General features: G+C 67.2%; 130 protein-coding genes, 1 tRNA gene and 4 pseudogenes (1 of these 135 only partly in view). 64 read left to right on the forward strand and 71 right to left on the reverse strand.

Annotated features, from left to right (window positions below; all coding sequences use genetic code 11):
* The 3 genes from asnB to X946_RS08995 all read left to right on the forward strand — a co-directional run.
* Positions 1–426 carry the 3' portion of an asparagine synthase (glutamine-hydrolyzing) gene (gene asnB / locus X946_RS08985; protein WP_038745992.1) on the forward strand. It extends 1443 nt beyond the left edge of the window, so only the last 426 of its 1869 coding nucleotides appear in the window; the start codon falls outside the window, past its left edge; it ends in the stop codon at positions 424–426.
* A gap of 35 nt (positions 427–461) precedes the next feature.
* Positions 462–1433 carry a quinone oxidoreductase family protein gene (locus X946_RS08990; RefSeq protein ID WP_038745994.1) on the forward strand — a complete coding sequence of 324 codons (972 nt, stop codon included), beginning with the start codon at positions 462–464 and terminating at the stop codon, positions 1431–1433.
* A gap of 66 nt (positions 1434–1499) precedes the next feature.
* Positions 1500–2417, forward strand: a complete 918-nt coding sequence (locus X946_RS08995; protein WP_038745996.1) for a catechol 1,2-dioxygenase — start codon at positions 1500–1502, stop codon at positions 2415–2417.
* 247 nt (positions 2418–2664) lie between these two features.
* Here X946_RS08995 and X946_RS09000 read toward each other — a convergent pair whose 3' ends face one another.
* Together X946_RS09000 and X946_RS09005 are read right to left on the reverse strand one after the other, a co-directional pair.
* Positions 2665–3603, reverse strand: a complete 939-nt coding sequence (locus X946_RS09000) for a LysR family transcriptional regulator (RefSeq protein ID WP_081989453.1) — start codon at positions 3601–3603, stop codon at positions 2665–2667.
* Positions 3604–4976: 1373 nt separating this feature from the next.
* Positions 4977–5756 carry an alpha/beta fold hydrolase gene (locus tag X946_RS09005; RefSeq protein ID WP_081989454.1) on the reverse strand — a complete coding sequence of 260 codons (780 nt, stop codon included), beginning with the start codon at positions 5754–5756 and terminating at the stop codon, positions 4977–4979.
* 1061 nt (positions 5757–6817) lie between these two features.
* Between X946_RS09005 and X946_RS09010 the strand changes: the two genes are divergently transcribed.
* The 6 genes from X946_RS09010 to X946_RS33505 all read left to right on the forward strand — a co-directional run bounded on the left by X946_RS09010 (position 6818) and on the right by X946_RS33505 (position 12260).
* On the forward strand, positions 6818–7111 hold the full coding sequence (locus X946_RS09010; protein WP_038746001.1) for a GYD domain-containing protein: 294 nt from the start codon (positions 6818–6820) through the stop codon (positions 7109–7111).
* A 106-nt stretch (positions 7112–7217) separates the two neighbouring features.
* The gene (gene glnA / locus X946_RS09015; RefSeq protein WP_038746003.1) at positions 7218–8723 is read left to right on the forward strand and encodes a type I glutamate--ammonia ligase; all 1506 of its coding nucleotides are present in this window, start codon (positions 7218–7220) and stop codon (positions 8721–8723) included.
* Positions 8724–8742: 19 nt separating this feature from the next.
* A complete protein-coding gene (gene pdhA / locus X946_RS09020; protein WP_038746005.1) occupies positions 8743–9831 on the forward strand; it encodes a pyruvate dehydrogenase (acetyl-transferring) E1 component subunit alpha in 1089 nt (362 codons plus the stop codon).
* Positions 9824–10804: an alpha-ketoacid dehydrogenase subunit beta gene (locus X946_RS09025; RefSeq protein WP_038746007.1), complete on the forward strand. Its 981-nt coding sequence runs from the start codon at positions 9824–9826 to the stop codon at positions 10802–10804. Before pdhA ends, X946_RS09025 begins: the two co-directional genes overlap by 8 nt.
* A gap of 4 nt (positions 10805–10808) precedes the next feature.
* Positions 10809–11927, forward strand: coding sequence for a dihydrolipoamide acetyltransferase family protein (locus X946_RS09030; protein ID WP_038746009.1), 1119 nt, complete (start codon positions 10809–10811; stop codon positions 11925–11927).
* Positions 11928–11969: 42 nt separating this feature from the next.
* Positions 11970–12260: a hypothetical protein gene (locus X946_RS33505; RefSeq protein ID WP_152611662.1), complete on the forward strand. Its 291-nt coding sequence runs from the start codon at positions 11970–11972 to the stop codon at positions 12258–12260.
* Positions 12261–12428: 168 nt separating this feature from the next.
* Here X946_RS33505 and X946_RS09035 read toward each other — a convergent pair.
* A pseudogene (locus X946_RS09035) lies at positions 12429–12938 on the reverse strand (LysR substrate-binding domain-containing protein); the annotation flags it as partial.
* A 1-nt stretch (position 12939) separates the two neighbouring features.
* On the opposite strand from X946_RS09035, the pseudogene X946_RS09040 reads away from it, so the two are divergent.
* Positions 12940–13176 (forward strand): annotated as a pseudogene (locus X946_RS09040) (NAD(P)H-dependent oxidoreductase); the annotation flags it as partial.
* A gap of 244 nt (positions 13177–13420) precedes the next feature.
* On the opposite strand, the gene X946_RS09045 reads toward X946_RS09040, so the two are convergent.
* From X946_RS09045 to X946_RS09070, 6 genes are all read right to left on the reverse strand, one after another.
* Positions 13421–14566, reverse strand: a complete 1146-nt coding sequence (locus X946_RS09045; RefSeq protein ID WP_038746013.1) for an alpha-hydroxy acid oxidase — start codon at positions 14564–14566, stop codon at positions 13421–13423.
* 64 nt (positions 14567–14630) lie between these two features.
* On the reverse strand, positions 14631–15554 hold the full coding sequence (locus X946_RS09050; RefSeq protein ID WP_038746015.1) for a LysR substrate-binding domain-containing protein: 924 nt from the start codon (positions 15552–15554) through the stop codon (positions 14631–14633).
* Between the two features lie 442 nt (positions 15555–15996).
* Positions 15997–17313, reverse strand: coding sequence for an MFS transporter (locus X946_RS09055; protein ID WP_038746017.1), 1317 nt, complete (start codon positions 17311–17313; stop codon positions 15997–15999).
* Between the two features lie 11 nt (positions 17314–17324).
* Positions 17325–17591, reverse strand: coding sequence for a hypothetical protein (locus tag X946_RS09060; RefSeq protein ID WP_161788647.1), 267 nt, complete (start codon positions 17589–17591; stop codon positions 17325–17327).
* A 166-nt stretch (positions 17592–17757) separates the two neighbouring features.
* Positions 17758–18702 (reverse strand): citrulline utilization hydrolase CtlX, encoded by a 945-nt coding sequence (gene ctlX, locus X946_RS09065; protein ID WP_038746020.1) that lies wholly within the window; start codon positions 18700–18702, stop codon positions 17758–17760.
* A gap of 44 nt (positions 18703–18746) precedes the next feature.
* On the reverse strand, positions 18747–19823 hold the full coding sequence (locus tag X946_RS09070; RefSeq protein ID WP_052145044.1) for an ornithine cyclodeaminase: 1077 nt from the start codon (positions 19821–19823) through the stop codon (positions 18747–18749).
* A 211-nt stretch (positions 19824–20034) separates the two neighbouring features.
* Between X946_RS09070 and X946_RS09075 the strand changes: the two genes are divergently transcribed.
* Entirely contained in the window at positions 20035–20466 is a 432-nt protein-coding gene (locus X946_RS09075; protein WP_038746022.1) for an Lrp/AsnC family transcriptional regulator, read from the forward strand.
* A 241-nt stretch (positions 20467–20707) separates the two neighbouring features.
* On the opposite strand, the gene X946_RS09080 is transcribed toward X946_RS09075, so the two are convergent.
* The gene (locus X946_RS09080) at positions 20708–21697 is read right to left on the reverse strand and encodes a LysR substrate-binding domain-containing protein (RefSeq protein WP_052145038.1); all 990 of its coding nucleotides are present in this window, start codon (positions 21695–21697) and stop codon (positions 20708–20710) included.
* 95 nt (positions 21698–21792) lie between these two features.
* On the opposite strand from X946_RS09080, the gene X946_RS09085 reads away from it, so the two are divergent.
* Positions 21793–23121: a D-serine ammonia-lyase gene (locus X946_RS09085; protein ID WP_038746024.1), complete on the forward strand. Its 1329-nt coding sequence runs from the start codon at positions 21793–21795 to the stop codon at positions 23119–23121.
* A gap of 223 nt (positions 23122–23344) precedes the next feature.
* Here the strand turns inward: X946_RS09085 and gcvA are convergent, their stop codons facing one another.
* Positions 23345–24244: a transcriptional regulator GcvA gene (gene gcvA, locus X946_RS09090; RefSeq protein WP_038746026.1), complete on the reverse strand. Its 900-nt coding sequence runs from the start codon at positions 24242–24244 to the stop codon at positions 23345–23347.
* 134 nt (positions 24245–24378) lie between these two features.
* Between gcvA and X946_RS09095 the strand changes: the two genes are divergently transcribed.
* Positions 24379–25083: an SDR family oxidoreductase gene (locus X946_RS09095; RefSeq protein WP_038746303.1), complete on the forward strand. Its 705-nt coding sequence runs from the start codon at positions 24379–24381 to the stop codon at positions 25081–25083.
* Between the two features lie 106 nt (positions 25084–25189).
* Here X946_RS09095 and X946_RS09100 read toward each other — a convergent pair whose 3' ends face one another.
* A complete protein-coding gene (locus tag X946_RS09100; RefSeq protein ID WP_038746028.1) occupies positions 25190–26434 on the reverse strand; it encodes a flavin-dependent oxidoreductase in 1245 nt (414 codons plus the stop codon).
* 38 nt (positions 26435–26472) lie between these two features.
* Positions 26473–26784, reverse strand: a complete 312-nt coding sequence (locus X946_RS33510) for a hypothetical protein (protein WP_152611663.1) — start codon at positions 26782–26784, stop codon at positions 26473–26475.
* 53 nt (positions 26785–26837) lie between these two features.
* Between X946_RS33510 and X946_RS09105 the strand changes: the two genes are divergently transcribed.
* The gene (locus tag X946_RS09105; RefSeq protein WP_038746029.1) at positions 26838–28745 is read left to right on the forward strand and encodes a DUF3857 domain-containing protein; all 1908 of its coding nucleotides are present in this window, start codon (positions 26838–26840) and stop codon (positions 28743–28745) included.
* A gap of 44 nt (positions 28746–28789) precedes the next feature.
* Here X946_RS09105 and tagH read toward each other — a convergent pair whose 3' ends face one another.
* Positions 28790–30214 carry a type VI secretion system-associated FHA domain protein TagH gene (gene tagH / locus X946_RS09110; protein WP_038746031.1) on the reverse strand — a complete coding sequence of 475 codons (1425 nt, stop codon included), beginning with the start codon at positions 30212–30214 and terminating at the stop codon, positions 28790–28792.
* A gap of 49 nt (positions 30215–30263) precedes the next feature.
* Complete coding sequence (locus X946_RS09115) at positions 30264–30671, reverse strand: TssQ family T6SS-associated lipoprotein (protein WP_052145039.1); 408 nt, start codon at positions 30669–30671, stop codon at positions 30264–30266.
* 639 nt (positions 30672–31310) lie between these two features.
* On the opposite strand from X946_RS09115, the gene tssJ reads away from it, so the two are divergent.
* The 19 genes and pseudogenes from tssJ (at position 31311) to X946_RS30690 (ending at position 62028) form a co-directional block, all read left to right on the forward strand.
* The gene (gene tssJ, locus X946_RS09120; RefSeq protein ID WP_038746033.1) at positions 31311–31835 is read left to right on the forward strand and encodes a type VI secretion system lipoprotein TssJ; all 525 of its coding nucleotides are present in this window, start codon (positions 31311–31313) and stop codon (positions 31833–31835) included.
* Positions 31832–33214 carry a type VI secretion system baseplate subunit TssK gene (tssK, locus tag X946_RS09125; RefSeq protein WP_038746035.1) on the forward strand — a complete coding sequence of 461 codons (1383 nt, stop codon included), beginning with the start codon at positions 31832–31834 and terminating at the stop codon, positions 33212–33214. Before tssJ ends, tssK begins: the two co-directional genes overlap by 4 nt.
* A gap of 15 nt (positions 33215–33229) precedes the next feature.
* Positions 33230–34543, forward strand: a complete 1314-nt coding sequence (locus tag X946_RS09130) for a DotU family type VI secretion system protein (protein ID WP_038746037.1) — start codon at positions 33230–33232, stop codon at positions 34541–34543.
* A gap of 2 nt (positions 34544–34545) precedes the next feature.
* Positions 34546–38184 carry a type VI secretion system membrane subunit TssM gene (gene tssM / locus X946_RS09135; protein ID WP_038746039.1) on the forward strand — a complete coding sequence of 1213 codons (3639 nt, stop codon included), beginning with the start codon at positions 34546–34548 and terminating at the stop codon, positions 38182–38184.
* Positions 38181–39077: a type VI secretion system-associated protein TagF gene (tagF, locus tag X946_RS33515; RefSeq protein WP_038746042.1), complete on the forward strand. Its 897-nt coding sequence runs from the start codon at positions 38181–38183 to the stop codon at positions 39075–39077. Before tssM ends, tagF begins: the two co-directional genes overlap by 4 nt.
* A 214-nt stretch (positions 39078–39291) precedes the next feature.
* Positions 39292–41976: a serine/threonine-protein kinase gene (locus tag X946_RS09145; RefSeq protein ID WP_038746043.1), complete on the forward strand. Its 2685-nt coding sequence runs from the start codon at positions 39292–39294 to the stop codon at positions 41974–41976.
* A gap of 52 nt (positions 41977–42028) precedes the next feature.
* Positions 42029–43105, forward strand: a complete 1077-nt coding sequence (gene tssA, locus X946_RS09150) for a type VI secretion system protein TssA (protein ID WP_038746045.1) — start codon at positions 42029–42031, stop codon at positions 43103–43105.
* Positions 43106–43169: 64 nt separating this feature from the next.
* Positions 43170–43763: a type VI secretion system contractile sheath small subunit gene (tssB, locus tag X946_RS09155; protein WP_038746047.1), complete on the forward strand. Its 594-nt coding sequence runs from the start codon at positions 43170–43172 to the stop codon at positions 43761–43763.
* Positions 43756–45264, forward strand: a complete 1509-nt coding sequence (gene tssC / locus X946_RS09160; RefSeq protein WP_038746050.1) for a type VI secretion system contractile sheath large subunit — start codon at positions 43756–43758, stop codon at positions 45262–45264. The genes tssB and tssC overlap by 8 nt, the downstream gene beginning before the upstream one ends.
* Positions 45265–45321: 57 nt before the next feature.
* Entirely contained in the window at positions 45322–45813 is a 492-nt protein-coding gene (locus X946_RS09165) for an Hcp family type VI secretion system effector (protein WP_038746052.1), read from the forward strand.
* Between the two features lie 20 nt (positions 45814–45833).
* Entirely contained in the window at positions 45834–46394 is a 561-nt protein-coding gene (tssE, locus tag X946_RS09170) for a type VI secretion system baseplate subunit TssE (RefSeq protein WP_038746309.1), read from the forward strand.
* 4 nt (positions 46395–46398) lie between these two features.
* Positions 46399–48270, forward strand: coding sequence for a type VI secretion system baseplate subunit TssF (tssF, locus tag X946_RS09175; protein ID WP_038746054.1), 1872 nt, complete (start codon positions 46399–46401; stop codon positions 48268–48270).
* The gene (tssG, locus tag X946_RS09180) at positions 48234–49493 is read left to right on the forward strand and encodes a type VI secretion system baseplate subunit TssG (RefSeq protein ID WP_038746056.1); all 1260 of its coding nucleotides are present in this window, start codon (positions 48234–48236) and stop codon (positions 49491–49493) included. The genes tssF and tssG overlap by 37 nt, the downstream gene beginning before the upstream one ends.
* 12 nt (positions 49494–49505) lie before the next feature.
* Positions 49506–52172 (forward strand): type VI secretion system ATPase TssH, encoded by a 2667-nt coding sequence (gene tssH, locus X946_RS09185; protein ID WP_038746058.1) that lies wholly within the window; start codon positions 49506–49508, stop codon positions 52170–52172.
* Positions 52169–54373 (forward strand): type VI secretion system Vgr family protein, encoded by a 2205-nt coding sequence (locus tag X946_RS09190; RefSeq protein ID WP_038746060.1) that lies wholly within the window; start codon positions 52169–52171, stop codon positions 54371–54373. Before tssH ends, X946_RS09190 begins: the two co-directional genes overlap by 4 nt.
* 15 nt (positions 54374–54388) lie before the next feature.
* Entirely contained in the window at positions 54389–55654 is a 1266-nt protein-coding gene (locus tag X946_RS09195; RefSeq protein ID WP_038746062.1) for a hypothetical protein, read from the forward strand.
* 22 nt (positions 55655–55676) lie between these two features.
* Positions 55677–60212, forward strand: a complete 4536-nt coding sequence (locus tag X946_RS30685; protein ID WP_081989456.1) for an RHS repeat-associated core domain-containing protein — start codon at positions 55677–55679, stop codon at positions 60210–60212.
* Positions 60213–60223: 11 nt separating this feature from the next.
* The gene (locus X946_RS33520; protein ID WP_152611664.1) at positions 60224–60550 is read left to right on the forward strand and encodes a hypothetical protein; all 327 of its coding nucleotides are present in this window, start codon (positions 60224–60226) and stop codon (positions 60548–60550) included.
* Positions 60551–61065: 515 nt separating this feature from the next.
* Positions 61066–62028 (forward strand): annotated as a pseudogene (locus X946_RS30690) (transposase).
* A 420-nt stretch (positions 62029–62448) separates the two neighbouring features.
* Here the strand turns inward: X946_RS30690 and X946_RS09215 are convergent.
* Both X946_RS09215 and X946_RS09220 read right to left on the reverse strand, forming a co-directional pair.
* Positions 62449–63192, reverse strand: coding sequence for an SDR family oxidoreductase (locus X946_RS09215; protein WP_052145040.1), 744 nt, complete (start codon positions 63190–63192; stop codon positions 62449–62451).
* An 18-nt stretch (positions 63193–63210) separates the two neighbouring features.
* Positions 63211–64053: an NAD-dependent epimerase/dehydratase family protein gene (locus X946_RS09220; protein WP_038746317.1), complete on the reverse strand. Its 843-nt coding sequence runs from the start codon at positions 64051–64053 to the stop codon at positions 63211–63213.
* Positions 64054–64173: 120 nt separating this feature from the next.
* Between X946_RS09220 and X946_RS09225 the strand changes: the two genes are divergently transcribed.
* Positions 64174–64665 (forward strand): hypothetical protein, encoded by a 492-nt coding sequence (locus X946_RS09225; RefSeq protein ID WP_038746067.1) that lies wholly within the window; start codon positions 64174–64176, stop codon positions 64663–64665.
* 200 nt (positions 64666–64865) lie between these two features.
* Here the strand turns inward: X946_RS09225 and X946_RS09230 are convergent, their stop codons facing one another.
* The 18 genes from X946_RS09230 to X946_RS09320 all read right to left on the reverse strand — a co-directional run bounded on the left by X946_RS09230 (position 64866) and on the right by X946_RS09320 (position 82895).
* Positions 64866–65681, reverse strand: coding sequence for a phosphorylase family protein (locus tag X946_RS09230; RefSeq protein ID WP_038746069.1), 816 nt, complete (start codon positions 65679–65681; stop codon positions 64866–64868).
* Between the two features lie 29 nt (positions 65682–65710).
* Positions 65711–66427: a histidine phosphatase family protein gene (locus X946_RS09235; protein ID WP_038746071.1), complete on the reverse strand. Its 717-nt coding sequence runs from the start codon at positions 66425–66427 to the stop codon at positions 65711–65713.
* Positions 66428–66453: 26 nt separating this feature from the next.
* Complete coding sequence (locus X946_RS09240; RefSeq protein ID WP_235364008.1) at positions 66454–67944, reverse strand: phosphoglucomutase; 1491 nt, start codon at positions 67942–67944, stop codon at positions 66454–66456.
* The gene (locus X946_RS09245; protein WP_038746075.1) at positions 67928–68998 is read right to left on the reverse strand and encodes a carbohydrate kinase family protein; all 1071 of its coding nucleotides are present in this window, start codon (positions 68996–68998) and stop codon (positions 67928–67930) included. The genes X946_RS09240 and X946_RS09245 overlap by 17 nt, the downstream gene beginning before the upstream one ends.
* Positions 68991–69413 (reverse strand): RidA family protein, encoded by a 423-nt coding sequence (locus X946_RS09250; RefSeq protein WP_038746077.1) that lies wholly within the window; start codon positions 69411–69413, stop codon positions 68991–68993. Before X946_RS09250 ends, X946_RS09245 begins: the two co-directional genes overlap by 8 nt.
* The gene (locus tag X946_RS09255; RefSeq protein WP_038746079.1) at positions 69410–70156 is read right to left on the reverse strand and encodes an SDR family NAD(P)-dependent oxidoreductase; all 747 of its coding nucleotides are present in this window, start codon (positions 70154–70156) and stop codon (positions 69410–69412) included. The genes X946_RS09250 and X946_RS09255 overlap by 4 nt, the downstream gene beginning before the upstream one ends.
* Positions 70153–70830, reverse strand: coding sequence for a DJ-1/PfpI family protein (locus X946_RS09260; RefSeq protein ID WP_235364009.1), 678 nt, complete (start codon positions 70828–70830; stop codon positions 70153–70155). Before X946_RS09260 ends, X946_RS09255 begins: the two co-directional genes overlap by 4 nt.
* A gap of 10 nt (positions 70831–70840) precedes the next feature.
* Entirely contained in the window at positions 70841–71902 is a 1062-nt protein-coding gene (locus X946_RS09265) for an inositol-3-phosphate synthase (RefSeq protein ID WP_038746082.1), read from the reverse strand.
* 650 nt (positions 71903–72552) lie between these two features.
* Entirely contained in the window at positions 72553–73218 is a 666-nt protein-coding gene (locus X946_RS09270) for an HAD family hydrolase (protein ID WP_038746320.1), read from the reverse strand.
* A gap of 403 nt (positions 73219–73621) precedes the next feature.
* On the reverse strand, positions 73622–74593 hold the full coding sequence (locus X946_RS09280; RefSeq protein WP_038746086.1) for an alpha/beta fold hydrolase: 972 nt from the start codon (positions 74591–74593) through the stop codon (positions 73622–73624).
* A 6-nt stretch (positions 74594–74599) separates the two neighbouring features.
* Positions 74600–75019 (reverse strand): PaaI family thioesterase, encoded by a 420-nt coding sequence (locus X946_RS09285; protein WP_038746088.1) that lies wholly within the window; start codon positions 75017–75019, stop codon positions 74600–74602.
* Between the two features lie 13 nt (positions 75020–75032).
* Positions 75033–76880 carry a fatty acyl-AMP ligase gene (locus X946_RS09290; RefSeq protein WP_038746090.1) on the reverse strand — a complete coding sequence of 616 codons (1848 nt, stop codon included), beginning with the start codon at positions 76878–76880 and terminating at the stop codon, positions 75033–75035.
* Positions 76877–77911 (reverse strand): amidohydrolase family protein, encoded by a 1035-nt coding sequence (locus X946_RS09295; RefSeq protein ID WP_038746092.1) that lies wholly within the window; start codon positions 77909–77911, stop codon positions 76877–76879. The genes X946_RS09290 and X946_RS09295 overlap by 4 nt, the downstream gene beginning before the upstream one ends.
* Positions 77912–77950: 39 nt before the next feature.
* A complete protein-coding gene (locus X946_RS09300; RefSeq protein WP_038746094.1) occupies positions 77951–78976 on the reverse strand; it encodes an acyl-CoA desaturase in 1026 nt (341 codons plus the stop codon).
* Positions 78973–79908, reverse strand: coding sequence for a class I SAM-dependent methyltransferase (locus X946_RS09305; RefSeq protein ID WP_038746096.1), 936 nt, complete (start codon positions 79906–79908; stop codon positions 78973–78975). Before X946_RS09305 ends, X946_RS09300 begins: the two co-directional genes overlap by 4 nt.
* Positions 79909–79919: 11 nt before the next feature.
* Positions 79920–80204 carry an acyl carrier protein gene (locus tag X946_RS09310; RefSeq protein ID WP_038746098.1) on the reverse strand — a complete coding sequence of 95 codons (285 nt, stop codon included), beginning with the start codon at positions 80202–80204 and terminating at the stop codon, positions 79920–79922.
* 25 nt (positions 80205–80229) lie between these two features.
* On the reverse strand, positions 80230–81261 hold the full coding sequence (locus tag X946_RS09315; RefSeq protein WP_038746100.1) for an acyl-CoA desaturase: 1032 nt from the start codon (positions 81259–81261) through the stop codon (positions 80230–80232).
* A gap of 668 nt (positions 81262–81929) precedes the next feature.
* Positions 81930–82895: a GlxA family transcriptional regulator gene (locus X946_RS09320; protein WP_038746102.1), complete on the reverse strand. Its 966-nt coding sequence runs from the start codon at positions 82893–82895 to the stop codon at positions 81930–81932.
* 177 nt (positions 82896–83072) lie between these two features.
* Between X946_RS09320 and X946_RS09325 the strand changes: the two genes are divergently transcribed.
* Both X946_RS09325 and X946_RS35050 read left to right on the forward strand, forming a co-directional pair.
* A complete protein-coding gene (locus X946_RS09325; protein WP_038746104.1) occupies positions 83073–83684 on the forward strand; it encodes a cysteine hydrolase family protein in 612 nt (203 codons plus the stop codon).
* A 202-nt stretch (positions 83685–83886) separates the two neighbouring features.
* On the forward strand, positions 83887–84834 hold the full coding sequence (locus X946_RS35050) for a hypothetical protein (protein WP_038746106.1): 948 nt from the start codon (positions 83887–83889) through the stop codon (positions 84832–84834).
* 191 nt (positions 84835–85025) lie between these two features.
* Here the strand turns inward: X946_RS35050 and X946_RS09335 are convergent, their stop codons facing one another.
* From X946_RS09335 to X946_RS09375, 8 genes are all read right to left on the reverse strand, one after another.
* Complete coding sequence (locus X946_RS09335) at positions 85026–86687, reverse strand: AMP-binding protein (RefSeq protein ID WP_038746108.1); 1662 nt, start codon at positions 86685–86687, stop codon at positions 85026–85028.
* Positions 86688–87104: 417 nt separating this feature from the next.
* Positions 87105–87989, reverse strand: coding sequence for a 3-keto-5-aminohexanoate cleavage protein (locus tag X946_RS09345; protein ID WP_038746112.1), 885 nt, complete (start codon positions 87987–87989; stop codon positions 87105–87107).
* Between the two features lie 32 nt (positions 87990–88021).
* Positions 88022–90046 carry an acetyl/propionyl/methylcrotonyl-CoA carboxylase subunit alpha gene (locus tag X946_RS09350; protein WP_038746114.1) on the reverse strand — a complete coding sequence of 675 codons (2025 nt, stop codon included), beginning with the start codon at positions 90044–90046 and terminating at the stop codon, positions 88022–88024.
* Positions 90043–90885, reverse strand: a complete 843-nt coding sequence (locus X946_RS09355) for an enoyl-CoA hydratase/isomerase family protein (protein ID WP_038746116.1) — start codon at positions 90883–90885, stop codon at positions 90043–90045. Before X946_RS09355 ends, X946_RS09350 begins: the two co-directional genes overlap by 4 nt.
* 6 nt (positions 90886–90891) lie before the next feature.
* Complete coding sequence (locus X946_RS09360; RefSeq protein ID WP_038746118.1) at positions 90892–92043, reverse strand: acyl-CoA dehydrogenase family protein; 1152 nt, start codon at positions 92041–92043, stop codon at positions 90892–90894.
* A 12-nt stretch (positions 92044–92055) separates the two neighbouring features.
* Positions 92056–93672 (reverse strand): acyl-CoA carboxylase subunit beta, encoded by a 1617-nt coding sequence (locus X946_RS09365; RefSeq protein ID WP_038746120.1) that lies wholly within the window; start codon positions 93670–93672, stop codon positions 92056–92058.
* Between the two features lies 1 nt (position 93673).
* A complete protein-coding gene (locus X946_RS09370) occupies positions 93674–94534 on the reverse strand; it encodes an SDR family oxidoreductase (protein WP_038746122.1) in 861 nt (286 codons plus the stop codon).
* 17 nt (positions 94535–94551) lie between these two features.
* Positions 94552–95385, reverse strand: coding sequence for an SDR family oxidoreductase (locus X946_RS09375; protein ID WP_038746124.1), 834 nt, complete (start codon positions 95383–95385; stop codon positions 94552–94554).
* A gap of 142 nt (positions 95386–95527) precedes the next feature.
* Between X946_RS09375 and X946_RS09380 the strand changes: the two genes are divergently transcribed.
* A complete protein-coding gene (locus X946_RS09380) occupies positions 95528–96700 on the forward strand; it encodes an acyl-CoA dehydrogenase family protein (RefSeq protein WP_038746126.1) in 1173 nt (390 codons plus the stop codon).
* 151 nt (positions 96701–96851) lie between these two features.
* Complete coding sequence (locus X946_RS09385) at positions 96852–97532, forward strand: TetR/AcrR family transcriptional regulator (RefSeq protein WP_038746127.1); 681 nt, start codon at positions 96852–96854, stop codon at positions 97530–97532.
* A 58-nt stretch (positions 97533–97590) separates the two neighbouring features.
* Here the strand turns inward: X946_RS09385 and X946_RS09390 are convergent, their stop codons facing one another.
* Complete coding sequence (locus X946_RS09390; protein WP_152611665.1) at positions 97591–98319, reverse strand: hypothetical protein; 729 nt, start codon at positions 98317–98319, stop codon at positions 97591–97593.
* 412 nt (positions 98320–98731) lie between these two features.
* Between X946_RS09390 and X946_RS09395 the strand changes: the two genes are divergently transcribed.
* Entirely contained in the window at positions 98732–100417 is a 1686-nt protein-coding gene (locus tag X946_RS09395; RefSeq protein WP_038746130.1) for a M4 family metallopeptidase, read from the forward strand.
* A 245-nt stretch (positions 100418–100662) separates the two neighbouring features.
* On the opposite strand, the gene X946_RS33525 is transcribed toward X946_RS09395, so the two are convergent.
* Positions 100663–100971 carry a hypothetical protein gene (locus X946_RS33525; protein ID WP_152611666.1) on the reverse strand — a complete coding sequence of 103 codons (309 nt, stop codon included), beginning with the start codon at positions 100969–100971 and terminating at the stop codon, positions 100663–100665.
* 246 nt (positions 100972–101217) lie between these two features.
* On the opposite strand from X946_RS33525, the gene X946_RS09410 reads away from it, so the two are divergent.
* Positions 101218–102789 carry a xylulokinase gene (locus X946_RS09410; RefSeq protein ID WP_038746323.1) on the forward strand — a complete coding sequence of 524 codons (1572 nt, stop codon included), beginning with the start codon at positions 101218–101220 and terminating at the stop codon, positions 102787–102789.
* 112 nt (positions 102790–102901) lie between these two features.
* Here the strand turns inward: X946_RS09410 and X946_RS09415 are convergent, their stop codons facing one another.
* Complete coding sequence (locus tag X946_RS09415) at positions 102902–103807, reverse strand: membrane protein (RefSeq protein ID WP_038746138.1); 906 nt, start codon at positions 103805–103807, stop codon at positions 102902–102904.
* A gap of 183 nt (positions 103808–103990) precedes the next feature.
* On the opposite strand from X946_RS09415, the gene X946_RS09420 reads away from it, so the two are divergent.
* On the forward strand, positions 103991–105412 hold the full coding sequence (locus tag X946_RS09420; RefSeq protein WP_038746141.1) for a pyridoxal phosphate-dependent decarboxylase family protein: 1422 nt from the start codon (positions 103991–103993) through the stop codon (positions 105410–105412).
* Between the two features lie 49 nt (positions 105413–105461).
* Here X946_RS09420 and X946_RS09425 read toward each other — a convergent pair whose 3' ends face one another.
* The 3 genes from X946_RS09425 to X946_RS09435 form a co-directional block, all read right to left on the reverse strand.
* Positions 105462–105890: a GFA family protein gene (locus tag X946_RS09425; protein ID WP_038746144.1), complete on the reverse strand. Its 429-nt coding sequence runs from the start codon at positions 105888–105890 to the stop codon at positions 105462–105464.
* A gap of 186 nt (positions 105891–106076) precedes the next feature.
* Entirely contained in the window at positions 106077–106394 is a 318-nt protein-coding gene (locus X946_RS09430; protein ID WP_038746147.1) for a TFIIB-type zinc ribbon-containing protein, read from the reverse strand.
* Between the two features lie 194 nt (positions 106395–106588).
* Complete coding sequence (locus X946_RS09435) at positions 106589–107344, reverse strand: TerC family protein (protein ID WP_038746150.1); 756 nt, start codon at positions 107342–107344, stop codon at positions 106589–106591.
* A 137-nt stretch (positions 107345–107481) separates the two neighbouring features.
* Between X946_RS09435 and X946_RS09440 the strand changes: the two genes are divergently transcribed.
* Both X946_RS09440 and X946_RS09445 read left to right on the forward strand, forming a co-directional pair.
* A complete protein-coding gene (locus tag X946_RS09440; protein WP_038746152.1) occupies positions 107482–108363 on the forward strand; it encodes a LysR family transcriptional regulator in 882 nt (293 codons plus the stop codon).
* Positions 108364–109115: 752 nt separating this feature from the next.
* Positions 109116–109192: transfer RNA gene (locus tag X946_RS09445), tRNA-Val, on the forward strand.
* A gap of 668 nt (positions 109193–109860) precedes the next feature.
* Here X946_RS09445 and wecB read toward each other — a convergent pair.
* Positions 109861–111075 (reverse strand): non-hydrolyzing UDP-N-acetylglucosamine 2-epimerase, encoded by a 1215-nt coding sequence (wecB, locus tag X946_RS09455; RefSeq protein ID WP_038746329.1) that lies wholly within the window; start codon positions 111073–111075, stop codon positions 109861–109863.
* A 545-nt stretch (positions 111076–111620) separates the two neighbouring features.
* On the opposite strand from wecB, the gene X946_RS35055 reads away from it, so the two are divergent.
* The 8 genes from X946_RS35055 to glmS all read left to right on the forward strand — a co-directional run bounded on the left by X946_RS35055 (position 111621) and on the right by glmS (position 122455).
* Positions 111621–112163: a hypothetical protein gene (locus tag X946_RS35055; RefSeq protein ID WP_156440051.1), complete on the forward strand. Its 543-nt coding sequence runs from the start codon at positions 111621–111623 to the stop codon at positions 112161–112163.
* 165 nt (positions 112164–112328) lie between these two features.
* Positions 112329–113903, forward strand: a complete 1575-nt coding sequence (locus X946_RS09465) for a glycosyltransferase family 2 protein (RefSeq protein ID WP_038746332.1) — start codon at positions 112329–112331, stop codon at positions 113901–113903.
* 3 nt (positions 113904–113906) lie between these two features.
* Entirely contained in the window at positions 113907–114896 is a 990-nt protein-coding gene (locus tag X946_RS09470; RefSeq protein ID WP_038746157.1) for a polymer-forming cytoskeletal protein, read from the forward strand.
* A 13-nt stretch (positions 114897–114909) separates the two neighbouring features.
* On the forward strand, positions 114910–116130 hold the full coding sequence (locus X946_RS09475; RefSeq protein ID WP_038746160.1) for a YaiO family outer membrane beta-barrel protein: 1221 nt from the start codon (positions 114910–114912) through the stop codon (positions 116128–116130).
* A gap of 11 nt (positions 116131–116141) precedes the next feature.
* The gene (locus tag X946_RS09480; protein WP_038746162.1) at positions 116142–116945 is read left to right on the forward strand and encodes a hypothetical protein; all 804 of its coding nucleotides are present in this window, start codon (positions 116142–116144) and stop codon (positions 116943–116945) included.
* A gap of 324 nt (positions 116946–117269) precedes the next feature.
* On the forward strand, positions 117270–119423 hold the full coding sequence (locus tag X946_RS09485; RefSeq protein WP_038746165.1) for a membrane protein: 2154 nt from the start codon (positions 117270–117272) through the stop codon (positions 119421–119423).
* 89 nt (positions 119424–119512) lie between these two features.
* Positions 119513–120595, forward strand: coding sequence for a hypothetical protein (locus X946_RS09490; RefSeq protein WP_038746335.1), 1083 nt, complete (start codon positions 119513–119515; stop codon positions 120593–120595).
* 42 nt (positions 120596–120637) lie between these two features.
* Complete coding sequence (glmS, locus tag X946_RS09495; RefSeq protein WP_038746168.1) at positions 120638–122455, forward strand: glutamine--fructose-6-phosphate transaminase (isomerizing); 1818 nt, start codon at positions 120638–120640, stop codon at positions 122453–122455.
* Between the two features lie 90 nt (positions 122456–122545).
* On the opposite strand, the gene X946_RS09500 is transcribed toward glmS, so the two are convergent.
* Positions 122546–123034: a DUF411 domain-containing protein gene (locus X946_RS09500; RefSeq protein WP_038746170.1), complete on the reverse strand. Its 489-nt coding sequence runs from the start codon at positions 123032–123034 to the stop codon at positions 122546–122548.
* Positions 123035–123550: 516 nt separating this feature from the next.
* Here X946_RS09500 and X946_RS09505 point away from each other — a divergent pair.
* The 7 genes from X946_RS09505 to blaOXA all read left to right on the forward strand — a co-directional run bounded on the left by X946_RS09505 (position 123551) and on the right by blaOXA (position 131673).
* On the forward strand, positions 123551–123784 hold the full coding sequence (locus X946_RS09505) for a hypothetical protein (RefSeq protein ID WP_038746173.1): 234 nt from the start codon (positions 123551–123553) through the stop codon (positions 123782–123784).
* Between the two features lies 1 nt (position 123785).
* Positions 123786–124223: a hypothetical protein gene (locus X946_RS09510; protein WP_038746175.1), complete on the forward strand. Its 438-nt coding sequence runs from the start codon at positions 123786–123788 to the stop codon at positions 124221–124223.
* A 518-nt stretch (positions 124224–124741) separates the two neighbouring features.
* On the forward strand, positions 124742–125080 hold the full coding sequence (locus tag X946_RS09515) for a cupredoxin domain-containing protein (RefSeq protein WP_038746178.1): 339 nt from the start codon (positions 124742–124744) through the stop codon (positions 125078–125080).
* Positions 125081–125092: 12 nt separating this feature from the next.
* Positions 125093–125929 (forward strand): FTR1 family iron permease, encoded by an 837-nt coding sequence (locus X946_RS09520; RefSeq protein WP_038746181.1) that lies wholly within the window; start codon positions 125093–125095, stop codon positions 125927–125929.
* Between the two features lie 517 nt (positions 125930–126446).
* Entirely contained in the window at positions 126447–129284 is a 2838-nt protein-coding gene (locus tag X946_RS09525; RefSeq protein WP_038746184.1) for a bifunctional YncE family protein/alkaline phosphatase family protein, read from the forward strand.
* Positions 129285–129668: 384 nt separating this feature from the next.
* A complete protein-coding gene (gene ampC / locus X946_RS09530) occupies positions 129669–130835 on the forward strand; it encodes a class C beta-lactamase (RefSeq protein ID WP_038746187.1) in 1167 nt (388 codons plus the stop codon).
* A 28-nt stretch (positions 130836–130863) separates the two neighbouring features.
* Positions 130864–131673, forward strand: coding sequence for an OXA-42 family class D beta-lactamase (blaOXA, locus tag X946_RS09535; RefSeq protein WP_038746190.1), 810 nt, complete (start codon positions 130864–130866; stop codon positions 131671–131673).
* Positions 131674–131859: 186 nt separating this feature from the next.
* Here the strand turns inward: blaOXA and X946_RS09540 are convergent, their stop codons facing one another.
* From X946_RS09540 to X946_RS09550, 3 genes are all read right to left on the reverse strand, one after another.
* Positions 131860–132201 carry a DUF4148 domain-containing protein gene (locus X946_RS09540; protein WP_038746192.1) on the reverse strand — a complete coding sequence of 114 codons (342 nt, stop codon included), beginning with the start codon at positions 132199–132201 and terminating at the stop codon, positions 131860–131862.
* A 150-nt stretch (positions 132202–132351) separates the two neighbouring features.
* Entirely contained in the window at positions 132352–133806 is a 1455-nt protein-coding gene (locus tag X946_RS09545; RefSeq protein ID WP_038746195.1) for a heavy metal sensor histidine kinase, read from the reverse strand.
* Complete coding sequence (locus X946_RS09550) at positions 133803–134495, reverse strand: heavy metal response regulator transcription factor (protein ID WP_038746198.1); 693 nt, start codon at positions 134493–134495, stop codon at positions 133803–133805. Before X946_RS09550 ends, X946_RS09545 begins: the two co-directional genes overlap by 4 nt.
* A 284-nt stretch (positions 134496–134779) precedes the next feature.
* Between X946_RS09550 and X946_RS33535 the strand changes: the two genes are divergently transcribed.
* The 5 genes from X946_RS33535 (at position 134780) to X946_RS09560 (ending at position 139956) form a co-directional block, all read left to right on the forward strand.
* Positions 134780–135010, forward strand: coding sequence for a hypothetical protein (locus tag X946_RS33535; protein ID WP_145986849.1), 231 nt, complete (start codon positions 134780–134782; stop codon positions 135008–135010).
* 296 nt (positions 135011–135306) lie between these two features.
* Positions 135307–135660: a hypothetical protein gene (locus X946_RS35060; protein ID WP_161788648.1), complete on the forward strand. Its 354-nt coding sequence runs from the start codon at positions 135307–135309 to the stop codon at positions 135658–135660.
* 545 nt (positions 135661–136205) lie between these two features.
* A complete protein-coding gene (locus X946_RS09555) occupies positions 136206–137720 on the forward strand; it encodes a S8 family peptidase (protein ID WP_081989468.1) in 1515 nt (504 codons plus the stop codon).
* Positions 137721–137776: 56 nt separating this feature from the next.
* Positions 137777–138025 (forward strand): hypothetical protein, encoded by a 249-nt coding sequence (locus X946_RS33540; RefSeq protein ID WP_152611668.1) that lies wholly within the window; start codon positions 137777–137779, stop codon positions 138023–138025.
* Positions 138022–139956 (forward strand): Xaa-Pro dipeptidyl-peptidase, encoded by a 1935-nt coding sequence (locus tag X946_RS09560; protein WP_038746203.1) that lies wholly within the window; start codon positions 138022–138024, stop codon positions 139954–139956. Before X946_RS33540 ends, X946_RS09560 begins: the two co-directional genes overlap by 4 nt.
* A gap of 159 nt (positions 139957–140115) precedes the next feature.
* On the opposite strand, the gene X946_RS09565 is transcribed toward X946_RS09560, so the two are convergent.
* The gene (locus X946_RS09565) at positions 140116–140772 is read right to left on the reverse strand and encodes a uracil-DNA glycosylase family protein (RefSeq protein ID WP_081989460.1); all 657 of its coding nucleotides are present in this window, start codon (positions 140770–140772) and stop codon (positions 140116–140118) included.
* A 298-nt stretch (positions 140773–141070) separates the two neighbouring features.
* Here X946_RS09565 and X946_RS09570 point away from each other — a divergent pair, with 298 nt between their 5' ends.
* Positions 141071–141823 carry a class II aldolase/adducin family protein gene (locus tag X946_RS09570; protein ID WP_038746206.1) on the forward strand — a complete coding sequence of 251 codons (753 nt, stop codon included), beginning with the start codon at positions 141071–141073 and terminating at the stop codon, positions 141821–141823.
* A 132-nt stretch (positions 141824–141955) separates the two neighbouring features.
* On the opposite strand, the gene X946_RS09575 is transcribed toward X946_RS09570, so the two are convergent.
* The 16 genes and pseudogenes from X946_RS09575 to X946_RS09655 form a co-directional block, all read right to left on the reverse strand.
* The gene (locus X946_RS09575; RefSeq protein WP_038746209.1) at positions 141956–143110 is read right to left on the reverse strand and encodes a ferritin-like domain-containing protein; all 1155 of its coding nucleotides are present in this window, start codon (positions 143108–143110) and stop codon (positions 141956–141958) included.
* 18 nt (positions 143111–143128) lie between these two features.
* Entirely contained in the window at positions 143129–144067 is a 939-nt protein-coding gene (locus tag X946_RS09580; RefSeq protein WP_038746212.1) for a hypothetical protein, read from the reverse strand.
* Between the two features lie 75 nt (positions 144068–144142).
* Positions 144143–145765 (reverse strand): metallophosphoesterase family protein, encoded by a 1623-nt coding sequence (locus X946_RS09585; protein ID WP_038746215.1) that lies wholly within the window; start codon positions 145763–145765, stop codon positions 144143–144145.
* Positions 145766–146569 carry a hypothetical protein gene (locus tag X946_RS09590; RefSeq protein ID WP_038746218.1) on the reverse strand — a complete coding sequence of 268 codons (804 nt, stop codon included), beginning with the start codon at positions 146567–146569 and terminating at the stop codon, positions 145766–145768.
* Positions 146566–147348, reverse strand: coding sequence for a hypothetical protein (locus X946_RS09595; protein WP_038746221.1), 783 nt, complete (start codon positions 147346–147348; stop codon positions 146566–146568). Before X946_RS09595 ends, X946_RS09590 begins: the two co-directional genes overlap by 4 nt.
* Positions 147345–150287, reverse strand: a complete 2943-nt coding sequence (locus X946_RS09600) for a phosphorylase family protein (RefSeq protein WP_038746223.1) — start codon at positions 150285–150287, stop codon at positions 147345–147347. Before X946_RS09600 ends, X946_RS09595 begins: the two co-directional genes overlap by 4 nt.
* A gap of 66 nt (positions 150288–150353) precedes the next feature.
* On the reverse strand, positions 150354–151406 hold the full coding sequence (locus X946_RS09605) for a deoxyribonuclease II family protein (RefSeq protein ID WP_038746226.1): 1053 nt from the start codon (positions 151404–151406) through the stop codon (positions 150354–150356).
* An 841-nt stretch (positions 151407–152247) separates the two neighbouring features.
* The gene (gene dmeF, locus X946_RS09615; RefSeq protein WP_038746232.1) at positions 152248–153543 is read right to left on the reverse strand and encodes a CDF family Co(II)/Ni(II) efflux transporter DmeF; all 1296 of its coding nucleotides are present in this window, start codon (positions 153541–153543) and stop codon (positions 152248–152250) included.
* A 12-nt stretch (positions 153544–153555) separates the two neighbouring features.
* Entirely contained in the window at positions 153556–153825 is a 270-nt protein-coding gene (locus X946_RS09620) for a metal/formaldehyde-sensitive transcriptional repressor (RefSeq protein ID WP_038746235.1), read from the reverse strand.
* A 318-nt stretch (positions 153826–154143) separates the two neighbouring features.
* Positions 154144–154509 carry a hypothetical protein gene (locus X946_RS09625; RefSeq protein WP_038746238.1) on the reverse strand — a complete coding sequence of 122 codons (366 nt, stop codon included), beginning with the start codon at positions 154507–154509 and terminating at the stop codon, positions 154144–154146.
* Positions 154510–154786: 277 nt separating this feature from the next.
* Positions 154787–155983 (reverse strand): beta-glucosidase, encoded by a 1197-nt coding sequence (locus X946_RS09630; protein WP_038746241.1) that lies wholly within the window; start codon positions 155981–155983, stop codon positions 154787–154789.
* Positions 155984–156456: 473 nt separating this feature from the next.
* Complete coding sequence (locus X946_RS09635; RefSeq protein ID WP_038746245.1) at positions 156457–158820, reverse strand: GNVR domain-containing protein; 2364 nt, start codon at positions 158818–158820, stop codon at positions 156457–156459.
* Positions 158821–158926: 106 nt separating this feature from the next.
* Complete coding sequence (locus X946_RS09640; RefSeq protein ID WP_038746339.1) at positions 158927–160255, reverse strand: cellulase family glycosylhydrolase; 1329 nt, start codon at positions 160253–160255, stop codon at positions 158927–158929.
* Positions 160256–160286: 31 nt separating this feature from the next.
* Entirely contained in the window at positions 160287–161630 is a 1344-nt protein-coding gene (locus X946_RS09645; protein WP_038746248.1) for a membrane protein, read from the reverse strand.
* A gap of 712 nt (positions 161631–162342) precedes the next feature.
* The gene (locus X946_RS09650) at positions 162343–163626 is read right to left on the reverse strand and encodes a methyltransferase family protein (protein ID WP_038746251.1); all 1284 of its coding nucleotides are present in this window, start codon (positions 163624–163626) and stop codon (positions 162343–162345) included.
* Between the two features lie 89 nt (positions 163627–163715).
* Positions 163716–164110 (reverse strand): annotated as a pseudogene (locus X946_RS09655) (collagen-like triple helix repeat-containing protein); the annotation flags it as partial.

A 164110-nucleotide genomic window follows, 5' to 3' on the forward strand; every position in this document is an offset into this window, starting at 1 on the left:
GACCGGATGGGAATGGCGAGCGGCCTCGAAGGGCGCGTGCCGTTCTGTGACCACCGGCTCGTCGAGTACGTGTTCAACATCCCGTGGTCGATGAAAACGTTCAACGGCCAGGAGAAGGCGCTGCTGCGCGCGGCCGCCGCCGATCTGCTGCCCGAATCGGTGCTGAACCGCAAGAAGGCGGCGTATCCGTCGATTCAGGCGCCGGGCTACGACCGCGGCCTCATCGACCGCCTGAACCGGGCGATCGACGCCGGCCGCGCGCCGCTCAAGCCGTTCATCGACGCCGACGCGCTGCGCAATCTGACCGCGAGGACCGCGGCCGGAAGCCTTTCGGAATTCGAACGAATCCTGCTCGAATCGAGCAGCCGGCTCAACCACTGGCTCGATCTCTATCGGGTCGAAATCGACGGCGTGACGGCCGGTTGAGTCGTCGACGAACATTTCATTTGGAGAGCGTATCAATGCAAGCAATCGAGATTCGCGAGACGGGCGGCCCGGACGTCCTCGACTACGTGACGCGCGCCGAGCGCGATCCCGGCGAGGGCGAGGTGCTCGTCGAGCTCGCCGCGGCGGGCGTGAACTTCATCGACCTGTATCGCCGCGAGGGCCGATATCCGATGCCGCTGCCCGGCACGCCGGGCGAAGAGGGCGCGGGGCGCGTGCTGGCGGTCGGCCCGAACGTCAAGCGGTTCAAGCCGGGCGAGCGCGTCGCATGGACGACCGTGATGGGCAGCTACGCGACGCGCGTGATCGTGCCCGAGGACAAGGCGATCGTCGTGCCGGACGGGATCGATCTGCGGACGGCCGCCGCCGCGCTCGTGCAAGGGATGACCGCGCACTATCTCGTCCACGATTCGTACCGCGCGCGCGAAGGCGACGTCGTGCTCGTCCACGCGGCGGCGGGCGGCGTCGGGCTGCTTCTGACGCAGTGGCTGAAGCGGCGCGGCGCGCGGGTGATCGGCACGGTGTCGACCGAAGAGAAGGCGGCGCTTGCGCGCAGCAACGGCGCGGACGACGTGATCCTGCATCACGCGCGCGACGATCTCGCCGCCGAAGTGCGCCGGCTGACGGACGGCAAGGGCGTGCACGCGGTGTACGACGGCATCGGCGCCGCGACGTTCGACGCGAGCCTCGCGAGCCTCAGGACGCGCGGCACGCTCGTGATCTTCGGCGGCGCGAGCGGCCCCGTGCCGCCCGTCGACGTGATGCGGCTGCTGTGGGGCGGCTCGCTCACGCTGACGCGCCCGTATCTCGAGCACTTCCGCGCGACCGTCGACGAATTCCTGTGGCGCGCGGGCGAAGTGTTCGACGGCATCCTGAACGATACGCTGAAGATCCGGATCGGCGGCACTTATCCGCTTGCCGAAGCGCGTCGCGCGCACGCGGATCTCGCGGCGCGCAAGACGACCGGCAAGCTCCTGCTCGTGCCGTGACGCCGTTTCGTTTCGCCCGCTCACTCACTCACTCATTCATTCATTCATTGAACAGGATGCCTATCTATGGGAAAGATCATCGGCGCCGGCCTGATCTCGCACGCGCCCGTCGTGATGATGTCGGAGGCGACGCGGCTTCGCGAGAACGGCGGCCGCGATTTCACGCTCGCAACGGGCCTGATGCGGTTGCGGCGCGACGTGTTCGATGCCGACGACTACGATACCGTGCTCGTCTTCGATAGCCACTGGCGAACGACGACCGAGGCGGTCGTCACATCGCACGCGCGGCGCGAGGGCCGCTTCACGTCGGACGAGATGCCGAACGCGATCCGGCAGTTGTCTTACGATCTCGCCGGCGATCCCGAGCTCGCGCACGCGATCGCCGAACTGGCGCCGCGGCGCGCGTCGTGGATCGCCGCGGTCGACGATCCGTGTTTGCCGATTCATTACGCGACGCTCAATCCGTGGACCTACCTCGGCCGGCCCGACAGGCGCTGGCTTTCCGTCTCCGTGTGCCAGACCGCGACCGCCGGCGATTTTCTGCGAATGGGCGAGATCGTCGCGGAAGCGATCGGGCGGCTCGAGCGCAACGTGTTGCTGGTCGCGTCGGGCGGACTGTCGCACGTGTTCTGGCCGCTCGCCGAGCTGCGCAACCGGATGGCGGGCGCCGCATCGAACATCGTGACGCCTGCGGCGCGCGCAGCCGACGAGCGGCGGATCGCGTGGCTCGAAGAAGGGCGGCACGACCGGGTGATCGACGCGATGCCGGAATTCCTGCGTTTCAATCCGGAAGCGAACTTCGGCCACTATCTGATGATGGCGGGCGCGATCGGCGCGCGCGCGTGCGTGGCGCGGGGGCGACGCTTCGGCGAGTACGAGAACGGGATCGGCACCGGTCACGTTCACTTGTGGTTCAGCCCGGCAGACGGCAGTTGGACGCAGACCGCGGCAACGCAGCGCGCTCGGAAAGCGGCGAGCGCATGAACGTCGCGGCGCGCGGGCGCGGATTCCCGGCGCCCGTGCGCGCGAAGCGCCCGGCGCCGTGATCCTTCGATGCGCCGACGCCACGCTAGGCGGAGATCGGTGCCCGCCGCTCGGGCGCGCGGGCACCGACCGGCCGGGCCCGCGCCTGCGCGCGCCCGACGCCCGACGCCCGACGCCCGGCAAGCGGCAAGCGGGCGAACATCGTCGCAAGCGCCGTGTCGCGCGAAGCGGCCGTTCGGGCTCGCCGTTAGACCGGAATCGCGCCCGTGTACGTCTGCTCGCCGGGCAAGCGGGCCAGATACGCCTGGACCGCGCCGAGGAACAGGCGCTCGCGAACCGATGCGTGCCGCGGCGACGTGCGAAACGCATAGATGCCGCCTTTGGGCATCGTCCATGTCGGCAGCAGCCGATGCAGACGTCCTTCCCGCAAGTCTTCGGCCACCAGATAGTCGGGAAACGCGGTGATGCCCGCGCCCGCGAGCGCCATCTGATGCGCGAGCAGCACGCTCTTCACCTTCAGGCGGCCGTTCGTCTGAATCCGGACCGAGCGGCCGCCGTTGCCGAACACCGAATAGCTGAGATTCGCGAGCCCGCCGTGCCCGATCCAGTGCGAACCGGGCAGATCGTCGGGATGCCGGGGCACCGCGTGTCTGCGCGAATACTCGGTAGATGCGACGAGCACTTGGTCGAACGCGCCGAGCATCTTCATCCGGAAACCTTTCTTCTTCGGCCACCCCGTTTCGAACGCGAGATCGATGCGTTCGCCGACCAGGTCGATTTCAGCATCGTTGCAGACGATCTCGAGCTCGATCTGCGGATGCTGGTGAATGAAGGTTGCCGCGATCGAGCTCAGATGCGCGGTGGAAAAGCCGCTCGGCGCAGCGACGCGCAGCAGGCCGGTCGATTCGTGGCGCAGGCACCGGATGCTGCCGATCACGTCGTGAAGGCCGCTCACGAACTCCTGGGAGGCCGAATACAGTTTGTTGCCGGCGTCGGTCGGCGCGATCCTGCGGGTGCTGCGCATCACGAGCTGTGTGTCGATCTCGGCTTCGAGACGACTCAGGTATTCGCTGACCAGCGACTTCGACATGCTCAAGCACTCCGCTGCCGCGGTGAAACTACCCTTCTCGACAATCGTCATGAAAACGCGCAGGTGATTCAAATTTCTTATCCCCACCTCGGACATATATCCCACCTCAAGAACGGTCAAGTTTCGAAATGCCGGGCGGCGCCCGCCGTGTCGCGGACGGGGCGCCGATGTCGCGCGTGCGCTGCATCGCAATACGGCGACATGAACCCGGCGCTGGATCTGGAAGATGGTTGTTCCGCCGCATGCGGGGCGTGTCGTCGGGGAGTATCGTGGGCGAGCGCGACGTCGGGCAGGCAAGGCGGCGCGCACGGCCGCGCGCGATCCGCGCGTCGCGAATCGCGGCTGTCGACGTGCGGGCCGGTGCCGACGGCTCGGCGCGAGTCGGGCGACCGGCGCCGCCGACGCGGCGGCGGGCTGCGAACGTCAAGTTCGTCCTCCTTTGCATGCTCGATCCACGAAAGACGGGCCGGACGAGCCGACATTCATCGCGGCCCGTGTTCTTCATGTGCGGCAATCGGTTCATCGGCAATGCGATGCGGCAGCAATCCGGTCCCGCGGAATCCATGCTCCCTCGCATACGCTTTACAACCATCTCCGTCAGTATTCCATAGCCAACTTAAGACCTTAATAAAATAATGGTAAATAATTTTATATGAGACGATTGTCTCGTCGAGAGGGCGTCGATATCTCGTGCAGAGCTGCACGTAGGCGGCGGTTGAATCCATTCATTATTTCGGCCTCATTCGATGTGTTTACGGCGCTTATGGCGCATAGCGCGCTTGCATGGATCGCACGTGAAGCCGGTGGAGGATTCGGACGTGGTTGCCGATCGAGTTCCGGGCCGGCGGAATCGGGCTGGAGCGGCATTTCGACCGGCGACGCGGCGGCCGTGCCGACGCGGGATACCGCTACGGCGCACGGTGAGAGGCAGTGAATCCTGACGGAAAATGCGCGAATTCGGATGGATTCGGCGGAATCGAGAATATTCGGACAAGTGCCGCATCGTCGATTTTTATGCGATGGGGATGCCGGTATTTTGAGGAATTAAGTTACCTGAAGGTTACTTGTCTCGCCGATCGAATATTCAAGATGAGTTACCTTCCGGTTACTAATAACTCGAATGCGAGATTTGCTCGATGATCTTTCGTGACGCTTATCGACGGCGATTCGGCGTAATCGCTTATTGACGGGCGCGATAAGCGGCTCGAAATGGCTGATCGTAGTCAGTAGTCAGTAGTCAGCAGCTAGCAGTCAGCGGCTCGTGGCATGCGGCACGCGGCACACAACCGCACAGCCACGGAGTTGCGCAGCCGGTGCGCGAACGTCATGGATTCGCGCGATGCCCTGCCGCACGGCGTACCCATGCGGCAAAACGGCGGCATGGCGCGCGCACGTCTCATGATGTGCTCATCCGCAACCGCAACCGCATCTGCCGGCGTTCGCGTTCGCATCCGCATCCGCGTCGACCGTCACGCGGACAGAAAGAACTCGCGAAGATGCCGATTGAACGCGCTCGGCCGCGCGAGATTCATGCCGTGGGACGCGCCCGCGATCGTGGCCCGCGACGCGTTCGGCATCCATCGGCTCAGCGCGTCGACGTTCGCGTGAAAGTGAGCCGGGCTCTTCTCGCCGTCGATCAGCAGCGCCGGACACGCGACGCCGCGCGCCGTTTCCGCCGCATACGCGGGCAGCGGATCGCGCAACTGCATGGCGAGCGTATGCGCGTTGTCGGTCGCCATCGTGCGGAAGACGCGCGTGCTCTTTCGCCAGGTGCCGGGACGGCTGACCGAATCGACGAACAGCTCGAGCCCGGCGTCGGTCTCGCCTTGCGCGATCAGCGCCACCGCGCGCGATCGCAGGCGCTTCGTGTCGAGCGACGCCTTTGCGTCCTCGGCGGCCGGGCCGGCGAGCGATCCGCCGGGGTCCGCGAGCGTGAGTGAACGGACGAGCGACGGAAAGCGGGCCGCGACGTGATATGCGACGCAGCCGCCGCGCGAATGGCCGACGAGATGCACGGCGCCGATGTCGAGACGTTCGATGAACGCGCCGACTTGGTCGGCGTGCGTGCTCCAGCTGAACGGCGGCAGCGATGCCGCGTGCGGCGCAGGCCAATAGTGCGTGAGGCTCGGCGCGATGCAGTCGAAATGCGCGGCGAGGCCGCTCGATTGGGCATGCCAGAAACGGAAATCGCACAGCGAGCCGTGGACGAACAGCACGGCCGGGCCGTTGCCGGTTCGTACGTAGGGCATGCGGATGCCGCCGGAGATTTCCAGCGTCGTTGCGGTGTCGGGGGAGGAAAGGTGATTCACGGTCGATGTAGCGGCGCAATGTCGCACGCAATGATAAGCGCAGCGGGGCGGCCGACGCCATCGGTCGGACGCCCCGGGCGCCGCGTCGTGGCGATGCGGCGCCGGACGCCCGTCGGACCGTGGCGCGCGCGCGGAATTTTGCAGCCGAATACCGGCCGTTGTGTGGCCGCAAGGTCGAACCGAAGGCGGCGTGCCGTGCCGTTGTGTCGTCATGTCGTCGAAGACATGCCGATGATTCATTGCGGACGACCCGTGTCGGCGAAGGCACGGCGTTGGCCGGGGAACTGTCGGGCGGCGACGTCGCGTGACGCGGCGGTTGTCGATGCCGTGATCGACGCGCCGGCTCGCTTGGTTCGCTGCGCGCGGCGTGCGGCGCGCCACGGGCGACCTGCGTCGGCAGCGATCCGCGATTGACGAAGGCCGATGCAGATTTCCCGTGATCTGACCAAAATTGACAGACGTTTCGCGATGAATCGTCTAACTTTTACGACGGAGAGGCTATTCGACGTCCGGCCTTCTCCGATCTCAAGAAACTGCAGCAATCGGCCCATGTTGTGTTGTTGATCGACCCGTTGCCTTGCCGGGCGGCGGGTCGTCTTTTCCGATCGTTCGCATCGGAAGCCGTTGCCGCGCCCGCCGGATCGAACGGCGCGAGGATCGGAAGCGGGGCGCGGCCAGCGGATGTCGATCGGCCTTTGCTGCTTCGGCCATTCATGCCGCGGCGTCGTCGGCCGCGCGTCGTTGAAATACGATCGGAATGCGAAATGCCCGGAACGCGCGTGTTCGCACCCGCATTCTCCGGAGCGCGTTTTCGCCGCGCGCCGCGCGACACATGAAACGCGACACGCGACACGCGTGCAAACCCCTCCCTTCGCCGCCGATCCCATTGCCTAAAATCAAGTTACGCGCGAGACGGTTCCGATCGTATTGGCGCGAAGGCGTCTGGCGGCGTCGCTCGCGCGTTCGAATCCCGACATGTTTCAATCGTAAGGTGAATCGTCATGGCGACTTATGTGGTTCTTGCAAACTTCACGGACCAAGGCATCCGCACGGTGAAGGACAGCCCGAAGCGGGCCGGTCAGGTGGCGGAGATGGCGAAGAGTTTCGGATGCGAAATGAAGGAGGTCTACTGGACGCTCGGCGCGTTCGATATCGTCGCGGTCGTCGAGGCGGCCGACGAGCAAAGTCTCACCACGTTCGGCTTCGCACTCGGTTCGGCGGGCAACGTCCGCACGCAGACGCTGCGCGCGTTCACGAAGAACGAAATCGGCGCGATCATCGGCAGATTGCCGTAACGCACGCGTCGCGCGCCGGCGTTGGCCGGTCGAGCGCGGGCTGGTCCGAACGCGGGCCGAAGGCGGATTGCAGGCAGAGGAAAGGGCTGAAGCAAGGAGAAAGCCCATGTCGAATACGCAAGGCGACGCAGGATCGCCGTTCGCGGCGTCCGTCGAAGCGGGCAGCTACCGCATCGCGCGGCCGGCCGGCGTGAGCGACGTGATCGAACTGGTGCGTACGCACGGCATCCAGATCGTCGATCTCAAGTTCACCGATCTGCCGGGCCTCTGGCAGCATTTCTCGATCACGCTTCCGGAACTCCACGCGGATCTGTTCAGCGCGGGAATCGGTTTCGACGGCTCGTCGATCCGCGGCTTCCAGGAGATTCACGAATCCGACATGCTGCTGCGTCCCGATCCGACGACCGCGTTCGTCGATCCGGTATGCGAGGCGCCGACGCTGTCGATTCTTTGCGACGTGATCGATCCGGCGACGCACGGGCCGTATTCGCGCGATCCGCGCTACGTCGCGAAAAAAGCGGAAGCGCATTTGCGTGCGACGGGCGTGGCGACGGCCTGCTACGTCGGCCCGGAGCTCGAATTCTTCATTTTCGATTCGATCCGCTACGGCCAGGATCAGCACAGCGGCTACTACCACGTCGAATCGGCCGAGGGCGATTGGGCGACGGGCCGAGACGAGGGCGCTTACGGCGGCGGCAACCTCGGCTACAAGGAGCGCTACAAGGAAGGCTATTTTCCGACGCCGCCGAACGACACGCTGCAGGACATCCGCTCGGAAATCGCGCTGACGCTGCAGCGCGCGGGCGTGCAGGTCGAAGTGCATCATCACGAAGTCGCGACGGCCGGCCAGAACGAAATCGACATGCGTTTCGCGACGCTCACGCGCATGGCCGACAACGTGATGATCTACAAATACGTGTGCAAGAACGTCGCGCGCCGGCACGGCAAGGTCGCGACGTTCATGCCGAAGCCGCTGTTCGCGGACAACGCGAGCGGCATGCATTGCCATCAGAGCCTGTGGGCCGACGAACGCAATCTGTTCTACGACGCGCACGGCTGGGCGATGACGTCGCAGCTGTGCCGCTGGTACATCGGCGGACTGCTCGAGCATGCGCCGGCGCTGATGGCGTTCTGCGCGCCGACGACGAATTCGTACAAGCGCCTCGTGCCGGGCTACGAAGCGCCCGTCAATCTCGCGATGTCGCAGCGCAACCGCTCGGCCGCCGCGCGGATTCCGATGGTGTCGGACGCGCCCGCCGCGCGGCGCGTCGAGTTTCGCTGCCCCGATCCGTCGGCGAACGCGTATCTCGCGTTCGCGGCGATGCTGATGGCCGGGCTCGACGGCATCGAGAACAGGATCGATCCGGGCCCGCCGCTCGATACGAACATCTACGAGCTGCCGCGCGAGGAAGCGGCGAAGGTCCGGCAGGTGCCGGGCTCGCTCGACGCGTCGCTCGCCGCGCTCGAAGCCGACAACGCGTTCCTGCGCAAGGGCGACGTGTTCACCGACGACGTGATCCGAACGTGGATCGACTACAAGCGCAGGCGCGAGCTCGATGCGATCCGGCTGCGTCCGCATCCTTGGGAGTTCTATCTGTACTTCGACGTCTAGAAGAACGAGGAGGCCCGCGATGACCACGGTCGGCAGCTTCGACATCGATTACACGCAATACCTCGGCCCCGACGGCGAGCCGGTCCAGCCGTTGCCCGCGTTCGCGCAGGACGCGGCCGCGTTGCTGCCGCTCTATCGCGCGATGGTGCTCACGCGCGCGTTCGACACGAAAGCGATCGCGCTGCAGCGCACCGGCAAGATCGGCACGTTTGCGTCGTCGGTCGGGCAGGAGGCGATCGGCGTGGGCGTCGCGAGCGCGATGCGGGCCGACGACGTGCTGTTTCCGTCGTACCGCGATCATGCCGCGCAGTTCATGCGCGGCGTCACGATGACGGAGAGCCTGCTCTATTGGGGCGGCGACGAGCGCGGCAGCGATTTCGCGGCCGCGCGCCTGGATTTTCCGAACTGCGTGCCGATCGGCACGCAGGTGTGCCATGCGGCGGGCGCCGCGTATGCGTTCATGCTGCGCGGAGAAGCGCGCGTCGCGGTGGCGATACTCGGCGACGGCGGCACGTCGAAGGGCGATTTCTACGAGGCGATGAACATCGCGGGCGCGTGGCGCGCGCCGCTCGTCATCGTCGTCAACAACAACCAGTGGGCGATCTCGATGCCGCGCGCGCGGCAGACGGCCGCGCGCACGCTCGCGCAGAAGGCGATCGCCGCGGGCATCGAAGGGCGGCAGATCGACGGCAACGACATCGTCGCGGTGCGCCAGATCGCGGGCGACGCGATCGAGCGCGCGCGGCGCGGCGGCGGCCCGACGCTCGTCGAAGCGCTCAGCTACCGCCTCGGCGATCACACGACGGCGGACGACGCGACGCGCTACCGCGACGCCGAAACCGTCGGCAAGCAATGGGAGTTCGAGCCGCTGCTGCGCCTGCGCAAATACCTGATGCATCGGAACGTGTGGGACAAGGCGCAGGACGAGCAGCTCGGCAAGGCGTGCTACGCGCAGGTCGAAGAAGCGGTGCAGGCGTATCTCGCCGTGCCGCAGCCGGATGCGTCGGCGATGTTCGACCATCTGTACGCGAGCCTGCCGCAGGCGATGCGGGAGCAGCTCGCGACGGCGCTCGCGTTCGCGCCGGCCGCGGGGAATCATCATGGCTGATCTGAATCTCGTCGAAGCGGTCAATCTGGCGCTCGCGTACGAGCTCGCGCACGATCCGTCGGTCGTGCTGCTCGGCGAGGACATCGGCGCGAACGGCGGCGTGTTTCGCGCGACCGTCGACTTGCAGGCGCGCTTCGGCGCGCAGCGCGTGATCGACACGCCGCTCGCGGAGACGGCGATCGCGGGCGCGGCGATCGGCATGGCGGCGATGGGGCTCAAGCCCGTCGCGGAAATCCAGTTCACCGGCTTCGTCTATCCGGCGATCGATCACGTGCTCAATCATGCGTCGCGGCTGCGCCACCGCACGCGCGGCCGGCTGTCGTGCCCGCTCGTGATCCGCGCGCCGTGCGGCGCCGGCATTCACGCGCCGGAGCATCATTCGGAAAGCCCCGAGGCGATGTTCGCGCACATTCCGGGGCTGCGCGTGGTGATTCCATCGACGCCCGCGCGCGCTTACGGGCTGCTGCTCGCGGCGATCCGCGATCCGGACCCGGTGATGTTCTTCGAGCCGTCGCGCCTGTATCGCCTGTTCAGGCAGCCGGTCGAAGACAACGGCGACGCGCTGCCGCTCGACACGTGCTTCACGCTGCGCGACGGCTCCGACGTCACGCTCGTCAGCTGGGGCGCGATGCTGCAGGACGTGCTGGCGGCCGCCGACCAGCTCGCGCAAGAGGGCGTGACGGCCGAAGTGATCGACGTCGCGACGCTCAAGCCGCTCGATGCCGACACGATCGTCGCGTCGGTTTCGAAGACGGGACGCTGCGTGATCGTTCATGAAGCGCCGCGCACGGCGGGCTTCGGCGCGGAGATCGCCGCGCTCGTCGCAGAGCGTTGCCTGTATTCGCTGCTCGCGCCCGTGCAGCGCGTGACGGGCTACGACGTCGTCGTGCCGCTGTTCCGGCTCGAAAGCCAGTACGTGCCGAGCGTCGCGCGCATCGTCGACGCGGTCGGAAAGACGCTGGAGGCGCTGTAAAGACATGAAGATCTTCAAATTGCCCGACCTCGGCGAAGGCTTGCAGGAAGCCGAAATCGTCGAATGGCACGTGAAGGCCGGCGACACGATCGAGGCCGACCGGCCGCTCGTGTCCGTCGAGACCGCGAAGGCGATCGTCGAGATTCCGTCGCCGCAAGCGGGCCGAATCGCGAAGCTGTTCGGGCAGCCGGGCGACATCGTTCATCTCGGCGCGCCGCTCGTCGCGTTCGAGGGCGAAGCCGACGAAGCCGATGCGGGCACGGTCGTCGGCCACATGACGGTCGGCGAGCACGTGGTGCACGAGACGCCCGCGGCGCTCGGCGCGGGCCCGGGCGGGCGCGCGGCCGGCGCGATCAAGGCGATTCCCGCCGTGCGCGCGCTCGCGCGCAAGCTCGACGTCGATCTGGCGATGGTGACGCCGTCGGGCGCGGACGGCGTGATCACCGCGGCGGACGTGCAGCGCGTCGCGAAAGTGCTCGCCGAGCTCGGGCCGCCCGAGGTGCTGCGCGGCGTGCGGCGAGCGATGGCGCAGAACATGGCGCGCGCGCAGAGCGAAGTCGCGGCGGCGACCGTGATCGACGACGCCGACATCCACGCGTGGCCCGCGGGCGCGGACGTGACGATGCGCCTGATTCGCGCGCTCGTCGCCGGCTGCCGCGCGGAGCCCGGGCTCAACGCGTGGTTCGACGGGCAGGCGGGGCGCCGCCACGTGGTCGCGAAGATCGACGTCGGCATCGCGGTCGATCTGCCGGACGGCCTGTTCGTGCCGGTGCTGCGCGACGTCGCGCATCGCGACGCCGCCGATCTGCGCCGCGGGCTAGACCGGATGCGCGCCGACATCCGCGCGCGCAAGATTCCGCCCGACGAGCTGCGCGGCAACACGATCACGCTGTCGAACTTCGGAATGATCGCCGGCAAGTACGCGGCGCCCGTGGTCGTGCCGCCGACCGTCGCGATTCTCGGCGCGGGGCGCGTGCACGACGCGGTCGTGGCGGCGAACGGCGTGCCCGCCGTGCATCGCATTCTTCCGCTCAGCCTCACGTTCGATCATCGGGTGGTCACGGGCGGCGAGGCGGCGCGCTTTCTCGCGGCGGCGATCGCGGATCTGCAATCGCCGCAATAGGTCGATGGCTCGCGCGGCTGCGCGATACGCACGACGCGCGCGATGCATGTGATGCATGTGATGCATGTGATGCATGTGATGCATGCGACGCGCACGATCGTTGCTCGACGTCGTCCGCGCATGACGAATTTCCCGAGTGCGGCGGTTGCCGCGCCGCCGCCGCGAATGTGCTCCTCGCCGCCCGGATGGCCGATGCGCGAGCTCGGATCAACTGTGTCGCAAGTCTTGCCTTCATCGAAACTTCGTCATCCTTTGCATGAGGAAGCGATACCGCCGCGCATTGCCGTTTTTGGGTTGCTCGTCGGTCAACGTCTCATTCAAAAGGGGCATTGAAACGCATCGGAATCCGCGATGCGCCCGCATTGCCGCCGGACTGCGCGGGCCTCTCGACGCCCCCGTACCCCGTGACCCGGGAAGACTGGATCGAAGCATCGAATGTCGATCAGGACTTCTTGCCGTTCGCGTGCGGCGTCGCGCATCCCGGCGCCGAACCGAACGGCGTCAGACCGATGCCGCAATGTGCTCGCGCAGCCACATGTGCGCGGGGTCGCGATGGGAGCGTTCGTGCCACAGCATCGCCATCTGGAAGCCGGGCACGTCGACGGGCGGCTCGACCACCCGCAGCGCGCGGTTGTCGCGGACGAGCCGCGAAGGCATCATCGCGACGAGATCGCTGCTCGCGACGACCGACATCATGAACAGAAAGTGCGGCACGGACAGCACGACGCGCCGCGTGAGGCCGGCTTTCGCGAGCGCATGGTCGGTGACGCCCTGAAAGCCGCCGCCGTCCGGCGACACGATCACGTGATCGAGCCGGCAGAATTGCGCGAGCGTCGGCCGCCGTTTCAGGCGCGGATGGCCGGCGCGCCCGGCGAGCACGTACCGTTCGGTGAAGAGCGCGCGATGGCGCAGGTTGCCCGGCGCGCATTCGGTGATGTGGAAGGCGAGATCGATGTCGCCTTGCTCCGCCTGCTTCGCGATCCGCGACGGCACCTTCTCGACGACGGCGAGACTGTATTACCCCGGCTTCGACGTGCTGCCGCCGTTCGTCGTCTATCGGACGAGCCGCACCGACGAGGCGCGATTCGAGACGATCTGCGATTCGCTCGGGCAGCGCCTCGACGATTTCTGGAAAACCGCGCCGATACCTTATCGCGCGCAGAATGCCGGCGAGTACGAAATTCCGCGGCTCACGCTGCGGGACGACGTCGCGCCGGAGCGGTCGGGATTCGCCGCGCATATCGCGTAGCGGGGCGGCGGCGTGCGAGAAGATGCGAGGCGATGCGTCGCCCGGCGTGATGCATCGTGCATCGCGTGCGACGTGTCTCGCGTCACGTGTCACGCGTCGCACATCGCGTGCCGTGCGTCGCGATGCGGCGGGCGCGGCGGGGGCGTCACGCTCGGCTTGCCGTGCGTCGCCGCGCGAAGCTCGCACTTGAGCGCCATGCGCCCATCGCCGTGCGCGCGCGTTCCCGCATGCGCGCCGAGCGGGTTCAAAACCGCCGCGCGAGCACGTCGGCATCCACCGATCGAATGTCGGTATGGCCGCACAGCGCCATCGTCGTGTCGAGCTCGCGCGCGATGATGTCGAGGCTGCGAAACACGCCCTCCTCGCCCAGCGCCGCGACGCCGTAGAGAAACGCGCGCCCGATCATCGTGCCGCGCGCGCCGAGCGCGACCGCCTTCAGTACGTCCTGCCCCGTGCGAACGCCGCCGTCGAGCCAGACTTCGACGCGCCGGCCGGCCGCATCGGCGATGGCGGGCAGCGCTTCGACCGACGATATCGCGCCGTCGAGCTGACGGCCGCCGTGATTCGACACGACGATCGCGTCCGCGCCCGCTTCGGCCGCGAGGAGCGCGTCGCGCGGATCGAGCACGCCCTTGACGATCAGCTTGCCGCTCCACCGTTGCCGGACCCATGCGACGTCGCGCCAGCCGATCGCCGGATCGAACTGTTCGCGGGTCCACGATTCGAGCGACGACATGTCGGTCACGCCCTTCACGTGCCCGAAGATGTTGCCGAAATGGCGGCGGCGCGTGCGGGCCATGCCGATGCACCAGCGCGGCTTGCTCGCCATGTTCAGCAGGTTCGCCAGCGTGATGCGCGGCGGCGTCGACAAGCCGTTTTTCACGTCCTTGTGCCGCTGGCCGCCGATCGGCAGATCCATCGTCATCACGAGCGCGGGGCAGCCCGCCGCCTTCGCGCGCTCGATCAGCCGCTCGATGAAGTCGCGCTCGCGCATCATGTAGAGCTGGAACCAGAACGGCCCGGGCGCATGCGTGGCGATGTCCTCGATCGAGCAGATGCTCATCGTCGACAGCGTGAACGGCACGCCGAACCGCTGCGCGGCGCGCGCCGCGAGAATCTCGCCGTCGGCGCGCATCATGCCGACGAGCCCGGTCGGCGCGAGCGCGACCGGCATCGCGACGTCCTGCCCGGCCATCGTCGTGCGCAGGCTGCGTTGCGAGATGTCGACGCCGACCCGCTGACGCAGCCTGACGTGCTGGAAGTCCGCTTCGTTCGCGCGATACGTCGTTTCCGTGTAGGAGCCCGTGTCGACGTAGTCGTAGAACATCCGCGGGATGCGTTTTTTCGCGAGAACGCGAAGATCTTCGATGCAGGTGATCGGGACGGACATGGGCGGCTCCGAGAGGGTGGCGACGATGCTAACGCCGCGCCCGGCGTCGCGCCCGGAAATATCTTCAGGCGCTGCGCGAAAGAAATTCCGCGCCGTCGTGCGCCGCGCGCTCGCAGACGCTCGCGAGCCAGGCCACGAACGCGTCTGCGGCGGCGCGTGACGCGTGCGGCATCACGTAATACGGGGCGGCCGGCCGCGCGATGCGCGGAAACGGCGGGACGAGCGCACCCGACGCGAGCCAGTGGCGCGCGAGCGCGGGGCTGCCGAGCGCGACGCCCTGGCCGCTGACCGCCGCCTCGAGCAGGAGCCCGAGATCCATCAGCTTCGGGCCGTTCGCGGGCTCCGGCCAGTCGAGGCCGGCGACGCGGAACCACGGCGTCCACGGTTCGAGCGGCGTGCAGAGGAGCGGCAGCGCGGCGAGATCCGCGGGCGCGCGCAACGGTGCGTGCCGTTCGAGCAGCGACGGCGCGGCAAGCGGCGTCAGCGAATCGACCATCAGCACGGTCGCGCCCGACACAATCGGGCCGCCGCCGCGAATCCAGAGATCGGCGCCCGTCGGCGGACCGTCGGGAAAGGGGCTCGCGAGCATCACTTCGAGCTCCACGCCCGGGTGCGCAAGCGTGAATTCGTCCAGACGCGGAACCATGACCTGTCGCGCGAACGTCGGCGGCGCGCAGATCCGCAGCCGTTCCGCGTTGCCTGCGCCGCGCCGGTGCAGCGGCACCGCGGCGAGCAGATGCAGCGGCGCATGAACCTGATGCAGATATTCGCTGCCGGCCGACGTCAGCGCCAGCGCCTTGCCGCTGCGCACGAGCAGCTGCACGCCGAGCAACTGTTCGAGCGCCGCGACGCGCTTGGCGACCGCGCTTCCCGTCACGCACAGCTCCTCGGCCGCGCGCTCGAACGTGCCGTGGCGCGCGGCGGCCACGAAGGCGAGCAGGCCGTCGAGGGACGGGAGGCGGAGGTCGCGGAGGTCGGAGGCGTTCATCCGGCGATTCTAATCGACCGGTTTCGCGGCGGTTGCGCGGACGACGCCCGGGCGGCGGCGTGCCGTCGCGCGGCGCGGCTTCGATCGAGCGTGCATTGGCGGCGGCGCGTTTCATCGGATGAATATCCGCTCGACATGAAATGGAGCCGATGTGTCGCGCGCGAATCGCCGCGACGCGGCCGGGCGGCGCGCCTCGCTCGGCCGCGTCGTCATGAGACCGCCACCCGACCGCCACCCGACCGCCACCCGACCGCCACCCGACCGCTACCCGGCCGCTACCCGACCGCTACCCGACCGCTACCCGACCGCTACCCGACCGCTACCCGACCACCATCTCGGCCGCGAGACTTCCCGCCCACCTGCCGGTAATCGATCATGCAAGACGCGACGATCCGCGCCTTCATTCGAGATCGGCACGTGCGCCGCCGCGCGACGAGCGGACTTACGAGCTCACGGCCCACGCTTGCGGCGCGGCGGCGCGCAGATTCCGCCGATATCGGCCGAGCCCGGCGATGCCGGCGAGCGACACGAGCGACAGCAGCGAGAAGTACAGCGCGAGCGGCAGCCATTCGCCCTGATAGCGCTGCGCGATCATCGCGCCGACGAGCGGCGTCGTGCCGCCCGCGACGAGCGCGCATAGCTGGTACGCGATCGAGATGCCCGAATAGCGCACGCGCGTCGGGAACGCGGGCGTCATGAAGCCCGCGATCACCGCGTAGACCGCCGACAGCGCGACGACCGCGAACGCGATGCCCGCGACGATCGCGACCGGATCGTGCGTGCGGACGAGGACGAACATCGGATACGGCGACAGCATCGACAGCAGCGCCGCGCAGATCAGAAACCGCGTTTCGCCGAAGCGTTGCGCGAGCAGCGCCGAGACGGGCTGCGACAACAGCTGGATGATCGTGACGATGAACAGGCAATCGAGAATGAACGATTTCGACATCCCGAGATACGTCGTCGCGTACGAGATCATGAACGTGTTGGTGAAGAAGAAGCCGGCGGAGCCGATCGTCGTCGCGGCGGCGGCGAGCACGATCGGATGCCACGCGGTGCGCAGCGCGTCGGCGACCGGATAGCGGGCGATCGCACCGCTGTCGCGCACGCGCTCGAACTCCGGCGATTCGTTGACGCCGAGCCGGATCGCGACGCCGACGAGCAGCAGCACGAAGCTCGCGAGGAACGGCAGACGCCAGCCCCACGACACGAAGCTGTCGTGATCGAGCGACGTGACGAACCGGAACGCGAGCAGCGACAGGATCAGCCCGGCCGGACTGCCCATCTGCGGGAACGACGCGAACAACGTCCTGCGCTCGGCGCTCGCATGCTCGCTCGCCATCAGCACCGCGCCGCCCCATTCGCCGCCGACCGCGATCCCCTGCAGGATGCGCAGCAGCACGAGCAGCGCCGGCGCCCAGACGCCGATCGTCGCGTAGCCGGGCAGCAGGCCGATGCCGGTCGTCGCGATGCCCATCAGGAACATCGTCAGGACGAGCATCTTCTTGCGGCCAATCCGGTCGCCGAGATGGCCGAACACCGCGCCGCTCAGCGGCCGCGCGACGAAGCCGACGAAGAACGTCGCGAACGACGCCATCGTGCTGACGAAATGATTGCCGCTCGGGAAGAACACGTCGCCGAGCACGAGCGCGGCGGCGGTCGCGTACGTGTAGTAATCGTAGAACTCGACGGCCGTGCCGATGAAGGCGGCCGTCGCGGCGCGCACGGGCTGATGCGTGCGCAGAGTCGGGGTAGGCATGGGCGGTCCTGTCAGGGTGATGACGGCGTGACGGTGGCGGAGGCGCGGGCGAGGCGGCGGACGAGCGAGCGATCCGCCCGCTCGTCCGCCGCCGGGCGGCCTTCGTTCGATTCTGTTTTCCAATCCGAAGCATGGGTGACGCTCATGCACCGCTCGCGCATCGGCAGCCGCTTGCGCGAACCGGCACGCGGCGCGGCGGCGCGCCCGCGGCCTCGATGGTGTTCGAGCACGCGCGTCGTGCCGCTCGCGTTTAGCGAATCCGATTCGTTCGCCTGCATCGGCATCGACGCCGCCGAATCGATCGCGACCGGCCGTGCGTCGCGTGCCGTGCGCGCAGAGACTGACCGAATCGGGTCGCTCCCGGGTAGCTCCAGGCGATCGGAGGTGGAAAAAAAGCGCCGGCGGCGAGCCGGCGCTTCGAATCGCGACACTTCACGCAGCGCGCTACGTCGGCCGGCGCGCGAGGTGGACGCCCGCGAGCATGCAGCGCACCGAGCCGCCCGCCGTCTCGATCGTCGGCACGTCGAGCGGCAGCAGCCGCGCCGAGCGTTCGATCAGCCCGCGCTGGCGCGGCGTGAGGCAATCGAGCGCGCGGCGCGACAGCGCGAGCACGCGCGCGTCGCGCGCGGACAGCTCGAGCGCGTTGCCGGCGAACTCGGCGATCTGCTCGTTCTCGAGCGCGATCACCGTCCGGCCCGTTTCGGCGATGCGGCGGCGCACTTCGTCGCGGCGGTTCGGGTCGCTGATCAGATCGAGGCCCACCAACGCGAACTCGGTCGCGATGCTCATCATCACGTTCGTGTGATAGACCGGGCGGCCGTCGGCGTCGGCGGTGTCGAAGCACATGGGCTCGAAATTGAAATGCGTGCAGAAGCGTTCGAGCGCGACGGGATCGGCGCGGCGCGAGCGCGCGGTGTACGCGACGCGCGCGACGTGGTCGAGCACCATCGCGCCCGTGCCTTCGAGAAAGACGTCGTCGTGCTCGAGGCCGGAAAAATCGATCACGTCCTGCACGCGGTATTCGCGCTTGAGCATCTCGATGACGTCCGCGCGCCGCTCGCGCCGGCGATTCGCGTTGCAGATCGGATATAGCGCGACGTGGCCGCCCGGATGCGTCGAGAACCAGTTGTTCGGGAACACGGAATCCGGCGTGTTGCCGTCGCCGTGATCGTCGAAGACGTGCACGCGGACGCCCGCCTCCGACAGCCGGCCCGCGGCCGCGGCGACTTCGTCGCGCGCGGCGGCCGCGACGGCCTGCGCGCGCGCGTCGTCGCCGGCCGGGGGCGTGCGTTGAAACGCGTTGTCGGCGGCCGTGTCCGGATTCGGAAAGAAACGGTGCGGCCGGATCATGACGACGGCCGCAGCCGCCTGAATCGACTGAAGACTCATGGAGTGCGACGAGAAAACGAGAAGGGCGCGGCGCGCCGAACGCCTCAGCGCGAGAACGCTTCCGCTCGAACGAACGCCGGCGTCGCGCGGGGCGCGACGCCAGCCGGCGCGCCGATCAGCGCGTACAGGTTTTTCGGATCGTCGGCGGGCGGGATCAGCGAGATCGGCGTGCCGGCGTCGTGCCGCAGCGCGAGCGCGTGCAGATGGCGCAGCGCCGAATAGTCCTCGAGCGCGAAGCCGACCGAATCGAAGATCGTGACTTGCGACGCGCTGTCCCGCCCGGCCGCCTCCTGGCGCAGCACGCGCCACAGTTCGGTCACCGGAAAATCGGCCGGCATCTGCTGGATGTCGCCTTCGATGCGTGTCTGCGGCTCGTATTCGACGAACACGCGGCCCATGCGCAGCACGTCCGCGTGCAGCTCGGTCTTGCCCGGGCAATCTCCGCCGACCGCGTTCAGATGCATGCCGGGCTCGATCATGTCCGGCGTGACGATCGTCGCGTACGCCTTGTCGGCGGTGACGGTCGTCACGATGTCGGCGCCGCGCGCCGCGCCGGCCGTCGACGCGGCGGGGATCACGCGCAGCCCCGGATACGCGGACAGGTTGCGCACGAGCTTGTCGGTCGCGTGCGGATCGATGTCGTACGCGCGGATCTCGTCGATGCCGAGCAGCGTGTGAAACGCGATCGCCTGGAACTCGCTCTGCGCGCCGTTGCCGATCAGCGCCATCGTCCTCGCGTCGTCGCGTGCGAGCGCGCGCGCCGCGAGCACCGACGTCGCGGCCGTGCGCAGCGCGGTGATCAGCGTGAGCTCGGCGAGCAGCACCGGGTAGCCGGTGTCGACTTCGGCGAGCGCGCCGAACGCCATCACCGTGTGCATGCCGCGGCCGGCGTTGACCGGATGGCCGTTCACATACTTGAACGCGAACAGCTTCGCATCGGCGACGGGCATCAGCTCGATCACGCCGTCGCGCGAATGGCAGGCGACGCGCGGGGATTTGTCGAAGTCGTTCCAGCGCAGATAATCGGCGCGCAGCGTGTCGACGAGTTCGCCGACGAAGCGCGCAACGCCGACGCGCGCGATCAGCCGGCTCGTGTCGGGAACGTCGAGGAAGCGTGTCATGAGGTGTCTCCCGTGTTGGCCGCGGCCCTCGTCGGGCCGCTCGTTCAATTGATTATTTCGAAGTCCTCGGCCAACAGATAGCGAGCAAAAGTGACAGAATGCTCGATAATTTCGGCGTTCTGCTTGCCTCGAGATGACAAAATGCGCAGTCGGCGGCTTTCGCGCCGCCGCCCGGTGCCGCACTTTCATTGATTGCTCGGAGAGACTCCCCATGATCAGCCTCGACGACGTCGACCGACAACTCATCGCGCTGCTGCGCGACAACGCGCGCACGCCGGTCGTGACGCTCGCGAAGCAGTTGCGCGTCGCGCGCGCGACCGTGCAGAACCGCATCGCGCGGCTCGAGAAGCACGGCGTGATCGTCGGTTATACGGTGCGGCTGAAGCCCGCCGCGGAGAAGCATCGAATTCGCGCGCTGATGTCGATCGCCGTGCAGGGCAATCGCGCGGCGGACGTCGTCAAGGTGCTGCGCGGGAATCCGAACGTCGCGACGATCCACAGCACCAACGGGCGGTGGGATCTCGTCGCCGAGCTCCACGCCGATTCGCTGGAGAATTTCGATCGCGTGCTGGGCGTGATTCGCCTGGTCGACGGGATCGCCAATACGGAGACGAGCATCCTGCTGTCGACGCACAAGGCGTGAACGGCGGGTTCGTGTTTCGCGATGCGTGGCTCGCGCTTCACGTGGGTTCGTGCGCGACGTTCGATGCGTCGCGCATCGGGCCTGAAGAAGCGCGATGCGCGCGGTCGCGCCTGTCGCATCGGGCATCGGGGATTCGACATGCGACATGCGACATCCGACATCCGACATCCGACATCCGACATCCGACATCCGACCGAAGGCGTTCGTCAGGACATCGGATCATTGAGCGAGACGCGCGCGTTCACACCGGCGATCGTGGTTCCCGATCCGTGCGCCGCCGCTCCTTCGTCCCCCCGCCCGTCGGCGACGGTCGACGCGCCGCGTAATCGTTCGATTCGCTTCGCAGCCAGGCGACGAACGATTGCACGCGCGGATCGTCCGGCCGCGCATGGATCAGCTTGTATTGCGCGGGCGCGGGCACGCAGCGTCCGAGCACGTGGACGAGCCGCCCGCGCGCGATCTCGTCGTCGACGAGCGCCTGCCGGCACACCGCGACGCCTTGCCCCGCAAGCGCCGCGCCGATCGCGAGGCTCGCGAGGTTGAATTCCGGCCCGCGCAGCTCGCCTGCGTATTCCGGCACGACGGCGGCGAGCCACGTGCGCCATTCGACGTACTTCGGCGCATCGGGCCACGCCGACGCATCGTGCAGCGGCACGATGCTCGACACCCATTCGGCCGTTGCCTCCGGTGGATGCCGGTCGAGATACGCGGGCGCGGCGACCGCGACGAGACGCTCGTCGAACAGCGGCTCGACATGGAGCGCGTCGTAATCGAACGGGTCCCAGCGGATCGCGACGTCGATGTCGCCTGCGGCCATCGTCTCGCGATCGATCGCGTGAAACTCCGCTTTCAGCCGCACCGACGTCTGCGGATGCAGCCGATGAAACTCGGTGAGCCTCGGCATCAGCCATTGCAGCGCGAACGACGGCAGGCAGCTCACCTGCAGGTGCGCGTCCGGCGCGCTCAACTGGCGCAGCGTGCGGCCGAGCGACGCGAACGCCGCCAAAGTCGCTTCGTGCAGCACGCCGCCCTTCGGCGTGAGCGCGAGCCCGCGCGCCTGGCGCACGAACAGCGGATAGCCGAGACGCGCTTCGAGCTGGCGGATCTGCTGGCTGATCGCGCTTTGCGTCAGGTGCAGCGCGTCGGCGGCTTTCGTGAAGCTGCCGAGCCGGCCGGCCGCCTCGAAGCAGCGCAGCGCGCCGAGCAGCGGCGTGTCGAGCTTCGTATCCATTAGTGTGGCTTATGCTCCCGCAAGAATTGATCGCTTCATCGGCTGATCGTCGGAACGTACGATGACGGCCTGTTCATCGCATTCTATTTCAGGCCATGCACGACAGCCGACAACTTCCGCTCGATCCGAATCTATTAGCCAGACTTCAGTCTGGCTCGCCGATGCTGTGGCTCAATCCGCATCAGGGCGCGCCGCTGCCGGACATCGCGCCGACCGCCGCCGATCTCGCCGACGCCGACGCGCGCCTGCGCCGCTGCGGCGGCTTGCTGGCCGCGCTGTTTCCCGAGCTGCGGCCGTCGGGCGGGCGGATCGCGTCGCCGTTGCAGCGGGCCGATCGGTTGCAGCGCGCCGGTCATACGGACGCGGGCGCGTGGTTCGTCAAGCGGGACGACGCGCTGCCGGTAGCCGGCTCGATCAAGGCGCGCGGCGGTTTTCACGAGGTGCTCGCGCTCGCCGAATCGATCGCCGATCGGCACGGCCTGCTCGATGCGCACGCCGACCGGCGCGTGCTCGCGAGCGGCGACGCGCGGGCGCTGTTCGCACGCTACACCGTGATGGTCGGCAGCACCGGCAATCTCGGCTTGAGCATCGGGGTGCTCGCGTCGGCGCTCGGGTTTCGGAGCGTCGTGCACATGTCGGCGGACGCGAAGGCGTGGAAGAAGGCGCGCCTGCACACGCGCGGCGTGGACGTCGTCGAGCACGCGGGCGACTATGCGAAAGCGGTCGATGCCGGACGCCGGCAGGCCGCCGGCATGCCGCGCTGCCATTTCGTCGACGACGAAGGATCGCGGATGCTGTTTCTCGGCTACGCGACGGCTGCCGCCGAACTCGCCGGGCAGCTCGCGCGCGCCGGCCGGACAGTCGACGCGCGTCACCCGCTGTTCGTCCACATTCCGTGCGGCGTCGGCGGCGCGCCGGGCGGCATCGCGTACGGGCTCAAGGCGCTGTACGGCGAGCACGTGCATTGCTTTCTCGCCGAGCCCGCCGCGTCGCCGTGCGTGCTCGTGCAGCTCGCGAGCGGCGGCGCGCGTTCGATATCCGTCTACGACATCGGCCTCGACAATCGCACCGAGGCGGACGGGCTGGCGGTCGCGCAGGCGTCGCACCTCGCCGGCCCGCTGCTGCGCGCGCAGGCCGCGGGCGTGTTCACGGTCGACGATCGGCGGCTGTTCGCCGGCCTGCTCGACGCGAACGAGCGGCTCGGCATCGATCTCGAGCCGTCGGCGGCGGCGGCGTTCGGCGGCCCGGCGTGGATCGCGGCGTCGCAGGCGGGGCGCGACTACCTGCGCGGCCGGGGCATCGCGCCGAACGAGGCGACGCACGTGATCTGGGCGACGGGCGGCTCGCTCGTTCCGGCCGGCGCGCATCGGCGCTTTCAGGCGCGGGCGCGCGCGCAGCGGCGAGCGGATGCCGCTCGCGCGTGAGCGGGCGGCTGCTTCGCCGCTTCGGCCGGCGGTTGGGGGGCGCAGCGCGCGCGGCGGGCGTCGTTTCGCATGCCGCGCGGCGCACGACAACCGATAGGCGCGCGGCGTTTCGGTGCTCGTCGCGCCGCAAATCGGGCAATCGCGCGGGCGCGCCACGCGATGTCGCGCTGTGTATCGAGTGACGCATCGAATCGCGCATCTGCATAGCGGATCGCGCATCGAGTCACGCATCGAGCTGCGCCTGACGAATCAGCCAGGTCACCATCGTCGCGATGTCGTCCGGGCGCCGCGGCTCGTTCGGATAGACGACGTAATAGCCGATCGACAGCGGCAGCGCGAAATCGAACAGCCGGCGCAGCCTTCCCGCGTCGATGTCGCGGCCGACGAGCTGATCGCTGACGAGCGCGACGCCTTGCCCCGCGATCGCGGCGTCGATCGCGAGCGACGATTGATTGAAGCGCGGGCCCTTGCCCGGATCGAGCGCGACGCGCTCGGGCAGCGCGGCGAGAAACTCGGGCCACAGATCGTGCGCGTCGTGCAGCAGCACCTGCCCGGCGAGATCGCGCGGGCTCGCGAGCGCGCCGGGCGAGTTCAGCAGCGCCGGGCTGCAAACCGCGTAGATGTCGACCGGAAACAGAAAGCGCGTGGCGAGCCCCTTGCCGAAAGGCGGCTTGCCGTAGCGAATCGCGACATCGACGCCGTCGTTCTGGAACGTCGCGAACTGCGAATCGGCGATCACGCGGATGTCGATGTCGGGATGCTCGTCGCCGAAGCTCGCGAGCCGCGGGATCAGCCAGCGCGACGCGAACGACGGCGTCGTGCTGATCGTGAGGCTCGAGCGGCGCTTGACGAGCCGGTCGGTCGCGTCGCCGATCAGGTTCAGCGCGCGCCGCACGTCGGTGCAGTACGCGAGGCCGTCTGCCGTCAACGCGAGGCCGCGCGGCAGGCGTTCGAACAGCTTCACGCCGAGGACGTCTTCGAGGTGGCGCACCTGTTGCGCGACGGCGCCCTGCGTGACGCCGATCTCGTCGGCCGCCGCACGGAAATTCAGGTGCCGCGCGGATACCTCGAACGCGCGGAGCGCATTCAGCGGCGGCAGTCGGCCGGGGATTCGGATCGTCATGCTTTGCCAGTAGAAGAATTATCGTCAGATGCAAGAAATGATGATTCGACACGACGAATCGCCGCGCCTAAATTAGCACGTCGGCAGGAGCAATGCGGGCAATGCGGCCCGCACATCATCCGAAGGAGATTGTCGTGACAGTAGAAAAAATCGCATTGATCACGGCGGCGGGCAAGGGCATGGGCGCCGCGATCGCGCGCGAGCTCGCGTCGGCCGGCTACCGCGTCGCGCTGATGTCGCCGTCGGGCAGCGCGATCGCGCTCGCCGGCGAGCTGGGCGGCTTCGGCATCCAGGGCTCCGTGACGGACGAGGCCGACATCGAGCGGCTCGTGCGCGAGACGCTCGCGCGCTACGGCCGCATCGACGCGGTCGTGAACAACACCGGCCATCCGCCGAAGGGCGACTTGCTGTCGATCGCGGATGCGAGCTGGCACGACGCGCTCGATCTGATCCTGCTGAACGTCGCCCGGCTGATGCGCCGCGTGACGCCGATTTTTCAGGCGCAGGGCGGCGGCGCGGCCGTCAACCTGTCGAGCTTCGCGGCCGTCGCGCCGGAACAGCCGATGCCGGTGTCGTCGGTGCTGCGCGCGGCGCTCGGCGCATGGACGCGGCTGTACGCGCAGCGCTACGCGGCCGAGAACATCCGGATGAATGCGGTGCTGCCGGGCTTCGTCGACAGTTGGCCCGAGACGCCCGAGATCGTCGCGCGCATTCCCGCGGGGCGCTTCGGCAAGACGCAGGAGATTGCGAAGACCGTCGCGTTCCTGCTGTCGGACGGCGCGGGGTATATCACGGGGCAGAGCATTCGCGTCGACGGCGGGATCGTGCGGGCGGTGTGACGCGGCTCGCCGCAGCCGCCGAGCCGCGGCCATGATCGCGATCGGCGCGATCAGGCCGCCTTCGCCGGTTCGCGCGCCGCGTTCCGTCCGGCGATGCGCGGGCGCGTCACGCGGCGTTCGCTTGCGCCGGCGCGAGCGGGCGGCCGTGATAATCCGGCAGCGCGAGCGTGCTCGCTTCGTCGCGTTCGATGATGTCGTCGATGTCCGAGAACGGCGCGCCGTTGCTGCGGCGGTCGACTTCGTCGATCAACCGGTCGGGCAGATCGAGCCGGTCGCCGAGCACGATGTTCGACGTGTACGTTCGCCGGTCGTGCTCGTAGATCGACAGCGCTTCGTAGACGTCCGGCGTTTCCGCCAGACGCTTGCCGAGGCTGTGGGCGTCGAGAATCGCCTGCCCGGCGCCGTTGGAGCCGACGGGCACCATCGGGTGCGCGGCGTCGCCGATCAGCGTGACGCGTCCGCTCTGCCAGCGGGGCAGCGGGTCCCGATCCGCCATCGGCATCGCGATGATCGGGCACGCCGCGCGTTCGAGCAGATTCGGCGCGTCGAGCCAGTCGAACGTTCTCGACGCGAAGAAGCGGATGAAATCCTTGTCGTTTCCCGGTGCGGCGTTCGAGCCGTCGCGGTAGACGGCCTCGTCCAGCTCGGCGACCCAGTTGATCAGTTGATCGCCCCGCGCGTTGACCTGGTTGCGGATCGGATAGATCACGAGCTTGCCGTGCGACGGGACGCCGACCCGGACCATGCTCGCGCCGGTGAGAAAAGGCGGCGCGATCGTGACGCCGCGCCACATGAGCACGCCGTTGCCTTCGGCTTGCGGGCCGTCCGGATAGAGCGAACGATACACATTCGAGTGAACGCCGTCGGCGCCGATCAGCGCGTTGCATTCCACGTTCACGATGCCCGCGTTGGTCGACGCGCTGGAAAAAATCGCCCTTACGGACCGTTCGTTTTGCGCGAGGGAGATAAACGAATGGCCGGTAACGAGAAAATCCGGGCCGAGCCGTTCGGTTGCGGCCTTCAGCAAAACGAGTTGAAGTATTCCTCGGTGAATCGAAAGTTGCGGAAAATCATGGCCACCATATTTTCCAAGCGGAAGCGAATGAATGCGCTGGCCGTGCCGCGTGAAAAACACCATCTCTTTCGTCGTTACCGACTGGCGGGCGAGCGTTTCGAGCAGCCCGAGCTCGTGAAGCACTTGCGTCGCATAAGGCTGGATGTTGATTCCCACGCCCACCGGCTCGATGCGCGGCGCGGCCTCGAATACCTTGACCGATAGGCCCCGCGCGTGCAGCGAGAGCGCCAGCGTCAATCCCGCAATCCCCGCGCCGACTATGACGATCTTTTTCATGGCAGTTAAATGAACCGCGTGCGTATTTTAAGAGATATTCAATAATATTCATCCGAGGCAGCGGGCCGGAAATTATCATGCGTCCACCTTGGAATCAAGGGGGCGTTGTTGCCGTATTTTTTATTGTCGATCTGATTGTGTTCGATGGTGAAATTGATGATTTTTACTTCACCGAATGCGTTGGTGACTTTATTCGGAAAACGGACATCCGGACCGGCGGCGCGTCGACGCGAATCGTCGCGCGTCGCCCCGATCGGCCGGCGCGAGAGGCCGGTGCGGCGCGCGCCTTGACGCGTGCGGGCGCGCGACCCAAACTGGCTTCGATCGACGGACGGGCGGACCGTTTTCATCCGTGTCGGCTCGCCGCCGCGATTCGCCCCGTCACTCGCGCCCGCCCGCTGCGATGTCCGATTTCGTTCGATTGATCCGATTATTTTGCGTCGCCTGCTCGGGCCTCGTCGTCCACTGCGCGAACGCGTCGCCGATCGACGCCGATGCGGGCGCCGCCGACGCCGCGCCCGCCACCGTCGTCAGCGACGTCCACGTGTTCGTCGTCCAGCGCGACGGCTCCGTCGACGAGGAAGACGATTCGACGCTGCGCGCGAACACCGCGAGCGGCATCGACGACGTCGCGCAGCGCTACGTGTGGTTCAACAAGGACATCGACCGCGTCGAGCTGTTGAAGGCCGAGACGATCGACGGCGCCGGCGTCGCGCATCCGGTCGGCCCGGAGGCGATTCGCGACGTCGAGGAGCCGCGCTCCGCCGGCGCGCCGTTCTTCGAGAACGGCGTGTTGCGCTCGGTGATCTTTCCGGGCGTCGACGCGCACGCGCGCACGCGCCTCGTGTTTCGCAAGTCGCGCACGAAGCCGCGCGATCCGGGGTTCTTCGGCTATTTCGTCGCGCCGTCGCGGATGCCCGTCGACGCGCAGCGCCTCATCTTCGACCTGCCCGCCGACATGCCGCTCTACGCGGACGCGCGCGGCTACGTCGCGCGAGCGCCGGTGACGGAGAACGGCCGCACGCGCTACGCATTCGATTATCGGCACGGCCCTTATCCGCGCATCGAGAGCGGCTCGGTCGGCTATGCGACGTACGGCGATCGGCTGATGGTGTCGACGCTGCGCGATTTCGCGTCGTTCGCGGAGCGCTATCGCGTCGCGGCCGTCGATGCGACAGCGGCCGATCCCGCCGTCGCGCGGCTCGCCGAATCGATCGTCGCGAGCGCGGGGGCGTCCGAGCCGCGCGCGAAGGCGCGGGCGATCTACGACTGGGTGCGCATGAACGTGCGCTACGTCGCGCTCTTTCTCGGCGAGACCGCGGCCGCGCCGCACAAGGTGACGGACATCCTGCGCAACCGCTACGGCGACTGCAAGGATCACGTCGCGCTGTTCGGCGCGCTGCTCGCGGCGCTCGGCATACGCAGCGAGCCGGCGCTGCTGAATCTCGGCCCCGTCTACACGCTGCCCGCCGTGCCTGGCTACGGCGGCAGCGCGATCAATCACGCGATCACGTGGCTGCCCGATCTCGGGCTCTTCGCCGACACGACGGTCGGCGGCGTCGAGTTCGGCTATCTGCCGCCCGTCGTGATGGATCGGCCGGCGCTCCTCGTCGACGACGGCGTGCTGTCGCGCACGAGCGCGACGCAGCCGCGCGCGCGCGATGCGCGCCTGCGGATCGACGTCGCGCCGGGCGGGACCGCGCGCTATCAGTATTACGTCGAGGATGCGGGCTGGACGGCGGAGCTCGAGCGCAGCGTGTTCAGGCAGGCGGCGCGCGAGCGCGTGCGGCAGCTCGCGATCGATCGGCTGCGACAGAGCGGCTTACGCGGCACCGCGCAGCTCGGCGCGAGCGAGCGCGATGCGACGGGCGGGCCGTTCTCGACGTCGATGACGGGCACGCTCGAGCACTTCATGTGGCCCGACGGCTCGACCGCGCTGCCGGCGCTGTCGAGCCTGTCGGGCGGCATCGCGACGCAGGTGCAGGGCTGGCTCGACGAGCCCGTGCGCACGCAGCCGTGGCTGTGCATCGGCGGCGACTTCGACGAGACCGCGCAGATCGCGCTGCCCGACGACGCGAGCGTGACCGATCTGCCGGCCGACGCGACAGTGCGGGACCGCTTCGTCGATTACGAATCGCACTATGTGCTCGATGCGCCCGCGCGCGTCGTGCAGATCACGCGGCGCCTGCGCGCGCGCTTCGCGCATCAGGTGTGCTCGCCGGAAGATTTCGATGCGGCGCGCGCGTCGCTCGAGCGCATCGAGCGCGATGCGCTCGCGCAGATCGTCGTGCGCGCGAAGGCGCGCGACTGACTGCTTCGGATACCTTCGGAATTCGCCGTGTCGACGAAGGCGAATCAGCTTCTGCCGCGCCCGCGATAGCTTTCCACTTCCGCATCGTACGCGGCCAGAAACGCCTTGCCGAACACGGACGCGAAATCGTCTTCGATCGCGAACAGCGTGTCGCGGTGCGTCGTCGCATAGCGGTCCCACAGACGCGCCTTGTACAGCGCGGGCAGGCGCTTCTCGTACCACTGCGGCGCGACGGCGCGCTCGCGCAGGCGCTGCGGCGAGAAGCGCGTCAACAGGTCCATCAACGCGGCGCGCATGCCGGCCACCATGCCGATCTGGTGCGCGTGCAGATCCTGGAACGCGTCGGACACCGCGCTTTGCGGCGACATGAACCCCGGCAGCGGCAGCCCGAACATCTGGCGCAGCACCGCGCTGCCGTCCGGCAGCAGCTTCAGCGGATTGTTCTCGCGATCGAGCAGCATCGTCATGTCGGCCTTCACTTCGCGTTTCAGGATGCTGCGCGACGACAGCAGCTCGACCGTGCCGTTCGCGAAGAGCGCGAGCAGTTGCCCCGCGATGAACAGCTGCTCGGCGGACCAGCGATGCGATTCGGCCGCGGTGTCGAGGCCCGCGCCCTCGAAGAACGCCTGCAGCAAGTTCTCGGGCGTCGCGGGCTTTGCGGGCGTCGATGCGCGCGCGCGCGCGGGCATGCCGGCCGCGTCGGCGGAATTCGCGGCGCGCGCGTGCGGCGTCGAATCCGGCTGCGCCGCGGTCGCGGCGGGCTGCACGCGGACGTGATGCGTCCATTCGGGCGCGTGATCCGATTGCGCGGCGGGCGGCGGCGCGTGACGATGGCCGTCCCGCGCGCCGCCCGCCGGCGCGTCCAGGCCGGCTTGCGGCTGCGCGAACAGGTCGAGCGGATCGGTCGATAGTTGATGCAGCTCGCGCGGCGCGGCGCAGGCCGACGCATCCGGGCGCCGCGCCGCGCCGGGGCGCTCGACGGCCGTGGCCGGCCGCGCGCCGGACTCGTCGCCGCCGGCGGGCGTCCTGCCGAGCCCGAAGCGGTCGTGCAGCAGGCCCCACAGTTTGTTGCCCGCGCCTTTCGCGTCCATGCGCGATGCGGACGGAGCGCCCGCCGCCGATGACGCTTCGATGGTCCGCTCGATCGCGGCATCGTCGGGCTCCGCGCGCAGCAGATATGGCCCGATCCGGATGATGTCGCCCATGTTGAGGCGCTGCGCCTGCGCATAGCCGATCGGCACGCGGTTCACCTCGATCGTCGACACGCTGCTCAGGTTCTTCAGCAGGCACGCGTCGTCGCCCACTTGCAGCAACGCCTGAAGGCGCGAGATCTGGCGCGTGTCGTCGCGCAGCACGAGATGATTGTCGCTGTCCCGGCCGATGGTGCCGCCCGGCGGATGAAACACGACGGCGTTGCGGTCATCGGTGCCGACCGGCTCGCCCGCGTGTTCGATAACGATCAGTTGCATGTCGATACGTCGTTCAGTGGATGAAGCGTTCGCCTGGAAACCGATTTGTTCAGGACGACGCATGTTTGCGACGCGCGGCCTCGAACGCCGGCCCCCAGATCGGATGCCCCTTTTCGGCAGGGGACAGATCGAAGCGCGGATTGATGTCGAGGATTCTCGAGAACTCGGCGCGGCATTGCGTGACGCGCCTCTTCAAGCAATAGCTGAACGCGAGCAGCTTGTGCGCGGTGACTTGCGTGTTGGCGTCGGCGCCGTCGATCTCGCGCGCGTGCGCGCCGAGCAGCGAAATCGCGCGCCCGTAGTCGCCCGCGTCGTAGGCGGCGCGCGCGCCGTCGACCGTGGCCTGCGCGGCGGTCTGAGTCGGGGAAGCCGGGGAATTCGGGGAATTCGTGCCGCAACCGCCAATCCCCGCCAAGAAAAAGCCAAGGAAAATATAAAGCGACGATCGGCCTTTCATTCTTGAATTGACGGTTTTAAGTGAATGGGAAAGGGTGGCGCGCCGTGCTGTTGGATTCTAGTTCCGATAATTGGAAATGGACCGGCTGTTACTTTTTGTTTCATCTTGAAACAATAAGTCTGATTAAAGTCCGCTTCTCGACCGGGCCATGCCTTGTGAAGCGCGAAAGTTGAACCTATAGTTCGATGTGCTTTTTATTTTCGTCGGTTGTTTGGCAGCGCTCATCCCAGTGCGTAAAAGCCCGCCGCCCATCCGGCGGCATAAAGGGCTCGGCACGAAATAGGCTCCGCGCAGGACCGTCCGCGCCAGGCGGCGGCGAGGTGCGTCGCGTCTACCCGGCTGGCGTTCGCGAACTTGGAACGGGCGGCCGCAACGAATCAGTCCCGTGAATGATGTCAGGCATTGTCAGGAAGTAATTCAGCTACTCGAATTTCCAGGAATTTCAATTCTCCAGGATTTATTGGTGATTTGACCCGGCTTTCTATTCGATGAAATTTCCGGGTGAAACATCAGTGAAAGGAAATGGAAATTATTAATTAATCGACCTAAAAAAGATCGTCACTTGTTTTTAATTCGGTCCGGATTCCGCTTGGGGAAGCCGGCGGGCATCTTGTTGCGATGCGAGAAATGACACATAAAATGCGACGGCGATCAGGCGGCTACATCGTATTGGGATGCGTGCTGCTGCTTTCGGGATGCGGGGCGACCGAGCGTTCCGTTGCGGTGCCGTATTCGATCACGCTCGACGTCGCGCCCGACGTCAATCCGGACATCAATCGCAAGCCGTCGCCGATCGTGCTGAAGGTGTTCCAGCTGAAGACGGCGTCCGCGTTCGAGACCGCCGATTTCTTCTCGCTGCAGGACAAGCCGGAGAGCGCGCTCGGCCCGGATCTGCTCGGCATCGACCGGATCATCCTGCGGCCGGGCGACGCGCGCACGCTCCACTATCGCGGCAACGTCGACGCGAGCGCGCTCGGCATCGTCGCCGAGTATCGCGTGCTCGAGAAGAACCGCTGGCGGCTCACCGTGCCGCTGCCGCGCGCGAAGCAACTGAACCTGTACCGATTCTGGCAAACCTCGCCGAGCGAAATGAAGCTGTCGATCGCGGTCAAGAACGGCGGCATCGGCATCGGCCTCGGCGGCGATTCGCGAGTACGCCAATGAACGAGCCGGCATTGTCCGCGACCCCTGCTGCGGCGCTGCGCCAGCGCGTGATCTGGACCGAGGGCATGTTCCTGCGTCCGCAGCATTTCCAGCAGCTCGAGCGGCATTGGGAGCGCTACGTCGGCATGCGCTGCCTGCCGCTGCAGGGCTTCTACTGGGGCTTCGACGATTTGCAGCTCGACCGCGAGCTGCTCGCGCTCGGCAAGGTCGCGTTGCACGCCGCGTCCGGCGTGATGCGCGACGGCACGCCGTTCGATCTCGCGCATCCCGACGATCGGCCCGAGCCGCTCGACGTGCCCGCCGACGCGAAGGATCAGCTCGTCGTGCTCGCGCTGCCGCTGTGGCGCGGCGGCGCGCAGGAGGTGTCGTTCGGCGCGGATGCCGACGGCAACGGCGACGCGGGCTTCGCGCGCTACGTCGTGCGCGAATACGAAGTCGCCGACGCGAACGAGGTCGCGCTCGGCCCGGCGCTCTTGCAGACCGGGCGCCTGAACGTGCGCCTGATGCTCGAATCGGAGCTGACGGGCGATTGGGAAGCGCTCGGCGTCGCGCGCGTCGTCGAGCGGCGCACCGACGGGCGCCTCGTCGTCGACGACGGCTACATTGCGCCGCGGCTCGTCGCGCAGCGCGATCCGGTGCTGCTGCGCCACACGCGCGAGCTGCACGGGCTGCTGACGCAGCGCAGCGAGGCGCTCGCCGAGCGCCTGTCGGAGCCGGGGCGCGGCGGCGTGTCCGAAGTGGCCGACTTCCTGCTGCTGCAGCTCGTCAACCGCTATCTGGCGCTCACGTGGCACGCGCAGCAGGACGTCGCCGCGCATCCGGAGACGCTGTTCTGCGACTGGCTGAAGCTCGCGTGCGATCTGAGCACGTTCACCGCGGCGGGCCGGCGGCCGCAGACGCTCGCGATCTATCGGCACGACGATCTGCGCACGAGCTTCGGCGAGCTGATGGCCGAGCTGCGGCGCTCGCTGTCGACGGTGCTCGAGCAGAACGCGATCCAGATCGAGCTGCGCGACGCGGGCAACGGGATGAAGATCGCGACGATCGCCGATCCGGCGCTGCGCGACACCGCGGGCTTCGTGCTCGCGGTGCGCGCCGACGTGCCGGCCGACAGCCTGCGCGCGCGCTTCCCGACGCAGGCGAAGCTCGGGCCCGTCGAGCGGATTCGCGATCTCGTGCAATTGCAGCTGCCGGGCATCGCGATGCGGCAATTGCCGGTCGCGCCCCGGCAGATTCCGTATCACGCGGGCCACACGTATTTCGAGATCGACAAGGGCGGCGAGATGTGGAAGCAGCTCGAACGCTCCGGCGGCCTCGCATTTCATTTCGCCGGCGAATTTCCGGGACTCTCGATGGAGTTCTGGGCGATTCGCGGGTGAGGGCGGGATGGCGCGATGAACTCTTCTTCCGATTCGTTCTCGGCCGGCACGGGCGGGTTCGTGCCGCCGAACCCCGGCGGCGTGCATCCGGGCGCCGCGTCGGCGGCCGCGGGCGCGGCGCAGCCGAGGCCGGGCCGCTGGGCGGCGAGCGGCACGAATCCGCTCGTCGCGGCGGCGAATCCGCTGCTCAACCTCGTGCCGCAGATCCGCTCGACGGTTCATCATCCGAATCCCGCGTGGCTGCGCGAGCATCTCGTCGTCGAGATCCGGCAGTTCGAGGAGCGCGCGCAGCAGGCGGGCGTCGCGTCCGAGGCGATCATCGGCGCGCGCTACTGCCTGTGCACCGCGCTCGACGAGGCGGCCGCGCTGACGCCGTGGGGCGGCAGCGTGTGGTCGTCGCACAGTCTGCTCGTGTCGTTCCATAACGAGACGTGGGGCGGCGAGAAGTTCTTCCATCTGCTCGAACGGCTGTCGCAGCAGCCGCGTCAGCATCTGGATCTGCTCGAGCTGCTCTACTTCTGTCTCGCGCTCGGCTTCGAGGGGCGCTATCGCGTGCTCGACAACGGTCGCGCGCAGCTCGACTCCGTGCGCCGCCAGCTCGCGCAGACGATCCGCTCGGTGCGCGGCGAATTCGAGCCGGCGCTGTCGCCGCACTGGCGCGACGTCGTCACGCGCGAAGTCACGCGGCGCTTCGCTGTGCCGCTGTGGGTGTGCGCGGCGCTCGCGCTGCTCGCGGGCTTCGCGGTGTTCGCGGGCCTGCGCATTGCGCTCGCCGGGCATTCGGATCGGCTGTTCGCGTCGATCGATGCGCTGCACGTGCCGAAGCTGCAGCCGGCGCAGCCCGCGGCGCGTCCGGCGCCCGCGCCGCGCGTCGCGAAGTTCCTCGAGCCGGAGATCGTCGCGGGCCTCGTGACCGTGCGCGACGAGGCCGATCGCAGCGTGATCGTGCTGCGCGGCGACGGCCTGTTCCAATCGGGCTCGACGTCGGTGATCGATCGCTACGCGCCGGTGCTGATGCGCGTGGCCGACGCGCTGAACAAGGTGCCGGGCAGCGTGCGCGTGAGCGGCTACACCGACGACACGCCCGTGCACACCGCGCGCTTCGCGTCGAACTGGGACCTGTCGCGCGAGCGCGCGGAGGCGGTCCGCAGCCTGATCGCCGCGCGCCTGGACCGCGCGGAGCGGATCACGGCCGAAGGGCGCGGCACGCTCGATCCCGTCGCGCCGAACGATTCGCCCGCGAACCGCGCGCGCAACCGGCGCGTCGAGATCACGCTGATGCTCGCGCCCGGCAGCGACGCGGCGCGCGCAACGAAGGAGACGCCCTGAGCATGAGCCACGCTGTCGCACGCATCGTTCGCCCGCTGCCTTCGCGGGAAATCTGGACGTTCGCCGGCCTCGTCGTGCTGGCGTGCTTCATCTGGCTCGCGGGGCCGCTCGTCGCGTTCGCCGATGTCCGCCCGTTCGAGAGCGGCTGGGTGCGCGCCGTCACGATCGCGGTGCTGTTCGTCGCGTGGGGCGCGCGGATTGCGTGGCGCAACTGGCGCGCGGGTCAACTGAACGCGCAGCTGCTGAACCAGTTGCGCGAGGCGGCGTCGCGGCCCGCCGCGGCGGGCGATCCGGCGCGGGCCCAACTCGAGGAACTGCGCAGCCGTTTCGACGAGGCCGCGACGCTCCTGAAGAAAGTCCGCTTCGACACCGCGGACGCCGCGCGCAAGGGCCTGCCGCAGTGGCTCGAGCGGATGTCGCGCCAGTATCTGTATCAATTGCCTTGGTACGTGTTCATCGGCGCGCCGGGCTCGGGCAAGACGACGGCGCTCGTCAATTCGGGGCTCAGCTTTCCGCTCGCCGAGCAGTTCGGGCGCGCGGCGATTCGCGGCGTCGGCGGCACGCGGCATTGCGACTGGTGGTTCACGAACGACGCGGTGTTGATCGACACCGCCGGCCGTTACACGACGCACGAGAGCAACCGTGCGCTCGACGAGGCCGAATGGAAGGGCTTCGTCGATCTGCTGAAGAAGTACCGCGCGCGCCAGCCGCTGAACGGCGCGATGCTGACGATCAGCGTCGCGGATCTGCTCGGCGCGTCGGAGGCGGAGCGCACGCAGCACGCGATGGTGCTGCGCAAGCGCCTGCTCGAGCTGCGCGCGCAGCTCGGCATCCGCTTTCCGGTGTATCTGCTCGTGACGAAAGCGGATCTGCTCGCCGGCTTCGCCGAATATTTCGGCGGCTTCGGCCGCGCCGAATGCGCGCAGGTGTGGGGCTTCACGTTCCCGCTCGCCGAGAGCGAAGCGCCGGGCTTCGATCTGCGCGCGGCGTTCGATCGCGAATACCGGCTGCTGCACAAGCGCCTGAACGACGGGCTGCCCGAGCTGCTCGCGTCGCAGACCGACGCGCGCCAGCGCGAGATGACGTATCTGTTGCCGCAGCAGATCGCCGATCTGCAGGACATGCTCGGCCAGTTCGTCGCCGAGGTGTTCTCCGTGTCGAGCTTCGAGCCGATGCCGATGCTGCGCGGCGTCTATCTGACGAGCGGCACGCAGGAAGGCACCGCGTTCGACCGCGTGATGAGCGGGATCAAGCGCTTCCTGAAGATCGAGGGCGTGCCGCCCGCCGCGCAGGCGGGCTCGAGCGGGCGCAGCTTCTTTCTGAGGTCGCTGCTGCAGGACCACATCTTCCGCGAGGCCGCGCTCGCCGGCAGCAACCTGCGCTGGCATCAGCGGCGACGCGTGCTGCAGATCGTCGGCTATGCGGCGATCGTGCTGCTGTGCGCGGCGGTGCTGTTCGGGTGGCTGCGCAGCTATTCGCGCAATCGCGACTATCTCGACCAGGTCGCCGCGCGCGTGCCCGCGGTCGACGCGCAGATCGGCCGCGCGAAGTTCACGGGCGCGGCCGATATCGTCCAGCTGCTGCCGGTGCTCGACGAGCTGAGCGGCCTGCCGAACGCGGGCGGCGTCGACTTGCGGCATCCGCCGCTCGCGTATCGCTGGGGCCTTTTTCAGGGCGAGAAGATCGAGGAGGCGAGCGACGCCGTCTACCGGCGCGCGCTCGACGACGTGCTGCTGCCGATCGCCGCGAGCCGGATGGAGGCGGCGCTGCGCGACGCGCAGCCGGACGAGATCGAATACGCGTACGCGGCGCTGAAGGCGTATCTGATGCTCTACGACAGCGCGCATTACGATCCCGCGTTCGTGCAGGCCGTCGTCGATCTCGAAATGGAGCGCTCGCTGCCCGCCGATTTCTCGTCCGCGCAACGCAGCGCGCTGCGCGCGCATCTCGACGCGCTGTTCGGCGATCGCGTCGCGGTGTCGCCGTTTCCGATGAACGAGCGGCTCGTGGCCGATGTCCGCGAGCGGCTGCGGCAAGCGCCGTTCTCGCAGCGGCTGTACCGGCAGCTCGCGCGCACGCTGCGGCCGAGCACCGCGTCGTACGACTTCAGCGTCGCGCGCGCGGTCGGGCCGGACGCGTCGCTCGTCTATCGGCGGCAGAGCGGCAAGAGCCTCGCCGACGGCGTGCCGGGCTTCTACACGCGCAACGGCTACCGGAACGTGTTCGCGCCGCGCCTGCCCGGCGCGATCGATGCGTACGGGCGCGAGGAGGTGTGGGTGCTGAACCTCGGCGCATCCGAGATTCCGAATCCGGCCGACGCCGCCGCGTGGGCGCGCGACATCCGCCAGCTCTATCTGAACGATTACATCAAGACCTGGGACGACTATCTGGCCGACATCCGCCTGCAGCGCACGGTAACGCTCACGCAGAGCATCCAGGTGGCGCGCACGCTCTCGTCGGCCGATTCGCCGCTCACGCGGCTGATGGTGGCGCTCGCGCGCGACACGCCGCTCGGCGATGCGCCGGGCGGCGCGCGCAACCTCGCGTCGCGCGCGCAGGACAAGGTCGACGAGGCGCGCAGCTCGCTCGCGCAGATCTTCGCGGGCCAGCCGGGCGCGGACGCGGGCGCGGCGGCCGCGGCGGCCGCGGCGCCCGCGAGCCCCGAGCAGGTCGTCGACAGCCACTTCGCGGGGCTGCGCACGTTCGCGCCGGGCAGCGGCGATCAGGCGGCGTCGTTCGACGCGGTGCTGAAGGCGATCGACGCGCTGTACACGTACCTGAGCGCGACCGACGACGCGCTGCGCAGCGGCGCGACGCCGCCGCCGTCGGATGCGCCCGCGCGGCTGCGCGCGCAGGCGGGCCGGCTGCCGACGCCGTTTCGCGAGGTGCTCGACGATTTGTCGAACGTCGCGAACGGCAGCGTCGCGAGCGTCGAGCAGCGCAACGTCGCGCAGCGCGCGGGCGCGAACGTCGGCGACTTCTGCCGGCAGGCGATCGCCGGGCGCTATCCGTTCGCGCGCGGCGCGGCGCGCGACGTCGCGCCGTCCGATTTCGCGCAGCTGTTCGCGGCGGGCGGCCTGATGGACGACTTCTTCCAGAAGAACCTGCAATCGCTCGTCGACACGGCCGCGCATCCGTGGCGCTTCAACAACCGCAACGCCGACGCGGACCCGTCGGCGGCCGCGATGCTCGGCGCGTTCGAGAAAGCTGCGGTGATCCGCGACGTCTACTTCGGAGGCGGCGCGCGGACCGCGCAGATCAAGGTCGAGATCGTGCCGCTCGAAATGGACCCGTCGATTTCGGAGATGGTGCTCGATATCGACGGCCAGATCGTCCGCTACGCGCACGGCCCGCAGGTGCCGACCGCGGTGCAGTGGCCCGGCACGCGCGGCAGCAATCAGGTGCGGCTGCAGGTGACCGAGCAGTCGGGCGCGGCGGGCGGCTTCACGACCGAGGGGCCGTGGGCGCTGCATCGGCTGTTCGATCGCGCGGGCGTGTCGGGCGGGCGGGCGCCCGAGCAGATGGTCGCGAGATTTTCGGTCGACGGCAAGCCGATCGTGCTGCAGGTGACGGCGAGCAGCGTCCGCAATCCATTCCGGTTGCCGCAGATGGAGTCCTTTACATGTCCTCCGAAGCAATGAGCACGACGCCGACGCCGCTCGCCCGCGACGGCGAGCCGCCCGCCTGGTACGGAAAGATTCCGGGCGCGGGCGACTTCGTCAACCACCGGCTGCCGCACGAGCTCGCCGGCTGGTGGGAGCGCTGGCTCCAGCAGGGAATGGCGGCGATGCGCCAGCGCGGCGCTGACGAAATCGAGCGCTACTACACGGTTGCGCCGGTCTGGAACTTTCTGATTCCGGCGGGCGCGGGCGCGCAATGCGTGCAGCCCGGCTGCCTCGCGCCGAGCTGCGATCGCGTCGGCCGCTACTACCCGGTGATCGCGACGCTGCCGATGCGCACCGCCGATTACTGGGGCGGGCTGCCCGATGTCGCCGACGCGTTTTACTGGCAGGTCGGCAGCGCGTTGCTCGATGCGATCAGGCACTCGCGCGCGCCGGTGCAGCTCGAGCAGACGCTCGCGCGGGTGCGGCTCGTGCCGGGCGTCGTGCAGCCGGCGCTGTTCGGCGGCGCGGGCGGCGGGCGAGGCGCAAGCGGTTGGAGGGGCTGGAACGGTGAACGCGGCGAGGCCGGTGAGCGTGGGGAAATCGGCGGTGCCGGCGAGATCGGTGGGACCGGCGAGATCGGTGGAGCGGGAGAGATCGGTGGGGCAGGCGAGATCGGTGGAGTGGGAGAGATCGGTGGGGCAGGCGAAAGCGGCGACGAGGACGACAGCTCGTTCGCCCAACCGCTGCCGGGCCCGCCCGCGGCGCCCGCGTGGCCCGGGCTTTCACAGTACTTCGATCCGCATGGCTCGACGAGCTTCTGGTGGACCAATCGCGCCGACGGATCGCCGCTGCGCACGCACGCGCACACGGGCGCGCCGGACAGCCGCTTGTTCCTGCGGCTGTTCGGCGGCGTCCAGCACGGCGTGTAACGAAGGCGCGCAACGAAGACACACAACGAAGACACACAACGAAGGCGAACAGCTAAGTCGAACAGCTAAGTCGAACGACTAAGGCGCGCAGTGAAGAAGGCGCGCAACGGCGGCGGATGGAACGGCGCGCGCGATGCCGCGCGCCATCACGCGACGGACCGGCTCGCGGCGTCGGCCCGAGGCGGCCGCGGTTCGCGGAATCGAGAGGTGGCACATGACGGATGCATTTTCGAGAGACAACGAGCAGGAAACCGTGACGCGCAGCGCGGCCGCCGAATTCGCGGTGCGCCCGCTGCCGCTCGGCCATCGTCTCGGCGAATTGCAGCTGGACGAAGTGCTCGGCGTCGGCGGCTTCGGCATCGTCTATCGCGCGTTCGACCGCACGCTGCGGCGCGCGGTCGCGATCAAGGAATACATGCCGTCGATGCTCGCGACGCGCGGCGGCGACTACACGGTGTCGCTGCGCTCCGAGCGCTTCGCGCAGGCGTTCGACGCGGGCCGCAGCGCGTTCCTCAACGAGGCGCGGCTGCTTGCGCAGTTCGATCATCCGGGGCTCGTCAAGGTTCTGCATTTCTGGGAGAGCCACGGCACCGCGTACATGGTGATGCCGTTCTACGAAGGGCGCACGCTCAAGCAACTGCTCGACGGCGGCGCGCAGATGGGCGAGACGCAGCTGCGCAACATCGTCGCCGCGCTGCTCGGCGCGCTCGACACGCTGCATCGCGCGCAGTGCTTTCATCGCGACATCGCGCTCGACAACATCCTGATCCGCCCCGACGGCAATCCGATCCTGCTCGACTTCGGCGCGGCGCGCAAACGGATCGGCGATCTCGTCGACGACAGTGCGATGATGATCAAGCCGGGCTACGCGCCGATCGAGCAATACACCGACGACCCGGCGTTCGGCCAGGGGCCGTGGACCGATCTGTACGCGCTCGGCGCGGTGATGCACGCGATGGTTGCGGGCGAACTGCCGCCCGCGGCGGTCGTGCGCAGCATCAAGGACACCTACCGGCCGCTCGCGGCGCGCGAGCTGACGGCGCGCGAGCCTTACAGCCCGGCGTTTCTCGCGGCGATCGACCATGCGCTGCAACTGAAGATCGCCGACCGGCCGGAGTCGGTCGCGGAATTCGCGGCGGAGCTCGGGCTGCGCGAATTCGATCGGCCGCCTTATGTGTCGCCGATGCCGGCGACGCCGACGCAAGCGCAGCCGCGCGAGCCCGAGAGCGATCGGGATGCGGGCGCGGCGCGTTCCGGCGCGGAGCAGGCGGCGGCGTCCGGTTCGTCCGGCGCGGGGCGAAGCGACAACGCGGATGCGGCGGCGACGGCGGCGTGGCCCGACGGCGAGCGCGCGCGACAGTCGAGCCCGCATCGGCAGGCAGACGCCGGTTCGGCCGCCGCCGCGCAGGGCGGCGTCGAGCCGGGCGCGTCGGCGGCCGAGCCGCAGCATCGGCAGGCCGATGACGAACGGGCGACGTCGGCGCGTTCCGGCGCGGAACAAGCGCAATTGCAATCGTATCGACAAGCGGGCGAGCGCGGCGCGGCGGCCGCGAAACCGGATGAGGCGGCGGCCGCGCCGTCGCCGCCGCCGCGACGTCCGACGGACGATCGCGATGCCTCGCGCTCGCAGTCCGGCGTCGAGCGCGCGGCGCCGCAGCCGCCGCCGCGCGGGCATGCGAGCGAGCAGGATTCGCTGCCGGCGCGGCCGGTCGCGGGCGACGCGTCGCGGCAGTCCGCATCGGCGTCGAGCGACGGCAGGCCGCCGTCCGGGGCCGACGGGCGGCGCACATCCGAAATGCCGCTTGCGCGCGACGCGACCGGGGCGCGCGAGAACGCGGGGGCGGGCGCGATGCCGGCGGCCGGAACGGGGCATGCGGCAGGCGCTTCGAGGGCGGCTGCATCGCCCTCCGGCGCATCCGCTTTCGCCGCATCTGCGTCGGGTGCGTTTGCGTCTGCCGCATCCACGCCGGGCGCATCCACGCCGGGCGCATCCACGCCGGGCGTATCCACGCCGGGCGTATCCACGCCGGGCACATCCGCTGCGGCGCGTCCGGCCGCGCTGCGCGGCGACGTGCGCAACCGGCTGCGCGACCGGAGGACGATTGCCTACGCGGGCGGCGCGCTCGCGGCGGTGCTGGCGATCGGCATCGGCGTTGCGTCTCTGCTGAAGCCGTCCGGCCCCGCCGAGACGGCCGCGACGAACGTGAGCGGGCCCCCGTCTCCGGCCGCGACGAATGCGAGCGCGCCGCCGCCACCGGCCGCGACGACGGCAGCGACGGCAACGCCCGCGCCCGGCGACACGCCCGCATCAGCGTCCGTGCTCGCGCAGCGCGAGCCGCCGCCCGCGCTGGCACCGCCGCCCGCAGCCGCACTCGCCGACACGACCGCGCCCACGCCCGCGCCCGCTCCGACGGTCGCGACGACGGTCACGAGCGAGGCCGCGCTTCAGCCTTCGCAGACGACCTCGCCAGGCGCGCAGCCCGCGCCGCCGCAGATCGCGAAGAACGACGCCGGCGGCGCGCCCGCGCAGCACGCGCCTGCCGCGAACCTCGCGCCGAAAGGCAGCCTCGATGCGACGGAGACGGTGATCGCGAATTCGCCGGCGAGCGGCGTCGCGCCGCCCCCGGCGACGTCCGTCGCCGCGGAGGCCGCCGCCGCGGCCGATCAGCGCCCGCCGGATATGCAGGAGACGATCCCCGTGCGATTCCACGTGCGCCCGTGGGGCGACGTCTACGTGAGCGGCGTGAGGCGCGGCGCGAGCCCGCCGCTGCGCGCGCTGTCGCTCGCGCCGGGCGTCTATCAGATCGAGATCCGCAACGGCACGCTGCCGCCGCTGCGGCGCACGGTGAAGATCGATCCGGGCAGCAAACCGATCAACATCGACTATGCGTTCGAATGACGTCGACATGGCGGCGCGCGTCGCCGGCGCCGGTTCAACCACGGGAAGGCCCATGCGGAGTTCAGACCTGATCGAATCGTTGCTCGCCGGCGTCGCGCCCGATGCGCCGTGCGGCGCGAATCTCGAATACGAGCAGGATTTCCTGCGGCTGCAGGAGAGTGCGACGCCGCGCCCCGAGCAGCAGTACGGCGACACCGTGATCCCGGCCGAGGCGCCGGACTGGGGCGCGGTCGAGCGTCTCGCGCTCGAGCTGTCGGCGCGCACGAAGGATCTGCGCGTCGCCGCGCATCTCGCGCGCAGCTGGACCGAGCTGCGCGGCATTCCCGGCTACGCGGACGGCCTCGCGTTCGTCGCGGGCATGCTCGAACGATGGTGGGACGACGTGCATCCGCGTCTCGACGCCGATGGCGATCGCGATCCGACGCTGCGGATGAACGCGCTCGCCGAAGTCGCGGGCGCGCACGATTGCGCGCGCGCCGCGCGCCGGCAGGCGCTGTTCGACGGCGGGCCGAGCGTGCGCGACGCGGAGCGCGTGTTCGACGCCCGCGACGCCCACGACAGCGGCGCGGAGCACCCCTATCCGGGCGGACGCGAGCGCTTGATCGCCGATTTGACGCGCGCGCGCGACGGCGCGGAGCCGACGCTCCGCGCGGCGTTCGACGCGCTCGACGCGCTCGATGCGATTCGCGCGCACGCCGTGTCGCGGCTCGGCGGCGAATGGGCGCCCGACGCGAGCGACTTCGAGAAGGCGCTGCGCCGGATCGTGCGCGACGCGCTGCCGCCGCCCGCCGCGCCGCGGGCGGACGATGCGGCGGGCGCGTCGGCGGCGGCGGGGGGCGCGGCCATCGCGGCAAACGGCGGCGCGGCGGCGGCCGGCGCATCGGCCGCGGCCGCCGCCGCGCACGGTCGCGCCTGGCGCGACGCCGAAGTGACGAGCCGCGACGACGTGCAGCTCGGCCTCGAAAAGATGTGCCGCTACTTCGAGCTGCACGAGCCGAGCCACCCGGCGCCGATCCTGCTGCGCCGCGCGCAGCGGCTGCTGTCGCTCGACTTCTACGAAATCATCCGGGATCTCGCTCCGGAGAGCCTGCCGAAGCTCGACTTGCTGAGCGGACAGCGCAGCGAATGATGCGGGGCGCCGCCGGGGACGGCGGCGGACATGATCGACGCAACCTGATGCGAAGGAGCAGACGATGACGAGCAAGTACAAGGTCTCGGCCAGCGGACAGAAATTCATTGCGCGCAACCGCGCGCCTCGCGTGCAGATCGAGTACGACGTCGAAACCTACGGCGCCGAGCGCAAGGTTCAGCTGCCGTTCGTGATGGGCGTGATCGCCGACCTCGCGGGCAAGCGGGCCGAGCCGCTGCCGGATCTGCCGGAGCGCAAGTTCCTCGAGGTCGACGTCGACAACTTCGACGAGCGGATGAAATCGATCGCGCCGCGCGTCGCGTTCCAGGTGCCGAACACGCTGTCGGGCGACGGGATGATGAGCGTCGACATGACGTTCGAGAGCATCGACGACTTCTCGCCCGCCGCGATCGCGCGCAACGTCGACGCACTCAGGCGCCTGCTCGAAGCGCGCACCGAGCTGTCGAACCTGCTGTCGTACATGGACGGCAAGCACGGCGCCGAGCAACTGATCGAGAACGCGATCAACGATCCGGAACTGCTGAAGTCGCTCGTGCGTCAGCCGCTCGCGGCGAGCGCCGCCGGCGGCGCGCAGGCGGTGACGGACGCCGCGAACGCCGCAGACGCCGCAGACGATTCGGAGATTCGCCATGAATGAACACGCTCAAACCCGGGCCGACGCGCGCGAGGCCGCGCAGCCCGTCGTCGCGCGCGACGAGTTCGCCGCGCTGCTGCAGAAGGAATTCAAGCCGAAGACCGCCGAGGCGCGCGAATCGGTGGAGCGCGCGGTGCGCACGCTCGCGCAGCAGGCGCTCGAGCACACGGTCGGCATGACGACCGACGCGTACGGCAGCGTCAAGCAGATCATCGCCGAGATCGATCGCAAGCTCTCCGAACAGATCAACCTGATCCTGCATCATCAGGAGTTCCAGACGCTCGAGGGCGCGTGGCGCGGGCTGCACTATCTCGTCACGAACACCGAGACCGACGAGCTGCTGAAGATCAAGGCGCTGCCCGCGTCGCGCAACGAGCTCGCGCGCACGCTGAAGCGCTACAAGGGCGTTGCGTGGGATCAGAGCCCGCTGTTTCGCAAGGTCTACGAAGAGGAGTACGGACAGTTCGGCGGCGAGCCGTTCGGCTGCCTCGTCGGCGATTTCTATTTCAACCACAGCCCGCCGGACGTCGAGATGCTCGGCGAGCTGTCGAAGATCGCGGCGGCCGCGCACGCGCCGCTCATCGCGGGCGCGTCGCCCGAGCTGATGCAGATGGATTCGTGGCAGGAGCTGGCCAATCCGCGCGACCTGACGAAGATCTTCCAGAACACCGAGTACGCGGCGTGGCGCAGCCTGCGCCAGTCCGAGGATTCGCGCTACGTCGGGCTCGCGATGCCGCGCTTCCTCGCGCGGCTGCCTTACGGCGCGCGCACGAATCCCGTCGACGAATTCGACTTCGAGGAAGACACCGACGCCGCGAGCCACGACCGCTACACATGGGCGAATTCCGCGTACGCGATGGCGGCGAACATCAATCGCTCGTTCAAGCTGTACGGCTGGTGCTCGTCGATTCGCGGCGTCGAATCGGGCGGCGCGGTGGAAGGGCTGCCGTGCCATACGTTCCCGACCGACGACGGCGGCGTCGACCAGAAGTGCCCGACCGAGATCGCGATCAGCGACCGCCGCGAGGCCGAGCTCGCGAAGAACGGCTTCATGCCGTTCGTTCACCGGAAGAATTCGGATTTCGCGGCGTTCATCGGCGCGCAGTCGCTGTATCAGCCGGACGAGTATCACGATCCCGACGCGACCGCGAATGCGCGGCTGTCCGGCCGCCTGCCCTACCTGTTCGCGTGCTGCCGCTTCGCGCATTACCTGAAGTGCATCGTGCGCGACAAGATCGGCTCGTTCCGCGAGCGCGACGACATGGAGCGCTGGCTCAACGACTGGATCATGAACTACGTCGACGGCGATCCGGCGAACTCGTCGCAGGAGACGAAGGCGCGCAAGCCGCTCGCGGCCGCGCAGGTCGTCGTCGAGGAGATCGAGGACAACCCGGGCTATTACGCATCGAAATTCTTCCTGCGGCCGCATTACCAGCTGGAAGGGCTCACCGTGTCGCTGCGGCTCATCTCGAAGCTGCCGTCGGCGAAGGCGGCGGGCGAATGAGCGTCAACCGACTGAGTTTCGACTGACATCCCTCAATCAACCAAGACGGAGAAATCGATGGGCGTCGCAATGTTTATGAAAGTGGACGGCGTCACCGGCGAATCGGCCGACGCACAGCACAAGGGCTGGACCGACATCCAGTCGTTCTCGTGGGGCGCGAGCCAGCCGGGCGCGATGGCGAGCGGCAGCGGCGGCAACGCGGGCAAGGCGAGCTTCAACGATCTCGTCGTCGCCGCCTACATGGACAAGGGCGCAACGGCGATCATCAAGAACTGCGCGAACGGCAAGCACCTGTCGACCGTCGAGATCTCGGCGTGCAAGACGGGCGGCACGCAGATCGAATTCATGCGCGTGACGTTGCAGGAAGTGCTCGTCACGTCGGCGCAGATCGCGGGCGTCGATCCGGGCGACGCGGCCGACCGGCTGATGATGCAGTACGGCTTCCAGGCCGCGAAGGTCAAGAAGCAGTACTGGCAGCAGAACGACAACGGCGGCAAGGGCGCCGAGGTGTCGGTCGGCTGGAACATCAAGGAAAACACCGAGATGTGACGGCGCGAGGCGGACCGATCATGGACGACGACGTGCGATCCCGGGACGGCCGGGAGGGCGGCATGCGCGCCGCGCGCGACCGGCTGCAGCCCGCGCTGCTCGACCGGCTGACCGACGCCGAACCGCAGCGGCGCAGCGAGCCGCCGGATGCGCAGGCGATCGGCGGCGAGCGCCTGCGCGCGGCGGTGCTGCGCGATCTGTCGTGGCTGCTCAATACGCGCAACGGCGAGGACGGCTTCGTCGACTGGTCGGCGTTCGCGCACGCGCAGGCGTCGGTGCTCAACTACGGGATGCGGCCGCTCGTCGGCAAGCCGATGTCGGGCGTCGAGCGGATGTCGGTCGAGGCGTCGATCCGCGATGCGATCGTGCGCTTCGAGCCGCGCATCGCGCCCGACAGCGTCGAGGTGCGCAGCGTGCTCGACGCGCCGGGCGGTGCGGCGGGCGAGCGCCGGCACAACGTGCTGATGTTCGAGATCAAGGGCACGCTGTGGTCGGTGCCGCATCCGGTCGAATTCGTGCTGCGCTCCGATCTCGATCTGGAGACGGGCGCGATGTCGCTGCAATCGGCGGCGGGAGGCTGATGCGATGGACACGCGCCTGCTCGAGTACTACAACCGCGAACTCGCCTATCTGCGCGAGCTCGGCGGCGAATTCGCGCAGCAGTTTCCGAAAGTGGCCGCGCGCTTGCGGATGCACGAATCGGGGCCGCCCGATCCGTATGTCGAGCGGCTGCTCGAAGGCTTCAGCTTCCTCACAGCGCGCGTGCAGCTGAAGATGGACGCGGAGTTTCCGCGCTTCACGCAGGCGCTGCTCGACGCCGTTTATCCGGGCTACGTCGCGCCGCTTCCGTCGATGGCGATCGTGCAGTTCACGCCGATGATGAACGAGGGCAGCCTCGCGCAAGGCTGCCGGCTGCCGGCGGGCACCGCGCTGCGCGCGCGGCCCGCCGCGTCCGAGCAGACCGCGTGCGAGTTCCGCACCGCGCACGATCTGACGCTCTGGCCGCTCGAGCTGACCGCGGCGGCCGTGACGGGCGCGCCCGCGTATCTGCCGCGCTCGGCGACGGCCGCGCGCCGCGACGTGCGCGGCGCGCTGCGGATCAGGCTGAAGGCGCGCGGCGGCGCGAGTCTCGCGCAGTTGCCGATCGACCGGCTGATGTTCCATCTCGCCGGCCCCGAGCGCGACGCGCTGCACCTGCTCGAACTGATCGCCGGGCACACGATCGGCGTCGTCTGCCACGATACGGGCCAGCCGCCGCGCTGGCTGCACGTGCTCGGCGCGCACGCGCTCGTCCATCAGGGCTTCGATGCCGATCAGGCGCTGCTGCCCGACGACGGCCGCGGCTTCCAGGGCTATCGGCTGCTGCGCGAGTATTTCGCGTTCCCCGCGCGCTTCCTGTTCTTCAGCATCGAGGGGCTGCGGCCGGCGCTCGCGCGCGCGACGGGCGACGAGTTCGAGCTGACGCTGTTGCTCGACCGGCACGACGCGGCGCTCGAGAACCGCGTCGACGCGCGGCATCTCGCGCTCAATTGCACGCCGGCCGTGAACCTGTTCGCGCGCCGCGCGGATCGCATCCCGATCCGTCCGGGCGTGCGCGAGCATCACGTCGTCGTCGATCGCAGCCGCCCGCTCGACTACGAGGTCTATGCGGTGCAGCGCCTCGCGAGCGAGCAGCGCGACGACGGGCAGGCGCGCGAGTTCCGGCCGTTCCACGCATCGTTCGCGGGCGACGACGGCAACTACGGCGCGTATTACACGGTGCGCCGCGAGCCGCGCCTCGTGTCCGCGCAGGCGCGCGCGAACGGCACGCGCACGGGCTACGTCGGCAGCGAGACGTACGTGTCGCTCGTCGACAGCGATTGCGCGCCGTACGACGAATCGATCCGCTATCTGTCCGTCGACACGCAGTGCACGAACCGCGACCTCGCGCTGCTGCTGCCGGCGGGCGACGCGAACACGTTCACGCTGCGCGTGTCGGCGCCCGTGGAGCGGATCGCCGCGATTCGCGGGCCGTCGCGGCCGCGAGCGCCGATCGCCGACGCGCAGAGCGCATGGCGGCTCGTCAGCCATCTGGGCCTCGCGCGCCATACGCTGACCGACGTCGACGACGAAGAAGGCGCGCGCGTGCTGCGCGAGCTGCTCGGCCTGCACGCGGACCCGGCCGACGCCGCGATGCGCCGGCAGATCGACGGCGTGCATCGCGTCGCGTTCACGCCGGTGTTCCGCAGGCTGCCCGCCGCGGGGCCGCTGATGTTCGGGCGCGGCGTGCAGGTCGACGTGACGGTCGACGATCACGCGTTCTCCGGCGACAGCCCGTACTTGCTCGGCGCGGTGATCGAGCAGTTCTTCGCGCGGCACGTGTCGATCAATTCGTTCGCCGAATGCGTGCTGAGCAGCGCGCAGCGCGGCAGGCTCGCGCAATGGCCGGCGCGCGTCGGCAGGCGGCCCGCGGTATGACGACGAACCTGAAACCGGATTCGCCCGCGGCGCACGCGCATGAGCGCGCGGGCGCGAAGCAGGACGCGAGCCCGAACCGAAGTTCGAGCCCGAGCGCGCATCCGAATCTGGTTCCGAATGCAAGCGCGAGCGCCGCCGCGCGCCGCGACGCATGGTGGCGCCGCCTGCGCGCCGCGCCGCATGGCTACGACCTGTTCCAGGCGCTGCGCTGGCTCGACGCGCTGTCGCCGGAGCACGCGCCGTCCGGCTACGCGGCGCGGCCGCGCGACGAGCCGATGCGGCTCGGCCAGGCGCCGTCGCTCGCGTTCGCGGCGGCGATGCTCGCGGGCGTACGCGACGACGGCCCGCGCCCGCGCATCGCGATTCAAGGCTTCGGGCTGTTCGGGCCGAACGGGCCGCTGCCGTCGCATCTGACCGAATACGCGCACGAGCGCGCGACGCAACACGACGATCCGACGTTCGCCGCGTTCGCCGACGTCTTTCATCATCGGCTGATCCTGCTGTTCTACCGCGCATGGGCCGACGCGCAGCCGACCGTCAGTCTCGACCGGCCGGCGCGCGCGCGGTTCGACGCCTACGTCGCGAGCCTGATCGGGCCGCGCGATGCGCCGGGCGCGGCGGACGCGCTCGCGCCGCACGCGAAGTATTTCCAGGCAGGCCACCTGGTGCGGCACACGCGCAATCCGGAAGGGCTCGTGCAGATCCTGCGGCGCTACTTCGGCGTGCGGGCGCGGATCGTCGAGCACGTGCCGCACTGGGTGATGCTCGATCGCGCGCAGCGCTGCGCGATCCGCGCGACGCGGCCGACGCAGCGGCTCGGCGGCGCCGTGCTCGGCTGTGCGGTGCGCGACGCGCAGTCGCGCTTGCGGATCGTGCTCGGCCCGCTGACGCTCGACGAATACCGGCGGTTCCTGCCGGGCGGCGCGCATGCACGGCAGCTCGCGCAATGGGTGCGCGAATACGTCGGCGTCGAATTCGGCTGGGACGTGCAGCTCGAGCTCGCACACGACGAAGTGCCGGCGCTCGCGCTCGGCAGCCGCCACGCGCTCGGCCGCACCGCGTGGCTCGGCGAGCGGCTCGATCACGGCCCCGCGCGCGACCTCGTGCTCGGCTACGACGCGCACGCGCGCGGCGCAAGCGCGAGCGCGGGCGCCGCAAGCGCTCGATCGACGAGGGCCGATCAGGCGGCCGCCGCCGATGCGCCTCATCGCCAACCTGCCTGACCGGGAATCGCCATGTCCGATATCGGCCGAGTGACCTTGTTCGGAAAGCTGAACGCCTTTCTCTACGAGACGCTGGAGCAGGCGACGGGTTTCTGCCGGCTGCGCGGCAATCCGTACGTCGAGCTCGCGCACTGGCTGAACCAGATGCTCCGGCGCCCGGACAGCGACGTGCACCGGATTCTGCGCCGCTTCGACATCGATGCGGCGGCGGTCGACCGCGGGATCGTCGCCGCGCTCGACCGGCTGCCGCGCGGCGCCGGTTCGGTGTCCGATCTGTCCGCGCACATCGACGATGCGGTCGAGCGCGCGTGGGTGTACGCGACGCTCAAGTACGACGCGACGCAGATCCGCAGCGCGGTGCTGCTGCTCGCGATCGTGAAGACGGCGCAGCTTCGCAACGTGCTGTATGCGATCGCGCGCGACTTCGAGCGGATCGTGCCGGACGTGCTCGCCGACGAGCTCGACCGGATCGTCGACGGCTCGCCGGAAACGCCGCCGCCTGCCGCGCGCGCGCCGGCAGGCGGAGCGCGCGCGCCGGGCGGGGCGTCGTTCGCCGCACGCGAGGGCGCGGCGCTCGCGCGCTATGCGGTCGATCTGACCGCGCGTGCGCGCGCGGGCGAAATCGATCCGGTCGTCGGCCGCGACGGCGAGATTCGCCAGATCGTCGACATCCTGCTGCGGCGCCGGCAGAACAATCCGCTGCTCGTCGGCGAGGCGGGCGTCGGCAAGACGGCGGTCGCCGAGGGCTTCGCGCTGCGCATCGTCGCGGGCGACGTGCCGCCGCCGCTGCGCGACGTCGAGCTGTATCTGCTCGACATCGGCTTGCTGCAGGCGGGCGCGAGCGTGAAGGGCGAATTCGAGAGCCGACTGCGCGGCGTGATCGACGAGGCGAGCTCGAGCGAGCGGCCGGTGATCCTGTTCGTCGACGAGGTGCATACGCTCGTCGGCGCGGGCGGCGCGGCGGGCACGGGCGACGCGGCGAACCTGCTGAAGCCGGCGCTCGCGCGCGGCCTGTTGCGCACGATCGGCGCGACCACGTGGTCCGAATACAAGCAGTACATCGAGAAGGACCCGGCGCTCACGCGGCGCTTCCAGCTCGTGCAGGTGCGCGAGCCCGAGGAGGACGCGGCGCTCGCGATGCTGCGCGGGCTCGCCGCGAAGCTCGAAGCGCACCATCGCGTGCTCGTGCTCGACGATGCGCTGCACGCGGCCGTCACGCTGTCGCATCGCTACATTCCCGCGCGGCAGTTGCCCGACAAGGCGATCAGCCTGCTCGACACCGCGTGCGCGCGCGTTGCGGTCAGCCAGCATGCGGTGCCCGCGCCGATCGAAGACGCGCGGCGGAGGATCGACAGCCTGCGCGTCGAACGCGAACTGATCGCGCGCGAGTGCGCGCTCGGCGCGGGCGATGCGTCGCGGCTCGATTCGATCGATGTATCGGTGGCGAGCGAACAGGCCACGCTCGATGCGCTCGACGCGCGCTGGCAGGCGGAGCGCGACGCGCTCGGCGAGATCGTCGACTGGCGCGCTTCGCTGCTCGACGACGATCCTTCGCGCGCGCTCGATACGCAGGCCCGCGCGAACGTGCAGGCGAAGCTCGCTGCGGCGTTGCAGGCGCTCGCCGAATTGCAGGGCGAGACGCCGCTCGTGCTGCCCGCGGTCGACACGCACGCGGTGGCCGCCGTCGTGTCCGACTGGACCGGCATCCCGCTCGGCCGGATGGTGCGCGACGAAATGCAATCGGTGCTCAAGCTCGCGGATACGCTCGCCGAGCGCGTCGTCGGCCAGCGGCATGCGGTCGAGCTGATCGCCGAGCGCATTCAGACCGCACGCGCACGGCTCGACGATCCGGCGAAACCGCACGGCGTGTTCCTGCTGTGCGGGCCGTCCGGCGTCGGCAAGACCGAGACCGCGCTCGCGCTCGCCGAAACGCTGTACGGCGGCGAGCACAACGCGATCACGATCAACATGAGCGAGTTCCAGGAGGCGCATACGGTGTCGACGCTGAAGGGCGCGCCGCCCGGTTACGTCGGCTATGGGCAGGGCGGCGTGCTGACCGAAGCGGTGCGGCGGCGGCCGTACAGCGTCGTGCTGCTCGACGAGATCGAGAAGGCGCACCGCGACGTGCACGAGATCTTCTTTCAGGTGTTCGACAAGGGCTGGATGGAAGACGGCGAAGGGCGCTACATCGATTTTCGCAACACGGTGATCATCCTCACGTCGAACGTCGGTTCCGAGCGCGTGATGCAGATGTGCCGCGACGCGCAGCGGCTGCCCGATGCGCAGACGTTGACCGACGCGCTGCGCGCGCCGCTGCGCGACGTGTTCCCGGCCGCTTTGTTGGGACGCCTGACCGTCGTGCCGTACTACCCGCTGACCGACGAGATGCTCGCGCGGATCGTCGCGTTGCAGCTCGCGCGCATCGAGCGGCGCATCGAAGCGCATCACGGCATCGCGCTGCGCTGCGCCGATTCGGCGACCGCGCTGATCGTCGAGCGCTGCCGGACGATCGAATCCGGCGGGCGGATGGTCGACGCGATCCTCACGCACACGGTGCTGCCGCGCATCAGCCAGGAGATCCTGCGCGCGACGATCGAGGCTCGCGCGCTGTCGGCGATCGACGTGAGCGCGGACGACGGCCAATTCGTTTATCGATTCGAAGAGGAGGGCGCGACGTGACCCGCGTGTTCACACTCGACAGCCTGCATGGAGACGACCTGAGGTTCCACCGGCTCTACGGCGAGGAAGCGCTCGGGCGATTGTTCGATTTCCGGATCGAAGCGCTCGCCGACAATCACAGCCTGTCGTTGAAGGAGCTGCTCGGCAAACCGGTGACGGTGCGCATCCGGCAGCAGAACGAATCGGAGCGCTGTCTGAACGGGATCGTCGCGCGCGCGTCGCTCGTCGGGCGGCGTGCCGAGCGCCATTACGGCTACCAGCTGATCGTGCGCCCGTGGCTGTGGCTCGCGACGCGCCGCTCCGATTGCCGGATCTTCCAGAACAAGACGGTGCCGGAGATCGTGCAGGAGGTGCTCGCCACGTACGGCTTCCCGATCGAAAACCACCTGACCGAGACGTACACGCCGCGCGAATACTGCGTGCAGTACAACGAAACCGACGCGGCGTTCGTATCTCGGCTGATGGAGTTCGAAGGGATTTATTACTACTTCAAGCATGCGGCGCAAACGCATACGCTGATGCTGTGCGACGCGATGTCGTCGCACGTCGCGCTGCCGGGTTACGAGACGATTCCGTTCATCGCGCGCGACCGCACCGCGATCGCCGACGAAGAGCACATCGACAGTTGGCTGCCCGCGCAGGAAGTGAGCATCGGCAAGCACGAGACGAGCGACTACGACTACACGAAGCCGCGCGCGGACTTGTCCGCGCAGAAGATCGATCCGCGCGGCCACGACCATGACGGCTTCGCGTCGTTCGAATGGCCCGGCGGCTATCGCGACGACGAACCGGGCGCGCACTACAGCCGCGTGCGGCTCGAAGAGCAGCAGGCCGAGCACGAGCGCGCGCTCGCGCGTACCGACGTGCGCGGCGTCGCGCCCGGCTATCTGTTCGCGCTCGAACACTGCCCGCGCGCCGACCAGAACCGTGAGTACCTGATCGTGCGCTGCCAGTATCGGTTTCAGGAGAATGCGTACGCGACCGACAGCGGCAACGAAGCGGTCGTGCACGAATCGCAGGTGCTCGTGCAGCCGTCGAGCCTGCCGTATCGATCGCCGCGCGCGACGCCGCGGCCGCGCACGAACGGCCCGCAGACGGCGAGCGTCGTCGGCCCGAAGGGCGAGGAAATCTGGACGGACCAGTACGGGCGCGTGAAACTGCAATTTCGCTGGGACCGCTACGGGCAGAGCGATCAGAACTCGTCGTGCTGGGTGCGCGTGTCGAGCCCGTGGGCGGGCGGCGGCTTCGGGGGTGTGCAGATTCCGCGCATCGGCGACGAGGTGGTGGTCGATTTCCTGAACGGCGACCCCGATCAGCCGATCGTGACGGGGCGCGTATACAACGGCGAAAAGATGCCGCCGTGGGGCCTGCCCGGCAGCGCGACGCAAAGCGGGCTGCTGTCGCGCTCGTCGCCGGGCGGCACCACCGAGCATTCGAACGCGTTTCGCTTCGAGGACAAGAAGGGTGCGGAGCAATTATGGATGCATGCGGAGCGCAACTTCGATGCGGAGACCGAGCAGGATCACACGCTGTCGGTGGGCCGCGATCATTCGCATTCGGTCGGCAACAACGAGACGATGAGCGTCGCGAACAACCGGCAGAGAAGCGTCGGGCAGAACGAGACGGTGAACATCGGGCAGCATCGCGTCGCGCAGATCGGCGGGAACGAGACGCATGGCGTCGGCGGCAATCGCACGCGGCAGGTTGGAAAAGACGAAACCGTGACCATCGGCGCGAATCGCGAAGCGACGATCGGCGGAAATCACGTGGAGACAGTGACGAAAGACAAGACCGAATCGATCGGACAGGGCAAGACGCTGAATGTCACCACGCACTATCAGACGAATTCGAAAAGCATGAAGACGACCGTCGCCGAACATCACGCGGAGGAGATCGGTGCACGAACGTCGACGATCAAGGACGCGCACGTGCTCAACGTCGGCCAATCGCAGACGGTGAACGTCGGCGCGAGTCACGCGATGAACGTGAAGAACAACGTGCATGTCGGCGCGGGCGATCAGATCGCGCTTGTTTGCGGCAATGCGAGCATCACGCTGAAGAAGGACGGCACGATCGTGATCAACGGCGTCACGGTGGAATCGAGCGCTAGCGGAAGCCATAGCGTGCGCGGCAAGACGGTGACGTCGTCGGCGACGGGCGAGCACACGGTGGAAGGCACGATACTGAAACTGAACCCCTGACGGGGAACGAGGATCATGCAGAACTGGCAACCCACGAACCCCGTGGAGCGCAGGTTCATGGATGCGCACACGGATTGGCAGAGCTTTGCGAAGGATCGAGCCGCAAGGCTGATGATCTGGCAGGCGAACGAAGCCGATGCGCAGCTCGTGCAGCTTTATTTTCAGACGCAGGAGGAGATGTCGAGCGCGGTGATCGTCATGCGCTCGGATTTCGTCGGTGAAGCGCGCTACGCGGCTGCGTTGGCGGACGAGCTCATCCGCTTTTACGACAGCCGGCGCGACGCGTCGAACGCGCAAGGGCTGCGAGCGGATTGGCAACCGCCCCGTGACGACGGCGAACATCCGGTTCTTCGGTTTCTGACGGTTGCCGATAGCTTGATGCAGCACCATCCGGACATTTTTCCGGCGATGGTTTTCGTGTTGCAGCCCGAGCAGGTTCGCGACGATGCGGCGCTCGCGCGCTGGCTCGGCGAATTGCTCGACGTCATCGAAAACTCGCCGCGGCTCGGCGCGCGTGTGCGATTCGTATTGCCGCGCATCGGCGACGAACCGTTCAAGCCGTTGCAACAGCAGCATTCGAGCACCGTGCACGTCGTGAAGGGACGTTACACGATGGCGAGCGTGCCGCGCGAATTGCTCGCGGAATCCGGCGAGCGCGGGCCGAACGGCGAGTTCAGGCGATTGTTCGTCGAACTGAGCGAGACGATCGGCGACGGCAATCCGGCGCGGCTCGAACAATTGCGCGCGGCCGCGTTGCGGATCGCCGAACGCGAGCGCTGGTTCGATCAGTGCGTGGTCGTGCATCTGATCGCGGGCGCGGCGTATTTGAAGTGGCGCGATCACGAGCGCGCGCTCGACGCGTATCGGCAAGCGACCGAAAGCGGCGAGCGCGCGCTCGGCGCAGCGCATCCGGCGGGGCACAAGCTCGTCGCGAACGGGCTGTTCGGCGAAGCGAGCGCGCACCTGACGCACAAGGCGTTCGCACCGGCCGCATACTGCTACGAGCGCGCGGCGGCGTCGATGACGGCCGCGCGGGACGCGCTGATGACCGTCGAGGCATGGCGGATGAGCGCGGTGTGCTGGGAGAAGGCGGGCGAGCGCGAGCATGCGCTGGAAGCGGGCTTCAACGCGCTCGACGCGGGGCTGTTGATCGACGAACCGATGCGCGTGAACAGCAACCTGCGGCTCGTCGTCGAATGGATGGTCAAGCAGGTCGGCGCATTCGACCGGCGCCGCAGCGAGCTGAGCGACAAGGTCGCGGCGCTGCGTGGCGGACGCTGAGCGCGAGCAAGGAGCGGAAAACATGGCGCTGCCGGCCGTCAAGCATCTCGATCCCGTCGTCGGCGTCGACGTGCATTCCGTGATCGTCACGCCGGGGCTGCCTCCCGTGTTCTTGCCGCATCCGCACATCGGCTTCATGCTCGATCTGCGGGAATACGTCGAGGCGGCGAAGGGCGTGATCGGCAGCATTGCGATGGCGATCGCCGAAGACGCGGTGCTGGAATATCTGAAGGATCATCCCGACGACGTCGAGAAATTGACCGATACGTTCGATTCGCTCGATGACCAGATGAAGAAGGCCACGAGCAATCCGATGGTCGCGGAAGCACTGAAGCTCAATCGCGACGTGTCGTCGATCAAAGGCGACGCGGCGAACGCGATGGGCGCGGGCGTCGGAGCGGGCGCCACCGCCGGCAGGCCGATCTTCGTGAACGGGCTGATGCGCGCGACGGCGGGCACGCATTCGTTTCATGTGCCGGGCTTGCACTTTCCGCTCGGCGAAACGTTCGCGCCGCCCGATCCGCTGCCGTCCGACGACGCCGAATCGTACATGGGCAGCCGCACCGTGCTCGCGAACAACGATCCGCTGTCGTACATGGCGCTGTCAGCGATGAGCTGCTGGGCCGAAGGGATCGAGCCGCCGCCGCACAACGGCGCGCATACGGCGCGCACGCATGTGTCGATGCCGAGTTCGGTGATGCTGCCGATTCCCGCCGGACGGCCCGTGCTCGTCGGCGGGCCGCCCGTGATGAACATGGCGGCGGCCGCGAAGGGGATGTTCAAGGCGTTTCAGGGATCGAAGTGGGCGAAGAAGCTTGCGGACAAGCTGCATCTGAAGTCGGGGTTCTTGCGTTGCACGGTGCTGAAGGCGGAACCGGTCGACGTGACGACAGGCGAAGTGGTCGTGCAGCAGAACGACTTCACCGTGTCCGGCAGGCTGCCGCTCGTGTGGGATCGTTATTACGCGAGCCATGATCGTCATGCGGGCGCGGTCGGCTTCGGCTGGCAGACGCCCGCCGATATCCGGCTTGAACTGATGCGCAACGAAGACGGGATCGGCGCGGTCGCGCATTTTCCGGATCATGCGACCGCTTTCGACGTGGTGCCGGCCGGCGACGGCTGGCCAGCGCGCACGTATGACTGGCAGCATGGGCATGCGTTGTATTGCGACGATGGGCGGATGGTGCTGCGCACGCGTGAGGGTATCGAATACGGGTTCGTGCTGCCTTCTCGTTGGCGAGATGCTGTTGCGGCGCTCGATGGCGAGTCGCGAGTCACGCTGCCGATCGATCGCATGGCCGATCTCAATGGCAATGCGTGGGTGTTCGAGCGTGACGTGTATGGCGGGCTCGTGCGTCTCGTCGAATGGAAGCGCGACGGGCAGACCGAGCGTGTGATCGAATGCGGCACGGGCAGCGGGCTGCACGCCGGGCTGTTGACTTCATTGACGCTGATCGATGCGGGAGGGAACCCGCATCCGCTCGTGAGCTACGAGCATGATCGCGAGCGCAATCTGGCGGCCGCGATCGATGCGATGGCGCATCCGCATCATTTCGAGTACACGGCCGGCCATCGGATGGTGAGCCATACGAGCGCGCGCGGCGTGTCGTTTTACTACAGCTACCAGCAGGGCGACGACGGCGTGTGGCGCGTCGATCATGCTTGGGGCGACAACGGGCTGTTCGATTATCGCTTCGTCTACGATCGCGCGCGGGTGGAGACGCGCGTCACCAATTCGCTCGGGCATACGTCGATCATGCAGATGAACGAGCGCGGGATGCCTGTCGCTGAAATCGATCCGCTAGGCGGCGTGACCGCGTATCGGTATGACGCGCAGGGGCGTGCGAGCGCGGTGATCGATCCGGCGGGGCGGACGACGGCTTGGGAATATGACGCGTATGGCGGTTTGATCGTGCAGACGTTGCCGGACGGCAGCGCAGTCAGAACGGAATTTGACCTCGATCACCGCCCGGTCTGCGTGACGTTGATAGGTGGCCGGCAGTGGCGCTACGAATGGGATACGTTCGGCAATCTGCTCGCGCAGATCGATCCGTCGGGCGCGATATCTCGCTATACATATGACGAGTACGGTCAGCTCGTCGAACATACCGGGCCGCGCGGTGCGAGCACGCGATTCGATTACCACCGGGACGGCGATCTCGCGGCGCAGATCGATGCGTTGGGGCATCGCACGCAGTATCGGTACGATGCGCGCGGATACCTCATCGAAGCAATCGATGCGCTCGGACAACAAAGCAAATACGAGTACGACCGCAACGGCAATCTGATGCGCGCAATCGAGCCGGGCGGGCGTGAGATTCACTGTGGGTACGACGCTGAAGGAAACCTGTCTCGTTATCGCGACCCCATGGGCTACGTGACGCAGATGGAGTACTCGGCGCTCGGAGAGGTCAATAGACGGCTCGCGCCCGACGGCACCACCGTTGAGTACCGCTACGACACGGAAGAACAACTGATCGGCGTCGTGAACGAACGCGGCGAGCTATACGCGCTCGAACGCGATGCGTTGGGGCGGATCGTCGTGGAGACGGACTACTGGGGGCAAGCGCGACGCTATCGATATGGTGCTGCGGGCGAACTGCTCTATAGCACTGATCCTCTGGGGCAGACGATCGAATACCGATACGATCGGCTCGGACGCATCGTGCAGAAGCGCGTGCCTGATCCAGAACATGGCGATGGTCTCCGGATCGACAGCTTCGCATACGACCGGCGCGGGGATTTGGTGATCGCGCAGAATCCGTCTTGCCGCGTCGAGTTCAGTTACGACACAGCGGGCCGCGTGATCGAGGAGCGACAAGGCGACGACTTCACGATCGCCAGCGATTACGACGAAGCCGGCAACCGGATAGCACGCAGGACCCGGCTTATTGCCGGGGGCGCGGTTGTCGAGCATACCGTTCGCTATGCATACGACGCTTTGGATGCCGTCACGTCGATTCGGATCGACGACATCGCGCCGGTCGTGCTCGAGCGAGATGCGCTCGGGCAGATTTGCACCGAGCAGTTGGGCGCGGAGTTGCGGCGGGAACTGTCGTACGAATCGGACGGCCAGCTTGCCTCGCAGCGTACGTTGCTAACAGGCACCGGCATGCTCTTCGCGAGCGAATATACGTACGACGCGAATGGCGAATTGGTCGAAAAGCGCGACTCTCGGGGCGGCATCGAGCGCTTTCAGTACGATCCGGTGGGGCAGGTGATCGCGCATCTCGACCCCGCTGGGCAATTGCGTCGCTATCTGTACGACCCGGCCGGAGATTTGCTGAAGACGCACATACGCGAGCGCCGCACGGCGGATGCGGCCGCTGCTGCAAAGACTGGCACTTGGGTGCGTGAAGGTGAATATGAAGGCTGCTACTACGCGTACGACAGAGTCGGCAACCTTATTCGGAAGCAGGATGCCGCGCAGGACCTGACGCTGCGTTGGGATGCGGCCGGGCAGCTCGTTGAGACGGTGGCGGTGCGGCCGGGTCTTGCCATTTCAGGGGAGAAGTCGACACACATTCGCGCACAGTATGAGTACGATCCATTCCAGCGGCGGGTTCGTAAAGTCGTGTGTGAGGGAGCAACAGGCGGGGCATCGCAGCAGCCGCTGTACCGTCTGAGCCGGTTCTTTTGGGACGGCAATACGCTGGTTGGGGAGTCCACAACGGGAGGGGAGGGAGGGAGTGGGTCCGATCTGGACATAGACGGGGATATACGGCCGTCGCCACTTGCTTCGCCGGAGCATGGCCAAACCGACACAGGAGCGCTACCCGTCGCTAGCCGTGTGTGTGAGTGGATTTACTATCCTGAAACGTTCCGGCCGCTCGCTATTGTGCAAGGCGATCTGGCTGAGGGTAGGGTATCGACGCGACTATCGGGGCAACTAGCACCGGTCGCAGGAACGGTGTATTTTTACCAGAATGATCCGAACGGGGCACCCGTACGGATGCATGATGCTAGTGGAAGGGCTGTATGGGAGGCGCATTATCGCCCTAGGGGTGACGTCGAATGCACTGAGCGGTGGATCGTGCAGCCACTCAGGTTGCAGGGACAGTATCACGACGCTGAATCGAACCTGCATTACAACCGGCACAGATACTTCGATCCCAATACTGGCTACTTCATCAGCCAAGATCCTATCGGATTAGAAGGTGGCTCTTACCTCTATCAATACGCGCCAAACCCATGGACTCACATCGATCCTCTCGGATTGATGGACCCTTTCGATTTGTGGTTCACGCAAAATACAATTTCAGATGTATTCACTCAAGGAGAATGGACTGGAAGAAGTGTGCAGGAGGCGATTGATGAGGCCGTACATTTGGGTGAACTTCCCAAAGGATTGGAGATCAGTTACGAAAGGATGATTCTTCCAAGTGGAGAAGAAGTATGGGCGACTCTAAACAATCGTACGCTCTACGTGGCACAAAAGGCAAATGTGCGAATCAATCCTGCGGATAAAAATGGAAGGGGGGTTAATCAATTGAATAAACTTCTGGATGGAAGATTTCCTACCCCGGAACAACCGGAAGTGTTGTCAAAGAACTGTTGATATGGTGATTTATGAGAAAAGGCAAAGAAATTTATACTGGACTCTATGCGTTCGGCGATGTGAAGTCAAATTCATTGTGCGGAGGCGTGTCAGCGGTTATTAAAATCCCAGAATATAGCAATGAAATAATGTTTTTTATTAATAATTCTCATGCTTGCGAGGCGGCTGCCATTGATAATGCGATGAGCTATAGGTTTAGCATGGAAGAGTTGGAGAGTATTCAGAGGGCTATTGAGAAAATATTAAATGATGTTCGGAATCTAAAATCTTTATCGCGTAGAAACCTTCTCCGTGATGAAGCATATAGAGATCCGAGCCAAAATGAGAAGGTGGAGTAAGCAGTTTCAAGAGAAGAACGCTGAAATTCTAAGTCCCCCGAGTTACAGAGCCGCGACCCGCAGGAGGTCAGGTCTTGTATTGACACATCGCTCGACGAAGCATGTTGCAAAGCAAGACCTGACTCTAAGGTTTCATGAGGCGTGAATGTGCCCGTTTCGCTTGACGGATGATTATATTGCTTTTCACACAATACTCTCGGATGGATTTATCTGTGTGGGATGCTTCGTGAGGCGACCTCCGGTTTTAATATGTATGGGTTATATATGATATTGGGAAGTGAGCCCTATTGCATAGATATAAGATTATTTAAAGAGGCGCCGTAATGAACATGCCGGATCGGGTCGACTGGTTGATGGCGTGCGTATGAAACCTCTCGATAGAAATATTACTTAGTCGTCCATGAACAAAGCGGAGCGGTTTGTGCGGCAAGGTGGCGGGGCCGAAATGGTGTTGAGAGATTTGCAAGGCACAGGCATATTGGTGTGAGTTTCCTGCAAGTTCCGACGAGGTTTGAATGGGTCCGAAGACGCCGGTGCCAGAGGGAGACTGCTTCCGCCAGCTGCTACGTGAGCAGATCAACCTGAAGCATCCGCTGGTTCGCCGGTCCGGCCTGATCGACTGGGATCGGCTTGGTGTGGCAATGAGCGCGAGTTTCGTCTCGCACTAAGGTCGGCCGGCGACCTCGCCTCGGCTGATCGCGGGGCTGCTGTACTTGCAGACCAAACCGCCTATCGATCCGTCGAGCCTGACGCGCTGACGCAAGCGGTTGGGTGAGGCCGGCGTTGAAGAACTGCTGGCCGAGACGATTGAAGCAGCCAAACGGGTCCACGTCATCAAGAGCGTCAACTCGATGGCGTCGCGGAACAAAGTCGGGCGGCTCTGGAAGACTTGATTGGCCGCACGAAGCGAAATCTGTCGCAGAAGCAAAAGGACAAGAACAAGCTGTACGCGGTGCACGCGCCGGAAGTCGAGTGCCTGGCGAAAGGTAAGGCGCGCAAGCCATACGAATTTGGTGTGAAGGTGTCGATCACGACGACGCACAAGGAAGGCTTGGTGGTCGGCGCCCGCTCGATGCCGGGCAACACGTACGACGGGCACACACTGGGCGAAGCGTTGGAACAGGCAGCGATCCTGAGTGACGTCCAACCGGAGATCGCCGTCGTTGACCGCGGCTACAAGGGCGTCGCCGTCGATGGCGTGAAGGTCTATCTCCCGGGTTTGAGACGCGGCATCACGCGAGGCTTGCGGGCGATGATTCGGCGGCGCAGCGCGATTGAGCCGGCCATCGGCCATATGAAGGCGGACGGCAAACTTGATCGCGACTGGCTCAAGGGCGCGCTGGGCGATGCGATCCATGCGGTGCTGTTGTGGCGCAGGCCACAAGCTGCGGATGATCCTGAGGCAGCTACGGCTTTTTTACGCCCTGATTCTCATCGCTTGGTTCGGGCTCAAATCCGTTCCGCTATCGGCGGCATGACTTCATCAGCGCACCAATACGAGTTGTTCAGGGCCGGACCAATTAGCAGTATCAGGACGGGATACGCGATCAATGCGGCAAAAGCGGACTGCATCCCAATCTTTTTGGACACCGTTTCGGGCAGGAGATCGCGATCGACATCGCGAAGCGATCGCGCCACGCAGGCAAGCCGAGCGCGCACGCAACCGCAACCGCTCGTCGCTCGTCGCTCGTCGCGCTCAACCAATGGTTCGACAGCACTTTCGAAAACGCCCGACCCTCCTCGAGTTCCGGCGAATGCCACGCATGCTCGCAGCACTCACGCCGAAGGACATACGGCCCACGACACCTCACGTGCGATCGACGGCTTGCCGTCGCGCCGATGCGTTCAGCCCATCGCGCGCCCCGCCTGACGAGCGAGTCCGTCATATGACGCCACCGCTAAACAACCTGCTCCCCCCCATCGACAGTCATCGACGCCCCCGTCACAAACCCATTCACCATACAAGCGATCACCACCCCCGCCACATGCTCGGCCCGCCCGATCCGCCTCCCCGGCAGCTTCGCCGCGTGCCCCGCAAAAAACGCCGCGCGCCGCGCCGGATCGAGCGCGTTCCACAGCGGCGTATCGAGCAACCCCGGAACCACGGTATTCACCCGTCTCGGCGCAAGCTCGACCGCCAGCGCCCGCGCGATGCCTTCGATCGCGCACTGCGACGACGTGAACAGCGATTTCCCCGCCACCGGCTTGCGGCTCAGCGATCCCGTGACGAACGTGATCGATCCCGTCTCGGCGAGATGCGCGAGCGTTTCCTTGACGACGACGAGCGACGACCAGAACAGGCTGTCCCAGTGCCGTTTCAGCGTGACGAGATCGTCCGCGATCGAATGCGGCGCGATGTCGTGAGCGACGCTCAAGCAAAGATGATCGATACGCCCGATGCGCTCGGCAAGCCGCCGAACGTCGCGCGGCTCGCGTACGTCGGCCGCCTCGGCGATCGCGCCCGCGCCGACGATCGCCACCGCGCGATCGAGGCGCGCGCGATCCCGACCGACGATGATTGCTTGCGCGCCGAGCCGCGTCGCCTCGCGCGCGAGCGCGAGCCCCACGCCGCTCGATCCGCCGACGATCAGCACGCGCTGGCCGTCAAGTGAATAGATGCCGTTCGAATGCGTCGCGCCCATGATGACCTCGTCGCCGTTTCATCGATCGTCGCGCCACGAATGGATCGGCTCGAAGCCGAACAATCGCTTCGCATGTTCCGGCGCGAAGAAACTGCCGCATTCGCGCAGCCGCGCCGGCACCGGCGCGCCGGGGAAGCGCAGCTCGAACAGCGCATCGATCGGCTGGGCCATCACGGTGTCGCGCGCGGACACGAACACGTTATGCACGCCTCGCGGCCGCGTTTCGACCGCGAGACGGCATGCGCGGGCGAGATCGCGCGCGTCGATGTACGACCACAGATGCCAGCGGCGCAGCTGCGGATCGCCGTGATACTTCGCATAGTGCGGATAATCGGCCGGGTCCTCGATCACGGGCGCGCGCAGGCCGACGATCGACATGTGTTCGCCGCAAAAAAAGTCGGCCATCTGCTCGGTGACGATCTTCGACAGCGCGTACGTGGAGCCCGCGCGCGCGGGCGAATCTTCCGTCACGGGCACGTCGATCTCGCCCGACGGATCGAACAGGTCGTCGACGACCGCGGCGCTCGACAGCCACACGACCGAGCGGATGCCGAGCAGGCGCGCCGCCTGGAACACGTTGTAGTTGACGGTCAGGTTGTCGCTGAACGTCTTGCCCGGCGGGAACATGCCGGGCAGCGACACGTTCGCGAGATGGACGATCGCATCCGCGCGCTCGAACGATTCGACCACTTGCCCGAGGTCGCGCAGATCGGCCTTCATCGAAGGCAGGTGCCCGAGCGCGCTCGATACGACGGTGGCCTTCACATCGACGCCGAGCGTGTCGTAGCCGTGCGCGGCGAATTCGCGCACGACGAACGCGCCGGCCTTGCCGGCGGAACCCGTGATGACGATCCTTGTCATGCTCGCCTCCAAAAATCGTTAAAGTAAGGATTTCGATGTGTCGCGGCCGCCCGAGCGCGGTCGCGCTTCGTCGGCACACACGCTGCGCGGCCTCGCGCTTCGCAGCCGCACGGAGGAACCATGGTTCGACCATCCGTCGAAGCGGCGCTCGAACAGACACTGTTGCTGGCGGTGCCGGCGATGACGGCGATGTTTCGCGATCCGTGGTGCGTGATCGGCAGCGCGGCGCTCGCGCTGTACGGCGTCGACGTCGCGCCGAAGGACATCGATGTGCTGACGAGCGTGCGCGACGCCGACGCCGCGATCGCGCATTGGGCCGCGTCGCGCCGCGCCGAATTCCGTCCGGCCGACGGCGCGCGTTTCCGGTCCCGCTTCGCGCGATTCGGCTTCGCGCCGCTCGACGTCGAAGTGATGGGCCGCCTCGAAGTCAACGACGGCCGTGCGTGGCGCGAGGTCGTCGTCGATTCGATGCGGTACGTCGCCGTCGCGAACGTGAAAGTGCCGGTGCCGTCGCCGCTCGCGCTCGAACGCATGCTGACGCTGTTCGGCCGGCGCAAGGATCTCGAGCGCGCGGCGTTGCTGAGGCTGCGCTTCGATGCGTTGCGCGAATAGTCGACGCTCGCGCCGATATGGCCAAAACGAGCGAAGCCCCCGAAGCGCTCGAAACGACCGCCACGAGCGAAACGACTCGATCGACCGAATCGGCCGCGATGTCGCCGCATCGCGTGCAACGGCGGACGGCGCGCGCCGTCCCGCGGCGGCGTCGTCGCCGCGCGCCGCTTCCGATCGCGAGCGTACTGCGCGCAATCCGTTCAAGTTTCAGCCTCGATGCGCAGCACCGCCTCGGCGATCTTCGCGAGCGTGGCGGCGGCGGGCTGCATGCCGGCGAGCACGAATGCGTGCGTCACCGCGTTGTCCGGATCGAGCCCTTCCGCCCAGTTGCAGTTCGCGCAGATGAGCGCATACGGAATCTCCATCTGTCTGCACAGCACGAGCTCCGCACCCGCGGTCATGCCGAGCACGCGGTTGCGCCGGCCCTGATAGACGTGGCGGTACGTCTCGACTTCGGCCACGCTTTCAAACGCGTCGCCGCCCGACTGGATGTACAGCCCCTGCATCAGCAGCTTCGCGCCGACCTTGTCGGCCGCGAGCGCGAAGTTCGCGCGCAGCCGCGCGTCGAACGGTTCGCGCATCGACGGATGCACGTGTTTCGCAACATTGCCGAAGCTGTGCGAGACGCTCGACAGGCCGCGTGCGTAGTCGTCGGGCGCGAGAAACACGTTGTCGGCGGCGAGCGGCAGATCGAGGTCGATCGCGCCCACCGAATTGAATGCGTAGACGGCTTGCACGCCGAGTTCGTGCAGGTGCCAGATGTGCGCTTCGTGTCCGAGCTCGGCGACGAGCTCGGACGGGCTGCGGTCGGGAATCTCGAGCGTCGGGCCGTGCCGAGGCAGGACGATCGCCTCGATGCCGCCGATCCGGCCTGTCGTGTAATGCAGCACCGCGCCGCTGCGCCGGCCGAACGTGACCCGCACGTTCTCGATCGTCTCGCGGTTGCCGAGGAATGCGTCGAGGCCGCGGGCGAGACCGGTGCCCGCGATGATGGCGATGCGCTTCGAGTGTGACATGCGCGACTCCTGTCGGGTGATGGAGGGCGTTACCCGTCGCGCCCTCCGATAAGCGGCGGCGCGTCGCGCGCCCCGTCGTCGATGAGGGCGCCCGCACCGTCGGGCGGCGCGCGCGCGCGATCGGGATCGGTTCGCCACGCGAGCGACAGATGCGACGTGTCGCCGAGCGGACCGAGCGCCACGCCGCCGCCGTCGCGCACGATCAGCGAAACCGAGCATGCGTGAATGTCGGCGATCTGCCGGAAGCGCGACAGCGGCGTCGCGCCGTAGAACGACGCGAGCAGCCGGATCGGCGATTTGTGCGTGACGAGCGCGACGTCGTCGAACATGCCGATCGCGTCGCGCACCGCCGACATCACGCGCGCGAGCACCGCGAATCCGGTTTCTCCGCCGGGCGGCGCGTGGATCGCCGGATCGTCGATCCAACGCCGGTACGCCGGCTCGTCGCGCACGTCGTCGGGCACGCGCCCTTCCCACGCGCCGAACGACAGTTCGCGCAGCCGTTCGTCGACGAGAATCGACACGGAGTTCGCGTCGGCGATGTGGCGCGCGGTCTGTCGCGCGCGCAGCGACGGCGACGTCACGACGACGGCGATGCCGCGCAGCGCCGGATGTCGCGACGCTTCGATCGCCATCCGGTGCCCGAGCGCCGTGAGCGCCGGGTCGCGCGCGCCGCAGAAGCGCCCGTCCAGCGTGTCCGGCGTCTGGCCATGACGGATCAGGATCAGGCGGTAGCGATCGTGCACGGGCTTGCTCCTCCGGCGGCGCGCGACTACGGACTTCGCTCGGCGGCGAGCGCGCGGGCGACGTGCGCGGCGAGCGCCGCGGCCGCGCCGGCTGCTCGCGTGCTCAGCAGCTCGCCGTATACGCGGATGCCGCCTTCCGTCGTGGACGGCCGCAGCAGCAGCCATTCGCCGCTGTCGAACGAAAACTTGATGCCGTCGACAGTCGTGATGCGCGCCGTGCGTGCGTCGAAGCCGCATCGTTCGAGTGCGCGCCGGCCCGCGTCGCGCAGTTGCGTGTCGGTGGCGTCGCCGTTCACGTGCGATTCATGCCAGTCGAAGCGGCCGTAGCGATGTCGCAGGTCAGCGACGAGCGCTGCGAGAGACTGGCCGCTCGTCGCCAGCAGGTCGGCGAGGAGCGCGACAGCGCCGAACGGATCGCGATCGACGCCGAATTCGGCGAACGCGAGATCGCCGACGCTGCCGCCGCCTGCGTCGATGCGGCCTTCGACGAGCAGCGGCGACAGATGCTTGAAGCCGACCGGCTGCTCGATGACGGGGCGGCTCCACCGCGCGCACAGCCGCTGCACGAGCGCGCCCGTTGCCGCCGTGACGGCGACGCCGCGCTCCGGATGGCCGTATCGCCGCCGATGCCGGTGCGCGAGCAGCAGTGCGAACAATTCGTGCGGCTCGACCGTGCGCCCGTCGCTGTCGATCGCATAGACGCGGTCGCCGTCGCCGTCGACGACGAGGCCGAGGTCGGCATGTTCGGCGCATACCGCCTCGGCCGCGCGTCGCCGGCTCGCGGGCAGCGACGGATCGGGCGCGACGCCGCCGAAATCAGCGGACGGCGCGCAGCCGAGCGGCGTCGCCGACCAGCGCAGCGCGTCGCAAAGATGCAGCATCGCGCTGCCCGCGATGCCGCTGAGCCCGTCGACGACGACGCGCAGCGGCAGATCCGGCGTCGCCGGCAAGCGCGACAGCACGTGCGCGATGTGCCGGTCGATCCACGGAGACGCGTCGCATGCTTCGAAGATCGCATCGTCGAGACCGCCGGCATCGTCCGCGCGCGCTTCGTCGGCTTGGTCGAATGGCTCGCCGGAAGGCTCGCCGAATGGCGCGTCGCCCGCGGCGCGCTCCGAATCGTCGAATAGCGCATCCGCGCGCCGTTCGAGCTCGGCGTCGAGCGGGCAGCCTGGGCGGCCCTTCGCCTTTACGCCGTTCCATTCGGGTGGGTTGTGGCTCGCGGTGACGAGCAGCGCGAGCTCGGCGTCGCCCGCGCCGACGAGGTACGACGCGGTCGGCGTCGGCAGATGTTCGACGATGCGCACGGCGCGCGCGCCCGCGTCGCTCGCCGCGCGCACGATCAGTCGCGCGGCGCGGCGTCCGAGGCGGCGGCAGTCGTAACCGACGACGACGCGCGGGCCGCCGCCGTCGTGCGCACGCACGGCGGTCACGATCGTCGCGGCGAGCCTCGCCGCGCGCTCGGGCGTGAACGTGCTTCCGATGAGACCGCGCCAGCCGTCAGCGCTTCGCCGCATGCGCATGAGCGGGCTCCTGGGCGCGCGGCGGCGCGGACCTGTATCGCGGGCCGTCGAGTGGGCCGTCGAGCGTCGCGTCGAGCAGCGCGTCGAGCGTCGGCAGGCCGTCGCGTGCGCCGCGCGTGCCGACCGCGCATGCGCCGCTCGCGTTGCCGAGCCGCAGGCGGTCGGCCGCGTCGAGGCCGGCGAGCCGCGCGAGCAGGTAAGCCGACGCGAACGCGTCGCCTGCGCCCGTCGGATCGACGACTTCACACGGATGCGCAGGCGCGCGCGTCTCGATGCCGCGATGGCGGGACAGCGCGCCGTGCTCGCCGAGCGTGACGACGACGTCGACCGCATCGAGCATGTCGAACACGTGATCGCCCTGATCGCGCAGATGCGCGAACTCGCGCGCGTTGCAGAACACGACGTCGCATTGCGGGAGGAGCGTCAAGGCGACCGGATCGCGCGAGTACATCCCGGACGGCGTCCAGCACAGCGCCGCGGCCGCACGGCGCGCGCGCACGAGCGCGACCGTCTGCACGAGCGCGTCGACGCTCGGATCGAACAGCATGACCGCATCGCAGCGCGCGACGCCGGACAGCGCGGCGCGCACATCGTCGGCGACGAGCGACTCGTTCGCGCCGCGATCGAGCAGCATGTAGTTGCAGCGCTCGGGGCCGAGCACGGGGATGATCGCGCGGCCGGTGTGCGCGTGCGCGATGCGCCGCACGAAGCGCGTGTCGACGCCGCGCCGGTCGAGGTCGGCGAGCAGCCTCTCGCCGTCGGCGTCGTCGCCGACAGCCGCGACGATCGATACGGCCAGGCCGAGCGCCGACAGCGCGGACGCGCAGTTGCCCGCGTGCCCGCCCGGCAGCGTGATCGCCCGCACGGGCAGCGAGTCGCCTTCGCATGGCGACACGTCGCTGTACAGCAGCAGATCGACGTTCAGCGAGCCGACGACGAGCACGCTCGCGTGCTGCGCGACGCGCGGCAGCACCGCCCGCTGGCTGCGGGGATCGGCCTGTTTGGCTGCAGCGTCGCGCGATGCGGGCGCGTTGGTGCGGCTAGCCACGTCCGCCGTCCTCGCCGATCACGGCGATGCCGCTGATTTCGACGACACAGCCCGCCTCGGCGAGCGACGCGACCTGTACGAGCGTGCTCGCGGGCGGCGGCGTGCCGAGCACGCGGTTGCGGATCGCGGACACCACTGGAAAATCGGCGATGTCGCGCAGATAGATCACGACGTTGACGAGCGCCGAAAGATCGCCGCCCGCCGCGTCGAGGATGCGCGCGAGGCGCTCGAACACGATCTCGGTCTGCGCGCCCGCGTCGCCGGGCGCGAGCACGGCGCCGTCGGCGTCGGTCGCGACCTGGCCGCTGATGAAGAGGAGGCGCTGCCCCGCGCCGATCGGCACGGACACGGCGGGCGAATACTTGCCGATCGGCCGCGAGTGGCCGGCGGGATGAATGCCTGTGAAGATCGTCACGCTGGGTTTCCTCCCGGGAAAGGGCCGAAGCTGGATGCGAACGCGGTGACGCGCAGCTCGCGGATTTCGATATGAGGCGGGCCGTCGAATAGATCCGCGACGATCGTCGCGATGTCGGCCGCGTCGAGCGCGCCGGGACGGCTGCCGGGCGCGGCCGACGCGTGGCCGCCCTGGAAATGCGTGTCGATGCGGCTCGGCAGCACGGCGGTCATCCGGACGCCGCGCTCGCGCAGCTCCTGTCGCGCAATCTCGAAGAGCTGATAGAAGCCCGCCTTCGACGCGCAATACGCGCCCCGCTCGGCGAACGGCCACACGCTCGCGTCGGACATCATGCCGACGATCAGCGGATGGCGCGCCTCGAGCAGTGGGACGCACGCCTTCAGCGTGTGGAACGCGCCGTCGAGATTGGTGCGCAGCGTGCGGCTCCATTCGTCGGACGCCGTATCGGCGATGCACGCCCACCGGCCGCATCCCGCGTTGACGACGACGCCCGCGAGCGCCACGTCCTGCGCGTGCAGCGCGCGGCCCGCCGCCTCGACGGCGGCGGCGTCGCCGACGTCGACGGCCGCCGTGTGGACACGGCATCCGGCCGCGCCGAGGCGTTGCGCGATCGCGTCGAGGTCGGACGCGGATCGAGCCCATAGTGCGAGGTCGTAGCCGCGCTGCGCGAGCGTTTCGGCGATCGCGAGGCCGACGCCGCGGCTCGCGCCCGTCACGAGGACGGTGCCGCGCCGCGCGCTCATGCGGTCGCCTCCAAAAGCCGCGCGGCGGCCGCGCCGCGACCCGGCCGCAACTCCATCCGGGCCGCCACCGGTGCGACTGCGTACGGCGCAAAATCGGCGAGTAGCTGGAACGCGAGATCGGTCGCTTTCGTCGAAGGCGACGCATCGCCGCCGACCGACCACAGGCGTCCGTCCGCGATGAGGCCCGCGGCAGGCTCGACGGACGGCGCGACGTCGCGCAGCCATTGCTGCTTGTCGTGATGGATCGCGAGCCGTCGTCCGTTCGCGATGCCGGCCGCTGCCACGAGCAGCGCGCCCGAGCACACTACGTAGATCGCCGCGCCGCGCATATGCGCGCGTGCCAGCAGCGTGGCGAGCGACGAGTGCCGGGCCGCGGCCGCCGCACCGCGTCCGCCCGGCACGACGATCGCGTGCGCGTGATCGAGCGTGTCGAGCGGCGCGCCGCAGCTCAGGTCGATACCGCACGAAGTCGTGATGACGCGCGACGCCGCCGCGATCGCGACGCGCAGCGGCGCGGCGCCGTCCGGCGCGGTCACGGCCGACGCCTTCGCGAGCAGGGCATGCACACCGAACAGATCGAGCGCGTCGACGCCGTCGTACGCGAGCAGAATGACGTCGATCGTCGCCGCTGCGCAGCCGCCAGGGCGTTCGATGCCGCGTTTCGGATGCGCCATCGTCATGCTCTCAAGCGGCGGACGCGTCGAGTGCGCGAAAGCTCGCGTCGATGCTTTGGGGCGTGATCTTGTCGTGTCCGCCGACGGGTGACTTCAGCAGCTTCGCGGCCGCGGCCGGAAAGCCGGCGAGCTTCGCGCGGCGCGATGCGGCGGCGATCCGGATCAGATCGATGATGACACCCGCGGCATTGCTCGAATCCTGGACCTTCAGCTTCAGATCGAGCTGTACCGGCGTGCCGCCCCAGCCGACGCCCTCGATGTTCACGATCGCAACCTTGTTGTCCTTCAGCTGCCCGATATAGCCGGCCGACGGGATGATCTCGACGCGAGATGTATCGACGCCGTCCTGCGCGAGCGCATTGAGCTTCGACTGCTGTTTGCTCGCGCCGCGCTCGCGCAGGTTGCGAAAGTCCTCGTTGCCGCCGAAGTTCAGTTGATACGAGCTCTGCAGCGTGATGCCGCGATCGCTCAGCAGTCCGAGCAGCGCGCGATGCACGACCGACGTGCCGAAGTGGCTCGCCAGATCGTCGCCCACGAGCGGCACGCCGGCCGCCTGATAGGCGTCGAGCAACGCGGGCGTGCGCGCGACGAGCTCCGGCGTGCAGTTGACGAACGCCACGCCGGCGGCGAGCGCCGCGCGCGCATACGCTTCGGCCGCCCATTGCAAGCCGGTCGGCAGAGAATAGAGCAGTACTTCGGCTTCGCTTTCGCGCAGGCGGCGCACGACGTGCTTGAATGCGTCGTCGTCGTCGCGGGTGGTCTCGGCCGTCAAGCCCTGATCCACCGGGAACGGGATGGCCGGCAGCGGTGCGCCGAGCATCGGATAGTTGTTCGGCGGCGCGAGCACGGCCGCGTCGAACGGGCGGCCGACCTTGTTCGGATGGACGTCGAATGCGGCGACGAACTCGACGTCGCTTACGCCGATGCCGCCGATGCGCGGCCGCTTGATGCCGACGAATTCGCGCTCGTCGACACCCTGGTCGCGAAGCGCCCGATAGTATTCGATGCCTTGGAACAGTGCCGATATGTTGTTACCCACGCCGGCAACTGCGAGACGAATGCGCTGAGCCATGTCTCGGTCTCCTCGTAACGTACGTGTGTCTATTGAATCGGATCGTTTGCCGAAATGTTGCGGAATGCAATCGATAAACTGATTCCGTTCTATATTTACGGTTTAATAGAAAATTGAGCGGCGAAACGGAAGGTGGCAGTTTTTATTGATGAGTTGATTTTTTGGTGGAACACAACTCTTCAATATTAGTCGCCGGAATTGGATTATCAAGGCGAGAGGCGATGAGATGCCGGGCGATTGCTTGATGGGACATTCAAGCGGCGTTCCGCCATGTTTTTTAATGAGGGGCGAAACCGTTTAATTTATATTTAATTGAATTGCGAATTTGTCGATTTTATTGCTTGTGATTCGTGCTGTAAATTGCGGCGTGGATTTGTTGATGGATTAAGCAGCTCCGAGCGGCTTCGGAAAACGACCCTCATTGACGGACGGCAGGGTCGTGGCGCCCGGCCGTCGATTGCGACGCGACGCGCGAGGCGTCGTGCGATCGATCAGACCCGCGCGCCGTGGCGGGATCAACACTTGTCGCGAGATCTCCGACGGAAATCAGCCGTGAATCAGGCTGTTCGGGAGTCCGCTTATCCCGGTGCACAGATAACGATTCTTGGCTGCCTTGTACACAAAATTGCGGACAGGTCCTTATCGTTAATCTATCGGCTTGGGGCACGCTCGAGGAATTCCCACAGCCCCCGATCCCCGAAATCTTTGATCGCCGTCTTCGCTCCCGCTTCTCTCAATTTCTCCTCACCCAACGCCGTCAACATCCCGAACGTAAAAATCCCAGCCGAACTCGCCGAGCGCACCCCCGACGCCGAATCCTCGAACGCCACCGCGTCTTCCGCCTTCGCCCCGAGCAACTCCAGCGCGGTCAAATAAGGCAACGGATGCGGCTTCCCATGTTCCAGCTCGCCGCCGATTACAAGCGTGCCGAACCGCTCCGCGAGCCCCAACGCATTGAGCATCATCGTCGCATTCTCGCGCGGCGCATTCGTCACGACCGCGGTCTTCGCGCCAACCCGCTCCGCATACCCGAGAATATCCGCCGTCCCCGCCGTCGGCGTCAGCTTCGCGCCCAGCTGCGCACGAAACAGCTGCTCCTTTTCCGCCGCCAGCTCGGTATATTCCGCCGCCGGCATCCCCGGAAACAACTCCCCGAAAATCAGGTCGTCGGAAAACCCCATCACGTGCGTCTTGTAGTAATCGATATCGATCGACCGATTCCAGCGCGCGAGCAGCGCGTTATACGCATTCAGATGCAACGCGTCGGTATCGACGAGCGTGCCGTCCAGATCGAACAACAGGGTGAGCGCGGTCACTTGGCGGAACTCCTTTCGAAGCGTCATGGTGTCGCATTCGTCATACGGAAGCGAATGCCGCTCAACGCTAACACAATCGGCGGCATCGTGTCGGAATATGTGACCGATGCGGCGAACCCGCTCTCGCAGCCATGAGCCGCGAATTCGCGCATGACGGACAGGCCACACGTATCGCCCTTGCAGGCGGAACCGGATCGGCAGGCCGCGATGATGCTTCGTGCGCCGACGAAGGGCGCCGCGCGCCGCCGCCGCGCGGTGCGTGCGCTACCAGAAGCCGCGGCGCGCATCGCGGGTGAGCAGGGGATCAAATGCGGAATCGAAGCCGCGTGCGAAGCGCCGCGCGCCGACGAACGGCACGTAACGACTGTCGGCATCGCGCGAGGCGCGTGAACGATCGATGCGCTCAGCCTTCCTGCTCCGCCGTCAGCCAGTCGAGCACAAGTGTCGCGAACGCGTCGCTCTCCTCGAGCTCCGGCGAATGCCCCGCATGCTCGAAGCCCGGATGCCGGACCGCGTGCGGTACGTGCTGCGCAATCGACCACTTGCAGCTATGCCGGTGCGTGCGGTCCGCCGCGCCCCACGTGAGCAGCGTCGGCTGCCGGACCTGCACGGCGCGCGGCGCATCGTCGTAGAAGCGCTGCCACAGCGAGCCGAGGCAGCAGAATGCGCCGTGATCGAAGGACGTATCGAGCATCGGTGCGAATTCGCGATAACGGTCTTTCGCCATCGCCTGACGGAACCAGCCGATGCCGATCTTCCGCGCGCCGAACGCGCACGCGCACTGTCCGACGAACGGCGTCGAGAGCAGGCTGCGCGCGTCGACGCGCCGCGCCCATGCGACTTGTTCGTCCCACGCCGGGCTTTGCCAAAGCAGCAGCCTGTCGACGAGCTCCGGCCGCGCCGCCGCGATCTGCAGCGCGATATGCGCCCATACGCACGAGAACGCGAGCAGGTATGGCCCTTCGTTCAGGCTCGCGAGCATCGCCTCGATCGCCGCGCGGTAGTCGTCGAACGAAAACGTGAAACGCCGGTTCGGCACGGAAAAGCCGAAGCCCGGCGGCTCGAAGCAGACGACGCGCGCATGTTGCGCGACGCGCGAGATCAGCCGGTCGAAGTGCTCGACGACGCTCGGCGGATCGCAGACGAACACGATCGTCGGACGTTCGCCCGCGCGCGAGCCGGCGGCGCGCACGCGGATCGTCGCGGTCGGCACGTCGCAAAAGCGCACGTCCGGCCGCGATTGCGCGGCCCAGCCGTGTCTGATCCGCGACGCGCGCGGGCCGAGCCGCAGCGGATCGAGCCACGTCATGCCGATATCGGCGCGCCGTTCGCGAGTGCTCGCGTGCGGCGCGTTCTTCAGGCGTCGCGTGCTCATCGCGATTTACTTCGTTGGCCAGAGAATCATCTGCGTGCAGCGGAACGTCGCGAGCAGCTTGTCCGTTTCGCGGTGCCGGACGGTCGCGTCCCACACCTGCGTCATGCGGCCGGCATGGATCGCGCGCGCCTCGCAGACAATCCCGCCTTCGCGCGCGGTGCCCATGAAATTGCTCTTCAGCTCGAGCGTGCTGAAGCTGGATGCGCCTTCCGGCAGGCTCGCGAGGCATCCGTAGCCGCACGCGGTGTCGGCGAGGCCGACGATCGTCCCCGCATGCAGGATGCCGTGCGCGAGCACGGCCTTGCGTATCGTCAGTTCGGCGCGCACGTAGTGTTTCTCGACCTGATTGACGACGATGCCGAGCAGGCCCGGCAGATAGTCGGCGCCGAACCGGTTGAAGTAGTCCGCATCCAGTTTTTCTTGCATGCCGCGTTCCTCGTCAGTTGTTCCGGATCTCGTTCGGCGTGCCGAGCTGCGCGCGCCACTGGGTGATGACCGGCAGCGTGTCGTTGAGAAACAGTTCGCGACAGGCGTGCCGCTGGATCTTTCCGCTCGTCGTCTTCGGTATCGCCGACGGCGGCGTGAAGACGATGTTGTGCACCGCGATGCCGTGCTGCAGAGTGATTGCCCGACGCAGCCGGCCGAACAGCGCGTCGGGCGTGAGGCCGACCATTTCGTGGCCGCCGTCGCCGAGCGCCTTCAGGTAGCGGGCCCGCAACTCGCGCACGACGATCACTTGCGGCGTCGCCTCGGTATCGAGCGCGAACACCGCGCATCCGCCGGGGCGGAACAGCTCGACGTCGAGCTCCTCGATCGTCGCCTCGACGTCGTGCGGATAATGATTCGCGCCGCGAATCAGCATCATGTCCTTCAGACGTCCCGTGACGAAAACCCCGGCCCCCGACCGATAGCCGTAGTCGCCGGTGCGCAGGAACCGCCCGTCGTAGCCGGGCAGTTCGTTTTCGAAGGTCTGTGCGCTCAGCTCGCGATTGTTCCAGTAGCCGAGCGCGACGCTTGGCCCCTGCGCCCAGATTTCGCCGACCCGGCCATCATCGCATGGAACGCGCGTGTCGGGATCGACGATCAGCACCACGCTGTCGCCGGCCGCGTCGCCGCATCCGATTGCCGTGTTCGCGCGCGCGTGCCGCTCGTCGCCGGTGCCGTCGGCGTCGTCGGCTGCGCGCGTCGGCTGCGCGCCGCGCGGCGCGCACGCGACGACGGGCGGCTGCGATTTCAGTCCGCCCGTCATGAACAGCGTGTGCTCGGCGAGGCCGTAGCACGGATAGAACGCGCGTTCGTCGAAGCCGCAGCGCGCGAAGCGTTGCGCGAACGCCTGCAGCGTGGCGGGCCGAATCGGTTCCGCGCCGACGAACGCGACGCTCCATGAGCGCAGGTCGAGCTTGTCGAAATCGGCATCGGCGATGCGCATCGTCGCGAGCATCTGATACGCGAAATTCGGTCCGCCGCTCGTCGTCGCGCGCCGCTCGCCGATCGTGCGCAGCCAGCGCAGCGGGTGCTTCAGGAAGTCGACGTGCGACATCAGCGTGACCGGAAAACCGGCGTAGAGCGGCTGCAGGATGCCGCCGATCAGGCCCATGTCGTGGTACGGCGGCAGCCAGATCGCGCCGCGGCTGTTCGCGTCGTGCTCGAAGCGGCTCGCGATGAGGGCGGAGTTGTGCAGCAGGTTGCGGTGGCCGATCATCACGCCTTTCGGCGCGCCGGTCGAGCCGGACGTGTATTGCAGGTAGACGGGCGTCCGGTGATCGACGGCGCGCGGCGCGCGGCGCGCGCCGTCGTCGAGCAGCGTGTCGACCGTGAGCCAGCGCAGGCCGTCGAGCGCGGGCGAACCGGTTTCGACGCGATTCGCGCTGTCGCGCCCGGACGTCGTCGACAGGATCGCGGCCGGCGCGCAGTCCGCGACGATGCCGATCAACCGCCGCAGCGTGCGTTCCGCTTGCGCGGGCTCGACCGGATACGCGGGCACCGCGACGACGCCCGCATACATGCAGCCGAACAGCGCGACGATGTAGTCGATGCCCGGCGGAAACAGGAGCAGCACGCGATCCCCCGGCCGGGCGACTTCCGCCAGCGCCGCCGCGACGGCGCCCGCGCGCCGGTCCAGGTCCGCGCAAGTCAGATGCCGCTCGTCGCGATCGCCGCCCGTGACGAACGTATAGACGCGCAGGTCCGGCTGATGCGCGGCGCGATGTTGCGCGAGCTCGACGAAATCGGCGAACGCGCCGGCGGCGTTCGCGCCGGTGGGCGCCGAATGATTCGCATGCTTCATCGTGTCGGCCCCGTGGTCGGTCCGGCCGCGAGCAAGTCGGCCGATGCGCGCTCGCCTGCGTTCGCGTGCGCACTCACGCCCATGCCCATGCCGACGCTCGCACTCGCATCGCCGCCGAACAGCGCGCAGGCGTTGTCCCACAGAACCTTGCGCAGCACGTCGGCCGGCAGGTAGCGCTTCAGCTGCTCGATTTCGAAATCCCATTCGTACGGAATGAGCGGAAAGTCGCTGCCGTACAGGAAGCGGTTCGGGTGGTCGCGCATCTGCGGCACCAGTTGCTCGAGCGCGGGCTTCCATCGCGCGGGCAGGTGCGGATGCGCGCCGTGCGGATAGCGCGCTTCGTGCAGCGGCCTGACGTCGGGCACGATCTCGCCCGTCGCCGCGCGATGCCCGCCGAACGCCATTGCGGTATCGAAATGCAGGTTCGGAAATTCGTCGAGCAGATCGACGTACTCCTGAACTTCGTCATAACCGATGTGCGGGACGATCACCTTCAGGTGCGGCGTGCGCCGCATCGCGCGCCGAAAGCGCTCGACGTTGCAGACGCCGCGAATTTCGTCCATGTTCGCGTTGTTCTTCGCGACCGCGCCCGAATGCAGGTTCAGCACTTTTCCGCGCTCGGCGAGCGCTTCGAAAATCGGCGCGAGCGCGTCGTCGTCCGGCGCGATCTTCAGCAAGCGGCAATGGATCTTGAGGCCGGCGAAGCCGAGCTCGTCGAGCACGCGAACCGCCTCGCGCACGCAATCGCGATCGTGCGGATGCACGGTGCCGAACGGCACGAGAAACGCCGGATGCCGCGACGCCAGTTGCGCGACGAAGTCGTTGAGAAACGGCGCGATGCCGGGCTGCGCCGCATAGCAGATGCCGGCCGCGCGCGCGACGCCGTGCGACTTCAGGAAAACGATCGATTGCTCGGCGAGCAGCGCGTAGCGAATCTTCCAGGCGTCGCGCTCGTAGTTCTTCCAGACGAGCTTCGTCACGACGTCGGGCAGCACGTGTATGCGCGCATCGAAGATCTTGAGTGCCGTCATCGGGAGATCCGGTCGGTTTCGATGGAAGGAAAACGCGGGTCACGCATCGTCGCGCCGTGCGTTCGCGAGCCGCCGGCGGATCGCGTCGTGATCGGGATGCTGAACGTCCCACACGAGCCCGAGCCGCTCGAGCAGCGCGATCAGCGATCCGGTCACGTCGATCTGCCATCGATCGAAGCGCATGCTCGCGTACTGCGGAAACGCATGATGGTTGTTGTGCCAGCCCGCGCCGAGCGTCAGGATCGCGAGCCACCATGCGTTGCGGCTCTGATCGCGGCCGCGAAACGGCCGGTTGCCGCCGAGCGAATGGCCGATCGAATTGACCGCCCAGATCGCGTTCGTCGCGAGAAAGATCCGCGCGGTGCCGCCCCACAGCAGGCCGAGCAGCGCGCTCTTCCACGACGGATCGAGCAGCCCGCCGAGCGCGGCGGGCAGCAGCAGGCCGAGCAGCAGCCAGTAATCGTACGCGAGATGGATGCGCAGCAGCGCCGGGTCCCGGTACATGTCGTTCGCGTACCGGCGCCAGCCAGCCGGGCGCGCGGACGACGGATCGAACAGCCAGCCGACGTGGCCGTGCAGAATGCCCTTCGCGCGGCCGACGAAACCGCGTCCGCCGAGTTGCGGCGTATGCGGATCGCCAGGCCGGTCGGCGTTCGCATGATGCAGCCGATGGATCGCGACCCACCACATGAGCGGCCCCATATATGCGAGCGAGCCGAGGACCGCGAGCGCGATCTTCACCGACGGCGCGGCCTTGAACGTGCGATGCGCGAAGTAGCGATGCAGCGCGAGCTCCATGCCGAGGATATTGAGCACGTAGAAGAGCGCGAGCATCGCGATGTCCTGCGCGCGCGGGGCGAGGCCGAATCCGGCCCAGAGCGCGATCGCGGCGGCCGTGCCGATCGCCGGTATCGCTGCGACGCCCAGATGGCGCGCGGACGACGCGCGCGACAGATGCCCGGATGCGCGATCGCCGGGCGTGGGCGGGATTGCCGGATCGGTCGCCGACGCCGCGCGATGCGGCGTCTTCGCGCAGCCGGCGCTGTCGGTGGGCGCGTTTTTCATGCGACGGCCGCCCGATGCCGGGAGCCGGCTTGAATCCGGTTCGGCTCGATGCGCCGGAACGTGATCCGGTAGAGCACGAACGCGCCGAGATCGAACGAATAGCTCATCGTCCGGTAAAGCCGCTCGTAGCGCTCGATCACGTCGGGCGGCGCGAGCTCGAGCGCCTCGCGGCGATGCGCGCGCAGGTTCTCGAACCACGCGCGCATCGTCTTCACGTAGTCGTGGCGATCGTTGCGAACGAGTTCCACTTCGAACAGCATTTCGGATGCCAGAACGATATCCGCGAGATACGGCAGATCCGATTCCGGAAAGACTTCGCGCGCGATGAAGAGATCGGAGTGCCGGCGGTCGCGGGGCACGTCGCCGTAGCCCATCGTCTGCAGCGACAGCCGGCCGCCCGGCTTCAGGAAGCCGTGGCATTTCGTGAAGAAGTGCCGATAGGCTTCGACCTTGTCTTCGTCGATCTTCGCGAAGTGTTCGAATGCGCCGAGCGAGATGATCCCGTCGAACGGCCGGTCGGGTTCGTAGTCCTGCCAGTTCCGCAACTGCACGTCGATGCCCGGATGCCGGTATTGCTCGCCGATGTAGCGGAGCTGCTCGTTCGACAGCGTGAGCCCGACCGCCTCCTTCACGCCGGCGGTCGTCACGAGCCGGTCGAGCAGCGCGCCCCAGCCGCAGCCGATGTCGAGCACGCGCGCCGCGCCGCGCGCCCGGATCTGCGCGATGTGATAGTCGAGCTTGCGGATTTGCGCCTGCTCGTGCGTATCGCCTTCCTCGAACATCGCGCACGAGTAGTTGCGGCCGCGTTCCTGCGCGAGCGCGAGGAACGCGTTGCCGATGTCGTAGTGGTATTGGATCGCGTCGGCGGACGCGCCGTACGGCGCGCCGCGATTCGGCGCGCCGGTTTCGCGGTTCTCGGGCCGGATGGTCATCGTTCGGTTTCCTATCGCTTGGCCGACAGATCGGCGAGCGCCCGCGCGAGCGAGTCGATCGTCGGATATTGATAGGGCAGGCTCGGGGACAGCTCGAAGCCGAGATAGTCTTCGAGATCGCCGACCATCCTCATCGCGTCGGCCGAATCGAGGCCGTACTCGACGAACTGCTTGTTCACGTCGATCGCGCTGCTGTCGGTGCGCAGCCTGGCTGCGACGTAGCCGGTCATCCAGCCGGCGATTTCCTCGTGGGTTCTTGCGTCGAATTCCACTGCGTTCAGGGTGGCGCTCTTCATTTTCCGGGCTCCCGTCGAGAGTCGTTCATGGGGCGATGCGCTTCTTTGCAATCAGTTCGTCGTTGGGGCGATTCACGTCGTGGACGAGGTGCAGGCGTTCCAGCACGCGCACGAACAGCCCGCCCGGATCGATCTGCCACCAATGCAGCCCGGTGAAGGCGGACGCGGGAAACGCGTGATGGTTGTTGTGCCAGCCTTGGCCGAATGTCGGGATCGCGAGCAGCAGGCTGTTGCGGCTGCGGTCGTGCGCGGTCGTGTGGAAGTCGCGCCGGCCGATCACGTGGCACAGCGAATTCAGCGCCCAGATGCAATGGCTGACCGCGAAGATTCGCACCATGTCGCCCCACAGGAAGCCGAGCAGCACGCCCGTCCACGAGCGCGACGCGAGCCCGCAGATCAGCGGCGGCAGCGCGAGGCCGATCGCGACCCAGCGGTAGTACGCCATGTGCTGCCTGAAGACGAGCGGGTCCTGATAGAGGTCGGGTACGTATTTCTCCCATCCCGCCGGCCGTGTCGACTCGCCGACGAAGAGCCACCCGATGTGGCTGTGATAGAGGCCCTTGAGCCGGCCGCCGGCACCGTCGCCCGACAGATGCGGCGAATGGGGATCGCCTTTGCCGTCGCTCGTCGAATGATGGCGGCGATGCGTCGACGCCCACCAGTTGACGGGGCCGTGCGCGCCCATCGAGCCGAGTGCGATCAGCGCGGTCCGCACCCACGGCTTCGCCTTGAACGCCTTGTGCGTCACGTGGCGATGAAAGCCGACTTCGAGGCCCAGCGCGGTCGCGAAATAGAACACGGCGAACACGGTCCATTCGGCGGCGCCCGGCGCGTGACCGCCGATCCATAGCGCGATCGCGGCGGCCGTGCCCAATGCGGGCAGCAGCGTGACGGCGGCGGCGATGCGGCGATCGAGACGGGCGGCGGAGCGGGGCGGGAACCGTGCCGGGCGAGCCGAGCCATGCGAACCGGAAGAAAAAGACGCGGGAATCGCGCTTCCGGTCGCACCCTCGGGCTGGCTCGCCTCGCTTGAAGACGGAGGCTGGCCGGAACTCATCGGATATCTCTCAGTAAATTGTTTGGTACATATTTCATTGACGACATTCGAAACTCAATATGAATTTTCCTATCGTCAATGCTGAAGTGTTTGGTATGCGGAAAGTGATTTTTCGAGGCGTTATTTGGATTCGAATGCGTCAATCGGATAAACGTCGGCGGAAACCGTTTCCAGCGTCTCGCGCGCTTTCTAGTCCTCGGTTCGTCGTTTCGCTTCGGTGAATGCTGGATAGGTCTGGATTTGACGCCGATGACGATACGGCGGCCGTCAAACGGGTTTCGGAAGCGGTTCCTGAAAATCGAGGAAATACTCGGTGAACGAATTGCCGGAATGTTGTCGCGATGCAGATTGAGTCAGCTTGCCTGAGTCGGACTGAATTTAAATAAGCGGCGATAAAAAATAAGGATTTGATTCACGCGATATCGAACGGGCGCTATTCCGATTCGATGACGGATCGAGCGGACCGAACAGGCTGAACGGGCTGAACGGAGCCGATGGCGCGACGCCCGGCGTGCCGCCGCGCGCGTCGACGCGTTCGGGCTGTCGGGCGCTTTTCGATCGGGGTTGAATCGGCCGCACGCGATGTCGGCCTGCCGCGGTATGGTGCGGGTTTTGCCTTGCGTCGTCGATCGTCGCCGCGGGCGATGAAAATCGCGCCGGCCTTCGGGTTATCGCGCGGCGGAGAATCCGCGCCCGAACTGCTTTCGATACGCGCCCGGCGAAATCGAATAAGCGGCGGTGAAATGCTGCCGCAGCGACACGGTCGACCCGAATCCGGCGATCTCCGCGATGCGCTCGATCGTCTTGTCGCTCGTCTCGAGCAGCCGCTGCGCGGCCGTCAGCCGATGATTCAGCAGCCATTGCGAGACGGTCGTGCCGGTCTTCGTCTTGAAGCGCCGCGTGAAGGTGCGCCGGCTCATGCCCGCGCGCGCAGCGAGCGCGTCGAGGCACAGCGGCTGTTCGAGATGCTCGATCGCCCAATCGAGCGCCGCGCTGAGCGGATCGCCCGCCGTCGCCTTCGGCAGCGGCTGCTCGATGTACTGCGCTTGCCCGCCGTGGCGGTGCGGCGCGACGACCATCCGGCGCGCGACGCGGTTTGCGATGTCCGCGCCGTGATCGCGGCGCAGCAGATGCAGGCAACAGTCGATCGCCGCCGCGGTGCCCGCCGACGTGAGCACGTCGCCGTCGTCGATGTACAGCACCTTCCGGTCGAGCCTGATCTTCGGGTACTTCTGCGCGAAGTCGTCGCCCCACACCCAATGCGTCGCGGCGGTGCGGCCGTCCAGCAGGCCGGCTTCCGCGAGGATGAACGTGCCGAGGCACAGGCCCGCGATCCGCGCGCCGCGCCGATGCGCGGACCGCAGCGCGTTCAGCAGCGCCTCGGGCGGCCGTTCGTCCGGGTCGCGCCACGCGGGCACGATCACCGTATCCGCAGCGGCCAGCACCGACAGATCGTGCGGCACGTCGATGCTGAAGCCCGACATCGTCGGCACGAGCCCCGGCTTTTCGGCGCAGATCAGCAGGCGGTAGCGCGGCACGCCGAGCCGCGCGAGGTCGTCGCCGAACACGATGCACGGCACCGACAAGTGAAACGGGCTGATGCCTTCGAACGCGATGACCGCGACGGTATGCATGACGGATGAGACGGCAGTCCAAAAAGGTGGCCCGATCCTATCACATGTTGTCTCGAAGGCCACTTTCGCGGTGCGGCCCGCATCCGGATACTTGCGCCTGTCTTGCCGCCGCGGAGGCGAGACGCGCAGCGACGGACGATGGGCGTGCGTCGCGTTTCATTCACCAGGACTTTCACGATGAGCCATCCCACCATTCGCACCTTGGCCGGCGCGAGCGCTCCGCAGGCGATCGAGGCCGTGAGCACCGCGCTGCTGGTGATCGATTTCCAGAACGAATATTTCAGCGGCAAGATGCCGATCCCGGACGGCGCGCGCGCGCTGCGCAACACGCAGCGGCTCGTCGAGCATGCGGACCGCGCAGGCATTCGCGTGTTTCACATTCAGCACGTGGCGCCCGCGGGCAGCCCGGTGTTCGCCGAGGACGGCGACGGCGTGCGCTTCCACGCGCAGTTGCAACCTGCGGCGAACCATCAGGTGCTGAGGAAATCGTCCGTCAGCGCGTTTCCGACGACCGACCTCGACGCGCGCCTGAAGGCGGCCGGCATCGAGACGCTGATCATCGCGGGCCTGATGACGCATGCGTGCGTTGCGGGGGCGGCGCGCGACGCCGTGCCGCTCGGCTACGACGTGATCGTCGTCGACGATGCGTGCGCGACGCGCAATCTCGATCGCGCGGACGGCAGCGTGCTGCCGCATGCGGATTTGCATCGCGCGGCGCTCGCGACCGTCGACGACACGTTCGGCGAAGTGATGACGACCGACGACGTGTTGACGCTGCCGCTCGCGTAACACGGGGCGCGGCCGGCTTCGGCCGGCGGCGCGAGGGACCACCGAAAAACGAAAATCGTCGCCGTGCGGCGGGGCGTGCCACCCGCGCCGCGCAGGCCGACGTGACAACGAAGTTTGACCCGGAGCGTTCGCGATCGCCCGACGGGGCATTACCAGAACGAAAGGAACGCTCCGTTTTTTCAATAAGAAAGAAGGCAAGAAAATGAATCACAAGTCGTTCTCGAGAATCGATGCTCACGATCTGGAGATGGTCGCGTTCGGCTCGAACCCGCGCGTACGGGCGCGCGACGCAGTGTTCGCCGTCGACAACGCGATGCGGCAGAACTACGCGGCGCTGAAGGCGAAGCTCACGTCGCATCTGAGCCCCGTCATCGTCGTCAACAACGATTACCGCGGCGGGCAGTACACGCTGATCCACGAAGGCCGGCGCGAGACGCTCGAGCCGGTGTCGCCGGTGTTCGAACTGGTGAAATCGATCAGCCACACGCCGCTCGGCATCTACGTGATCATCGCGCCGTATCTGAAGCAGCCCGAAGCGATCGAATGGGTGCGGCCGCTCGAGGCGTTCGGCGAGACGCTGAAGAACGCGCTGCGGCACCTCGACGCCGCCGAGTTTCCGACCGATGCGCGAGCGGCGAGCGCGCGCATTCTCGAAGGCGGGATTCACTTCATCGCGCAATCGGTCGTCGAAGGGCGCTTCAGCATCGAGAGCTACGAGCGGTTCTCCGCGAGCGTCGCCGATGCGATCAAGGTCAACATGCAGTGCGCGGCGCAAGCGCAGGTGGCGGGCGTCGAGGCGTTGATCAAACGCTGGAAGGCGGAGCTCGGCGACGACGAATGGAAGAAGGTGTACACGGTCGTGCTGTCGATCTGGACGACGTCGGTGCGCAACCAGAACACGATCATCCTGCGGCGCCTGATGGACCGAAAGAACGTCGACACGCACCTGATCGACATCGCGACGGCGGAGACGCCCGCCGATCCGGTCGCGGTCGCGCTCGACAATCTCGCGCGGATCGTGCAGGACAACATCGCGGCCGAGATGGTGTTCCCGACCGATCCGGTGCTGGCGGATTCGCTCAAGGGGACAGAGGATCTGTTGTCGAATGCGATCGGCAAGCTGATTCGCTGTCCTTATTCGAAGCACTGACCGCCGATGGGGCATGCCTGGGCGTCGAGCGTGCGAAGCCTCGCGAAGCCGATGCTTCCGGAAGCGGAAGCGGCCGAGATCGCGACGCACGCGAAGCGCGTTATGCGTCTCCCGTCGCGCTCCAAAAGGCGAAAGGCGCGCCGCCCGGCGCGCCTTTTTTCATCGAGCGATGCGCAACGAACCGCAATTCGTCACGCCGCATCGGACTCCCAAACGACCGCCGCCCCGCGCGCGTCCCACGCGTCGAGAAACGGCGCATACCGCGCCTCGACGCGATTGCGGCGCACCTTGAACGTCGGCGTGACGAAGCCGCTCGTCTCGTTCCAGATCGAATCGACGACCACGACGAAGCGCAGCTTCTCGTGATCGTCGAGGCTCGCGTTGACGCGTTCGAGATGCTCGCCGAGCGATGTCGCGAGCGCCGCGCGCCGGCCGTCGTCGTCGAGCCTGCGGCCTTCGTCGGACAGCGACACGAGCGCGCACGGCTGCGGCCGTCCCGCACCGACGACGCAGCACGCATCGACGAGCGGATGCGTCGTGAGCCTGCTTTCGATCGGCGACGGCGCGACGTACTTGCCCTTGCTCGTCTTGAAGATCTCCTTCACGCGCCCGGTGATTTTGAGTCGGCCCGCTTCGTCGAGCTCGCCCAAGTCGCCGCTGCGGATGAAGCCGTCGGGCGTGAAGAGCGCGGCGGTGAGGTCGGGGCGCTTGTAATAGCCGATCGTGTTGCCCGGCGAGCGGATCTCGATTTCACCGGTGTCGGCGAGCCGGCTCTCGACGTCGCGCACCGGCGCGCCGACGTAGCCCGGCCGCATGTCGTGCTGCCGGCACGAGTGCGACACGCCGCACAATTCGCTCATCCCGTAGCCTTCGAGCAGTTCGAGCCCGAGATCGCGATACCAGGTGAGCAGCGCGGGCTCGATCGCCGCGGCGGCGCTTGCGGCGAGGCGAACCCGGTCGAGGCCGAGCTGCTGAAGAATCATCGGCTTCATCGCGTCCGGAATCGGGCCGGGCGGCAGGCGGCTCGCGGCCGCGTGCCGGAACTTCGCCCACAGGCGCGGCACCGAGATGAAGAACGTCGGCCGCGCGCGTTGAAGGTCGGCGACGAACGTGTCGAGCGATTCGCCGAAGTAGACGGTGAAGCCCGCGCGCACCGACAGCATCTCGACATAGCCGCGCTCCGCGACGTGCGACAGCGGCAGGTACGAGATCATCCGGTCGCCGGGGCCGAGCGCGATCAGATCGAAGACGGGCTCGACGCACCAGCCGAGCGCGCCGAACGTCAGCATCACGCCCTTCGGGTCGCCCGTCGTGCCGGACGTGTAGACGATCGTCCCGAGCTCGTCGGCGGCGCGCGTCACGTGCTCGGCGAGCGGCGCGGTGTCGCGCACGATGTCGTCCCATTTCACGCCGTCGAACTGCGCGCCGGACAGGTACGGCAGGCCGATGCGCCGCACGTGCGGCGGCACGCCGTCGCGCATCTGCTCCCATGCGTCGAGCTTGCCGACGAACAGCGCCGCCGCTTCGCTGTGCGTGAGCACTTGCTGGACCGATTCGGCGCCGAGCGTCGGGTAGAGCGGCACCGACACATGGCCGCTCAGCCAGATCGCGAAATCGGCGAGAATCCAGTGCGCGCAGTTCTTCGACAGGATCGCGATGTTCGATCCGCGCGGCAGATCGAGCGCGCGCAGGTACGCGGCGACGCGGCGCGCTTCGTCGAGCGCCTCGCGCCACGTGAAGCGGCGGATTTCGCCGTCGCCCGTCGGCTGGACGAGCCAGACGTCGTCGGCGCGCGTGCGTTCCCAGTATTGAAGGCGTTCGAGCGGCAGGTTGTCCGGGTCGATCGAGGTCAATGTCGTCTCCTTGCGAGCGGCGGGCGCGCGGCGGCCGCCGCGCGATGTATCGTTGCAGGCCGGTGCATTCGCACAACGCCGACGCGCGCCGGTTTTCGTCGGCTCGGAGCGGCGTCGGCGGCCTCCCGAAAATTCTCACCTTTCGATCTTGCGCGCCATATCTGCGCCGCCCGGTGCGCGCATGCATGTATGCGCGATGCGTGCTGTCGCGCGATCGCCGAGCGGCTTCGGCGATCGCGCGCCTTCTTCGGCCGCGTCTTGGCCGCGTCTCGGTTGCGTTGCTCCCGTCGCGGCGTTCATCGGCGTCGCGCTCGCCGCTGCGGCGTTGCGGCCTCCGTGCCGCTCGCCGCGCATCGGCGGCGCGGGCTGCCGAGCCGGCCGCCGTGATCGCGGCTCCTTTCGCCGGTCAAGCGTCGTTCACGCAAGCGATGCGGCTTGCGCACGCGTGCCGAGAATCCGCCGCGCTTCCTGCGGCGACGCGATCTCGCGCCCGGCTTCGCGCGCGATCGTCGCGATCGCGTCGACGAGCTGCGCGTTCGACGTCGCGCGTGCGCCGTCCGGCAGATAGAACGTGTCTTCGAGCCCGGTGCGCAGCTGTCCGCCGAGCTCGGCCGTCCGCCGATGCAGCGCCCAGATGTTCGCGCGGCCGATCGCGGTGACCTGCCACGTCGAATCGGGCCGCAGCAGCCGGATCAGGATCGGCAGCAGCTCGGGATCGGCCGGCATGCCCGACTCGACGCCCATCACGAAGTTGTAATTCGATCGTCCTGCGAACAATCCGGCGCGCGCGTACATGTCGATGCAGCGGACGATGCCGGTGTCGAAACACTCGAACTCGGGCACCGCGCCCGTCTCGGCCATCGTCGTCAAAAACGACGCGACTTTCTCGACCGGGTTGTCGAACAGCATCGGCGGCCACGCCCACGCGCCGTCCGCCTTCACTTTCAGATAGTTGAGCGAGCCCGCGTTGCATGCGGCGATTTCCGGGCGGATCGAACGGATGCATGCGAGCGGACCGTCGACGTTCGGCCCGACGATGCCCGTCGACTGATTGAAGATCACGCCCGGGCACGCCTCGCGGATCGCCTGCGCGATCTCGGCCGCGAGCTGCGGGTCCCACGACGGCAGGTGCCCCTTGTCCGGCTCCTGCCGGCGAAAGTGCACGTGCATGCACGATGCGCCGGCGTCGTACGCGCCTTTCGCTTCGCGCGCCATCTGCTCGGGCGTGACGGGCACGTTGAACTGCTTCGGGTCCGTGAAGATGCCGTTCAGCGCGCACGTGACGACGACGGGGTGGCTCATCGAAAATTCTCCTTGTATCGAATGCCGGCGCGTTAGCCGGCCTGCGGCTCGAGTTGCGCGAGCACCTGGCCGGGCGCGACCTGCTCGCCCGCGCGCGCGCCGAGCGACGCGACCTTGCCCGCGAACGGCGCGGTGATCGCGTGCTCCATCTTCATCGCCTCGAGCACCATGACCGTTTGTCCGGCCGAGACCGTCGCGCCTTCGTCGATGTCGACCGCGATCACGCGGCCGTTCATCGGCGCGCGCAGCACGCCGTCGCTGTCGGCGGCGCCGGCGCTCGCTCGGCCTGCGCGGTTGAGGATCGCGAACGCGTAATCGATGCCGTCGAGTTGCAGCCACAAGCGCTCGCGCGCGATCGCGAAGCAGTATGCGTGCGCGCGGCCGTCGATCTCGACCGTCGACGGCTCGCCCGGCGGCGCGGGGCGTGCCCCGTCGAGCGCGGCCGGCGCGCGGCCGTGCGCGCGCACGGCCGCGCGTTGCCGATCGATCGTCACCACGCCTCGTCGCGCATCCGCGTGCTCCGCGCTCGCGCTTACGTTCGCGTTCGCGCGCGCCGACGACAGCCGATATGGCACGGGCAGCGGCGCGCCGTTGCGCCAGCCGCGCCACGCGGGCGACAGCGTCTCCGCGCGATCGGCGGCGGCCGCCGACAGCCACGCGGCGATCGCCCACGCCGCTTCCGTCGGCGCGAAGCGGCGGCTGTCGTTGTCGGGAAAATGCGCGGCGATGAACGCGGTGGACACGGCGCGTCCGTCGACGAACGCCGGATGTCGCAGCACGCGCGCGAGAAATGCGCGGTTGCTCGGCACGCCGAGCAGCACCGTGTCGTCGAGCGCGTTCGCGAGGCGGTCGATCGCCTCGTCGCGCGAGCGGCCGTGCGCGATCAGCTTGCCGAGCATCGAATCGTAGTGCGGGCTGATCGCGACGCCGTCGGCGAGCGCATGATCGCAGCGCGCGTGACGGCCCGGCCGCCACGTCAGCACTTCGCCCGTGCGCGGCAGGAAATCGTCGGCGGGGTCCTCCGCGCAGAGGCGCACTTCGATCGCATGGCCGTCGAGCCGCACGTCGTGCTGCGCGAGCGGCAACGCATCGCCTTGCGCGACGCGCAACTGCCATTCGACGAGATCCTGCCCGGTGATCAGCTCCGTCACCGGGTGCTCGACCTGCAGCCGCGTGTTCATCTCCATGAAGTAGAACCGGCCGTCGCGGTCGAGCAGGAATTCGACGGTGCCCGCGCCGACGTAGCCGATCTCGCGCGCGACGGCGACTGCCGTCGCGCCGAGCCGCGCGCGCAGCGCGGCATTGACCGCGGGCGACGGCGCTTCCTCGACGATCTTCTGGTGGCGGCGCTGCACCGAGCAGTCACGCTCGCCGAGATGGACGACGTGGCCGTGCGTATCGGCGAACACCTGCACTTCCACGTGGCGCGGCTCGATCACGGCGCGCTCGACGATCATGCGGCCGTCGCCGAACGCGTTCCGCGCTTCGGATACGGCAAGCTTCAGCGCGGCGGGCAGCGCGTCGCGCGCATCGACGCGGCGCATTCCGCGCCCGCCGCCGCCCGCCGCTGCCTTCAGCATTACCGGAAAGCCGATTCGTTCGGCCTCCGAAAGCAGGCGCGCGTCGCTCTGATCGTCGCCGTCGTAGCCGGGCACGACGGGAATGCCGGCCGCTGCCATCCGGCGGCGCGCGCGGGCCTTGTCGCCCATCGCGTCGATCGCGTCGGCGCGCGGGCCGACGAACGCGAGGCCCGCCTCGACGGCGCGCCGCGCGAACGCCGCGTTCTCCGACAGGAAGCCGTAGCCCGGATGAATCGCCTGCGCGCCGCTCTTCGATGCGGCGTCGATCAGCTTGTCGATCGACAGATACGATTCGGCGGGCGTCGCGCCGCCGATCGACACCGCCGCGTCGCACGCGGCGACGTGCGGGCTGCGCGCGTCCGCGTCGGAGTGGACGGCGATCGTCGCGATGCCGAGCCGGCGCGCGGTGCGCGCGATGCGCACCGCGATCTCGCCGCGGTTCGCGATCAGCAGACGGGTGAAGCGGCGCTCGCTCATGGCGTCACCGGCAGCGTCGGCGCATCGGTCGCCCAGCGGGGCGCGCGCTTGTCGGTCAATGCGGCGAGGCCTTCGACGACCGTGCCCGAGCGCAGCGCGGCGGCGAATGCGTTCGCCGCCGCATCGAGGACGGCGGCGCGCTCGCGATGCAGTGTGTCGGCGACGATTCGCTTCGTCGCGCGCTGCGCGGCCGGTTCGCATGCGAGCACGCGCGCGAGCTCGCCGCGCAGCAACGGATCGATGGCGTCCGCGTTCGCGATTTCGTCGGCGAGGCCCGCGTGCAACGCGTCGGCGGCCGACAGGCGGCGGCTCGTCAGCATCAACCAGCGGCCGCGCACGGCGCCCGCGCGTGCGACGATGAACGGCGCGATCTGCGCGGGCGGCAGGCCGAGCGACGTTTCGGGCATCGAAAGATATGCGTCGCTCGCCATCAGCACGCGGTCGCACGCGGCCGCGAGCCCGCAGCCGCCGCCCATCGCCGCGCCTTCGATCACGGCGAGCGTCGGCATCGGTAGTGCCGCGAGCCTGTCGAGAAGCGCGCCGAACCGGCGGTTCGACGTTGCGATCGGATCGGGCGCGTCGGCGGGCGCCGGCTCGCGCATCATCGCGTGAAAGCCGCCGAAGTCGCCGCCCGCGCAGAACACGCCGCCCGCGCCGCGCAGCACGAACGCTCGCACGCCGTCATCGGCGGCGACGCGCGCGCACTCGGCGTCGAGCGCCGCGACGAGATCGTCGGTCAGCGCGTTGCGCTTGCCCGGCCGATTCAGCGTCGCGAACACGACGCCGTGCGTTTGCGCGACGTGCAGCGGCGCGAGCGTCGAGGAAGTCGTCTCGGTCATCGCGCGTCACTCCCGCGGCAGCGTGCCGAGCTTCTTGCAGATGATGCCGAGCATCACCTCGTCCGCGCCGCCGCCGATCGAAAACAGGCGCGTGTCGCGATAAGTGCGCGAGATGCTCGATTCCCACGCGAAGCCCATGCCGCCCCAGAACTGCAGGCAACTGTCGGTGACTTCGCGCGCGAGGCGTCCCGCCTTCAGCTTCGCCATCGACGCGAGCGTCGTCACGTCGCCGCCCTGCACGTACAGCTCCGTCGCGCGATATGTGAGCGCGCGCAGCGCCTCCACCTCGGTCTTCAGCTCGGCGAGCCGGTAATGCACGACCTGATGATCGAGCACGGGCCGCCCGAAGATCTTGCGCTGACGCGTGTAGTCGATCGTTTCGTCGATCGAACGATCGAGCACGACGAGCGCGGCGGCCGCGCCGTAGAGCCGCTCTTCCTGGAACTGCAGCATCTGATAAGTGAAGCCTTGGCCTTCCTCGCCGATCAGGTTGCGGCGCGGCACGCGCACGTCGTCGAAGAAGATCTGCGCGGTGTCCGAAGAATGCATGCCGATCTTGCGGATCTTCTTCTCGATGTGCACGCCTTTCGATTTCAGCGGCACGACGATCAGCGATTTGTTCCGATGCGGCGGGCCGTCCGACGTGTTCGCGAGGCAGCACATCCAGTCGGCCTGCGTGCCGTTCGTGATCCAGAGCTTCGTGCCGCTGATCACGTAATCGTCGCCGTCGCGGCGCGCCGCCGTGCGAATCGACGCGACGTCCGAGCCCGCGCCCGGCTCCGACACGCCGATGCACGACACGTGCTCGCCCGCGATCGCGGGCGCGAGGAACTCGCCGCGCAACGCATCGGAGCCGAAGCGCGCGAGCGCGGGCGTCGCCATGTTCGTCTGCACGCCGATCGCGAGCGGCACGCCGCCCGCCTTGCACACGCCGAGCGCCTCGGCCATCACGAGCTCGTAGCTGTAGTCGAGGCCGCCGCCGCCGAACGCGGCGGGCTTGCTCAGGCCGAGCATGCCGAGCGCGCCGAGCTTGCCGAACACGTCGTGCGCGGGAAAGATGCCGGCTTCCTCCCATTCGTCGACATGCGGATTGACCTCTTGCTCGATGAAGCGCTTGACGGTGCGCGAGATCGCTTCGTGTTCTTCGGTGAAATGCATGATGTCTCCAGATCAGGGGCGGGCGACGCCGAACGTGAGCGGTTGGACGGTCTTGCCGCGGCCGTCGCGGCAGACGGCGAGCGTCATCGCGATTACGCGGCGCGTGTCGCGCGGATCGATGACGCCGTCGTCGAGCATGCGTCCGGACGTGTAGAACGCGTGGGTCTGGCGCTCGAAGTTCGCGACGATCTTCTCGCGCAGCGCATCGATTCGCGCGCGGTCCGGCTCGACGCCTTTCGCGCGCGCCGCGCCTTCCATCACGATCGCCATCGTGAGCGCCGCCTGCTCCGCGCCCATCACCGCGGTGCGCGCGTTCGGCCACGAAAACACGAAGGCCGGATCGAAGCCGCGCCCGCACATCCCGTAATTGCCCGCGCCGAACGAAGCGCCGCACAGGATCGTGATCTGCGGGACGGTGGCGTTCGACACCGCCTGGATCATCTTCGCGCCATGCTTGATCATTCCCGCGCGTTCGGACTCCTTGCCGACGATGAAGCCCGTCGTGTTCTGCAGATAGACGAGCGGCACGCCGCTCTGGCAGCACGCCTGAATGAAATGGGTCGCCTTCGTCGCGCCGGCCGGATCGAGCGGGCCGTTGTTCGTCACGATGCCGACGGGCATTGCGTGGATGCGCGCGTGCGCGCAGACGGTGGCCGGCCCGTACGACGGCTGGAATTCCAGAAGATCCGATGCGTCGACGAGCCGCGCGATCACCTCGCGCATGTCGACGGGCTTCTTGCCGTCGCGCGGCAGGATGCCTAGCAGTCCTTGCGGATCGAGCGCGGGTTCCTCGCCGACGGGCAGCGCCGCCTCGCGCTCGCGCCAGCCGAGCTTGTCGACGAGCTCGCGCAGGATGCGGATGCCGTCGGCGTCGTCGTCCGCGACGTATTCGGCGAGGCCCGACACGCTCGCGTGCATCGTCGCGCCGCCGAGCTCCTCGTCGGTCGCGATCTCGCCCGTCGCGGCCTTCAGCAGCGGCGGGCCGGCGAGGAACGCCTTCGCGCGGTCGCGCACCATCACGACGTAATCGGACAGGCCCGGCATGTACGCGCCGCCCGCGGTCGACGAGCCGTGCACGAGCGTGAGCACCGGGATGCCGGCGGCGGACAGCTTCGCGAGCTGATGGAAATGGCGGCCGCCGTGGATGAATTCCTCGACGCGGTATTGCAGCAGGTTCGCGCCGGCCGATTCGACGAGATGCACGAACGGCAGCCGATGGTCGAGCGCGATCCGCTGCAGCCGCTGGAATTTCTCGAGGCCCTTCGGCTGCAGCGCGCCCGCGTCGATGCCCGAATCGGCGACGACGATCATGCAGCGCGTGCCGCTCACGTAGCCGATGCCGCCGATGAGACCCGCGCCCGGCACCGATTTGTCCGGATCGCTTTCGCCGACGAGATAGCCGGCGAGCGCCGCGAGCTCGAGAAACGGCGCGCCGGCGTCGACGAGGAGCGCGAGCCGCTCGCGCGGCAGCAGTTGCCCGCGCTTGTCGAAGCGCGGGCCGGCCTTCGCCGATTCGTCCGCGGCGCGCGCGTTGAGCGCGTGCCATTGCGCGATCAGCGCGCGCATGTGATCGGCGTTGTCGCGGAACGCGGCGCTTGTCGTATCGAGACGGGAATCGAAGATCGGCATGTCAGCGCTTGAAGAGTTCGGGCGCGATCGCGCGATGGAAGCCGTCGAACGGCGCGTTCGCGTCGACGGGCTGCATCGCGAAATGGCGGCGCGCGTTCGGCGCGCCGCCGTCTACGCGCAGGCACGCGCCGCTGATGAACGACGCGGCGTCCGACAGCAGGAACGCGATCGCCGCCGACACTTCGGCTTCGTTGCCGATGCGCCCGAGCGGCACCATCTTCGGCAGGCCGCGCAGCATCGGCTTGATCGCGTCGGGATACGTGTCCATTCCGCTCGACGCGATCCAGCCGGGCGCGACGGCGTTCACGCGCACGGGCGCCCATTCGGCGGCGGCCGTCTCGGTGAAGTTCAGCATGCCGGCGCGCGCGGCGCCGCTGTGGCCCATGCCCGTCATGCCGTGCCACATGTCGGCGATGATGTTGACGATCGCGCCCGTCTTGCGCGGCTTCATCGATTGCACGTAGCACTCGCGCGCGACGAGAAAGCCGCCGAGCAGGTTCGTGTTGAGCACGGCCTGCCAGCCTTTCGCGCTGATCTGATCGAGCGGCGCGGGGAACTGGCCGCCCGCGTTGTTGACCAGCAGATCGACGCGGCCGTGCCGCTCGAGGATCTGCGCGATCGCGTGCCGCACGCCGTCCTCGTCGCGAATGTCGCATGCGATCGCGTCCGCACGGCCGCCGTCTTCGTGGATTTCGGCCGACACGTTCGCGAGCTTGTCCGCGTTGCGGCCGAGCAGCACGACGAGCGCGCCGAGCGACGCGAGCTCGTGCGCGCAGCAGCGGCCGATGCCGCTGCCGCCGCCCGTGACGAGCGCGACCTTGCCGTCGAAGCTGCCCGCGCGAAGTTGTGAGCGATATGCCATGTGAGGTTTTTCGTCCGTCAGTCGAGAAACAGATCGTTCGGAAACGACGTGGTGCCGGGCACGACCGCGTAGCGCGAGAGATCGGCGACACCCGCGCCGGCGAGCACCTGCTCGTCGATGAAGAAGCGGCCCGTGTGCGTGCGCGCGTCGAGCGACAGCACGTGCGCGGCGGCGTCGGCGACGATCTCCGGCGTGCGGCAGACCTCGGGCGCAATGCCGGGAATCATTTGCAGCGCCGCCGTGCGGATCACCGTGCGCGGCCACAGTGCGTTGACCGCGATGCCGTGCGGACGGAATTCCTCCGCGTGCCCGAGCACGCACAGGCTCATGCCGTATTTCGCGATCGTGTACGCGACGTGCGGCGCGAACCATTTCGGATCGAGATTCGGCGGCGGCGACAGCGTCAGCACGTGCGGGTTGCCGCCGCGCTTCGCGGATTCCCTCAGATACGGCAGCGCCGCCTGCGTGCACGCGAACGTGCCGCGGACGTTGACGTCGAACATCAGGTCGAAGCGTTTCATCGGCGTGTTTGGCGTGTCGGTCAGGCTGATCGCGCTCGCGTTGTTGACGAGCGCGTCCACGCCGCCGAAACGCTCGGCCGCGCGCGCGAGCGCGGCGGCGATCTGCGTTTCGTCGCGTATGTCCACTTGAAGCGGCAGGCATGCGCCGCCCGCCGCTTCGATCTCGGCGGCCGCGCTGTAAATCGTGCCGGGCAGCTTCGGATTCACGTCGGCGGTTTTCGCGGCGACGACGACGTTCGCGCCGAGGCTCGCGGCCTTCTTGCCGATCGCAAGCCCGATGCCGCGCGAAGCGCCGGTGATGAAGACGGTCTTCCCTTGCAGCGTGCTCATCGGGCGCCCCGGATGTCGTCGTGTGCGATGTGCGCATCGTAGCGCCGTGAATCTAATAAATCAATCGGTTGATTTATTTTTGCCGCGTTCCTAGAATCAGCACGAAAGCGGCCGACTCCCGGCGCACCGAAAGGAGGCATCGATGCATCGCGCGATCCCGAACCCGGCCTATTACCGGCCGGAGCACGTCCAATTGCAGGACACGTTGCGCCGATTCGTCGCGAACGAGATCTCGCCGTACGTGAACGATTGGGACGAGGCGGGCGAGTTTCCGCGCGAGCTGTACGAGAAGGCGGCGCGCGTCGGGCTTCTCGGCATCGGCTTTCCCGACGCCTACGGCGGCGTCGAGGACGTCGACATGTTTCATCGGCTGATCTGCTCGATCGAGCTCGCGCGCTGCGGCGCGGGGGGCGTCGTCAGCTCGCTGATGTCGCATACGATCGGCGCGCCGCCGATCGCGCACGCGGGCAGCGACGAACTGAAGGCGCGCGTGCTGCCCGGCATTCTCGCGGGCCGCAAGATCTCGGCGCTCGCGATCACGGAGCCGGGCGGCGGCTCGGACGTCGCCGCGCTGCGCACGAGCGCGGTGCGCGACGGCAGCCGCTACGTCGTGAACGGCGAGAAGGTGTTCATCACTTCGGGCATGCGGGCCGACTACTACACGGTGGCCGTGCGCACCGATGCGCACGCGCAGGGCGCGAAGGGGCTGTCGCTGCTGCTCGTCGAAGGCGACGCGCCGGGCTTGTCGAAGACGCCGTTGAAGAAAATGGGCTGGTGGGCGTCGGACACCGCGCATCTGCGCTTCGACGATTGCCCCGTGCCGGCCGCGAACCTGATCGGCCCGGAAGGCGGCGGCTTTGCGCTCGTGATGCAGAATTTCAACCTCGAGCGCTTCAGCCTCGCCGCGTCGGCGCTCGGCTTCGCGCAAGTCTGCTACGAGGACGCGCTCGACTGGGCGCGGCAGCGGCGCACGTTCGGCCGGCGCGTCGCGGATCATCAGGTGATCCGGCACAAGCTCGTCGACATGGCGATGCGCATCGACGCGACGCGCGCATGGCTCGAGCAATGCGCGTGGCAGATCGATCATCTCGACAGGGGCGCGCCGACGCTCGTCGCGACGATCTGCATGCTGAAGAATTTCGCGACGCAGACGATGCAGTTCTGCGCGGACGCCGCCGTGCAGATACTCGGCGGCATGGGCTACATGCGCGGCACGCGGCCCGAGCGCATCTATCGCGAAGTGAAGGTCAACATGATCGGCGGCGGCGCGGAGGAAATCATGAAGGATCTGGCGGCGCGCCAGCTCGAGTATTAGCGCGCGGCGCTCGGGATCGGGCGGCGCGCGCGGGCGGATCGGCTTTCCAAGCGTTTAAAACTCGCCGATAATCGCTCGAATGACGGGCTTCGCCGCAGCAGCGCGGTTGCGCGGCGGCGAGCGCCGGTTCGAAACATCGCATTGTGATTCTATGAGCGCCATACCTCAGGCCACGCGCAAGCGCGGGCGTCCCGTGAAGGGCGAGAGCGCGACGCTGCGCGACGAGCTGATCCTCAAGTCCGCGAAGCTGTTCCGCACGCAGGGATACGAACGAACGACGGTCCGCGACATCGCCGCTGCGGCGGGCGTGCAGGCGGGAAGCTGGTTCTACTATTTCAAGACGAAGCAGGACATTCTCGTCGCGGTGATGGAGCAGGGCATGTCGAACGCGCTCGCGCGGATCGAGGCGCTCGACGTCGAGAACCTGCCCGCACGCGACGCGTTCCGCGCGCTCGTGCACACGCACTTGAAAACGCTGGTGTCGCCCGATCACGACTTCATTCCGGTGCTGCTGTACGAATGGAAGTCGCTCGACGAAGCGATGCAGGCGAAGGTGCTGAAGCTGAAGGACCGCTACGAGGCGGTGTGGGACGGCGTGATCGAGCGGCTGCAGGCGGCGGGCGAGTGGCCCGCGCCGACGCCGATCGACCGGCTGCTGATGTTCGGCGCGCTGAACTGGGTCGCGCAATGGTACAAGCCGAACGGGCCGCTCGGCCTCGATGCGCTCGCCGATCATGCGGTGCAGTTCCTGTTGCGCACGCAGCCCGGCTGCACGTTCGCCCCCGAGCCCGCGCGCGCGGCGAAGAAGAAATCCGTCAGGAAAACGGGCTGACGTGGTCGAGCCGATTCATTCGTCATCCGGAACGATCCGGCGCGGAGCGGCGCGCGGTTCATGTGCGGCGATGCGTTGCGCCGGAAGCGCCGGGTGTGCCGGAGGCAGCGGACGAAGCAGTCGCGGCGGAAACCGCGACGCTTGTCATGCCGCCCGATGCGGCGTCGAGCGGCGTGGCAAGCGTTGCTGGAACGATCAGTACTGCGTGCCGTACGTCGCCGCCATGGCCGCAGTTGCCGTCGCGCGCCGAGCGTGTCTCGATGCGCCCGGCGGCCGACAGCGCCGCGATGATGTCCGCGGGATCGCGGGATCGCCGGCGTCGCGAGACGCCGCTCACCGCGTGATGCGAGTGCCGCAAGCGCAGCACGAGCCGGCTCCCCGCGTGCCGCGGGTCGGCATGCGCGAACGCGAGCCGCGCGCTTTCCCCTTCGGAGAATTTCGGCAGGGCCGCTAGCTGATCGGCACGCACTTGCGGCAGCAACGGCAGCAACGGACGCAACGCCGCGCCCGCAGGCGATGCGTGCGGCGTTTGCCAACCCGCCTGCTGCAGGGCGGCGCGCGATCTGCGCGCGGTGCGCCGGCCATTGCGGCGGCAGCGGCTCTTCCTGATCGGCGCCGGCGACCATCGCGTCGCGCGGCGAACCGCCTTTCTTACGCGTCGCCGGATGCCGCGCCGCGCCGCCGTGTCGTCCTCCCGCAAAGGCCGCGATTCGTTCGCCGGCCTGTTCGCCGAACCGCCCTCTTTTTTCATTTGAAGAAAACGCAGGCCGCCTGCATTGACAACCACGCGTCATTGATCAATTGAATATTCATAAGGTGAATTCAACAATTTAAATGAATATTCGATTAAGCAGAGCATGGCCGTCGCCATCGTTCTGCAAGCGCACCGTAAATTCTGCTTGGGCTGCATCGCGTGCGGCGCGGCTTCGCCGTCGGCTCGTTCGCTGCCCATCCGGCGCGCCCCGCCCGCTCGCCGTCACCGGCATGCCTGAGGCACGCCGCACAGAACCATTTCAATTCACTAACCAAAGCCTAACTCGATTAACGCGACCATAACGATAAATTAATTTATTGGTAAATTTCTTGTAAAGATAGATTTGACCTCCTAGCATGGCTTTGCAGTTCACCGTACCTCTCTTGTTTAGTGCTTGCAGTTAATATGTTTCCAATAACCACGCATTCATTATCTGGAGGATTACATGAAGAAACTTTCCTTCCTGCTGTCCGTCACTGCGATTTCGCTCGCCAGTCTCAGCGCGTTTGCGCAAGCCGGCGACCAGCCGGCCGCGGTCGACCGGGCGCTGCAATTGATCCAGCAGAACCCGGCCGCCTTCAACCTGGCCGCCGGCAGCGCCGCGCGCACGCTGAAGTTCGCGGCCGCGCAGCCGGGCGCGCCGGCGGAGGGCGACCAGTTCCAGGTGCGCGACGTGATCGTCGACCCGGACGGCACCGAGCACGTGCGTTTCGACCGCTTCTATGCGGGGCTGCCCGTGATCGGCGGCGACGTCGTCGTGCACTCGAATCAAGGGCAACTGAAGCAGGCGAGCCTGACCCAGCCCGTGCCGATCGATCTTGCCGGCAAGATCGGCAAGGTCGGCGAGCGCTTCGTGGTGCGCAACGCGCCCGATGTGGGTGCGGCCGCGGCCCGGCGCGCCGCGGCCAAGCACTTCGGCGCGGACGTGCGCCGTGTCGACGGCCCGGATCTCGTCGTGTTCGCGCGCGACGCCGCGCCGACGCTCGCCCACGCGGTGCGCGTGTACGGCAAGGCGACCGACGCGCACGGCGAGGCCGTGCTCTACTACGTCGACGCGCGCACGGGCAACGTGCTCGACGCGCAGGATCTGATCAAGACCGCCGCCGCAACCGGCACCGGCCGTTCGCTGTACTACGGAAACCTGTCGCTGACGACCGACCAGACCGGCACGAACGCGTACCGGATGCTCGATCCGACGCGCGGCAGCGGCTCGGTGTACGACGGCCGCGGCCTGACCTCGGACGAAGTCGAGCTGGCGACCGATCTGCCGATCTTCACGAGCAGCACGAACGTGTGGGGCGACAACACGACGAGCAACCGGCAGACTGTCGCGGCCGACATCGACTACGGTCTCGCGCTGACCTGGGATTACTACAAGACCACGCACAACCGCAACGGCATCTTCAACGATGGTCGCGGCGTGAGGAGCTACGCGCACGTGGTGTTCGACACCGGCAGCGGCACGACCGGCGCGAACGCGGCATGGCTGTCGTCGCGCGTGATGGTGTACGGCGACGGCGAGCCGGGCAGCCGCCTGCCGAAGCCCGTCGTATCGGTCGACGTGGCCGGGCACGAGATGAGCCACGGCGTGACCGAAGCCACCGCGAACCTGAACTATTCGGGCGATGCGGGCGGCCTCAACGAGTCGACTTCCGATATCTTCGGCACGCTCGTCAAGTACTACGCGAACAACCCGAACGATCCGGGCAACTACGTGATCGGCGCGCGCATCACGAGCGGCGGCCTGCGCAAGATGTACAAGCAGGATCTCGACGGCCGGTCGTACAGCTGCTATCCGTCCAGTGGCTTCACGTGGACGAATCCGCATTACTCGTCGGGCGTCGGCAACCGCTTCTTCTATCTGCTCGCGGAAGGCCCGGTGGTGCCGGCGACCGACACCGGGCTGTCGAAGAGCCAACTGGTCTGCAACGGCGACACCAGCTTCAGCGGCCTCGGCCGCGACAAGGCGGGCAAGATCTGGTATCGGACGTTGACTGTGTACTTGACCTCCAACTCCAGCTACTCGAGCGCGCGGCGCGCGTCGATCCAGGCGGCGAACGACCTGTACGGCGCGAATTCGGCTGAGAGCGCAACGGTTGCGCGCGCGTGGAGCGCGTCCGGCGTGAACTGACGACGCGGCGTATCGGCGGCGGCGTGCCCGCCGGCCGGGAAGCCCGTTCCTGCGGGCTTCCCGGCGATTCTCGATGCGCATGATTGGATCAAGCCGCTTCACGGCGGCGCATCCGTTTTCCATGGCGACGCTATGTCGTCGTGCGGAGAAGCGAACGAGGCGCACGAAGCGAAGACGCGAACGAAGCGAAACCAGCGCGCATGTCGGTCATCGATGCGGACGTTGGACCATTCAAGCCCATCGTTTCACGCCGTGCCCTCCAGCGACGAAACGCCGAAGGTCAAGCATTTCATCGCACCGCTCGCGCGCCACGCGCAAGGGGCCGTCACGACGCCGTCGATGAATGCATGATGCGGCAGAGCATCCGGCGCATCCGGCGCAACCGGCGCGGCGATACGAATTGACGGAATCACTTCACTGCAGGCGGACGTTGCCATCACGCCTTGCGTGATGGCCGCAGGCGAGAAACGACCGAGAAAGTCGATCGCGGATGCATTGCGGATCGCTGCTTTCCTGTTGCGCGTTCGCCAAATCGATCCGCTCGGCATCGACATCAACCGGTTCGTTCACCTACCCATCGCGATTGAGCGGGGCACGTCGAACATTGCGTCATGTGCGGGCCCGGCGTGCATCGAGCGCCGCGATGTCGCTCGCGTCGTTCGCCTGCGGTTCGCCGATGTGAAAATGCTCGAACCGGCTGCACGCGGCGGCGACGCGCGATATCGCCGAATCCTTCCGTGACGCGATCCGTCGACTATGCTTCAGACGTGTACCGCAACGTCCCGATGAAAGGAGGCGCGATGACGGAGCCTGGCCCCTGCGTGCTGGCGATCGATCTCGGAACGAGCGGCCCGAAGGCCGCCGTCGTCTCGCTCGACGGGCGGGTCGTCGCGGCGGCGCGCGAGGCGGTCGCGACGCTGTCCGTGCCGGGCGGCGGCGTCGAGCAGGACCCGCTCGACATCTGGCGCGCGGTCAAGCATGCGTGCGTCGTCGCGCTGCACGCATCGGGCGTCGCGTCGCGCGACGTGCGCGCGATCGCATGCAGCAGCCAGTATTCTTCGATCGTGCCCGTCGGCGCGGACGGCGCGCCCGTCGCGAACATGATTCTCTGGCTCGACCGGCGCGGCGCGCCGCGCGCGATGCGCGACGTCGCACATTACCCGAAGCGGGCCGATTCGCTGCTGCGGCAGTGGCAATGGCTGCGCGTGCATGGATTGCCGCCCGTCGAAGGCGGGATCTCGCTCACGCACATGCGCTATCTGAAGTATGCGAAGCCCGACGTCTACGCGCGCACCGCGACGTTTCTCGAACCGATGGACTATTTGAATCTGCGCTTCACGGGGCGCGCGTGCGCGAATCAATGCACGGCGTTCATGTCGCTTGCGATCGACAACCGCCGCCTGAACGCGACGCGCTACGATTCGCGGCTCGTACGTTACTCGTGCATCGATGCCGACAAGCTGCCCGAGCTGCTGCCGATCGACGCGATCGTCGGCCGCGTGTTGCCCGACGTCGCCGACGAACTCGGCTTGCCGCGCGATACGCCGGTGGTTGCGGGCCTGAACGACACGCAGGCGGGCGGCATGGGCGCGTGCGCGTTCGCGGGCAAGCACGCGGCGCTGTCGATCGGCAGCTCGAGCGTGATGATCGCGCACGTGCGGTTCAAGCGAACGGATATCCGGCACGCGATTCTCAGCATGCCGAGCCCGGTGCCGGACACGTATTTCGTGATGGCGGAAAACGGCGTCGGCGGCGCGGCGCTCAAGCACTTCATCGAGCAGCAGGTCTATGCGGACGATCCGTTCGGCGCGCTGCCGCGCGACGATTGCTTCGCGCGCCTGCAAACGGCGATCGACGCGACGCCGCCAGGCAGCGGCGGCGTGCTGTTCCTGCCGTGGCTCGCGGGATCGCTCGCGCCGTGCGCGGACGCATCGATGCGCGGCGGCTTCGTCAATCTCGGGCTCGACGCGACGCGCAGCCACCTCGCGCGCGCGGTGCTCGAAGGCGTCGCGATGAATCTGCGCTGGCTGCGCGGCCCTGTCGAAGCATTCGCGAAGCGGCGCTTCTCGCACTTCGTGCTCTACGGCGGCGGCGCGGAATCCGACGCATGGTCGCAGATCGTCGCGGACGTGCTGAACGCGCCCGTGCATCGCGTCGAGCAGCCGCAATACACGACGTGCGTCGGGGTTGCGCTGCTTGCGTTCCAGCGGCTCGGCTTGCTCGATCTCGACGATTTCGGCGCACGCGTGCGGATTCGCGGTGTCCACGAGCCGAACCGCGCGAACGCGGACGTCTATGCCGAAATGTCCGCGCGATTCGTCGACGCGTTCAAGCGTAATCGGCCCGTTTTTCGCGCGATGCAGCGTGTTTAGGCACACGAACGAATCGCTCGCCGGCGCGCTGCGTCGTCAGCCTCGGTTCATACCCGGTGCGTGCGCGCGCGTCGGCGGCCGCGCGCGAGCCGACGCGCAAACCGGGAGCCGCTCAGCCCGGCGCGTAACACGAGAGCCAGTCCTTGACGTAAAAGCACTTCCAGCTCGAGTTGATCGGCAGGTTGAGCGAAGGAGCGGGCGGCGTGGCCGGCGACGGCTTCGGATCGTTCGGCCCGCTCGCGCGGCTCGACTGATCGACGGACACCGGATAGGGGACGTTCGCGAGAATGCCGCCGTACTGCTTGCCGAGCACGAAGCCGACGGGCGTCACCAGCATGTAGGCGCCCGGATTGCCCGATGTCGCAGTCGACCACACGGGCTGCCCCTTGTTGTAGACGACGAGATTGCCGTCGGGCTGCATCGCGACGCTGTCCGACGCGAAGCTCTTGTTCCACAGGTAATAGGTGACGTTGTTGAAGATCTGCAGCGATTGGCGTCCGTTGAGCACCGGGAAGTTCAGCCCGAACGGATAGCCGACGACCGTCGTGAGCGCGCCGCTATTCGGCGTGATCGATGCGAACGGCCAGGTGAACGAAGGATATCCGCCCTGCGGCGGATAGATCGCGACGACGCCGAAATCCTCGACGACCGCGTACGAGCCCGGAATGGGCGCGGGGCCGTAATACCAGTTGCTCCAGACGACGTCGTTCCCCGAATAGAATGCGAGCCGGCCGTCGGTCTGCATGACGAGCCGATCGCCTTTGCCCACGTAGAGCGCGCCCTCGGGCTTCGTTCCGAAGAATTGCGACATCGAGCTCGCGCCCCATGCCTGCGTCGGGAATTTATAGTGGAAATACAGCTTGCCGCTCGCGGCGTCGATGCCGAATGCGAAATTGCCGTTGTTCGACATCGCGTATTGCCCCGCGACCAATGTGCCGCCCGATGGAATGATCGCCCCCGCCATTGCCGACATCGATGAGCACAGCATCAACAAGAAAGCCAATGCGTATCTCTTCATGACGTGTTCCGATTTTTATTAGGATGTCATGCTAAGCATAGCGTGAACGAAAGGAACGTACAGGGAATTTTTAATGTGTTAATTAGGCAGCCTTAATGTGAACGGCGAGGTGGAATCATCGGCAGTGCCGTCGGCATCGACGCACGTCCGAAAGCCGATGCCGGTCCCGATCAGGAGGGCGTGATGGATCTCGAAGAAGGCGTCAAGCGGCTTTATCCGTATGCGGCCGAATTCGGCGCGATGCACGGCTTTCCCGAGCGCGGCATGCCGCGCGAGCGCTTGCTCGAAGAGCTGCGATCGATGGCCGCGCGCGAAGACTTCAAATGGGAACACGGCCGCTGCTCGGGCACGATGTACTGCGGCGATCACGAACATTATGCGTTCCTCAACGAAGCGTACGGGCTCTTCAGTCACGTCAACGCGTTGCAGCGCGACCTGTGCCCGAGCATGAACCGGATGGAAAGCGAGATAGTCGCGATGACGGTCGCACTGCTGCACGGCGAGGCCGTGACCGGGCATGACGGCGCGCATCGCGCATGCGGCGCGCTGAGCCTCGGCGGCACGGAGAGCATCCTGAACGCGACGCTCGCGTATCGCGACAAAGCGCGCGCCGAACGCGCAATCGTGCGGCCGCGGATGATCTGGCCCGCGTCGGCGCATCCCGCGTTTCGCAAGGCCGCGCATCTGTTCGGCATCGACGTGATCGTCGCGCCGGTCGATCCGCAAACGATGCAGGTCGACGTCGATTTCGTGCGCGATGCGATCGACGCCGATACCGTGATGATCGTCGGCTCGGCATGCAATTATCCGTACGGGACGATCGATCCGATCGAGGCGCTGTCCGACGTCGCGATCGACAAGCACGTGTGGCTGCATGTCGACGCTTGTCTCGGCGGCTGGATTCTGCCGTGGGGGGAAATGCTCGGCTATCCCGACATTCCGGTTTTCGATTTCCGCTTGCCCGGCGTCACGTCGATCTCGGCCGATACGCACAAATACGGCTACGGACCGAAAGGCGGCTCGGTGCTCGCGTGGCGCGACGCGAGCTTTCGCCGGCACCAGTACTTTTTGATGACCGACTGGGCGGGCGGCGTATACGGGTCGCCCGGTTTGGCCGGCAGCCGTTCGGGCGGCCTGATCGCCGCGACGTGGGCGGCGCTGCGCGGCCTCGGGCGCGAAGGATACCTGGCGCGCGCGAAGGCGATATTCGATACGGCGTTCGACATGCAGGCCGCCGTGCGCGCGATTCCGGAACTGCGCGTGCTCGGCAGGCCGACGTTCTGTTTCGCGTTCGCGTCGGACGCGTTCGACATCTATCACGTGAACGACTGCATGCGTCGGCACGGCTGGCGCTTCAACGGGCTTCAGCGTCCGGACGCGCTGCACATGTGCGTGACGGGGCCGCAGACGCAGCCGGGCGTCGTCGAGCGATTCAGGCGGGATCTCGGCGAGGCGGTCGACTATGCGCGACGCCACGCGGATGCGCGCCCGCAGTCGAGCGGCGTCTATGGCGGCGATTCGGCCGGGCTCGACTTGCGCGACGATGCGCAGGCGAGAGCGTTCTTCACGCAGGTGCTCGATCTGTTTACCGACTGTCCGCTTTAGGCCGCGATGCATGGAGCCGTGCGCGCCGATCGAGCGCGATGGTCGAGCGTCACGAGTCGCCGGTCGGTCCGTCCCAGCCGTCGAGATATTTCGGCAGTTCGTCGCGCACGTCGACGATTCGCTGCCGATAGAACAGATGCATCGTCGGCCGCAGCGCGTCGGGCAGCTCGCCGCCCGTGGCGCGCGCGACGATCGCGTTCGGCACGACGCGCATGCCGAGCCGGTTCGTGCCGAACACGGTTTCGCCGCAGGCTGCGCAGAACCTGCGGGACAGGTGCTTCGCCGGATGCGTGAACGTCGCGGCGTCGCCTTCGGCGACGGCGACTTGCTCGGCCGGCCAAGCGGTTGCCGACAGCATCGGCGCGCCGTAGAAATCGCGGCATGACGCGCAGTGGCAGTTGGCTCGCGCGGCCGGCTCGCCCGTCAGCGTCACGCCGACGGCGCGGCATAGACATCGAATGGAACGCGTTGCGGTCATCTCGTCTCCAGCGGTGAGCCGGCGAGTATAAGACAAGCGCCGCGCGCTTCGGCGTGAACAAGATGCGTTGCGCGCGGCCGGCTCGTCGGCGAATCGGATCGCCGCGCGCGGGTTCGTCGAGCGACGGACGCTCGCTGGCGCGGGCGTGTCGCCGCGCCGCCGGCATCGATCGCGCCGACGCCTGCCTTAATCGAAATCGAACATGTCGAACAGCGATTTCTTTTTCCGATACCCGCCGTGTTGCGGCCGGTAATGACCGTCGTGCTCGTACCCGTCATGCCGGCGCCGATCGTCGTGCGCGTTGCGCGCGGGCGGCGCTTCGCGGGCGGTATCGCGCGCGGCGTCGCGTCGACGCTCGCCTGCATCGTCGTCGGCACGGGCAATGAGCTTGTCGAGCTCGCCGCGGTCGAGCCATACGCCGCGACACGCCGGGCAGTAGTCGATCTCGATCGATTGCCGTTCTGTCATCAGCAGCTCGGGCGTCACGCAAACAGGGCATTTCATCGTGCAACGCCTTTCGAGGGCGCGCGGACGCGCCGCGCTTCGTTTCCCGCCGCGCGTCCGGCACGGCCGGGCGGCGCGACGTTTCGCTTCGTACGGCCCGATCGAGCCGGGCCGTGCAAGCAGTTCGCACTGCACTGCATCGCGTCACGTCACGTCACGTCACGTCACGTCACGTCACGTCGCGCGGCGGCGCGTCACTGCACGGCGATTCGTTTCGCGTGCTTTTCCTTCGCGCGCCGCGCGAGCATGTTCATTCCTTCGACGAAGGCGGAGAACGCCATCGCCGCGTAGATGTAGCCCTTCGGCACGTGCGAGCCGAAGCCTTCCGCGATCAGCGTCATGCCGATCACCATCAGGAAGCTGAGCGCGAGCATCACGATGGTCGGGTTGCGGTCGATGAAGCGCGCGAGCGGGCCGGCTGCGAACAGCATCGCCGTGACGGCGGCGATCACCGCGACGAACATGATCGGGACGTGCGTCGTCATGCCGACCGCGGTGACGATGCTGTCGATCGAGAACACGATGTCGAGCATCAGGATCTGGCTGACCGCAGCCCAAGTCGTCAGGCCGGCGGCGTTCGTCGGGCCGGCTTCGTTCGAGCCGTCGTGCGACACGTGGTGATGCATCTCCTTCGTCGCCTTCCAGACGAGGAACAGGCCGCCCGAGATCAGGATCAGGTCGCGCCACGAGAACGCGTGATCGAACAGCGTGAATACCGGCTCGGTGAGCCGCGCGATCCATGCGACCGTGCCGAGCAGCGCGAGTCGAAAGATCAGCGCGAGCCCGATGCCGAGGCGCCGCGTGCGTTCGCGCTGCGCTTCAGGCAGCTTGTTGCTCAGGATCGAGATGAAGATCAGGTTGTCGATGCCGAGCACGATCTCCATCGCGACGAGCGTCACGAGCGCGGCCCAGACGGCGGGATCGGCGGCGAGGGTCAGCAGGTAGTCCATGTGCGGTGTCGGACGGGGTGTCCGTCGAATGTCGAAGTCGTGATGATCGGCGCTTTCATGTTTCGAAAAAATCAGTTGAAATCTGATCTATCATTCGGTTTTTACGAAGTATCGATGACGATGGGGGCGAGGGCGCGATGCTGAATTTTCGCCATCTGTACTACTTCTGGGTCGTCGTGAAGGAGGGCGGCTTCGCGCGCGCGGCCGGGCGGCTCGACATGGCCGTGCAGACGATCAGCGCGCAGGTGCGCGAGCTGGAAAGATCGATCGGGCATCAGCTGTTGAAGCCGTCGGGGCGGGGCGTGGCGATGACGGACGCGGGGCAGGCCGCGTTCGCGCGCGCCGAGGAGATCTTCCGGATCGGGCAACTGATCGAGGACGAGGTGCGCGAAGCGGCGCGCGGGGAGGGCGCGCGGCTCGCGGTCGGGCTGACGGACGGCATTTCGAAGCTCACCGCGCACGCGGCGCTCGAGCCCGCGCTCGCGGCGCCGTCGCTGCGGCTGCTTTGCCATGACGGCGAATACGAGGAACTGCTCGCCGAGCTCGCATTGCACCGGCTCGATCTGGTGCTCGCGGGCGAGCCCGCGCCGCGCCGCGCGAACCTACGGCTCGCGAGCGAGCGGATCGTCGCGTCGCCCGTCGACTGGTACGGGCCGACCGCGATGGCATCGGCGGCGCGCGGCCGCTTTCCGCAGTGCCTGGCGGACCTGCCGGTGCTGTTGCCGACCGGGCACGCGGTGCTGCGCATGCGGCTCGATCGCTGGTTCGACGCGCACGGCATCCGGCCGCGGATCGTCGGCGAATTCGAGGACAGCGCGCTGATGGCCGTGTTCGCCGCGCGCGGTCTGGGCGTGTTTCCGCTGAGCGAGCCGGGCGCGGGCGACGTCGCGCTGCTGCGCGGGTTGAGGCGGCTCGGGCGCGCTGACGGCGTGACCGAGGAGATCTACGCGATCCGCTCGCAACGCGGGCAGCATCATCCGCTCGTCGCGCAGGTGCTGGCCGCGGCGGCGCGAGGGTGAGCCGCATGATCGTGCGCGGCCGGCCGTGTGCCGACGCGCACGTCGCGGTCGTTCGCGAGTGTCCCGAGCGCCGTGCTCGCCGTGCTTGCTGTTGCCGCGCTCGCCGGCCTCGACCGGCCTCGCCCGGCCGACGCGAACCGCGTGCATCGGCGACGATGCGCGCTCGGGCGACCGTTGTTGCAGCCTGGTTGAGAAGTTGCCGTTCGATGTCGTCGCGTCTTGTTCCGCGGCGCGTCCTGGCCGACGCGGAAGGCGAACGGCGAACGGGACGCCGGCTTTCGCCGACCGTCGCCCTCGGTTGGCTGAGACGCATTGGCTTGCGAAGCCTTCGTGTGCATTCGTGCAATACGTCCCGCTTGCTGTCGATCGTGAACGTGCGGCCTCTTTCTTCGACCGCCGCGCTTGCCGATCCTTTGCTTGCGATTGCGTTTCCGCCTGCAATGGCGGGCGCTGCGAATCCGTCCAGTGCCGGCGACGAAGCTTATCGCCGAGACGTCGGCGCGTTCGGATATGTCACCTAACGCGCCGCATTTGCACGGGTCGTCAAGCGTTCACCCCTGCGGAAGTCCGGCGACGCGGCGCACGTGGGACGGCGGCCGCTTGCACTTCATCGCGCCCGACGCCGCCGCTTCCGCCGTTGCATCCGGCGCCGATCGGTTCGGACGGGCGGCCCATCGACGCAGTCGATCCGAGAATTTTCCAAAAAGGGCTTGTGCGCGCGTGCGAGGCTCTCTATAATTCGCGCCTCACACAGGCTCGTAGCTCAGTTGGTTAGAGCACCACCTTGACATGGTGGGGGTCGTTGGTTCGAATCCAATCGAGCCTACCAACGCACATCGGACGCGGATGAACAGCGCAGCAAAGCCCTCTTGGGCGAGCGCTTTCATCCGCGTTCTTCTTCATGCAGCGCTCGACGCTCGTCCTTCGCATCGACGGGGCGGTCCGCGCGGTTTCTCGCATTCTTCAATTTTCAGCATGACGTTCGACGCGCGGCGCGGTGGGTGATCGCACATCGCATAGGCATGTGCGATCGCGTACGTGCGTTGATGTCACGCCGTGCTCCGAGCATCGGAATCGCGGAGTGGCGTGCGTTCGGCGGATGGGCGGGTTGCATCGAACGGCGCGTGAATCGGATCACATCGCGCATTGCCTGCGGAGCATCGCGCGTCATGCCGCGCGCGTGCCTCGCACGCGGTACGCTACTGGCGCACCACGCACCACGCACCACGCACCGCGCACCACGCGTCACACGTCACACGTCACAAGCGCCGCGTCACCGCTGGCGACAGCGCCGCCCCGTCGGACACTGCGTCGCGCGCGGCCCGTGTTCGCAGCCGCACGCGCCGCACCCGATGCAGCCTCCGCCGATCCGCGCCGGCAGCGACGTGACACGCCGCCGCCCGATCACCGGATGGCAGCCGCGCGCGCACGCGCACACGTTGCCCGCCCGGGCGCTCGCGCAGACGTCGCGGCCCGCGTGCCGCCAGACGATCACGTTCACGCCGACCTCAGCGCGCGCAAGCCGAGCGCGAGCGCGTTGCATGGCGCTTCGATCGCGGCGAGCGGGAAGTGCGCCGTGTCGGTCGCGTACGGCATGTTCAGCAGCGCATGGACGATCCGCTCGCTCGCGTGGCCGTCGCCGTACGGATTCGACGCGCGCGACATTTCGTCGTACGCATCGTCGTCGTCGAGTAGCCGCGACGCCTCGCCCACGATCCGCTCGGTGTTCGTGCCGACGAGCCGCGCGGTGCCCGCCTGGATCGCCTCCGGCCGTTCGGTCGTGTCGCGCGTGACGAGCACCGGCTTGCCGAGCGCGGGCCCTTCTTCCTGGATGCCGCCCGAATCGGTGATGATGAAATGCGCGCGCGACATCAGGAATACGAACGACAGATATTCCTGCGGCGCGATCAGATGGATGTTCGGCAGCCCGTCGAGCAGCGAGTGCGCCGGCTTCTGCACGTTCGGATTCAGATGCAGCGGATAGATGAAGCGCACGTGCGGATAATGCAGCGCGAGCGTGCGCAGCGCGTCGCAGAAATGCGCGAACGGCTCGCCGAAGCTCTCGCGCCGATGGCCGGTGATCAGCACGACGCGCTCGTCTCGGCCGAGGAACGGAAACTGCGCGGCGATTTCGCGGGAAAGCGGCGCGTCGGCGTCGAGCATGCGCTTCACGTCCTGCAATGCGTCGATCACCGTGTTGCCGGTCAGCACGACGCCCTGCGTCGGCACGCCTTCGCTGAACAGATTGTGCTGCGCGCGCTCGGTCGGCGCGAAGTGCCACGACGACACCGCGTCAGTCACGCGGCGGTTCAGCTCCTCGGGCCACGGCGACCAGATATCGCCGCTGCGCAGCCCCGCTTCGACGTGGCCGATCGGCAAGTAGCGGTAGAACGCGGCGAGGCTCACCGCGAGCGTCGTCGTCGTGTCGCCGTGCACGAGCACGACGTCCGGATCGAAATCGTCGAACACGGCGCCGATCGTTTGAAGGATTCCTGTCGTCACGTCGGTCAGCGTCTGGCTTTGGCGCATCACGTTCAGATCGTACGCGGGCGCGATGTCGAACAGCGAGAGCACCTGGTCGAGCATCTGGCGATGTTGCGCGGTCACGCACACGCGTGCGTCGACGTCGGCTCGCGCCTGCAGCGCACGCACGAGCGGCGCCATCTTGATGGCCTCGGGACGAGTGCCGAACGCAAGCAGGATTTTCTTCATCTTCATCCCCGATTCACGGTTGTTCCGGTCGATCGGGCACGCGGCGCGGCGGCCGCGTGCCGTGAAGCTCGACGTGCGAGCGAACGGCGCGCGCGAACGGCGTCGCGCGATCGGACGCGCGACGCGGTCCGCCGCGCGTCGCGCGACGGTATTTCGACGTCCGTGCGCAGCGTGTCCGCGACGATTCGTCGTGCGAATCGCATCGCGACCGGCTGGCTCGGCCGTGGCGATTGGGCGGTCACGTCATGTATCGCTCCTCGTGGTCTCGGGATTGGCGCCGCGTCGCGGTGCACGACCGCGTGCGCCGCATGTGGCACACCGTTTCGTCCTTTGAGCAATATTTAAACCAGCATCGTCGCCGCCAAGGCGGACGGCGCCGGCCGCGGGCCCGGCGCGCGGGAACGTCTCGCGGCTGTTACGGCGCATTACCGCTTTGCCCGGCGCGGCATGCAGGGGCCGCTTGCGGCGTCTTGGCGGCACATGGATGCGGCCGCGCAACGCCGGCCGCGCATCCATGACGACGTTCGCCGAAAACCTTTGGGCGCTTGGGTTCCGCGCTCGCGCGCGGCTTTCGGGCACACCGCGCGACGAATGCCGCGCGGCGGAGTTCGTCAGGGATTTCCCGGCCGCGCTCGGCCGAAGGCGGGCTGCCGGCGCCGCCTTCGCGAAACGTTTCGATTCTGAAACGCGGCCGCTTCGCAGGTTTCGCGGACGCGGAAGACATGCCGCGTACGCGCGCCGGAGTCAATCGTTTGCGGCGGGCTCGCATGCCGCGCGCGCCGCGACGACGGAACTGCGTGCGCGTTCCCGTTGCGATGGCGCGCGGGCGCGGCGCGGCCGCTCGGCGTATGCGCGCATGCGATCGCGCGTTGCGCGACGCACGCCGTCTTGCGAGCGACGGCGGCCCCGGCGTTGATTCGCCGATGAATCAAAACGCGTCGCGCGCGTCGTCGCGCGAACCCGCGCTTCGCCTCGAAACCCTTGTCGCGCGGACTTTTCCGGGCGATGGCTCGCCCTTTGCTTTGAACCAGCGCAGATCCGTTCCGACGCGATTCGACGACAACACACCAAAGGAACGGCCGATGTGACGAAGCCGGAAACCGGCGGCGCGGCGCGTGTTCCGCGCGGCGTCGACGCGCGACATGCGACATGCCGCATGCGACGCGCGCGCGGCGCGCAGCGCCGGTTTCCTTTTGCACGTCCGTGCGGGGGCGAGCGCAAGCCGCTGCCGACACGGGCACGGGGACATGAGCATGAAGAACAGGCGGGCGATGTCGTTGTGCGTGGAATGCGTGCTGCTGCTGATCGTGTTCGCATGTTCGCTGGCCGTGCGCGACACCGCGTCGCGCCCGGCATCCGCTTTGCTCCCGTCGATCCCGCTCGTGCGCGCGACGCAGGTGGCCGAGCAGGTCGGCGCGCTCGCCGAGCCGAGCCGGCCGCACGCCGAAGCGATCGCATTCCCGCTCGCGGAATCCGCGCCGCTCGATGCGCCGCCGCTTTTCGCGGCCGTCCGCACGACCGTCGCCCGTGTGCTGGCCGCTTCCGGCAAGGGAATCGTCATCGGCCTGTGCGCGGCGTATCTGTGGTCGTTCGCGCTGCTGACTTTCGTCTACGCGACGCGCCACTACGTATTCAGCCTCGATCGCCTGTTCAAGCCGCAAAGCGCGCCGTATCGCGCGATCACGCGTGCGGACTGGCCGGAGATCACGGTGTTCGTGGCCGCGCACAACGAGGAAGCGGTGGTCGTCGATTGCCTGATGGCGCTCCTCGCGACGACCTATCCGCGCGACCGGCTGACGATCGTGCCCGTCAACGACCGCTCGACCGACAACACGCGCGCGCTGATCGACGAAGTGCAGGCGCTCGCGCCCGATCTCATCAAGCCGTTTCACCGCGAGAGCGGCAAGCCCGGCAAGGCGGCGGCCCTGAAGGACGCGCTGCGCGAGATCCGCGGCGACATCATGGTCGTGTTCGATGCCGACTATCTGCCGCGCCCGGGCTTGCTCGGCGAACTGGTCGCGCCGTTCTTCGATCCGGAAGTGGGCGCGGTGATGGGCCGCGTCGTGCCGCAGAACGCGGATCGCAACCTGCTCGCGCGGCTGCTCGATCTCGAGCGCGCGGGCGGCTATCAGGTGAACCAGCAGGCGCGCAACAATCTCGGCCTCGTGCCGCAATACGGCGGCACGGTAGGCGGCATCCGCAAGAGCGCGCTCGACGCGGTCGGCGGCTGGCGCGACGACACGCTCGCCGAAGACACCGACATGACGTACCGGCTGCTGCTGAGCGACTGGCGCACCGTCTATCTGAACCATGCGGAGTGCTACGAGGAAGTGCCGGAGCGGTGGCCCGTGCGGGCGCGCCAGCTCACCCGCTGGGCGAAGGGGCACAACCAGACGCTGTTCCGCTACCTGATTCCGCTGCTGCGCAGCCCGGTGACGTCGCGGCGTTGCCGCCTCGACGGCGCGCTGCTGCTCGGCGTGTTCACGATGCCCGCGCTCCTCGCGCTCGCGTGGGGCATCGCGCTCGCGCTCTATCTGACGAACGGCATCGATTCGCTCGCGCTCGGCCTGCTCGTTTCGGTGTTCGCGCTGTTCGCGTTCGGCACGTTCGGCAACTTCGGCGTGTTCTTCGAGATCGTCGTCGCCGCGCGCCTCGACGGCCGCGCGACGCGGCTGCGGCTCGTGCCGGTGAACGTCGTCGGATTCTGCGTGACGATCGCGGCCGTCATCGCCGCGCTATGGGGGCTCGCGCTCGACGTGCTGCTGCGTCGCGAGCTGCGTTGGGACAAGACCGAGCGCTTTCGCCGGCCGCTGAAATCGGGACGATGAGCGATGACGACCTTCAACGTGATCATGCCGGTGGCCGGAATGCTCAGCCTGCCGTTTCTGCCGCTTTTGAACGAGCTGGTGAGGCGCAGCGACGTCAGTGCGCTGCCGATCGGCGACGGCCCGTTCGTCGACTATCCGCGTCGCGCCGAGCAGTGGCTCGACGCGTTGCGCGCGAACGCGCGCGGCGAGCCGCTCGCGCAGGGCGAAGCGGCACCGTGGCAGGCGCTCGGCCTGCGCGTCGAGCACGTCGACGCGCTCTGCCTCGCGCGCGGCGACCGGCGCGACGGCGTGCTGTATGCGGACCGGATGATCTCGCTCGGCGCGGGCGCGCACGCGGCATACGCGTTCGCCGAGGAGCGCATCGAGATGCGCGCGGGCGCGACGCTCGGCGGGTTCGCGTACGCGCCGAACGTCGACATCGACAACACGCTCGTACACGGCGCGGTGATCGGGCAGACGGTGCGCATGCACGGCTGCGGCGGCTTCGCGAATCTGCACGGCACGCCGATCGTGTTCGGCCGCGTCGCGCGCGCGCTCGGCCGCGACGGCACGCTGGCGCCGCATCGCGCGCTGTCGCTCGCGAGCCGCCTGGCCGGCGTTCCGCACCGCGTGCTGGACGGCCGCTATCTGGTGCATCGCGACGTGCGCATGCCGTCGCACACGATCCTGCACGGCACGCTGATCGTCGAGGGCCGGCTGACGCTCGGCGAGGGCTGCGTGCTGATCGGCAGCGTGAAGGCGCACAGCGTCGTGCTCGAATGCGATGCGCTGTTGAACGGCGCGGTGTTCGCTCGCGACGACGTGCTGCTCGACGACGCGAGCTGCATCGACGGCGTCGTGTCCGCGGGCGGCCTGTTGCGGCTGACGGGCGCACGCATCGGCGCGGCCGATCATCCGGTCAGCGCGTGCGCGCGCGACGTGTCGGTGGTCGGCCATGCGTGCGTGCACGGCGATCTCGTCGCGTGGCGCAGCGGCTGGTATCACGCGTCGTAACAAGGAGATCGACATGCATGCGCTTCGTTGCCGGCGCGACCCGCCCGTTCCTCTCGCCGCCCTCGCGCTTGCGTGTGCGTGCGCGCTCGGCGCGCCGAACGCACATGCGGCGCCGGCTTCCGGCGACGTGTCGGTCGCGGCCGCCGCCGACGCGCCTATTGCGGTTTCCGTCGCGTCGTCCGCGCCTGTCGCCGTGCCGGCTGCCGCTGCTGTTGCCGTTGCCGTGCCGACCGCGGCGTCGCCCGAGCCGTCCGCGTCGCGCTTGTCGTCCGCGCCGAACGCGATCGCATCGGCGTCCGCGTCCGCATCCGCATCTGCGTCCACGGCGACGTCCGCGTCCGCCCCCCTTTCGGCGCCGCCGGCTGCGCCGCTCGTCATCGTGCCGCGAGAGTTCGACGACATGGCGCTCGTGAAGGTCGATTCGGAAGGCATGCCCGACGGCTATCCGCTCGCCGAGGTCACGCCCGATCAGGAGAACCAACCGACATTGCCGGAAGCGATCGTCACGCACGTCCAGGCGCCGGCGGAGCGGCACACGGAGCTGTCGCTCGCGTATTCGATGGCGCACGTGACGAACGGCTATGGCGACTGGTACGGCGTGCATCTGCGCGGTCTCTATCAGGCGGGCGGCCGCACGTTCATCGGCGAGCTCGCGCAACTGCACCGCTTCCACGAGAGCACGCAGCTCGGCGCGATCACGTACGTACAGGACATGGGGCCGGACTGGTTCGGCGCCGTCGGATTGTCCGGCACGACGTCCGGCACGATTCTGCCGAGCGCGCGCGTCGACCTGTCGCTCAACCGCAAGCTGCTGTCGAACCGGTCACTCGTGTTGTCGGCGGGCGCGGGCTACGCGTGGAACCGCAACGGTCACCGCGATCAGCTTTATCACCTCGGCGCGATCTGGTATGCGGTGCCGAAGTGGATCTTCGAGGCGGGCTGGAACTACACGGTCGACTCCCCGGGTTCCGTGAAGGCGCCTGCGTATTACGGCGCGGTCACGTACGGCGAGGTCGGCAAGAGCGTGATCGTGCTGCGCGGCAGCTTCGGCCGCGAGGCGTATCAGGCGATCAGCAACAACGCGCAGATCACCGATTTCCGCAGCCACGAGGTGTCGCTGAAGTGGCGCTACTGGTTCACGCGCAAGTGGGGCACGCAAGTCGAGTTCGACTACTACCACAACCCGTACTACTCGCGGATCGGCGGGGAGGTCGGGATGTTCTATCGGTGGTGACGGGCGGGCGCATGGATACCGATCCCATCCCGTCGCCCGATGATCGTTCGCTGCGCACGCACGCGCATCCGCGGCGCTGGCTCGCATCGGCCGCGCTACTCACGCCCGCGCTGTACGCGCTGCTATGGTTCGCGCTGCCGTACGCGTGGCGGTACTGGTGCGCGGTGGTCGGCTGGGGTGCGCGACAGATCGATCCGTCGCTGGACGCGGTCGTGCTCGGCTATCCGGCGCACGCGCTGCGCGTGCCGCTGCTGTCGATCAATCTCGCCGCTCGGATGCCGAGCGGCGCGCTGCTGTTCGCGACCGCGGCGGCCTGCGCGGCGGGATTCGCGGCCACGTTCGTTCGTCGGGCGAGATGGCTGCCGGTTGCGTACCTGCTGAGGATCGCGACGTTCGCGCAGCTGATGATCTGCCTGTATTTCTGGACGATGTACGGGCCGCCCGCTGCCGCCGCCTCGCCCGCAGGCGCGGTGGCGGATACGTTCCCGTACGACGCATCGCTTCATCTGCGAGACGTGTTCGTGATGAACGTCGCGGCGATCGCGCTGATTCCGCTCGTGATGGCGGCGCTCTACTACCCGCTCGATTTCTCCCTCGCGCAGAAGGCGTTCGCGTCGCTCCTCGTACTCGGTTATTTCATGGCGGCGCTGCCGTTCGTGCTGCTGCTGCACGCGGTCGTCATCTATCACGGCTCGCTGCTGTTCGTGCCGTTCTGCTATTTCGTGCTCGGCGCGCCGTTGCTGATCGGATTGCTCGTCACGCTCTACAGCTATTGCGCGAGCTGGCACGGCGCGTTGACGCGAGAGCCGCCGTGAGCGGCCGACGAGAGAAACCGCTTCCGTATCAGCGCTGAGACGATTTCGCGAGATTTCGTCGGGAGGGCGCCGCACGATCGGCCGCAGAGCCTGATCGATCGGGCATCCGAAGCAAATGGCACGGAGCTCGCTTTCACCGGGGGGTAGGTTCGATTGCCGTGCCGCGCCGAATGGGCGCGGCGCAGTCGTCGGAAGACGCCGGGCAATGCGCCGGCGTGACAAACGGCCATCACATCCACGAGGCCGGGGCCGGTGTGCCGGGCGGCGCGTCTGACGCGCCGCAGCCGGTCGCGAGCCGCCCTTCCCTGAAGAGAGGAGCGAACCATGTTGGCGAAGTCAGGCAAATTCCTGCGGGTCGTGTTCGCGTTGTTCGCGCTCGCGCTCGCGTTCGGACCGGGCGTTGCGCGCGCGGCCACCAATCAATTGCTGCTGCTGGTTCCGGACACGCTCACGCTGCCCGATCCGAGAGTGTCCGCGTGGCTCGACAGCGCGCAGGAAGAAGGGCTTCAGATCAAGCTGATCACGGATAGCCAGTTCATGCAGGCGGGCGCGACGCTGTCGCAATATCCGGGGCTCATCCTACCCGACCAGGTGCATACGGTTGCCGACGACACGCTCGTCACCGCAATCCAGAACTATGCGCTGAACGGCGGCAAGGTGATGCTCGTCTATGATTTCGGCGTGCTGAATTCTGCGGGCTTCTATCCGGTTCCGAAGTCGCGCTTCAGCTCGATGGTGGGCGTCGATTACGTGCTCTACAGCCAACTGCTCGGCAACACGATCGGCCTCGGCAACGTGACCGGCATGAGCAGCTGGCTGCGCACGATTCAGGTGCCGCCCGGCAAGTCGATGGCGTGGACGACGACGTCGTCGTCCACGACGACGAGCGCGCTGCTGTCGGCCGCCACCGGCACGACAAGCGCGGCCACGACCGGCACGGCCACGTCGGGCACGCTGATGTACCTGAGCGCGAGCCCGTCGAACCCGGGCGGTCTGCAGGGCTACAACCACAGCGCATGGTTCGGCTATACGCTGCCGAAGGACGGCAAGGGCACGTTCACGTCGACCGCGCCGAAGCTGACGGGGTTCGTCACCGGCAAGCCGGTGAAGTCGGGCACGTACAGCGCGAGCTCTCTGACGACGAGCACGTCCACGACGCTGACCGGAACGGCGAGCACGCTGCTCACGACGGCGGGGACGCTGACCGACACGCTCGAAGGCATCTCGGGCTACGTGTACGGCTTCCTCACGTATCCGAGCTTCGTCACGCAAGGCACGTACACCGGCACGACGATCCTGACCTCGCCGAGCTTCGGCCTCGTATCGGGCTACAACACGTACGGCAACGGCGGCGTGCTGTTCGTGAACCTGCCGCTCGCGTACCTCGACGGCCAGACGGACGGGATGCTGATCCACGGCTTCCTGCATTACTTCGGCACGGGCCTGTTGAGCCTGCCGTCGCTGTCGAATCTGCCGAGGGCGCGGGCCGGGCTCGTGTTCAACTGGCACTTCTGCGCGGAAGACCAGATTCAGCCGGCGCAGACTCTGAAGAACCTCGGCGTGTGGACGAACGGCCCGTTCTCGATCGTGTTCACAGCCGGCCCCGACGAAGCGACGTTCGGTGACGGCGACGGCATCAACCTCGACTACAATTCGACCGCGCTGAATCTCGTCAGGTACTTCCTGTCGAGAGGACATCACGTGGGCAGCCACGGCGGCTGGATTCACGACTACTGGGGCGCGTATGCGAGCGAGACGGACCAGAGCACGTTCCAGCAGTATCTGGTGATGAACCATCAGGCCGTGATGACCGCGACGGGGATGCCCGATGTCGAATACGCGGCGCCTGAAGGCAACACGCCGACCTGGTCCGTGAACTGGCTCGAAGCGAACGGCTTCAACGGCTATTACTTCACGGGCCACACCGGTTCCGAGCCGACCCGCGCGTATCGCAACGGTGCATTGTTGAACCCGGGGCTGTGGGCGTACCCGGTGATGCCGTTCGGCAAGTACGCGACGTTCGAGGAATTCCAGCAGTACGGCGTGTCGACGACCGACATCACGAACTGGTACACGAACCTCATCAACTTCGTGGTCGCGAACCGCACGAGCCGTCTGATCTATGCGCACCCGTACGGCGCGTCGTTCTACCCGACCGTGCTGACGTCGATCTTCACGCAGGCGAACGCGTTGAAGCTGCTCGGCCAGTTCAGGTGGTACACGATGAGCGACATCACGAACTTCGACCGCTCTAGGCTGAACGTGGCGTGGTCGGCGACGGACATGGGGGCGAGCTGGGCATTCCACGCGAGCCACCCGACGAGCCTCGCGAACATGACGTGGCTGTTGCCGAAGGCGAAGTACGGGATGCCCGTCGTGACGCAGGGCTCGGCGAGCGTCGATTATTCCGATCCGACGAACTGGCTCGTGATTGCCGGCGCCGGCACGAGCCTCACGTTCACGAGCGCGAAGATGTAGTGACGCGGCAAACGCGTCGCCGCGCGCGGCTTCGGCCGCGCACGGCGGCGGCGACCTCGAAGCCCAACCGCGCGCAAGCGCACGACATCATGAACCGGCCCGCGCTCGTCGCGGCCGCTCGCGCATGCGGGGCGGCTCGCCTTCTGCTACGCCGCGCATCGCGCGTCGTACTGCTTGCCATGTGCGGCGTCGCGTTGTGCGCGCACGCCGCCGAGCTGCAACTGAGCGGCTATTACCAGCGGCCCGACGGCGCGATCACCGTGCGCCTGAACGGGGCCGGCATCGATCCGTACTTCGCGGCGAAGGCGCTTCTCGCCGCCGCCGACGCGCAGCTCGACGCGCACCGGGCCGCGCGCGCATGGATTGCATGGCTGCTGCCGCGCCAACGCGCGGACGGCGGCTTCGACCGCTTCTGCGTGAAGGACGGCCAATACACCGCATGCGCGGATGCGGATGCGGACGATTCGATGATGGCGACGTGGATGGAACTGCTCGCGCGCTTCGCGCCGCAGAACGGGATGCCGGCGAACTGGGAGCGCAGCCTCGCGCGGGCGAGCGCGCATCTCGATACGTTGCTCGACAAACGCACGGGCGTCTACCAGATTTCGCCGACGCTGCACGTCGCGCTGCTGATGGACAACGTCGAGGTGCACAGCGCGCTGCAGGCGCTCGCCGCGTATTACATCCGCCGCTCCGACTACACGCACGCGGGCCCGTGGAGCCAGCGCGCCGACCGGCTGTCGGCGGCGATCCTGCAGGTGTTCTGGCGCGGCACGCAGTCGGGCTTCCGGGCGAGCACGCAGCAAATCGGCGACACGAGCTTCTACCCGGAGAAGGTCGCGCAGGTGTTCCCGATCCTGTCGGGCATCCGCGTGCCCGATCAATCGAACGCGACGATCTACGCGCAATGGATGCGCCGCTACGGCAAGACGTGGCTGCAACTCGCCGGCACCGATTTTCCGTGGGGCTTGATCGCGCTCGTCGCGTACAAGATGAACGACTGGAACACCGTCGCGTGCTGGCACGCGCGCTCCGGTCCTTACCGGCACGGCCCGCACTGGAACGTGCTCGAGGAGACGCTCTATCTCGCATTCGAAAGCAAGATGGCCGATCCGGTCGCGCCCGCGCGCTGCGGGTTCACGACGGCGTCGGCCGCCGCCGTGCTGCGTTGAAGAAGACGCGCGGGCATCGCTAGTCACTGGAGGTAACGAGTCATGTGTGGCATCGTCGGCGCGGTTGCGCAACGGAACATCGTTCCGATTCTGATCGAAGGCTTACGGCGTCTCGAATATCGCGGCTACGACTCGTGCGGCGTCGCGACCCTGGTTGACGGCGAGGCGCGACGCGAACGCAGCGTGTCGCGCGTCGCCGATCTCGAAGCGCACGTGCGCACGGCCGGCCTCACCGGCAGCACGGGCATCGCGCACACGCGCTGGGCGACGCACGGTGCGCCCGCGACCTGCAACGCGCATCCGATCTTCTCGCGCGATCACATCGCGCTCGTGCACAACGGCATCATCGAGAATCACGAAGCGCTGCGCACGCAGCTGTCCGAACAGCTTTACGAGTTCGACGGACAGACCGATACCGAAGTCGTCGCGCATCTGATCCACAGCAAGTATCGCGGCGACCTGCTGTCCGCGGTTCGCGACGCGACGTCGCAATTGCGCGGCGCGTACGCGATCGCCGTGTTCAGCAAGACCGAGCCGAACCGGCTGATCGGCGCGCGCGTGGGCTCGCCGCTCGTCGTCGGATTGAAGGACGGCGAGTGCTTTCTCGCGTCGGACGCGCTCGCGCTCGCCGGCATCACCGATCAGTTCATCTTTCTCGACGAAGGCGACATCGTCGAGCTGACGCTGGGCGGCGTGCGGATCGTCGATCGCAGCGGCGCGCCGGTCGAGCGCACGGTGCAGACCGTGCCGTCGACGCAGGGCGCGGTCGAGCTCGGCGATTATCGGCACTTCATGCAGAAGGAGATTTTCGAGCAGCCGCACGCGGTGGCCGCGACGATTCCCGACGCGGGGCTCTTCGATCCGGCGGTGTTCGGCCATGACGCGCGGCGCGCGTTCGAGCAGATCGACAACGTGCTGATTCTCGCGTGCGGCACGAGCCACTACGCGGGACTGACCGCGCGCCGCTGGCTCGAGACGATCGCGCGGCTACCCGCGCAGGTCGAGATCGCGAGCGAGTACCGGTACAGCGACGCGGTCGCGATGCCGAATACGCTGATCGTCGTCGTGTCGCAGTCGGGCGAGACGGCCGACACGCTCGCCGCGCTGAAGTACGCGCAGGCGCTCGGCCACATCGACACGCTCGCGATCTGCAACGTCCCGACGAGCGCGATGATGCGGCAGACCGGGCTGCGCTTCCTGACGCGGGCGGGCCCGGAGATCGGCGTCGCGTCGACGAAGGCGTTCACGACGCAGCTCGTCGCGCTCTTCATCCTGGCGGTCACGCTCGGGCGAATGCGCGGCCGCGTCGACGACGCGCAGCTCGCGCGCTACACGCAGCAACTGCGCCGCCTGCCCGGCGCGCTGGAGGACGTGCTCGCGCTCGAGTTGGAGGTGGCGCGCTGGGCGGACGAGTTCGCCCGGCACGAGAACGCGCTTTTTCTCGGGCGCGGGCTGCACTATCCGATCGCGCTCGAAGGCGCGCTGAAGCTGAAGGAGATTTCGTACATTCACGCGGAAGCGTATCCGGCGGGCGAGCTCAAGCATGGGCCGCTCGCGCTCGTGACGAACACGATGCCGGTCGCGACGATCGCGCCGAACGACGCGCTGCTCGAGAAGCTCAAGTCGAACATGCAGGAGGTGCGCGCGCGCGGCGGGCAGCTCTACGTCTTCGCCGACGCGGACACGCGGATCGACAACCGCGACGGAATTTCGGTGATGAGGATGCCGGACTATTACGGGCTGTTGTCGCCGATCCTGCACGTCGTGCCGTTGCAACTGCTCGCGTATCACGCGGCTTGCATCAGGGGGGCGGATATCGACAAGCCGAGGAACCTGGCGAAATCGGTGACGGTCGAGTAGGGAGGGGCGGTGCGGTGCGCATCCTCGAGCGCACGCGATCTCGCCGGATGCACGCCGCAATCGCGGCCCCCCTACACGAAGGCTGGCGCGTCAGCTATACGACTGATACACGCTCGACTGGCCGCCGCGCTTGATGATAAGCACGTCGTACGGCATGTGACGGCCGTTGTACGCCGGTCCGTCCATGCCGGGCGAGCCGATCGGCATCGCCGGCACGGCGAGCCCGATCGCGTTCGGCCGTTCCCGCAGAAGACGCTTGATCTCGCGTGCGGGAACATGCCCCTCGAGCGCATATCCCTGAATGACGCCCGTATGGCACGACGCGAAGCGCTCGGGCATGCCGGCTTTTTGCCGCGCGTCGGCCGTGTCCTCGACATTGTGCACCGCCACGTCGAAGCCGTTGTTCTTCAGATGCGACAGCCAGTCTTCGCAGCATCCGCACGTGGGCGTCTTCCACACCTGCACGACGGGCTTCGCGGCCGCTTTTTGCGAAAACGCGATGACGGGCAGCAGCGCCAATGCGGTGGCGAAGGCGCGTCTTGCGTGAGAAATCGGCTTGTTTTCGAAAGGTCGGGTCATGGGGCTTTCCGTCGGAGTGGAGGGGATATCGGCGATGTTCCGCTTTTAGCCGCGGTCCTTGCTTGCGGCTGCGATCAAATCGATACAAATGGTCGATCGCGATTCCCGGCCATTGTAACGGGGCATCGCACAGCTATCGGTTTTCCCGGCGTCGCGGCAGTTCGCTAATGCCGCGACATCGCGTCGCACTGCGGCGTGTTTTTGCGTCCGGCCGGGCCTTTATCCGTCGGATGGCCGGGCATGCATCGAACGGGTTCCAATTCGCGTCTCTCGTGATCGAATCGAATTCTCCGGTTCGGCCGAAACGCGAAATCAAGCATGAAGTTTTTATCGAACCGAATCGCGGCATTGGGCGATGCATTATCCAATCACTTAATTCGATTATCTAATTATCATGTAAAGGACAAAATTTTGACTTGGATGTTTCGATGAACTAGCTTTAATCCGTTACGCGGCGCAAAAAACAAGAGTCCCGGTGCAGGTCATCAACAACTGAAATAGCCTGTGGAGACAAGCATGAAACCAACCGAATTCAAAATCACGGTTTCCGGCGCGGCTTTGGACGAGAAACAAATCGCGCATGCGTCCGCGCATATGAACATCGCGCTGCTCACCGCGCTCGTCGGCGAGAATTCCACGCAGATCAGGGGGCCTGCGTGGAATGTCATATTGCCGAACGGCGGAAAGGTCATCGTGGCCGAAGCGGCGGAGCGCTTGCTGAGAGTCTCGGAACAAGAAAGCGGAGAGTGACATGACGCCGGCCGGGGGAATCTCCGCCGGCGCGGTTCGGACGGAGGCGGGCGAGACGTCGCTCGGCACCTGCCCGAGCGCGCCGGCCGAGTCGGCTTCAGCGGTGCTGGGCGCGGTGATGGAGGGCGGTACCGTCGCCTACATCAGCCCGAAGATTCCGATCAGCAGCGAATTGCTCGACGGCCTCCGCGCGAACGGCGTTCCGGTCGAGAACCGCGTTCGCTTTCTCGGCCCGTGTCTGGGCGGAAAGTGTGCGCAGTGGGCCGGATACCGTTGCGGGCTCGTCGATGCGATCGTGAAGGAACCGGCCGTGCTGTCGACGCCGGTAGAAGGGCTGCCGAAGTGTGGCATCCGAAGCACGTGCAGGTGGTACGCGCAGCACGCGAGCGCCGCCTGCATGCAATGCCCCGTCGTCATCTATGAGCCGCGCGCCGAATAGCGCGCGGGTTTTGATGAAGGCGGAGGCATTCGGGCGGCGTTGCCGTTCGCGGCTGGCATCGAGCATGAGGTAGCCGGCATGACGTCCGGTGGAATGGAGGCAGGCCGCGGCGCAGCCCGCGGCAATTCGATTTCATCCGGACGAAGCAAAGCGGTGAATCGTTCCGTTTGCGAAGCGACGGTGCGAGCAAATGGTCGTCGACGTGCGCCGGGACCGAACGTCGACGATCAATCCTACGGATGCCTTTCAATTTCAATGCGGAGCGACCGGGTGCGATCGGCATGCACGCGACCGTGGCCGACCGCCGCCGAAAACTTTCTTCAGACGATGCGGAAAACGACAGGTGCTTTGCCTAATTGACGGCACCGCATGGGGCTTCGAAAGCCCGGCGCATCGTCATCCCGCGATGCATTCGCAAACCGCGCCGCACGAGATGACCACAACAAGAATAAGGATATCGAATTGTCTGAACGAGAATCGCTCCTATTATCGTCCGCATCTCACAACCGCTCGCTTCCATGAACACTCTTCAGACGATTTCCGCGCTTGCGCTGGCCGCGTTCGCGGCTTCGGCGACGCACGCATTCGCAGCCGACGACACGTACGTCCTCACGCTCAAGGATCACAAATTCTCGCCGGCGAATTTCACGATTCCGGCGGGCAAGAAGGTGAAGGTGACGGTCAAGAACCTCGACACGACGCCCGCCGAATTCGAAAGCGACGATTTCAAGGCGGAGAAGGTGGTTCCCGCGGGCAAGCAGGTCGACGTCTTCATCGGGCCGCTCAAGGCCGGCACGTACGAGTTTCACGACGAGTACCACGAAGCCGAATCGAAAACCAAACTGACCGTCAAGTAAGCACCGCGAAACATGCTCTCCACCGCCGTCATCGTCTTTCGCGAAGTGCTCGAAGCAGCGCTCGTCGTGTCCATCGTCCTCGCGGCGACCAAGGGCGTGCCAGGGCGAGGATGGTGGGTGAGCGGCGGCCTGCTCGGCGGCGTGATCGGCGCCGCGCTGATTGCGGCGTTCGCCGACGTCATCTCGGCATGGGCGTCGGGCATGGGGCAGGAGGTGTTCAACGCGGGCGTGATGTTCGTCGCGACGATCATGCTCGCGTGGCACAGCATCTGGATGGGCAAGCATGGCCGCGAGATGGCGCAGCAGCTGTCGACGATCGGCAAGGCGGTCGCCGCCGGCAGCCGGCCGTTGACAGGGCTCGCGGTCGTCGTCGGCGTCGCCGTGCTGCGTGAAGGTTCGGAAGCCGTACTGTTTCTGTACGGCATCGCGGCGAGCGATCCCGGACAAACGCCGCAGATGATCGCCGGCGGCGCGCTCGGCGTGCTCGGCGGCGTCGGGCTCGGCGTAGGCATGTACGCCGGGCTGCTGCAAATTCCGCTGAAGCGCCTCTTTTCCGTGACCAATGCGCTGATCGTCCTGCTCGCGGCGGGCATGGCGAGCCAGGGTGTCGGGTTTCTCGTGTCGGCCGGGTGGCTGCCGTCGTGGGGCGACACCGTGTGGGATACGTCGTGGCTGCTGAAGGAATCGAGCGTCGCCGGCAAGATGCTGCATACGCTCGTCGGCTATACGGCGCGGCCGGCCGGCATTCAGATTGCCGCGTACGTCGGCACGCTGCTCGTCATCGTGCTGCTCGCCCGCAAAGTGGCGCGCACGCAGGCGACGGCCGCGTCGCCGACGCAGGCGGCTTGACGGGGCGTCTGTCCGCGACGCGCGCGAGCGGCGGCGTTGCATTCCGGCGCGCCTGCCCGCAGCGGCCAGCGCGATGATGCGACGGCCGAAGCTCGATGAGCGCGGCGTCGATTCCCGTCGTTTCCGATGCGAACTGCGTGAAGCGTCATGCGCGCGGAATGATGCGGATTGCGTATCGTCACGTTCGGCTTTGAAATGGGCGGCCGTCGCGAACGATGAAGGCGGCGCGACTGCGCTTGCGCGACGCAATGGCCGCGCGGCCATGGCCGTCTGCGAACCCATGCCGCGATGTCGTTCGACTCGCTCCGGCCCCGCCTCGCGGCCGCCGCGTCTTCTCGGGCGCGATTTCTCCATCGCTTCGCGCATCGCCTGTTTTCGGCGCTGTCATCGTCGGGTCACCGCGCACCGTTAGTTTTCCTCTTCATTACCAATCGTTACGACGCTGCCGCTGCCGCGGTATGGCGCCGCGCCTTCTCGAAGAGGTTCGATCGTGCATAGACGTTTCCTGCTCGTTGGGATGACGACGCTCGCGCTTGCCGCGTGCAACAGCGATTCCGTCGACACGCCCGCGCTCGGCGACACCAGCACGACGCTGCTCGCGACGGGCCAACTGATTTCACCCGCGGCGGCGCCGGGCACGGCGTTCGTCGCGCTGAATCCGGGGCTCGCGGATCTGCCGAACTACGTTGCCGGCCAGCCCGTTTCCGAGGCGCTCAGCCCCGACCGCAAGACGCTGCTCGTGCTGACGAGCGGCTACAACAACGTGCTGGACGCGAACGGCAAGATGGTGAAGGCGGACTCGAACGAGTATGTGTTCGTGTTCGACGTTGCCGGCGGCGCGCCGGTCAAGAAGCAGGTGCTGCAGGTGCCCGACACCTACGTCGGCATCGCGTTCGCGCAGGATGGCCGGCATTTCTACGTGACGGGCGGCGGCGACGACAATCTGCACGGCTTCGCGTTCTCGCAAGGCGCTTGGGGCGAGGCGGGCGCGCCGATCGCGTTGAATCACAAGACGGGCAATGGAATCGGCAGCACGCCGCTCGCGACGGGCGTCGACGTGACGGCGGACGGCAAGCGCGCGGTCGTCGCGAATCGCTACAACGATTCGGTCACGCTCGTCGATCTCGCGGCGGGCGCGGTGCTCGCCGAGCGCGATCTGCGGCCGGGCAAGAGCGGCGGCGCGTCCGGCGTGCCGGGCGGCGAATATCCGAACGCGGTGCGCGTCGTCGGCAACAAGACCGCCTACGTATCGAGCGAACGCGATCGCGAGATCGTCGTCGTCGACATCTCGACGAACGCGCCGCAGGTCGTCGGGCGCATTCCGGTGAACGGCAATCCGAACAAGATGATCCTGAACGCCGCGCAGACGCGTCTCTACGTCGCGTCGGACAACGCGGACGTCGTTTCGGTGATCGACACGGCCGCGAACAAGGTCGTGTCGACGGTGTCGACGGTCGCGCCTGCCGGCCTCGTCACGGAGATGCAGTATCGCGGCGCGTCGCCGAACGGACTCGCACTGTCGGCCGACGAGCGCACGCTGTACGTGACGAACCGCGGCACGAACGACGTCGCGGTGATTTCGCTCGCGGGCTCGTCGCCTGTCGTCACGGGCTTGATTCCGACCGGCTGGTATCCGTCCGACGTCGCGCTCGGCGCGGCGAACGCGCTGTACGTCGTCTACACGAAGAACATGCCCGGTCCGAATCCGGGCAACTGCAAGGACAGCGGCCGCACCGTGCCGTGCCCTGTGAAGAACACGCCGGTCAAGCTCGTCGAGAATCAGTACATCGAACAACTGAGCAAGGGCGGCCTCATGTGGATGCCGGCGCCGGGCAGCAAGACGCTTGATCAACTGACGACGCAGGTCGCGAACAACAACAGCTTCAACGCTGCGCTCACGGCGAACGACATCGCGACGATGACCGCGCTGCGCAAGAAGATCAAGCACGTGATCTACATCGTGAAGGAGAACCGCACGTACGACCAGATTCTCGGCGACGTCGGCCGCGGCAACAGCGATCCGTCGCTCGCGGAATTCCCCGACGCGACGACGCCGAGCATGCACGCGCTCGCGAGAACGTTCGTCACGCTCGACAATTTCTACGACTCGGGCGACGTGAGCGGCGACGGCTGGCCGTGGAGCACCGGTGCGCGTGAATCGGACGCGGGCGCGAAGATGCTGCCCGTCAACTATGCGAGCAGCCCGGCGCGCTCGGGCGCGCGCGGCGGCTCGTACGATTGGGAGGGCGCGAACCGCAACGTCAACGTCGGCTTGGCGGGTGCGCAGCGCGCGGCCGCGAATCCGTCGCTGCCGGCCGATCCGGATCTGCTGCCGGGCAATGCCGACGTGTCGGCGCCCGATGGCCCGTCCGACGCGCTCCAGCAGGGCTACATCTGGAACGCCGCGCTGCGCGCGGGCCTCACGGTGCGCAACTACGGCTTCTTCGCGGATCTCGCGCGCTACAGCGGCCCGAGCGCGATCCCGCCGGACCGCACGCCGTTCGTCGATCACGCGGTGCAGACGTATGCGACGAGCCCGGCGCTCGTCGATCGCACCGATCCGTACTTTCGCGGCTACGACAACGCGTATCCGGATCTCTATCGCGAACTCGAGTGGGAGCGCGAGTTCAACGGCTTCGTCGCGAACGGCCAGATGCCGTCGCTGACGCTGCTGCGCCTGCCGCACGATCATACGGGCTCCTATGCGACGGCGCTCGACGGCGTGAATACGCCGGAGATACAGATGGCCGACAACGACTATGCGGTCGGCCGCGTCGCGCAGGCGGTCGCGAACAGCCCGTATGCGGCCGACACGCTGATCTTCGTCGTCGAGGACGACGCGCAGGACGGCCCGGATCACGTCGACGCGCATCGCAGCACGGCGTTCGTGATCGGGCCGTACGTGAAGCAGAATGCGGTCGTCAGTACGCACTACACGACGGTCAACATGATCCGCACGATCACCGAAGTGCTCGGCCTCGATCACCTCGGGCTCTTCGATGCGACGCAGGGCCCGATGACCGACGTGTTCGATCTGAACCAGTCGAAATGGAACTTCAAGGCGGTCGCGTCGGGCCTGCTCGCGAACACGCAGTTGCCGATTCCGGCCGGCGATATCAAGACGGCCGCGCTGAAGCCAACGCACGGAATGCGCTACTGGGCGCTCGCGACGCGCGGCATGGACTTCTCGGTCGAGGACAAGATCGATGCCGTGGCATACAACAAGGTGCTGTGGAAGGGGTTGATGAGCGGCCGGGCGTACCCGGCGCGCATCGGCGAACGCGTGACGCCCCATCGCCGCGACGACGATGACGACGTGAAGGTGTCGCAAGCGAGGAGCGCGGCGCGAGGATGATGCACCCGCCGCCGGGCGATGCGCGGGTGCGCCGCCCGGTCGGAATGCGCGAGACGGCGGTGCGCGCAGGGAAAAACGGATCGGCTTCGCGCCGGTCCGTTTGGTTTTTTGGGGCATCGTTCGCCGCACGGCGGCGATCTCGTGCGTGCGATCGTCGCTTGTCCGGACGCCTTACGTTTGTAATAATTCCTCGCCGAAAGCCGAAGTCCGGCCGCCGTCTTTCACGATCGATCGGCATTTCGGGCATACCGATGCGATCGATGCAAGGACGCCGCGCTGCGCCGCGCCGTATGTGACGCGCCGTCTCGCCGTCTCGCTGTCGACGGCAAAGCGCCGACGGTCCGGATTCGAACCTCCCGAACGCTCCGAATTTTCCGATTCGCCATGCGCATGAGTACGCAGTTCGTCATCAGGATGTGGCTCGCGCTGAGCTGCTGCATCGCAACCGCCGCGCACGCCGCCCGCGGCATCGAGCCGGCGGACGTCGAACGCATCGTCGACGCCGTTGCGCAACCGCTGCAACAGAAGCACGGCATTCCGGGGCTCGCGATCGCGGTGAGCATCGACGGCCGACATTACTTCTACAACTATGGCGTCGCGTCGAAAGCGACGCGGCGGCCCGTTACCGGCCGGACGTTGTTCGAGATCGGTTCACTCGGCAAGACGTTCACGGCGACGCTCGCCGCGTATGCGCAGGAAGGCGGCGAGCTGTCGTTCGCCGACAGCGTGAGCCGCTACCTGCCGTCGCTGCAAGGCAGCAGCTTCGATCGGATCAGCCTGCTGAACATGGGCACGCAGACATCCGGCCTGCCGTTGTTCGTGCCCGACACGATCACGAATACCGCCGAGCTGCTCGACTACCTGAAGAACTGGCGGCCCGAACATACGCCGGGCACGCACCGCGTCTATTCGAATCTCGGCATCGGCACGCTCGGGATGATCGCGGCGGCGAGCATGAACGAGCGCTTCGAGACGTTGATCGAGAAGAACCTGTTTCCCGAATTTCGCATGACGCACAGCTACATCGACGTGCCCGCCGAGCAGCGAGGCGATTATGCGCAGGGCTACACGAAGCAGGACGCGCCGATTCGGCTGAAGGCGGGCGTGCTCGCGTCCGAGGCGTACGGCGTCAGATCGTGCACGACGGATCTGATCCGCTTCGTCGATGCGAACATGGGGCTTGTGCCGCTGAGCGAAAAATGGGGGCGCGCGATGAAAGCGACGCACGTCGGCTACTACGACGCGGACGGCATGATCCAGAGCCTCATCTGGGAGCAATACCCGTATCCGGCGAGTCTCGACAAGCTGCTCTCGGGCAACGATCTGATCGGCAAGGATGTCGTCGCGAAGCCGTTCAATCCGCCGCTGCCACCGAAGCAGGACGTGTGGATCAACAAGACCGGATCGACGAACGGGTTCTCGACGTATGTCGCGTTCGTGCCGTCGAAGAAGGTCGGCGTCGTGATTCTCGCGAACAAATCGTATCCGCTGGGCGAACGAGTGACGGCGGGTTATACAATCGTCGACTCGATCGTTCGGGCCGAACGATGACATGCACACCAACTCATCCAGATCAACAATGAAAATCCGATATGCGCTGTCGAGCGCACTTGTTCTGCTTGGCTGCGTCGCCGCCTCGGCGCACGCGAAGCCCGTCTGCACCGCGATCGCCGACGCGGCCACGGGCAGGTTCTTGCTGAAGGACGGCGATTGCGGCCGTCGCGCGACGCCCGCTTCGACGTTCAAGATCGCGATAAGCCTGATGGGCTACGACGCGGGCTTCCTGCGCAACGAGCACGAGCCCGTATTGCCGTATCGCGACGGCTACGTCGACTGGGGCGGCGCGGCGTGGAAGCAGCCGACCGATCCGACTCGGTGGCTCAAGTATTCGGTCGTGTGGTATTCGCAGCAGGTCACGCATCATCTGGGCGCGCAGCGTTTCGCGCAATATGCGAAGGCGTTCGCCTACGGCAATGCGGACGTGTCGGGCGACCCCGGCAAGAACAACGGTCTCGAGCGCGCGTGGATCGGCTCGTCGCTGCAGATCTCACCGCTCGAACAGATCGGATTCCTGCGCAGGATGCTGAATCGCGAACTGCCCGTGTCGGCACACGCGATCGACATGACCGAGCGGATCGTCGATACCGCGACGCTTGCCGACGGCACGGTCGTGCACGGCAAGACCGGTATGGCTTATCCGCTTCTGGCCGACGGCACGCGCGACGAAGCGCATGGGTTCGGCTGGTTCGTCGGCTGGATCGCGCGCGGCAAGCAGACACTGGTGTTCGCGAGCCTCACGCAGGACGAGCGCAAGGAGCCCGTCTCCACCGGCATACGCACGCGCGACGCGTTCATGCGCGAGCTGCCGCAGCGCTTGGCTGTGCGCTGACGCGCGGGCGATCGACGCGGGCGATCGAACGCACCGGCATTCCTCGTATCGGCGACTCCTCGCGCGATACCACACGCGCCGGCGTGCTTTCGGCCGCGCATCTATTCGACCGACGGGAAGCGGCAGGCGTTGCAAGACGGCCTGCCGCATGTTCATCCGCGATCACGCGGGACGCAGCCATGACGTTCAGGACCCGGCATACGGGTTGCAGAACGTGCGCGGGCCGACGCAGCGCTCATCCTGCGCCGCCTCGGACATGCGGCCCGACGAGCCCGCCTTCGCGTCGCCGCGCGTATCGGCGATTGCGTGCGTCGGCTGCTGCGGCTTGGCCTTGTTCGCGAAGCGCGGCGCGTAGAGCGGCGAGATTTCCGGATACGACGCGTCGGTCACGTAGTCGAGCCCGTTGGCCTTGGCCTCGACCAGCTCCTGGTAGACCTGGGCGCGCGTTTTCCCGGCCGGTGCGTCCGCGAATGCCGCAGGCGAAACGAGCGCGGCGGCGAGGGCGACAGTAAGGAATTTGGCTTTCATACGTTCTCCATATCAATATCGAATTCAGAAGGAGAATTCGATGATTGACATTTTGAACAAGGGGCCCTCCGGCAACGTGACTCCCATATGAAGTTTTTGTCATTTTGATGAAAAAGCCGAATTCGAATTTAAAATGATTCACGAAATGACTCAAGTCTGTTCGAGATGCCAACGCGGATCATGACCCGCCGCCATGTAATCGGCGTCCTCTGCCGTATGCTCGCGAGGAAAGCGCAGGAAGAACGTCGTGAAGACGTTCGGCACGCTTTCGACCCAGCAGTCGCCGCCGTGCTCGGTGATGATCGAGCGCACGATCGCGAGCCCGAGGCCCGTGCCCGACGCCGAGTCGTATCGCGAAGGGTCGACGCGATAGAAGCGATCGAAAATTCGCGGCAGATGCACGGCTTCGATTCCGCGTCCGCTGTCGGTCACGGCGATCACGGCATTCCGCCCGGCCTGTTCGCAGCGGACGACGACCGTCGAGTGGTCAGGCGCATGGCGAATCGCATTGGACAACAGATTGCTCAGCGCCCGCTGCACGAGGATCAGGTCGCCGTTGAAGCTCGCTTCGCCTTCGACGGCGATCCCGATGCCGCGGTCCTCCGCCACCGTCTCGTAGTAGCGGACGATCCGGTCGGCCATCGCATAGGCGTCGATCGGCTCGATGTCGAGCTTGTTCTGATGGCCGTCCGCGCGTGCGAGGAACAGCATGTCGTCGACCATTCGCGCGAGCCGTTGATACTCTTCCACGCTCGATTCGATCACCTGACGATATTCGTCGACCGACCGCCGCTGCGACAGCGCCACTTGCGCCTCGGCGAGCAGGTTGGTGAGCGGCGTGCGGATGTCGTGCGCGAGATCGGATGAATACTCCTTCAGCCGTGTGAACGACGCGTTCAGGCGCGCGAGCATCCGGTTGAACGACACCGCGAGTTCCCGCAGCTCTCCCGCCATTTCCGTTTCGGTCAGCGGCTGTGCGAGACGGCTGCTCGAGATCTGATCGGCCTGCGCGGCGAAGCGGCGCAGCGGCCTGAGCGCGTATGCGGCGATCCAGTACGCGAGCGTCGCCGCGACGGCCGTGCCGACGAGGATGATCGCGACGATGCTGATCGCGCACGTGCGCAGCAGCGACTGCTCGCGACGGAAATCGTACTGAACGGCGACGCGCAGCGGCAAGCCGGGATTGCCGGTGAGCCGCGCGTCGGCGACGAGATAGCGCTTTGCATTGCGCTTGTCGTCGACGATCGCGGGATCGAGGCCGGGCTTGGCCCGCTGCACGCCGCCGTACGGCACGTACCAGCCGCTTTGCATGTACGCGGTGCCGCGCGCGTCGTAGATCGCGAAATCGACTTTCTCGTCGCTATGGAACGAGTAGTAGAACCGCGTTCCCTTTTCACGCAACTCGGCGATGCTGCGCGCTTCGCCGACGTGCGCGACGATGCCGGCGAGCGTCGTTTCCATCGCGCGCTCGGACGAATACGCGAACGTGCGCGTGAGCGTTTCGTACAGCAGCAGGCCGCTGATCGCGAGCAGAACCGACGTGGACAGCGCGAACTTGATCGCGAGCCGCCCGCGCATCGTGCGCGGCACGAGCCTCTGCATCATGCGTACGATTCGCACGGCTCGCCTCGCTGCTCCAGAACATATCCCATCCCGCGGACCGTATGGATCAGCTTGGGCTCGTAATCCTGATCGACCTTCGCGCGCACGCGCTTGATCGCGGCGTCGACGACATTCGAATCGCTATCGAAGTTGATGTCCCAGATCTGCGATGCGATCAGCGAGCGCGGCAGGATCTCGCCTTGCCGGCGCATCAGCAGCCACAGCAGCAGGAATTCCTTCGCGGTGAGCAGGATCGTGTTGCCCTGGCGGCGCGCCTTGCGCTGGATGAGGTCGAGCTCGAGATTCGCGACGCGCAACACCGGCGCATCGGTCGCCTGGCCGCGCCGAAGCAGCGAGCGCACGCGTGCGAGCAACTCGGCGAAATCGAACGGCTTCGCGAGATAGTCGTCGCCGCCGAGCTCGAGGCCCTTCACGCGATCGTCGACATGGTCGCGCGCGGTGAGGAACAGCACCGGCGTGCGATGCGTTCTGCGCAGTTCGCGCACGATCGTCCAGCCGTCGCAGCCGGGCAGCATCACGTCGAGTATCGCGAGGTCATAGTTCTCCGTGCGCAACTGATGCAGGCCGCTGATGCCGTCTTGTGTCCAGTCGCAAACGAAGCCGGCTTCGGTGAGCCCACGCTTCAAATACATGCCCGTCTTCGGCTCGTCTTCTACGATAAGGACCTTCATTTCAAACTCATTAAGATTGCGTTAAATATTCTTTGAGAATGCGTGTCGTTCACAGTTCAACATTTCGGTGTGCGTGATTAAACGTGCGAAGCGAGTATCGTTTTTCGTCGGCGCGTGTCGCGATAAAACGTCGCATTCGAGAACCAATCGGCGAAGCGGGCAGGCGCGCGCGATCGTGACGGTGATCGGCGGGAAGCGAATCGCGGAAGCGTTCGCCGGCGCTTGACGAAGCGCACGAAGCGCACGAAGCGCGCGGCGTCGTGCGAGCCGTTGCATGATGTTCGGTGCGTCGTTCGCGTGTTCTTCACGGCGATGTCGACGTTCATCGACCGGTCGCGCGACGAGGCCGTCTGATCGTCGGCGACGTCCAGCGTTTTCCTGTGTCAACTGAACGTGACAAGAATGTCATGCGCGCACGCCGGCGAGCGATTGAACTTCTCGGCGCGAACGAATGGAAATTTGTCGGCGAAGCGGATATCGGCACGCAACGACGCACGGATATCGATCACCCGTGATGCTCGCCGATCGTCAAATCGCCGTGCCGAAACACGCCGTCTGCATCCTTTCGGCGTCACGCGACATTGCTGAAAAACGAAAACGCGCGGTTGCGATCTCGAAGTGCGAAGCAACGCGCTGCGGATGCACGCGATGAAAAGTCCGGAATTTGTCGAGCGGCACACGCAAACGCGCCGGAGTATTCCTTATACGGCGTAGGGATATATGGCATGCGCCGCGTGCTGCACCGCACGAGCAGAGTTGGCCTGCTGCAAAAGCAGCGCCCGTAGCGATTCCTGCTTCGAACGAGCGGGCCGTGACGCACGAAGCCTCACTCGAATCGCCATTTCGTGACGGAATATGCGCCCACCATGGCAACGCGATGTGCCCGAGCGCGAAACCGCCGCCGCAGCGCACGAAACGCGCGGAGGAAGGCCATTCCTGCACACGCGATCCGGGCTCCGCAAATCTCTCTGTTCCGCGCCTGCGACTGGCGCTTTCTTGCTCGTTTGCCATTTTCTTCTACGAGACCGTCGGTACGGAGAAACAACGCGTCGTCGCGCGAGGCGCGCGAGTGGCGCGGCCCGGTAATTGGGCGAAAGCGCGGAAGCCGATTCTCCTCCAAGTGGCGGGAACGAAACTTTTTTTGATATCAGCTAAAAATGTTTGACATGAGGATTTCAGCGAGATAAGTTTTGCGCAAGCTTTTGGAAAGAAAATGGATTGCGCGGCGCAAGCTCGGAATCGCGAATTTGACGGCGATCCGAGCCGGCAGCGGCCGCTGCCGGCAGATCCGGCGGTCCGGCGCTTCTCGCCGCGTGCGATTTCGTGTCGACATTTAGAAATATGAATGTAATCCGAGTTTGCCTTCGTCGAACGACGCGGCAAACGCTTGATGCGGGCCTGACGAGTCGCAAAGACGCACCGATAAATACAAACGCGGCAAAAAGAACCTGAGAGGGTGGGGCAGACGGAACGGGCCACCGTTCCGAGCGGTTCCCATGACGCAGATCTGGCGGAAGACGAATCGCCCGGCCCGTGCGGCGGGCGATTCGATCGGCCGCAACCGGTTTGTCGGCAACACGTCGTCCAGTCGATTCCCATCGTTCGCATCGGCGCGGCGCGTCCTTTCTTGCCGGCAGCGCAGCGAAGCAAGCAGCTACAACACAACATCGTCGACTCATTCCGTTCAATCTCGTTTGGGGGAGTATGGGCATGTCCACGTTAATTCGTACTGCTTCGTTTAAGCTGACCGTCCTTTGTGCCGCGCTGGCCGGGTTCGCCTCGGTCGCGCAGGCGGAAACCTCGGCCGCGCCGCAAGTTCCCGGCCCCGCCGACGCGGTCAATCAGTTGATCGTCAAGTTGCGCGTCGCGAAGACGTCGCCCGATTCGTCGTCCGATTCGTCGATCGCGAAGGCCGCGCACGCCGACGTCCAGGCGGTCATCGACCGCGTGCTCGCCGCACGCAAGGCGCGCGCGGCCGGGCGCGCGTTCGGCGCGGCCGCTGCGTCGGCGCCCGGCAATTTCGCCGATCCCGCCGCGGGCATTCGCATCAAGCGCGACATGTCGGGCGGCGCGACCGTGCTGTCGTTGCAGCGCCGCGTGTCGCTCGCCGAAGCGGAGGGGCTCGCGCGCGACTTCGCGACGGATGGTGCGATCGAGTATGCGGAACCCGACGCGCGGATGCATCCGTTCCTCGTGCCGAACGACACGCGTTATTCCGAGCAGTGGGGCTACTTCAATCCGAAGGGCGGCGCGAATCTGCCGAAGGCATGGGATCGCACGACCGGATCGTCGCGCGTCGTCGTCAGCGTGATCGATACCGGCTATCGGCCGCACGCGGATCTCGCCGCGAATCTCGTGCCCGGATACGACTTCATCTCCGATCCGGCGATCGCGAACGACGGCAACGGCCGCGACAGCGACGCGTCGGACCCGGGCGACTGGGTCACCGTGCAGGAAGACGCCGATCCGAGCGGTCCGTTCTACGGCTGCGGCGCGAGCAACAGCTCGTGGCACGGCACGCACGTAGCGGGCACGATCGGCGCGGTGACGAACAACGGCCTCGGCGTCGCGGGCATCTCGTGGGTCGGCAAGGTGCTGCCGGTGCGCGTGCTCGGCAAATGCGGCGGGATGCTGAGCGACATCGTCGACGGCATGCGCTGGGCGGCGGGCCTGTCGGTGCCAGGCGCGCCTTCGAACCCGAATCCCGCGAAGGTGCTGAACCTGAGCCTCGGCGGATACGGCCGCACATGCAGCACGACATACCAGAGTGCGATCAACGAGATCACGTCGCGTGGCGCGAACGTCGTCGTTGCCGCGGGCAACAACGGCGGCCCGGTATCGACGACGCAGCCGGCGAATTGCCAAGGCGTGATCGCGGTCGGTGCGATCGACAGCAACGGCGTTCGCGCGAGCTTCAGCAATTACGGCGCGGCCGTGAAAATCGCCGCGCCGGGCGTCGGCGTTCTGTCGACGCTCAACGCCGGCAGGACGTCGCCGGGCGCGGACAGCTACGCGAGCTACAGCGGCACGAGCATGGCGACGCCGCACGTCGCGGGCACGGTCGCGCTGATGCTCGCCGTGAATCCGGCGCTGTCGCCATCGCAGGTCTTGCAGCGGCTGCAGTCGAGCGCGCGTCCGTTCGCGAGCGGATCGAACTGCTCGACGAGCACCTGCGGCGCGGGTTTGCTCGACGCCGGCAACGCGGTCGACGCCGCCGCGCAGTGAGCGAACACGGGCGTTGTTGCGAAAGGGTTTCGCGTTTGCGCGCGCCGATGCCCGTCATGCGGGATGCGGGCACCGGCGCGGCAAGTCGAGGCGCGAAAACGCTGATATGCAACGCCCGCATCGCGGCGCTGCCGGCCGGCGATGCCGCGTCGGCAGCGCCGAAGCATCGCGTCGCGAACGCCCGGCGTCGTCCGGGCGGCATCGTGCGCGAGATGGCCGGCAGCGTTCGCCGGCATGTTCGACAAGAAGCCATCCCGCACGGGATGACCGTTTCCAGACGATCATCGAAACAAGGACAACAATGAGAATTCATCGAATCGAACCGCGTCGCACATGGATCGCCGCACTCGTGGCCGCTACGACGCTCGCCGCATGCGGCGGCGAAGACGGCGCCGGCGTTCCGGGTGCGTCCGCGCTCGCTCAGGTCCAACAGGAGGGGGCCGCGCCGTCCGCGGCCGGCGCGCAGCAGATCGCCGCGCGCTTCTCGCCGTCCGGCGTGCCGTATGCCGATCTGTCGAGCGGCGGCCGTTATCGGCCCGTGATCGAGAACGGCCAGGCGCAGCCGTCGCTGTCGGGCGGCACGATTTCCGAGGAAGCGTGGGTCGAGACGCCCGTCGATTCGGACGGCGACGGCGCGAAGGACCGCATTCACGTGCGCGTCGTGCGTCCGTCCGAGACTGCAGCGGGCGCCCGCACGCCCGTCATCGTGCTGGCGAGTCCTTACTACAACGGACTTGCCGACAGCCCGAACCACAACGTCGACGTCGAGCTCGACGGCACGCCGCATCCGACTGCTTCGGTCTCCGCACGAATCATGGCCGCCGCGCCGCAGACGCGGATCTGGCAGCAGGTCGACGCGGCCGCCGCGGGGCGTTCGTGGATCGAGGGCTATTTCGTGCCGCGCGGCTTCACGGTCGTGTATGCGGATTCGCTCGGCACCGCAGGCTCGGACGGCTGCCCGACGATCCTGACGCGTGACGAATCGGTGGCGATGGCGTCGGTGATCCGCTGGCTCGGACGCGGCGCGGCCGCGAAGGATGCGAACGGCAAACCGGTCGTCGCGACCTGGTCGACGGGCCACGTGGGCATGTACGGCGTGTCGTACGACGGTACGCTGCCGAAGATGGTCGCGAGCCTGCGCACGCGCGGGCTCGATGCGATCGTGCCGGTTGCCGGGCTGTCGAACATGTACGGCTATTACCGCTCGGGCGGGCTCGTGCGCGCGCCCGACGGCTACCAGGGCGAGGACGTCGACGTCTACATCAAGGCGCTGCTGACGAATCGGCATCCGGAGCGTTGCACGCACCTGATCGACGAGGCGCTGCAGAAGGAGGATCGCAAGACGGGCGACAATTCGCCGTTCTGGGCGGCGCGCGACATTCCGAGCGCGCTTGCGGTCGCGCCCGCGCTCGTTGCGCAGGGGCTTGCCGACGACAACGTGCGAACCGAGCAGTCGACGTCGTGGTATCTCGCGATGAGGCGTCAGGGCGTGGCGGCGCAATTGTGGCTGCACCGCGCGCGTCACACCGATCCGACTCGCGTGCCCGCGATGGCCGACGCATGGACCGCTCAGGTGAACCGCTGGTTCACGCGCTATCTGCTCGGTTATGACAACGGCGTCGAGCGCAGCCCGGGTGCCGTGATCGAGCAGGCGGACGGCACGCTGCTGAAGGAGGCGAACTGGCCCGCGCGCGGCGCTTCGTCGGTCACGTATTTCGCCGGCGGCGACGGCGCGAGCGCCGGCACACTGCTGCGCGAGCCGACGGGCGGTCCGCTCGCGAAATTCACCGACGATGCGCGGATCACGGCGCTTGCGCTGGCGAACGCGAATACGGGCGAGCATCGCAGCCGCTTCGAGACGACGCCGCTCGCGAGCGCGACGCGGATCTCGGGTACCGTGAAGGCGCGCGTTCGGCTGACGTTCTCGGCGGCCGCGAACGTGACCGCGCTCTTGATCGATCGTGCGCCGGACGGCAGCGCGACGATCGTCACCCGTGCGTGGACCGATCCGCGTAACCGCGTGTCGAGCTGGTTCTCGGAGCCGGTGCTACCCGGCATGCCTTACGATCTGCGCCTCACGTTCATGCCGCGCGACTACAGGCTCGAAGCGGGACACCGGCTCGGGCTCGTCGTGCTGTCGAGCGACAGCGAGGCGACGCTGCGGCCGACGCCCGGCACCGAGCTGACGCTCGATCCGGCCGGAACGTCGGTGACGGTGCCGCAGCTTCCGGCCTGACGGCAGGCGTGCGGCGGAAAGCGGCGCGCGATGCGTGCGCCGCTCGAACAAGGCATCGCCGCGAGCGTCTTGCTCGCGGCGATGCCGTTTGGCGAAGCCGATTCGCACGCTGAGCGATGCGCAGAGCGCGGACGATCAGCGCTTCGTTTGCCGATGCCGTTATCCCTGCGGCGACGGCAGCAGTTCGGCCACCTTGTCGCGCAACGCGGGCAGCACTTGCGCGTCGAACCACGAATGCTGCTTGAGCCAGCCCTGATTGCGCGGCGACGGGTGCGGCAGCGGAATGAATTCGGGCGCGTACTCGGCCCACGCTCGCACCGTTTCGGTCAACGAAGATTTGCGGCGTGTGCCGAGGAAGCGGCGCTGCGCGTATTGACCGATCAATAGCGTCAGCCGGACGTCGGGCAGTTCGCGCAGCAGCTTGTCGAGCCAAAGCGGCGCGCATTCCGGCCGTGGCGGGTTGTCGCCGCTCGCGCCGCGTCCCGGATAGCAGAACCCCATCGGCACGATCGCGAACAGCGATTCGTCGTAGAACGTCGCATCGTCCACGTTCAGCCATGCTCTCAACCGCTTGCCGCTCGCATCGTCCCATGGAATGCCGGACGCATGGACGCGCGCGCCGGGCGCCTGCCCGACGATCAGGATGCGCGCATGCGGATGTGCGCGCATGACCGGCCGCGGACCGCAAGGAAGGTGGGGCGCGCAGACGGTGCATGCGCGGATCTCGCGAAGGAGGGCGTCGAGGGACGCATGTCGCGCGGGCATCGAGCGCGAGCCCTTGCGGATCGGCGGCGGGTCGTTTGGTTTCGGTGACATCGCCCGCCATTATGCAACCGTTTCGCTACATGCGATCCGTCCCGTTTCAAACGTTTGAAGCGCGTGTCCGTAGGCGCGAACGCTGGCAATCCCGATGCACATCGGCGCGTGAAACTGGTAGGGTGGCGTGCGAATTCGTCGCGGCGACGCGTCGCGCATGGCGCGCGGATTCGGCGAGCGGCTTTGACGAGCGGATGCGGGCGCGTGATCGGCGTCGCTTCGCCTGCGCGAAACGAGCGCGTCCACAATGCATCGGGAGCGACTGCCCGGCAGTCGACGGCAACGAGAGGAATCCTTCATGAGCACTGCATCCGCCGCCGGCATCGCGCCGGCCGAATGGAAAATCCGCTGCGACCTGGCGGCCTGCTATCGTCTCGTCGCGATGCACGGATGGGACGATCTGATCTTCACGCACATCTCGGCGCGCCTGCCCGGCCCCGATCATCATTTCCTGATCAACCCGTACGGAATGATGTTCGAAGAGATCACCGCGTCGTCGCTCGTGAAGGTCGATCAGGCCGGCAACAAAGTCGATGATTCGCCGTATCCGGTCAATCGCGCGGGCTTCGTGATTCACAGCGCGGTGCACGCCGCGCGCGAAGACGTGCAGTGCGTGCTGCACACGCATACGCGCGCGGGCGTCGCGGTCAGCGCGCAGCGCGGCGGCGTGCTGCCGATCTCGCAGCAATCTACGTTCGTGCTGCCGTCGCTCGCGTATCACGCATACGAAGGCGTCGCGCTGAAAGACGACGAGAAGCCTCGTCTGCAGGCCGACCTCGGGCGCGCGACGTACCTGATGCTGCGCAATCATGGCTTGCTGACGGTCGGCCCGTCGATCGCGGACGCATTTCTCGCGATGTATCTGTTCGAGACGGCGTGCCAGATCCAGATCGCCGCGCAAAGCGGCGGCGAACTGATCGCGATACCGCCCGAGATCGTCGCGACGAGCGCCGAGGCAGCGTCCGTGCAGACGGGCGGCCTCGGCGGCGCGTTCGTGTGGCCTGCGCTGATCCGCAAGCTAGACCGCCGCGACGACAGTTACCAGACTTGACGGCGAGCGATCACGTGCCGCTTGCGAGCGCGTGCATTCGCGAGCCGGGCATGCATCGCGCTCGCGATGTCGAATACAAAGGAGCGGCGCGCGTGGTGCGCGCCGCCCAACGCCGGTCGTCGTGCCGACAGCTCACGACGCCTGCTTGCCATTCGTGTTGACGAACCTCGGGCCATAGAACACGGGTTTCGACAGATCGGTGTAGGTGCGCAAGTAGCCGATCTCGTCGGGATACAGCTCGCCGAGTTGCGCGAGGGCCGCGGCTGGCACCTGATGGCGCATGATGTTGAAGCATGACAGCACGCGCAGGTCGACCATTCCGTGCACGGCTGCGCCGAGCGTTTTCCACGACGTGGCCGACGGGCCGTTCCATACCGCGTCGAGTGTCGTCAGGATCGTCGAGAAGCTGGTGTCGAACGCGTTCAGATCATTCTCCACCGCGCCGCGGTCGGGATCGAGCGCGAGGATGTCGGCGTAGCCGTCGCGCGGCACGGCGAGCGTGTTGATCACGACGGGCGCGGTGATCGCGGGGCCGCAGAAGAAGAGCGGCTCGTTCTTCGGATTGAAGTCGACAGGCGGCGACGGCGCTTCGTAGCGCGCGCCGTAGTAGAGCTCGGCGAAGCGCGCGTAGTGCGATTCTTCGTTTTCGAACGGATTGCCGGCGAACACGTCGCCACGGCTGGAACCTTCGCCTTGCCGAAGGATTTCGTCGATGCCTGCATAGAACGATTCGACGGGATCGACGCCGGGCGTATACGTGACCGTCGTGAAGCCGATATCGTCGCCGACCTGGTTGGACGGGCCGCCCGCCTGCACCGCCGCGCGCACCGCGTCCGCGTTGCGCTCGACCGCGTCGCGGATGCTCTCGTAGAACGCGGCGATCGTCGGATAGCTTTCGTCGCGGCCCAACTGGCGCAGCAGGAACGCGGGCGTCTCGATGCGCAGGAAGTTTTTGAGTTGCGGCTTCGAATAGCGCGCGAGGCCGACGTGCAGATCCGGCTCCGCGCCGCCCGGCAGTCCCGCCGTCGGATAGGCGATCCGGATCGTCGCGAATTGCGGCGAGCCGCCTAAAGCCGCGAGCAGATTCGACGCGATCGCCATGTGCACCATCTCTTCCATCGCGACACTGCGGATTGCGTTGTACGCGGTGTAATTCTGGACTTCCAACGAAAACATCGCGGACAGGTACAGAGGCAGCGTCGAGTATTCGAGCTCGATCGCGGTCTGCAGCGCGCGCTTGATCCACGCGAGGTCGCGCGCGGCGGGCGGTACGGTGTTCGGGTTCATCGCATGTTCCTCGCCAAGTCAGCCTTGATAGAAAAGCGCATACGACGTGCCGCCGACGCGATACGGCACGACGTGGGACGCGCCCGCGGCTGTCGTGGCGGCGCCGATGCGCGTCCAGCCGAGACAGTCCGCGTGAATCCGGTAGACGGCCGTCGCGCCGTCGCCGGCGATGTACGTGACGAGCGTCGGTTCGCCGTGCGCCCAAGGCACGCACGCCGCATTCGTGATCTTCAGCGCGTCCGGCAGTTGGTTCTGCAGATAACTGCCGACTTCGACGGTGCCGAGCGCCGGATTGTCCTGAATGTGATCGATGTTGACGTTGAGCTTCGCGGTGTTGATCTTGAAGAAGAAGTTCGCGCCGCCCAGCTGAAAGAACGAGAACTGCGTCCAGCCTTTTGCCCATTCGTGATACCAGACGTTCAGCGCGAGAAGGGGCGGCGTGCCGCCCGTCGACGCGGGCGTGACGGCGACGCTGAAATTCGCGACGCGTCCCGTGTTGAAGTCGTAGCCGAGGATGTATTGCTGGCCGAGCGACGTGAACGGCGCGACGTTCGTGAAGCCGCGCGTCGGCGTGTTGCGCGGCAGTGCGAACTTGTACGGCGGCGATGCGCTCAGGTCGGCTGCGATCGCGAAGAAGCCGAACGTGCCGTCGTCCGCGCGATACGTGAGCAGGTACGGCACGTTTCCGAGCACGAACGACGCGACGCTGTCCCATGGGCCGCCCGCAAGATCGATCCTCGAATCGGCAGGAGCGATCCACGGCGGCGCATCGCTGAGCGTGTAGACATCGGTCTTCTGCGTGGCCTTGTTGTAGGCGATCAGATCGAGCTTGCCGGCGTGCGGTAGCGCGACGAAGCTCGTGTAGCCGCGCGCGAGCGGGCCGTCGCCGTCCCACACGCGTTCCAGCATGATTTTTTCGGAGCCCGAATCAGGGCGAATCGAGTAGAGGCTGCTCATGTACGCTCCTTTGCGATAGAACGGTCGAACGGTTGCTCGGCCAGACGGGAACGGCGTCCCGGCAGCGCCGGCGAATCATGAGATCGGTTCGACGAACAGCGGCAGCGGCGTCGGGTCCGCCCCCGCGATCTGGAAATAGCTGAGCCGGGCGGGCTTGCCCGCGCCGGCGAGCTCGAGAATCTGGAAGCCGCGGTTGTACCAGTCGTCGGTCAGGTCGAGCTGCAGGTCCGCTTGCTTCAGCGGAACCGGGTACTTTTGCGCGTAAGGCGCTTCGCTCGCCTGCACGGGTATCGCGCTGTGCCCCGCGCAGCGGCCTTTCGGCAGCGTCTTGAAGATGTGCGCCGCGTCGTCGCCTTCGGTCGGCCAGTCTGCCGGACGGTATGCATCCGCGAAGATGCCGAGGTTGTGCTCGTGGCCCCAGATCCACGCGGCCACGCGATCGCCGAACGTCGGACCGAATTGCCGCCATAGTCCCGTGTTCACCCATTCGCGATTGAAATCGGATGAATCGGGCGTCCCGGACGCTTCGCGACGTTGCGCGATTCCGCACACGTCCAGCGCCGAATACAGCTGATGATGCGACAGCAGGATCGAGCGGCCGGAGAAGTTCGTCAGCTTGTCGAGATGCCAGACGGCTTCGTCGGTGCGAACGGTCACCTGATCGACGGGCGACGTGGTGTCGCGAGGCGGCTGATCGGCGAGCGACGCGAGGCGGAAGTACGGATTCCTGTCGGTGGGCCAGTGCGGGCTTGCGCCGGCGGCCGCCGTCTCGATCTTGCCGATGTGCAGCCGCTCGAGCGTCGCTTGCTGCGCCGATGCCGCGACGTTCATGTAGTGCCCGTGGTAGCCCGTGTCGAGGCCGAGGAATTGCCAGCCGTCGTCCTCGGTGCGCAGGCAGAAATAGCTTGCCTGCTGCCGTTGCGCGGGGCCGTCGACGAGTTCGCCCGAATCGAGCGCGTGCAGGAACGATACGGCGCCCGTGAAGTATTCGTGATTGCCCGGCACCGTGAAGAACGGCACGCGTCGTTTGTCGCTGCGCAGCACGTCGCGCACGAGGCCGATCAACCGGTGCTCGGTTTCGAAGCGCGTGCCGGAGAAATAGACGTCGCCGAGATGCAGGATTGCATCCGGCGAGAACTTCAGCGCGGCGACGAGCACGGCTGCCGCGACGTCGGTGCCGGTGCCGATGTCGCCGACGATCGCGATTCGCGCGCGCGCCGGCAGCTTCCATTCGATCACGCCGTAGCGCAGGTCGCCCTTGCCGGCGTCGGCGGCCTGCCACGAGCGGTACTGCGGTTCGCTGCCTTTGTGATACGGATATTGCCAGTAGTACTTGAAATACTGGACGTACATCTGCTGCCATAGCGGATTGCCGAATTTGTACTGCTGCGTCTGATGCTCGACGTCGCGCTCGATCTGCGCATCGCCGGCGATGTTCGCGTGCGCGCGGCGATGATGCAGATACGACAGATAGGTTTGCACCGCCTCTTCGTCGTTGCTGTCGGCGGGAGGCGGATCGAGCGGCCGGTTTTCGAGCATCGCGCGGCAGTAGCGGTCGGTCGCGCGCATCAGCGGATGATCGGCGTCGATGCCGGCTGACGCGCGATGCTCGAGACGGAGCGCATGCGCGAGCACTTCGGCGACGCACGACTTCCACAGCGCCAGATGCGGAACCTCGAAATGTTCGATCGGGACCATTCATGCCTCCGGCGCGCGCGGCGCCGCGCGGGACGTGCGCGGCCGAGGGAATTGCAGATTGATGCACGTGTCGCGCGTGAGATCGAGGCCCGGCCAGTCGTCCCACAAGCCGGCCGGCAATGCGAGCGGGCGCGGCGCCATCCGCAGCACGGGCGTCGTCAGCGCCGCAAGCCGATCGAGCTCCGGACACGGACGCGGATGTGGAGACGCGCTGTGTATCCATGCGGCGACGTAGTCGTCGCCGCAGCACACGAGCGCGCCGTCGACGCCGTCCGGCGGCTCGGCCTGAAAGGAAGTGGCCCACACCTGCACGGCCGCGAGTAAATCGGTTGGCCGCGTATTCGCGCGACGCGCGCCGACGAAATGCTTCGCGCTGCCGAACATCCAGTCAGCGGGCCGATCGATGAGGAAGTAAGGCTGCTCGGCGACGAGCGCATCGGCATGCGGATCGATCGCGACGGGCACTTCGGGCAGCTTGCTGCGCGTCATGTCGTAGGCGTCGCCGTGCAGGTTCTGATAGATGCGCGCCGCGATCGCCTTCGTCGCGCGATCGTGCGACGAAGGCGTCGCCCAGAACATCAGCGCGGTCTGGTCCGGAACGGCGGGCGGCTTGCCGGCTTGCGGAATCATCGTCGGCAGATACGCGCGCAGGCCGACGGGCGGCTGCAGCAGCACGCAGGCCGGTACGAACACGCTGCCGAGAAACTGCGCGAAATGCTCGTAGTCGAGCGCGGGCGACCGGAAGCCGCGCCACACGTAGACGGCGTTCGGCGCGACCGGGAAGGATTCCTGCGGCGTGTTCATCGGTTGCCCTCACGTTCGAATTGCATGTTGAAGCTGCTTCCCGCGCGCACGTCCATGCCGGCCCATTCGTCCCAGAGCCCGATCGGCAGGAATGTGGGCGCGGGCGCGAAGGTTTCCTTCCAGTCGGTCAGCACGGCCTGCAGGCGCGGCACGCCGGTCGGTGCCTGTGCCGAGCCGGCCGCGACGGGGCCGAGCTCCCAGTAGACGACGTAGTCGTTGCCCGTGCACGCGAGCGCGCCGGCAAGCGGTACGTTCTTCTGAATATCGGCGAGCGCTTTGGCGACGGCCGAGCGGAACGACACGGCGTCGACGGTGGACGGCCGCACCGCGACGAGATGGCGGATCGCGCCGTGCATCCAGTCGGCGGGCTCGTCGTACAGATAGACGGGCTGGTCGACGGCGAGCGTGCCGTCGAAACGGACCGGAAAATCGGCGCGGCTCTGGTTGTCCTGCGTCAGATAAACGCCGTTGTGCGTCAGCGTGTACGTGCGCACCGCGAGCCGCGTGAAGCCGTTCCAGTACGTCGCGGGCGATGCCCAGAACAGGATCGCGGTTTCATCCGGCACCGACGCGGGCTTGCCGGGCAGGCCCGCCGGCACCGTCGGCGCGTACGCGCGCAGGCCCGCGTCGATCTGCATCTTCACGGTGGCCGGCACGAATACGGTGCCGAGCTTGCTCATGAATTGATCGAGGCCGAGCGACGGCAACCGGAAGCCTCGCCATACCCGCACCGAATCGGGGGCGACGCGCATGTCTTGCGGCAAATCGGGCGTGTTCATTGCATGGCTCCGGTTGGGGCGGCCGGCGCGCCGGCTTCGGCGCTCGCGGGCGCGGCGGCCGGCAAGGCGGGCTTGCCGGTGGCGACGAGGTGTTGCGCGACTTTGGCGAGAAATCCGGCGGGCGGCGGAGACTCGCGTGTCTTGTCGTAGCGGCATTCGTTCGGGAACTGCCAGTGGCGATTCACGCAGAACCGGCAGGAACCTTCGGTGCGCGACAGATAGCCGCCGCCGTCGGCGTCGTGCCACGTGAGCGCGCGTTGCGCGTAGAGCTCGTCGAGCACCGACGCCATCGCCGCGTGCGCGTCGACGAAATAGGCGCAGAGCGTGCGATACGCGTCGGGGAACTGGCTCGCGAGCCACGCGCGCGCCGCGTTCGCCGCATCGGCGTCGGCGGGCAGTTGGATCGCGACGTAATCGTCCGGATATTCCTGCGTCGGCAGCACGAGCGTGAAGCCGTTCTGCGGCGTGAGCGCCGCGGCGCATTGCGGTTGTGTCGCGCTGAACGCCTGCCATTCGCCGGCGCTCATCCGGTATTGCTGCAGGAAGAAGCTGTTGTACGAGAAGTGCGGCGTGATGACGAGGCGCGTGCGGCTGAAGTAGCGCGTGCCGTCGATCGTCACGTCGAATTCGACATAGGCCGGGTGCGCGGGGTCGCTGGTTTCCTTCAGCAGCGTGTAATCCTTGTCGGCGGGATGCGTCGACAGCGGCGGATTGCGCCGCACGTGCGCGCCGAACGCCGCATGGAACATGTTCCAGCTCGATTGGCTGACGATGTAGAGCACGGCGGGCCGCGTCTGCACCATCTGCTTGATCGCCCATGCGTTGCGGCTCACGCAGTTGTCGACGATGTTCGCGACGCTGGCGTCGCTGCCGCCGAGAAATCCCGGTTTCCAATGTGGAGACGCGCACGCGACCATGTCGAGTTGGCACACGTCCTCGCCGACGCGCAGCGAGGCGGCCGGGTGGCCGTCGCCGCGCAGCGTGCGCTCGAATTTTTCGAGCACGGGCACGAACTGCAGGTAGTAGCTTTGCGGCTGCTGCAACACCTCGATCTGGATGCCTTCCGGCACTGATACGCGGGCGGCGAGCACGTCGCCCGCGGCGAAGCGGTTGTGCGGCTTGTAAGTATCGAAGAGGAGTACGTAGGGGAAATCGCCCGGCTCGCCGGGGATCGCGACCTTCGTGTCGGCGGCGTCGCCGTCGTAGCGCACCGTGATCGACCACGCGGGACTGTCGTCGACGCGCGCCGCGCCCGTTACCTCGCCGCCGCGCGGCGCGATCACGCGCCCTTCCGGCAGCATGAAGCGCCGCACGAAATCGAGATCGAGCTTCTCCTGATAGACGGTGCGATAACGGTAGTACCACGCGTATTTGGCCCACGCATCGGTGTCGCCGTCGGAAGAGAAATCCGGATAGCACCACGCGGCGCCCGTCTGGCCCGGCAGGAAGGCGGTCAGATTCGGATTGATGCCGATCGTCATGATGGGCGCCTTGCGGCAGCCGTCGATCACTTCGCCGTTCGGAAACGCCGGCGGACGCGTGCGGCCGTTGATCCAGCGCGCCGCGCCGCTCTTGCCGTTCGCGCTCGCTGGATAGGGCACGGTGACGTCGAAATCGAATGCCGTGTACGGGCCGTACGCGCGCTTCTTCAGGTCAGCGGGCCAGAAGAACGAGCACGTGCCGCACGAGCGCACCTGGAATGCGAGCTGCACCTCGAGCGGGTCCTCTTCGTCGACGGGCTTGTAGTCGCGGCTCGGGTTGTAGGTCGCGCTGCCTTCGCCGGCTATCGTCGCCCACGTCGCGAGCGCGCCGTTGTAGCTCGTTTGCAGTCCGAACGTCGAGTAGATGAGACCGGACCAGTCGGCGCGCACGGCGTCGGAGATCGGCGTGCCCCGGTCGGTGCGTCGCCGGACGATCGGGTCCGAAATGTTGCGCACGCACGCGAATCGCACGCCGAGCCGGTTCGCCTGCTGGGCGATGATCGCATCGTCCATTTCGAGGCATGAGTATGCGCGCGCATCGTTGCCTTCCGCGATGTAGTAGAAGTCCGTCGTCAGGAGCGGCGCATCCTTCAACGGCCGAATTGCCGGCGCGTTCAGACATTCCGGCCGGATCGCGTCGTTGACGAGATCCGACAGCGTAAGCTCGCCGAGGCCGGGATCGTCGGGGTGGCGAGCCTTCAGCTCGTCGAAGAGCGCGGCGAGCGACTGCGGCGTCACGACCTCGCTCATCCTGAACAGCAACGTGCGCTCGACTTCGCCGACGAGCGCGGTCGACGGATACCAGGTCGGGCAGCGATACATGTTGCCGCCATCGGGGCTCGTCGTGTTCTGCGGGCGTTGCAGCTCGAGCAGCGCGGCGTTCGCGACGACCGTGTCGCCGAGGCGCTGATCGCGGCGCGCGCCGCCTGCGGTGCCGATCGTGTAGATGCGGTCGGGGCGAGCATCTTCGACGATGCATCGGATCATCGCGGACAAGCCGTCGAGCCAGGGAGAATGCGCGAGATGCGCATTCGACTTGAACAGCAGCACGTTCCATGGGCGCCCGGAGCGATCGACGACTCGCACCATCTGAAAGAGCCCCCAGAGCGTGCCCGATTTCGAGTCCGCCGCATACGACGATGCCCCTCGCGTATACGGAAGCCATGCCTGCTTCCACGCGTAGTCGTTGTAATCACCGGTGCGGTCGCTGTTGACGAACACGTGGTCGAGCGCGAACCACTCGGCGCTCGTCCACGTGATCATGACGATGTCGGCGCGCGGCAGCGGATCATCGGGGGCGCGCGTGCCGGGCGCGATGCGCACGGGCTTGGTTTGGCCGATCGTGTCCCATGCGACGGGCGGCAGCGTCGTCGTGCCGCGCAGCGGCGCGGCGGCGGAGATGTCGGTGTGGCGCGTGACGAGCGGCAAGAGCGCGCTTTCGGGTAGTTGCGCATTCATGGCAAGGCTCCAGGGCGATGTGGGGACGCGTGAGCGTCGACGTTTTGTTATGCGAAGGATGCTGCGCTATTCGGCCGATTCATGTGTTTTGCGGATCAGCTCGCGTGCCTGCGCTTCTGTCTTGCCGGGCGGCGGCACGATCAGATCGGTTTCGGACAGCGCTTTCCATAGCTTCGGATCTTGGAATGCGATCGTGCCGCCGCCGCGTTTTTCCTGCGACACCATTCGGTTGATGTCGCCGACGCACACCCAGTTGTCGGTCGTCGTGATGCCCCATTTCGCGTGATCCTGCGTTTCGGGCCATGCCCACGGCGCGCCGAGCTTGCGCAGATCGATGAATTTGATGTCGTAAGTCTTGTGGATGCCGTCGGAATCGAGGACGGGCGGGATCTCGCCTCGAATCCACGTCTCCACGTACATGTCGGCCTTCAGCGTCGGGCCGACGAGGTCGTTCCAGAAATCCTTGTTCCACTTGCGGTTCTTCGCGATCACCTTGAACGGCACGCCGCCGCGGGTCTTGAAATCGAGCGCGTCGGAATCCGCGGGCGCGGACGCGGTGAGCGGCTGCGTCAGCGCATACAGCGGGCTCGAGCGATCGAGTCCGCCGGTGCGTGGCAGATAGACCTGCGGCTGCTGATGCAGCGCCATCTGCGCGGCGATCTTGCCCGCCGTCGCGAGATCGAGGCTCACGCACAGGAAGGTCTGTCCATACAGCGGCGTCGGCACGCCCGGTTCCGACGGGCTGGCATATTTCGGCCACGAATGCAGCAGCCACAATGCGGAGTTCGACGCGACATCGAATGCGATGACGCCCTTCGTATGGCCGAGCGTCGCGTTGTTCGAGCGATCGGCGTCAGCGGGCATTTCGTCGTTGTAGAGTATCCAGCCCGTCGTGCCGCCCGGATCGCCGAAGATCGCATCGAGCGTGTAGAACAGCGCGCCCTTCGAGTCCTTCATCAGATTCGGCGATTTCTGCACCGCGCCGACTTGACGATCGTAGTAGACGTATTCGTAGCCGGTCGCGCTTTCGCTCTCGGCATCCTTGACCAGCTTCGGAACTTTGTAGGCGAACCATAGATCGACGGATCGATTCAGTTCGTCGCGCGGCGAGATAGCCATCTGATGTCCCCGGTTGCTGAATGGCGCCGCATGCGCGGCGAACGACGCCCGTTCGTGCGAGGCGTCTATATCTTGTCGTCGAAGGCTTGCCTGCGCCGGTTGCGTGGCACTCGCAGCCGGCAGACTATCGCTTTGCGCGAGCGCGAACAGACCTTCGCGGGCAACAGGCGAATGTGCGTCGCGCGCACGCGCCGCCGAACCCAGGCGTGCGTGCGCGCGACGGCGCCCGTCGGCTCGCTCTGCGAACCGTCGGCGTCGACGATCAATGAGTAGGAATGCGAATAGGCTAGTGGACGAATCGACTGGTGCGCATAGAGGTCCCCTCCGTTTATTGCTATCCGTTGTCTTTGCGCCCGAACCCGTTCGTTGGCGACCGAAGCGGCACGGCTTCGGAAGTTGCGGGTTCTTGTGGTCTTAGCATAGAACACTCCGACGAAAACGGTAAGCCAATTCCGGACGCGTTGCGATTACGGATCGGCGCGGGGTTTGTCGTGCGGGATGGGGATTGCGGTGGAGGGAGGTCCGATCGGAGGCTCGATCGGCTGAAGCGCGGGAAAGGCGCTTCGCGTTGCGTAACCGGCCGGATGGCGACGTCGATACGAGACAACAGCGTTCGCGCAAGCGTCACGCGTTCTGAGTTAAGCATTTCACGCGCTCGAGCGCGGCGATCGCGGCTCGAGCGGGCGATTGCGCGGAAACACGGCTGTCATGCGCCGATACGTTTGACCGCGGGTTTGGGTCACGGCGGTCGCGACGGCACTGCATGCATTCGTCGAATCGGGCAACGCGGCGATTCGGCGACGCCGTCGTCAACGACGATGTGATTCGTTTCACTTTCGCGTCAGGCGCGGCCGTGTACCTCGACGGTTACGTGCGACAGACTCTTGAAGCGCTTCAACAACTGATGATAGAAGCCCGAGTCGCGTGCGGGATCGCCCGTCGCGACGGACACCACCGCGCTCATGTGGCCGGGGCCGAGACGCCAGACATGCAGATCGGTGACGCGATCGCCGCCATTTTCGATCGAGCTGCGCACGTTGGCGGCGAGGCGAGCGTCCGGGTTGACGTCGAGCAGGATGCGGCCGGTGTCGCGCATGAGGCCGTACGACCAGTTCGCGATCACGAGCGCGCCGACGATGCCCGCGAGCGGGTCCATCCACATCCAGCCGAACGCGCGCGCGAGCACGAGCCCGACGATTGCGAGCACCGAAACCGCCGCGTCCGCGATCACGTGGATATACGCGGACCGGATGTTGTGGTCGCGCGCCGTGGCGTCGCTCGAGCCGCCGTGTTCGTGATGATGCTCGTGGTCGTGCTCGACGAACGCGAGCGAATGCTCGCCGCCGTGCAAGCTCACGATGGCGGTGAACGCGTGCGGCTCCGGGATCGTGTCGGTCGATTCCAGATAGGCGCCGCGGTTCGCCAGCCCGAACGTCTGCCGCGTCCCGTCGGAGCGGATCGTCGTGATCGTTGCAGGCGCGTCGCCGATTGCCGGCTGGCTCGCCGCCGCGGGCGCGATGCGGAATACCGGCGGCACGCCGTCCTCGAAGATCGACACGATGAAGGCGCCTGCGCGCGTGGAGATCGTCTGCGCTTCGTCTTCGTGATCGTGATGGCCGTCGTGTCCGTGTCCATGCCCGTGATGATGGCCATGCCCGTGGCCGTGCCCATGGTGATCGCCGCTCAGCAGCCACACGCTTGCGAGATTCACGAGCAGGCCGAGCACGGCGATCGGAATCGCTTCGTCGAAATGGATCGGCACGGGCGACAGAAAACGCGCGACTGCTTCGTACGCAATGAACAGCGCGATCATCGCGAGCACGATTGCGCTCGTGAAGCCGGCCAGGTCGCCGAGCTTGCCCGTGCCGAACACGAAGCGCGGGTCGTTGGCGTGCCGGCGTGCATAGGTGTACGCGAGCGCCGCGATCAGCATCGCGCCCGCGTGGGTGGACATGTGCAGGCCGTCGGCGACGAGCGCGAGCGAGCCGAACAGCGTGCCGCCGACGATCTCCGCGATCATCATCGCCGAGCACAGCGCGATGACGGTCCAGGTTCTGCGTTCGTTCTGCTCGTGCGCCGCGCCGAGGAAGATGTGGTCGTGCCCTGCGCCGAACGCGACGTTTTCGAATTCGCTCATCGATCGCTCCGATTATTTGAAGTAGCTGTGAACCACGTCGATCAACTGCTCGGTCGCGCTGCCTTCGTGGTCGTCGGCCGCGTCGACGAGATGCGTGCGAATGTGGTCCTCGAGCACGACGGCCAGCAGGCCGTTCATCGCACCGCGGCAACTCGTGATCCGCTGCAGCACCTCGTTGCAGCCGCATTCTTCCTCGAGCGCGCGCTCGATCGCTTCGACCTGCCCCTTGATGCGGCGAACGCGGTTCAGGAGCTTCTGTTTCTCTCGAATGGTATGGCTCATCGCCTCTCCCCTAAATACCGGGGGGGAGTATATATCAATGTGCGAATTTGTATAGTGGGGAGGGGTATGCGGCATTCCGACGCCGCGAGCTGCAGGCGACGCTACGCCGAGCGCGGACGGCTCGCCTTGCCGCGGATCATGCGCGGGCGATCGCTGCCGGTGCGGCGCCGATGCGCCGCACGATTGCTTCTTCGCGTCGATGTAAGAGGGATGAATCGTCGCGTGCCTGGCGGCGCGCGGACGCACGGTGTCGCGCAGAAAACGACAAGGGCGCCGATGGCGCCCTTGTCGTCGACTTCGTTCGTCGAGATGGATCGATCAGCTTGTCTTGCCGACGGCCACGTGCTTGCCCACATGGTGGTGGTTCATATGGGTCGACGCATGGCGCGCGTGAGAGCGCGACGTCTGCGTGCTCGCGCGATCGGCCTGCGTATCCGAGCGATCCGCTGCGCGGGAGAGGCCCTTGTCGCGGTCGCCGGACTTGAAGCCGTTCGTGTTCGTCATGCCGGAACTGCTCATATGGCCCGCCGACATGCCGCCCGAATTGCCGCCGGCACTACCCATGCCGCCCATGCCGCCGCCGTGGCCGCCGCCACCGGCACCGCCGCCCGCCGCGTGCGCGGCCGACGACATCAAGATGAACAGACCCGTAGCAGTCAGCGCGACCAAACGATTACCTTTCATTTTTGTCTCTTCCTAAACGTTGTTTGGGCAATTGCATTGTACGAACCGCATTTGCCGTGCAACGGCGGCGTTGTAATCAAAGGTAACCGCTGCGGTAACTCCGTTGCGGCGCAACGGCGCGCGCGGGCGAAAGCCGCACGAGCGGCCTGCACAATCCGATTGCAAACGCGTGCGCGGACGAGTCGGGCCGCGTTCGTGCAAAGCGGAAGCACGCGTTACCGGTTGGTTACAAGCGTGCCGCGTTTTCCCGACGCGATCGGCGCCGCGCGGTCGCCGATCAGTTCGGAACGGCGCCGGCAATTGCCGTTTTCATGAGCCCGTAGCGCGGCTTTTCCTGTGCGCTGTTCGTCAGCAATCCGTAAGCGCCGCTGCGGTCGTCATAGAGTTCGTACCAGTCGAAGCCGATGACGTTGTACGTCGCTTTCGCGGCGGCCAGCTCGGGAATCGTCTTCGCGATGTAGGCCGCGATCTGCGCGTCCGAGTTGTCCGTGTTCACGCCGATCTCGGTGACGACGATCGGCAAGTTGTAGCGGTCCTTCAGCCGCGCGAGCACGTTGTATCGGCCGGTTTTGCCGAGTGCGTTTTCGAGGTCGCCGCCGTTCGAATACCAGTGCCACTGGATCACGTCGGGCGTGAGCTTCGGGTGTCCGGTCGTGCCGTCGGGTTGCGTGCCCGTCATCAGGCCGTCGAGGAAGCCGAAATGCAGTGCGCCCGACGTCGCGTTCGCGATCAGCTTAGTCGTGCGATTCGTGTCGACCGAGCGCCAGCCGTCGAGCGCGCCTCTCAGCGCGCCGCGCCAAATGGGAAAGGTCGAATTGTCGTAATCCGAAACATTGATGCCGTCGCCCTGGATCGGCGCGTTGTGGCTGTCGATGTCGTACTCGTTGCCGAATTCCACTATCGGGATGCCGGCCAGCTTCTTCGCCGCGTAGACGGAAAGCTTGTAGGCGTACGCATAGGCGCTCGCTTCGGTCGGCTGCTGCCCGTTCAGCGAGGGATCGGCCCAGGGGTGCGCCTGGATCATCGGCAGGACCGTGACGTTGGAGCCGAGGCCGGGGATGACCGTCGACGCAAGCGTGTCGATGTGAGCCGGGATGTACACGTCTTGCCGATAAACGCTCATGCCGAGCCCGGCAAGATGGGCCGCCTGAGTGGCGAGCGGGACCGACGCATAGACGCCGCCGTCTACGTAATGTCCGTTCACGCCGAAGAACGGCAATGCCGAAGCGGTGCTCGAGGGCGACGACGCACCGGATGCGGGCGCGGCCGTGCCGGACGAAGATGTCGACGGCGAGCTGGAAGCCGGTGCGACGACGTTGTTCGTCGGTGCGGCGGCGTTGACCTTGGCCTGATCGCCGCCGCCGCCGCAAGCGGAGAGCAGCAGCGCGAGCAATGCGGCTCTCGCCGCAGGGTAATGGATAGGAATACTAATGGATTGTGTCACGCTCATGGCGACCGCAGCTAGGCGTTTCATGGTGGGATCTCCGGAAGGGGAAATCTCTATTTTAGGTTAAATTGAGATAAACCTATCTCAAAATTGAGCAGTGATCTCGTTGAATATTCACGTTGGAGAGATAAATAGTGGGCTCGGGGCGGCTTTTGCCTACTCGGCGTTGGGCTCGGCGAGCGTTCGTGACGTGATGGGAATCGGCGGGCGCGACTGGCGTGAAATACGTGGAACGCTTGTGTGGCGGGCCTTTGCCGCCATCGTGCATGGTCTCGGTTCATGCCCGATACGCACGGGAGAAAGAAATCGATCGAATGTTTTGTCTACTGAGGTTCTTGCATGATTCATGATCGATTCATGAAACGATCGTCGGCGCCGTAGCAAAGATTTAAACGCTTGAGCCAATAAAAAACCGGAGGTGCGGAAACCTCCGGTTTTAGGTGCGATTACTTCTTCGTATCGAATCGATTCGGAATCCGATCTGATCGGAGCCTCTGCCTTCAGTTTCGAGAGGCTTTCGCGACGGCTCCTTTCGCCAACCTGAACGTCTGCTTCGCCTGAGCTGGTCGGGCGGGGCGTCGAGGCTTGGTCCAACGCTCGGCGACGTCGCGCCACCCGTCCCGCAGCGACGTGCGGGGCGGGCGCGGCGGCGCGACGTATGCATTGAAAATGTGGCCGGCGATTTTCGCGCCGACGCTGTCGAGGCGCTGCAGCGCCGTTTCGAGTTCGGCCGCGCGTGTCGTCCTGCCGCGCGACACGATCAGCACTGCGTCGCAATCCTGCGCGGCGATCGAAAGCGCATCGCTGAACGGGAGCACGGGGGGCGCGTCGACGATCACGAAGTCGTAGCGCGTGCGCAGCGTCGCCAGCAACTGCGAGAACTCGGCGCGCTCGAGCAGTTCGCCCGGATTCGATCCCGTGAGCGTACCGGGCGTCATCACGGACAGTTTGCTCTTGCCGAGCTTGACGATCGCCTTGTCGAGCGGCTGGCCGCCTTCGAGCACGTTCGCGAGACCGATGCTGCCGCCGTTGCGGCCCACGCCGAGCGGGTTGTGCGAACCGCCGCGCATGTCCGCGTCGACGAACAGCACCGACGCGTTCGCGTCGGCGAACAGATACGCGAGATTCGATGCGACGAAGCTGCTGCCGACGCCCGCGGTCGGGCCCGCGAACGCGAGCACCTTGCCGCCGCCGCGGCCGTCGTGCGCAAGCGCTGCGCGCAGGCTCGTGCGCAGCGCGCGCAGCGCCTCGATGCCCGGGTCGTTCGGATATTGCGCGGCAAGCGGCTTTACCGCCGCGCGTGAGCTGCCGGCCCTGTCGTCGCGCTGCGCGAGCGCGGCCGGCGACGGTGCGATGACCGCGACGCAGGGGATGTCCGACACGTCCGCGATCGATTGCGGACCGTTCAGCTCATCGCGATGGCGCGCAAGCAGATACGCCGCGGCGAGGCCCGCGAACAGCCCGCCCAGCAGCGCGCCGAGAATGATGATGCCGCGCTGCGGCCATGCCTTCTTGTACGGCTTGCTTGCCCAATCGACGACGCTCACGCCCGGCGTCGTGCTCGCCACGGCGATCTCGAGCTGCTGCGCGTTGGTCAGCACGCTCGTGTAAAGCTGCGTCGCGACCGATACCTGCCGCGACAGGCGAACGAATTCGCGTTGCGCGGTCGGCAACCGGTTGGCCGCCGTGGTCGTCTGCTGAATTTCCTTCTTCACCTGATCGAGCTGCGTCTGCACGGTCTGATAGGTCGTGCTGCCCGGCAGGAAGCGCGCCTTCACGTTGTCGAGCGCGAGTTGCAGCACGGTTTGATGCTCGGACAGCGAGTTCAGCCGGTTGATGAGCGCGATGCCTTGCTGGTCGACGTCGATCGTGCCCGTCGTGGTGCGGTAGCGGTTCAGCGCGTCCTCGGCTTTCTCGAGGTCCTTCTTGAGGCCGGGCAGGCGCGCGTGCAGCGAGTCGAGATTGCGCTGCGCCTTCTCCGCGCGATATTTGATGTCCTGATCCAGATAGACGCGCACGATCGCGTTCACCATTTCCTGCACGCGCTGCGGCGTGTCGGCCTGGTAGATGAGCTTCATCATCGACGGCTCTTCGAGCGTCGAATCGCGATTCGCCACGACGGTCTTCATTTTCTTCATCACGTCGTCGTAGACGAGCTGCGTCGGCTCCTTGACGATCGAGAACGCGATGCCGGCGCGCGCGCGCAGCGTGTCGACGCGAATCTGTCCCGCCTGTGCGCGCTCGCCGTCCGCGGCGACGGCGAACGGCACGGTCTGGCCGACCGCGCCGCGTGCGAGCAGGCGATCGCTTTTGTCGTAGAGCGCCCATTGGCCGTTTTCACCCGCGACGAGCCGGAATTTCTTGCCGAGCGCGGCGTCGGGCAGCGAGAGCTCGCCGAGCTTCAGCTTTTCGCCGCCCCATGCGAAGCCGGACAGTCCGAGGAACGGCGACGCGAGCTCGTCGTCGCTCGCGTGGCCGGAAGCGAGCAGACGGCCGATGAGCGGGAAATAGTCGAGCGTGCGGATCTCGAGGTTTGCGCCGATCTGTTCGATCGCCGCGCCGACGATCGCGCGCGACGTCAGCACCTCGCTCTCGTCGTTCGCGGACGGGCCGTTCGAGATCGTACCGGACACGTCCGACAGCGCGCTGATCGACGATCCGGGCTTCGTTTGAATCCGCAGCAGCGCTTCGGCGCGATATTGCGGCGTGGCGACGAGCGCGTACAGCAGGCCGAGCGCGAAGAACACGACGACGATCGCCGCGAATAGCGTGCGATGCCGAGCGACGCTCCACCACAGGCTCGCGAGCCCGTCGTTTCTCTTGGCGTGCGGAGCCGCCGAAATGGGTTGTGCTTTCAGATCCATCGTTATTTCCCGTGATATGCGGCGAAGGCCGCCGCAATCCTCTGAGTCAATCCTCTTCATCGAGCGCGTGCCCGGCTCGGCGCGAAGGCGGAGCCGGGCGCGACGCTCATGCTCCGATCGTGATGAATATCGGCCCTCGCGTTTCCGGAACGTCGAGTCGCCTGCGGTTGCCGGCATCGAGCCCGGTGCCGTACATGTCGGTCACGGCGGCACCGGCGGGCAGCCGCGACAGGTCGACGCCGATCGCGTTGCCGTCGCCGTAGCACCAGACCACATACTTCGTCGCGCGCGCGGCGGTCAGCTTCAGCACCACGTAGCGCGCGTCCGAATCCAGAAAATACTGAGCGCGTTCGGCATCCCCGGTGAACGAGAAGAGTTGGCGAACCGCGACGTACGCGGGCAGCTTCCCGTTGTCGGCGTCGAGGAGTCCGAAGTTGTGCTCCATGTTCTTGCGATCGCGGCCGTCGTCGCGAATGTCGTAGTACGACGTGAGCCCGATCTGCGAAATCCAGTTCGCGAGCAGCAGCCGCACCGCGTACTTCGCCTGCCGCGCGCGTGCGACGCTCGAATGGCCGTCGCCGATATCGGCGACGTAGTTGTAGCCGTAGGCCGGGTACGCCCATTCGGTCGCCCAGATCTGCTGCCGCGTCCGATACGACGACAGGTCGCGCCGCAGCGCGGCGTAGTCGGCGAACACCGTTTCCGGTTCGGTTTGCCGGTACGGATGCACGCTGACGGCGTCGGGCGCGGGCTGCGCTGCGCTGGCGATGTCGCCGACCGCGCGGATGAACGTGCGGTTGACTTGCTGCACGCCGCCCGTCGCGACGATCGCATCGGGATTCGCGGCCTTCACCGCTTGCAACGCCTGCTTCAGCACGTTGCGGTAAGCGGCCGGAGACGGCTCGCCGAGCCAGTAGGTCTTGTGGTCCTGCTCGTTCCACACCTCGAAGCGCACCGGCTTGCCCTTGTAGCGCTGCGCGGCCTTGAACACGTACCGGCGGAACGCGGCGAGCTGAGCGGGCGTCGTCGGCGGCTGGTTCGGGCTGTGCACGCGATGCATGCCGCCGAGAATGAACAGCGCGCCGAGTCCGCGCTCGGACAGATCGGCGACGAGCGCGTCGTATTTCGAGAAGTCCCAGCCGTGCGGTGTGTCCACTGCTTCCCAGAACAGGTCGGCCCGGACGAACGAGAAGCCGGCGTCCTTGACTGCGTCGAGCAGCTTCATGTCGCCGATCGCGTGCACCGCGATGCCCGTGTTGTCGCGCGATGCGACGAAGCCCGGCAAGTCGACGTATGCGCGCTTCGCGTCGGCGTTCGCATAGGCGGCGTCCAGCGCGACGGTGCGCGCGGCGCCGGCGAGGCGAGGCGCCCCGAGTGCCGCGCCGGCGAGCGCGACGAGCAGCCGGCGGCGCGGGTTGGGCGTGCAGTTCTTCATGTCGTCGTTTCCTTCGCGGCGCATGGCGGCTTCAGCGCGCGTTCGGCGCGATCACGCCGGTGTCGTATCGCAGCCGTTCGAGCGCGATGCGCGCGCTGGCGACGTGCGCGCGCTGCGGCGCGCGCAGACCGATCGAGCGCAGCGTGACGCCGAGGAACAGCAGGCAGCCGATCGTTTCGCAGATGTCCGTCGTCACGCCGCTCACGAGCAGGAAGCACAACATCAACCAGACGGGCCGATCGTTCGCCGGTTGCGCGAGGACGAAGCGCACGAATGCGGCGACGAGCAGCGCCGCACCGATCACACCGAAATTCGCGACGGTGTAGAGCGCCATGTTGTCCGCGTAGCCGACGTTGAAGCCGAAGTCGGCCGTGTAGTAGCCGACCGCCGAGCCGAATCCGCCGGGCCCGATGCCGAACCAGATCAGGTGCTCGCGCAGCAGCCCTTCGATCAGCAGCGGCCACGTGTTGATGAAGCGGTCCTGCATCGAGGACAGCGAGCCCGAGCTGCCGACGTCCTGCGTGCTCGCGAGCGTGACGAGCCAGCCGGCGATTGGCAGCGCGATCGTGATCGCGGTCGCCCAGATGCAGGCCGTGCGCAGCGAACGCGTGCGCAGCATGAAATGCAGTGCGACGACGAGCGCGAGCGCGACGAGCGTCGTCTTGTTCGTCGTCGCCCAGATGCCGACGGCCGCCAGCGCGAGCAGCGCGGCGAGCGCGAGCCGCGAGCGCAGGCGCGGAAACACCCAGGTCGTCAGCAGTCCGATCATCAGGCCGGTCGTCGCGCTGCTTCGGCCGAAGCCGGGCAGCCGCGACGACGTGCCGACATACGACGACTTCGCGAGCTGCACGCTGACGCCGCCGATGTCGACGCTGCCTCCGACCCACGGCAGCTTCACGAAGTAATTGAGCAGCACGCCGCCGATGCACAGCAGCGCGAGCGCGACGAACGCGCGGAGCATCCGCTGCGACTCGAGCTCGTCGAGTGCCTCGAGCGGCATGACGAGCGCGAACAGCATCGGCGCGATCGTCCAGATCCAGAAGCCGACCGCGCTCAGGCTGACGCCGTTCGCGAGCGACACGCACGTCTGCGCCGCCAGATACGCGGCGATCAGCACGTGGCTCGCCTTCGGCCGCTGGACGATCGCGAGCCCGAGGCACGCGACCATCAGCGCTTTCGGCAGATAGCCGAGCGCTGCGACGCCGGCGAGCGACGTGTAGTAGCGGATCGCGCCGGACAGCACGTCGCTCGCGACTGCGATGACGAACGTCGCCGCCCAGAGTCTGTGTATCGTCGAGATACGTTGCATCGGTGCGTAATGGTCGAATGGCGAGTCGGGCTGCGGATCGAACCGCCGGGGGCTGCGGGCTGGCATCGTCGAGTCTCGAACGGTTGCGGGCACCGCCTTTAATCAGCGAGCGATGCCGCAAAACGGCGGTCTCGGCTCAATTCGTCTGATTCACTCCAGCCGCGCGCCCGTAGACGCGTTCGCGCGGCCAGCCGTCGTTACGACGGCCGGGTTGGCGGGAGGAGCCGCGACCGTCGGGCCGTGGCGTCGGACATGGATCGACGTGCGAGCCATGCATCTGCGTCGAAGGATAGCGTCGCCGCCCGGCGGGGAAAGTACGACAGCCCACACTACGCAGATGGGATGAAAAGCGAGGAATCGGCGCGGGCGGCGGTAAAAAATAGGGGAAGGCAATGGCACGCGGCGCGCGCTTGGCGGAAGGCTGCGTGAAACGATGCGGCCGCTGCGGGGGCGTCGGCGGCCGTGCGCCGAAGGCAGGTGCGCAAGCGGCGCCGGAGGATCGGCGGGCGCGCTCTTGCGCGGAGTCGGCGCTGTTGCTCGAGGTCGTCGCGCGAATGTCAGGGAATGTGAGCTCGCCGGTTCTTCCGATGCGCAATCTCGAAATGGCCTTGCGTGCTTCGGCGGCCGAATCGATCGGGCACGCGGCGCAGCATCGCTCGCCGCTTGCGCGATGGACGTGCGTTCATGCGGGATCGATCGCGCGGCGCCCCGTCATGCGCACGACGGCATGCCGAATGTGCATCGACGCTCGCGGCGCTTCGATCGCCGCGCGTTCGCGCTACGCGTGCCGTTCCCATCCGACCACCCGCCCGAGCTTCGCGAACAGTCCGTGCCGCGCGATCCATTCGGCGTACGCACGATATTCCGGATCGCGCATCAGATGCCGTTCCTCGGTCTTCGCGCGCAGCCAGTACAGCAGGTTCACCGCGACGAGCGCGGCCGAATGCATGATCGCGAGACGCCAGCCGAGCGGCTCGACGAACGGCACCGAGATCATCCAGTACGACAGGTTCTTCGCGAGATACGCCGGATGCTTCGTGAAGCGATACGGGCCCGAGGTGATGATGCCGCGATTCGTCAGATTCGAGAAACGCAGTCCGAACGAGATCGTCGACAACGCATAGCAGAGCAGCAGCGCGACGATGACGACGCCCCACGCGAAGCGGATCGCGGGCGCGGACAGCAGCCAGTTGTCCCAGAACATCGAGCCTTCGTAGTGGATGTAGTTGTTCCCGATCAGCGACCAGAACGGCTGGTAGCAGATCAGCGCGGCGAGCCAGCCGAGCGTCGTCGGCTCGACGCTGCGCACGTGGCTGTCGAGAAGTCGGAACGTGCACAGGTAGCCGACCGCGCCGAACATCAGATCCATCGTGTACGACAGGTCGTACATGAAGCGGAACGTCGCGAGCGAGAACGGCGCGCTCGCGGCGCTGGCGAACGACGCGCCGATGCGATCCGCGTCGGTCGACAGATAGACGACCATCAGCGGCAGGAAGAACGCCTTCACGGCCCAGCCGGCGAGCATCTCGCGAATCGGCCGCCAGTCGGCCGGGCGCTGCCCCCGCAACAGCCATCGGGCCCAGCATAGATAGGCGTCGTCGACGTCGCGCTGGCGGCGGTCCATCCAGCCGAAATAGAACGGTGCGGCGAGCGCGACGTACGGCGCGAGCGTGCCGACGAGCGACCAGAACGGCTGGTAGAACGCGCCGTGATATTCGGGCAGCAGCCAGTAGACGAGTGCGATGCCCGCGTAGACCGACGCGAGCGCGGCGAGCCGCAGCGACACGCGCGCGATGCTGAGCGGCCGCAGCGCGCGGTTCGCGAGACCGGCGCTCGGGCGCAGATGGACGCGCGCGACGAAGAGTTCATACGCGCCGATTGTCGCGATGATCGCCGCGCACGCGAGCAGGCTGCGTTCGGTGCCGGTCAGCGCGGCCGCGCCGCGCGACGCCCACAGCGTGACGAGCCCCGCCGCGATGCCGGCGAGGCCGATCGAAAATGGCGTCGCCGAGCGCGGCGGCCGTTCTTGTGCGTTCGCGACGCTGTCGAGAGTGGATTGCATGTCATCCCCCGTGTCATGACATGGACGGCGGGCGGCCGGGTGTTTGGATTGGTTGGTCCCGGCCGCCGCGCCGTTCGGCTCGCCCGCGCTTACTTGCCGGTGACGCCGCCGAGCAGGCCGCCGATCAGGTTGGTCACGGGCGCGAGCAGATTCGTCGTCGACGAGCCGCTCGCGGTCGTGGTGCCGGTCAGGCTGCCGACGACGCCCGTGGCGGGCGCGGTCGTCGTCGAGCCGGTGCTCGGGGCGGGCGACGTCGTCGCGACGGTGCCGCTCACGCCGGTGGCCAGCGAGCCGACGAGGTTCGTGACGGGTGCCAGCACGGCGTTGAGGCCCGTTGTCGCGTTGCCGCTCGTCGAGCCCGACGCGCCGCCGAGCAGGCCGGTGACGGGGGCAAGCGGGTTCGTCGTGCCGCCCGACAGCGCGCTCGTGATCGGTGCAAGCGGGTTCGTCGTGCCGCCCGACAGCGCGCTCGTGATCGGTGCAA

Source organism: Burkholderia sp. ABCPW 111 (assembly GCF_000773065.1).
In the GTDB taxonomy this organism is placed as follows: domain Bacteria; phylum Pseudomonadota; class Gammaproteobacteria; order Burkholderiales; family Burkholderiaceae; genus Burkholderia; species Burkholderia savannae.

What these genes read in the sequence shown, in the direction of transcription:
- X946_RS09410 (WP_038746323.1), top strand. Translation starts at nt 101,218, where the DNA reads ATGACGGAGCCTGGCCCCTGCGTGCTGGCGATCGATCTCGGAACGAGC.
- X946_RS09575 (WP_038746209.1), bottom strand. Translation starts at nt 143,110, where the DNA reads ATGAACCCGAACACCGTACCGCCCGCCGCGCGCGACCTCGCGTGGATC.
- X946_RS09645 (WP_038746248.1), bottom strand. Translation starts at nt 161,630, where the DNA reads ATGCCAGCCCGCAGCCCCCGGCGGTTCGATCCGCAGCCCGACTCGCCA.
- X946_RS09280 (WP_038746086.1), bottom strand. Translation starts at nt 74,593, where the DNA reads ATGAGCACGCGACGCCTGAAGAACGCGCCGCACGCGAGCACTCGCGAA.
- glnA (WP_038746003.1), top strand. Translation starts at nt 7,218, where the DNA reads ATGTCGAATACGCAAGGCGACGCAGGATCGCCGTTCGCGGCGTCCGTC.
- dmeF (WP_038746232.1), bottom strand. Translation starts at nt 153,543, where the DNA reads ATGAGCGAATTCGAAAACGTCGCGTTCGGCGCAGGGCACGACCACATC.
- X946_RS09560 (WP_038746203.1), top strand. Translation starts at nt 138,022, where the DNA reads ATGAGAATTCATCGAATCGAACCGCGTCGCACATGGATCGCCGCACTC.
- X946_RS09010 (WP_038746001.1), top strand. Translation starts at nt 6,818, where the DNA reads ATGGCGACTTATGTGGTTCTTGCAAACTTCACGGACCAAGGCATCCGC.
- tssE (WP_038746309.1), top strand. Translation starts at nt 45,834, where the DNA reads ATGGACGACGACGTGCGATCCCGGGACGGCCGGGAGGGCGGCATGCGC.
- X946_RS09215 (WP_052145040.1), bottom strand. Translation starts at nt 63,192, where the DNA reads ATGGGCGCGACGCATTCGAACGGCATCTATTCACTTGACGGCCAGCGC.
- X946_RS09550 (WP_038746198.1), bottom strand. Translation starts at nt 134,495, where the DNA reads ATGAAGGTCCTTATCGTAGAAGACGAGCCGAAGACGGGCATGTATTTG.
- X946_RS09375 (WP_038746124.1), bottom strand. Translation starts at nt 95,385, where the DNA reads ATGAGCACGCTGCAAGGGAAGACCGTCTTCATCACCGGCGCTTCGCGC.
- X946_RS33525 (WP_152611666.1), bottom strand. Translation starts at nt 100,971, where the DNA reads ATGTCGATGCCGAGCGGATCGATTTGGCGAACGCGCAACAGGAAAGCA.
- X946_RS09465 (WP_038746332.1), top strand. Translation starts at nt 112,329, where the DNA reads ATGAAGAACAGGCGGGCGATGTCGTTGTGCGTGGAATGCGTGCTGCTG.
- X946_RS33520 (WP_152611664.1), top strand. Translation starts at nt 60,224, where the DNA reads ATGAGAAAAGGCAAAGAAATTTATACTGGACTCTATGCGTTCGGCGAT.
- X946_RS09555 (WP_081989468.1), top strand. Translation starts at nt 136,206, where the DNA reads ATGTCCACGTTAATTCGTACTGCTTCGTTTAAGCTGACCGTCCTTTGT.
- tssB (WP_038746047.1), top strand. Translation starts at nt 43,170, where the DNA reads ATGACGAGCAAGTACAAGGTCTCGGCCAGCGGACAGAAATTCATTGCG.
- X946_RS09005 (WP_081989454.1), bottom strand. Translation starts at nt 5,756, where the DNA reads ATGCCCTACGTACGAACCGGCAACGGCCCGGCCGTGCTGTTCGTCCAC.
- X946_RS09225 (WP_038746067.1), top strand. Translation starts at nt 64,174, where the DNA reads ATGGTTCGACCATCCGTCGAAGCGGCGCTCGAACAGACACTGTTGCTG.
- X946_RS09355 (WP_038746116.1), bottom strand. Translation starts at nt 90,885, where the DNA reads ATGACCGAGACGACTTCCTCGACGCTCGCGCCGCTGCACGTCGCGCAA.
- X946_RS09075 (WP_038746022.1), top strand. Translation starts at nt 20,035, where the DNA reads ATGATCAGCCTCGACGACGTCGACCGACAACTCATCGCGCTGCTGCGC.
- X946_RS33505 (WP_152611662.1), top strand. Translation starts at nt 11,970, where the DNA reads ATGCATGTGATGCATGTGATGCATGTGATGCATGTGATGCATGCGACG.
- X946_RS09625 (WP_038746238.1), bottom strand. Translation starts at nt 154,509, where the DNA reads ATGAAAGGTAATCGTTTGGTCGCGCTGACTGCTACGGGTCTGTTCATC.
- glmS (WP_038746168.1), top strand. Translation starts at nt 120,638, where the DNA reads ATGTGTGGCATCGTCGGCGCGGTTGCGCAACGGAACATCGTTCCGATT.
- X946_RS09640 (WP_038746339.1), bottom strand. Translation starts at nt 160,255, where the DNA reads ATGAAGAACTGCACGCCCAACCCGCGCCGCCGGCTGCTCGTCGCGCTC.
- X946_RS09310 (WP_038746098.1), bottom strand. Translation starts at nt 80,204, where the DNA reads ATGAAGAGCGCCACCCTGAACGCAGTGGAATTCGACGCAAGAACCCAC.
- X946_RS09100 (WP_038746028.1), bottom strand. Translation starts at nt 26,434, where the DNA reads ATGAAAAAGATCGTCATAGTCGGCGCGGGGATTGCGGGATTGACGCTG.
- X946_RS09145 (WP_038746043.1), top strand. Translation starts at nt 39,292, where the DNA reads ATGACGGATGCATTTTCGAGAGACAACGAGCAGGAAACCGTGACGCGC.
- tssA (WP_038746045.1), top strand. Translation starts at nt 42,029, where the DNA reads ATGCGGAGTTCAGACCTGATCGAATCGTTGCTCGCCGGCGTCGCGCCC.
- X946_RS09545 (WP_038746195.1), bottom strand. Translation starts at nt 133,806, where the DNA reads ATGATGCAGAGGCTCGTGCCGCGCACGATGCGCGGGCGGCTCGCGATC.
- X946_RS09350 (WP_038746114.1), bottom strand. Translation starts at nt 90,046, where the DNA reads ATGAGCGAGCGCCGCTTCACCCGTCTGCTGATCGCGAACCGCGGCGAG.
- tssH (WP_038746058.1), top strand. Translation starts at nt 49,506, where the DNA reads ATGTCCGATATCGGCCGAGTGACCTTGTTCGGAAAGCTGAACGCCTTT.
- X946_RS35050 (WP_038746106.1), top strand. Translation starts at nt 83,887, where the DNA reads ATGAATCACAAGTCGTTCTCGAGAATCGATGCTCACGATCTGGAGATG.
- X946_RS09060 (WP_161788647.1), bottom strand. Translation starts at nt 17,591, where the DNA reads ATGCAGGCGAACGAATCGGATTCGCTAAACGCGAGCGGCACGACGCGC.
- X946_RS09525 (WP_038746184.1), top strand. Translation starts at nt 126,447, where the DNA reads ATGACGACGCTCGCGCTTGCCGCGTGCAACAGCGATTCCGTCGACACG.
- X946_RS09380 (WP_038746126.1), top strand. Translation starts at nt 95,528, where the DNA reads ATGCATCGCGCGATCCCGAACCCGGCCTATTACCGGCCGGAGCACGTC.
- X946_RS09255 (WP_038746079.1), bottom strand. Translation starts at nt 70,156, where the DNA reads ATGAGCGCGCGGCGCGGCACCGTCCTCGTGACGGGCGCGAGCCGCGGC.
- tssG (WP_038746056.1), top strand. Translation starts at nt 48,234, where the DNA reads ATGGCCGGCGCGCGTCGGCAGGCGGCCCGCGGTATGACGACGAACCTG.
- X946_RS08990 (WP_038745994.1), top strand. Translation starts at nt 462, where the DNA reads ATGCAAGCAATCGAGATTCGCGAGACGGGCGGCCCGGACGTCCTCGAC.
- X946_RS09565 (WP_081989460.1), bottom strand. Translation starts at nt 140,772, where the DNA reads ATGTCACCGAAACCAAACGACCCGCCGCCGATCCGCAAGGGCTCGCGC.
- X946_RS09320 (WP_038746102.1), bottom strand. Translation starts at nt 82,895, where the DNA reads ATGCATACCGTCGCGGTCATCGCGTTCGAAGGCATCAGCCCGTTTCAC.
- tssK (WP_038746035.1), top strand. Translation starts at nt 31,832, where the DNA reads ATGAACGAGCCGGCATTGTCCGCGACCCCTGCTGCGGCGCTGCGCCAG.
- X946_RS09285 (WP_038746088.1), bottom strand. Translation starts at nt 75,019, where the DNA reads ATGCAAGAAAAACTGGATGCGGACTACTTCAACCGGTTCGGCGCCGAC.
- X946_RS09055 (WP_038746017.1), bottom strand. Translation starts at nt 17,313, where the DNA reads ATGCCTACCCCGACTCTGCGCACGCATCAGCCCGTGCGCGCCGCGACG.
- X946_RS09385 (WP_038746127.1), top strand. Translation starts at nt 96,852, where the DNA reads ATGAGCGCCATACCTCAGGCCACGCGCAAGCGCGGGCGTCCCGTGAAG.
- X946_RS09490 (WP_038746335.1), top strand. Translation starts at nt 119,513, where the DNA reads ATGAACCGGCCCGCGCTCGTCGCGGCCGCTCGCGCATGCGGGGCGGCT.
- X946_RS09485 (WP_038746165.1), top strand. Translation starts at nt 117,270, where the DNA reads ATGTTGGCGAAGTCAGGCAAATTCCTGCGGGTCGTGTTCGCGTTGTTC.
- X946_RS09570 (WP_038746206.1), top strand. Translation starts at nt 141,071, where the DNA reads ATGAGCACTGCATCCGCCGCCGGCATCGCGCCGGCCGAATGGAAAATC.
- X946_RS09080 (WP_052145038.1), bottom strand. Translation starts at nt 21,697, where the DNA reads ATGGATACGAAGCTCGACACGCCGCTGCTCGGCGCGCTGCGCTGCTTC.
- tssC (WP_038746050.1), top strand. Translation starts at nt 43,756, where the DNA reads ATGAATGAACACGCTCAAACCCGGGCCGACGCGCGCGAGGCCGCGCAG.
- X946_RS09085 (WP_038746024.1), top strand. Translation starts at nt 21,793, where the DNA reads ATGCACGACAGCCGACAACTTCCGCTCGATCCGAATCTATTAGCCAGA.
- X946_RS09290 (WP_038746090.1), bottom strand. Translation starts at nt 76,880, where the DNA reads ATGAAGCATGCGAATCATTCGGCGCCCACCGGCGCGAACGCCGCCGGC.
- X946_RS09315 (WP_038746100.1), bottom strand. Translation starts at nt 81,261, where the DNA reads ATGAGTTCCGGCCAGCCTCCGTCTTCAAGCGAGGCGAGCCAGCCCGAG.
- X946_RS09595 (WP_038746221.1), bottom strand. Translation starts at nt 147,348, where the DNA reads ATGAACACGCCCGATTTGCCGCAAGACATGCGCGTCGCCCCCGATTCG.
- X946_RS09300 (WP_038746094.1), bottom strand. Translation starts at nt 78,976, where the DNA reads ATGAAAAACGCGCCCACCGACAGCGCCGGCTGCGCGAAGACGCCGCAT.
- X946_RS09115 (WP_052145039.1), bottom strand. Translation starts at nt 30,671, where the DNA reads ATGAAAGGCCGATCGTCGCTTTATATTTTCCTTGGCTTTTTCTTGGCG.
- ctlX (WP_038746020.1), bottom strand. Translation starts at nt 18,702, where the DNA reads ATGAGTCTTCAGTCGATTCAGGCGGCTGCGGCCGTCGTCATGATCCGG.
- X946_RS09435 (WP_038746150.1), bottom strand. Translation starts at nt 107,344, where the DNA reads ATGGACTACCTGCTGACCCTCGCCGCCGATCCCGCCGTCTGGGCCGCG.
- X946_RS09500 (WP_038746170.1), bottom strand. Translation starts at nt 123,034, where the DNA reads ATGACCCGACCTTTCGAAAACAAGCCGATTTCTCACGCAAGACGCGCC.
- X946_RS09580 (WP_038746212.1), bottom strand. Translation starts at nt 144,067, where the DNA reads ATGAGCAGCCTCTACTCGATTCGCCCTGATTCGGGCTCCGAAAAAATC.
- X946_RS09030 (WP_038746009.1), top strand. Translation starts at nt 10,809, where the DNA reads ATGAAGATCTTCAAATTGCCCGACCTCGGCGAAGGCTTGCAGGAAGCC.
- X946_RS09230 (WP_038746069.1), bottom strand. Translation starts at nt 65,681, where the DNA reads ATGTCACACTCGAAGCGCATCGCCATCATCGCGGGCACCGGTCTCGCC.
- X946_RS09635 (WP_038746245.1), bottom strand. Translation starts at nt 158,820, where the DNA reads ATGGATCTGAAAGCACAACCCATTTCGGCGGCTCCGCACGCCAAGAGA.
- X946_RS09360 (WP_038746118.1), bottom strand. Translation starts at nt 92,043, where the DNA reads ATGCATTTCACCGAAGAACACGAAGCGATCTCGCGCACCGTCAAGCGC.
- X946_RS09480 (WP_038746162.1), top strand. Translation starts at nt 116,142, where the DNA reads ATGGATACCGATCCCATCCCGTCGCCCGATGATCGTTCGCTGCGCACG.
- X946_RS09025 (WP_038746007.1), top strand. Translation starts at nt 9,824, where the DNA reads ATGGCTGATCTGAATCTCGTCGAAGCGGTCAATCTGGCGCTCGCGTAC.
- X946_RS09600 (WP_038746223.1), bottom strand. Translation starts at nt 150,287, where the DNA reads ATGAATGCGCAACTACCCGAAAGCGCGCTCTTGCCGCTCGTCACGCGC.
- X946_RS09165 (WP_038746052.1), top strand. Translation starts at nt 45,322, where the DNA reads ATGGGCGTCGCAATGTTTATGAAAGTGGACGGCGTCACCGGCGAATCG.
- X946_RS09505 (WP_038746173.1), top strand. Translation starts at nt 123,551, where the DNA reads ATGAAACCAACCGAATTCAAAATCACGGTTTCCGGCGCGGCTTTGGAC.
- X946_RS09630 (WP_038746241.1), bottom strand. Translation starts at nt 155,983, where the DNA reads ATGAAACGCCTAGCTGCGGTCGCCATGAGCGTGACACAATCCATTAGT.
- tssJ (WP_038746033.1), top strand. Translation starts at nt 31,311, where the DNA reads ATGCGACGGCGATCAGGCGGCTACATCGTATTGGGATGCGTGCTGCTG.
- X946_RS09650 (WP_038746251.1), bottom strand. Translation starts at nt 163,626, where the DNA reads ATGCAATCCACTCTCGACAGCGTCGCGAACGCACAAGAACGGCCGCCG.
- tssM (WP_038746039.1), top strand. Translation starts at nt 34,546, where the DNA reads ATGAGCCACGCTGTCGCACGCATCGTTCGCCCGCTGCCTTCGCGGGAA.
- X946_RS09510 (WP_038746175.1), top strand. Translation starts at nt 123,786, where the DNA reads ATGACGCCGGCCGGGGGAATCTCCGCCGGCGCGGTTCGGACGGAGGCG.
- X946_RS09370 (WP_038746122.1), bottom strand. Translation starts at nt 94,534, where the DNA reads ATGGCATATCGCTCACAACTTCGCGCGGGCAGCTTCGACGGCAAGGTC.
- X946_RS09475 (WP_038746160.1), top strand. Translation starts at nt 114,910, where the DNA reads ATGCATGCGCTTCGTTGCCGGCGCGACCCGCCCGTTCCTCTCGCCGCC.
- X946_RS33510 (WP_152611663.1), bottom strand. Translation starts at nt 26,784, where the DNA reads ATGAAAACGGTCCGCCCGTCCGTCGATCGAAGCCAGTTTGGGTCGCGC.
- X946_RS33540 (WP_152611668.1), top strand. Translation starts at nt 137,777, where the DNA reads ATGCGGGATGCGGGCACCGGCGCGGCAAGTCGAGGCGCGAAAACGCTG.
- X946_RS09265 (WP_038746082.1), bottom strand. Translation starts at nt 71,902, where the DNA reads ATGGCTCAGCGCATTCGTCTCGCAGTTGCCGGCGTGGGTAACAACATA.
- X946_RS09540 (WP_038746192.1), bottom strand. Translation starts at nt 132,201, where the DNA reads ATGAAAGCCAAATTCCTTACTGTCGCCCTCGCCGCCGCGCTCGTTTCG.
- X946_RS09045 (WP_038746013.1), bottom strand. Translation starts at nt 14,566, where the DNA reads ATGTCCGTCCCGATCACCTGCATCGAAGATCTTCGCGTTCTCGCGAAA.
- X946_RS09195 (WP_038746062.1), top strand. Translation starts at nt 54,389, where the DNA reads ATGCAGAACTGGCAACCCACGAACCCCGTGGAGCGCAGGTTCATGGAT.
- X946_RS09520 (WP_038746181.1), top strand. Translation starts at nt 125,093, where the DNA reads ATGCTCTCCACCGCCGTCATCGTCTTTCGCGAAGTGCTCGAAGCAGCG.
- ampC (WP_038746187.1), top strand. Translation starts at nt 129,669, where the DNA reads ATGCGCATGAGTACGCAGTTCGTCATCAGGATGTGGCTCGCGCTGAGC.
- X946_RS09240 (WP_235364008.1), bottom strand. Translation starts at nt 67,944, where the DNA reads ATGCGGCGAAGCGCTGACGGCTGGCGCGGTCTCATCGGAAGCACGTTC.
- X946_RS09070 (WP_052145044.1), bottom strand. Translation starts at nt 19,823, where the DNA reads ATGACACGCTTCCTCGACGTTCCCGACACGAGCCGGCTGATCGCGCGC.
- X946_RS09345 (WP_038746112.1), bottom strand. Translation starts at nt 87,989, where the DNA reads ATGAGCCACCCCGTCGTCGTCACGTGCGCGCTGAACGGCATCTTCACG.
- X946_RS09415 (WP_038746138.1), bottom strand. Translation starts at nt 103,807, where the DNA reads ATGAAGAGATACGCATTGGCTTTCTTGTTGATGCTGTGCTCATCGATG.
- tagH (WP_038746031.1), bottom strand. Translation starts at nt 30,214, where the DNA reads ATGCAACTGATCGTTATCGAACACGCGGGCGAGCCGGTCGGCACCGAT.
- X946_RS09305 (WP_038746096.1), bottom strand. Translation starts at nt 79,908, where the DNA reads ATGACCATCCGGCCCGAGAACCGCGAAACCGGCGCGCCGAATCGCGGC.
- X946_RS09050 (WP_038746015.1), bottom strand. Translation starts at nt 15,554, where the DNA reads ATGAACGCCTCCGACCTCCGCGACCTCCGCCTCCCGTCCCTCGACGGC.
- X946_RS09430 (WP_038746147.1), bottom strand. Translation starts at nt 106,394, where the DNA reads ATGAAATGCCCTGTTTGCGTGACGCCCGAGCTGCTGATGACAGAACGG.
- X946_RS09365 (WP_038746120.1), bottom strand. Translation starts at nt 93,672, where the DNA reads ATGCCGATCTTCGATTCCCGTCTCGATACGACAAGCGCCGCGTTCCGC.
- X946_RS09470 (WP_038746157.1), top strand. Translation starts at nt 113,907, where the DNA reads ATGACGACCTTCAACGTGATCATGCCGGTGGCCGGAATGCTCAGCCTG.
- blaOXA (WP_038746190.1), top strand. Translation starts at nt 130,864, where the DNA reads ATGAAAATCCGATATGCGCTGTCGAGCGCACTTGTTCTGCTTGGCTGC.
- gcvA (WP_038746026.1), bottom strand. Translation starts at nt 24,244, where the DNA reads ATGACGATCCGAATCCCCGGCCGACTGCCGCCGCTGAATGCGCTCCGC.
- X946_RS09590 (WP_038746218.1), bottom strand. Translation starts at nt 146,569, where the DNA reads ATGAACACGCCGCAGGAATCCTTCCCGGTCGCGCCGAACGCCGTCTAC.
- X946_RS09425 (WP_038746144.1), bottom strand. Translation starts at nt 105,890, where the DNA reads ATGACCGCAACGCGTTCCATTCGATGTCTATGCCGCGCCGTCGGCGTG.
- pdhA (WP_038746005.1), top strand. Translation starts at nt 8,743, where the DNA reads ATGACCACGGTCGGCAGCTTCGACATCGATTACACGCAATACCTCGGC.
- X946_RS09260 (WP_235364009.1), bottom strand. Translation starts at nt 70,830, where the DNA reads ATGGCGCATCCGAAACGCGGCATCGAACGCCCTGGCGGCTGCGCAGCG.
- X946_RS09220 (WP_038746317.1), bottom strand. Translation starts at nt 64,053, where the DNA reads ATGACAAGGATCGTCATCACGGGTTCCGCCGGCAAGGCCGGCGCGTTC.
- X946_RS09000 (WP_081989453.1), bottom strand. Translation starts at nt 3,603, where the DNA reads ATGTCCGAGGTGGGGATAAGAAATTTGAATCACCTGCGCGTTTTCATG.
- X946_RS09515 (WP_038746178.1), top strand. Translation starts at nt 124,742, where the DNA reads ATGAACACTCTTCAGACGATTTCCGCGCTTGCGCTGGCCGCGTTCGCG.
- X946_RS09440 (WP_038746152.1), top strand. Translation starts at nt 107,482, where the DNA reads ATGCTGAATTTTCGCCATCTGTACTACTTCTGGGTCGTCGTGAAGGAG.
- X946_RS09395 (WP_038746130.1), top strand. Translation starts at nt 98,732, where the DNA reads ATGAAGAAACTTTCCTTCCTGCTGTCCGTCACTGCGATTTCGCTCGCC.
- X946_RS09605 (WP_038746226.1), bottom strand. Translation starts at nt 151,406, where the DNA reads ATGGCTATCTCGCCGCGCGACGAACTGAATCGATCCGTCGATCTATGG.
- tagF (WP_038746042.1), top strand. Translation starts at nt 38,181, where the DNA reads ATGAGCACGACGCCGACGCCGCTCGCCCGCGACGGCGAGCCGCCCGCC.
- X946_RS09420 (WP_038746141.1), top strand. Translation starts at nt 103,991, where the DNA reads ATGGATCTCGAAGAAGGCGTCAAGCGGCTTTATCCGTATGCGGCCGAA.
- X946_RS09295 (WP_038746092.1), bottom strand. Translation starts at nt 77,911, where the DNA reads ATGACGGCACTCAAGATCTTCGATGCGCGCATACACGTGCTGCCCGAC.
- X946_RS08995 (WP_038745996.1), top strand. Translation starts at nt 1,500, where the DNA reads ATGGGAAAGATCATCGGCGCCGGCCTGATCTCGCACGCGCCCGTCGTG.
- X946_RS30685 (WP_081989456.1), top strand. Translation starts at nt 55,677, where the DNA reads ATGGCGCTGCCGGCCGTCAAGCATCTCGATCCCGTCGTCGGCGTCGAC.
- tssF (WP_038746054.1), top strand. Translation starts at nt 46,399, where the DNA reads ATGGACACGCGCCTGCTCGAGTACTACAACCGCGAACTCGCCTATCTG.
- X946_RS09620 (WP_038746235.1), bottom strand. Translation starts at nt 153,825, where the DNA reads ATGAGCCATACCATTCGAGAGAAACAGAAGCTCCTGAACCGCGTTCGC.
- wecB (WP_038746329.1), bottom strand. Translation starts at nt 111,075, where the DNA reads ATGAAGAAAATCCTGCTTGCGTTCGGCACTCGTCCCGAGGCCATCAAG.
- X946_RS09105 (WP_038746029.1), top strand. Translation starts at nt 26,838, where the DNA reads ATGTCCGATTTCGTTCGATTGATCCGATTATTTTGCGTCGCCTGCTCG.
- X946_RS09130 (WP_038746037.1), top strand. Translation starts at nt 33,230, where the DNA reads ATGAACTCTTCTTCCGATTCGTTCTCGGCCGGCACGGGCGGGTTCGTG.
- X946_RS09585 (WP_038746215.1), bottom strand. Translation starts at nt 145,765, where the DNA reads ATGGTCCCGATCGAACATTTCGAGGTTCCGCATCTGGCGCTGTGGAAG.
- X946_RS09325 (WP_038746104.1), top strand. Translation starts at nt 83,073, where the DNA reads ATGAGCCATCCCACCATTCGCACCTTGGCCGGCGCGAGCGCTCCGCAG.